211 protein-coding genes, 6 tRNA genes and 1 riboswitch (2 of these 218 running past the window's edge) are annotated in these 222988 nt (G+C 73.7%); of the genes, 91 read left to right on the top strand and 126 right to left on the bottom strand.

What is annotated here, in order from left to right:
* Positions 1-1381 carry the 3' portion of a S9 family peptidase gene (locus JOE43_RS13020; protein WP_209518251.1) on the top strand. 728 nt of this gene lie to the left of the window's left edge, so only the last 1381 of its 2109 coding nucleotides appear in the window; the start codon falls outside the window, past its left edge; it ends in the stop codon at positions 1379-1381.
* 34 nt (positions 1382-1415) lie between these two features.
* Positions 1416-2039 (top strand): DUF1697 domain-containing protein, encoded by a 624-nt coding sequence (locus JOE43_RS13025; RefSeq protein WP_209518253.1) that lies wholly within the window; start codon positions 1416-1418, stop codon positions 2037-2039.
* Positions 2040-2067: 28 nt separating this feature from the next.
* Here JOE43_RS13025 and JOE43_RS13030 read toward each other — a convergent pair whose 3' ends face one another.
* A complete protein-coding gene (locus tag JOE43_RS13030; RefSeq protein WP_209518255.1) occupies positions 2068-2736 on the bottom strand; it encodes a CYTH domain-containing protein in 669 nt (222 codons plus the stop codon).
* A gap of 123 nt (positions 2737-2859) precedes the next feature.
* Here JOE43_RS13030 and JOE43_RS13035 point away from each other — a divergent pair, with 123 nt between their 5' ends.
* The gene (locus JOE43_RS13035) at positions 2860-4218 is read left to right on the top strand and encodes a phosphotransferase (RefSeq protein ID WP_209518258.1); all 1359 of its coding nucleotides are present in this window, start codon (positions 2860-2862) and stop codon (positions 4216-4218) included.
* A gap of 125 nt (positions 4219-4343) precedes the next feature.
* Here the strand turns inward: JOE43_RS13035 and JOE43_RS13040 are convergent, their stop codons facing one another.
* The gene (locus JOE43_RS13040; RefSeq protein WP_209518260.1) at positions 4344-6101 is read right to left on the bottom strand and encodes a pyruvate dehydrogenase; all 1758 of its coding nucleotides are present in this window, start codon (positions 6099-6101) and stop codon (positions 4344-4346) included.
* A 120-nt stretch (positions 6102-6221) separates the two neighbouring features.
* Between JOE43_RS13040 and JOE43_RS13045 the strand changes: the two genes are divergently transcribed.
* A complete protein-coding gene (locus JOE43_RS13045) occupies positions 6222-6494 on the top strand; it encodes a mycoredoxin (protein ID WP_056056304.1) in 273 nt (90 codons plus the stop codon).
* Positions 6495-6593: 99 nt separating this feature from the next.
* Here the strand turns inward: JOE43_RS13045 and JOE43_RS13050 are convergent, their stop codons facing one another.
* The 3 genes from JOE43_RS13050 to JOE43_RS13060 all read right to left on the bottom strand — a co-directional run bounded on the left by JOE43_RS13050 (position 6594) and on the right by JOE43_RS13060 (position 10818).
* Complete coding sequence (locus tag JOE43_RS13050) at positions 6594-6989, bottom strand: VOC family protein (RefSeq protein WP_056056306.1); 396 nt, start codon at positions 6987-6989, stop codon at positions 6594-6596.
* A 121-nt stretch (positions 6990-7110) separates the two neighbouring features.
* A complete protein-coding gene (locus tag JOE43_RS13055) occupies positions 7111-9243 on the bottom strand; it encodes a DEAD/DEAH box helicase (RefSeq protein ID WP_209518262.1) in 2133 nt (710 codons plus the stop codon).
* Positions 9244-9609: 366 nt separating this feature from the next.
* Positions 9610-10818, bottom strand: a complete 1209-nt coding sequence (locus JOE43_RS13060) for a phosphotransferase enzyme family protein (RefSeq protein WP_209518264.1) — start codon at positions 10816-10818, stop codon at positions 9610-9612.
* Positions 10819-10922: 104 nt separating this feature from the next.
* Between JOE43_RS13060 and JOE43_RS13065 the strand changes: the two genes are divergently transcribed.
* Together JOE43_RS13065 and JOE43_RS13070 are read left to right on the top strand one after the other, a co-directional pair.
* Positions 10923-11984, top strand: a complete 1062-nt coding sequence (locus tag JOE43_RS13065; RefSeq protein WP_209518266.1) for an FUSC family protein — start codon at positions 10923-10925, stop codon at positions 11982-11984.
* Positions 11977-12936 carry an alpha/beta fold hydrolase gene (locus JOE43_RS13070; protein WP_209518269.1) on the top strand — a complete coding sequence of 320 codons (960 nt, stop codon included), beginning with the start codon at positions 11977-11979 and terminating at the stop codon, positions 12934-12936. Before JOE43_RS13065 ends, JOE43_RS13070 begins: the two co-directional genes overlap by 8 nt.
* Before the next feature lie 40 nt (positions 12937-12976).
* On the opposite strand, the gene JOE43_RS13075 is transcribed toward JOE43_RS13070, so the two are convergent.
* Positions 12977-13714 carry a triacylglycerol lipase gene (locus JOE43_RS13075; RefSeq protein ID WP_209518271.1) on the bottom strand — a complete coding sequence of 246 codons (738 nt, stop codon included), beginning with the start codon at positions 13712-13714 and terminating at the stop codon, positions 12977-12979.
* Between the two features lie 49 nt (positions 13715-13763).
* Positions 13764-14141 (bottom strand): hypothetical protein, encoded by a 378-nt coding sequence (locus JOE43_RS13080; RefSeq protein WP_209518273.1) that lies wholly within the window; start codon positions 14139-14141, stop codon positions 13764-13766.
* Positions 14142-14373: 232 nt separating this feature from the next.
* Between JOE43_RS13080 and JOE43_RS13085 the strand changes: the two genes are divergently transcribed.
* On the top strand, positions 14374-14913 hold the full coding sequence (locus JOE43_RS13085; protein ID WP_082514502.1) for a Dps family protein: 540 nt from the start codon (positions 14374-14376) through the stop codon (positions 14911-14913).
* Positions 14914-15020: 107 nt separating this feature from the next.
* Positions 15021-16250 (top strand): NAD(P)/FAD-dependent oxidoreductase, encoded by a 1230-nt coding sequence (locus JOE43_RS13090; RefSeq protein ID WP_245187154.1) that lies wholly within the window; start codon positions 15021-15023, stop codon positions 16248-16250.
* A 12-nt stretch (positions 16251-16262) separates the two neighbouring features.
* On the opposite strand, the gene JOE43_RS13095 is transcribed toward JOE43_RS13090, so the two are convergent.
* Positions 16263-17138: an SMP-30/gluconolactonase/LRE family protein gene (locus JOE43_RS13095; protein WP_209518275.1), complete on the bottom strand. Its 876-nt coding sequence runs from the start codon at positions 17136-17138 to the stop codon at positions 16263-16265.
* 122 nt (positions 17139-17260) lie between these two features.
* Between JOE43_RS13095 and JOE43_RS13100 the strand changes: the two genes are divergently transcribed.
* Positions 17261-19210 (top strand): glycoside hydrolase family 15 protein, encoded by a 1950-nt coding sequence (locus JOE43_RS13100; RefSeq protein ID WP_209518276.1) that lies wholly within the window; start codon positions 17261-17263, stop codon positions 19208-19210.
* Positions 19211-19271: 61 nt separating this feature from the next.
* Entirely contained in the window at positions 19272-21680 is a 2409-nt protein-coding gene (locus JOE43_RS13105) for a phosphoketolase (protein WP_209518278.1), read from the top strand.
* A gap of 46 nt (positions 21681-21726) precedes the next feature.
* Here the strand turns inward: JOE43_RS13105 and JOE43_RS13110 are convergent, their stop codons facing one another.
* Complete coding sequence (locus tag JOE43_RS13110) at positions 21727-22923, bottom strand: FAD-binding domain-containing protein (protein WP_209518280.1); 1197 nt, start codon at positions 22921-22923, stop codon at positions 21727-21729.
* 79 nt (positions 22924-23002) lie between these two features.
* Here JOE43_RS13110 and JOE43_RS13115 point away from each other — a divergent pair, with 79 nt between their 5' ends.
* Positions 23003-23278: a Rho termination factor N-terminal domain-containing protein gene (locus JOE43_RS13115; protein ID WP_209518282.1), complete on the top strand. Its 276-nt coding sequence runs from the start codon at positions 23003-23005 to the stop codon at positions 23276-23278.
* 24 nt (positions 23279-23302) lie between these two features.
* Here the strand turns inward: JOE43_RS13115 and JOE43_RS13120 are convergent, their stop codons facing one another.
* Positions 23303-24316, bottom strand: a complete 1014-nt coding sequence (locus JOE43_RS13120; protein ID WP_209518284.1) for a Ku protein — start codon at positions 24314-24316, stop codon at positions 23303-23305.
* A gap of 92 nt (positions 24317-24408) precedes the next feature.
* On the opposite strand from JOE43_RS13120, the gene JOE43_RS13125 reads away from it, so the two are divergent.
* From JOE43_RS13125 to JOE43_RS13140, 4 genes are all read left to right on the top strand, one after another.
* Positions 24409-25296, top strand: coding sequence for an SDR family oxidoreductase (locus JOE43_RS13125; RefSeq protein ID WP_209518286.1), 888 nt, complete (start codon positions 24409-24411; stop codon positions 25294-25296).
* Positions 25297-25419: 123 nt separating this feature from the next.
* Positions 25420-28014 carry an ATP-dependent DNA ligase gene (locus JOE43_RS13130; RefSeq protein ID WP_209518288.1) on the top strand — a complete coding sequence of 865 codons (2595 nt, stop codon included), beginning with the start codon at positions 25420-25422 and terminating at the stop codon, positions 28012-28014.
* A gap of 106 nt (positions 28015-28120) precedes the next feature.
* The gene (locus JOE43_RS13135; protein ID WP_209518291.1) at positions 28121-29491 is read left to right on the top strand and encodes an MFS transporter; all 1371 of its coding nucleotides are present in this window, start codon (positions 28121-28123) and stop codon (positions 29489-29491) included.
* Positions 29492-29521: 30 nt separating this feature from the next.
* Entirely contained in the window at positions 29522-30082 is a 561-nt protein-coding gene (locus JOE43_RS13140; RefSeq protein ID WP_209518292.1) for a GNAT family N-acetyltransferase, read from the top strand.
* Between the two features lie 101 nt (positions 30083-30183).
* Here the strand turns inward: JOE43_RS13140 and JOE43_RS13145 are convergent, their stop codons facing one another.
* Together JOE43_RS13145 and JOE43_RS13150 are read right to left on the bottom strand one after the other, a co-directional pair.
* Positions 30184-30681, bottom strand: coding sequence for an SRPBCC family protein (locus JOE43_RS13145; protein ID WP_209518294.1), 498 nt, complete (start codon positions 30679-30681; stop codon positions 30184-30186).
* A 110-nt stretch (positions 30682-30791) separates the two neighbouring features.
* The gene (locus JOE43_RS13150; RefSeq protein WP_209518296.1) at positions 30792-31160 is read right to left on the bottom strand and encodes a VOC family protein; all 369 of its coding nucleotides are present in this window, start codon (positions 31158-31160) and stop codon (positions 30792-30794) included.
* A gap of 72 nt (positions 31161-31232) precedes the next feature.
* Between JOE43_RS13150 and JOE43_RS13155 the strand changes: the two genes are divergently transcribed.
* Positions 31233-31685 (top strand): MarR family winged helix-turn-helix transcriptional regulator, encoded by a 453-nt coding sequence (locus JOE43_RS13155; RefSeq protein ID WP_209518298.1) that lies wholly within the window; start codon positions 31233-31235, stop codon positions 31683-31685.
* 12 nt (positions 31686-31697) lie between these two features.
* Here the strand turns inward: JOE43_RS13155 and JOE43_RS13160 are convergent, their stop codons facing one another.
* On the bottom strand, positions 31698-32945 hold the full coding sequence (locus JOE43_RS13160) for an alcohol dehydrogenase catalytic domain-containing protein (RefSeq protein WP_245187155.1): 1248 nt from the start codon (positions 32943-32945) through the stop codon (positions 31698-31700).
* Between the two features lie 117 nt (positions 32946-33062).
* Complete coding sequence (locus JOE43_RS13165; RefSeq protein WP_235491316.1) at positions 33063-33548, bottom strand: gluconokinase; 486 nt, start codon at positions 33546-33548, stop codon at positions 33063-33065.
* Between the two features lie 355 nt (positions 33549-33903).
* Here JOE43_RS13165 and JOE43_RS13170 point away from each other — a divergent pair, with 355 nt between their 5' ends.
* From JOE43_RS13170 to JOE43_RS13200, 7 genes are all read left to right on the top strand, one after another.
* Positions 33904-34638: a FadR/GntR family transcriptional regulator gene (locus tag JOE43_RS13170; RefSeq protein ID WP_056056344.1), complete on the top strand. Its 735-nt coding sequence runs from the start codon at positions 33904-33906 to the stop codon at positions 34636-34638.
* Positions 34639-34757: 119 nt separating this feature from the next.
* The gene (locus JOE43_RS13175) at positions 34758-35921 is read left to right on the top strand and encodes an inorganic phosphate transporter (protein ID WP_209518302.1); all 1164 of its coding nucleotides are present in this window, start codon (positions 34758-34760) and stop codon (positions 35919-35921) included.
* Entirely contained in the window at positions 35918-36208 is a 291-nt protein-coding gene (locus tag JOE43_RS13180) for a hypothetical protein (RefSeq protein WP_209518304.1), read from the top strand. The genes JOE43_RS13175 and JOE43_RS13180 overlap by 4 nt, the downstream gene beginning before the upstream one ends.
* A gap of 160 nt (positions 36209-36368) precedes the next feature.
* A complete protein-coding gene (locus JOE43_RS13185) occupies positions 36369-36680 on the top strand; it encodes a hypothetical protein (protein ID WP_209518306.1) in 312 nt (103 codons plus the stop codon).
* Positions 36681-36738: 58 nt separating this feature from the next.
* The gene (locus JOE43_RS13190; protein ID WP_209518307.1) at positions 36739-37383 is read left to right on the top strand and encodes a hypothetical protein; all 645 of its coding nucleotides are present in this window, start codon (positions 36739-36741) and stop codon (positions 37381-37383) included.
* Between the two features lie 164 nt (positions 37384-37547).
* Positions 37548-37916 carry a hypothetical protein gene (locus tag JOE43_RS13195; RefSeq protein ID WP_209518309.1) on the top strand — a complete coding sequence of 123 codons (369 nt, stop codon included), beginning with the start codon at positions 37548-37550 and terminating at the stop codon, positions 37914-37916.
* Positions 37917-37926: 10 nt separating this feature from the next.
* The gene (locus tag JOE43_RS13200; protein ID WP_209518311.1) at positions 37927-38511 is read left to right on the top strand and encodes a hypothetical protein; all 585 of its coding nucleotides are present in this window, start codon (positions 37927-37929) and stop codon (positions 38509-38511) included.
* Between the two features lie 18 nt (positions 38512-38529).
* Here the strand turns inward: JOE43_RS13200 and JOE43_RS13205 are convergent, their stop codons facing one another.
* From JOE43_RS13205 to JOE43_RS13215, 3 genes are all read right to left on the bottom strand, one after another.
* Positions 38530-39888 (bottom strand): low molecular weight phosphatase family protein, encoded by a 1359-nt coding sequence (locus JOE43_RS13205; RefSeq protein ID WP_209518312.1) that lies wholly within the window; start codon positions 39886-39888, stop codon positions 38530-38532.
* 170 nt (positions 39889-40058) lie between these two features.
* Positions 40059-40751 (bottom strand): hypothetical protein, encoded by a 693-nt coding sequence (locus tag JOE43_RS13210; RefSeq protein WP_209518314.1) that lies wholly within the window; start codon positions 40749-40751, stop codon positions 40059-40061.
* A 59-nt stretch (positions 40752-40810) separates the two neighbouring features.
* Entirely contained in the window at positions 40811-42715 is a 1905-nt protein-coding gene (locus JOE43_RS13215; protein WP_209518316.1) for an ABC transporter ATP-binding protein, read from the bottom strand.
* A 172-nt stretch (positions 42716-42887) separates the two neighbouring features.
* On the opposite strand from JOE43_RS13215, the gene JOE43_RS13220 reads away from it, so the two are divergent.
* The 4 genes from JOE43_RS13220 to JOE43_RS13235 all read left to right on the top strand — a co-directional run bounded on the left by JOE43_RS13220 (position 42888) and on the right by JOE43_RS13235 (position 45297).
* Complete coding sequence (locus JOE43_RS13220; protein ID WP_307803373.1) at positions 42888-43784, top strand: MerR family transcriptional regulator; 897 nt, start codon at positions 42888-42890, stop codon at positions 43782-43784.
* 169 nt (positions 43785-43953) lie between these two features.
* A complete protein-coding gene (locus tag JOE43_RS13225; RefSeq protein ID WP_209518318.1) occupies positions 43954-44298 on the top strand; it encodes a carboxymuconolactone decarboxylase family protein in 345 nt (114 codons plus the stop codon).
* On the top strand, positions 44295-44717 hold the full coding sequence (locus JOE43_RS13230) for a cupin domain-containing protein (protein WP_209518320.1): 423 nt from the start codon (positions 44295-44297) through the stop codon (positions 44715-44717). The genes JOE43_RS13225 and JOE43_RS13230 overlap by 4 nt, the downstream gene beginning before the upstream one ends.
* A gap of 109 nt (positions 44718-44826) precedes the next feature.
* Positions 44827-45297, top strand: a complete 471-nt coding sequence (locus JOE43_RS13235; protein ID WP_209518322.1) for a GNAT family N-acetyltransferase — start codon at positions 44827-44829, stop codon at positions 45295-45297.
* Positions 45298-45329: 32 nt separating this feature from the next.
* On the opposite strand, the gene JOE43_RS13240 is transcribed toward JOE43_RS13235, so the two are convergent.
* Together JOE43_RS13240 and JOE43_RS13245 are read right to left on the bottom strand one after the other, a co-directional pair.
* On the bottom strand, positions 45330-46763 hold the full coding sequence (locus tag JOE43_RS13240; RefSeq protein WP_209518324.1) for an NAD(P)/FAD-dependent oxidoreductase: 1434 nt from the start codon (positions 46761-46763) through the stop codon (positions 45330-45332).
* Positions 46760-47656 (bottom strand): UbiA family prenyltransferase, encoded by an 897-nt coding sequence (locus JOE43_RS13245; RefSeq protein WP_307803374.1) that lies wholly within the window; start codon positions 47654-47656, stop codon positions 46760-46762. The genes JOE43_RS13240 and JOE43_RS13245 overlap by 4 nt, the downstream gene beginning before the upstream one ends.
* A 63-nt stretch (positions 47657-47719) precedes the next feature.
* Between JOE43_RS13245 and JOE43_RS13250 the strand changes: the two genes are divergently transcribed.
* The 3 genes from JOE43_RS13250 (at position 47720) to JOE43_RS13260 (ending at position 49865) form a co-directional block, all read left to right on the top strand.
* Positions 47720-48916, top strand: coding sequence for a glycosyltransferase (locus tag JOE43_RS13250; protein ID WP_209518326.1), 1197 nt, complete (start codon positions 47720-47722; stop codon positions 48914-48916).
* A 94-nt stretch (positions 48917-49010) separates the two neighbouring features.
* Entirely contained in the window at positions 49011-49343 is a 333-nt protein-coding gene (locus tag JOE43_RS13255; protein ID WP_209518328.1) for a hypothetical protein, read from the top strand.
* 72 nt (positions 49344-49415) lie between these two features.
* On the top strand, positions 49416-49865 hold the full coding sequence (locus JOE43_RS13260) for a hypothetical protein (protein ID WP_209518331.1): 450 nt from the start codon (positions 49416-49418) through the stop codon (positions 49863-49865).
* A 52-nt stretch (positions 49866-49917) separates the two neighbouring features.
* Here the strand turns inward: JOE43_RS13260 and JOE43_RS13265 are convergent, their stop codons facing one another.
* Complete coding sequence (locus JOE43_RS13265) at positions 49918-50424, bottom strand: hypothetical protein (RefSeq protein ID WP_209518334.1); 507 nt, start codon at positions 50422-50424, stop codon at positions 49918-49920.
* A 125-nt stretch (positions 50425-50549) separates the two neighbouring features.
* On the opposite strand from JOE43_RS13265, the gene JOE43_RS13270 reads away from it, so the two are divergent.
* Positions 50550-51293, top strand: coding sequence for a hypothetical protein (locus JOE43_RS13270; protein ID WP_209518336.1), 744 nt, complete (start codon positions 50550-50552; stop codon positions 51291-51293).
* On the top strand, positions 51290-51634 hold the full coding sequence (locus JOE43_RS13275) for a hypothetical protein (protein WP_209518339.1): 345 nt from the start codon (positions 51290-51292) through the stop codon (positions 51632-51634). The genes JOE43_RS13270 and JOE43_RS13275 overlap by 4 nt, the downstream gene beginning before the upstream one ends.
* 594 nt (positions 51635-52228) lie before the next feature.
* On the opposite strand, the gene JOE43_RS13280 is transcribed toward JOE43_RS13275, so the two are convergent.
* Positions 52229-52513, bottom strand: coding sequence for a hypothetical protein (locus JOE43_RS13280; protein ID WP_209518341.1), 285 nt, complete (start codon positions 52511-52513; stop codon positions 52229-52231).
* Positions 52514-52683: 170 nt separating this feature from the next.
* On the opposite strand from JOE43_RS13280, the gene JOE43_RS15990 reads away from it, so the two are divergent.
* Positions 52684-53172 carry a VanZ family protein gene (locus tag JOE43_RS15990; RefSeq protein WP_209518343.1) on the top strand — a complete coding sequence of 163 codons (489 nt, stop codon included), beginning with the start codon at positions 52684-52686 and terminating at the stop codon, positions 53170-53172.
* Positions 53173-53181: 9 nt separating this feature from the next.
* Here JOE43_RS15990 and JOE43_RS13290 read toward each other — a convergent pair whose 3' ends face one another.
* On the bottom strand, positions 53182-53982 hold the full coding sequence (locus tag JOE43_RS13290) for a nucleotidyltransferase domain-containing protein (protein ID WP_209518345.1): 801 nt from the start codon (positions 53980-53982) through the stop codon (positions 53182-53184).
* Positions 53983-54147: 165 nt separating this feature from the next.
* Here JOE43_RS13290 and JOE43_RS13295 point away from each other — a divergent pair, with 165 nt between their 5' ends.
* Both JOE43_RS13295 and JOE43_RS13300 read left to right on the top strand, forming a co-directional pair.
* The gene (locus tag JOE43_RS13295; protein ID WP_209518347.1) at positions 54148-54834 is read left to right on the top strand and encodes a hypothetical protein; all 687 of its coding nucleotides are present in this window, start codon (positions 54148-54150) and stop codon (positions 54832-54834) included.
* A gap of 797 nt (positions 54835-55631) precedes the next feature.
* A complete protein-coding gene (locus JOE43_RS13300; protein WP_209518348.1) occupies positions 55632-56387 on the top strand; it encodes a tetratricopeptide repeat protein in 756 nt (251 codons plus the stop codon).
* 106 nt (positions 56388-56493) lie between these two features.
* On the opposite strand, the gene JOE43_RS13305 is transcribed toward JOE43_RS13300, so the two are convergent.
* Positions 56494-57159, bottom strand: a complete 666-nt coding sequence (locus JOE43_RS13305; RefSeq protein ID WP_209518351.1) for an SDR family oxidoreductase — start codon at positions 57157-57159, stop codon at positions 56494-56496.
* Between the two features lie 315 nt (positions 57160-57474).
* Complete coding sequence (locus JOE43_RS16235; protein ID WP_209518353.1) at positions 57475-58080, bottom strand: TetR/AcrR family transcriptional regulator; 606 nt, start codon at positions 58078-58080, stop codon at positions 57475-57477.
* A 55-nt stretch (positions 58081-58135) separates the two neighbouring features.
* Here JOE43_RS16235 and JOE43_RS13315 point away from each other — a divergent pair, with 55 nt between their 5' ends.
* Together JOE43_RS13315 and JOE43_RS13320 are read left to right on the top strand one after the other, a co-directional pair.
* Positions 58136-58933 carry an SDR family NAD(P)-dependent oxidoreductase gene (locus tag JOE43_RS13315; protein WP_209518354.1) on the top strand — a complete coding sequence of 266 codons (798 nt, stop codon included), beginning with the start codon at positions 58136-58138 and terminating at the stop codon, positions 58931-58933.
* A complete protein-coding gene (locus JOE43_RS13320; RefSeq protein ID WP_209518356.1) occupies positions 58930-59874 on the top strand; it encodes an SDR family NAD(P)-dependent oxidoreductase in 945 nt (314 codons plus the stop codon). The genes JOE43_RS13315 and JOE43_RS13320 overlap by 4 nt, the downstream gene beginning before the upstream one ends.
* A 57-nt stretch (positions 59875-59931) precedes the next feature.
* On the opposite strand, the gene JOE43_RS13325 is transcribed toward JOE43_RS13320, so the two are convergent.
* The 3 genes from JOE43_RS13325 to JOE43_RS13335 form a co-directional block, all read right to left on the bottom strand.
* Entirely contained in the window at positions 59932-60429 is a 498-nt protein-coding gene (locus JOE43_RS13325) for a helix-turn-helix transcriptional regulator (protein WP_056059200.1), read from the bottom strand.
* Between the two features lie 463 nt (positions 60430-60892).
* Positions 60893-61726, bottom strand: coding sequence for a CPBP family intramembrane glutamic endopeptidase (locus JOE43_RS13330; RefSeq protein WP_209518359.1), 834 nt, complete (start codon positions 61724-61726; stop codon positions 60893-60895).
* Between the two features lie 43 nt (positions 61727-61769).
* Positions 61770-62339, bottom strand: coding sequence for a recombinase family protein (locus tag JOE43_RS13335; RefSeq protein ID WP_209518361.1), 570 nt, complete (start codon positions 62337-62339; stop codon positions 61770-61772).
* 180 nt (positions 62340-62519) lie between these two features.
* Between JOE43_RS13335 and JOE43_RS13340 the strand changes: the two genes are divergently transcribed.
* From JOE43_RS13340 to JOE43_RS13350, 3 genes are all read left to right on the top strand, one after another.
* Positions 62520-63230 (top strand): 4'-phosphopantetheinyl transferase superfamily protein, encoded by a 711-nt coding sequence (locus tag JOE43_RS13340; protein ID WP_209518363.1) that lies wholly within the window; start codon positions 62520-62522, stop codon positions 63228-63230.
* A gap of 79 nt (positions 63231-63309) precedes the next feature.
* Complete coding sequence (locus JOE43_RS13345) at positions 63310-67383, top strand: Pls/PosA family non-ribosomal peptide synthetase (RefSeq protein WP_209518365.1); 4074 nt, start codon at positions 63310-63312, stop codon at positions 67381-67383.
* Positions 67380-68702 carry a M1 family metallopeptidase gene (locus JOE43_RS13350; protein ID WP_209518368.1) on the top strand — a complete coding sequence of 441 codons (1323 nt, stop codon included), beginning with the start codon at positions 67380-67382 and terminating at the stop codon, positions 68700-68702. Before JOE43_RS13345 ends, JOE43_RS13350 begins: the two co-directional genes overlap by 4 nt.
* A 95-nt stretch (positions 68703-68797) precedes the next feature.
* Here the strand turns inward: JOE43_RS13350 and JOE43_RS13355 are convergent, their stop codons facing one another.
* From JOE43_RS13355 to JOE43_RS13365, 3 genes are all read right to left on the bottom strand, one after another.
* Complete coding sequence (locus tag JOE43_RS13355) at positions 68798-69340, bottom strand: MarR family winged helix-turn-helix transcriptional regulator (RefSeq protein ID WP_209518370.1); 543 nt, start codon at positions 69338-69340, stop codon at positions 68798-68800.
* The gene (locus JOE43_RS13360; RefSeq protein ID WP_209518373.1) at positions 69337-69624 is read right to left on the bottom strand and encodes a hypothetical protein; all 288 of its coding nucleotides are present in this window, start codon (positions 69622-69624) and stop codon (positions 69337-69339) included. The genes JOE43_RS13355 and JOE43_RS13360 overlap by 4 nt, the downstream gene beginning before the upstream one ends.
* A gap of 64 nt (positions 69625-69688) precedes the next feature.
* Entirely contained in the window at positions 69689-70087 is a 399-nt protein-coding gene (locus tag JOE43_RS13365) for a DUF6578 domain-containing protein (protein WP_209518375.1), read from the bottom strand.
* A gap of 168 nt (positions 70088-70255) precedes the next feature.
* Between JOE43_RS13365 and JOE43_RS13370 the strand changes: the two genes are divergently transcribed.
* Positions 70256-71155 (top strand): SDR family oxidoreductase, encoded by a 900-nt coding sequence (locus tag JOE43_RS13370; RefSeq protein ID WP_209518378.1) that lies wholly within the window; start codon positions 70256-70258, stop codon positions 71153-71155.
* 97 nt (positions 71156-71252) lie between these two features.
* On the opposite strand, the gene JOE43_RS15750 is transcribed toward JOE43_RS13370, so the two are convergent.
* The 9 genes from JOE43_RS15750 to obgE form a co-directional block, all read right to left on the bottom strand.
* Positions 71253-71990 carry a general stress protein gene (locus JOE43_RS15750; RefSeq protein WP_245187156.1) on the bottom strand — a complete coding sequence of 246 codons (738 nt, stop codon included), beginning with the start codon at positions 71988-71990 and terminating at the stop codon, positions 71253-71255.
* Between the two features lie 971 nt (positions 71991-72961).
* Positions 72962-73034: transfer RNA gene (locus JOE43_RS13380), tRNA-Ala, on the bottom strand.
* Between the two features lie 162 nt (positions 73035-73196).
* Complete coding sequence (gene rsfS / locus JOE43_RS13385) at positions 73197-73601, bottom strand: ribosome silencing factor (RefSeq protein WP_209518379.1); 405 nt, start codon at positions 73599-73601, stop codon at positions 73197-73199.
* A gap of 117 nt (positions 73602-73718) precedes the next feature.
* Positions 73719-75056 carry a hypothetical protein gene (locus tag JOE43_RS13390; protein ID WP_209518381.1) on the bottom strand — a complete coding sequence of 446 codons (1338 nt, stop codon included), beginning with the start codon at positions 75054-75056 and terminating at the stop codon, positions 73719-73721.
* Positions 75053-75685 (bottom strand): nicotinate-nucleotide adenylyltransferase, encoded by a 633-nt coding sequence (nadD, locus tag JOE43_RS13395; protein ID WP_255354173.1) that lies wholly within the window; start codon positions 75683-75685, stop codon positions 75053-75055. The genes JOE43_RS13390 and nadD overlap by 4 nt, the downstream gene beginning before the upstream one ends.
* Positions 75686-75705: 20 nt before the next feature.
* On the bottom strand, positions 75706-75924 hold the full coding sequence (locus JOE43_RS13400) for a hypothetical protein (protein ID WP_209518383.1): 219 nt from the start codon (positions 75922-75924) through the stop codon (positions 75706-75708).
* Positions 75925-75958: 34 nt separating this feature from the next.
* Entirely contained in the window at positions 75959-77281 is a 1323-nt protein-coding gene (locus JOE43_RS13405; RefSeq protein ID WP_209518385.1) for a glutamate-5-semialdehyde dehydrogenase, read from the bottom strand.
* Positions 77282-77309: 28 nt separating this feature from the next.
* The gene (proB, locus tag JOE43_RS13410; protein ID WP_209518387.1) at positions 77310-78146 is read right to left on the bottom strand and encodes a glutamate 5-kinase; all 837 of its coding nucleotides are present in this window, start codon (positions 78144-78146) and stop codon (positions 77310-77312) included.
* Positions 78143-79678 (bottom strand): GTPase ObgE, encoded by a 1536-nt coding sequence (gene obgE / locus JOE43_RS13415; RefSeq protein ID WP_056056429.1) that lies wholly within the window; start codon positions 79676-79678, stop codon positions 78143-78145. Before obgE ends, proB begins: the two co-directional genes overlap by 4 nt.
* Positions 79679-79935: 257 nt before the next feature.
* Here obgE and JOE43_RS13420 point away from each other — a divergent pair, with 257 nt between their 5' ends.
* Positions 79936-80226 (top strand): DUF4031 domain-containing protein, encoded by a 291-nt coding sequence (locus tag JOE43_RS13420; protein WP_209518389.1) that lies wholly within the window; start codon positions 79936-79938, stop codon positions 80224-80226.
* 25 nt (positions 80227-80251) lie between these two features.
* On the opposite strand, the gene JOE43_RS13425 is transcribed toward JOE43_RS13420, so the two are convergent.
* From JOE43_RS13425 to JOE43_RS13445, 5 genes are read right to left on the bottom strand one after another with little or no spacing between them, the layout of a single operon-like run.
* Positions 80252-81673, bottom strand: a complete 1422-nt coding sequence (locus tag JOE43_RS13425; protein ID WP_209518391.1) for a hypothetical protein — start codon at positions 81671-81673, stop codon at positions 80252-80254.
* On the bottom strand, positions 81654-82424 hold the full coding sequence (locus JOE43_RS13430) for a TIGR03943 family protein (RefSeq protein ID WP_307803375.1): 771 nt from the start codon (positions 82422-82424) through the stop codon (positions 81654-81656). Before JOE43_RS13430 ends, JOE43_RS13425 begins: the two co-directional genes overlap by 20 nt.
* Before the next feature lie 25 nt (positions 82425-82449).
* Complete coding sequence (locus JOE43_RS13435; RefSeq protein WP_369814269.1) at positions 82450-83529, bottom strand: permease; 1080 nt, start codon at positions 83527-83529, stop codon at positions 82450-82452.
* Complete coding sequence (locus JOE43_RS13440; protein ID WP_209518396.1) at positions 83526-84419, bottom strand: hypothetical protein; 894 nt, start codon at positions 84417-84419, stop codon at positions 83526-83528. The genes JOE43_RS13435 and JOE43_RS13440 overlap by 4 nt, the downstream gene beginning before the upstream one ends.
* Before the next feature lie 18 nt (positions 84420-84437).
* Complete coding sequence (locus tag JOE43_RS13445) at positions 84438-87425, bottom strand: Rne/Rng family ribonuclease (RefSeq protein ID WP_307803376.1); 2988 nt, start codon at positions 87423-87425, stop codon at positions 84438-84440.
* Positions 87426-87837: 412 nt separating this feature from the next.
* Here JOE43_RS13445 and JOE43_RS13450 point away from each other — a divergent pair, with 412 nt between their 5' ends.
* Both JOE43_RS13450 and JOE43_RS13455 read left to right on the top strand, forming a co-directional pair.
* Positions 87838-88491 carry a vitamin K epoxide reductase family protein gene (locus JOE43_RS13450; protein ID WP_307803377.1) on the top strand — a complete coding sequence of 218 codons (654 nt, stop codon included), beginning with the start codon at positions 87838-87840 and terminating at the stop codon, positions 88489-88491.
* 125 nt (positions 88492-88616) lie between these two features.
* Positions 88617-89540 (top strand): thioredoxin domain-containing protein, encoded by a 924-nt coding sequence (locus JOE43_RS13455; protein WP_209518398.1) that lies wholly within the window; start codon positions 88617-88619, stop codon positions 89538-89540.
* An 89-nt stretch (positions 89541-89629) separates the two neighbouring features.
* Here JOE43_RS13455 and ndk read toward each other — a convergent pair whose 3' ends face one another.
* From ndk to ileS, 4 genes are all read right to left on the bottom strand, one after another.
* Entirely contained in the window at positions 89630-90046 is a 417-nt protein-coding gene (gene ndk, locus JOE43_RS13460) for a nucleoside-diphosphate kinase (RefSeq protein WP_209518400.1), read from the bottom strand.
* A 61-nt stretch (positions 90047-90107) separates the two neighbouring features.
* Positions 90108-90533 carry a DUF4233 domain-containing protein gene (locus tag JOE43_RS13465; RefSeq protein ID WP_209518402.1) on the bottom strand — a complete coding sequence of 142 codons (426 nt, stop codon included), beginning with the start codon at positions 90531-90533 and terminating at the stop codon, positions 90108-90110.
* The gene (locus tag JOE43_RS13470; protein ID WP_209518404.1) at positions 90530-91939 is read right to left on the bottom strand and encodes a folylpolyglutamate synthase/dihydrofolate synthase family protein; all 1410 of its coding nucleotides are present in this window, start codon (positions 91937-91939) and stop codon (positions 90530-90532) included. The genes JOE43_RS13465 and JOE43_RS13470 overlap by 4 nt, the downstream gene beginning before the upstream one ends.
* Complete coding sequence (gene ileS, locus JOE43_RS13475) at positions 91936-95217, bottom strand: isoleucine--tRNA ligase (protein ID WP_209518406.1); 3282 nt, start codon at positions 95215-95217, stop codon at positions 91936-91938. The genes JOE43_RS13470 and ileS overlap by 4 nt, the downstream gene beginning before the upstream one ends.
* A gap of 280 nt (positions 95218-95497) precedes the next feature.
* Here ileS and JOE43_RS13480 point away from each other — a divergent pair, with 280 nt between their 5' ends.
* The gene (locus JOE43_RS13480) at positions 95498-96481 is read left to right on the top strand and encodes a cation diffusion facilitator family transporter (RefSeq protein ID WP_209518408.1); all 984 of its coding nucleotides are present in this window, start codon (positions 95498-95500) and stop codon (positions 96479-96481) included.
* Here the strand turns inward: JOE43_RS13480 and JOE43_RS13485 are convergent.
* From JOE43_RS13485 to JOE43_RS13495, 3 genes are all read right to left on the bottom strand, one after another.
* Positions 96444-97967 carry a hypothetical protein gene (locus JOE43_RS13485; protein WP_209518410.1) on the bottom strand — a complete coding sequence of 508 codons (1524 nt, stop codon included), beginning with the start codon at positions 97965-97967 and terminating at the stop codon, positions 96444-96446. The two genes, JOE43_RS13480 and JOE43_RS13485, sit on opposite strands and share 38 nt — an antisense overlap.
* 313 nt (positions 97968-98280) lie before the next feature.
* A complete protein-coding gene (locus JOE43_RS13490) occupies positions 98281-99906 on the bottom strand; it encodes a hypothetical protein (RefSeq protein ID WP_209518412.1) in 1626 nt (541 codons plus the stop codon).
* Positions 99907-100236: 330 nt separating this feature from the next.
* Positions 100237-101829 carry a hypothetical protein gene (locus JOE43_RS13495; RefSeq protein ID WP_209518414.1) on the bottom strand — a complete coding sequence of 531 codons (1593 nt, stop codon included), beginning with the start codon at positions 101827-101829 and terminating at the stop codon, positions 100237-100239.
* A 248-nt stretch (positions 101830-102077) separates the two neighbouring features.
* Here JOE43_RS13495 and JOE43_RS13500 point away from each other — a divergent pair, with 248 nt between their 5' ends.
* Positions 102078-102593: a GtrA family protein gene (locus tag JOE43_RS13500; protein WP_208380754.1), complete on the top strand. Its 516-nt coding sequence runs from the start codon at positions 102078-102080 to the stop codon at positions 102591-102593.
* Between the two features lie 20 nt (positions 102594-102613).
* Here the strand turns inward: JOE43_RS13500 and JOE43_RS13505 are convergent, their stop codons facing one another.
* Positions 102614-103261, bottom strand: coding sequence for a TetR/AcrR family transcriptional regulator (locus JOE43_RS13505; protein ID WP_209518416.1), 648 nt, complete (start codon positions 103259-103261; stop codon positions 102614-102616).
* Between the two features lie 96 nt (positions 103262-103357).
* Between JOE43_RS13505 and JOE43_RS13510 the strand changes: the two genes are divergently transcribed.
* The 4 genes from JOE43_RS13510 (at position 103358) to JOE43_RS13525 (ending at position 108612) form a co-directional block, all read left to right on the top strand.
* A complete protein-coding gene (locus JOE43_RS13510) occupies positions 103358-104998 on the top strand; it encodes an ABC transporter substrate-binding protein (protein WP_209518418.1) in 1641 nt (546 codons plus the stop codon).
* A 109-nt stretch (positions 104999-105107) separates the two neighbouring features.
* On the top strand, positions 105108-106010 hold the full coding sequence (locus tag JOE43_RS13515) for an ABC transporter permease (protein WP_307803378.1): 903 nt from the start codon (positions 105108-105110) through the stop codon (positions 106008-106010).
* 119 nt (positions 106011-106129) lie between these two features.
* Positions 106130-106921, top strand: a complete 792-nt coding sequence (locus tag JOE43_RS13520; protein WP_307803379.1) for an ABC transporter permease — start codon at positions 106130-106132, stop codon at positions 106919-106921.
* Positions 106918-108612, top strand: coding sequence for an ABC transporter ATP-binding protein (locus JOE43_RS13525; protein WP_307803380.1), 1695 nt, complete (start codon positions 106918-106920; stop codon positions 108610-108612). The genes JOE43_RS13520 and JOE43_RS13525 overlap by 4 nt, the downstream gene beginning before the upstream one ends.
* Positions 108613-108686: 74 nt before the next feature.
* Here the strand turns inward: JOE43_RS13525 and proP are convergent, their stop codons facing one another.
* Positions 108687-110267 (bottom strand): glycine betaine/L-proline transporter ProP, encoded by a 1581-nt coding sequence (proP, locus tag JOE43_RS13530; protein WP_209518424.1) that lies wholly within the window; start codon positions 110265-110267, stop codon positions 108687-108689.
* Positions 110268-110489: 222 nt separating this feature from the next.
* Here proP and valS point away from each other — a divergent pair, with 222 nt between their 5' ends.
* Positions 110490-113096: a valine--tRNA ligase gene (valS, locus tag JOE43_RS13535; protein ID WP_245187157.1), complete on the top strand. Its 2607-nt coding sequence runs from the start codon at positions 110490-110492 to the stop codon at positions 113094-113096.
* Positions 113096-113356: a hypothetical protein gene (locus tag JOE43_RS13540; protein ID WP_209518426.1), complete on the top strand. Its 261-nt coding sequence runs from the start codon at positions 113096-113098 to the stop codon at positions 113354-113356. Before valS ends, JOE43_RS13540 begins: the two co-directional genes overlap by 1 nt.
* A gap of 30 nt (positions 113357-113386) precedes the next feature.
* Here the strand turns inward: JOE43_RS13540 and JOE43_RS13545 are convergent, their stop codons facing one another.
* Complete coding sequence (locus JOE43_RS13545; protein WP_209518428.1) at positions 113387-114205, bottom strand: methyltransferase domain-containing protein; 819 nt, start codon at positions 114203-114205, stop codon at positions 113387-113389.
* 95 nt (positions 114206-114300) lie between these two features.
* Here JOE43_RS13545 and JOE43_RS13550 point away from each other — a divergent pair, with 95 nt between their 5' ends.
* Complete coding sequence (locus tag JOE43_RS13550; RefSeq protein ID WP_209518430.1) at positions 114301-116346, top strand: M3 family metallopeptidase; 2046 nt, start codon at positions 114301-114303, stop codon at positions 116344-116346.
* 73 nt (positions 116347-116419) lie between these two features.
* Here the strand turns inward: JOE43_RS13550 and JOE43_RS13555 are convergent, their stop codons facing one another.
* The 6 genes from JOE43_RS13555 to JOE43_RS13580 form a co-directional block, all read right to left on the bottom strand.
* Positions 116420-117958 (bottom strand): right-handed parallel beta-helix repeat-containing protein, encoded by a 1539-nt coding sequence (locus JOE43_RS13555; protein WP_209518432.1) that lies wholly within the window; start codon positions 117956-117958, stop codon positions 116420-116422.
* Positions 117959-118143: 185 nt separating this feature from the next.
* Complete coding sequence (gene clpX / locus JOE43_RS13560) at positions 118144-119424, bottom strand: ATP-dependent Clp protease ATP-binding subunit ClpX (RefSeq protein ID WP_209518434.1); 1281 nt, start codon at positions 119422-119424, stop codon at positions 118144-118146.
* Between the two features lie 210 nt (positions 119425-119634).
* A complete protein-coding gene (locus JOE43_RS13565; RefSeq protein ID WP_056056452.1) occupies positions 119635-120297 on the bottom strand; it encodes an ATP-dependent Clp protease proteolytic subunit in 663 nt (220 codons plus the stop codon).
* A 37-nt stretch (positions 120298-120334) separates the two neighbouring features.
* Positions 120335-120922, bottom strand: coding sequence for an ATP-dependent Clp protease proteolytic subunit (locus JOE43_RS13570; RefSeq protein ID WP_056056453.1), 588 nt, complete (start codon positions 120920-120922; stop codon positions 120335-120337).
* Positions 120923-121082: 160 nt separating this feature from the next.
* The gene (tig, locus tag JOE43_RS13575) at positions 121083-122405 is read right to left on the bottom strand and encodes a trigger factor (RefSeq protein WP_056056454.1); all 1323 of its coding nucleotides are present in this window, start codon (positions 122403-122405) and stop codon (positions 121083-121085) included.
* A 64-nt stretch (positions 122406-122469) separates the two neighbouring features.
* A tRNA-Pro gene (locus JOE43_RS13580) sits at positions 122470-122542 on the bottom strand.
* 151 nt (positions 122543-122693) lie between these two features.
* On the opposite strand from JOE43_RS13580, the gene JOE43_RS13585 reads away from it, so the two are divergent.
* Positions 122694-122764 (top strand) — tRNA-Gly (locus JOE43_RS13585).
* Positions 122765-122926: 162 nt separating this feature from the next.
* Here the strand turns inward: JOE43_RS13585 and JOE43_RS13590 are convergent.
* Positions 122927-124726 carry an acyltransferase gene (locus JOE43_RS13590; RefSeq protein WP_209518436.1) on the bottom strand — a complete coding sequence of 600 codons (1800 nt, stop codon included), beginning with the start codon at positions 124724-124726 and terminating at the stop codon, positions 122927-122929.
* A 148-nt stretch (positions 124727-124874) separates the two neighbouring features.
* On the opposite strand from JOE43_RS13590, the gene JOE43_RS13595 reads away from it, so the two are divergent.
* Entirely contained in the window at positions 124875-125663 is a 789-nt protein-coding gene (locus JOE43_RS13595) for an SGNH/GDSL hydrolase family protein (RefSeq protein ID WP_209518438.1), read from the top strand.
* A gap of 37 nt (positions 125664-125700) precedes the next feature.
* Here the strand turns inward: JOE43_RS13595 and JOE43_RS13600 are convergent, their stop codons facing one another.
* Together JOE43_RS13600 and JOE43_RS13605 are read right to left on the bottom strand one after the other, a co-directional pair.
* On the bottom strand, positions 125701-126366 hold the full coding sequence (locus JOE43_RS13600) for a response regulator transcription factor (RefSeq protein WP_056056457.1): 666 nt from the start codon (positions 126364-126366) through the stop codon (positions 125701-125703).
* Positions 126367-126375: 9 nt separating this feature from the next.
* On the bottom strand, positions 126376-127968 hold the full coding sequence (locus JOE43_RS13605) for a sensor histidine kinase (RefSeq protein ID WP_209518440.1): 1593 nt from the start codon (positions 127966-127968) through the stop codon (positions 126376-126378).
* 229 nt (positions 127969-128197) lie between these two features.
* Here JOE43_RS13605 and JOE43_RS13610 point away from each other — a divergent pair, with 229 nt between their 5' ends.
* A complete protein-coding gene (locus tag JOE43_RS13610) occupies positions 128198-128686 on the top strand; it encodes a Dps family protein (protein WP_209518442.1) in 489 nt (162 codons plus the stop codon).
* A gap of 72 nt (positions 128687-128758) precedes the next feature.
* Here the strand turns inward: JOE43_RS13610 and JOE43_RS13615 are convergent, their stop codons facing one another.
* The 5 genes from JOE43_RS13615 to JOE43_RS13635 are packed head-to-tail and all read right to left on the bottom strand — an operon-like array spanning position 128759 to position 133006.
* Positions 128759-130258 carry an amidohydrolase gene (locus JOE43_RS13615; RefSeq protein WP_209518444.1) on the bottom strand — a complete coding sequence of 500 codons (1500 nt, stop codon included), beginning with the start codon at positions 130256-130258 and terminating at the stop codon, positions 128759-128761.
* Positions 130255-130872 (bottom strand): FMN-binding negative transcriptional regulator, encoded by a 618-nt coding sequence (locus JOE43_RS13620; RefSeq protein ID WP_209518446.1) that lies wholly within the window; start codon positions 130870-130872, stop codon positions 130255-130257. The genes JOE43_RS13615 and JOE43_RS13620 overlap by 4 nt, the downstream gene beginning before the upstream one ends.
* Positions 130873-130885: 13 nt before the next feature.
* Complete coding sequence (locus JOE43_RS13625) at positions 130886-131863, bottom strand: Fpg/Nei family DNA glycosylase (RefSeq protein WP_209518449.1); 978 nt, start codon at positions 131861-131863, stop codon at positions 130886-130888.
* Positions 131864-131872: 9 nt separating this feature from the next.
* On the bottom strand, positions 131873-132358 hold the full coding sequence (locus tag JOE43_RS13630; RefSeq protein ID WP_056056463.1) for a ribose-5-phosphate isomerase: 486 nt from the start codon (positions 132356-132358) through the stop codon (positions 131873-131875).
* A gap of 21 nt (positions 132359-132379) precedes the next feature.
* Complete coding sequence (locus JOE43_RS13635) at positions 132380-133006, bottom strand: DsbA family protein (protein WP_209518450.1); 627 nt, start codon at positions 133004-133006, stop codon at positions 132380-132382.
* Positions 133007-133141: 135 nt separating this feature from the next.
* Between JOE43_RS13635 and pepN the strand changes: the two genes are divergently transcribed.
* The 3 genes from pepN to JOE43_RS13650 all read left to right on the top strand — a co-directional run bounded on the left by pepN (position 133142) and on the right by JOE43_RS13650 (position 137337).
* A complete protein-coding gene (gene pepN / locus JOE43_RS13640) occupies positions 133142-135682 on the top strand; it encodes an aminopeptidase N (RefSeq protein ID WP_209518452.1) in 2541 nt (846 codons plus the stop codon).
* A gap of 117 nt (positions 135683-135799) precedes the next feature.
* Entirely contained in the window at positions 135800-136813 is a 1014-nt protein-coding gene (locus JOE43_RS13645) for a mechanosensitive ion channel family protein (protein WP_245187158.1), read from the top strand.
* Complete coding sequence (locus tag JOE43_RS13650; RefSeq protein ID WP_192126137.1) at positions 136810-137337, top strand: globin; 528 nt, start codon at positions 136810-136812, stop codon at positions 137335-137337. The genes JOE43_RS13645 and JOE43_RS13650 overlap by 4 nt, the downstream gene beginning before the upstream one ends.
* Before the next feature lie 82 nt (positions 137338-137419).
* Here the strand turns inward: JOE43_RS13650 and JOE43_RS13655 are convergent, their stop codons facing one another.
* Complete coding sequence (locus tag JOE43_RS13655; RefSeq protein WP_056056467.1) at positions 137420-138091, bottom strand: hypothetical protein; 672 nt, start codon at positions 138089-138091, stop codon at positions 137420-137422.
* Between the two features lie 21 nt (positions 138092-138112).
* On the opposite strand from JOE43_RS13655, the gene JOE43_RS13660 reads away from it, so the two are divergent.
* Positions 138113-139003 (top strand): acyl-CoA thioesterase II, encoded by an 891-nt coding sequence (locus JOE43_RS13660; RefSeq protein WP_209518454.1) that lies wholly within the window; start codon positions 138113-138115, stop codon positions 139001-139003.
* 10 nt (positions 139004-139013) lie between these two features.
* Here JOE43_RS13660 and JOE43_RS13665 read toward each other — a convergent pair whose 3' ends face one another.
* The 6 genes from JOE43_RS13665 to msrA form a co-directional block, all read right to left on the bottom strand.
* Positions 139014-139487: a thioesterase family protein gene (locus JOE43_RS13665; protein ID WP_209518456.1), complete on the bottom strand. Its 474-nt coding sequence runs from the start codon at positions 139485-139487 to the stop codon at positions 139014-139016.
* Between the two features lies 1 nt (position 139488).
* Positions 139489-141174: an energy-dependent translational throttle protein EttA gene (gene ettA, locus JOE43_RS13670; RefSeq protein ID WP_056056470.1), complete on the bottom strand. Its 1686-nt coding sequence runs from the start codon at positions 141172-141174 to the stop codon at positions 139489-139491.
* 99 nt (positions 141175-141273) lie between these two features.
* Positions 141274-141738: a hypothetical protein gene (locus JOE43_RS13675; RefSeq protein ID WP_307803381.1), complete on the bottom strand. Its 465-nt coding sequence runs from the start codon at positions 141736-141738 to the stop codon at positions 141274-141276.
* A gap of 110 nt (positions 141739-141848) precedes the next feature.
* Positions 141849-142439 carry a single-stranded DNA-binding protein gene (locus JOE43_RS13680; RefSeq protein ID WP_209518458.1) on the bottom strand — a complete coding sequence of 197 codons (591 nt, stop codon included), beginning with the start codon at positions 142437-142439 and terminating at the stop codon, positions 141849-141851.
* Between the two features lie 113 nt (positions 142440-142552).
* Positions 142553-142783, bottom strand: a complete 231-nt coding sequence (locus JOE43_RS13685; protein ID WP_245187159.1) for a methyltransferase — start codon at positions 142781-142783, stop codon at positions 142553-142555.
* A gap of 49 nt (positions 142784-142832) precedes the next feature.
* Positions 142833-143360 carry a peptide-methionine (S)-S-oxide reductase MsrA gene (gene msrA, locus JOE43_RS13690; protein ID WP_209518460.1) on the bottom strand — a complete coding sequence of 176 codons (528 nt, stop codon included), beginning with the start codon at positions 143358-143360 and terminating at the stop codon, positions 142833-142835.
* Positions 143361-143456: 96 nt separating this feature from the next.
* Here msrA and JOE43_RS13695 point away from each other — a divergent pair, with 96 nt between their 5' ends.
* From JOE43_RS13695 to JOE43_RS13705, 3 genes are all read left to right on the top strand, one after another.
* A complete protein-coding gene (locus JOE43_RS13695; RefSeq protein WP_209518462.1) occupies positions 143457-144476 on the top strand; it encodes an aldo/keto reductase in 1020 nt (339 codons plus the stop codon).
* Between the two features lie 198 nt (positions 144477-144674).
* Entirely contained in the window at positions 144675-144965 is a 291-nt protein-coding gene (locus JOE43_RS13700) for a hypothetical protein (protein ID WP_209518464.1), read from the top strand.
* A gap of 60 nt (positions 144966-145025) precedes the next feature.
* Positions 145026-145892 carry a hypothetical protein gene (locus tag JOE43_RS13705; RefSeq protein ID WP_209518467.1) on the top strand — a complete coding sequence of 289 codons (867 nt, stop codon included), beginning with the start codon at positions 145026-145028 and terminating at the stop codon, positions 145890-145892.
* Positions 145893-145950: 58 nt separating this feature from the next.
* Here the strand turns inward: JOE43_RS13705 and JOE43_RS13710 are convergent.
* From JOE43_RS13710 to JOE43_RS13720, 3 genes are all read right to left on the bottom strand, one after another.
* Positions 145951-146023: transfer RNA gene (locus tag JOE43_RS13710), tRNA-Arg, on the bottom strand.
* 25 nt (positions 146024-146048) lie between these two features.
* Positions 146049-146309, bottom strand: a complete 261-nt coding sequence (locus JOE43_RS13715; protein WP_209518469.1) for a thioredoxin family protein — start codon at positions 146307-146309, stop codon at positions 146049-146051.
* A 65-nt stretch (positions 146310-146374) separates the two neighbouring features.
* Positions 146375-146671 (bottom strand): oligoribonuclease, encoded by a 297-nt coding sequence (locus tag JOE43_RS13720; RefSeq protein ID WP_209518470.1) that lies wholly within the window; start codon positions 146669-146671, stop codon positions 146375-146377.
* A gap of 103 nt (positions 146672-146774) precedes the next feature.
* Here JOE43_RS13720 and orn point away from each other — a divergent pair, with 103 nt between their 5' ends.
* The 4 genes from orn to JOE43_RS13740 all read left to right on the top strand — a co-directional run bounded on the left by orn (position 146775) and on the right by JOE43_RS13740 (position 148393).
* Complete coding sequence (gene orn / locus JOE43_RS13725; protein WP_167259688.1) at positions 146775-147395, top strand: oligoribonuclease; 621 nt, start codon at positions 146775-146777, stop codon at positions 147393-147395.
* Positions 147396-147435: 40 nt separating this feature from the next.
* Positions 147436-147511 (top strand) — tRNA-His (locus JOE43_RS13730).
* Between the two features lie 194 nt (positions 147512-147705).
* Positions 147706-147981 carry a hypothetical protein gene (locus JOE43_RS13735; RefSeq protein ID WP_209518472.1) on the top strand — a complete coding sequence of 92 codons (276 nt, stop codon included), beginning with the start codon at positions 147706-147708 and terminating at the stop codon, positions 147979-147981.
* 94 nt (positions 147982-148075) lie between these two features.
* Positions 148076-148393, top strand: a complete 318-nt coding sequence (locus JOE43_RS13740; protein WP_209519252.1) for a metallopeptidase family protein — start codon at positions 148076-148078, stop codon at positions 148391-148393.
* A 57-nt stretch (positions 148394-148450) separates the two neighbouring features.
* Here JOE43_RS13740 and JOE43_RS13745 read toward each other — a convergent pair whose 3' ends face one another.
* From JOE43_RS13745 to JOE43_RS13760, 4 genes are all read right to left on the bottom strand, one after another.
* A complete protein-coding gene (locus tag JOE43_RS13745) occupies positions 148451-149056 on the bottom strand; it encodes a hypothetical protein (RefSeq protein WP_245187160.1) in 606 nt (201 codons plus the stop codon).
* Positions 149049-149843: an energy-coupling factor transporter transmembrane protein EcfT gene (locus tag JOE43_RS13750; protein ID WP_209518474.1), complete on the bottom strand. Its 795-nt coding sequence runs from the start codon at positions 149841-149843 to the stop codon at positions 149049-149051. The genes JOE43_RS13745 and JOE43_RS13750 overlap by 8 nt, the downstream gene beginning before the upstream one ends.
* Entirely contained in the window at positions 149840-151318 is a 1479-nt protein-coding gene (locus JOE43_RS13755; protein ID WP_209518477.1) for an ABC transporter ATP-binding protein, read from the bottom strand. Before JOE43_RS13755 ends, JOE43_RS13750 begins: the two co-directional genes overlap by 4 nt.
* Before the next feature lie 19 nt (positions 151319-151337).
* Entirely contained in the window at positions 151338-151994 is a 657-nt protein-coding gene (locus tag JOE43_RS13760) for an ECF transporter S component (protein WP_056056482.1), read from the bottom strand.
* Positions 151986-152096: riboswitch (TPP riboswitch) on the bottom strand. Its footprint overlaps the gene before it by 9 nt.
* A 68-nt stretch (positions 152097-152164) precedes the next feature.
* Between JOE43_RS13760 and JOE43_RS13765 the strand changes: the two genes are divergently transcribed.
* Together JOE43_RS13765 and JOE43_RS13770 are read left to right on the top strand one after the other, a co-directional pair.
* Positions 152165-152368 carry a ribbon-helix-helix protein, CopG family gene (locus tag JOE43_RS13765; protein ID WP_185233190.1) on the top strand — a complete coding sequence of 68 codons (204 nt, stop codon included), beginning with the start codon at positions 152165-152167 and terminating at the stop codon, positions 152366-152368.
* Entirely contained in the window at positions 152365-152757 is a 393-nt protein-coding gene (locus JOE43_RS13770) for a type II toxin-antitoxin system death-on-curing family toxin (protein WP_209518479.1), read from the top strand. The genes JOE43_RS13765 and JOE43_RS13770 overlap by 4 nt, the downstream gene beginning before the upstream one ends.
* On the opposite strand, the gene JOE43_RS13775 is transcribed toward JOE43_RS13770, so the two are convergent.
* Entirely contained in the window at positions 152744-153703 is a 960-nt protein-coding gene (locus tag JOE43_RS13775; protein ID WP_209518481.1) for an NAD(P)-dependent oxidoreductase, read from the bottom strand. The two genes, JOE43_RS13770 and JOE43_RS13775, sit on opposite strands and share 14 nt — an antisense overlap.
* A 271-nt stretch (positions 153704-153974) precedes the next feature.
* Here JOE43_RS13775 and JOE43_RS13780 point away from each other — a divergent pair, with 271 nt between their 5' ends.
* The 4 genes from JOE43_RS13780 to treZ all read left to right on the top strand — a co-directional run bounded on the left by JOE43_RS13780 (position 153975) and on the right by treZ (position 162120).
* Positions 153975-155495, top strand: a complete 1521-nt coding sequence (locus tag JOE43_RS13780) for a S8 family serine peptidase (protein WP_209518483.1) — start codon at positions 153975-153977, stop codon at positions 155493-155495.
* A gap of 191 nt (positions 155496-155686) precedes the next feature.
* Positions 155687-157885: a glycogen debranching protein GlgX gene (glgX, locus tag JOE43_RS13785; RefSeq protein ID WP_209518484.1), complete on the top strand. Its 2199-nt coding sequence runs from the start codon at positions 155687-155689 to the stop codon at positions 157883-157885.
* Positions 157882-160224 (top strand): malto-oligosyltrehalose synthase, encoded by a 2343-nt coding sequence (gene treY, locus JOE43_RS13790; RefSeq protein ID WP_209518486.1) that lies wholly within the window; start codon positions 157882-157884, stop codon positions 160222-160224. Before glgX ends, treY begins: the two co-directional genes overlap by 4 nt.
* Positions 160225-160362: 138 nt before the next feature.
* The gene (treZ, locus tag JOE43_RS13795; RefSeq protein ID WP_209518488.1) at positions 160363-162120 is read left to right on the top strand and encodes a malto-oligosyltrehalose trehalohydrolase; all 1758 of its coding nucleotides are present in this window, start codon (positions 160363-160365) and stop codon (positions 162118-162120) included.
* A gap of 84 nt (positions 162121-162204) precedes the next feature.
* Here treZ and JOE43_RS13800 read toward each other — a convergent pair whose 3' ends face one another.
* The 6 genes from JOE43_RS13800 to JOE43_RS13825 form a co-directional block, all read right to left on the bottom strand.
* Positions 162205-163014, bottom strand: coding sequence for a polyprenol monophosphomannose synthase (locus JOE43_RS13800; RefSeq protein WP_209518490.1), 810 nt, complete (start codon positions 163012-163014; stop codon positions 162205-162207).
* Between the two features lie 125 nt (positions 163015-163139).
* Entirely contained in the window at positions 163140-163862 is a 723-nt protein-coding gene (locus JOE43_RS13805; protein WP_082514520.1) for a class F sortase, read from the bottom strand.
* A complete protein-coding gene (locus tag JOE43_RS13810) occupies positions 163859-165028 on the bottom strand; it encodes a glycosyl hydrolase family 8 (protein WP_209518492.1) in 1170 nt (389 codons plus the stop codon). The genes JOE43_RS13805 and JOE43_RS13810 overlap by 4 nt, the downstream gene beginning before the upstream one ends.
* Positions 165029-165101: 73 nt before the next feature.
* Complete coding sequence (locus JOE43_RS13815; protein WP_209518494.1) at positions 165102-166025, bottom strand: DUF4397 domain-containing protein; 924 nt, start codon at positions 166023-166025, stop codon at positions 165102-165104.
* A gap of 92 nt (positions 166026-166117) precedes the next feature.
* The gene (locus tag JOE43_RS13820) at positions 166118-168115 is read right to left on the bottom strand and encodes a glycosyltransferase family 39 protein (protein ID WP_209518497.1); all 1998 of its coding nucleotides are present in this window, start codon (positions 168113-168115) and stop codon (positions 166118-166120) included.
* Positions 168112-169626 carry a glycosyltransferase gene (locus tag JOE43_RS13825; RefSeq protein ID WP_235491244.1) on the bottom strand — a complete coding sequence of 505 codons (1515 nt, stop codon included), beginning with the start codon at positions 169624-169626 and terminating at the stop codon, positions 168112-168114. The genes JOE43_RS13820 and JOE43_RS13825 overlap by 4 nt, the downstream gene beginning before the upstream one ends.
* A 271-nt stretch (positions 169627-169897) precedes the next feature.
* On the opposite strand from JOE43_RS13825, the gene JOE43_RS13830 reads away from it, so the two are divergent.
* The 4 genes from JOE43_RS13830 (at position 169898) to JOE43_RS13840 (ending at position 173360) form a co-directional block, all read left to right on the top strand.
* Complete coding sequence (locus tag JOE43_RS13830) at positions 169898-170902, top strand: aldo/keto reductase family protein (RefSeq protein ID WP_209518500.1); 1005 nt, start codon at positions 169898-169900, stop codon at positions 170900-170902.
* A gap of 202 nt (positions 170903-171104) precedes the next feature.
* On the top strand, positions 171105-171656 hold the full coding sequence (locus JOE43_RS13835) for a YceI family protein (RefSeq protein ID WP_209518502.1): 552 nt from the start codon (positions 171105-171107) through the stop codon (positions 171654-171656).
* A 172-nt stretch (positions 171657-171828) separates the two neighbouring features.
* Positions 171829-171951 (top strand): hypothetical protein, encoded by a 123-nt coding sequence (locus JOE43_RS16000; protein WP_280921590.1) that lies wholly within the window; start codon positions 171829-171831, stop codon positions 171949-171951.
* A complete protein-coding gene (locus JOE43_RS13840) occupies positions 171948-173360 on the top strand; it encodes a glycosyltransferase (RefSeq protein WP_209518503.1) in 1413 nt (470 codons plus the stop codon). Before JOE43_RS16000 ends, JOE43_RS13840 begins: the two co-directional genes overlap by 4 nt.
* An 18-nt stretch (positions 173361-173378) precedes the next feature.
* Here JOE43_RS13840 and yidC read toward each other — a convergent pair whose 3' ends face one another.
* Positions 173379-174167, bottom strand: a complete 789-nt coding sequence (gene yidC, locus JOE43_RS13845) for a membrane protein insertase YidC (protein ID WP_209518505.1) — start codon at positions 174165-174167, stop codon at positions 173379-173381.
* A 72-nt stretch (positions 174168-174239) separates the two neighbouring features.
* Positions 174240-174548, bottom strand: coding sequence for a DUF6412 domain-containing protein (locus JOE43_RS13850; RefSeq protein ID WP_245187161.1), 309 nt, complete (start codon positions 174546-174548; stop codon positions 174240-174242).
* A 166-nt stretch (positions 174549-174714) separates the two neighbouring features.
* Here JOE43_RS13850 and JOE43_RS13855 point away from each other — a divergent pair, with 166 nt between their 5' ends.
* Both JOE43_RS13855 and JOE43_RS13860 read left to right on the top strand, forming a co-directional pair.
* Complete coding sequence (locus tag JOE43_RS13855) at positions 174715-175272, top strand: TIGR03086 family metal-binding protein (protein ID WP_209518507.1); 558 nt, start codon at positions 174715-174717, stop codon at positions 175270-175272.
* Positions 175273-175345: 73 nt separating this feature from the next.
* On the top strand, positions 175346-177046 hold the full coding sequence (locus tag JOE43_RS13860) for a long-chain-fatty-acid--CoA ligase (RefSeq protein WP_209518509.1): 1701 nt from the start codon (positions 175346-175348) through the stop codon (positions 177044-177046).
* 12 nt (positions 177047-177058) lie between these two features.
* Here the strand turns inward: JOE43_RS13860 and lepB are convergent, their stop codons facing one another.
* From lepB to JOE43_RS13875, 3 genes are all read right to left on the bottom strand, one after another.
* Positions 177059-177694, bottom strand: coding sequence for a signal peptidase I (gene lepB / locus JOE43_RS13865; RefSeq protein WP_209518511.1), 636 nt, complete (start codon positions 177692-177694; stop codon positions 177059-177061).
* Positions 177695-177794: 100 nt separating this feature from the next.
* Positions 177795-178712 carry an oxygenase MpaB family protein gene (locus tag JOE43_RS13870; protein WP_167259707.1) on the bottom strand — a complete coding sequence of 306 codons (918 nt, stop codon included), beginning with the start codon at positions 178710-178712 and terminating at the stop codon, positions 177795-177797.
* A gap of 157 nt (positions 178713-178869) precedes the next feature.
* Positions 178870-179688 carry an SDR family oxidoreductase gene (locus JOE43_RS13875; protein ID WP_307803382.1) on the bottom strand — a complete coding sequence of 273 codons (819 nt, stop codon included), beginning with the start codon at positions 179686-179688 and terminating at the stop codon, positions 178870-178872.
* 72 nt (positions 179689-179760) lie between these two features.
* Between JOE43_RS13875 and JOE43_RS13880 the strand changes: the two genes are divergently transcribed.
* Positions 179761-181443, top strand: a complete 1683-nt coding sequence (locus JOE43_RS13880; protein WP_209518515.1) for a long-chain-fatty-acid--CoA ligase — start codon at positions 179761-179763, stop codon at positions 181441-181443.
* 34 nt (positions 181444-181477) lie between these two features.
* Here the strand turns inward: JOE43_RS13880 and JOE43_RS13885 are convergent, their stop codons facing one another.
* From JOE43_RS13885 to JOE43_RS13905, 5 genes are all read right to left on the bottom strand, one after another.
* Positions 181478-183154, bottom strand: coding sequence for an AarF/ABC1/UbiB kinase family protein (locus tag JOE43_RS13885; RefSeq protein WP_209519255.1), 1677 nt, complete (start codon positions 183152-183154; stop codon positions 181478-181480).
* Positions 183155-183225: 71 nt separating this feature from the next.
* Positions 183226-183759: a PadR family transcriptional regulator gene (locus JOE43_RS13890; RefSeq protein ID WP_245187162.1), complete on the bottom strand. Its 534-nt coding sequence runs from the start codon at positions 183757-183759 to the stop codon at positions 183226-183228.
* 180 nt (positions 183760-183939) lie between these two features.
* Complete coding sequence (locus tag JOE43_RS13895) at positions 183940-184194, bottom strand: hypothetical protein (protein ID WP_209518517.1); 255 nt, start codon at positions 184192-184194, stop codon at positions 183940-183942.
* A complete protein-coding gene (locus JOE43_RS13900; RefSeq protein ID WP_209518518.1) occupies positions 184191-184490 on the bottom strand; it encodes a hypothetical protein in 300 nt (99 codons plus the stop codon). The genes JOE43_RS13895 and JOE43_RS13900 overlap by 4 nt, the downstream gene beginning before the upstream one ends.
* Positions 184491-184537: 47 nt before the next feature.
* Positions 184538-184987, bottom strand: a complete 450-nt coding sequence (locus JOE43_RS13905; RefSeq protein ID WP_209518520.1) for an SRPBCC domain-containing protein — start codon at positions 184985-184987, stop codon at positions 184538-184540.
* A 549-nt stretch (positions 184988-185536) separates the two neighbouring features.
* Here JOE43_RS13905 and JOE43_RS13910 point away from each other — a divergent pair.
* Positions 185537-186976 (top strand): serine hydrolase, encoded by a 1440-nt coding sequence (locus JOE43_RS13910; protein ID WP_209518522.1) that lies wholly within the window; start codon positions 185537-185539, stop codon positions 186974-186976.
* Positions 186977-187014: 38 nt separating this feature from the next.
* Here JOE43_RS13910 and JOE43_RS13915 read toward each other — a convergent pair whose 3' ends face one another.
* The 5 genes from JOE43_RS13915 to JOE43_RS13935 form a co-directional block, all read right to left on the bottom strand.
* The gene (locus JOE43_RS13915; protein ID WP_056056505.1) at positions 187015-187470 is read right to left on the bottom strand and encodes an SRPBCC domain-containing protein; all 456 of its coding nucleotides are present in this window, start codon (positions 187468-187470) and stop codon (positions 187015-187017) included.
* On the bottom strand, positions 187467-188933 hold the full coding sequence (locus JOE43_RS13920; protein ID WP_209518524.1) for an NAD(P)/FAD-dependent oxidoreductase: 1467 nt from the start codon (positions 188931-188933) through the stop codon (positions 187467-187469). Before JOE43_RS13920 ends, JOE43_RS13915 begins: the two co-directional genes overlap by 4 nt.
* Positions 188930-189958, bottom strand: coding sequence for an SDR family oxidoreductase (locus JOE43_RS13925; protein WP_209518526.1), 1029 nt, complete (start codon positions 189956-189958; stop codon positions 188930-188932). Before JOE43_RS13925 ends, JOE43_RS13920 begins: the two co-directional genes overlap by 4 nt.
* A 148-nt stretch (positions 189959-190106) precedes the next feature.
* On the bottom strand, positions 190107-190829 hold the full coding sequence (locus JOE43_RS13930; RefSeq protein WP_209518528.1) for a hypothetical protein: 723 nt from the start codon (positions 190827-190829) through the stop codon (positions 190107-190109).
* A gap of 94 nt (positions 190830-190923) precedes the next feature.
* On the bottom strand, positions 190924-191664 hold the full coding sequence (locus tag JOE43_RS13935) for a DedA family protein (RefSeq protein WP_209518531.1): 741 nt from the start codon (positions 191662-191664) through the stop codon (positions 190924-190926).
* Between the two features lie 204 nt (positions 191665-191868).
* Here JOE43_RS13935 and JOE43_RS13940 point away from each other — a divergent pair, with 204 nt between their 5' ends.
* A complete protein-coding gene (locus JOE43_RS13940) occupies positions 191869-192192 on the top strand; it encodes an ATP-dependent DNA ligase (protein ID WP_209518533.1) in 324 nt (107 codons plus the stop codon).
* An 82-nt stretch (positions 192193-192274) separates the two neighbouring features.
* On the opposite strand, the gene JOE43_RS13945 is transcribed toward JOE43_RS13940, so the two are convergent.
* From JOE43_RS13945 to mnmA, 10 genes are all read right to left on the bottom strand, one after another.
* Positions 192275-192673: a DUF3054 domain-containing protein gene (locus JOE43_RS13945; protein WP_209518535.1), complete on the bottom strand. Its 399-nt coding sequence runs from the start codon at positions 192671-192673 to the stop codon at positions 192275-192277.
* A 35-nt stretch (positions 192674-192708) separates the two neighbouring features.
* Positions 192709-193350 carry a spermidine/putrescine ABC transporter substrate-binding protein gene (locus JOE43_RS13950; RefSeq protein WP_209518537.1) on the bottom strand — a complete coding sequence of 214 codons (642 nt, stop codon included), beginning with the start codon at positions 193348-193350 and terminating at the stop codon, positions 192709-192711.
* Between the two features lie 55 nt (positions 193351-193405).
* Positions 193406-194248 carry a DUF3097 domain-containing protein gene (locus tag JOE43_RS13955; protein ID WP_209518539.1) on the bottom strand — a complete coding sequence of 281 codons (843 nt, stop codon included), beginning with the start codon at positions 194246-194248 and terminating at the stop codon, positions 193406-193408.
* A complete protein-coding gene (locus JOE43_RS13960) occupies positions 194241-195083 on the bottom strand; it encodes a hypothetical protein (protein WP_209518541.1) in 843 nt (280 codons plus the stop codon). Before JOE43_RS13960 ends, JOE43_RS13955 begins: the two co-directional genes overlap by 8 nt.
* Positions 195084-195120: 37 nt before the next feature.
* Positions 195121-196620, bottom strand: a complete 1500-nt coding sequence (gene gatB / locus JOE43_RS13965) for an Asp-tRNA(Asn)/Glu-tRNA(Gln) amidotransferase subunit GatB (protein ID WP_209518543.1) — start codon at positions 196618-196620, stop codon at positions 195121-195123.
* Entirely contained in the window at positions 196620-198170 is a 1551-nt protein-coding gene (gatA, locus tag JOE43_RS13970; RefSeq protein ID WP_209518545.1) for an Asp-tRNA(Asn)/Glu-tRNA(Gln) amidotransferase subunit GatA, read from the bottom strand. Before gatA ends, gatB begins: the two co-directional genes overlap by 1 nt.
* 2 nt (positions 198171-198172) lie before the next feature.
* The gene (gatC, locus tag JOE43_RS13975; protein ID WP_056056516.1) at positions 198173-198472 is read right to left on the bottom strand and encodes an Asp-tRNA(Asn)/Glu-tRNA(Gln) amidotransferase subunit GatC; all 300 of its coding nucleotides are present in this window, start codon (positions 198470-198472) and stop codon (positions 198173-198175) included.
* A gap of 61 nt (positions 198473-198533) precedes the next feature.
* Entirely contained in the window at positions 198534-200024 is a 1491-nt protein-coding gene (locus JOE43_RS13980) for an alpha/beta hydrolase (protein WP_209518546.1), read from the bottom strand.
* 105 nt (positions 200025-200129) lie between these two features.
* Positions 200130-202457 carry an NAD-dependent DNA ligase LigA gene (gene ligA / locus JOE43_RS13985; RefSeq protein WP_374073120.1) on the bottom strand — a complete coding sequence of 776 codons (2328 nt, stop codon included), beginning with the start codon at positions 202455-202457 and terminating at the stop codon, positions 200130-200132.
* Positions 202458-202466: 9 nt separating this feature from the next.
* Positions 202467-203585 (bottom strand): tRNA 2-thiouridine(34) synthase MnmA, encoded by a 1119-nt coding sequence (gene mnmA / locus JOE43_RS13990; protein ID WP_209518549.1) that lies wholly within the window; start codon positions 203583-203585, stop codon positions 202467-202469.
* A gap of 86 nt (positions 203586-203671) precedes the next feature.
* Between mnmA and JOE43_RS13995 the strand changes: the two genes are divergently transcribed.
* From JOE43_RS13995 to JOE43_RS14005, 3 genes are all read left to right on the top strand, one after another.
* Positions 203672-204970 (top strand): MFS transporter, encoded by a 1299-nt coding sequence (locus tag JOE43_RS13995; protein ID WP_209518550.1) that lies wholly within the window; start codon positions 203672-203674, stop codon positions 204968-204970.
* A 68-nt stretch (positions 204971-205038) separates the two neighbouring features.
* Positions 205039-205123: transfer RNA gene (locus JOE43_RS14000), tRNA-Leu, on the top strand.
* A 142-nt stretch (positions 205124-205265) separates the two neighbouring features.
* Entirely contained in the window at positions 205266-205991 is a 726-nt protein-coding gene (locus JOE43_RS14005; RefSeq protein WP_209518552.1) for a DedA family protein, read from the top strand.
* Positions 205992-206134: 143 nt separating this feature from the next.
* Here the strand turns inward: JOE43_RS14005 and rdgB are convergent, their stop codons facing one another.
* The 3 genes from rdgB to murI form a co-directional block, all read right to left on the bottom strand.
* The gene (gene rdgB / locus JOE43_RS14010) at positions 206135-206731 is read right to left on the bottom strand and encodes an RdgB/HAM1 family non-canonical purine NTP pyrophosphatase (protein WP_209518553.1); all 597 of its coding nucleotides are present in this window, start codon (positions 206729-206731) and stop codon (positions 206135-206137) included.
* Positions 206728-207477, bottom strand: a complete 750-nt coding sequence (gene rph, locus JOE43_RS14015; protein WP_209518555.1) for a ribonuclease PH — start codon at positions 207475-207477, stop codon at positions 206728-206730. The genes rdgB and rph overlap by 4 nt, the downstream gene beginning before the upstream one ends.
* 119 nt (positions 207478-207596) lie before the next feature.
* Positions 207597-208451 (bottom strand): glutamate racemase, encoded by an 855-nt coding sequence (murI, locus tag JOE43_RS14020; RefSeq protein ID WP_209518557.1) that lies wholly within the window; start codon positions 208449-208451, stop codon positions 207597-207599.
* An 80-nt stretch (positions 208452-208531) separates the two neighbouring features.
* On the opposite strand from murI, the gene JOE43_RS14025 reads away from it, so the two are divergent.
* The gene (locus JOE43_RS14025; protein ID WP_245187711.1) at positions 208532-209782 is read left to right on the top strand and encodes a nicotinate phosphoribosyltransferase; all 1251 of its coding nucleotides are present in this window, start codon (positions 208532-208534) and stop codon (positions 209780-209782) included.
* Between the two features lie 11 nt (positions 209783-209793).
* On the opposite strand, the gene JOE43_RS14030 is transcribed toward JOE43_RS14025, so the two are convergent.
* From JOE43_RS14030 to JOE43_RS14040, 3 genes are read right to left on the bottom strand one after another with little or no spacing between them, the layout of a single operon-like run.
* Entirely contained in the window at positions 209794-210054 is a 261-nt protein-coding gene (locus tag JOE43_RS14030; protein WP_156370054.1) for a DUF3039 domain-containing protein, read from the bottom strand.
* A gap of 25 nt (positions 210055-210079) precedes the next feature.
* A complete protein-coding gene (locus tag JOE43_RS14035) occupies positions 210080-211645 on the bottom strand; it encodes an ABC transporter permease (RefSeq protein WP_209518559.1) in 1566 nt (521 codons plus the stop codon).
* Positions 211621-213099, bottom strand: coding sequence for an ABC transporter ATP-binding protein (locus JOE43_RS14040; RefSeq protein ID WP_245187163.1), 1479 nt, complete (start codon positions 213097-213099; stop codon positions 211621-211623). The genes JOE43_RS14035 and JOE43_RS14040 overlap by 25 nt, the downstream gene beginning before the upstream one ends.
* Before the next feature lie 368 nt (positions 213100-213467).
* On the opposite strand from JOE43_RS14040, the gene JOE43_RS14045 reads away from it, so the two are divergent.
* The 5 genes from JOE43_RS14045 to JOE43_RS14065 all read left to right on the top strand — a co-directional run bounded on the left by JOE43_RS14045 (position 213468) and on the right by JOE43_RS14065 (position 216968).
* The gene (locus JOE43_RS14045; RefSeq protein ID WP_056058840.1) at positions 213468-214142 is read left to right on the top strand and encodes an NTP transferase domain-containing protein; all 675 of its coding nucleotides are present in this window, start codon (positions 213468-213470) and stop codon (positions 214140-214142) included.
* A 90-nt stretch (positions 214143-214232) separates the two neighbouring features.
* Positions 214233-215030, top strand: a complete 798-nt coding sequence (locus tag JOE43_RS14050; protein ID WP_209518561.1) for an ABC transporter permease — start codon at positions 214233-214235, stop codon at positions 215028-215030.
* An 11-nt stretch (positions 215031-215041) separates the two neighbouring features.
* Positions 215042-215821: an ABC transporter ATP-binding protein gene (locus JOE43_RS14055; protein WP_209519260.1), complete on the top strand. Its 780-nt coding sequence runs from the start codon at positions 215042-215044 to the stop codon at positions 215819-215821.
* A 9-nt stretch (positions 215822-215830) separates the two neighbouring features.
* Entirely contained in the window at positions 215831-216598 is a 768-nt protein-coding gene (locus tag JOE43_RS14060; RefSeq protein ID WP_209518562.1) for a hypothetical protein, read from the top strand.
* A gap of 91 nt (positions 216599-216689) precedes the next feature.
* The gene (locus tag JOE43_RS14065) at positions 216690-216968 is read left to right on the top strand and encodes a hypothetical protein (protein WP_209519296.1); all 279 of its coding nucleotides are present in this window, start codon (positions 216690-216692) and stop codon (positions 216966-216968) included.
* A 12-nt stretch (positions 216969-216980) separates the two neighbouring features.
* Here JOE43_RS14065 and JOE43_RS14070 read toward each other — a convergent pair whose 3' ends face one another.
* The 6 genes from JOE43_RS14070 to JOE43_RS14095 form a co-directional block, all read right to left on the bottom strand.
* Positions 216981-217286 (bottom strand): helix-turn-helix domain-containing protein, encoded by a 306-nt coding sequence (locus JOE43_RS14070; RefSeq protein ID WP_209518564.1) that lies wholly within the window; start codon positions 217284-217286, stop codon positions 216981-216983.
* A 78-nt stretch (positions 217287-217364) separates the two neighbouring features.
* A complete protein-coding gene (locus JOE43_RS14075) occupies positions 217365-218654 on the bottom strand; it encodes a CDP-glycerol glycerophosphotransferase family protein (RefSeq protein ID WP_307803383.1) in 1290 nt (429 codons plus the stop codon).
* Positions 218655-218711: 57 nt separating this feature from the next.
* The gene (locus JOE43_RS14080; protein ID WP_209518566.1) at positions 218712-219590 is read right to left on the bottom strand and encodes a glycosyltransferase family 2 protein; all 879 of its coding nucleotides are present in this window, start codon (positions 219588-219590) and stop codon (positions 218712-218714) included.
* A gap of 2 nt (positions 219591-219592) precedes the next feature.
* Complete coding sequence (locus JOE43_RS14085; RefSeq protein WP_209518568.1) at positions 219593-220402, bottom strand: CDP-alcohol phosphatidyltransferase family protein; 810 nt, start codon at positions 220400-220402, stop codon at positions 219593-219595.
* A gap of 7 nt (positions 220403-220409) precedes the next feature.
* On the bottom strand, positions 220410-221453 hold the full coding sequence (locus JOE43_RS14090; RefSeq protein WP_209518570.1) for a glycosyltransferase family 2 protein: 1044 nt from the start codon (positions 221451-221453) through the stop codon (positions 220410-220412).
* Positions 221454-221608: 155 nt separating this feature from the next.
* Positions 221609-222988, bottom strand: partial view of a S1C family serine protease gene (locus JOE43_RS14095; RefSeq protein WP_209518572.1) — the 3' portion only. The gene runs 399 nt beyond the window's last position; the window shows 1380 of its 1779 coding nt (coding positions 400-1779); its start codon lies beyond the right edge, outside the window — the gene reads right to left on this strand; its stop codon occupies positions 221609-221611.

Here is a 222988-nt window from a genome sequence, read left to right on the forward strand (position 1 = left end):
GCGGAGCCGCCAGTACCTCGTCGTCGACGTGGGGTCGAAGATCACCAGCGAGACCTGGCTGCTCGACTCGGCCGACCCGACCGGGGAGTTCCGCGTGGTGTGGCCGCGGCGCGAGGGCGTCGAGTACGACGTCGAGCACGCCGTCGTCGCCGGCAGCGACCGCCTGCTCGTCGTGCACAACGACGGCGCCGAGAACTTCGAGCTCGTCGACGTGCCCGCCGACGACCCGACCTCGGCCACCGACCGCCGCGTCGTCGTCGCCCACCGCGACGACGTGCGTCTCGAGTCCGTCGACGCCTTCGCCGGCCACCTCGTCGTCGAGCACCGCCGCGAGGCGCTGCCCCGGCTCTCCGTGCTGCCGCTCGGCCCCGACGGCTACGGCGACCTCGTCGAGGTCGAGTTCGACGAGCCCCTCTTCGCGGCGGGCGCGGGCGGCAACCCCGAGTTCGCGCAGCCCACCGTGCGCTTCGGCTACGCCTCGTTCGTCACGCCGTCGACGGTCTATGACCTCGACGTGCGCACGGGCGAGCGCCGGCTGCTGAAGCGCCAGGTCGTGCTCGGCGGGTACGACCCCGCCGACTACGAGCAGGCCCGCGAGTGGGCGACGGCGGCCGACGGCACGCGCGTGCCGATCTCGCTCGTCTGGCGGCGCGACGCCGTGACGCCCGGCGAGCCCGCGCCGCTGCACCTCTACGGCTACGGCTCGTACGAGCACAGCATCGACCCCGGCTTCAGCGTCGCGCGCCTCTCGCTGCTCGACCGCGGCGTCGTGTTCGCGGTCGCCCACGTGCGGGGCGGCGGCGAGATGGGCCGCGCCTGGTACGAGCAGGGCAAGACCCTGACGAAGACGAACACGTTCACCGACTTCGTCGACGTCGCCCGCCACCTCGTCGCCGAGGGGCGCACCACGCCCGAGCAGCTCGTCGCCGAGGGCGGCAGCGCCGGCGGCCTGCTCATGGGCGCGGTCGCCAACATCGCGCCCGAGCTGTTCGCCGGCATCGTCGCGGCCGTGCCGTTCGTCGACGCCCTGACGAGCATCCTCGACCCCGACCTGCCGCTGACCGTCATCGAGTGGGACGAGTGGGGCGACCCCCTGCACGACGCCGAGGTCTACGAGTACATGCGCGGCTACTCGCCCTACGAGAACGTGCGGGAGGGCGTGCGCTACCCGCGCATCCTCGCGGTCACGTCGCTCAACGACACCCGCGTGCTCTACGTCGAGCCCGCCAAGTGGACGGCCCGGCTGCGCGACGTGGGCGCACCGGTGCTGCTCAAGACGGAGATGTCGGCCGGCCACGGCGGCGTCAGCGGCCGGTACGAGTCGTGGCGCGAGCGGGCCTTCGAGCTCGCCTGGCTGCTCGACGTGCTCGGGCGGGCCTGAGGCGCGGAGGAGACGGAGGCGCGGGGGCTCGGTCGTGGGCGAGGGCACGGGCGACGGCCGGCTGACGGCCGGGCAGCAGGCTGACGCGCCCGCCCCGGCGGCGGGCGCCGTCGACCACGTCGCCCTCTGGCGGGGCATCAACGTCGGCACGGCGAAGCGGGTCGGCATGGCCGACCTGCGGGCCGTCGCTGCGGGCCTCGGCCTCGTGGCCCCGGCCACCGTGCTCGCCAGCGGGAACCTCGTCGCCGGCGTGCCGACCGACCGGGCCGGCGACGTCGCCGCCGAGCTCCGGGCCGCCGTCGCGGCGGCCACCGGGGTCGACGCGGCCGTGCTCGTGCTCACGGGCGACGCCTTCCGCGCCCTCGCCGCCGCGAACCCGCTCCGGCGCGACGACCGCCCGCCCGCGCGGGTCTCGGTGGCGGTCGCGGAGGTGCCCGGCGCGCTCGCCGGCACCGCGCCTCCCGCCGTCGACCTCGGCGACGAGGAGATGGTCGTCGCTCCGGACGCCGTCTACCAGTGGCTGCCCGCCGGGGTGACGGGGTCGCCCGTGCCTGCCGCGTGGTGGCGGGGGCTGCCCACGACGGTCACGGCCCGGAACGACGCGACGGTGCAGAAGATCGTCGCCCTGCTCGACGCCCGGGCTGCGTCGAGGGGCTGAGCGGGCCTGCCGCAGGACCGTCGCCGGGTCAGTCGCCGAGCCCGAGGGCGAGCTTGGAGCGGTGCGCCGAGGGCCGGGCCCCGGCGGCGCGCAGCCGCGGCGCGAGCGCGTCGAGCAGGGCGTCGCCCTCGGGGCCGTCGACGCCTCGGCCGAGCTCGGCCTCCCACTCGCGCCAGGCGCGGACCCGCCCGTCGGCCGCGCGCGTCGCGCTCACCACGTCGTCGGCGACCTCGACCAGCTCGCGCCCGTCGTGGTCGAGCAGGTGGTGGGCCGCACGTCGGGTCTCGAGCAGGAGGACGGGCTGCAGCGGGGGCGCCCCGCCGCAGCCGCCCCCGGTCCCGAGCAGCGCCGCGACCCGGTCGAGCAGCTCGGCGGGCACCGGCTCGTCGTCCGCGCCCAGCGGGTGGTGCACCTCGCGTCGCCCGCGGCCGGCGACCTCCGGCGGAAGCTTGAGGTGCCAGCCCGCGTCGTGCCCCCCGGTGCGACGTCGGAGCGTCACCCGGGCCCCGAGGAGGCGGTGGTCGGGCGTGTCGTGGTAGGTCGCCGAGAGCGAGGCGGCCGGGTCGAGCACGACGCGCGCGACCTCGAGGGCGCGACCCGCGCCTCCCCCGGCCCCGACACCGACGAGGTCGGGCACCACGGCCCCGTCGTCGACGTCGTACTTGCGCTCGATCTCGATCTGCTCCGTGCCGGTCATCACCCCGTTGTAGTCGATCGGCCGGGCCCGCGCCGACGCGGAGCGGGCCCGCGCCGACGCGGAACGGGCCCGCGCCGACGCCGAGCGGGCCGCCGCCCCGCCGCTCGGCGTACTGTCGGGGTCATGAGCGATGTCGCCCCGAGTCTGGCTGGTTGGATGGCGCGACAGCGCTGGTACGCGACGAAGGGGCGCACGCCCGCGATCCGGGTGATCGGGTCGTTCGAGGCCGACCTCGACGGCGTGCTCGCGATCACGCTCCTCGTCATCGACGAGGCCCCCGACGTGCCCGTGCTCTACCAGGTGCCCGTCGTGGCCCGGCGCAGCCCCCTCCCCGGCGGCGACGCGGCCTTCATCGGCTCGGCCGACGACCTCTACCTCTACGACGCCCCCCACGACCCGGCGTACGCGCGGCACCTCTTCGAGCTGCTGTCGTCGACGAGCCACGTCGACGGCTCGGACGTCGCGGTCGACGGCACGCTCCACGTCGCCGCCGGCACCGTCACCCGCTCGCGCGTGCTCTCGGGCGAGCAGTCGAACACGTCGATCATCTACGACGTCGCCGGCGGCCCCGTCGAGCACGCCATCGCCAAGGTGTTCCGCGTGCTGCACCACGGCGACAACCCCGACGTGACGACGCAGGCGGCGCTCACCGAGGGCGGCAGCACCCGGGTGCCGACGACCTTCGGCTCGCTGCACGCCACCTGGCCCGACCCGGGCCGCGACGGCGGCGTCGCGAGCGGCCACCTCGCCTTCTCGCAGGAGTTCCTGGCCGGCTCGGAGGACGCCTGGCGCGTCGCCCTCGACGCGGCCTCCGCCGGGCGCGGCTTCACGACCGAGGCCCACGACCTCGGCGTCGCCGTGGCCGAGGTCCACGCCACGCTGGCCCGCCAGCTCGGCACCGTCGAGGCCGACCAGGACGCCGTCGACGGCGCCCTCGTCAGCATGCGGCGCCGCATCACGACGGCCGCCCGCGAGGTGCCCGAGATCGCGCCGCACGCCGACGCCATCCTGCGGGTCTACGACGCGGCCGGTGCGCTCACGTGGCCGCGACTCCAGCGCATCCACGGCGACCTGCACCTCGGCCAGGCGCTCCAGTCGCCGACGCGCGGCTGGACGCTGCTCGACTTCGAGGGCGAGCCCCTGCGGCCGATGCCCGAGCGCTCGCGCCCGGACCTCGCCCTGCGCGACGTCGCCGGCATGCTGCGGTCGTTCGACTACGTCGCGGGGTCGCTCGCGCAGCAGACGCCGCCCGTCGACGTCGGCACCTGGGCGCACGACGCCCGGGCCGCGTTCGTCGACGGCTACGTCGCCTCGTCGGGGGTCGACGTGCGGGCCCAGCGGGCGCTGCTCGACGCGTTCGAGATCGACAAGGCCGTCTACGAGGCGATCTACGAGAGCCGCAACCGGCCCGACTGGATCGGCATCCCGATCGCCGCGGTCGAGCGCCTCGTCGCGCGCTCCGCCCCCGCCGCCGGCCAGTAGGCCGCCGGAGGCCGCGCACGACCTCGCTCGGCCGCGCTCGGCCACCCGAGTGGTCACGATTCGCTGCTCCCGTCACCGGGAGGAGCAGATCGTGACCACTCGGCACGCACCGCGGGAGGCGCGGGTCAGGGGCGCGGGACGTTGCGGAGGTTCGAGCGCGCCATCTTGACGACCTCGCCCGCGCCTCCGTTCATGACGATCTTCGACATCGCCAGCGAGAAGCCCTTCACCTGCGAGCCCGTGATCGCCGGCGGCAGCGAGAGCGCCTGCGGGTCGGTGGCGATGTCGATCAGCGCCGGGCCGTCGTGCTCGAAGACCGCCTCGAAGCCGTCACGGAGGTCGCCCGGCTGGTCGACGTGCACGGCGTGGACGCCGATCGACCGGGCCACGGCCGCGTAGTCGACGTAGGGCACGTCCACGCCGAAGTCGGGGTAGCCGTCGACGAGCATCTCGAGCTTGACGAGGCCGAGCGTCGAGTTGTTGAACACGACGATCTTCACCGGCAGCTCGTACATCTTCGCCGTGATCAGCTCGCCCATGAGCATCGAGAGCCCGCCGTCGCCCGACATCGACACGACCTGGCGGCCCGGGTGGGCGAACTGCGCGCCGAGCGCGTGCGGCAGGGCGTTCGCCATCGAGCCGTGCAGGTACGAGCCGAAGATGCGGCGGCCGGCCGTCGGGGTGACGTAGCGCGCCGCCCAGACGTTCGACATGCCCGTGTCGGCGGTGAAGATCGCGTCGTCGGCCGCGACCTCGTCGAGGATCGACGCCGCGTACTCGGGGTGGATCGGCACGAGGGCCTCGGCCTTCTTCGTGTACGCCCCGACGACGCCGTTCATCAGCTTGTCGTGCTTCTTCAGCGTCTTGTCGAGGAACCTGCGGCTCTTCTTGTCGCGCACGAGCGGGGCGAGCGCCCGCAGGGTCGGGAGCACGGCCCCGTGCACCGGCACGTGGACCGTCGCGCGCCGCCCGATCACGGCGGCCTCGACGTCGACCTGCGCGATGCGCACCTGGTCGCCGTCGGGGAGGAACTGGGGGTACGGGAAGTCCGTGCCGAGCAGCACGAGCAGGTCGGCGTCGTGGATGCCCGCGTGCGCGGCGCCGTAGCCGAGCAGGCCGGTCATGCCGACGTCGTAGGGGTTGTCGTGCTGGATGACGTCCTTGCCCCGCAGGCTGTGCCCGATCGGCGCGCCGACGCGCCCGGCGAGCTCGATGATCTCGTCGTGCGCGCCGCGGCCGCCCTCCCCCACGAAGAACGCCACGGTGCCGGCCTCGTTGATCGCGTCGGCGAGGGCCTGGACGTCCTCCTGCGCGGGCACCAGCTCGGGCGCGCGGGTCGTGAGGTGCGGCGGCGTCGCGCCCTCGGCGTCGAGCTCGGCGACGTCGCCCGGCAGCGTGACGACGCTGACGCCGTGCCCGGCGAGCGTGTGGCGGATCGCCGCGGCGACCACCGACGGCGACTGCACCGACGTCGAGACCATCTCGCTGTAGCCCGAGCACTCGACGAACAGCCGGTCGGGGTGCGTCTCCTGGAAGTAGTCCGAGCCGATCATGGCGCTCGGGATGTGGCTGGCGATCGCGAGCACCTTCGCGCGGCTGCGGTGCGCGTCGTAGAGGCCGTTGATGAGGTGCAGGTTGCCGGGGCCGCACGAGCCCGCGCAGACGGCGAGCTCGCCGCTCATCTGGGCGTCGCCCGACGCCATGAACGCCGCCGCCTCCTCGTTGCGGACGTGGATCCAGTCGATGCCGCCCGCCTCCGACCCGCCCGTGCGGCGCACCGCGTCGACGATCGGGTTGAGGCTGTCGCCGACGATGCCGTAGATGCGGCGGACCCCCGCCTGGACGAGCTGCGCGATGATCTGGTCGGCGACCGTGTCTGCCATGGGTGTCTCCTTCGTCGAGGTCGTGGGGCGATCGACGGCGGGCCCGCGGGGGCGCTCGTCGCGACCTGCTCCCAGCCAACTCCCCCGCGCCTCCCCGGCTCCTGGGCTTAGCCTTGGACGATGACCGACACCGCCACCTCCTACGTGCCCGACGCGGGCACCATCACCATGTTCAGCACCTCGTGGTGCGGCTACTGCGCGCGCCTCAAGCAGCAGCTCGGCAAGCAGGGCATCGGCTTCACCGAGGTCAACATCGAGGAGGTGCCGGGCACCGCCGAGATCGTCGAGAGCGTCAACGGCGGCAACCAGACGGTGCCGACCGTCATCTTCCCCGACGGCTCCACCGCCACGAACCCCTCGCTCGCCGACGTGCAGGCCAAGCTCGGCCTCTAGCGGGCCGAGCGCGTCGCGCCCGCGCGGGCGGGCGCCGAGACGACACGACGCCCCGTGCCTCCCGAGGGAGGCGCGGGGCGTCGTCGCGTGCGGGTCGCGTCAGCCCTGCGGCGCGGCCGCGAAGAACTCGATCTGGTTGCCGTCCGGGTCCTTGACCATCAGCGTGGTGCCGAACTCCGGGTCCTCCAGGTGGGAGTCGATGCCGACCGAGCGGGCGTGCTCCTGCCAGGCGACGACGCCGTCGCGGTCGGCGACGGCGAGGCCGATGTGGTCGAGCCCCGGCACGGTCGGGTCGAACGGGACGGCCTTGCCCTCGGTGTAGGCGGTGACACCGAGGATCTGCCCGCCGCCGACGGAGAACAGCCGTCGGTCGAGGCCGTCGAGCTCGATGCGGCCGACCGGCGGGGCGCCGAGCAGCGACTCGTAGAACGCGAGGCTGCGGTCGAGGTCGGACACGGTGATGGCGACGTGGGCGTAGCCCTGGACTTCCGGCACGGGGTGCTCCTTCATTCGGGGTGGTCACCCCACCGAACGCGCCGCCGCTGGGAGCCGCACGGGCACCGGGCCCGCAGGAGGCCAGCGGCGCGCCGGGCGGACGGCCCGGCGCGCTGCGCGGCTAGCCGCCGAGCGCCTCGGTGAGCAGCGCGACGAGGGCGCTGTGCTGGATGTCGGCGGAGTCCACGACCTCGCTGTCGTCGCCGTCGAGTGCACGGGCGGCGAGACCGGCCTTGCTGTCGATGAGCTCGGCGATCTTCGTGTCGATCGTCTGGGCCGCGATGACGCGCCACGCGGTGACGGGCTCCTCCTGGCCGATGCGGTGCACGCGGTCGATCGCCTGCGTCTGCTCGGCGTCCGTCCACGAGAGCTCGGCGAGCACGACGTTGGAGGCGACCTGCAGGTTGAGGCCGACGCCCGCCGCGGTGAGCGAGCAGACGACGATCTCGACCTCGGGGTCGTCGACGAACGCGTCGATCTGGCGCTGGCGCACCGCCGGGGTCTGGTCGCCGCGGATCGAGGCGTACTTGATGCCCCGCTTCGCGAACGTCTGCTCGGCGGTGTCCATCACGTCGATGTGCTTCGCGAAGAAGACGACCTTGCCGACGTTGCGGGCCAGCTGCGCGGTGTAGTCGGCAGCGAGGCCGGCCTTCGCCTGGCCGATGCGGCGCACCATGCTGAAGACGTTCTCGCCGCTGCTCGAGCTGCTGGCGTCCTCCAGCTCCCACTTCGCCACCTGGCGCACGAGGTCGTGGTCGATGCCCTCGACCCGGACGCCGGAGGTGCGGGCCGCGAGGGCGGAGCGGTAGCGGCTGACGAGACGGCGGGCCAGCTCCCGCTCGGCCTCGCGGATCGACCGACCGGCCTCGTCGTCGAGCTCGACCGGCAGGTCGGCGACGCGACGGGCGGGGATGTCGGCGGCCACGTCGACCTTGCGGCGACGGACGATGCCGAGGTCGATGACGATCTCGCGGGCGGACGGGAAGAAGCCCGGGTCTGCGGGGGTGAGCCCCGCCTCCTCCAGCTGCTCCATGAGCTCGGCGGCCGGCTTCTTGTCGCCGATCCAGCCGAGGAACTGCCAGATCGCCCGGAAGTCCTCGATGTCGTTGATCAGCGGCGTGCCGGTCAGGGCCATCAGGAGGGGGTGCGCGGTGCGGGCGCGGATGCGCTCGGAGAGCTGCAGCACGTGCCGCGACCGCTGCGACTCCTTGTTCTTGATGAAGTGGGCCTCGTCGACGATCATGCCCTTGAAGCCGAGGTCGCCGAGCCAGCCGACGTGGCGGTCGAGCACCTCGTAGTTGACGATGACGACGTCGGCGAACGCGTCGAGGGTGTCGCCGTCGCCGTGGATGACCGTCGCGCTGCGCGTCGGGGTCCAGAGCTGGACCTCGCGGGCCCAGTTGGTCTTGACGACGTTCGGCACGACGACGAGCAGGGGGTAGGCCCCGGCGGCCTGCGCGGCGAGGAGCGACTGGGCCGTCTTGCCGAGGCCCGGCTCGTCGGCGAGCAGGTAGGTGCGGTGGCCCTGACGGGCGGACTCGACGAGCTGCGCCTGGTGGTGCATCAGCGTCGCGCCGGCCGGGGCGTCGACCGTGCTGGGCTCGGGCAGCGGCATGCACGCCGAACCGCCGCCGGCGCCGTACTCGAACGCCTTGAACAGGGGCCCGAAGAGCTCCCAGTTGGCGAGGCGCACGGGGTGCACCTCGCGCGAGACCTCGGCGAGCGAGAAGTCGGGGGGCAGGAACGGGTTCGCCAGCTGACGGGAGACGACCGACTGCGGCACGACCTGGCGCTCGGAGACGGGGGCGACGGGAGCGGCCTCGCGCACGACGACCTGCTCCTCCGGGGCGAGCTCCATGCCCGCGGAGAGCTGCATGTCGCGCTTGAGCGCCTTGGCGCTCTCGGAGACGACGGCGTCCTCGCCGAGGAGCGCGATCAGCGACGTGTCGCGAGCAGCCGTCTTCGCGAGGATCTGCGCGACGCCGTCGAGGCGCTTCATCTGCTCGGCGCGCTCGCCGTCGGTGATCGCCTTGTCGACCTTCACCCGGGCGCGCTCCTCGCGCATCAGCAGGGCGATGACCTGGAACTTCGTGCGGCTGGAGGGCTTGACCTGCCCCCGCTGGGCCGCGGCCTCGACCTCGCGCACGGCGCGGGCGAGCACGGGGATCAGCCCGTCGTTGTCGACCTCGCGGCGACGGTGCGGACGCTGGGCGGTGCGGGTGCCGCCGGATCGGTTCTGGCCTGGTCGAGCCAAGGCTCCTCCTCGTGGTCGACGGTCACGTCGACGGTGCTGTGTCGTCGATGCGACGACGGGTGCTGCACCGGCGGACCCGCGGTGTGCGGGGGCCGGGACCGCGCACCGCGGCGATCGGGGCTGATCGCGGTCGATCTGGTGCGGCACGGGCGTACGACTGGGACGTGCGGGAGCGGACGGCCCGGAGGCCAGGCCCTCGCCCGGGGCACCGTCGCGCGAGGCGGGCCTCGAGGGCCGACGCGACGCTCAGATCTGCGCCTGTCGATCGGTCGGGGCACCGTGTCGGAGCCGACACGGACGGTGCTGCGCGCCACTTTACGCGGTCGACGGGCCCGGGCGCCACCTGCCCCGGGGCGTGTCCGCCGGTCAGACGGCGGCGACGGGCCGCGGCCAGAGCGTGCCCGAGGCGGCGCCGAGCAGCTGCACGGCCTTGCGGCGGCCGCTGTCGGTGCCGAGCGTCGCCTGCCCGCCCGCGTGCGCGAGCAGCTGCGACGCGACGGCGGGGGCGAGGCGGTCGGCGATCGCGGGCGCCTCGGCGACCCAGGTGCGGCTCACCTCGTCGGCGAGGCGCTCGCACGCGCGCGCCTCGGCCTCGTCGCCGTTGCCGCGGTGCCACTGGCCGGTGACGACGAGGTGGGCGACGAGCGCGCCCGCGTCGCGCGCCGGGTGCCCCTGCCCGGCGGTGTCGATGTCGAGCAGGCCCGTGACGCGCCACGGCTCGGCCGGGTGCACGAAGAGCTGCTCGAGGTGCAGGTCACCGTGGATCACGCGGCGGGGATCGCCGGCCCAGGAGGCGCGGCGCCGGTCGATCTCGTCGTAGAGGCCGTCGATCTCGGCGGCGCGCTCGGGGAGGGCGCTGCGGAGCGTCGCGCGGTGCCACGCGCCGTGGTCGAGGGCGTCGGACTGCGCGCTCGACGTCACGTCGACCCGGGCGGTGCGGACGCCGAGCTCGACCACCTGCGCGACGAACCGCGGGTCGTCGGCCAGCTCGAGGACCTTCTGCCCGGCCGGCACGCCCGGCACGCGCTCGAGCACGAGGAGGCCGTCGGCCCGGGAGGCGAGCACCCGGGGCACCGGCAGCCCCTGTGCCCGGAAGGCGCCGTGCAGCGCGACGATCGGCGCGACCCGGTCGGGGCGGATCACCTTGAGGAAGAGAGTGGTCTCGGCGCTGTCGAGGCGGATGACGGCGCGCTTGCCGGGCCGGTACGCGGCGACGGCGAGCGTCGGCGCGGTGACCTCGATGCCGAGGGCGGCGAGCGACTCCTCGACGCGGTCGGGGTAGGTCACCCCGGCGAGCGCCGGCAGCAGCGGATCGGCCGGGTAGGCCCACACGGCGAGGGGCTGGCCCGTGCCGGGGTCGGTGGTCAGCACGCTCGACGCGTCGGCGCCCGTGACGTCGGTGTCGATGAAGGTCAGGACGGTCGCGGTGACGCCCGCCGCGTCGACGGTGTCGACCTCGTAGCCGTAGAGGAACCCGTGGCCCGACGGCTCGACCGAGTGGGGGCGGAAGGCCACGACGGTGACCCCGGAGCCCTCGAAGGCCGCGGGGAGCACCTCAGCGGAGTTCGGCCACACGCGTCCATCAAAGCGCGTCGGAGGCGCGGTGGGCGCCAGGCGGGCCCGTCACGTCGCCACGGTGACCTGATCGTGATGTGCCGGGGCCTGGCTACGCTGGCCGCATGGAGATCGTCTCGCGGGTGCGCCAGACGAAGCGCACTCCCCTGCTGCAGGTGGTGAAGACCAGCGTCGCCGTCGTCGTGGCCTGGTTCGCCTCGATCGCGCTGGTGCAGCAGCCCCTGCCGATCTTCGCGGCCATCGCGGCCCTGCTCGTCGTGCTGCCGAGCGTCAACCAGTCGTTCGTGCGCGGGCTGGAGCGCAGCGTCGGCGTGATCGCCGGTGTCGTGATCGCCTACGGCGCGGGCCAGCTGCTCGGTGACGGCAGCGGCGTGGTGCTCGGCATCGTCGTGGTCAGCCTGCTCGTCTCGTGGGCGCTCCGCCTGACCCCGAGCTCGGCGAACCAGGTGCCCATCTCGGCGATGCTCGTGCTCGCCATCGGGGCGCAGACCCCGGACTACGCGCTCGACCGCATCGTCGAGACGATCATCGGGGCCGTCGTCGCGCTCGCCGTCAACGCGCTGATCGTGCCGCCGGTGCTGCTCGCGCCGGCGCACCTGGCCGTGGGCCGCCTGGCGCGCGGCCTCGCCGGCGTGCTCGACGACCTCGCCGGCGTGCTCGAGGCGCCGACCGCGCCCGACGGCGTGTCGGCGGTGCTCGCCCGGGCGCGCGACCTGCGCGACCTCCAGGCGCGGGCCGTCGCGGCCGTCGCCGCGGGCGAGGAGAGCCTCATGCTCAACCCGCGGGCCAGCCGGCAGCGCACGGTGCTGCAGGCCGACGCCGCCCTGCTCGTGCGGCTCACCGTGCTCGTCAACCGCGTCGTGGGCATGACCCGGTCGGTGCGCGACAACTACGAGCCCGAGCTGGCCGACGACCCGGTGGTCGAGGAGATCTCGGTCGAGCTGCGACGCGCCGCGCACGACGTGCGGCTGCTCGCCCGCGACGTCGAGGGCGCTCGGGGGGCCCCGGTGGCGGGCACGGCTCCCGCCGCACCCGGGGGCCCCGACGACGCGCCCGCCCTCACCGCCCCGGTGCAGGTGCTGCGCCCCGACCCCGTGCACTGGGTGCTCGTGGGCTCCCTGCTCGAGGACATCCGCCGGGTGCGCGAGGAGATCATGGGTGCCTGACACCGGCAGTGGGCCCTCCTCGTACGCGCCCTTCGGTCTCGTCGACGACCCCGCGGCGCTCGGGCTCGCCCGGCTGGTCGTCCCCACCCCCGACGGCGAGGTGCTCGTGCACCACCGGCGAGCAGACCCCGCCGACCCGGCCGACCCGGCAGACCCGGCCGCCCCGGCCTCCCCGGCAGACCCGGTGACGATCCTGCTGCACGGCGCGGCGGGCTCGTGGACGACCTGGACCCCGTACCTCCGCGCCGCCGCCGAGGCCGGCCGCCCCGTCACGGCCCCCGTGCTCGTCGACCTGCCGGGCTGGGGCGGGTCGCCCGCGCCGACGCCCGCCCTCGACGTCGACGCCGCCGCCCGGGTCGTCCTCGCGGTGGCCGACGCCGTCGGAGCCGAGCGGTTCGAGCTCGTCGGGCACTCCCTCGGCGCGCTCGTCGCCCTGCACGTCGCGGCGACGAGCCCGGGCCGCGTCACGCGCCTCGGGCTCGTCTCGCCGACGACCTTCTCGGCGCTCGAGGCCGCCGCCCGCCCGTGGAGCGGGGTGCGGCGGCTGCCGGCCCTGGTGCTGCTGCGGGGCGTGTTCACGGTGCTGCCCCGCGCCTCCTCGGTGCTCCTCCGGGCCGCGGCCCGCATCGGGTTGCTCACGGCGCTGGCGTCGCCGGTGTTCCGGCACGCGCGACGGGTGCCGCGGTCGGTGCGGGAGGCGTTCGTCGCCGAGGTGCGGCCGGTCGCCTTCGTCGTCGCCACGCGGTCCGCCCCGGGGTACGACACGGGCGCCTGGTCGGCCTACCGCGGCCCGGCCTCGGCCGTGGCGGGCGCCGAGGACGCGTTCGCGGAGCTCGACGACCTCGTGCGCCTGCGGGCGGTGCTGCCGCAGTGCCGCACGACGCTGCTGCCCGAGTGCGGGCACTTCGCGCACGTCGAGTGGCCCGCCGCGACGGTCGACGCGCTCGCCTGACCGCGGGGCGGACCGGACGGCGCCCGCCCCGGTGCCCCGGTCAGCCCGCGTCGCGGGCCGCGGCGTCGGGCCCGTGCTCGACCTCGGCGACCACCATGTCGATGCACTCGGGGTCGCCGAGCGGTCGGAAGTGGCCGTCGACGGGGAAGGTCACGTTCGTCGCCCCGGGCAGGACGCTGCCCTCCGTCACGTGCGCGTCGAAGCCGGACGCCATCGAGGTGATGCGCGAGTTGGCCTCGAGCTGGTCGGCCAGCCGCAGCAGGTCGGCGTCGCGGGGCGAGAACGCCTTGAGCGTCCGGTTCGGCAGGTACAGCGACCAGCGCGTGCCCGAGAACGGGCTGTTGACCGTGACCATGCGCGCGAGGCGGCCGTCGCGGTCGGTCGACACCATCATCGTCTTGCCGATCAGGCCGCCCTTGCTGTGCGCGAGCACGAGCACGTCGCGCAGGTCGTGCGCGTCGACGATGCGCTGGGCGACGGTCGCCGTGGCGGCGATGGGCCGCCGGTTGTGGCCCATGCCCGGCACGACGACGATCGGGTGCCCGAGCTCGTGGAGGCGCTCGGCGATCGGGCGGAGGAACCGCCAGGTCTCGTAGACGCCCGGCAGGAGCAGCACGGGGGCGCGGTCGCCGCGGCGCCAGTCGGCCGGGACGCGTCGGGCGGACCGGGGCACGAGGTGCACGCGCACGACGTAGGGGTAGTCGAACAGCAGCGTGCGGGCGAAGCGCCAGAGGCCGACCCGACGGTGCCCCTCGCCGCGGGTGGGAGTGGAGCTCATGGGGTCGACGGTAGGCGCAGGGAGTCGCCCCCGCCCGGCGCGCCGCCCCCTAGGCCACGCGAGAGGTCAGGCCCTGGTCGCCCGCCGCCCCGGAGGCCCCGACCAGCGGCCAGCCCTCGGGCCAGGCCACGCACTCCACCGCCTCGATCGAGACGCGGAGCGCGTGCTCCCACTTGGTGCAGATGCCGGCCCACGGCGGCGGGAAGGCGAGGGCGTCGTGCAGGAGCGACAGGGCGGCCTCGCCCCAGCCGGCCCGAGCCGCCGCGTTGGCCGCGTCGGGCAGGGCGCCGACGACGTAGCGGACGACGAGCACGCGGTGCTCCCACGTCATCTCGTCGATGGCGTCGAACGCGCCCCACGCGCTGTCGATCTCGCGTCGCAGGCGTGTGATCTCGTCGGAGTCGAACCCCGGTGTGCCGCTGATCATGCTGAGCCCCCCTCAGAGCAGATCGTCCGCCCCTCCGGAGCGGCCGAGCGACGTCACGGTCGCTCCCCGGAACATACCACCCGGACGGTACCCACCGGTATCCTGACGCGCCCCCGCGCACGCCCGGTCTGTCCCCCGCTGCCTGGACCCGCCCCGAGGGCGACGGTCTACCGTGCACGACGCACCCACCGGTGCGACGACTCCGCACTGACCCACGACGAACGGGAGAACCATGTTCCAGGGATCCGACACTCTCCGCGAGAACCTCCAGAAGGTCCTCGTCGACCTCATCGAGCTGCACATCCAGGGCAAGCAGGCCCACTGGAACCTCCTCGGCTCGAACTTCCGCGACCTGCACCTGCAGCTCGACGAGATCGTCGACGCGGCCCGCGAGTTCTCCGACGAGGTCGCCGAGCGCATGCGCGCCGTCTACCTCATCCCGGACGGCCGGTCGAACGTGGTCTCCGGCGGCACGAGCCTCCCGCAGTTCCCGGAGGGGCCGGTCGAGACGACCGCCGTCGTGGACCTGATCGTCGACCGCATGTACGCCGCGACCGACACCATCCGCACCGTGCACGACGACATCGACGACGAGGACCCGACGACGGCCGACGTGCTGCACGGGATCCTCGAGCGCCTCGAGCAGCTGGCCTGGATGACCGGCGCCGAGAACCGCCACCCCCAGCGCGACGCCGCCGACGCCGGCACCCGTCAGCGCGACGAGGAGGCGGCCGAGGAGGGCCTCGACCGCGTCGGCGCCATCGCCAACTAGCACCGCCTCCGCCCGTGGCACCACGGGCGCACACCGACTGGGCACCGCCCCGGAGATCCCCTGCGCGACCTCCGGTGCGGTGCCCTCGCCACGACCAGGAGACGACCTTGACCGACACCACCACCCCCGACGGCGACGTCACCGCAGCCGCGCCCGTCACCGAGGCGTTCGACCACGTCGTCGTCGGCGGGGGCATGACCGCCGACGCCGCCGCGACGGCGATCCACGAGGCCGACCCCGAGGCGACCGTCCTCGTCGTCAGCGACGACGTCGACGAGCCCTACACCCGCCCCGCGCTGTCGAAGAAGCTCTGGATCGACCCCGACTACACCGAGGCCGACAACGACCTGGGCACCCGCGAGGCGTCGGGGGCCGAGATCCGCCTCCGCACCTCGGTGACCGCCGTCGACCGCGAGCGCCGCACCGTGACGACCAGCGACGGGCGGACGGTGTCGTGGGGGCGACTCCTCCTGGCCACGGGCGGCTCGCCGACGCGTCTGGACCTGCCCGACGACGACCGCGTGGTCCACTTCCGCACGGCCGCCGACTACCGCCGCCTGCGGGCGCTCTCCGGCGACGGTCGCCGGGTCGTCGTCGTCGGCGGCAGCTACATCGGCACCGAGCTCGCCTCGGCGCTCGTGCAGAACGACACGCGCGTGACCCTCGTCACGCCGGACGACGTGCTCGGCGGCTCGGTGTTCCCCGCCGCCGTCGCCGCGCGCTTCCAGGCCGCCTTCGAGGAGGCGGGCGTCACCCTGGTGACGGGGCGTCGCGTCGAGGGCGGCACGGTCTCCGAGGCCGGGCTCGCGGTCAGGCTCGACGACGGCTCGACGCTCGACGCGGACGCCGTCGCGGTGGGCCTCGGCATCACGCCGTCGACGGAGCTGGCCGAGGCCGCCGGCCTGGAGGTCGAGGACGGCGTCGTCGTCGACGGCTCGCTGCGCACCTCCGACCCGGACGTCTTCGCCGCCGGCGACGTCGCCTCCTACCCCGACCGCATCCTGGGCCGCCGCCGCGTCGAGCACGTCGACAACGCCAAGGAGCAGGGCGCGCTCGTCGGCCGCGTCATGGCGGGCTCAGCCGAGGAGTACGACCACACGCCGTACTACTACTCGAAGGTCCTCGACATCTCGTACGAGGCCGTCGGCACGCTCGACGCGTCGCTCGAGACCGTCGTCGACGACAAGGGCGACGGGTCGACCGTCGTGTACTACCTCACGGAGGGCGCAGTGGCCGGCGTGCTGCTCTGGAACGTCGAGGACGCCCGCGACGCCGCCCGGGCCGTGCTCGCCGAGGGCACGGCCGTCGACCGTGACGGGCTCGTGGGCCGGATCTGAGCCGGAGCGGCCTCAGCCGCGCGGGCCGAAGAGGAACGGCGCCCGCCCGGCCCGGTCGAGGTCGAGGGCGAACACCCCGCCGCTCAGGGGGTGCTCGGCGAGCTGCGCCTCGTCGAGCCCCTCGCGGGCGGAGAGCACGAAGAGGGTCCGCAGGTCGGCGCCGCCGAAGCCGATGCCCGTGAGCAGCGGCACGGGGAACTCGACGCGCTCGAGCACCTCCCCGTCGCGGTCGAGGTGGACGACGACGCTCTCGCCGTGCACGGCGCCCCAGAACTCGCCCCGCTCGTCACGGGCGAGCCCGTCGTGCGAGCCGCCCGTCGAGAACGGCTGCAGCTCGCCGAGGGCGCCGTCGGCGCCCCACGAGGCGCGGTAGATGGTCTCGCGGTCGGTGTCGGTGAGGAAGATCTCGGAGCCGTCGTCGTTCCACTCGAAGCCGTTCGTGGTCGTGAAGTCGTCGCGCAGCGTCGTGACGACGCCGTCGGGGCCGACGCGCCAGAGGCCCGCCACGGGCTCGCCGTCCGGGTCCATGGCGCCGACCACGAAGGCGCCGAAGGGGTCGCACTTGCCCTCGTTGAGCCGCATGCCGTCCTTGGCGAGGTCGATCGTCGCGAGCACCTGGAGGGAGCCGCCGTCGTCGTCGGTGAGGACGACCTGGTCCTCGAGGGCCGCGACGAGCCCGCCGCCGCGTCGCCGCTGGAAGCTCGGGAGGGGCGGGTCGACCGGCAGGGAGCGGTCTCGGAGGCCGTCGGCGGAGGTGCGGTGCAGCAGCCCGGGGGTGATGTCGGTCCAGACGAGCTCCTGCGCGTCGACGTCCCACACGGGGCTCTCGCCGAGCGTCGCCCGGGCGTCGAGGAAGAGTCGGGGGCGAGGCGTGGCGCTGTCGGTCATCCCTCCCGTGTACGCGCCCGACCTGGTCACCCGCTCCTCCCCAGGGGTACGCGCGGGCCCCCAGCACACAGCCTCCTGCGAGCGCCGAGCGCGCGGAGGCGCGGGAGAGCACCGTAGGAGGGGTGACCGACACCCTCGAGAGCGTCCACGAGACGACCGACTCCTTCCGCGACGAGCCCGACGCCTGGCAGGCGCCCGACCCCCGGGAGGACGGCTACGTCGCCCTGCGCTCCTACGGCGCGATCGGCGACGGCCGCACCGTCGCCCTCGTCGCCCGCGACGGGCAGATCGACTGGCTGCCGATGCCGTCCCTCTTCACCGACCCCGTCTTCAGCGGCATCGTCGACTCCCGCACCGGCGGCCGCGTCGAGCTGCGCCCGGTCGACGACGACTTCACCGTGCAGCGGGCCTACGTGCCCGGCACCAACGTGCTGCGCACGCGCTTCCGCACCTCCACCGGCATCGTCGAGGTGACCGACGCCCTGATCACGGGCGTGGCCGGCCGCCTGCCCTGGAGCGAGCTGGCCCGTCGCGTCGACGGCCTGCGGGGCCGTGTCGAGATGCGCTGGGCCGTCGTGCCGGGCAACTCGTTCGGCACGCACCCGATCCGCCGCGTCGACACCCCGCACGGGCCGGTGCTGCGCGCCGCCGACATCAACCTCGCCCTGGTCGGCTTCGAGCACGGCCGCACCGACCCGACCGAGCCCGGCCACGGCGACGAGGCCGACGGCCCGCTCGAGTTCCGCGGGTCGTTCACCACCTCGCCCGGCTCGCGCTCGCTGCTCTGCCTCTGCGGCGTCGACGACGAGCCCCTGCACCTGCCTGACCCGCGGGTGGTCGACCAGGGCATCGACCGCACGATCGAGAACTGGGAGGCCTGGTCGACCGAGTTCAGCTGGGACGGCCCGTGGGCGAAGGCCGTGCACCGCAGCGCCCTCGCGCTCAAGCTGCTGACCTTCAGCCCGACCGGCGCCATCGCCGCCGCGGCGACGACGGCCCTGCCCGAGAACTTCACCGGCGACAAGAACTGGGACTACCGCTTCGCGTGGGTGCGCGACCTCGCCTACACGGTCAACGCGCTGCTGCGGTTCGGCCTCCGCGAGGAGACCCACGGCGCCGTGTCGTGGATGCTCAAGGCGCTCAAGGCGAACGGTCGCGAGATGCACATCTTCCTGCGCCTCGACGGCTCGGTGCCCGACGGCACCCACGAGACCGGCTCCGAGGGCTGGCGCGGCATCGGCCCCGTCTACAAGGGCAACCCGGCCGGCGAGCAGCTGCAGCTCGGCGTCTTCGCCGACATCCTGGCCGTGATGAGCCAGTACGCGGAGGGCGGCAACATCCTCGACGAGTCGACCGCCGACCTGCTGGCCGGCTTCGCCGACGACGCGTGCCGTCGCTGGCAGGAGAAGGACAGCGGCATGTGGGAGCTGCCGGAGGAGCAGCACTACGTGAGCAGCAAGATGGGCTGCTGGCAGGCCATCACCGCGGCCCTCGAGCTCGCGGAGCAGGGGCAGATGCACCCCGACCCCGACGACCTCGAGCACTGGAAGGCGAACCGCGACCTCATCGTCGAGTGGATCGACGAGCACGGCTGGTCGGAGGAGCGCGGCGCGTACCTGATGTACCCGGGCAGCGACGCGATCGACGCCTCGGTGCTGCTGCACGCGCCCAGCGGCTTCGACCGCGGCGAGCGCATGTCGCGCACCATCGACGCCCTGCGCGACGAGCTCGGCGCCGGCCCGCTGCTCTTCCGCTACAGCGACGTCGCGGAGGAGGAGGGCACGTTCGTGGCCTGCGCCTTCTGGCTCGCGGGCGCCCTCGCCTGCGTCGGCCGCGTCGACGAGGCCGTCGAGCTCATGGACCAGCTCGTCGAGCAGTCGAACGACCTCGGGCTCTTCACCGAGATGATCAGCGCCGACGACGGGCAGTTCCTCGGCAACATGCCGCAGGGCCTCAGCCACCTCGCCCTGGTCAACGCCGCCATCACCATCGACGAGATGCGCCGTGCGCGCGGCGAGGACGTCGACGACGCCTCCGACGACCGGGCCGACGAGGCCAGCCGCGAGCAGTAGCGGCACCGACACCGGCAGCACCGCCACCAGCAGCACCGACCCACCGCCAGGAGGAGAACCGATGAGCGACCACAGCGCGTCCCCCGCCGCCCCCGCGAGCCCCGCCACGCCCGACGAGCTCGAGCTCGTCGACGCGTGGTGGCGGGCGGCCAACTACCTGACGGTGGGTCAGATCTACCTCCGGGAGAACGCGCTGCTGACGCGCCCGATCGCGCGCGACGACATCAAGCCGCGCCTGCTCGGGCACTGGGGCACCTCCCCCGCGCTGAGCCTCGTGTACGCGCACCTCAACCGGGTCATCCGCCGCGACGACCGCGACCTGCTCTACGTCTGCGGCCCCGGCCACGGCGGGCCCGCGATGGTCGCGAACACCTGGCTCGAGGGCACCTACAGCGAGCTCTTCCCGGACGTGAGCCTCGACGCGACCGGCATGCAGCGGCTCTTCCGGCAGTTCAGCTCCCCCGGCGGCATCCCCTCCCACGCCGCGCCCGAGACGCCCGGCTCGATCAACGAGGGCGGCGAGCTCGGCTACTCGCTGAGCCACGCCTACGGCGCCGTGCTCGACGACCCCGATCTCGTCGCGGTGTGCGTGATCGGCGACGGCGAGGCCGAGACGGGCCCGCTCGCGACCAGCTGGCACGCGAACAAGCTGCTCGACGCCGTCCACGACGGCGCCGTGCTGCCGATCCTCAACCTCAACGGCTACAAGATCGCCAACCCGACGATCCTCGCGCGCATCCCCGAGGGCGAGCTGCTCGAGCTGTTCCGCGGCTACGGCTACCAGCCGATCGTCGTCTCGGGCGGCTTCGACGGCGAGGACCCGATGGTGGTGCACCGCCAGATGGCGGCGGCGCTCGACGAGTCCTTCCGGCGCATCGACGAGATCCAGCGGGAGGCGCGCTCCGGCGACGGCGTCGAGCGCCCGCGCTGGCCCATGATCGTCCTGCGCAGCCCCAAGGGCTGGACGGGCCCGAGGGAGGTCGACGGGAAGAAGGTCGAGGGCACCTGGCGTGCCCACCAGGTGCCGCTGAGCGGGGTCCGCGAGGACGACGAGCACCGGGCGCAGCTCGACGCCTGGATGCGCTCGTACGGCGCGGAGGGGCTCTTCGACGAGTCGGGGGCGCCGGCCGCGTTCCTCGACGCGCTGCGACCCCGGGGCGAGAAGCGGATGAGCGCGATCCCGGTCTCGAACGGCGGCCTCGTGCGCCGTGACCTGTCGCTCACCGACTACCGCGCGCACGCCGTGGAGACGAGCGACGACCGCCGCACCACCGCCGAGGCGACCCGCGTGCTCGGCCGCTGGCTGGCCGACGTCGTCCGTGACAACCCCGAGACCTTCCGGCTCTTCGGGCCCGACGAGACGGTGTCGAACCGCCTCGACCCGGTGTTCGACGTCACCGACCGGGTCTGGGCCGCCGACATCGAGGCGGACGACGAGCACGTCGCGCGGAGCGGCCGCGTGATGGAGGTGCTCAGCGAGCACCTCCTGCACGGCCTGATGGAGGGCTACCTGCTCACGGGGCGCCACGGCCTGCTCAACACCTACGAGGCCTTCGTGCACATCGTCGACTCGATGTTCAACCAGCACGCCAAGTGGCTCGAGAGCGCCGCCGAGATCGAGTGGCGCGCCCCGATCTCGGGCTTCACCTACCTGCTGTCGTCGCACGTCTGGCGGCAGGACCACAACGGCTTCTCGCACCAGGACCCCGGCTTCCTCGACGTGGTCGTCAACAAGCAGGCGCACCTCGTGCGGATCTACCTCGCGCCCGACGCGAACACGCTGCTGGCCGTCGCCGACCACGCCCTCCGCACCACCGACGTCGTGAACGTCATCGTCGCGGGCAAGCAGGAGGCGCCCGCGTGGCTCTCCCTGGAGGAGGCGGAGGCACACGTCGCCGCCGGGGCCGGCATCTGGGAGTGGGCGGGCACCGAGGGCACGCCGGTCGAGGGGGTCGACCCCGACGTCGTGCTCGCGTGCGCCGGCGACGTCCCCACGCTGGAGACCGTCGCCGCCGCCGACATCCTCAAGAAGCGACTCCCCCAGCTCGTCACGCGGGTCGTGAACGTCGTCGACCTCATGCGCCTGCAGGACGTGCGGGAGCACTCTCACGGGCTCACGAGCGACGACTTCGACGCGCTGTTCACGACCTCGGCGCCGGTCGTCTTCGACTTCCACGGCTACCCGTCGCTCGTGCACCAGCTGACCTACCGGCGCACGAACCACGACTCGATGCACGTGCGGGGGTTCCAGGAGAAGGGCACGACGACGACGCCGTTCGACATGGCGATGCTCAACGACATCGACAGGTTCCGGCTCGTGCTCGACGTGCTGCACCGCGTGCCGGGCCTCGCCGACGAGCACCCCGAGCTCGTCGCCGAGTTCGAGGCCAAGCGCGAGGAGGCGCGGGCGTACGCCTACGAGCACGGCGAGGACCTGCCCGAGGTCGTCGAGTGGGAGTTCGGCCGCTAGCGGCCCGAGGCGCCCGGGCCGCGGGCGCCCCTGACCGAGGCCCCGCTCAGAGCTGACGCACCAGTGCCGGGATCCGCTCGCGGAACGGGAAGAAGCCGCGGGAGGCGTGGGGCCAGGCGGTGCCGTCCCACCGGCGGCGGACCGTCACGAGGGCGATGCCCTCGGCGGCGAGCACGGGGCGCAGCGCCTCCAGCCGCTCGGCGACGGGCCCCACCGGGGCGAACGGCACGACGACCGTGTCGAGGCCCTCGGCCGTCGCCCAGCTCAGCACCGTCGCGGGCGCCGCGTCGGCGAGGGTCCGGGCCGGGCGCCCGCCCGCGTCCGGCGTGCGCGCCGCGGCGTCGGCCACGGCCCCGGCCGTGAAGGCGGCGACGACGGGCGAGACCCCTGAGGGGGACCGCGCACCGGCGTCGGCGCACACGGCCGTGGCCAGCACCGTGCCGACGAGGCCGGGCCGCTCGGCGAGCAGGCGGCCGGCCTCGAGGTCCTCCTCGTGCAGCAGCAGTCCGACCCGGTCGCCGACCTGCCCCACGACGTCGTCGGGGTCGACGGGGGTCCGCGCGGGCAGGGGCTCCTCGTCGAGGGCGCGGGCCGAGGTGGCCAGGCCGGTCGGCGAGAAACGGCCGTCGGTGAACCGCGAGATGTTCGAAACCGTCGCGAGGTAGGTCTTGCCCCGTGTCTGCAGCCCGGCGACCCAGCGCCACGAGAGCGTGTTCGAGGCGGCGTCGCCGTCGAGCAGGTGCCGGTGGAAGAAGTCGGCGCCGAACTGCCACGGCAGGCCGAGCGTGAACACCCAGATGCTCGCGAACCACATGCGCGTGTGGTTGTGCAGGTAGCCGGTGTCGACCAGCTCACGGACCCAGGCGTCCATCGCGTCGATGCCCGACCGCCCCTCGACGGCGTCGTGGCAGCCCGGGGGGAGGTCGCCCGCCGTGAGCTCGGCGACGTCGTGACGGTACCGCCGCCAGACCTCGGGGTTCTGCTCCAGCCACCCCTTCCAGTACGTGCGCCAGAAGACCTCCTGGACGAACTTCTCGGCGGCCCCGAGGCTCGTGTGGGCGAGCACGGCCTCGACGACCTCCTGCTCGGTCACGAGGCGGTGGCGCAGGTACGGCGACAGCCCCGAGACGTTGCTGCGGGAGGGCCCGTCGTCGTGGTCGCGGTCTCGGGCGTAGGCGGCGCCGGCGCGGGGGACGAAGTCCTCCAGCGCGTCGAGGCCGGCGGCTCTGGTGGGGGTGGGCACGGGCCCATCATGCGCCCCACGGGGTGGGCGACGCCGGGGCGGCGGGACAGCGCGGCCGACGCGGCGTACGGTCACGGGCATGCCGAAGGACGAGACACCCCCGCAGCTGAAGAACCCGGACATGTACGAGGCCCTGCGCGAGGAGGGGAACTCGAAGGAGAAGTCGGCGCGCATCTCCAACGCCGCTGCTCAGAAGGGCAACAGCGAGGAGGAGGTCGCGGCGAAGGGCGGGCGGTCGGGGTCGTACGACGACTGGACCGTCGACGACCTCCGCGGCCGCGCGAAGGAGCTGGGCCTCAGCGGGTACAGCGACCGGAGGAAGGACGAGCTGATCGAGATGCTGCGCGACCACTGAGGTCGGGGCGACGGCCTCGGCGGGTCAGCTCGCCTTCTTCGTCGCCGCGGTCTTCTTCGCGGGCTCCTTCTTCGCCTGCTCCTTCTTCGCGGAAGCCTTCTTCGCCGGCTCCTTCTTCGCGGAAGCCTTCTTCGCGGGCGCCTTCTTCGCCGCCGCCTTCTCGGCCGGGGCCTTCCCGCTCGCTGACCCCGCGCCTCCGGTGCGCTTCTTCGCGGGGGCGCGTGACGACCCTGCCGACCGGCTGCGCTCGACCGACTGGCGCAGCGCCTCCATCAGGTCGATGACCTCGCCGTCCGACCCGCCGTCGCCCTCGTCGTCGTCGTCGTCGCTGCGGCCGAAGGTCGCGTCGGTGTCGAGCGACTCGCCCTCCTCGAGCTTGGCGTCGATGAGCTTGCGCAGCTCCTCCTGGTAGTCGTCCTCGAACTGCGACGGGTCGAAGTCGTCGCCGAGCGACTCGACGAGCGAGCCCGACATGTCGAGCTCCTTCGAGCTGATCCGCACCGTCTGGTCGAGCACCGGGAAGCGCGCCTCGCGCACCTCGTCGTCCCAGAGCAGCGTCTGCAGCATCAGCACGTCGCCGCGCACCCGCAGGGCGGCGAGGCGGGTCTTCTGGCGCAGCGAGAAGTGCACGATCGCGGTGCGCTCGGTCTCCTCCAGCGTGCGCCGCAGCAGCACGTAGGCCTTGGGCGACGACGAGTCCGGCTCGAGGAAGTAGCTGCGGTCGAACATGATCGGGTCGAGCTGGTCGCTCGGCACGAACTCGAGCACGTCGATCTCGCGCGAGCGCTCCTCGGGCAGCGACTTCAGGTCGTCCTCCGTCAGCACCACCGTGCGGTCGCCGTCGTCGAACGCCTTGTCGATGTGCTCGTAGTCGACGACCCTGCCGCAGATCTCGCAGCGTCTCTGGTAGCGGATCCGCCCGCCGTCGGCGTCGTGCACCTGGTGCAGCGAGACGTCGTGGTCCTCCGTGGCGCTGTAGAGCTTCACGGGCACGTTGACGAGCCCGAACGTGATCGCGCCCTTCCAGATCGATCGCATGGGGTCATCATGCCTCCGAACGCACCCCGAACGACCGGGTTCGGGGTACAACGGCCGAGCACGGGGAGGCGCGCGGGAGCACGGTGGACCGCATGAGCCAGTACGACAAGAAGAACCCCGTCGACCTCTACCCCGTCCCGCCCTTCCCCGAGCAGGAGCAGTCGCTGCCGGGCGAGGCGCGGCAGATGGACCCGAAGCCCGACCACGGCGAGACCAGCTACGTCGGCAAGGAGCGCCTCACCGGCTACCGCGGCGTCGTCACCGGCGCCGACTCGGGCATCGGCCGCGCGGCCGCGATCGCGCTCAGCCGCGAGGGCGCCGACCTCGTGCTCAGCTACCTGCCCGACGAGCAGGCCGACGCCGAGGAGGTGCGCGACCTGCTCGAGGGCGAGGGCCGGAGGGCCGTGCTCTTCCCCGGCGACATCAGCGACGAGCAGTACTGCCACGACCTCGTGTCGAAGGCCGTCGAGGAGCTCGGCGGCCTCGACACGCTCGTCATGGTGGCCGGCCACCAGGAGAGCCACGAGGACATCCTCGAGATGACCACCGAGGGCATCGACCAGACGATCAAGACCAACGTCTACTCGCTCTTCTGGCTGACGCAGGCGGCGCTGCCGCACCTCGAGCCCGGCTCGGCGATCGTCACGACCGGGTCGATCCAGGGCACGCAGCCCTCCCCCGACAAGCTCGACTACGCCCTGACGAAGGGCGCCATCGGCGTGTTCACGGCGGGCCTCGCCCAGCAGCTCGCCCCGAAGGGCATCCGCGTCAACCAGGTCTCGCCCGGCCCGATCTGGACCCCGCTGCAGCCCGCCTCGCAGGACGGCGAGACCGTCTCCGAGTTCGGCATGCAGGCCCCCTACGGCCGCCCCGGCCAGCCCGCCGAGCTCGGTGCGGCGTACGTGCACCTCGTCAGCCCCGAGTCGAGCTACACGAGCGGCGCCACCATCACGATCGCGGGCGGCACCCCGGCCGTCTGACCGGCACCGCGCCTCCTGTCGGCCCGCCGTCCGCCCGTCGGACGGCGGGCCGCTCCGTGCCCGGCGCCGCCGGGAGCGGGTAGAACGAGACCACCAGCCACGGACGACACGAGGAGGCGCGCCATGGGCCCGAAGGGACGCGGCGAGCGCGTGCAGGTCGGCGGCCACACGCTGCAGCTCACCAACCTCGACAAGGTGCTGTACCCCGCCACGGGCACGACCAAGGGCGACGTGCTCGGCTACTACGCCGCCGTCGCCGAGTGGATGCTGCCGCACGTCGAGGGCCGCCCGGCGACCCGGAAGCGCTGGGTCAACGGCGTCGACGGCCCGGTGTTCTTCGAGAAGAACCTGCCCGACTCGGCGCCGGAGTGGGTGGCGCGCCACGAGATCCAGCACAGCGACCACGCCAACACGTACCCGCTCGTCAACGACCTCGCGACGCTGACCTGGCTCGGCCAGGTCGCCGCGCTCGAGGTGCACGTGCCGCAGTGGCGGTTCGGCCCGCGCGGCGCACCGCGGAACCCCGACCGGCTCGTGCTCGACCTCGACCCCGGCGAGGGCGTCGGCCTGGCCGAGTGCGTCGAGGTGGCGCAGTTGCTGCGCCCCCTCCTCGAGGGCATGGGCCTCGAGCTCGTGCCGGTCACGAGCGGCAGCAAGGGCGTCCACCTCTACGCGCGGCTCGACGGCGGGCAGACGAGCGCCCAGGTCAGCGACGTCGCCCACGAGCTCGCCCTGGCCGTCGAGGCCGACCACCCCGACCTCGTGATCAGCACGATGGGCAAGGCCGACCGCCGCGGCAAGGTGCTGCTCGACTGGTCGCAGAACAACGGGAACAAGACCACCGTCGCGCCGTACTCGCTGCGCGGGCGCGAGCGGCCGACGGTCGCGACGCCGCGCACCTGGCGCGAGCTGGCGTCGAGGCAGCTGAGGCAGCTGGAGTACCCCGAGGTGCTGGCGCGCCTGCGGCGACGGGGCGACCCGCTGGCCGACGTGTCGAGCGGGACGCCGGTGCCGCCGGGTGAGCTCGGCGACGACATGCGCAACACGGAGTCGCCCGAGCACGATCCGGCGGGCGACGGCGAGACCCGCCAGCGCCACGACCGGCTCGCGACGTACCGCTCGATGCGCGACCCCGCCAAGACGCGCGAGCCCGTGCCCGCCGAGGCGCCGCCGACGAGCGACGGCCGCAGCTTCGTCATCCAGGAGCACCACGCGAGCCGCCTGCACTGGGACTTCCGCCTCGAGCACGACGGCGTGCTCGTCAGCTGGGCGCTGCCGAAGGGCGAGCCCGACGACCCGGGCCAGAACCACCTCGCCGTGCAGACCGAGGACCACCCGCTCGAGTACGGCACCTTCGAGGGCACGATCGCGAAGGGCGAGTACGGCGCGGGCGAGGTCACCATCTGGGACTCCGGCACGTACGAGCTCGAGAAGTGGCGGGAGGGCAAGGAGGTCATCGCGGTGCTGCACGGCGAGCAGCGGGGAAGCCGGCGGGTCGCCCTCATCCACACCGGACACGGCGGAGGGTCGGCCGAGAAGAACTGGCTGATCCACCGCATGGCCGACGACGCGGGAGGCGCGGGTGCCGACGGGCACGGCGGTCACGGCGCGCACGGCGGGCACGGTTCGACGGGGGCCCCCGCGGGCAGGAAGAAGAAGGGCCGGACGGTGATCGGCTCGGGGACCGGCGGCGGCGCTGCCCGCTCGACCCGCGACTCCCCGGGGTCGTCGCCGTCGTCGAGCGGCCGCGACGCGGGCGACCTCGAGCCCGTCTCCCCCATGCTCGCCGTCGCCGGCACCGCGGCCGACGTCGACGACGACTGGGCCTACGAGATGAAGTGGGACGGCATCCGCGCGGTCGCCGTCGTCCAGGGCGACCGCGTCACCCTGACCAGCCGCAACGGCCACGACCTCACCCCCTCCTACCCCGAGCTGCAGGCGCTCGCCGGCCTCGTCGACAGCGAGGGAGGCGCGGTGCTCGACGGCGAGGTCGTGGCCGTCGACGAGACCGGTCGCCCCGACTTCGGCCTGCTGCAGACGCGGATGGGCCTGACGAAGCCCCGCGAGGTGGAGGCCGCGGCGAAGGGAGCGCCCGTGCGGTACCTGCTCTTCGACGTGCTGCACGCCGAGGGCCGGTCGCTCGTGCGGCGGACGTACGACGAGCGTCGCGAGGTGCTGGAGCGCGTGGTCCGGCCGGAGGGCGCGATCGACGTGCCGGTCGTCTTCGACGGCGACCTGGAGGCGGCGATGCGCACGTCGCAGCGCCTCCGGCTGGAGGGGGTCGTGGCGAAGCGCCGCGACGCGGCCTACAGCCCCGGCCGGCGCTCGCGGGCCTGGATCAAGATGAAGCACCACGCGACCCAGGAGGTGGTGATCGCCGGGTGGCGGCCCGGCAACGGTCGCCGCGCCTCCGGGGTGGGCTCGCTGCTGATGGGCGTGCCGGGCGACGACGGGCTGACGTACGTCGGGCGCGTCGGCACCGGGTTCCGCGACCGCGACCTCGACGAGCTGCTCACGGAGTTCCGCCGCGTCGAGAGGAAGACCAGCCCGCTCGTCGGCGTGCCGGCCGCCGACGCCCGCGACGCGCACTGGATCACGCCGTCGCGCGTCGGCGAGGTGTCGTTCGCCGAGTGGACCGCGACCGGACGGCTCCGGCAGCCGTCGTGGCGCGGCTGGCGACCCGACAAGTCGCCGGGCGACGTGGTGCGCGAGAGCTGACGCGGTCGAACCCGGCATCGGACATCGCACCCCGGCGTGCCCGGGTTCGATGTCCGATCGCGGGTTCGACCCTGCGGCTCAGACCCCGACGGAGGAGACTCGGGGCATGACAGACGCCCGCGGCCAGCGCATCGTCCTCGTGGTCGCGGTGCTCGCGTCGTTCGTGGCCTTCCTCGACGGATCGATCGTGACGGTCGCCCTGCCGGCCATCGCCGGCGAGCTCGGCGGCGACCTCACGCTGCAGCAGTGGGTCGTCGACGCGTACCTGCTGACGCTCGGCTCGCTGATGCTCGTGGCCGGCTCGCTCAGCGACACCTTCGGGCGCGTCCGGGTGCTGCGCGCCGGGCTCGTCGCCTTCGCCGCCACGAGCGTGCTCGCGGCCCTCGCCCCCGACCCCGGCCTGCTCATCACCGCCAGGGCCCTGCAGGGCGTGGCCGCGGCCCTCCTCGTGCCGAGCAGCCTGGCCCTCATCACCTCGACCTACAGCGGCCCCGAGCAGGGCCGCGCCATTGGCCGCTGGACGGCGTGGACCGGCGTCGCCTTCCTCGTCGGCCCGCTGACCGGCGGCGCTCTCGTCGACACGATCGGCTGGCGCTGGGTCTTCGGGGTGGTGGTGCTGCCGGTGGCGGTGACGCTGGTGCTGATGACGCGCCTCCCCGGCGACGCCCACCGCGGCACCCCCGACGCCCCCGCCCGCGTCGACGTGGTGGGCGCCGTGCTCGCGGCGGTCGGCCTCGCCGGGCCGGTGTTCGCGCTGATCGAGGGGCAGCGCATCGGCTTCGGCACCTGGTTCGTGCTCGTGCCGCTCGTCGTCGGCCTCGTGGCCCTCGTGGCCTTCGTCGCCTGGGAGCGGCGCACGCCGCACCCGATGATGCCGCTCGACCTCTTCCGCACCCGCGAGTTCACCGTCGGCAACCTCGCCACGGTCGGGCTCTACGCGGCCCTCAACCTCGGCACGCTGACCATCCCGCTCGTCGTGCAGGAGCTCGCCGGCCTGTCGGCCACGGTCGCCGGGCTCGTCACGCTGCCGACGACGATCGTGTCGCTGCTCTTCTCCACCCTGTTCGGCACGCTCGCCGCGACGCACGGGCCCCGCCTCTTCATGACGGTCGGGCCGCTGATCACGGCGAGCGGGTTCCTCTGGATGCTGCTCGTCCGCGACCCGATCGACGTCTGGTGGCAGGTCGTGCCCGGCGTCGTGCTCTTCGGGTTCGGCCTCGCGGTGACGGTGGCGCCGCTGACCTCGGCGGTGCTGTCGCAGGTCTCGCCGGCCCGGTCGGGCATCGCCTCGGCGGTCAACAACGCGATCTCGCGCGTCGCCGGGCTCGTCGCCGTCGCCTTCCTCGGCGTGATCGCGGGAGGCGCGCTGACGGTCGACGGGTTCCACCGCGTCGTCGTCGTGGTCGCGGTGCTGCTCGGGGGGAGCGCCGCCGTGTCGTTCGTCGGTCTCCGGGGCTCGCGCCGCGCCTCCTCGTGACCACTCGCGGCGGCGCGCTAGCGTCGTCGGGTGCTCACCACCGACCGCCTCCTGCTGCGCCGCTGGTGCGACGCCGACCGCGCTGCGTTCGCGGCGATGAACGCCGACCCCGTCGTGATGGAGTTCTTCCCCTCGACGCGCACCCCCGCCGAGTCCGACGCGATGGTCGACCGCATCGAGGCCGGCTTCGAGCGCGACGGTTTCGGCCTCTGGGCGGCAGAGCAGCGGGCCGACGGCGAGTTCGTCGGCTTCGTCGGCCTGTCGCGGCCGTCGTTCGAGGTCGTCGCCGGCGGCCGGGCGCTCGTCGACCCGGTCGAGATCGGCTGGCGCCTCCGTCGCGACTCGTGGGGCCGGGGGCTCGCGACCGAGGCCGCGCGCGAGGTGCTGCGGCACGCGCTCGACCCGGCCGGCGCCGACCTGCCCGGCGTCGTGAGCTTCACGGCGGCGCTCAACCTGCGATCGCGGGCGCTGATGGAGCGGATCGGCCTGCGGCGCGACCCGGCCGACGACTTCGCGCACCCGGCCCTGCCGCCCGGCCACCGCCTCCGGCCCCACGTCCTCTACCGGGCGGCTCGCGTCTCGTCGGCGTAGCCCAGCGTCGCCCGGGTCGCGGTCGAGTGGTCACGAACTGCGCCTCGACCGGGGTCGGAGCGACAGTTCGCGACCACTCGAGCCGGAGGGGTAGGTGAGGGTCAGGCGGCGGGGCCGTGGCCGGCGGCGGCACGCTCGAGCACGAACGGGTCGGAGCAGCCGCGGGCGTACCCGTCGATGCGGCGGTCGATGTCGCGCTGCAGCACGAGTGCGCCGATGCGCTCGGCGACCGGGGCGAGCCACCGCGGCCGGCAGGTGAAGTTGTAGCGCCACACCGCGAGCGTGCTGCCCGGCTGGCCCTCCGCCGGCGTGAAGCGCCAGCCGCCGCCGAGCTTCTCGAAGAACCACGACCCCTTCGTCATCTTCATGCCGACGGTGGTCGGGGGCTGGTACGAGACGTACTCGCTCTCCATCCGGAAGCCGAGGCGGTGGATCGTCATGGTCCGCACGCCCTTGCCGGGGCGGGTCACGCCGTCGACGAAGTACTGCCGACGGATGAAGGGATCCCACCGGAGCCGCGCCTCCCCCGTGGTCTGCGAGACCGCGAAGGCGGTCTCGACGTCGACGGGGACGACACGGCGGGACTCGACGACGGGCACGGGCCCATGCTGCCACGGCGGGGGCCCGGGCGACAGACCTGTCCGGCCGGCCCGGCAGCCGCGCCCGTGCCCGGGCCCGGGCCCGCGCCCGCGCCCGCGCCCGCTGGTCGTCAGGCCCGGTCGTGCAGGGTCACGTGGTACCCGTCGGGGTCGGCGAGGGTGAACGTCCGGCCGAACGGCCCGTCGACGGGCGCCGAGACGATGCGGTGGCCGTCGGCGACCAGGGCGTCGTGGATCTGCTGCACGTCGGTGGCGTGCAGCCACAGCGCGGCGCCGAGCCCCGGCTGCTCGACGGCGTCGAGATCGGTGCCGGGCACGAGGTCGCGCAGCGCGAAGGCGATCGGCGTGGTCGTGAAGACCACGGCGTGGGGCGGGCCGGCCGGCGAGCGCACGAGGCCGAGGTACTGCTCGTAGAAGGCCTGGGAGACGTCGAGGTCGCGGGTCTGCAGTGAGATGAAGTCGGGGCCGGTGACGGGCACGGGGGGTCTCCTCGGAGGTGGTGGCTGAATGTCAGGATCCTGACATGAGACAGCCTATGTCAGAATGCTGACATGAGTCCAGACCGAGACGGGATCGACCTCGAGACCTCCCTCGGCTACCTCCTGAAGGAGGCGGCCAGCGCCCTCCGCACCGCCATGGACGACGCCCTCCGCCCCCTCGGCATGACGATCACGCACTACTCGTGCCTCGAGCTGCTGGCGCAGCGACCGGGCCTGTCGAACTCCGACCTGGCGCGCGGGGCGTTCGTCACCCGGCAGTCGATGAACGTGCTGCTGCAGTCGCTGGAGGCGGCCGGGTCGGTCGAGCGGCCGCCGGAGGCGCGGGTCGGCCGAGCGCTGCCGGCCCTGCTGACCGAGGAGGGCCGTCGCGACCTCGCCCGGGCCACGGCCGCCGTGCGGGCGGTGGAGCGTCGGATGCTCGACGACCTCACCGTCGCCGAGGAGGACGCCGCCCGTCGCGCGCTGCGCGCCATGGTCGGGTCGCTGCGCGGCGACGCCGCCTGACCCGGCACGCGGTCACCGCGCGCCGGCTCCCCCCGGCCGCACCCCGACCCGCACCGGCGCCCCCGGCGCGCTCGCGAGCCGCAGCGCGTCGTCGAGCTGCTCGAGCGGCACGACGTGCTCGACGAGCTCGGCGAACGGGTAGCGGTGCCGCTGCTCGGAGACGAACGCGACCGCGGCGACGAGGCTCGCGGGCGCGTAGTCGTGCACCCCGGTGAGGGTGAGCAGCCCCCGCTCCACCCTCTCCGGCAGCACCGGCACGGCCGCTCCCGGCGCGACCGGCCCGGCGAGCACGACCACCCCGCCCACGCCGACCGTGTCGACGAGCAGCGCCACGGCGGCGGAGCTGCCCGAGGTCTCGAGGGCGACGGTGCGGTGGCGGCCCGAGCGGTCCACCTGCCCGAGCGCCCGGGCGAGGCTCAGCGGGCCCCGCGACTCCCCCGGGTCCGCGACCGCGGCCGCTCCGAAGCGGCAGGCGAGCAGCCGTCGGCACTCGGAGGCCTCGACGACCACGACCCGGGCCCCCGCCTGCGTCGCCATCGCGGTCGCCGCGAGCCCGCGCGCCCCGGCCCCCGAGACGACGACCACCTGGCCGCGGAGCGCCTCCGCCGCCGGCCCGCCGGCCGCCAGGGCCAGCAGCGAGGAGGCGCGGTGCACGGCCTCGGCGGCGGTCGCGACCGCGCACGACGCGGGGGCGAGCACCTCGTCGGGGACCGCGTCGTCGTCGACGACGACGACCGCCGCCCCCCGACGCACGTGGACGTGGCTGGCGAACCCGCCGCCGAGCTCCCACGAGCGACGGACGGCCGCGTGCCCGTGCCGTTCGAGGCTCGCGCAGGCCTGCGGCAGCCCGCGGTGGCACTCCACGCACCGGCCGCACGCCACGACCACCGACCAGACGACGCGCATGCCCGGCAGCAGCCGGCGCCCGTCGACCGACCGGGCGTGCGGGTCGGCGTCGACGACGCGCCCCACCTGCTCGTGGCCGAGCACGCACGGGGTCGCTCCCGGCCGCCGCCCGGTGACGGTGTGCACGTCCGAGTCGCAGATCGTGGCGAGGTCGACCCGCACGAGCGCGTCGCCGCGCTGCAGCCGCACCCCGGGCACGGCGACGGCCTGCAGCGGACGGCCCGGGCCCTGCCAGGTCATCGCGACCGCCGCCTCCGGCAGCACCAGGTCGCGCCCCGGGGGCAGCGTCACGGGCCCCGTCGCGGTGCCGCTCGCGCCCCGCGCCCCCGCGCGGGTCGTCGCCCTGTTCGTCATGCCGTGTCGCCCCCGTCGCGCACCGCGGCTCCGGTGCCCGCGTCGTGCCCCCGACGCTACGGAGCGCCGGTGATCGGACGGCGTCCGGCAGGTGAACGAGAGGAGGCGCGGTGCCGGTCAGCGGGTGGGCGAGAGCCCCAACAGCCGGATGACGTCGTCGGCCTCCTGCTCGGGCGTCTGCGTCGCGTCGACGACGATGTGGCGCTCGTCGGCCTGCGGGGGCTCGAGGGTCGCGAGCTGCGAGTCGAGCAGCGAGGCCGGCATGAAGTGGCCGGGGCGCGCGGCCATCCGGCCGCCGATGAGGTCGTTGCTGCCCCGGAGGTAGACGAAGACGACGTCGAGCTCGCGCAGCACGTCGCGGTAGCTGCGCTTGAGCGCCGAGCAGGTGATGACGCCGGGCACGCCCTGCATCGCGTGCTCGATGATCCACGACGAGACCGTGTCGAGCCACGGCGCCCGGTCGTCGTCGTCGAGCGGCACGCCGGCCGCCATCTTCGCGACGTTCTCGTCGGGGTGCAGGTCGTCGCCCTCGGCGTGGTCCCAGCCCAGGCGCTCGGCGACCAGCGCCGCCACGGTCGACTTGCCGGAGCCCGAGACGCCCATCACGACGAGCACGGGGGCACCCGACCAACGACGGGCGGTCTCGGGGACCTGCGCCTCGCCTCCGGCCGGGACGTCACGGGAGGCGTCGTGGAGCGAGGAGCCGGAGGCGGGGGCCGGGGAAAGAGAGGTCATGGTGTCGCGTCCTTCCGAGGGCGCTTCTCCGCGACCTCGTCGTCTGGGGGCCGCGCGCACCGCCCGGGGGCGGCGTCGATCGGCCCGTCGTGGAGGCCGGGCCTGCCGGTCTGCCATCCTGGGAGGACGCGCGGATCTGAATAATCAGATTAATCAGATCCCAGGAGTGTGCCACACGGCGACTCCCCCGGCAAGACGCCCGCGAGGGCTCAGGAAGACCACGATGACGACCGGACTCCCCTCCGCCTCCCGCGACCGCGGGCTCCACGCCCGCGTCGTCGACGCACTCGGCCAGGACATCGTCGACGGGCGTCTCGCCCCCGGAACGATCCTCAACGTCGAGGCGATGAGCGAGCGGTTCTCGGTGTCGCGGTCGGTGCTGCGCGAGGTGCTCCGGGTGCTGCAGTCGCTCGGGATGGTGGAGCCCCGGCAGCGCACCGGGACCCAGGTGCTGCCCCGCGCCTCCTGGGACCTGATGAGCCCGCAGGTGATCCTCTGGCGCGGCCGCGGCCCCGAGTACTTCACGCAGATGCGCGAGCTGCTCGAGCTGCGGCTCGGGCTCGAGCCGATGGCCGCCCGCCTCGGCGCGCTCACGCCCGACCCGCTGCAGGCCGCCGTCGTGCTGGAGGCCGCCCGCACGATGGTCGAGGCCGACGCCGCGGGCGACGGGCCCCGCTACCTCGAGGCCGACGTCGCCTTCCACACCGCGCTGCTGCGCGGCTCGGGCAACCAGGTGATCGGGCACTTCGCCACCCAGGTCGAGGCCCTGCTGCGGACCCGCGTCGAGGAGGCCCGCGCGACGATCACCGACTGGACGCCCGCCGCCGCCGCCGCGCACCTCGCCCTCGCGGAGGCGCTCGTGGCCGGCGACGCCGACGTGGCCTTCCGCGCCGCGTGGGAGCTGATCTCGGGCACGGTCGACGAGTTCGTCCGTGAGTCGGACGAGGAACTGCACTGACCGCAAGCGTTCACGCGCCGTTCATCGCGGGCGGCCCGGCCCCGGCCTAGCGTCGGCCGGGCAGGGGGCGCGGCGCCGCCGTCGCGACGCACCGGCCGCCCCTCGGAGGGACGACGACGATGGACGTGCTCGTCACGGTCATGCTGGTGATCGTCGTGGCGCTCGTGTTCGACTTCACGAACGGGTTCCACGACACCGCGAACGCCATGGCGACCTCGGTCGCCACCGGGGCGCTGCGACCCAAGGTCGCGGTGCTCATCTCCGCCGTGCTGAACCTCGTCGGGGCGTTCCTCTCGACCGAGGTCGCGAGCACGGTCTCGAACGGGCTGATCCGTGAGGGCGAGGGCGGGGTGCAGGTCACGCCCGTCATGATCTTCGCCGGGCTGGTCGGCGCCGTGCTCTGGAACCTCGCCACCTGGTACCTCGGCCTGCCCTCGAGCTCGTCGCACGCGCTCTTCGGCGGCCTGATCGGCGCGGCGGTGATCGGCGCCGGCATCGGCTCGGTCGACTTCGCGGTCGTGCTGTCGAAGGTCGTGCTGCCCGCGATCATCTCGCCCGTCGTCGCCGGGGTGGTGGCGCTCGTCGCGACCTACGCCGCCTACCGGATCACGCGGCAGGCGACCCTCCGCGGGTCGACCGCGGCCTTCCGTCACGGCCAGACCGTGAGCGCCTCGCTGGTGTCGCTCGCGCACGGCACGAACGACGCCCAGAAGACGATGGGCGTCATCACGCTCACCCTCATCGCGGCGGGCTACCAGGGCGCGGGCACCGGCCCGCAGCTCTGGGTGATCGTCGCCTGCGGGCTCGCGATCGCGCTCGGCACCTACCTCGGCGGCTGGCGGATCATGCGGACGGTCGGCAAGCGCATCACCGACGTCAAGGCCCCGCAGGGCTTCGCCGCCGAGACCAGCTCGGCGGCCACCATCCTCATCTCGTCGCACCTCGGCTTCGCCCTGTCGACGACGCAGGTGACCTCGGGCTCGATCGTCGGGGCCGGCCTCGGGGCGAAGCTCGCGACGGTGCACTGGGGCGTCGTCGGCAAGATCGCCTCGGCCTGGGTCTTCACGCTGCCCGCCGCCGCCCTGGTCGGCGGAGTCTCGGCGTGGCTGGCCAGCACGAGCACGGCGGGCCTCGTCGTCGTCGCCCTGCTCGCCCTCGGCGGGGGCCTGGCCTTCGCCTTCCTCGCGCGGCGGCACCCCGTCACGCACGAGACCGTCAACGACGGCGACGAGGCTCCCGCGGCTGCCCAGCCGGCCGGCGCCTCCCGCCAGCAGGGAGAGTGACCGTGTTCCTCGGAGTGGACTGGGGCGCCTTCGTGGTCGTCTTCCTCGTCGCCCTCGCGGCGACGGCCGTGATCGTCACGTCGTTCGCGCTGGGCATCCGCGCGTTCGCGGCCGGGGCGGAGGAGCCCGCGGGTGCGGGTGCGGGTGCCGATGGGGCGACGGCGGCCGTCGCCTCGGGGCCGGTCAGCCGCCCGGCGGGGGCCACCGCCGCGGGGCTCGCGTGCTTCGCCGTGGGCGTGGCCGCGGTGCTCTACGGGCTGTGGATGATCGTGCCGCAGTTCCACTGACGACGTCGAGGTGCCCCGCCCTGGGCCCTGCCCACGCGGCGGGGGCCCAGTGCGGGGCATCTCCCTGCCCGGGCGGCGCCGAGGAGTCGCGGGTCGGGTCGACGACGAGTCGTCACGTCGCGTTCACGCGCGCGTCGCATCGGCGGCGCACCATCGACGCATGATCGCCATGAGCGCCCTCGTCCGGCCCACCGCCGGCATCCGCCCCGTCCGCCAGCTCGAGCAGAGCCTGCGACGGGACTACGAGAGCGTCCCGGTCACGCCCCACCGCTTCCTGGTGCGGTTCGCGGACGGGCCCGTGCTGATCACCGACGAGCTCGGCTCGCTGCGCGTCGACGTGGTCGTCTCGGACGAGCGGGCGGCGCGGCACTTCGAGGACTCCTTCCGCACCGAGATCGCGGTGCGGCTCGAGGAGGGCTCGCTCGACGTGAGCTGGTCGCGCCCCGCGAGCGTGCCCCAGCCGCTGCGCTGAGGGCCGGCGCCGAGGCGCGCGCCGATGCGTGCTCGACCCGTGCGATGATCTGGGCGACATGACAGCGACAGGCACGCCGGCACCGGGATCGGCAGCGGCACACCGCGACTCGACGACCGACGCGGCTCCGCGGGAGGTGACCCGCGCCTCCCTGGTGGCCGTGTGGGCGGGGCGGGTGCTGGTGCCGCTCACGGCGGCTCTGGTGGTCGCCACCCGGCTGACCCGGCCGTGGTGGGAGCGACAGGGCCTGGACGAGACCGGGTACCCCGCGCACTGGCTGCCGAACGTCACGTTCGCCCTCCTCCTCGCGGTGGGGATCCTGGCCCCGTGGCTCTGCGGCCTGGTGGCGTCGCCCTGGGCTGCTCGGCGGGACGGAGCGGAGATGGTCGTCACGTCGGTGACGGGTCGCCGCCGCTTCACCGTCGCGTCGTGCCGCGTCGTCGACTTCCGCATCCTCAGCACCCCCTCGACCTCGCACGGCGCCGTCGTCGTGGGGCCGCGCGGCGGGGTCGTCGTCCTGCTGGCCGGGCTCCCCCACGGGGGCCGGCGACGCATCACCGCACTGCTCGGCGATCAGCCGCGCGACGGCCTCGGCCGCGCCGTCCGCGAGCACCTGCTCGGCCTGGCCCTGCTCCTCCTCACCGTCGCGGTGGTGTTCGGGGTCCTCGGCCTCGGCTCCTGGGCCGTCGGCGGCGTCCTCTGAGGCGCGGTCACCGCCGCTGCCCCGCGACCGGCGTCGCGCATCGTGCGGAGCGGCGAGGTGGACCGCGACCGGCTGCTGCGGTTGCTCTTCGTCCCGAGGACGTTCTCGGCCGCCGAGGTCGACCCCGCCGACGTGCTCCCCCGGGTTCGTGGACCAGCTGCGCCGTGACGCGTCGACATACGCCCGGGCGTCGTCGACGAGCATCCGGGGGGTGGCTCGCCGACACGGCCGTCGGCGTCGGGGCCGTCGTCGTGTTCGGCGCCCTCGTCGGAGGCGCCGCCTCGGCCGCGCACGCCGTCGCGCTGGCCACGGGGTCGGCCGTGCTGGAGTGGGGCATCTGGCCCGACAGCTGGGCGGGGCTGTGGACCGCCACGGGCGTGCTCACCCTGGGCCTGGCGGCGATCGTCGCCCTGTGGTCCGCGGCGGCCCTGGCCACCCGGCTGCCCGAGGTGATCACGGACCGGCGCCGGCGAGCGCGCCGCTCGCCCCGCCGCAACGGCAGCCGCAGCGCCGGCGGCCGCGGCCGCGGCTAGGGTCGGCAGGGTGACCGAGCACACGCAGGACGGTGCGATCATCGTCCGCCTCTTCCCTGACCACGCCGGCACCGTGATCTGGTCCGGCGGTCCCGCGCCGTACGACGAGGCCGGTCTGTCATCGCTGCTGGAGGCCGACCTCCGAGCCTGGGAGGCGTTCCACCGCGCACGGCCCGACCCTGACCTGGCCCCGCACGCCCCGGACGACGAGGACCAGTTCGCCACCACCGGCGTGGCCCTGGCCACGGGGCTGGCGAACGAGCTCGGGAACCGGTTCGAGGTGCACCTCATCCACCGCGGCCGCGAGGTGCTCAGGTCGACCGAGCCGCCGACGAACCCGGGCGCAGCCCGAGCCCTGCGCACGCGCGCCCGACGCCAGGCGGCGGAGGCACGGGCGGTCGTCGAGAAGCTGGGCGGCGGCGCGTGGTTGGCGTACTCGCCGGCCTCGGGCAACCGCTTCTACCCCGGGCGCGGGGCGGTGGACGCGGCAGACGTCGGCCCTGACGACGTCGAGGTGCGCGACGCCGTCCTGCGCGACGCCGTCCTGCGCGATCCCGACCGCGGCCACCACGACGACGACGCCGCCGCCGGGTGACACCGTGACTCGCCCACGCTAGACGACCTCCCCCGCCCACTGCGTCGCGAGGTCCGGGTAGACGCGGAGCGCCGCGGCCGGCACGACCTCCCAGGTGCGACGGTCCTCCTCCGAGAACCGCATCTCGGCCATGGCGGGGTACTCGCCGGCCAGCCCCCGGGGCCACTGGTCGAACGGGTGGTCGTGGTCGCGCTGAGCCGTCCCCGACGCGCACAGGGCGTCGCGTTGCTCCGGCGACAGGGGCCGGAGGACGCCCGCGCTCTCGAGCCACTCGACGACGAGCGCGAGGCTCTCCCCGGCCCGGGCCTCGTCGGCGCCGGTGACCGCCCGCCAGCGGAGCTCGGCCCGGAGGGCCGTCTCCGCCGCGCCGACCGACGCCAACCACGGCATGGCGAGGGCTGGGGCGAACGGGCCCCGGCCGTTGACGGTCGCGGCCGTGAGCGGGGCGTCGGCGATCTCGACCAGCAGCCGGGCCTCGGCCGTCGCGAACCACTCCGCGACGTCGTCGGCGAGCGACGGGTACGCGATGGTCGCCCTCCCCGCGGCCACGCTCGCCCGCTGCCGGGGGATCGTGCGGTCGCGGAGCGCGAGCGACGGCCGGTCGAGCCCCAGGTCGGCGGCGAGCTGCTCGACGCGCCCCTTCAGGTCGTCCCGGATCGTCAGGACGGCGAGCAGGTCGGCCCCGATCGGGTCGGGCACGTCCCAGTCGAGCACCGGGGTGCCACGGGGCACGGGGAACGAGTCGGGGCAGCCGATCCGTACGACGAGGTCGGCCGCCCGCACCGGTGCCGCCATCACCTTCGCCGGCACCTGCTCCGTCTCGACGGGAGCCTTGTCCATCCCCATCGCGACGACCACGTCCCGCTGCACGAGCGGGCTCACGCGCCCCTCCTGCGGCGAGACGCCCCGGGCCTCGACGATGAACACGGCCCCGTCGAGCGCCCGCAGGTACGCGGCCGCCATGACGCTCCGCCCGATGCCCCGAGGGCTCACGACCATCACGCGGGGGATGCGGTCGCCGTCGAGGAGGGCCGCGAAGGAGGCGCGGTGCGCGGCGCTGAGACGAGGTCGCCCCGGTGCGGCGGCGCCCCGGGCGGCGGCGGCGGCGGCGCGCCGACGAACGGCCCGGATGAAGCGGATCTCACGGCCGTACAGCACCCCGAACGCCACGGAGAACCCGAGGCCCCCGAGGGCGCCGACGTACCCGAGGACGACGCGAGACCAGAGCGCCCCCGCGACCGGCCAGCCCGCCGCGAGCTGCGCCCGCTGCTCGACGTCGGGGAGGAGCCAGGCGTCGGTGCTGATCACGGCCACGACGACGGCCATGACGGGGAAGACGGGAAGGCACCACAGCATGGCGCGCTGCGCCTCGGTCACGACGACTGCCCTGGTGACGTCACGACGACCTGGCCTCCCCTGCGGCAGGACCCGCGCCTCCCCCCGGACGATCCTGGCGGAGGCGCCCGCCCCGGTCGATCCCGCGTCAGGGGGCCATCCACCGGCGTCACCGGGACGACGCCCTCCGACGAGACCGCCGGAGCGGAGGGTCAGCCCCAGATGCGGTCGACGATCGCGCCGAGCAGGTCGTCCGTCGGGTAGTTCGACTGGCGCACCGTGACGACGACGCCGTCGCGCACGAGGACGGTCTCGGCGAAGTCCGTGTCGTACTGCTGGTCCTTCGTCGTGTACTGGCACACGGTGCCGCCGAGGCGCTCCGAGCAGTCGTAGACGACGTCGGCGCCCCGCCGCTCGGTGTCGACCGTGGGGTCGGCGAGCCAGTCCAGGTAGGAGGCGGCGGCCGCGTCGTCCACCGTGGCCACGTCGACGAACAGGCCGGTGACGTCCGACCGCGGGTCGCGCCAGCCGCAGGTCAGCTGCGTGGCGGCCACGACCGTCTCGTAGGGGTCGGCGCCCGCGGGTGCCGGGCTCGGCTGGAGCTGGCCCGTCGGGCCCGTGAAGAAGTCGGGGTCGTTGAGCGGCGTCTCGCCCATCGTCGCGGCGTAGGTGGCCGGGTCGACGATGTCGGTGCAGTCCGTCGGGATCGACGCGACGGCGGGCTCCGCGGGCGTGGCCGACGGCGTGGGGGCGGGGGTCGCCGAGGCCGTGCTCGCCACGTCGGTCGCGGTCGGCGTCTCGTCCGGCGAGCCGTCCGCCCCCGTGCCGCACCCGGTCAGGGTGAGCGTGAGCGCCACGAGGGCGCCCGTCGTCGTGGCGGTCCAGGTCGCGCGTGCGTGCCTCATGGTGTCCCCCTCCGGACCGACCGCGCCGGGCGTGCCCCGTCGGCGGTCGTGCGTCGACCCTACCGACGCTCGGTCACTGCGGCCTCGTCGGCGGCGACGTCGTCCTGCACGGCGAACTGCGTCCGGTGCAGCTCCTCGTAGCGCCCGGCGGCGGCCAGCAGCTCCTCGTGCGTCCCGCGCTCGACGATGGAGCCGTCCTCGACCACGAGGATGAGGTCGGCGCTGCGGATCGTGGAGAGGCGGTGGGCGATGACCATCGCCGTCCGCCCCTCGAGTGCCTCGCTGAGCGCGGCCTGCACCGCCGCCTCCGACGTGGAGTCCAGCGCCGCCGTCGCCTCGTCGAGGATGACGACCTGCGGCCGGGCGAGCAGCAGCCTCGCGATGGTCATGCGCTGGCGCTCGCCGCCGGAGAGCCGGTAGCCCCGCTCCCCCACCATCGTGTCGAGCTGGTCGGGCAGCGAGCGGACGAGCGGCTCGAGCCGCGCCCGGCGGACGGCGTCCCACACCTCGTCCTCGGTCGCCTCCGGCCTCGCGAGCCGCAGGTTCGAGAGGATCGTCTCGTGGAACAGGTGGCCGTCCTGGGTCACCATCCCCAGGGTGTGCCTCAGGGAGGCGAAGGTCACGTCGCGGACGTCGGCCCCGGCCAGGCGCACGGCACCGCCGTCGACGTCGTAGAGGCGCGAGAGCAGCTGGGCGATCGTCGACTTGCCCGCCCCGGAGGTGCCGACGAGGGCGACGGTCTGGCCCGGCTCGATGCGGAACGACACCCCGTGCAGCACCTCGTCGCCGCCCCGGGTGTCGAGCGTGGAGACCTCCTCGAGGGAGGCGAGCGACACCTTGTCGGCGGACGGGTACGCGAAGCGGACGTCGTCGAACTCGACGCTCACCGGGCCCTCGGGCACGGTGGCGGCGTCGGCCTTCTCCCGGATGAGCGGTTCGAGGTCGAGCACCTCGAAGACGCGCTCGAAGCTGACCACCGCGCTCATGATCTCCACCCGAGCGTTCGCGAGGCCGGTCAGCGGCACGTAGAGGCGGGTGAGGAGGAGCGCCAGGGTGACGACCTCGCCGGTGTCGAGCTGGCCGGCGAGCGCGAGGGCGCCGCCGAGCCCGTAGACGAGCGCGAGGGCCAGGGCGGAGACGAGGGTCAGCGCGGTGACGAAGACGAACTGCAGCAGCGCCGTCCGGACCCCGATGTCACGGACGCGGGCGGCGCGGACGCGGAACTCCGCCGACTCCTCGTCGGGGCGGCCGAAGAGCTTGACGAGGGTGGCGCCCGGCGCGGAGAAGCGCTCGGTCATCTGCGTGCTCATCGCGGAGTTGTGGTCGGCGGCCTCGCGACGGAGCGCGGCGAGGCGGCTGCCCATGCGTCGCGCGGGGACCAGGAAGATCGGCAGCATGACCACCGCGAGGACGGTCACGAGCCACGACGTGCTGAGCATCACGATCAGGGTCAACGCGAGTGCCACGACGTTCGTGACGACACCGGACAGCGTGCCGCTGAAGGCCTGCTGGGCGCCGATCACGTCGTTGTTGAGGCGGCTGACGAGAGCGCCGGTCCGCGTGCGGGTGAAGAACGCGATCGGCATCTTCTGCACGTGGTCGAAGACGGCGGTGCGCAGGTCGAGGATGACGCCCTCGCCGATCCGGGCCGAGTACCACCGTGTGACGAGGGAGACGCCGGCGTCGGCCACGGCGACGACCCCGATGAGGACGGCGAGCCGCACGATCGTGGAGACGTCGCCCCGGGCGACGATGACGTCGACCACCCGGCCGGCCAGCACCGGCGTCGCGACCGCGAGGAAGGCCCCGACCACCGAGAGGCTGATGAAGAGCACGAGCTTCGCCCGATAGGGCACCGCGAACGTCATGATGCGCCGGACGGACGCCCGCGAGATGCCGTGCGCGCCGTCCCGCGCGGACGAGATCTTGTAGAGCGAGCTCCAGGCCGCGCCTTCCATGCTCATGGCTGTTCCTTCCGTCGGTACCAGGCTCAACCTAGACGGCGGGCGACGCTCGGCTCGCAGCCGACGGAGCCGGGTGGAGCCGCAGCCCGCCCGAGGCGGGGTTGCACCTGCCGCAGCGTCATGTGGTCTGCTCGGAGCACGTCCCGTTCCGCCCCCCTCCGAGAGGTCCACCGTGCACTCCCTCCCGACTCCGCCCCGTCAGGTCATGATCGGCGACGCCGCGGCGTTCGTCGGCACCACTCCCCGGGCCATCCGCCACTGGCACGAGGTCGGCCTGCTCCCGGAGCGCGAGCGGGGCAGCGACGGTCGGCGCCGGTACGGCTACGCGGAGATCATCCGGCTGCTCTGGATCCGACGGATGGCCGACGCCGGGATCGCCCTCGACGACGTCCGCGACGCGTTCACCGAGGCTGGACCGGCCGGTGTCGGGGGCGAGGGCGAGGTCGCGAGCGTCCTCGCCCGGCTGGAGGACAGCCTGGCGGCGCAGGAGGCCGAGCTGCGGCGGAAGCGGGCCGCGGTGCAGCGCATGCGCGCCCGCGGCGATCGCCTGGGGCTGCTCGACGACATCGTCTCCGACCGCCTCCAGGCCGCGCCCGAGGGCTCGCTGCGCCAGGACGACCTCGACACGCTGCTGGTCACCGAGCGCATCTTCGGTCCGCTCGGAGCGGTCGCGCAGGCCGGCCGCTTCCTCACGCTGGCTCTCCACCCCGAGCTGCGCGCCGAGTCCGACCGCGTCGACGCCGCGGAGGAGGCCCTCGACGACACGGTCGCCGTCGACGATCCGCGGGTGGCCCGGGTCGCGGCCGAGCGTCACGCCTTCGAGACCACGCTCATGCGGGTCATCGAGGAGTCCGGTCAGCTGGAGGAGGACGACGCGATCTTCGACGCCTGGGAGGAGCTGCACCCGCGGGGGGACGCGGACGTGGTGCTCGACCGGGTCGGGAGCTCGCGGGGCAGGAGCGCGGCGGAGATCATCCGGAGCCTGCCCTCCGACTTCTCGCCGGCCCGCCTGCGCTGCAGCGAGCTGGCGCTGCAGCTGGGGGCGTCCGCGGCGTCGTCGGCGCCCTGAGCGAGGCCGTCGTCGGCCGCGGCGTCGGGGCCGGCTGAGGCCAGACCGGCCGTGTCGACCCGTCTGGGGGACCACGCCAGGGCCTCCCTCCTGCGTCCCGCCCGGTGTTCCGTGGACGAAGAGGCCGCGACGAGCGGCCCTCCACGACACGACGGACAGGAGCACCACCATGGCCGACCAGCCGACGCAGATCGGGGGCGGGCGCCGCACGTTCGGGGACTTCGCCCCCAAGCTCGCCGCCCTCACCGACGACGTCCTCTTCGCGGACGTCTGGAATCGCCCCGAGCTCTCCGCCCGCGACCGGAGCCTCGTCACCGTCGCCGTCCTCGCCGCCGGCGGGCACACGGGGCAGCTCGACTTCCACCTGGGCCGCGCCGTCGAGAACGGCGTCACCCGGGAGGAGCTGATCGAGGCGATCACCCACGTGACCCTCTACGCCGGCTGGCCGAACGGCATGGCCGCGATGGGCGTCGCGAAGGAGCACTTCACCACCGACGACCAGGAGTCAGCATGAACATCGAACCCGCCGCCCCCACCACCAAGAACCCTCCCGAGCAGTTCGCCGGCGACGTCTGGCTCGACCCGATCGCGATGCCGCACGAGGACGGCCAGCACATGGTCGTCGCCACCGTGAGGTTCGCACCAGGCGCCCGCACCGCCTGGCACTCGCACGAGAAGGGCCAGTACCTCCGCGTCACCGCCGGCGTCGGCCGCTTCGGCACCCGCGACGGGCAGGTCGTCGACGTCCACCCCGGGCAGACGATCTACACCCCGCCCGGCCAGGAGCACTTCCACGCCGCCGCCCCCGGGGTGTTCATGGAGCACCTCGCGATGCTCGAGAACGGCGACGACCCCTCCGCCACCACCACGTGGCTCGAGCACGTCACCGACGACCAGTTCGCCGGTTCGCCGGGCGAGGGCGGCTCGGACTAGCCCCGGAGCCCCGCGTCGGGGAGCACCCGGGTGCGGTCGTGCGGCACCTCTCGATCGTCGAGTGGCGTAGCGCACCAGCTACGGTGGCGGTCATCACGAGAGGACGACCATGAGCTGGACCATCACGCGGACGCCCTTCGACCACCCGGACGCCGACGGCCTCCGTCGAGCCCAGCGGGTCGAGCTCGACGCCCGCTACGGCAGCGACGACCACGAGCCCGGCACGCCGCCGTCGGCGACCGACGTCCCGGTGTTCCTCGTCGGGCGGGCGGACGACGGTCGCCCGATCGCGTGCGGAGGGCTGCGACCCCTGGCCGACTCGGTGGTCGGCCCGGCCACCGTCGAGGTGAAGCGCATGTACGTCGTGCCCGACGCCCGGGGGTCGGGCGTGGCGTCCGGGCTCCTGCGGGCCCTCGAGGACGCCGCTCGCGAGCTGGGCACGCGACAGGTCGCACTCGAGACGGGCACGCTCCAGCCGGACGCGATCCGTTTCTACGAGCGAGAGGGCTACTCGCGCATCCCCCTGTTCGGCCCCTACGTCGGGTCACCCGAGTCGGTCTGCTTGGCGCGAGCCCTCTGAGCCGCCCACCGGGCCGGGCAGACCGAGCCAGGTCAGGCCGGTGTCGACTTCAGCAGCCGGGTCACCGCGATCATCGCTCCGCCCACCACGGCGGGGATGCCGCCGCCGGGGTGCACCGACGCGCCGACCCGCCACAGCCAGGGCCGCCACGGGTCGTTGTACGACGGGCGGTGGAACGGACCGCTCAGCCACGGCGGGCGCGCGGCTCCGTAGAGCGCGCCGTGCGGCTCGCCGCCCGTGCCGTAGTACTGCGGGTCGAGCACCAGCTGCTCGTCGAGGAGGTCGGTGAGGGGCCCGTCGAGCCCCATCGCCGCGGAGACCCGGTCGACCTCGCGTCGCACGAAGGGGTGCTCGGCCGTGTAGCGACCGCCGTCGGCGGGCGCGGTGAGCAGGACGCCGACGGTGCTGCGCTGGTTGGGGTAGACCTCACCGGCGCGGTACTGGTTGACGAAGACCATGGTGTCGGCGGGCTCGTCGCCCGCCTCGAGGCTGCGGTGGAGCGCGGCGGGCTTCGTGGGCAGCACCACGCCGTGCGTCGGGAAGTCCGCTGGCAGCTCCTCCCGCAGCACGCCGTAGACGGCGATGGCCGAGCAGGAGAGGGCACGGGGTCGCAGACGGGGAAGCGTGGGCAGGCGGGACGGGGCCGTGAGCGCCGCGAGCCGGTCGGCGTCGAGGGCGCTGACGACGACGTCGGCGGAGTGGTGCCCGAGGTCGGTGGTGACTGACCCGCGCTCGATGCGGGTGACGGCCTCGCCGGTGCGCACCTCGACCCCGGCCGCCTCCGCCAGCCGACCCAGCGCGAGCACGACCTCGTAGACGCCCCCGCGGGGCACCCACGCCCCGGTCTCGGCCATGATCGCCGGCATGCTCGCGTACAGGGCGGGGGTGCGGGAGGGCGAGACGCCGGCGTTGAGGGTGTGGATCGCGATGATCTCGCGCAGCCCGTCCGGCAGCCACGACAGACCGTCGAGGTAGGCGCGGGTGGTGAGGCGCGAGCCGTAGACGGCCAGCAGCCGGCGCAGGGCCGGGAGGGCGGCTCGGTCGAGCGGGTCGGAGAGCAGCAGCTCGGTCACGTCGTCGGCGAGCGGCGCGTGCAGGTCGGAGAAGCGTCGCCAGGCGGGGTACCAGGGGTGCCCGGGCGCGACCGGCAGCGAGGTCTCCTCCCCGTCGTAGTAGTAGCGCCCCACCTCGGGCATGCGCACGAGGTCGAGGTGGCCGACGTCGCGGGCGCGGTCGGGGGCACGCCCGCCGTCGCCGAGCCGCCGCAGCAGCTCGTCCCACACCGCGGGGAAGGTCACCAGCGACGGACCGGTGTCGATGCGGTCCTCCCCCAGCTGGATGCGACGGCTCTTGCCGCCGAGCTCGGCCGAGGCCTCGAGCAGGGTGACGCGGTGCCCCGCGTGGGCGAGCAGCGCGGCGGCGGTGAGCCCACCGATCCCGCCGCCGACCACGACCACGCGACTCACGGCCAGTCCGCCAGCACGATGGAGACCAGCAGCAGGACGCCGGCGAACGACCCCGCGATGTACGGGAAGGCGACCGAGAGCCGGTAGAGCCGGTGGCCGGTCTCCGGCGACGGGTCGCGCAGCAGGCGCCCGACGAGGATCCCGGCGATCGCGAGGTTCACGGCGGCCACGGGCACGCTCACCACGGCGAAGAGCACCGTGGAGACGACCCACCACGCTCCGCTCCACAGAGCCGTCCCGCGGGCGCCGAGCCGCACGGCGGTCGTGGTGATGCCGGCGTCGCGGTCCTCCACGATGTCCTGGACGGCGTCGAAGGCGTGCTTGGCGACGCTCCAGGCCATCAGGCCGAGGGCGGCGGGCCAGACCGGCGTCACCGAGAGGGCCGCGGGCACGATGACGAGCGGCAGCGCGTAGGCCGCGTTGCTCAGCGAGTCGAGGAAGGGCCGCGCCTTGAAGCGCAGCGGCGGTGCGGAGTAGAAGACGAACACGCCGACGTAGAGCAGGATCGCGGCGATCGCGAGCGGCGGCAGCGTGACGGCGAACCAGACGAGGAAGGGCACGTTCGTGACCGCGACGGCCCAGGCGATGAGCCGCACCTCGGACTGCTCGATCCTGGCGCCCTCGATCGAGCCCTTGCGGGGGTTGGCCGCGTCGGTGTCCTGGTCGTAGATGTCGTTGACGCCGTAGATGAGCAGGTTGAACGGCAGGGTGAGCCACAGGATGACGGGCAGTGCTCGCAGGTCGAACACCGTGCCGGTCAGCCACACGGCGACGAGACCCGACCCGATGGTGTTGATCCACAGCACCGGGCGTGAGATCAGCACGAGGCGGCGCACGGTCGCACCCCTCTCGGACGGCGCGACGCGCGACATCCGCTCAGCACCGTCCGTCACGAGATCGACCGTACGCTGCCCGCCGCGATGGTGGCCCACGGCTCGCGGGCCCAGACTGGGCGGATGCGCATCATGCTGCTCACCGCCGGCACCCGGGGCGACGTCGAGCCGTTCGTCGCGGTGGCGCGACACGCCGCGAGCCGGGGCCACGAGGTCCGGCTGGCCATGCCCGACGACGCAGTCGCGCCCGACGGGGTGGACACCGTTCCCCTCGGCCTGGACGCGCGGCGGGTGCTCTCCCCCGCCGGTCGCGCCCCGTGGTCCCTCGCGCGGCACGCCCTCACGGAGGTGCGGCCCGCGATGCGCCGCATGCTCGCCGCCGCGGTGCGCGAGACGGTCGCGTTCGACCCCGACGTCGTGGTGCACCACCCGTTGATCCTGACCGCCCCGATGGTCGCCGACTCGCTCGGCGTGCCGCGCGTGCTGGTGGAGTTCGCGCCGGTGGCCACCCCCAGCGCGCGCCTCCCCGCCGCCGGCGGCCCCACGGCCACCCGCGACCTCGGGGCCCACAACCGGTCCACCTACGCCGTGCCGCGCGCCGCCGCGCGCCTCTTCGACGGCGACGTGGCGCGCGCCGCCGCCGAGCTGCCCGGCGGGATTCGACCCGCCGGCCGGTCACCGTCGCGAGCGACGCTCATGGCGGTGAGCCCGGTGCTGCTGCCGAGGCCGGACGACTGGCCGGAGCAGGTGCACCAGACGGGGGCCTGGCACGAGGAGGCGCCCTCAGCGTCGTGCGCACCGGTCGTCACGGACTTCCTGGCCGCTGGCCCCGTCGTCGTCGCCTCGTTCGGCTCCATGGCGACGGGCGACGCCTCGGCCCGCGGCGCCGCGGTCGTGACGGCCGCCCGCTCGCACGGCCTGCGGGTGCTGCTCGTCACCGGCTGGGGCGGGCTCGCGCTGCCGGCCGAGCACCGCGGCCCCGACGTGCTGGCGGTGCGGTCGGTGCCCTTCGACGCCGTGCTGCCGCACGCGACGCTCGCCGTCCACCACGGCGGGGCCGGCACCTCCCACGCCGTGGCCCGGGCCGGCGTGCCCGCCGTGGTCGTGCCGGTCACGGCCGACCAGCCGTTCTGGGCGGCCCAGCTGCACCGTCAGGGGGTGGCTGCCGCGGCCGTCCCGCTTCGCCGGCTGACGGCCGGTGCCCTCGTGCCCGCGATGGGCGACGCCCTGTCCCGTCGGGGGCGAGCCGCCGAGGTGGGCCGCCTCATGCGTCGGGAGCACGGCGTGCAGCGGGCGCTCGACGTGCTCGAGTCCCTCTGACGCGAAGATCATCCGCCAGGAGGAATCGCCGTCCCCTCGTCGCTGGGAGAGTTCAGGCGGACTCCAGGGTCCGCTGCCGAGAGGAGGCGTCGTCGTGACGACACTGAGACGAACGCCGATCCCACGGTCGTGGGCACTGCCGCTCGGCGGGCTGAGCGTCTCCGGCCCGCTCGTGGTGGCCGCCGGCAACGCCCCGGCCTTGATCGGCGCACCGCTGCTGCCCTGGGTGAGCATCCTCCTGGACCTCTGGGCCGTCGCGTCGGTCGCTCTCGGCGTCGCCGCGATCGTCGTCGCGCGCGACGACCTGGCGTCGCCCCGCGACCTCCGGCCGCGCTCCGCCGCTGTCGGCCTCACGCTCGGCGTCCTCGGACTCGTCCTCAGCGGGTGCCTGTTCGTCCTCTGGCTGCTGACTCCCCTGCCCTTCTGACACCGCGCCTCCCTGGACAGCGTCGCGGGACGCTCTCGCTGCGACCTCTGCGACCTCTGCGACCATGACGGTGTGAAGATCGCTGCTCCGATGACCGTCCGCGTCGCGTCACTGGGGGTGGTCGTCGTCGGGCTGACGAGCCTCTCCGGGTGCTCGACGAACGACACCGACACGCAGCGGACGACTCAGGGCATGGTGGCGACCGCCGAGGTGCTGGACCGCTTCGACGGCTACCTCAGCGTCGGGCTCAGGGTCGAGAACACGAGCGACGAGCCGCTGCTGTTCGACGCGGACGACGACCTGGTGATCGGTGGTGCTGGCGGGCCCGACTGGTCGCTCCCCTTCGGCCCGCGACCCGAGAGCGGCATGGTGGACGGCTACGCGCTCGAGGCGGACTGGCCGCCGGAACTCTCTCCTGGTGCTGTCGCGACGACAGCGTTCCTCATGGACGAGAACAGCGACGATGCCGTCCTCACGGTCACCTCGATCAACGGCGGCTCGGTCACCTTCTCGACGAGGTGAGGCCCGTCACGTCGGTCAGCCGACCCGCCGCCGTGCGGTCGTGCGCGGAGGCTCAGAGACCTCGCCTGCACTCGCTCGGCCGAGCACGGCTGGCCGTGATGGCGGGCCCCGCGGCGGCGATCGCTGCCGCCATCGCGAGCAGACTCGTCAGGTACAGCGGGCGAGCCCACGGTGAGTGGTCGTAGCCGCTGATGCCGAAGCCGTCGGCGAGCTGCATGCCCGGCGCGAAGGAGACGAGCAGCAGCGACGGCGCTCCCCCGACCAGGACGAGCGCGTGCGCCAGGACGACCTGACTGAGGGTGAGGCGCGAGCGGCGGATCGTCGACACCGCCACGACGACCGCGGCGCCCACGCCGAGCACAGCCCAGGCGATCACCGGTGCGGGTGAGAACGACTGGCCCACGCGGTCGAGCTCGCTGTGGATCTCCGGCAGCGACAGGCGCGGGACCGCGGCGAGCGGGTTCCAGACGAGGACCTGGAGGGCACCCACCACGGCGTACGCCACGACGAGACCTGTTCCGACCGAGGCGGCGACGGCAGGAGGATCCGGACGGCTCATGCCGTCACCGTAGGAGAGGCCCGCCCGCGGGTCGTCCGCCCCGAGGAGGATCTCCAGCCGTCCAGGACCCCCCTGCCGGGCGAACGGTGGTGCAGGACGCCGGTGAGCCGTGCCACGCTGCTCCCGTGGACGTGATCGATGACGTGGAGCGTGGCGACTGGCTCGCCGGACGAGTGCACGGCCGGACGAGCGTGGGCTCCGTCGCGGGGCACGGTGCCGACGCCTACGTCCGGATCCTGCACCCGCGGGAGAGCGGGCACGTCGACGACCGTCGGGCGTGGGGCGTGCCGCCGTCCGACGACTGGACGGCTCGGCGCTGGTCCGACGTCGCAGCCGCCTCCGGGCGGACCATGCACTCCCTCGTCCAGTGGGGCCGCCTCCTCGACGACCAGGACCCGAACGCACCGGGGACGTCCCTCGGTTCCCTGGACCCCGTCGTCCTCGCGGCGCTCGTCCCCCTCCTCGCCCGTGCGACGAGCACGCCGGACGACGTCGTCGCCGGCTTCTGGACCGGGCACGGAGGGATCGAGCTCACCAGCCGGAGACAGCTGGTCATGCCGGGACGCGAGTACGTCCTGACCAGCACGACCCTCGACGAGCTCGCCGACCCCGACTGGGGGTTCTCCCTCGAAGTCGGGTGGTTCTCCCCCGTCAGGTCTCCGTCCCTCCAGCTGCTGTGGCCCGACGACCACGCCTGGGTCCTGGCGACCGAGATCGACTGCGACTCGACGATCGTCGCCGGCGCTCGGGCCCTCGTCGACAGCATCGTCCTCGACGGCCGCTTCGAGGCGTTCGACGTCGGCCCCGACGACGACCTCTCCTGGGACGGGGACACCATCAACGGCCCGGGCGGCGAGGCGACCGCGTGACGGCGTTCTGGCTGCTGCTCGGCGTGTGGCCCGTCGTGTCCGTCGTGGCGCTCTGTGTCGCTCCACGGGCGCGCACCTGGAGACGACTCGGGGGGCTGCTCGCGGCCTCCGTCGTCCTGCTCGCCGCAGGCGTCGCGACGCTCATCCACGGCGACACGGGCGTGGGCATCATCCTCTGCGGCAACGCCCTGGCCGGGGCCCTCGTCGCCGCGGTCACCGAGATCGTGGTCGAACTGGGCTCAGCCGCGGGTGACGGGCGGGACTCGAGACCCACCTCGCGACAGCCGACGGAGGACACTCGGCGCGCACGCCGCCGCGACGAGAGCCCCTCCGGCAGCTGAGACCGAGCCCGGTGTCGACGCGTGCACCACCACCGCGCCCACGCTTCCGAGCGCGACGGAGGCAGCTGTGCCCACGAGGGCACGCCACCACCACCCGCGTTCCGCTCTCGCGACGAGGACGTCGACGACCGCCGAGGACGCCCAGACGGCGATGCACCACCCGACCGCGATCACCACGAGGCCGGGCCTGCCCTGGATCGCTCCGGCCATCTCGGAGACGATCCGGACGGCGAGGAGATCTGCTCCTCGCGGGGGAACGACACCGCCGGGATCACCAGGGTCCTGGAACCAGGGCGCCGACCCTCCGGGCGGCAGGAGGGTCACCGCCAGCCCCGTCAGGCACACACCGACGAGCGCCGAGAGGGCCATAGCCGCGGTGACGGACAACGCGCCCAGCCCGACGACGCACTGCAGCCAGTAGCGACCCTCACGAGACGGGTGACGAGGGGGCAGACGGGAGGGCACGTCCGATCATCTCGCCGCTGGTCAGGAGGCACATCAGCCCTGAGCAGCACGTCGCGGGCACTAGAGGACCACGAGAGATCCTCCTGCCGTCCGCCCACCGTCGCCTCCGGACGCTCGCCCGACCGACGATCAGCGAGCGCGACCAGCTCGACGACTCACCAGGACCAGGACGAGAGCGCCGAGGCCCAGGACGACGGTGCCCGCTGCGGCGATCCTGCCGACCAGCTGGGTGACGAGCACCGACTCGTACTGCTCCTTCGTCGTGACGATCTCCGTGCCCTCCGGCACGGACCAGAAGAAGACCGGGGCGAGCGCACCGGCACTGACCGTGCTGACCACGCAGACGACGAGGGCCACGACGCCCAGGCCGCAGAGGACGAGCGTCCATCGGTCCATGAGCGATCGATCGGTCATGGGGTAACGGTAACGGTGCCGGCGGGCCTCGCCCGTCGTCAGCGCGTCTCGACCGAGCGATTCCTGAAGCTCGGCGCCCAGAGCCTGCGACGTGGCTACGAGACGAGGGACATCCAGGACCGGAGCAACGAGCCCCCATCGTGCAGCTCCTGGGTCACTACGGTGAGGCAGTGCTCTCAACTCTCCTGGTGCAGGTGTCGTGGCTCCCCGCCGCCGTCCTGCTCCTCGCAGTCCTGACCGGCCCGTTCATCGCGGCCGCGCTCGTGCCGCGGCCGCGACTGCTCCGGGCTCTCTTCATCGCCTCCCTCGTGATCCTCGCCGGCCTGACCCTCTACCCGGAGGGCGGGGCCGATCGAGACGTGACCTGCACCGTCGGGCTTCCCTACTTCGGGCTCCGAGCCGCCGAGACGGTGGCGAACGTGCTGCTGTTCATCCCCCCGGTCCTGCTCGCGGGCCTGCTCGTCCGGCGCCCCGTCCTGGCCGTCATGGGCGGCACTGCCACGTCAGCACTCATCGAGCTCGTCCAGGGGATCGTCCCGGCCATAGGACGCGCCTGCGACACCGGCGACTGGATCACGAACACCATCGGCGCTGTCGTCGGCGGACTCATCGCCCTCGCCGCGCTGAGCCTCGACCGTCGAGTCACAGCAGCACCGTAGGCCGATCGTCTAGCGGGCGGAGCTCGAGGCGATGGCCCGCAGGAAGTAGGCGTCGGTCGTGGCTCGGACCTCATCGGGGTGCTTCACGGCGGGATCCGTCTCGAAGTGGCCGGCACGCTGCAGCTCCACCTCGACGAACCGCGCGAGCTGCGGTGGCGGAGCCTGCGTGCCCATCTCCCGTGTCCGAGCCTTCGTGGCGATCAGCGTGTCAGCCGCGAGACGGACGTCGTTCGCCACCTCGGCCTCGGCGAGCAGCGTCGGCAGGTCCATCGGGGGAACGGTCTCGTTCGGGTGGACGTGCAGCCACCGCAAGGCAGTCGTCGTCCGGAGGACGTAGAAGAAGCGCTTGAGGGTGGGCTTGCCCGCCTGCTGCTTGTGAGCGACGTGGAGGTAGTGCCGCCCGACGGCTGCTCGCTCGACGACGTCGTCGGCGAGGGCGAGGAGCTCGTCCCGGAAGGACTCGTCGCCCGTGTAGACGATGGGCGAGCGCAGCCACTCGATCACGACGGCGTTGCCCTTGACGAGGAGGCGAACGGCCTTGGCGAGGTCCCACCCGTTCACGTCGAGGACGCTGTCGAGGGGAGTCTCGATGACGTCGCGCCCCGGCCACAGCGACAGGTAGGCCTCCGGCGCACGCACGTAGATGAAGCGGCAGTCGTAGTCGCTGTCCGGCGACGGGAAACCCCACGCTCGGCTGCCGCTCTCGATCGCCCAGGGCACACGCACGTCGTGGTCAGCCGCGACGCCCGCCAGACGACTGACGATCTGTGTCACGACCGACGGATCGAGGCCCTCCGGGACTGCGCGCATGTCCAGACCCTACCCAGCCACTCGATGCGCCGAGACGAGACACCGGGTGAGTCCCGTCGTCGATCCTTCAGCGGGACGACTGTGCCCCTCTTCCCTCGCAGCGACTCAGTGCAAACCTCCTCTTCCTCCTCGTCACGGCCTCCCCGGCATGACAGGGTCACGATCATGGAGATCACCGACGATGTGGAACGCGCGTCCTGGCTGGGGCGACGGATGTACCGGCAGGGCGGCTGGGCACGGGTCGGCTCGATCGCCGGGTACGACTTCGAGGCCTACGCGCGCATCCTCCACCCGCGCCCCACCGCTAGCGGCGCCTGGGAGCACCGCCGCTGGGCCGACGTCGCGGCCACCGCGGGGAAGGTCATGCACCCCCTCGTGCAGTGGGAGCGACTCCTCGACCACGAGGAGCCACGCGGAGGAACGAGCGACGTCGGGCACCTCGACCCGCAGGTGCTCGCTGCCCTCGCACCGCTGCTCGGCGACGCGACCACGACACCCGACGACGCCCTCGCGGCGTACTGGGTCGGCGGCAGCGGCCAGGACCTCGTCGGTCGCTCTGCGACGATCGATCGATACGACTACGTGCTCGCCCGGACCAGCACCACGGAGCTCGCCGAGCCAGGCTGGGGCCTCGACATCGACTTCCGGACCGACGAGTCACCCCAGCTGCTCTGGCCGGAGGACCACGCCTGGGTGCTCGCCAGCGAGATCGACTGGGACTCCACGATCGTCGCCGGCAGCCGGGCGCTCGTCGACGCGATCCTCACCGACGGCCGCTTCGAGGCCTTCGTCGTCGACGAGGACTCTGACCTCTCCTGGGACGGCGACACCGTCAACCGACGCAGCGCCTGACGACCTGACGGCAGGAAGGGCGACCGTCGGTCGAGACGCGATGCGCATCCGCGCTCACGGCGACGGCGCGCGCCCTCGGCTCGAGTGGGTCAGCGCTCGGAGAGCACCCGGCAGACATGCCGAGGCGACGGTGACGACACCTGAGGCTGTGATCGTGACGATCATCGAGGCGTGCACGGTCGCGACGACGGATCCGAGCAGAGCGAGAGCACCTGCCCCCGCGAGAGCGCGCCACCACCACCCCCGTTCACCTCTCGAGCTGAGGACATCGACGGCAGCGAACGATGCCCAGACGAGGAGACAACAACCCAGTGCGATCCACCGGATGACGGAGAGGTCCTGAAGGGTGTCGACCGTCGCGGAGATGATCCGGCCAGCCAGGACGTCCGCTTCCCCTCTCTCCCCGACGGTCCCAGGATCACCCGGGTCCTGGAGCCAGGGCACTCCCCCGTGGGGAGGCACGAGAGTCCAGGCCAGCACTGCAAGGCACACGCCACAGACCGCGAAGAGAGCCACCGTCGCCATGACCATCAAGACACCCGAACCGACGATGCCCTGGAGCCAGCAGCGCCCGGGCTCAGGGCGAGCAGGAGTCACACGTGGATGCACACCTGATCATCCCGCCGCTGCCCCACCGACACATCAGCCCGGAGTCCCATCGCGAGGGCGACAGGGTCACCGCAGAGGACCATCCGCCATCATGACCGAGATCCGAGACGTGCACGCATCGGCGGAGACGGAATGATGGGAGCACGGCGGCGACGTCGAGACTGCACGCAAGTAGAGGAGATGTCCACGTGATCACAGGCGCCTACGTGCTGGACTTCATCGATCTCGGCAACGACGCCATGGACGCGGGCGACCTCGCTACTGCCGAGAAGTATCTCCGAACCGCCGCAGCGGAGGGGAACGCCGACGCCCAGTTCAACCTCGGGAACCTCCTCACGCAACAGGGCCAGCTCGAGAGCGCCGCAGACCACCTCGGTCGAGCCTGGGCCATGGGGGTGGTCGACGCAGCGCTGAACCTCGGACTCGTCCTCCAGACGCTCCGCCGCAACGACGAAGCGGAGGTCGCCTTCAGGGACGGCTGGGAAGCCGGCGATGAAGGTGCCGGCCACGAACTCGCGTGGTCTCTGCACGAGAGGGGTGACACGCACGCCGCCCGGCAGGTGTTCCGGACGATGTCACGCGAGGAGAGCTACCTCGATCGGCGCGCAGCCGGCGTCCTCGGCACATGGGCTGAGATGACCGGGAAACGGAACACGAAGACCATCGAGCGGCTCGAACGTGGGTTGTGGGCCTACCAGGACGCCGCCCCGGCGCTCGCGGCCATCCTCGTGGAACGGGGCGACTTCGAGGAGGCGCGTGATCTGCTCGAAGAACACATCGCCTACTCCCCGCGGGCCTCGGTGCGCTTGGGCAACCTGTTGATGGATCACTTCGGCGATCGCCCAGGCGCAGAGGCAGCTTTCCTGATCGGCGTCGCCGCCGGCGATGCCCACGCCGAGGACCACCTGGAGCAGCTCCGAGCCTCGCCTGACGGCGGAGGCTAGCCGCTCCCCCGCAGCTCCGGGGGCCCCGGCTGTCTCCGTAGGTCAGTCCGAAGGTGATCTCGGTGAACGATCGGCTGAAGAGACGCCCCTAGGGTGTGGCCACCACTCAGAACTGCGCGGAGAAACCGCCGTCGGCACGCAGGAGCTGCCCGCTGATCCAGCGTCCTTCGTCCGACAGCAGGAACGCGGTGATGCCGGCGATGTCACGGGGTGTCCCTGACCGTCCCGATGGGTTGGACGTCGTCATCGCGTCCCGTGTTTCGTCATCCATCCATCCCGTGTCGATCGGTCCTGGGTTCACGACGTTCGCGGAGATGCCCTTCGGGCCGAGCTCGCGGGCGGCAGAGATGACGATGCGGTCGAGAGCGCCCTTGGAGGCGCCGTAGGCCAGGTTGCCGGTGGTGTGGTCGCTCGTGAACGCGACGACAGCTCCACCGTCGGTGTCGACGTGACGGGCGAACGCGGCGATCAGGAGGAGCGATGCGCGGGCGTTGACCGCGACGTGCTGGTCGAAGGCCTCCGCGGTGGTGTCCAGCACGCCGGACTCGACGCCGTGCGCATGGCTGAGAACGAGCCCGCGGATCGTTCCGCGCTCGCTCGTGACCTGCTCGATCAGAGCGGTCGGGGCGGTCGGGCTCGAGAGGTCGCAGGGGTAATCACCCGTGTCGAGGTCGCTGGTGACGACCTCCCACCCATCGGCTTCGAGCCGAGGGACGATGCCCGCGGCGATGCTGTTCGAACGCGCGGCTCCGGTGACGAGAGCAAGAGGCATGACCCGACCCTAGGGCAGCGGTCGATTCGTCGAGCCGAGGCCAATCTGGGTAGCACCCTCGACACTCGCGGGCGTGTCCGACAGATGATCGGTCCCCGGCCAACGGCGGAGGCCAGCCACTCTCCCGCAGCTACGGGGCGCCGGTGGTCTCGATCGGTCAGTCCGAAACCGGTCTCGGTGACCGATCCTCTGGCGGGACGCTCCAGCTCCGCTAGTCAGACAAGAGGTGCAACGTCGTGTGACAACACGCCAGGCGCAGCCCCGCGACGAGCAGGCCGCACGATGCGGCCCCCGCACGAACGGTCGAGCCGGAGTTCAGACGCGGGCGCGGTGCAACGGGTCGAGCGCCGAGTCCAGCGCCGCCTCGAGCGGCCACGCCGAACGCAGCGGCTGGCTCATCACGAGTCCGCCCTGCACCGCCGTGAGGATCACCATCGCGATGCGGTCCGGGTCGGCAGCAGGGTCGACGTCGCCCGACGCCTGCATCTTGCGCACGCCCGCGGCGAGCAGGTCGCGCCACGCACCCATGCTCTCAGCGATGACCCGTTCGAGCTCGGGATCAGTCATGGCCGACTGTGTCGCGAGCGAGCCGATCGGGCAGGCCCACCGGCCGAGGCCCAGGTAGTAATCGACGAGGGCCTCCCGCCAGGCGCTCCACGACTTCCACGAGCCGAGGTCGTCGATGTGCGGCTGCTGAGCCTCGAGCAGCTGGGCGCCCTCCCACACGGCGACCTCACGCACGAGCTCCGCCTTGCCGCCAGGAAAGTAGTGGAACAGCTGGCTCTTGCTGGTCAGCGTCGCCGCCCGGACGGTGTCGAGGGTCGTTCCTCCGATGCCCGACGCGAGGATCTGCTCGCCCGTCGCCTCGATGATCCGTTGCCGGGTCGCCCTGCCGCGCTCGGTGAGCTTCGTCTCGTCCACCCTGCGATCTTACTCGCCTGGACCGCACGGTCCATTCCTGTGCTAAGAATGGACCATGAAGTCCAATGAAGAAGAACTCCAGACCCTCGCCGTGGACACCCGCCTGGCGGGCAAGACCGTTCTCGTCACCGGCTCGACCAGCGGCATCGGCGAGGCCATCGTCCGCGTCCTCGCCGCCTCCGGCGCCGAGGTCGTCGTTAACGGGCGCGACGCCGGACGCGCCGAAGCCGTCGTGCGCAGCATCACCGCGGCCGGCGGTCACGCCCACGCCGTGGTCGGCGACCTCGGCGGGACCGCGTCAGAGGTGCGCCGCATCGCCGCGGCAGCTGAGGACGCGCTCGGCGGCCACGTCGATGTCGTCGTCAACAACGCCGGCATCTACCCCGTTGGCCCTACCGCCGACCTCGCCGACGCTGACCTCGACGCCGTCCTCGCGGTCAATGTCCGCGCGCCCCACGTGCTCGTTGGAGCACTCGCCCCCGCGATGGTCGAGCGCGGAGGCGGCTCGATCGTCAACATCGGCTCGTGGATGGCTCGTGTCGGAGTCCCCTTCGGCGCCGCCTACACCGCCTCGAAGGCCGCCCTCGAGCAGATGACCCGCACCTGGTCGGCCGAGTTCGGACCCTCCGGCGTGCGAGTCACGACCGTGTCGCCCGGCGCGACGAGCACGCCCGGCAACGCGGAGAGCGCCGACGTCCTGTCCGCGATGACGGCGGGCACCGTCGCGGGCCGACCGGTCCGACCGGTCGACATCGCCTTCGCGGTCCGCTGGCTCGTCTCGGACGAGGCGGCGTTCGTGCACGGCAGCACCGTCGACGTCGACGGCGGGATCGCTGCGGTCCGACTCGGATGAACGCCGACCGGACACTCGAGGACGCCCGACGGTTCGGTGCGTCCTCGACCGCCCTGGATGTGGTCGAGGGCGTAGACCTGCACGGCCAGACTGCCCTGGTCACGGGTGCCAGCTCAGGGATCGGCGTCGAGACGGCACGGGCTCTCGCCCGGGCCGGCGCGACGGTGGTCCTGGCGGTCCGCAACGTCGACGCCGGCGAGAGGACGGCCGAGGAGATCAGGGCCCGGGACCCGGCCGCGACCCTCCGGGTGACGGAGCTCGATCTCGCCGACCTCAACTCCGTACGTCGACTGACCGCCGAGTGGTCGGGACCCCTGCACCTGCTGCTCGCCAACGCCGGCGTCATGCACGTCCCGGAACGACGTACACCCGAGGGTCAGGAGTGGCACTTCGGCGTCAACCACCTCGGGCACTTCGCCCTGGCCAACGGCCTCCACCAGCCGCTGGCCAAGGCTCAGGGAGCACGCGTCATCTCCCTGTCATCGAGCGGCCACGGTGGGAGCGGAATTCGCTTCGATGACCTCGACTTCCGTCGGACGCCCTACGACGCCGGGATCGCGTACGGGCAATCGAAGACCGCGAACGTGCTGTTCGGCATCGAGGCCACGCACAGATGGCACGGCGAGGGCATCACGGCCGCTGCCGTGATGCCCGGGGGCATCTGGACCGGACTGCAACGCCACTGGGACCCCGCTGTGCTGGCCGAGATGAAGCGCCGCAACTCCCACCGCGTCAAGACGGTCGAGCAGGGCGCCGCGACATCGGTGTTCGTCGCCACACGGGCGGAGCTCGGCGTCGGCGCCCCGGCGTACTGGGAAGACTGCGGCCCGGCCGACGTCGTGGACCACATCATCGACGGGACCCACGGCGTCATGCGCCATGCCCTCGACCCCGACGTGGCTCAGCGCCTCTGGTCAGAGTCCGAAGCCCTGACCCGATGATCTATCCGCCCCAATGGATGGCAGCCCGGTAGCCGATCCCCTATCGGGACGCTGTGCCTACCTGCTCGTCGCCTCGTCCGTGGTGGCACGGGAGAGGGGATAGGCGCGGTCCAGGCGCGGGCTGAGGACGACGAGGAACAGGAACATCGACAGCAGCCACCCGGCGACCCAGTAGGCGGGAATCGAGAAGATCGCGACATTCGGCACGACGTCAGCGGCGACTGCGACGACCACGGCGATCGTGAAGAGCACGCCCACCCCGTAGTACAGGGCTCGGAAGCCCTCCTCGACACGGCCCCGCCGTTCCTGCTGGCGACTCGTCCGGTCATCGAGGGCGGTGACCGAGCGGCCGTAGTCGTCCGAAGCGACGGTGACGAAAAGCTCGCGGACCGGAACACCGAACGCCTTCGCCACCCGCGACAACGTGTCGAGGCTCCCGTCGTTGCCCGCCTCGAGCCTCTGGACGGTACGGACGGTCACGCCGCTCTCGTCTGCGAGGCGTTCCTGGGTCCAACCCATCTGGGTCCGGAGATCGACGATCCGTGTCTCGTTCATGAACCTCACACTAAGAACGACCGGCGCCGAGGTCCACGACACCGACCCGACAGGCACCCGACACCTTCGCGACAGAGCACCTCGGGGCACCCGGCCCCATCAAGGCCGCAGCCGCAGCCAGCGGTCTCAGATTGGGTCTATCAGCGATCGGCTATCGCCTATCGGGCGTCCGGATCGCGCTTGAGGATCCGGGCATCGAGGTAGATCGTGATGAGCGCGCCGCCCAGCGTGGAGTACATGCCGGTGTGGGAGCGATCAACCACCAGCAATGTCACTGCCGCGATAACCACGAGTGACGCGGCAACAAGAAGAACAACGCTACGGATCTCTTCGAGCTTCGACCGCCGTCGGTATCCATGCTTCTACGCTCTCTCGCCAGAGGGCGAGCGCCAAGAAACCGCCCGCGTTGTCGCGGCCTCCTGATGGCTATCGCCCCCGTTGTCGAGGCGGATTCCGCTCGGTGTCACACGGAATCAACTGCCCTCGGGCTAGCTGCCGGTAGGGACGCAGGGCCTGCTGCCTGGCCGCGGATGAAGAAGAAGGCAACGATGCCGACCACGATGATCGAGATGTTCCCCGCATCTGCCACAGCCGAGACGGGGCTGCTGGCTGGCCACGACGCTTGGAGGAACACCCCGAGGTCGAACGTTGTGTGCAGGAGGATCGGCCAGATCACGTTGCCGGTGACTTGGAGCGCCAGGTAGAAGCAGATCCCCGTCCCGAACGCCAACACGATCTGGAGCCCGGTCGCAAGGGGCGCTTGACCGACGACGAGATTGCCTGCGTGCAGCAGCGCGAAGATCCCCGCCGAGAGCGCCGCCACTGCACCCTCCGGGTAGCTCGCGCGCCTGAGGAGATCGACGATGAGGCCACGGCAGAGCACCTCCTCCGCGAAGCCGACGAGAACACAGGTGAGCACCCACACAGACAGGACGTCCGTCCCGATCGCCGCGTAGTCGACGCTCAAGAGGTGCAGAACGTTGAACCCCGCCACGACCACGACCACGCCCCACATCCATCTCCGTCCGCGGAGAGGCTGCCCTCGGAACAGGGCTCCAGCAAGGCCGGCCGACCTCGCGAAGATGACCAGAACGGCAGCACCGGCAGCCAGGGGCAGGACTGAACCGACGAGCATCGCGTTAGCGGCCGTCACCGACCATGTCGACGTCAACGACCGGGCGATCGCGACGCATGCAGCGAGGAACGCGAAGTAGACGCCTCCCGCCAGCACCGACGGCAAGAGACCCCCTCGAGCCCAGAACGCCTTCCAGCTCGAACGCAGATCAGCGAGCATCATCAGCGATCCACTGCCTTGAACACGAGGTGCGAGCCGACGGTGATCACGCCTGCTCCCTCCGTTGGATGGCGCGATAGACGGTCGAGCGGGCCACGCCGAAGAGCTCGGCGATCTCGCTGGTGGTGTGGGCGCCGGTGCGGTGCAGCTGCACCAGGTGCTTCTCCTGCGACGGGGTGAGCTTCGGCGTGCGACCGCGGAGCTTGCCGGCGGCCTTGGCGATCGCCATGCCCTCCCGGGTGCGGGCCCGGATCAGGTCGGCCTCGAACTCGGCCACCATTCCGAGAACGTTGAACAACAGCCGGCCAACGGGGTCGGTGGGGTCGTAGACCGCTCCCCCGAGGTTCAGAGCAACGCCCTTCTTCGTCAGCTCGTCCGCGATGTCGGTCGCATCGCGCAGCGAGCGGGCGAGGCGGTCGGGCTTGGTGACGACCAAGACGTCGCCGGAACGGCACGCGGCTAGGGCCTCGCGGAGGCCCGGCCGTGCTCGAGTCGTCCCCGAGAGGCCGTGGTCGACATGCACGTGTTGATCGTCAACACCCAGTGCTGCGAGACCATCACGTTGTGCTGCGAGATCTTGACCCGAGGTCGAGACGCGGGCGTATCCGATGAGCACCTGATGACTGTAGCGTTTAGACCCCCATCACCGGGCATTTTTGCGGGACAGGCATACGCGAATTCGCAGGCTAGGCGCCACTTGACCTCGGCCGGCCGAAGCAGGTCCGCCGAGGTGTCCCGATGAACGACCCCTCACCGCACACCCCGGCACGCCCCGCCAGCCTGCGATCATGACGACGTGCCCCCCTCCGTCCCCGCCGCCCACGACGGCGTCGACGTCTGGCTGCTGCGCCTCGACGACACGGCGGCGGGGCTCGCCCGGGCGCACGGGCTGACGCTGCCCGCCGGCTCGTCCGCGGCCGCGTGGCTCGACGCCGACGAGCGGGCCCGGGCGGCCCGGCTGCTCGACGCGACCGACCGGCACCGCTGGCTGCTCTCGCACGTCGCCACGCGCCTCCTCGTGGGCCTCGCGCTCGACCGACATCCGGCCGACGTCGCCTGGCGCCGCGAGCCCTGCCGGCGCTGCGGCGGGCCGCACGGGCGCCCCGTCGTCGTCGACGGCGACGACCTGCACGTCAGCCTCAGCCGCTCCGGCGACACCGCCCTGCTGGCGCTGCGCCGGGGCCTCCCCGTCGGCGTCGACGTCGAACAGGTGACGACCGGCCCCACGGCCACCCCGCACGACGACCTGCACCGCTGGGTCCGGGCGGAGGCGGTGCTCAAGTCCACCGGGGAGGGCCTGACCCGAGACCCCGCCGCGGTCGACGTGGGCGACCCGGCACGGGCGCGGTGGTCCGGCGAGGTCGAGGGGCTCGACCTCGACCTCGCCGCAGCCGCCGGCACGGCCCCCGGCACCGGGGCCGACCCGCGCCTCCTCGCGGCCCTCGCCGGCCCCGCCCTGCACGGCTCGTCGCTCGGCGTTCACCTGCCGGTCACCGCGTCGACCTAGGTTCCGACCGACCCTGCGAGACCCTCGACGCCGAGGCCTCCCCCGCGCGCCCGCCGCGCGCCCGACCCGCGGAGACCCCATGCCCGACGCCGGCACGCCCCTCGACCCCTTCCTCCGCTCCGGCCGCGCCGCCGCCCCGCGCACCCTCGTCGACGTGCTCGAGGCGACCACCGCCGCCCACCCCGAGGCCTCCGCCCTCGAGGACGAGCGCGGCGCCCTCAGCTACCGCGAGCTGTCGGCCCAGGTCGCCGTCGCCGCGAGCGCCCTCGCCGCCGCCGGCGTCGGCCGCGGCGACCGGGTCGGCGTGCGCATGCCCTCGGGCGACCGGCGGCTCTACGTCGCGATCCTCGCCGTGCTGACCGCGGGCGCGGCCTACGTGCCGGTCGACGCCGACGACCCGGAGGAGCGCGCCGACCTCGTCTTCGGCGAGGCGCAGGTCGCGGGCGTCGTCGGCGCCGGAGGGGTGTTCCGCACCGCGGGGCAGGACGAGACCCAGGGCGTGCCGCTCTTCGGCGCCCGGGCCCCGCACGCCAGCACCGCCGACCGCCGCGGGCCCGGTGCCCCGGCCCGGCCGCCGCGCCCCGAGCCCGCCGACGACGCCTGGGTCATCTTCACCTCGGGGTCGACCGGCACCCCCAAGGGAGTCGCGGCGAGCCACCGTGCAGCCGCCGCGTTCGCCGACGCCGAGGCCGAGCTCTTCCTCGCCGACGACCCGCTGGGCCCGCTCGGGCCCGGTGACCGCGTGCTCGCGGGCCTCTCGGTCGCCTTCGACGCCTCCTGCGAGGAGATGTGGCTGGCCTGGCGCAGCGGCGCCTGCCTCGTGCCCGCCCCGCGCAGCCTCGTGCGCACCGGCGCCGACCTCGGCCCCTGGCTCGTCACCCACGGCATCACCGTCGTCTCGACCGTGCCGACGCTCGCCGCGCTCTGGCCGGCCGAGGCGCTCGAGTCGGTGCGCCTGCTCATCTTCGGCGGCGAGGCCTTCCCGCCCGAGCTCGTCGACCGCGTCTGCGGCGACGGCCGCGAGGTCTGGAACACCTACGGCCCGACCGAGTCGACGGTCGTCGCGACCGGCGCCCTCGTCGTGCCCGGCGCGACCGTCCGCATCGGCCTGCCCCTGCTCGGCTGGGACGTCGCCGTCGTCGACCCCGCGGGCGACCCGGTCGCGGAGGGCGAGGTCGGCGAGCTCATCATCGGCGGCGTCGGCCTCGCCCGGTACCTCGACCCCGCCAAGGACGCCGAGAAGTACGCCCCGCACCCGCAGCTCGGCTGGTCGCGGGCGTACCGCAGCGGCGACCTCGTCGTGCTCGACCGGGAAGGCCTCGTCTTCCGCGGCCGGGCCGACGACCAGGTCAAGGTCGGCGGGCGCCGCATCGAGCTCGGCGAGATCGAGTCGGCGCTCCAGGCGCTGCCCGGCGTCGCGGGCGCCGCCGCCGCCGTCCGCGAGACGTCAGCCGGCAACCGGGTCATCGTCGGCTACCTCGCCCTGCACGGCGGCGGCGCGGGTGCGGGCCCCGGCGCAGGCACAGCCACCGCACCCGCCCCGACGCTCGACCGCGCCGCCGCCCTCGCCCGCCTCCGCGAGGCGCTGCCCGCCGCCCTCGTCCCCCTCCTCACCGTCGTCGACGGCGACCTGCCCACCAAGACCTCCGGCAAGATCGACCGCGACGCCCTGCCCTGGCCCCTCGCCGACCAGGCCCCCGACGACGGCCCGGCGGGCACGGGCAGCGGCACGGGGCCGGGCGCCCTCGGGCCCGACGAGGCCGTGCTGGCGGCCGACTGGCAGGCCGTCCTGGGCCTCCCCGTCGGCGACGCCTCCGCCGAGTTCTTCGACCTCGGCGGCGGCTCGCTCGCCGCGGCCCAGCTGGTGGCGCGCATCCGCGAGCGCGACCCCGAGTACACCGTCGCCGACGTCTACTCGCACCCGCGCCTCGGCGCGATGGCCGACGACCTCGCCCAGCGACGGGCCGGAGTCGCGGGAGACCCGGCAGGCCCCTCCCGCACCGAGCACCACCGGTCGCTGCCCGTCCCCGCCCGCACCCAGTGGGTGCAGACGCTGCTCGGCCTGCCGCTGCACCTCCTCGCCGGCCTCCGCTGGCTGACGATCGCGCTCACCGCGTCCACCGTGCTGCGCGCGGCGGGCGGCTTCGACGTGCTGCCGCGGGTCGACGTGTGGCTGCTGGTCGTCGGGATCGTCGTGTTCGTGACGCCGCCGGGGCGGATGGCGATCTCGGTGGCCGCGGCGCGACTCCTGCTGTCCGGGGTCGCCGCGGGCGACCACCCGCGCGGCGGCGGCGTCCACCTGCGGCTGTGGCTCGCCGAGCAGGTGCAGCTGCAGACCGCGGCGACCGGCCTCGCCGGGGCCCCGTGGATCAGCTACTACGCCCGCGCCCTCGGCGCGCGCATCGCCCCCGACGTCGACCTGCACACCCTGCCGCCCGTGACGGGCATGCTGCGCGTCGGCCGGGGCGCGTCGATCGAGCCCGAGGTCGACCTGTCGGGCTGGTGGGTCGACGGCGACGTGCTGCGCCTCGGCGCCGTGCGGATCGGGGCGGGCAGCACCGTCGGCATGCGCAGCACCCTGCTGCCGGGCACCCGCATCGGCAAGCACGCGACCGTCGCGCCGGGCTCCGCCGTCTTCGGGCGGGTGCCGGCGGGCCAGGCCTGGTCGGGCTCCCCCGCCGCCCGCGTCGGCAAGGCCCGCACCTGGTGGCCGGCCGAGCGGCCCGACCGCGCGCGGCCCTGGCTGTGGGCCTACGGCGTCTCGTCACTGCTGATCAGCCTGCTGCCGGTCGCCTCGCTCTCCGCCGGCGGCGCCGTCGTCGCCGCGAGCGTGCGGGGCTCGGCCACCCTCGGCGAGGCCTGGTGGCGGGCCGTCGCGGGGGCGGTGCCGGGCACCCTGCTGGCCGGCGTCGTCGCGGCGCTCGTCGTCGTCGGGGCCGTCCGCCTGCTCGCCCTCGGCGTCCGCGAGGGCACCTGGGCCGTGCGCAGCCGCGTCGGCTGGCAGATCTGGAGCACCGAGCGCCTGCTCGACCTCGCCCGCACGTACCTCTTCCCGCTGTACTCGAGCCTCGCGACCCCGGTCTGGCTGCGCCTCCTCGGGGCCCGCGTCGGCCGCGACGTCGAGGCCTCGACCGTGCTGCTGCTGCCGTGCATGACGACGATCCGCGACGGGGCCTTCCTCGCCGACGACACCCTCGTCGCCTCGTACGAGCTCGGCGGCGGCTGGCTGCGCGTCGCCCGGGCCGAGATCGGCCGCCGCGCCTTCCTCGGCAACTCGGGCATGGCCGGGCCCGGGCACACGGTGCCGAAGGACGGCCTCGTCGCCGTGCTCTCGGCGGCCCCGCGCTCGTCCAAGGCCGGTTCGTCGTGGCTCGGCTCGCCGCCCGTCCGGCTGCGCCGCACGGTCGCGGTCGCCGACGAGTCACGCACCTTCCGTCCGCCAGCCCGGCTGCGCGCCGCCCGCGTCGCCTGGGAGCTCAGCCGGGTCGTGCCCGTCGTCGTCACCGTGCTGATCGGCCTCGGCCTCGTCTTCGGCCTCTGGGCCGTGACCTCCGCGCTCGGCCTGCTCGCCGCCTCCCTGCTCAGCGCCGTCCTGCTGCTCGCCGCCGGGGCCGTCGCCGCGGCCGTCAGCACCGCCGCGAAGTGGCTGCTGATCGGCCGGGTGCGCGCCTCCGAGCAGCCGCTCTGGTCGTCGTTCGTCTGGCGCAGCGAGACCGCCGACGTGTTCGTCGAGATGTGCGCCGCACCGTGGTTCGCCCGCGCGGCCAGCGGCACGCCCGCCCTTGTCTGGTGGCTGCGCAGCCTGGGCGCCCGGATCGGCCGCGGCGTCTGGACCGAGAGCTACTGGCTGCCCGAGGCCGACCTCGTCACGCTGGGCGACGGCAGCACCGTCAACCGGGGCTGCGTCGTGCAGACGCACCTGTTCCATGATCGAATCATGTCCATGGACTCCGTCACGCTCCGCGCCGGGGCGACCCTCGGGCCGCACGGCGTCGTGCTGCCCGCCGCCGTGCTCGGCGAGCACGCGACCGTCGGCCCCGCCTCGCTCGTGATGCGCGGCGAGGGCGTGCCCGCCGGCAGCCGCTGGAGCGGCAACCCGATCGGCCCGTGGCGCGAGGTCACGTTCGCCGACTACCACGCCGTCACCTCGTGACCTCGTACGCCCCCGGCAGCGGTGACGAGACCTGGTCGGCCGAGTCGTACGACCTCGAGCTGGCCTACCGCGTGGCCACCAACCGGCTCGACGGGACGGCGACCGTGACCGCGGTGGCGGCCACGCGCCTCCGGAGCCTGCAGCTCGACCTCGTCGGCCTCCGCGTCGAGAAGGTCAGGGTCGACGGGGCCCGCGCGCGCTCGCGCCACACGGCCGGCAAGCTCACGGTCACCCTGCCCGAGCCGGTGGAGGCGGGGGCCCGGCTGGTCGTCCGGGTCGACTACTCGGGCACGCCGGCCCCCCGGCAGAGCCCCTGGGGCGAGCTCGGCTGGGAGGAGCTCGACGACGGCGTCATCGTGGCCGCGCAGCCGACGGGCGCGCCGACCTGGTTCCCGTGCAACGACCGCCCCGCCGACAAGGCGAGCTACCGCATCAGCGTCTCGGCCGAGCACGGCTACACGGTCGTCTGCAACGGCGAGCTGACCGACCGCCGCACCACCGCCGGCAAGGTCACCTGGACGTACGTGCAGCCCGAGCCGACCTCGACCTACCTCGCGACCGTGCAGATCGGCCGCTACGAGACCGTGCCCGTCGCCCTCGGCACCGAGGCCGCCCCCGTCGCCGGCCTGGTCGTCGCCCCGCCCGAGCTGCACGACCGCGCCGCGCACGACTTCGCGCCCCTCGACCGCATGGTGGCCTGCTTCGTCGGCGCCTTCGGCCCCTACCCCTTCCCCGGGTACACCGTCGTCGTCACGGCCGACGAGCTGGAGATCCCGTTGGAGGCGCAGGGGGCCGCGGTCTTCGGCGCCAACCACGTCGACGGGAGGTCGGGCACCGAGCGGCTCATCGCGCACGAGCTCGCGCACCAGTGGTTCGGCAACAGCGTCGGCCTCGCCGACTGGCGCGACATCTGGCTCAACGAGGGCTTCGCCTGCTACGCCGAGTGGCTCTGGTCGGAGCACGACGGCGGCACCACCGCCCACGCGCACGCCCAGCGCACGCGGCTGCGGCTCGCCCTGCCGCCGCACGACATCGTCGTCGGCGACCCGGGGCCCGACGCGATGTTCGACGACCGCGTCTACAAGCGCGGGGCGCTCACGCTGCACGCGCTGCGCCTCACGATCGGCGACGACGCCTTCTTCACCGTGCTTCGCGAGTGGACGGCCCGCCACCGCCACGGCGTCGTCAGCACCGACGACTTCGTCGAGCTCTGCGACGAGGTCACCGACACGACCGACGACTCGCTGGCGCTGCTGTTCGCGGCCTGGCTCGACCAGACGGCGCTGCCGTCGCTGCCGCGGCGGGGCGCGGGGGGCTGACCCTCCCGGGGCTCGGCCTCCCGGGGCTCGGCCTCCGGGCCTGGCCGCCGGGGCTCCGGCCGACAGGGCGACGCCCGCGGGAGGCGCGGGTCGGCTCAGCCCGCGGAGGCCGCGTCGTCGAGGGCCTCGCCCTCGGCCGCGGCGATCAGCCTCGTCATCGTGCGGTGCAGCACGACCAGCTCGTCGCGCGTCACGCCGAGGCGACGCATCATGCGGCCGGGGATCGCCTCGGCCTCGCCCCGGAGCGCCTGCCCCACCCCGGTCAGCTCGATGGCCAGGGTGCGCTCGTCGTCGACGTGACGGCGCCTCGTGAGCAGGCCCTGCGCCTCCAGCCGCTTCACGAGCGGAGAGAGGGTGCCGGGGTCGAGCCGGAGGAGGCGCGCGAGGTCGCGGATCGACAGCGGGCGGTCGTCGGGGCCGGGCTCGCCCGTGGGGCCCTCACCGCGCCTCCCCCGGTGCTCCCAGAGGGCGAGCATGACGAGGTACTGCGGGTGCGTGAGGCCGAAGGGCTCGAGCACGGGCCGGTAGGCGGCGACGATGCTCCGCGACGCGACCGAGAGCGCGAAGCAGATCTGGCTCTCGAGGGCGAGCGGGTCGACGGCGGCGCTGTCGACGGCCGTGGTGCCGGGGGCGCTCACGAGCCCGCGCCGGCCTGGGCGGCGCGGGGGGTGCCCGGGCAGTGCACCATCGTGCGGGGGCCGGTGCGGTCGACCACGTGCTCGTCCATGGGCGCGCCGCAGAGCGGGCAGGCTCCGCCGTGCGCCGGCGCCACCGGGGGCGCCTCGTTCTTGAGGCCGAGCTGCGCGCCGCCGATGTAGGGGCGCAGGCGGGCGTTCATCGCCTCGACGAGGTCGCCGAAGCGGCTGCCGTGGGCGTGGGGGTCGCGGTCGCGGGGTGCTCGGTCTCGGGGTGCTCGGGCCATGACGACGAGTGTACAGATCGTTGGGACACCAACGGAATCCCCTCAGCCGAGAGGCGGGCGTCGGTCACGGGTCGTCGAGCTCGACGTCGACCAGCGTCACGAGGTAGCCGCAGAACCACGCGGCGCGCCCCCGGTCGTCCCAGTCGAGGGTGCCGAGCACCGAGACGACGTTCCACGCCGCCGGCGCCGGCTGCCGTCGCCCCGGGCGCCGGAGCACGACGGCGACGGGCGCCGACGCCCGCTCGATCGCTGCGACGGTGCCGGTCACGGTGCTCACCCGGTGCGTCGACGCGTAGTGCTCGACGAGCAGGTCGGGGTCGGCGGGGGCGTGCAGCCCGGCCAGCCGGTCGGCGCCGGGCGCGGGCACCGTGACGGGCCAGCTCACGACGTCGGCGACCCGGAAGACGTCGTGCCCCTGCACCAGCTGCCACGCGTCGACCCACACCGTCACGCTCGTCGCCACCCGCGCCTCCTCGCCGTCGCCCCGGGCCTGCCTCGTCGTGCCCGCCCCGTCGCCTCCACCCTCACCGCCATCGACGCCCCGTGGTGCCCCCTTGACAGCCCCGTCGAGCACGTGGTGCGGAGGGGTACGGCACGGCGTCCCGGGAGGTGCGGGGCGTACGACGGAGGCATGACCAGCGACCAGTACACGTTCGACGACCCCCGCCACCGCTACCCCGTGATCAGCCCCGAGGTGCAGCAGCAGCCGGAACCCGGCCTGCAGTCGGCGATGACCCCGGTGCCCGACCTCGGCGAGGCGACCTACCGCGGCACCGGCCGCCTCACGGGCCGGAAGGCCCTGATCACCGGGGCCGACTCCGGCATCGGCGCCGCGGTCGCGATCGCCTTCGCCCGGGAGGGCGCCGACGTCACCCTCTCGTACCTGCCCGAGGAGGAGGAGGACGCCCGCCACGTGATGGAGCAGGTGGAGGCGGCGGGCCGGAAGGCCGTGGCCGTCCCCGGTGACCTGACCAGCGCCTCCTTCTGCCGGGAGCTCGTGGCGCGCGCCGTCGAGGGCATGGGCGGGCTCGACGCGATCGTCAACGTCGCCGGCAAGCAGGTCTGGCAGCCGACGATCGAGGAGATCAGCGACGAGCAGTTCGAGGAGACCTTCCGCACGAACGTCTTCGCGCCGTTCTTCATCGTCAAGGCCGCGCTGCCGCACCTCGCGCCCGGCTCGACCATCGTCAACACGGCGTCGCTCGAGGCGTACGTGCCCGCGCCCGACCGCCTCGACTACGCGACCACGAAGGGCGCGATCAACAACTTCTCGAAGGGGCTCGCGCAGCAGCTCATCACGCGCGGCATCCGCGTCAACGTCGTCGCGCCCGGCCCCACCTGGTCGGCTCTGCAGGTCACCCGCGGCGTCGACCCCGAGACGCTGCCCGAGTTCGGCTCGAGCGAGTCGCCGATGGGGCGGGCGGCGCAGCCGGCCGAGCAGGCTCCGGCGTACGTCTTCCTCACCAGCGCCGAGTCGAGCTTCGTCGCCGGCGAGACGCTGAACGTCAACGGTGGGATGGTCACGCCGTAGTGGCGTCCCGCGCAGACGACGGCGCCCGGCCCCTCGCGGGGTCGGGCGCCGTCGTGCGCAGTGCCGGGGCCGGTGCGTGGTGCCGGTGCCGGGCTCGCTACGCGACCTTGCGGCCGGTCGCGAGCACCTGGTGCGCGCGGGCGGCGAGCTCACCGCGGACGAGCACCTCGTACCGCCCCGCCTCCATCGTCTTGACGGAGGAGAAGTCGCGGCGGCCGCGCGTCGCCGCGTGGCCGATGGCGCCCCACAGGGCGCCCCAGAGGGCTCCGGCGCCGACGGCGACGAGCAGGACGCCGATCAGGGCCACGTTGCTGGCGAAGATGCCGAAGAGCAGGCCGAGCAGGAGGCCGAACCACGCGCCGCCGCCGGCTCCGCGGACGGCCGCCTTGCCGGTCGTGAGGCGACCCGCGACGTTCTCGACGGTGCGGATGTCGTGGCCGACGATCGAGACGCTCTCGACGGGGAAGCCCTCGTCGCTGAGCAGGTCGACGGCGGCCTGCGCGTCTTCGTACTTCGTGAAGGTGGCGAGGGTCTGCGGGTGCCCGCCGCCGGCGAACGCACCGATGCCGGGCAGGCCGGGGGTCGCCTGGGGCGTGCTGCCCCCGGGGGCCTGGTAGCCCGGCTGCGGGGGCACGACGCCCTGGTGGGCGGGGGCGGGAGCGGGGGCGCCCTGGGGGGCCTGGCCCTGGCCCGCGTCGGGGGCGGCGCCTCCCGCGGGGGTGGGGGCGTACTCGCCGTAGGCGGGGCGCGGTCGCGACTCGGGGGCGGGACCGCCGGAGGCGCGGGTCGCGTCGTCGTCGGGGGTCGGGCTCGGGACGGGCTGCTGGTCGGTCATGCCTGATGTCTACCCCGTCGCGTCGCCGCGTGGAGCCGATGCACAGCCCTCCCCCAGCGTCCCTGCGGCGCACGCACGGAGTCGCCCGCCCCGTGGCGAGAGGTCGGCGCGCGGCGCCGGGCGCGGCGCGCGCACGGCGTCGCCCGCCCCGTGGCGAGAGGTCGGCGCGCGGCGCCGGGCCGCCCTCGGCCGCGCCACCCGGAGGCGCCCCGTCCTGGGCCCACACCCCCGCGCCGCCCCGGGACGCGACAGCGCGACGAGCGCAGCACCCGCGCCGCGCGCGCCCCCACCACCCGCACCACGCCGAGACGACGCATCCTGGGCCCCCACCCCCGCACAGCCCCCACAACGCGACACCTCGACGAGCGCAGCACCCGCGCCGCGCGCGCCCCCACACCCCCACCACGCCGAGACGCCCCTTCCTGGGCGCCCACCCCCGCGCCGCCCCCACAACGCGTCACCTCGATGAGCGGCACGCCGCGCTCATCGCGCTGACCTACGAACCACGCACGCACCCCACGTCGCGAGCGGGGTCACCATGAGGTTCCGAGGTGGAGAAAGGGCGGCGCGCAGCGCCGGGCCGCTCATGGCCAGCACCTCGTCGAGACGACGCCTTCCGGGCCCCCACCCCCGCGCAGCACCCAGAACACGCCACATCGATGAGCGCGGCACCCGCGTCTCGCGCGCACCCACACCCGCACCACGTCCAGACGACGCGTCCTGGGCCCCCACCCCCGCGCAGCCCCCAGAACGCGCCACCTCGGTGAGCGCAGCACCCACGACTCGCGCGCAACCACGCCCACACCCACGCCCCCACCACGCCGAGACGACGCGTCCTGGGCCCCCACCCCCGCGCAGCGCCCAGAATGCGGCACCTCGATGAGCGCAGCGCACTGGCGACCCGCCGACGCGAGCGCACAGAGGCAGAAACGAGAAGAGGCTCTCCCAGCGGGAGAGCCTCTTCGTTCGGGTGGATCTGAGGGGACTCGAACCCCTGACCCCCTGCATGCCATGCAGGTGCGCTACCAGCTGCGCCACAGACCCATGTTCTGTTGATGTTCCGTTGCCCCTTCCGAAGCAACTCGTCAACCTTACTACAGATTTCGAGGGCTCGAGTACACCCTGCCCCGACGGCATCCCGGACGCACGAAGACCCGGCCGTAGCCGGGTCTCCGTCAGGTCGAACACCCCGGAGGGCGAGCCGGGCTAGGCCTCGGCAGGAGCCTCAGCCGACTCAGCGGCCGCAGCCTCGGTCACGACGTCGAGCGGGATGGTCGGGCAGTCGCTCCACAGTCGCTCGAGCGAGTAGTACTGGCGGTCTTCGTCGTGGAAGACGTGGACGACGAGGTCGCCGAAGTCGAGCAGGACCCAACGGCCCTCGGCCCGGCCCTCGCGGCGCAGCGTCTTGACGCCGTGCTCGAGCAGCTTGTCTTCGATCTCGCCGGCGATGGCGACGACGTTGCGCTCGCTGCGCCCGGAGGCGAGGAGGAACACGTCGGTGAGGGGCAGCGGCTCGGTGACGTCGAGCGCGACGAGGTCGTCGGCCTGCTTGTCGTCTGCGGCGCGGGCGGCGATCTGCAGGAGCTCGATGGCGCGAGGGGTGGCTGTCAAGGGATCCTCTGGGTAGGGACGGATGTGGTGGAGGCGGCCGTCAGGGACGGCCAGTGTGTTCAGGAGGCGGTGGTCGGGTCGAGCCCGCCACCACGCCGACCCGGTGGGGGTCGGAGGTCAGCCGCCCAGGACTCCGGTCGAGAAGCCGTAGACGATGACACCGATGATACCAAGGCCCACGCCACCGCCGACGATCCCGAGCACGAGCGGCAGCCGGTTGGCCGCCGGCTGGGCCGCGGCGAGTACGACCGAGCGGGTGGAGGTGTGCGTGCTGATGGCCCTGCTGGCCCGGACGGGCGCGGCGTCGGTGTCGGCGGACTCCGCGTCGCCGGCCTCCATGAGGCGGTCGATCTCGGAGTTGTCGATGCGGGCCTGCGACCCGGTCGCGCCGAGGCTGCGAGGGAGGTCGATGGAGCCGGTGATGATGATCTCGCCCGTGGCGTTGAGCGCCCCGGTGACGTCGGCGACCTGCTGGTCGGTGAGGATCAACGCGTTCGTCTGGCCCGTGTGGGTCCCGAGCGCGCGACCCGGGGCGCTCTCGTCGTCGGGCGCGTCGACCTGCGTCGTCCAGTGCCCGACAGGCGGCACGAAGCCGGTCGGCTCGGGCACCGACGCCGGGGCGGCCTCCGCCACCGGGGCGGGGGCGACGGGGTCGAGCCCGGCCGGCCGCAGGGACGCGACGGGCTCCGACGGCGCCGACGAGGGCCGCTCCCCCGCGAGGTCGAGCGGGAAGACGGTCGGGGTCGACGTGGGCGCGGGCGCGGAGGCCGGGCGCACCTCTCCGGTGCGACGCGGCCCGGGGGCGGCGCCGTCGTCGGCCGTCGAGTCGTCCGGGGTCGGCAGCACCGACGGGGCCGACGACACCGGCGGTCGCACCGACGCCGGCAGGCCCTCGCCGGCGGGCGGGGCCGAGGCGGGCGGAGCCGAGGCCGGCGCCGTCGAGGCCGATCGAGACGCCGTGGGCGCGCTGGCGACGACGAGGGAGCCCTCGCCGCCCTCGATCGGGGAGACGATCTGGTCGACCGTGTCGAGCGCCTCAGAGAGCGTGCGCCGCGGCTCGGGGCCGGGGGCCTGCAGCGGCACGGGGCCGCGGGCGGCCTCGGCGTCGCGCAGGGCGCGCAGCTGCCGACGGGTGAGCTGACCCGGCTCGGCGACGGAGGCGGGCGGGCCCGAGACCGACGACGGCGCAGACGCCGACGTCGGCGCCGGTGCGGAGGCGGGAGACGGAGCGGAGGAGGCGACGGCCGGGCTCGACACCGGAGCCACCAGCGACGACGGAACGGGCCGCACGACCTCCTCGGTCACGGGCGCGGCCGAGACGGGCGAGGGGGCGGAGCTGGCCGGGGCCTCGGCGGCGGGCTGCTCGCCGGTGAGGGCGGCGGACCCCTGTCGGGCTCGCTCGAGGTCGCGGACCTGACGCCTGGTGAGCGGCGGCTGGCCGTCGGTCGAACTCATGAGTGGCTCCTGTACAGGTGGTGCTTGGAGATGTACTGGACGACTCCGTCGGGGACCAGGTACCACACCGGGTGATCGCGACCGACCCGGGCGCGGCAATCGGTCGACGAGATCGCCAAGGCGGGGACTTCGAGCAAGCTTACGTCGCTCTCCGGCAATCCACCAACGCTCAGGTCGTGCCCGGGGCGCGTGACGGCGACGAAGTGGGCCAGGGCCCAGAGCTCCTCGACGTCCTTCCAGTCGATGATCTGGGCGACGGCGTCGGCGCCCGTGATGAAGAAGAGCTCGGCGTCGGGGTGCTGCGAGCGGATGTCGCGGAGGGTGTCGATCGTGTAGGTGGGGCCGCCGCGGTCGATGTCGACGCGGCTGACCGTGAACATCGGGTTCGACGCGGTCGCGATGACCGTCATCAGGTAGCGGTGCTCGCTGTCGCTGGGCGCCGCCTTCATGTAGGGCTGGCCGGTCGGCACGAACACGACCTCGTCGAGGGCGAACGACTGGGCGACCTCGCTGGCCGCGACCAGGTGACCGTGGTGGATCGGGTCGAACGTGCCGCCCATGATCCCGATGCGGGGTCGACGGTGCTGCTCGTCGACGCCCTCGAGGGTCGCCGCCGGGGCGACCGCCACCACGCTCTCAGCCCGCCCGGTCAGTGCTGCTCGGGGTGGCCGAACTCGTCGACGGGGCCCTCGTGGTGCGCCTGCGTGGACGCCTTGCGCGGCGAGCGGTTGGAGACGTCGCGGTAGCTCCACACGACGTAGCCGAGGAACAGGAAGAACACGCCGAACACCGCGGAGATGGCAGCCGGCGGCGCGATGAGCGGGGCCAGGTCTTCGTGGGCAGCGGCGAAGAGGGCGACGTCGAGCATGGGTTCTCCGTTCCGAGGGGTGATCCGGGCCAGTCTAGCCGCGCACCTGGCCGGTGCCGCGCACGAGCCACTTCGTGCTGGTCAGCTCGGGCAGCCCCATCGGCCCCCTCGCGTGCAGCTTCTGGGTCGAGATGCCCACCTCGGCCCCGAAGCCGAACTCGCCCCCGTCGGTGAACCGGGTCGACGCGTTGACCATGACGACGGCGCTGTCGACCTCGGCGAGGAACCTCTCCGCCGTCGCGTGGTCGGCCGTGACGATGGACTCGGTGTGCCGCGTCGACCAGCGCTCGATGTGCTGCATCGCCGCGTCGACGTCGGCCACGACGCGCACCGCGAGGTCGAGGCTCATGTACTCCGTCGCCCAGTCGTCGTCGGTGGCCGGCACGACGTCGGCGTCGACGGCGCGCACGCGCTCGTCGCCGTGGACGGTCACGCCGGAGGCGCGGAGGGCCCCCAGCACCGCCGGCAGCAGGCGGTCGGCGGCCCGCTCGTGCACCAGGAGCGTCTCGAGGGCGTTGCAGACGCTCGGCCGCTGCACCTTGCTGTTGACGACCACGTCGACGGCGGTCGCCTCGTCCGCGCTCTCGTCGAGGAAGACGTGGACGACGCCCGCGCCCGTCTCGATCACCGGCACGGTCGACTCGCGCACGACGGTCTCGATGAAGGCCGCGCTCCCCCGCGGCACGAGCACGTCGACGAGGCCGCGCGCGCGCATCAGCTCGGCGGCGCCCTCGCGGCCGTGCTGGTCGATGGTCACGACGGCGTCGGCGGGCAGGCCGGAGGCGACCAGCGCCTCCCTGATGACCTCCACCAGGGCCGTGTTCGACCGACGGGCCGCGCTGCCCCCGCGGAGCACGGCCGCGTTGCCGCTCTTGAGCGCGAGGGCCGCGATGTCGACGGTGACGTTGGGCCGCGCCTCGTAGATCGCGCCGACCACGCCGAAGGGCACGCGCACCTGGTCGAGGCGCAGCCCGTTCGGCAGGACCCGACCGCGCACGCTCTCGCCGACCGGGTCGACGAGGCCGGCGACGAGCCGGGTGGCGGCCGCGAGGCCCTCGAGGCGCGGAAGGTCGAGGCGCAGCCGGTCGCGGAGGCCCGGGGCCACCCCGTCGCGGTCGGCCTGCTCGAGGTCGAGCGCGTTGGCGGCGAGCACGCGGTCGGCCTGGGCCACGACCGCGTCGGCGATCGCGTGCAGCGCGGCGTCCTTCCGGTCGCTGGTGAGCTGTGCCAGCACGCGCGACGCCGCACGGGCCGCGACGAGCGAGTCGTGCACCGACGGCGTCGCAGGGTCCGTCGGCACGGGGGCGCCGGCCGACGAGGAGGCGGGGTCGACGGGCGTGGGCACGAGGGTCGTCATGCCGAGATCTTAAGCCCGCGGGCAGCCCTCAGGAGGCGCGGGGCGCGGCCTCGAAGAAGGTCCCGACCGCGGCCCCCGCCAGCGCGAGCGCCACGTTCGCCGTCGACGTGACGAGCACCGGCGTGCCCGCCGCGGCGGCGTGGCGGGCCGCGGCCACCTTGGTGCCGGCGCCGCCCGTGCCGACCCCGGCGGCGCCCGCGTCGCCGAACGTGACGCCGGCGAGGTCGTCGCCGACCGGGACGTCGACGAGCGCGACCGCCCCGGGCTCGTGCGGCGGCCGGGTGTAGAGCGCGTCGACGTCGCTGAGCAGCACGAGGGCGTCGGCGCCGATCAGCTCGGCGACCAGGGCGGCGAGCCTGTCGTTGTCGCCGAAGCGGATCTCGTGGGTCGCGACGGTGTCGTTCTCGTTGACGATCGGCAGGATCCGCAGCTCGAGCAGGCGGTCCATCGCGCGCTGAGCGTTGCTGCGCGGCGTCGGGTCGCGCATGTCGCCCGCCGTGAGCAGCACCTGGCCGGCGACGATGCCGTGCCGGCGGAGGCTCTGCTGGTAGCGGTAGATCAGGACGTTCTGGCCCACCGCGGCCGCCGCCTGCTGGGTCGCGAGGTCGGTCGGTCGCGAGTCGAGCCGCAGGTGCGGCAGGCCCGTCGCGATGGCGCCGGACGAGACGAGCACGACCTCGGCGCCGCGCGCGTAGGCGTCGGCGAGCGCGTCGACGAGGGGCTCGATCTGGCCGACGTTCTCGCCGCTGATCGACGACGAGCCGACCTTGACCACGATGCGGCGGGCCCGGGCGATGCCGGCCCGGTCGACCACCGGGCCGCCGTCGGGGCGCGCCGGGGTCACGAGGGGGCCCTCGGTGCTCATTCCCGCTCGTCGCCCTCCGTGACGAGGAAGCCCTCGTCGTCGGTCCAGAGACCGGCCGCGCGCTCGCGCTGGAGCTCGGCCCGCGCCTCCGCCTTCGCGTCCATGCGCTCGAAGTAGTCCTCGCGGCGCTGGTTGCGGGTGGGGCGGTCGTTCTTGATCAGGCGCGGGTCGGTGCCACGGGCCGAGGTCATCAGCTCGGCGGTCGAGGTGAGCGTGGGCTCCCAGTCGAAGACGATGCCGCCCTCGGGGCCGATCAGCACGGTGGAGCCGGCCTGGGCGCCCGCCTTGAACAGGGCGTCCTCGATGCCGATCGCGTTGAGGCGGTCGGCCAGGTAGCCCACGGCCTCCTCGTTGTTGAAGTCGGTCTGCACGACCCAGCGCTCGGGCTTCTGGCCGAGGATGCGGTAGACGTTGCCGTACGTGCCGCCCTCGACCCTGATGACGAACGGCTTCTCGTTGACGGCGCGGGGGCGCATGACGAGGCGGGGAGGCGCGGGTCGGCTGGCGATCTCGGCGCGGCTGGCCTCGACGACCTCGGCCAGGGCGAACGACAGGTTGCGCAGGCCCTCGTGGCTGACGGCCGAGATCTCGAAGACGCGGTAGCCGCGGGCCTCGAGCTCGGGGGTGACGAAGTCGGCGAGCTCGCGGCCGTCGGGCACGTCGACCTTGTTGAGGGCGATCATCTGCGGGCGCTCGAGCAGCGGCAGCTGCCCCTCGGGAACCGGGTAGGCCTCGAGCTCGCGGAGGATGACGTCGAGGTCGGTCAGCGGGTCGCGGCCGGGCTCGAGCGTGGCGCAGTCGAGCACGTGCAGCAGGGCCGAGCAGCGCTCGACGTGGCGGAGGAACTCGAGCCCGAGGCCCTTGCCCTCGCTGGCGCCCTCGATCAGGCCGGGCACGTCGGCGACCGTGTAGCGGGTGTCGCCCGACTCGACGACGCCGAGGTTCGGGTGCAGGGTGGTGAAGGGGTAGTCGGCGATCTTCGGCTTGGCCGCCGAGAGCGCGGCGACGAGGCTCGACTTGCCGGCCGACGGGTAGCCGACGAGCGCGACGTCGGCCACGACCTTCAGCTCGAGCAGGACGTCGCCCTGCCAGCCCGGGGTGCCGAGCAGCGCGAAGCCGGGCGCCTTGCGCTTGGTCGACGACAGGGCGGCGTTGCCCAGGCCGCCGATGCCGGCCTCGGCCACGACGTAGCGCGTGCCGTGCTCGGTCATGTCGATCAGCTCGGTGCCGTCGGTGGACTTCACGACGGTGCCGAGCGGCACGGCGAGCTCGAGCTCGGTGCCCTGCGTGCCGCTGCGGTGGTCTCCCATGCCGGGGCCGCCGTTCTCGCTCGAGCGATGGGGGGCGCGGTGGAACCCGAGCAGCGTGGTGACGCCGGCGTCGGCGACGAGCACGATGTCTCCGCCGTTGCCGCCGTTGCCGCCGTCGGGGCCGGCGAGGGGCTTGAACTTCTCGCGCTTGACGGAGACGCAGCCGTTGCCCCCGTTGCCTGCTCGGAGGTGGAGGGTCACGTGGTCGACGAAGGTGGCCATGGGTGTTCAGTCTCTTCTGGATCTGTGTGCCGGGGAAAGGTGCCCCGGGTCGAGCACGAGGGAGCGGGCTGTGCCCGCCGCTCGGTCGCGTCGCCGGACCGTCTGGACGGGCGACGCTGGTGCGGTGCGAGAGGACGTCGTTGGGGCGGACGAGATCACGCCCGGGGATGCCGACACGACCGTGGGCCTGCGCGCACCGACTCTCCACGATACAGGGGGCCCTCGGCGGGCGTCAACGCGCGGGTAGCATCGGCGGCGTGACCATCCTGATCGACGAGGCCATCTGGCCCGCCCACGACACCCTCTGGGCGCACCTGGTCAGCGACGAGTCGTACGACGAGCTGCACGCCTTCGCGGCGGCCCACGACGTGCCCCGCCGGGGCTTCGACCACGACCACTACGACGTGCCCGAGTCCCGTCTCGCCGACCTCGTCGCGGCCGGCGCCGTGCCCGTCTCCGGCCTCGAGCTCGCCCGCCGCCTCGAGCGCAGCGGCCTGCGCGTCTCGCAGCGGGTCAAGCGCGGACTGCCGGGCCGTCCGCGCCCCTAGGAGCCCGGGGGCCCGACGTCGCCCCTCACCAGGAGGCGGCGTGCCCGAGGAAGCTCGCCACGACCGCGCCCGAGGCCAGGTCGACGACCGTGGTCGTCACCTCGGCCGGCGTCGGGTCGATCGTGTAGGTGTAGTCGGTCGGGCTCGTCGCCGTGGCGGTCTCGACCGCGAGGAACTGCCCGTTCGGCGACACGGAGAAGCCCTCGATCTCGCTGGAGCCGCTCGGCGGACGGAAGACGACCCACGCCTCCTGCTCGTCGTCGAGCACGATCAGGCTGCTGAAGCTCGTGCCGCCGTCGGTCGGCAGGGCCACCTGCTGCACGTACTCCGTCGCGCCGACGGCGACGAGCTCGCCGCGGAAGGGCGTCTGCCCCTCCACCGCCGAGAACGGGATCGGGGTCTGCTCCCCCGTCGTCAGGTCGACCCGGAAGGCCTGCAGCGCCGTCGCGGCGACGATGCCCCGCCCGTCGAGCGAGACCCCCTGCAGCGCGACGAAGGTGCCGAGGGGCCGGGGAGGCGCGGCGCCGCTCAGGTCGAAGAGGGTCACCTGCTCGTCGGTCGCCTGGGCCACCACGCTGTCGAGCCCGGGGACGAACTGCCAGTCGAGCACCGTGAGGGGCTGCCCCGCGATCGACGTGACGGGCGCGACGGCCCGCTGGCCCTGCAGCGGCAGCGTGTAGAGGGTCGCCTGCTCGGAGCCCTCGGGCTGCCACGAGAACGCGAGGGTGGTGGTCGCGCGGTCGGCTCCGAGCTGCGTGACCAGCCCGGGCCCCTCGGGCAGGGGCAGGGTCTCGGCGGCGACCCCGTCGAGCGAGACGAGGCTGAGGGTCGACTGCTCGCCGTCGTCGGTGAGCACGGCCACCGCGCTGTCGAAGACCTCGTACGCCTGGATCCGGGGCGCGCTCCAGACCGTGCGGCGGTCGGCGCCGCCCTTCAGGTCGGCCTGCTCGAGGGAGTCCTCCGCGCCGTCACGACCGTGCACGATGCGCCAGGTGACGGCCTGCTCGGTGCTGAACCGCGCCTCCAGGTCGGAGGTCTGCCGCTGGTAGATGCTCGACACCCCCGACACGCTGACGCGGTAGTCGGTGTCGTAGCGCAGCCGGTCGGTGAACTGCACCGAGACCACGTCGCCCGACGTCTCGACCGTGAAGGGCGCCGCCGGGCTGACGACGACCTGGTCGGGGTCGACGTGCGCGAGGGCCTGGTTCGAGAACAGCCGCAGCTGCTGGCCCGACCGCTCGACGACGGCGCTCGCGTCGACCTGCACGTCGGTGAGCTTCGGCCCCTGCAGGTGGGTGAGCACGCCGAAGAGCCCGCAGACGACCGCGAGCACGGCGACGACCGCGACGAAGCGACGACGCTGACGGAGGCGCAGGTCGGCGTCGTCGAGAGGCTCGCCGCCGAGCCCGCCCTCCGCCGACCAGCGGTCAGTAGAGGTAGGGGTCACTCGGCTGGCCGACCTTCTCGAGGCTGTCGGGGACGAGCGCGACCGGGTCGGTCGACGCGCTGCTCTGGTTGGCCCGGAAGCCGCCCGAGACGTCGACCCACTCGTCGGGCTGGAGCTGGCTCTGCCAGTCGTCGAGCTGCACCGGCACGCCGACGGGCTGGGCGTCGACGGCGCAGCAGGTCACGACGAAGCGCGACACGTAGAACGTGTCGGGGTCGTCGCCGGCCGGCACGACGAAGCCGACGACGTCGGCGGTCTTGCCCTCGAAGAACGCGAGGTCGCTCGTCTGGCGCAGCAGCCCGGCCCAGTCGAGCACGCTGAACGACTTGTACGCGTCGGCGTCGCCCGCCTCCGCGTCGGCCACCGTGGTGCCGTTCAGCGAGGCCGTCGACGAGTTCACGTCGCGCTGCCCGGCCGTCGCGCTGGTCAGCGTCGCGGGCGGGAGCACGACGAGCGCGACGGCGATGCCGACCGTGACGAGGGCGCCGACGGTGACGGCGGCGCCGCGGAGGCCGGCCCGGCCCCGTCGGCGACGACGCGGCCTGCGGGGGCCGGCCGGCGCCTCCTCGGGGGCCTCGTGCTCGTGGTCGTCGCGGGCGGGCACGAGGGCGAGCACGCCGAGCGAGAGCACCATGCCGATCGCGATCATGATGACCGTGAACACGACGTAGCGCGGGTGGATGTAGAGGATCAGCTGTCCGGTCGCGGCGAGCCAGAGGGTCGAGACGCCCACGACGAGCGTGAGCAGCACCCCCTGCCACCGGTCTGCGAGCGTGCTAAGCAAAGAAGTTCACCACCAGTCCGATCGCGGCGCTGGTCAGCGCCACCACGAGGGTCAGCTGCGCGAGCACCTTCGGCCGGTACGTCGTGCGCAGCAGGGCGAGCATCTTGACGTCGATGATCGGCCCGAAGACGAGGAAGGCGGCGATGCCGCCGGGCATGAAGGTCGTCGCGAACGGCAGCACGAAGAACGCGTCGACGTTCGAGCAGAGCGAGATGACGAACGCGAGCACCATCATCGCGAGCACCGACCAGACCGGGTTGCTGCCGAGCGTCACGAGCACCGAGCGCGGCACGGCCGTCTGGATGCCGCCGGCGATCGCGGCGCCGATGAACAGCGCGGGCATCATGGTCGACATCTCGCGGCGGAACAGCTCGACACTCTCGCGGACGCGCCCGCCGCCGTGGGCGTGGTCGGTCGGCAGCGCGCACTCCGCGGCGAACGACTTCGTCAGCAGGCTCTCGGGGTCGGGGTGGCGGCTGTAGAGCCAGCCGATCAGGTTCGCGATCAGGAACCCGCCGAGGAGGCGCGCGACCAGGATCCCGTCGCTCCAGCCGAACGCCTGGTGCGTCGTGATGATCGTGATCGGGTTGAGGATCGGCGCGGCGAGGAGGAACGTCATCGACTCGGAGACCGTGAAGCCCTTGAGCACCAGGCCGCGGGCCAGCGGCACGTTGCCGCACTCGCAGACCGGCAGGAACATGCCGAGGAAGGAGATGACCGCGCGGCGCAGCAGCGGCTGGCGCGGCAGCCACGACGTGAAGAAGGCCTGCGGCAGCCACACCTGCACGATGATCGACAGCACGATGCCGAGGAGCACGAAGGGCATCGACTCGACGATGACGCTGATCGTCAGGGTGACGAAGTCCTGGGCCACGTCGGGCAGCAGGCCGGGGCCGAGGGCGGGCGACGCCAGGCGCACGACGAGCAGCAGGAGCGCCACCGCGCCGCCGACGACGAGCAGGGGCGTGCGGGAGGCGCGGCGCGGGCCTCGCCCGGGGCCCCGACCGGGCGCGACGACGCCGTGGTCGTGGTGGTCGTGCGACGGGTCGCGGTGCAGCAGGGGCGCGCTCACCGCTCGCCCTCGCCGCGGTCGGCGGGCGGCGCGAAGCGCGACCAGTCGTCGCGCGCGGGGTCGGCGGCGCGACGGGAGCGTCGGGCGGCGTCGGGTGCGTTCGTCGCCTCGGGCTCGACGGCGGACCGTGCGGGGGCGGCGTCGGCGTCGACGGGCGCGACGGCGGCCGGCCGGAAGGACGCGTGGTCGACGGGGCCGGAGCGGGGCGCGCGCGACGGTCCGGAGACCCGCGCCGGCGCAGCGGTCGCGTCGGCGTCGGCCTCGGCGTCGGACGACGTCGACGCGTCGGGCTCGACGACCGCCTGCGGGCGGGCGTCGGCCTCGGGCTGGGCCCCCGCCGGGTCGTCGCCCTCGCGACGCGCCCAGAGCCACGCCACGACGGCGCCCACCACGAGCAGGGCCGTGTCGACGACGCCCGCCGCCAGCGGGATCGTCGTGACGTAGAGGACGAGGTTGGCCCAGGTGCCGCCGCTCTGCGAGAGCAGCACGCCCGGCACGACGCCGACGACGGCGAGGGCCAGGGTGCCCGCGGCGCCGGCCACGAGGGCCCGGCGCAGCACGGTGGCGAGGGGGGCGGCCGTCTCGAGCGGCCGCACCACCAGCAGCACGACGAAGGCCACGACGTAGAACGGGAACGGGTAGAAGACGAAGCTGCCGAGGAACTGGCCGACCGGCGTCGCCGCGAACCCGCTCGGGAAGGCGGTGACGCTGAACCCGACGGCGGCCCCGACCATGGCGAGCAGGCCCAGCGCGAAGCGGGCCAGGAGCACGACGCCGACGGCCGTGGCGGCGGCGACCAGGCGGTCGCGCCCCGAGGTGCCGCGCAGCGAGACGACGGCAGCCCGGACGGTCGACCCTGGGGTCGGCTGTCCGGGCTGCGTCGAGGTCACGCAGTCACCCTAGACGAGTCACAGTTCGTCGGAGCTGACGCCCACGCCGAGGATGAACGGACCGGCGTCGCCCTCGGCGGGGCGGCCCTCGGCCGGCTCCGCGGCGGCCGGGGCGGCCGGCGCGGAGGTCGTTCCCGAGCTCGAGGCACGGCGCGAGCGGCTGCGGCCCTGGCCGGGCTGCTTGGGCTCGGGCAGCGCCCCCAGGACGGAGTCGAGCAGCTGCTCGGCGTCGTCGCGGCTGATCTTGCGGGGCTCGGGACGGGTCGCGGCGATCGGGATGTCGAGGATCGCCACGCTGGCCTCGGGGGTCGTCACGGTGACTCGCGACCGGCGGGACTCGGTGCTGCGCTCCGCCCGGGCGGGCGCACGCTCGGTCTCGACGGCGGGCGCCGTCCGGGCCTGGACGGGCTCGGCCACGGCCGCCTCCGACGCCGCGGGGGCGGTCGTCGGAACGGTCACGACCGCGGCCTCCGCCGCCGGCGCGTCTGCCCCGTCGCCCTCGGCGCGGCCCTGGCCGGTCTCGGACGAGGTGCCGTCGGTCGACGCGCCGTCGGCCGAGTCGGCGTCGCGGCCGCCGCGCGAGCGACGGCTCTTGCGGGCGCCACGGCCCCGGCGGGGCTCGTCGCCCTGCTGCTCGCCCGACGCGTCGGCCGAGCTGCCGACCGACGCCGCGGCGGCGTCGATGGCCGCCTCGACGGCGGCGGCGGCCTCGACCGCGGAGTCGGTGCTCCGGTCGCCGTCCTCGGCGTGCGCGATCGTCGACGCCGCGATGCGCGACAGGGCGTTCTTGACGTCCTCGGTGATGGCGTGCGTGCCCGTGGTGGGGTGCGCGGCCGACGCGGGCTGCTGGCCCCCGCGACCGGCACCGGCGGCGACGGACTGGCCCGCGCCTCCGGACTTGGCGGCGGCGCCGCCGCGGCGACGCTGCTCCTGGCCCTGGGCGCCCTGCCCACGACGCGGCTGCTGCTCCTGCACGCGGGCGGCGCTGCCGGCCTCGGCGAAGGACTCGGCGAGGCCGAGGCCCAGCTTCTTGCGGGTCATCTGCACGAGGCCGAGCGAGGTGACCTCGGCGACCTGGTGCTTCGTGCGGTCGCGGCTGAGGCACTCGACGAGGCGACGCAGCACGAGGTCGCGGTTCGACTCGAGCACCATGTCGATGAAGTCGACGACGATGATGCCGCCGATGTCGCGGAGGCGCAGCTGACGGACGATCTCCTCCGCGGCCTCGAGGTTGTTCTTCGTCACGGTCTCCTCGAGGTTGCCGCCGGAGCCGACGAACTTGCCCGTGTTGACGTCGACGACCGTCATGGCCTCGGTGCGGTCGATGACGAGCGAGCCGCCGGAGGGCAGCCAGACCTTGCGGTCGAGGGCCTTCTCGATCTGCTCGTTGAGGCGGTACTCGTCGAACGCGTCGCGCTCGCCCTCGTAGCGCACGATGCGGTCGATGAGGTCGGGGGCGACGGCCGAGAGGTACGACTGCAGGGTCTCGTAGGCGTCCTCGCCGTCGACGACCATCTCGTGGAAGTCCTCGTTGAAGACGTCGCGCACGATCTTGATCAGCAGGTCGGGCTCGGAGTGCAGCTGGGCCGGGGCGGCGCCCGTCTCGACCTTGGCGCTGATGTCGGCCCACTGGTTCGTCAGGCGCTTGATGTCGAGGGTCAGCTGCTCCTCCGTCGCGCCCTCGGCCGCGGTGCGGACGATGACTCCCGCGTTCTCGGGCAGCGCCTCCTTCAGGATCTTCTTCAGGCGGGCGCGCTCGGTGTCGGGCAGCTTGCGGCTGATGCCGTTCATCGAGCCGTTGGGCACGTAGACGAGGTAGCGGCCGGGCAGCGAGATCTGGCTCGTCAGGCGGGCGCCCTTGTGGCCCACGGGGTCTTTCGTGACCTGCACGAGGACGCGGTCGCCGGGCTTGAGGGCCAGCTCGATGCGACGGGGCTGGTTGCCGTTCGACAGGCTGTCCCAGTCGACCTCGCCGGAGTAGAGCACGGCGTTGCGGCCGCGCCCGATGTCGACGAAGGCGGCCTCCATGCTCGGCAGCACGTTCTGCACGCGGCCGAGGTAGACGTTGCCGATCAACGAGACGTTCTGCGCCTTGGCGACGTAGTGCTCGGCGAGCGTGCCGTCCTCCATGACGCCGATCTCGATGCGGTCGCCCGACGAGCGGACGACCATCTTGCGGTCGACGCTCTCGCGGCGCGCGAGGAACTCGGCCTCGGTGATGACGGTGCGGCGGCGGCCGGCGTCACGGCCGTCGCGGCGGCGCTGCTTCTTGGCCTCGAGACGGGTCGAGCCCTTGATGCGCTGCGGCTCGGTGATCAGCTCGACCGGGCGCTGCGGGCGCTCGCGCGGGCCGCGGTCGCCCTGGCGGGCCTCGGAGTCGCGCTCCTCGCGGTCCTGGGAGCGACCGCGCGAGCGGCGGCGCGAGGCGGGGCGCTGGGGCTCGTCGTCCCAGCCGCCGTCGTCGTAGCCCTCGTCGTCGCGCTCGTCGAGGTCGTCGCGCTGGTCGCGGTGGTCGTCGCGGTCGTCACGGCGACGGCCGGGGCGGGCCGGGAGCGGCGTGATGACCGGGGCGTGGAAGATCAGGCTCGTCGTCGTCAGGTGCGCCGGGATGGGCGACGCGGACGGGTCGGCGGCCTGCTCGGAGCCGGTGGCGGTGGCGGTCGCCTCGGCGGCGGGCTCGCCGTCGGCGAGGTCGGCCTGCACGGCCTCGACGTCGACCGCGGGGGCGCCGGCGGTCGCGGGGGCCTGACCGGCCTCGGGCGCGGCCTGGGCCGGGGTGGCGGTCTCGTCGGCGGGGGTGCTCGGGGCCTGGCCCGCGGAGTCGGTGTCGTGGGTCACGGTCTGTGCCTCCTGGGCGTCGTCGATGGGGTCGGTCGGAGAAGAGGGGCGCTGGGCCCCGGTGGTGCGCGCCGCGAGCGGTGCCGCCTGGCGGGCGAGCAGGGCCCCGAACAGGCCCCGCTTCTTCTTCGGTCGACCGTCGGTCGTGTCGTCGTTGTTGTCCAGCACTGCTGGTGTGCTCCTCGCCCTGCCGAGGACGTGCCGTCGGCAGGTGGTCTCGTGTCGTGGCCGGGCGGTGCCGTGCACCTGCCCCCGGACCACCGTGCCCTCTCACGGCACGCCATGTCGGTCACGCGGCGTTCGGTCACGCGGTGCGCCGGACCGTCTCTGCGGTCGTCGTCACCACCGTGTCGTTCGTCGACGTGCGGTTCTTCGTTGCTGTCGGAACTGGCCATCCGACCTGGAGCGCCTGCGCCCCGTGCCCGGCTTCACCTGCACCCGCGCGACGCCCCTCGGGGCCGGTGCCACGCGGGCCAGCACGGCCCGGAAAGTCATGATCTCGGGGCTCTCACCCCTCGACTGGGTCGATTATCGCACGCATCGCAGCCGACCACGATCCGACGGGTGCGATGATCGAGGGGTGACGCTCACCGACACCGCCCCGAGCACGACGCCCGCCGGCCCCTCCGCGGGCCTGCCCCGCGGCCGCACCCCGGTGGTCGCCGCCGTGCTGCTGATCGTGGTCGGGCTCGTGGGCCTGCTGGGGTCGTTCGCCCTCACCGTCGACAAGTTCCGCCTGCTCGAGAACCCGACGGAGTCGCTCGGCTGCGACGTCAACCCGTTCGTCGGCTGCTCCCCCGTCATCAACAGCTGGCAGGCGTCGCTCTTCGGGTTCCCGAACCCGATCATCGGCCTGGTCGGCTTCGCGGCCCCGGTCGCCGTGGGCCTCGGGCTCCTCGCCGGCGCCCGCTTCGCCCGGTGGTTCTGGATCGCGTTCGCCTCGGGCGTGTCGCTGGCCTGGGTCTTCATCACATGGCTCTTCACCCAGACGGTCTTCGTCATCGGCGCCCTCTGCCCCTGGTGCATGCTCGTGTGGTCGGTCACCATCCCGCTCTTCTGGGTCTTCCTGACCTGGGGCACGGCGCGCGGCGTCCTCGTGCGGCCCGGCCGCCTGCAGCGGGCCGCGGCGGCCTTCCTGCCGTACTCGTGGGTGCTGCCCGTCCTCAACTACATCGTCGTCGCCACCGTCATCGTGGTGCAGTTCCCGCTGCTGCTGCCGACGCTCCTCGGCTGACCGCGGCGCGCCTCCGCCACCTACACCGCGCCTCCCCCGCGGCGTCCCGGTCCCAGGTTCTTCTTGGCCGGCGACGCGACGCTGGCCGGGAGCGCCCGTCGGCGCCCCCGACCCAGCGAGGACCGATGACACCACCAGCCGTGCCCGGAGACACCAAGCGAGAGCGCCGAGAGGCCGCCCGCGAGAAGGCCCGCGTCGCCCGCGAGGCCGCCGCCAAGCGTCGTCGTCGCAAGAAGTGGGCGCTGCAGGGCGGCCTCGTGCTCGGAGTCCTGGCCGTCGCCGCGGTCGTCGTGCTCGTCGTCACCCGGTCGATGGCCCCGGGCGGCCCCGGCCCGCTGAACATGGCGAGCGACGGCGTCGTGCTCTCGGGCGACGGCACCACGGTCTCGGCGACGACGACCGACGCGGTGCCCGCCGACGGCGAGCCGACGGCCTCGGCGGCCGGCACGGCCGAGAAGCCGAGCATCGTCGTCTACCTCGACTACATGTGCCCGTACTGCGGCCAGTTCGACACGGCCAACGCGGAGCAGCTGCAGACGTGGGTCAGCCAGGGCTCCGTCGACCTCGAGATCCACCCCCTGGGTTTCCTCGACAGCGCCTCGCTCGGCACGAAGTACTCGACCCGCTCGGCGAACGCGCTGGCGTGCGTCGCGAACTACCAGCCCGACGCGGCGCTCGACGTCAACACGGCCCTGTTCGCCCAGCAGCCGGAGGAGAACACCAGCGGGCTGACGAACGACGAGCTGGTCAGCCTGGTGCAGGGCGCGGGCGCCGACGACGAGCAGATCCCCGGGTGCGTCACGGGGGGCGAGTTCGACGACTGGGTGGCCTCGGCCACGGAGCGGGCCCTGAACGACCCGCTGCCGAACAGCGACCTCGAGAAGGTCACGGGAACCCCGACGGTGCTGGTCAACGGCCAGCAGTACCAGGGCTCGCTGACGGACCCGACGGTCTTCGCCCAGTTCGTCGCGGAGGTCGCGGGCGGCGCCCCCACCTCCGACACGAGCACCGGCACAGCCCCCGAGTCGTCGGCCACCCCCGCCCCCTAGGGCCGACGCTGAGCGCACCCCGGGGCCAGGTCACGACCCCGGGGTGCCCCCGGCCAGTCAGCCGCAGAGGCGGCGGCTGGCCGAACGGTTCAGAACCAGAGAGCGAGCTCCCGCGCGGCGGACTCGGGGCTGTCGCTGCCGTGGACGAGGTTCTGCTGCACCTTCAGGCCCCAGTCGCGGCCGAGGTCGCCGCGGATGGTGCCGGGGGCGGCGGTCGTCGGGTCGGTGGTGCCGGCCAGCGAGCGGAAGCCCGCGACGACGCCGTTGCCGGCGACGCGGAGGGCGACGGTCGGGCCGCTCTCCATGAACTCGACGAGGGGCTCGTAGAACGGCTTGCCCACGTGCTCCTCGTAGTGCTTCGACAGGAGGTCGCGGTCGGCCTGCAGCATGCGCAGGTCGACGAGCTCGTAGCCCTTGGCCTCGATGCGGCGCAGGATCTCGCCGGTGAGGCCGCGGGCGACGCCGTCGGGCTTGACGAGGACGAGGGTCTCTTGGAGGTCGGTCACTGTGGTGCTCCTTCTGGTGGGGTGACGGGAGGGTCGGTGTGGTCGCGTCGGCCGGGCCGGCTCACGCCGCGTCGCCGGGCCCACCGTAGCGGGCGGCGTTGAGGCGGTCGAGCTGGGTGCCCTTGATGAGGCAGTAGGTCCAGATCGCGACGAACAGCGCCGCGACGACGTACATGACGGGGTCGAGCAGACCGCAGGCCACCAGGCCCGCCTGCACGACCCAGCCGAGGGCGATGCCCCAGGGCCAGCGCGTCGTGCGGGAGATGAGCATGACGACGACGATGGCGGCGAACCCTCCGCCGAAGGCCGCGGCGGGCGGCAGCAGGTCGCGACCGTTCACGACGAGCATCACGAAGAACAGCGAGAGCGCCTCGAGCACGAGCACGATCGAGAGCAGGCTCTCGGCCGCGCCCCGTCGGCGCCCGGGGCGTCGACCGCCCGGGCGGGTGCCCGCCGGGGGGCCCTCGGGAGGCGGCGCCGCGGTCACGAGAGACCTCCCGGAGCCTGCGCCAGCGCGAGCACGTCGCCGACCAGCGTGATCGACCCCGTGACGACGACGCCGCCGGGCTCGTCGCCCTCGGTCTCCTCCGCGAGGTCGCGGGCGGTGCGGAGCGCGGCGACGAGGTCCGTCTCGACCACGACCCGGTCGGCGCCGACGACGCCCACCGCGATCGCGGCGAGGTCGTCGGCGTCGACGGCGCGCTCGGAGTCGCTGCTCGTCACGACGAACTGCTGCACCGTGCCGGAGAGCGCCCGGACGATGCCCGCGGCGTCCTTGTCGGCGAGCACCCCGAGCACGGCCACCACGCGGCCGAACTGGAAGTAGTCGTCGAGCGCCTTCGCGAGCGCCCGTGCCCCGTGGGGGTTGTGGGCCGCGTCGACGAGGATGGTCGGCTCGTTCGCCACGATCTGGAGGCGCCCGGGCGACGTCACCGCGGCCAGCCCCTCGGCCAGCACGTCGTGGTCGAGCGCCTGGGAGCCGCTGCCGAGGAACGACTCGACGGCCGCGATCGCGACCGCCGCGTTCTGCGCCTGGTGGTCGCCGAAGAGCGGCAGCAGCAGGTCGTCGTAGCGGCCGGCGAGGCCGCGGACGGTGATCAGCTGGCCGCCGACCGCGACCGTGGTCGACTCGACGCCGAACGCGGTGCCCTCGACCGCGAGCGTGGACTCGGTGAGGTCGGCCGCCCTCTGCAGCTCGGCCAGCGCCTCCGGCTGCTGGGAGGCGCTGACGACCGAGGCCGACGGCTTGACGATGCCGGCCTTCGTGCGGGCGATCGCGTCGACCGTCGAGCCGAGGCGCTGGGTGTGGTCGAGGGCGATCGGCGTGAAGACGGCCACCTGGCCGTCGGCGACGTTCGTGCTGTCCCACTCGCCGCCCATGCCGACCTCGAGCACGACGACGTCGGCGGGGGCGTCGGCGAAGCAGGCGAAGGCCAGCACGGTGAGCGCCTCGAAGAACGTCAGGGGCTGCTCCCCCGCCGCCGTGAGCTCGCCGTCGGTCATCTGCAGGTAGGGCTGGATGTCGTCCCAGTTGGCCACGAGCAGCTCGTCGCTGATCGGCTCGCCGTCGACGACGATCCGCTCGTTGACTCGCGTCAGGTGGGGGCTCGTCATCAGGCCGGTGCGCAGGCCGTACGAGCGCAGCACGCTCTCGATCATGCGGCTCGTCGACGTCTTGCCGTTCGTGCCGGTGACGTGGATCACGGGGTAGGCGCGCTGCGGGTCGCCGAGCAGCTCGGCGGCGCGGCGCGTCGCCCCCAGCCGCGGCTGCGGGGCCTGCTCGCCGACGCGCGCGAGCAGCTCGTCGTAGACGCGGCGGGCGCCCTCGGCGAACTCGCCGCGGTCGGCCGCGCCCTCGCCCTCGGCGTCGCTCTTCTTCTTCTTCGGGCTCATGCTCGTCGGACCTCCACCGTCACGGCCGCGCCGGAACCGACGGCGACCCTCTCGTCGCGCGCGGCGACGTCGTCCTGCACGTCGACGACCAGCTCGGTCGTCAGGGTCTCGCCGGCGATCAGGTCGCGGTGCACCTCGATCGCGGCGGCCGAGCCGGGCTCGACGACGAGGGTCGTGACGACCCGGTCGCCGACGTCGAGGCCGGCCGCCTTGCGAGCCTGCTGCACGGCCCGCACGACGTCGCGCGCGAGGCCCTCGGCCTCGAGCTCGGGCGTGGTCGCGGTGTCGAGCAGCACGAAGCCGCCGTCGCCGACGAACGCGATCGCCGCCGTCGGGTCGGCGACGGCGAGCTCGAGGGTGAACTCGCCGGGCAGCAGCTCGAAGCCGCCCACCACGACCGTCTCGCCCCGCGCCTCCCAGTCGCCCTTCTTCGCGGCGGGGATGACCTGCTGCACCTGCTTGCCGATGCGGGGGCCGGCCGCGCGGGCGTTGACCGTCAGCTTGCGGGTGACGCCCCACTCGCCGAGGCTCTCCTCCGTGAGCGCGGTGAGGACGACGTCCTTGACGTTGAGCTCGTCGCGGAGGATGGCGCGGAACGGCTCGAGGCCCGCGGTGTCGGGCGCGACCACCGTGAGGCGGGCGAGCGGCAGGCGGACGCGCAGGCCGGTCGCCTTGCGCAGCGCGAGGCCGGACGACGCGATGGCGCGCACCGCGTCCATCGCGTCGACGAGCGCGTCGTCGGCCGGGAAGGCGGAGGCGTCGGGCCAGTCGGCGAGGTGCACGCTGCGGCCACCGGTGAGGCCCTTCCAGATCTCCTCCGTGACGAGCGGGGCGAGGGGCGCCGCGACGCGGGTGAGCGTCTCGAGCACCGTGTAGAGGGTGTCGAACGCGTCGTGGTCGGTGCCGGCCCAGAAGCGGTCGCGCGACCGGCGCACGTACCAGTTCGTCAGCACGTCGGCGAAGTCGCGGAGGGCCGCGGCGGCCAGGGGCGAGTCGAGCGCGTCGAGGTGGCCCTCGACCTCCGTGACGAGGCGGCGGGTCTTCGCGAGCAGGTAGCGGTCGAGCACGTCGGTCGAGTCGGTGCGCCACTGCGCGACGTAGCCGTCCGCGACGTGCCGGCCCGCGCCTCCCGACCCGTCGGCCTCGGCCGCGTTCGCGTAGAGGGTGAAGAAGTAGTACGTGCTCCAGAGCGGCAGCAGGAACTGCCGGACGCCCTCGCGGATGCCCTCCTCGGTCACGACGAGGTTGCCGCCGCGGATGACCGAGCTCGACATCAGGAACCAGCGCATGGCGTCGGCCCCGTCGCGGTCGAAGACCTCGCTCACGTCGGGGTAGTTGCGGAGGCTCTTCGACATCTTCTGGCCGTCGGAGCCGAGCACGATGCCGTGGCTGATGACGTTCGAGAACGCCGGGCGGTCGAACAGCGCCGTCGAGAGCGCGTGCATGACGTAGAACCAGCCGCGCGTCTGCCCGATGTACTCGACGATGAAGTCGGCGGGCGCGTGCGTCTCGAACCAGTCGCGGTTCTCGAACGGGAAGTGCACCTGGGCGAAGGGCATCGAGCCCGAGTCGAACCAGACGTCGAAGACGTCCTCGATGCGGCGCATCGTGCTCTGGCCGGTCGGGTCGTCGGGGTTCGGCCGCGTGAGGTCGTCGATGTAGGGGCGGTGCAGGTCGGGCTCGCCCTGCTCGTTGAGCGGCAGCCGCCCGAAGTCGGCCTCGAGCTCGGCGAGCGAGCCGTAGACGTCGGTGCGCGGGTACGCGGGGTCGTCGCTGCGCCACACGGGGATGGGCGAGCCCCAGTAGCGGTTGCGCGAGATCGACCAGTCGCGGGCCCCGGCGACCCACTTGCCGAACTGCCCCTCCTTGACGTTCTCGGGCACCCAGGTGATCTCCTGGTTCAGCTCGCCCATGCGGTCGCGGAACTCCGTGACGCGGACGAACCAGCTCGAGACGGCCTTGTAGATGAGCGGGTTGCGGCAGCGCCAGCAGTGCGGGTAGCTGTGCTCGTAGCTCGCCAGGCGCACCAGGCGCCCGTCGGCGCGGAGGCGCTGCACGAGCGTCTTGTTGGCCTCGAACACCTGGAGGCCTGCGACGCCCAGCTCGTCGAACATCGGCAGGAAGCGCCCGGCCTCGTCGACCGAGACGATGACGGGGATTCCCGCGGCGGCGCAGACCAGCTGGTCGTCCTCGCCGTAGGCGGGGGCCTGGTGCACGATGCCGGTGCCCTCGCCGGTGGCGACGTAGTCGGCGACGAGGAGGCGCCAGGCGTTCTCGGTGCCCCACGTCTCGGTGTCGGCGTAGACGTCCCAGATGCGGTCGTACTCGACGTCGGCGAGCTCGGCGCCGGCGAAGTGCGCCGTGACGGCGGCCTCCGCCGCCTCGGCGGACTCGTAGCCGAGGTCGCGGGCGTAGGCGGCGAGGGTGTCGGCGGCGAGGAGGAAGACGCTGCCGGTCAGCAGCTCCTGGTCGCCGGTGCGCTCGCCCGGCAGCAGGGCGTGGGGCACGGTGACGTAGTCGATGGCCGGCCCGACGGCGAGCGCCATGTTCGTCGGGAGGGTCCACGGCGTGGTCGTCCAGGCGAGGGCCTCGACGCCGGTGAGGCCGAGCGACTCGGCCTTGGCGCCGACGAGCGGGAAGGCGACCGTCACGGTCTGGTCCTGGCGCATCTTGTAGACGTCGTCGTCCATGCGCAGCTCGTGGTTCGACAGGGGGGTCTGGTCGTGCCAGCAGTAGGGCAGCACCCGGAAGCCCTCGTAGGCGAGCGACTTCTCGTGCAGCTGCTTGAAGGCCCAGAGCACGCTCTCCATGTAGCTGACGTCGAGGGTCTTGTAGTCGTCCTCGAAGTCGACCCAGCGCGCCTGACGGGTGACGTACTGCTGCCACTCGTCGGTGTAGCGCAGCACCGAGCCCCGGGCCGCGGCGTTGAACTCGCCGATGCCCATCTCGTCGATCTGGTGCTTCTCGGTGATGCCGAGCTGGCGCATCGCCTCGAGCTCGGCCGGCAGCCCGTGGGTGTCCCAGCCGAAGCGGCGGTGCACCTGCTTGCCGCGCATCGTCTGGTACCGCGGGAAGACGTCCTTCGCGTAGCCCGTCAGCAGGTGGCCGTAGTGCGGGAGGCCGTTGGCGAACGGCGGGCCGTCGTAGAAGACCCACTCGTCGCGGCCCTCCCGGGCACGGATCGACTCGCGGAAGGTGTCGTCGCCCGCCCAGAAGGCGAGGACGCCCTGCTCGACGTCGGGGAACCGGGGTGACGCGGGTACCGGCTGGTAGGCCATGGGAACTCCAGGTGGTGCGGATGTCCGTCCACGGGGACGACCGCCGAGGGGCCTCGGAGGTCGCGGTACCACCCCGCTTGCCGGCCCTCACGGGCCGACCACTCGCTCTGCGGCTGTGACGGGCCTGCCCCGCTCGGTTCTACCGGCGGCTGCCGGCCCCGAGGGGCAGGTCTCCGCGTTCTTCCGAGTGCTCCCCGGTGATGGCCGGATCGATGCACGTCACATGGTACGCGTCGAGGAGGCGCGGCGCGATCGGTGCAGGGCGTGCATCATCGAGACCATGACGACAGCATCCCCGACCACCGACCCGTCGCCGGGCGCCGGCGCCGCCCCGAAGCCGGAGAGCTCGCTCACGGTGGTCGTCGCGTTCCTCGCGAACCTGCTCGTGGCCGTCGCGAAGACGGTCGCGGCGTTCCTGACCGGGTCGGCCTCGATGGTGGCGGAGTCGGCGCACTCCTGGGCCGACACGGGCAACGAGGTCTTCCTCTTCGTCGCCGACAAGCGCGGCGTGAAGCAGCGGGACGCCGACCACCCCCTCGGCTACGGCAAGGAGACCTACGTCTGGTCGATGTTCGCCGCGTTCGGCCTCTTCACCGTCGGCGCGGTGGTCTCGATCCAGCACGGCATCTCGCAGCTCGGCGCGGCGGAGGAGGCCGAGGACTACCTCGTCAACTACGTCGTGCTGGCGGTCGCGTTCGTGCTCGAGGGCGTCTCGTTCACCCAGGCCCTCCGCCAGGCCAGGGGCAGCGCCCGCGAGCGGCAGCTGCCGACCCTGCGCTTCGTGCTGCGCAGCTCGAACTCGACCCTGCGCGCGGTCTTCGCGGAGGACGCCGCGGCCCTGGTCGGCCTCGTCATCGCCTTCCTCGGCATCCTGCTGCACCAGCTGACCGGCTCGGCCGTCTACGACGCCGTCGGCTCCGTCCTCGTCGGCGTGCTGCTCGGCGTCGTGGCCCTCGTGCTCGTCGACCGCAACCGGCGCTTCCTGGTGGGCGAGAGCCCGAGCGACGAGCTGGAGTCGACGGTGCTCGCCCGGCTGCTGGCCCGGCCCGAGATCGACCGCGTGACCTACCTGCACACGGAGTTCGTCGGGCCGGGTCGGCTCTACCTCGTCGCCGCCGTCGACATGCGCGGCGACGACACCGAGGAGCACGTCGCCGTCGCCCTCCGCCGCGTCGAGCGCGAGCTCGAGCAGCACGACGCGGTGGAGGAGGCGGTGCTGACGCTGGCTACGCCCGACGAGCCGAGCCTGCAGCCGCGTCGCTGACCCGCCGAGCGCGACGCCGGACGACCGTGAGCGCGGCCGCGCCGAGGCCGATCGCGAGGACGCCGCCGGCGAGCGCGGAGCCCACGCCGTCGTCGCCGGTGAAGGCGAGGGAGGCGGTGGTCGCGGTGGCCGTGCCCGCCGCCGGTGCGGCGAGGGTGAAGGTCACCACCTCGCTGGGCGCCGACATCGTCGGGAAGTACCGGTCGCCCGTCAGGGCGAACGCCGCGAAGGAGTACGTCCCCGGCCTGGCCAGGGTCTGCGTGAACGACCACGTCCCGTCCGCGGCGACGACGACGGGGTCGGTGCCGGCGACGAGCGGCTCGAAGTCGCCCTCGCCGTCGCCCTCCCCGCGCGCGGCGGCGGCGTAGCGGTCGATGGGCGCCCGCCCCTCCTCGAAGTACCCGTAGATCGCGATGGCGCTGCCGGGCGTGCCGGTGCCGGTGATCGTGAACTCGAGAGAGGACGCGCCCGCGCCCTGGCTGCGGTCGGGACGACCGACGACCGTGCTGCCCTGGCCGGGCGACGTGACGACGGGAGCAGCCGCGGCAGCGGCCCGGGGGCGGAGGACGTCGACGACGACCGACACCGCCCGCGACGAGAGCGCCGTGGCGAAGCCGTCGGCGTCCTGCGCGGACTGGCTGACGGAGATGCGCCAGGTGCCGTAGGGCATGAACACCCAGTCGGCCCAGGTGCCGTCGGCGCCGACCACGACCGGGTCGTAGCCGTAGCCCCACGCCACGACCGGGTCGACGGCGTCGAGGCCGACCTCGACGGAGGCCCCGGGCGTGCCCGTGCCCGCGAGGTCGAGGACGCCCGTCTCTAAGTCGCCCGACTCGAAGGGGACGCCCTCGACGGCGCTGCCGTCGACGGGGGTCGAGATGACGGGGGCGGCGCTGGTCGGCAGCCCGGCCACGACCACGGTGCGCTGGACGGTGCCCAGGTCGGCACCGTCGGCACCGACGACCCGGACGGTGATGACGTTCGACGCGGCCGTCGCCTGCGCGGGCAGCGAGACGGGCTCGTCGAAGGCCCCGTCGACGACCGGCACGACCACGCCCGTGTCGCCGGTGCTGGAGATCTCCACCTGGCTCCCGGCCGGGGCCGTGCCCACGACACGGACGCCGGCCGACGACAGCACCTGCCCCTCCACCGGGCTCGCGACCTCGAACGCGGCCTGGGCCTCGACCGCGTCAGCCGACGTCTCGTCGACAGCCGGTGCCGGTGCCGCGGCGTCCTCCGGTGCCGCCGGGGCCTCGGCCTCGTCGACCACGGCCTCCGGCTGGTCGGCGGCGGGCTCCGGCTCGGGGGCCGGGGTCGGGGTCGGGCTGGTGACCGGAGCGGTCTCCTCGACCGGCACCGCGCCTCCCTCGCTCTGCTCGACCGGAGCCGGCGCGGCCGACGCGGCCGGTGCGGCCATCAGGAGTCCCCCCAGGGCGATGGCGATGACGGTCGGCAACGCCACGGCGGCCGACAGGGTGTTCTTCATGGTCTTCTCTCTCGCGTGGGCCGACCTCGTCACGGAGCACTCGACCCACCCCCGGGCCCCGCGAGGCGGCCACGAGAGGGCCACCTGGGCCCCACCGTACGCAGCGGTCCGGTCGCCCGGGCCCCCCGTGACCGTTTCGTTGCGCGATGTCATCCGCTGGAGTGAGGCTCCCTCGTCACGGCGGCGGAGAGCAGCTCGTGGAGGCCTCGGCGAGCGCGGGCACCACGGCGAAGGAGGCGGCGGTCGCCCGGGCAGGACGGGCACGCGCCCGTCCGGCCCGGAGGCGACCACCGCCTCCCGGATGCTGCTCTCGCTACGACAGGGTCGTCACGTCGGACTCCTGGACGGCACGACGACGCAGACGAGCCACGACGAGGCCGAGGGCCCCGAGGACGACCGCCAAGCCACCGCCGACGAGAGCCCGTGAGGTCTCGTCCGAGCCCGTGTAGGCCAGCGAGCCGCCGGCGACCGGGCGCACGGGGGTGCCGGCGTCGGTGCCGGTGCCGGCGGGGGCCACGACCGTCGCCGCGCGGACCTCGAAGGTCAGGGTCGTCGGCTCGGACGTCGTGGGGTTCTGCAGGCTCGAGTCGTACTGGTACACCGTGGCCTCGTAGACGCCGACGGGCAGCTCCACCTCGGCGGCCGACCAGCGGCCGTCGGCACCGGCGAGGAGCCGGCCGCCGTCCGCGGCGCCGAAGGAGGCCCAGGCGCCGTCCTCGTCGCGCGACCTCGCGTAGCCGTAGACCTCGTAGCCCGGCTCCGCCGTGCCCTGCAGGGTGACGGGCGCCTCGTCGCGACCGGCCGGCACCACGACGGACGAACCGTCGGCCGGGGACGTCACGACCGGCGCGGTCGTCACCACGGAGCTGGACGGGACCACCGTGATCACCGGCGAGTAGTTCAGACCGGAGTTGTACCGGGGGAACGGACCAGGGGTCTCGGCGTCGATGTGCCGCGCAGCGATCCGGTACTGCCCGGGCGCGAGGGCGAACACGTGCGACCACTTGCCGTCGGCGTACTCCTCGGGGCGCACGACCTCGTAGGTGGTCGACCGGTCGGGGCTGACGACGCTGAGCTCGGCGAGGTACATCGTCCCGGTCCAGCCCTGGATGTACACCTCGGCGATCTCGGCACCGCCCTCGGCCACGGTGTCGGCGACCCACTTGCGGTCGCCCTCCATGTCGACGACGGCCCACTGCGGGAGGACCTGCGCGATGACGACGATGCGCCGCTCGGCGGAGGGCGCCGACTCCTCGCTCGTGGCGGCACCGTCGGCGTCGACCGTGTGCTGGGTGGCGGTGTAGGTCGAGGTGCCCGGCGAGACGCGGACGGAGGCCGACCAGCGGCCGTCGGCCCCGACGGGGACGGTGACGTCCGGGTCGACCACGCCGGTGATGCCGTCGGCGCGGGCGAAGTCGAGGCTCACGACGGCGCCGGCGAGCCCGGTGCCCGTGAAGGTGAGCGGCACGTCGGTCTCGGTGGCCCCCTGGTCGCGGGTCACCTCGTAGAGGCCGATCGCCCCTCCGTCGAGGGCAGGCGCCGCGGGGGCGGGCTCCAGCGCCGCCACGGCCGCGTCGGCGTCGGCGGAGGCGGCGGGCTCGTCCGCGACGGGCGCGGCGACCGGGGCTGCCTCGGCGGCGGGCGTCTCGGCGGCGGCGTCGGCCGTCGCGTCGGCGGACCCGGCCGGCGCCGTCTCCTCGAGGGGAGCCTCGGCATCGACGGGCGCGGCCTCGTCGACGACGGGTGCGGCCTCCGGCACGGCGGTCGGGGTCGGGGCGGGGCTGACGACGGGGCCGGTCTCCTCGACCGGCACCGCGCCTCCCTCGCTCTGCTCGACGGGCGCCGGTGCGGCGGACGCCGGTGCTGCCATCAGGAGTCCCCCCAGGGCGATGGCGACGACAGTCGGCAGCGCCACGGCGGCCGACACGTTCTTCTTCATGGTCTTCTCTCTCGTGTGGGCCGGCGTTGGCGCGGAGCTCTCGACCCACCCCCGGGCCCCGCGAGGCAGCCGCTCAGAGGACCGCCTGGGGCCCACCGTACGCACCGGTCCGGTCGCCCGGGCGGCGCTGTCCGCAGATCCGCGATCATGACGCGACCTGGAGATGATCTCTCCTCAGCCTCGAGGATGAGGCCGTGGCGGAGAGGGGCGATCCGCCGCCCGGCGGTCGCCCCCGGGCACGACGACGGAGGCGGTGGTCGCCCGGGCAGGAGGGGCACGTGCCCGTCCGGCCCGGAGGCGACCACCGCCTCCCGGATGCTGCTGCTGTCGCTACGACCGCGTCGTCACGTCGGACTCCGCGACGGCACGACGACGCACGCGAGCCACGACGAGGCCGAGGGCGCCCAGGACGACGGCCAGGCCGCCGCCGACGAGCGCCTGCGAGGCGTCGTCGGAGCCGGTGTAGGCGAGCGAGCCGCCGGCCGTCGGCCGCACGGTCGTGCCCGCGGGGGTGACGGCGGCCGCGGCACGGACCTCGACGGTCAGCGTGGTGAACTCGGACGCTCTGGGGTTCTGCAGGCTCGGGTCGTACTGGTACACGGTCACGTCGTAGACCCCGGCCGGCAGCTCCTGCTCCGCGGCCGACCAGCGGCCGTCGGCTCCGACGAGGAGCGGACCGTCGCCCGCTCCGTCGAAGTAGGCGTAGGTCCCGTCCTCGTCGCGGGGCTCGGCGTACGCGACGACCTCGTACCCTGGCTGCCCCGTCCCCGCCAGCGTGACGGGCGCGCCGTCACGGCCGGCGGGCACGACGAGGGCCGCACCGGCGCCCGGGCTCGTGACGACCGGAGCGGTCCTGACGACGGCGCTCGACGGCAGCACGGTGGTGACGGGCGAGTAGTTCAGGCCCGAGTTGTAGCGCGGGAACGTGCCGGGCTCGTCGCTGACCTGGCGCACGCCGATGCGGTACTGGCCGGGCCTGACGGCGAACGTGTGCGACCACTTCCCGTCGGCGTACTCGTCAGGGCGCACGACCTCGTAGGTCGTCGAGCGGTCGGCGCTGACGAGCCTGATCTCGGCACGGTAGAGGGTGCCCGTGGTGCCGGAGACGGTGACCTGGGCGTACTCGACGCCCCGGTCGGACACGAGGTCGGCGACCCACGTCTCGTCGGCCTCCTGGTCGACGACGCCCCACTGTGGGAGGACCTGGGCGATGACGACGATCGTCCTCTCGGCGGAGGGCGCGGACTCCTCGCTCGTCGCGACCCCGTCGGCGTCGATCGTGTGCTGGGTCGCGGTGTAGATCGACGTGCCCGGCGCCAGTCGGACGGACACCGACCAACGACCGTCCGCGCCCACGACCACCGACGTGTCCGGGTCGACGGCGCCCTGGACGTCCTCGGTCAGCTCGAAGTCGACGCTGACGAGGGCACCCGGCAGGCCCGTCCCGGTGAAGGTGAGGGGAACGTCGGTCTCCGTGGCCCCCTGGGCGGCGGTGACCTCGGCGAGGCCGATGACGCCGCCGTCGAGGGCCGGCGCGGCCGGGGCCGGCGCGAGGGCCGCGGCGACGACGTCGTCTGCGGCCGCCTCGGGCTCGACGGCGTCGGCGGTCGGGGCGTCGTCGCCGGCGTCGGGCGCGGGCGCCACCGCGGGCTCGTCGACCGGCGCGGCGGGCGCGGCCGGCTCAGGCACGACCGCGGGGTCGTCGGTCGGCACGGCGGGCTCGGCCGGCACGGCGGGTTCGACCGGCACGTCGCCGACGGGCGCGGTGGCCTCCCCGGGCGCGGTCAGGTCGACCGGCGCCTCCGTGGCGCTGCTGACCGGCAGGTCCGCCGCCGAGGCGGAGGCCGAGGCGACGACGACGCCCCCGAGGGCGAGGGAGACGACGGCGGAGGTCGCGAGGAGCGCCTCCCAGGGCTTGTTCATGGTGGTCCTGTCCTGTGAGCCGGGCGTGACGGCACCGCCCCCCGACTCACCCCCGGACGCTGCCTCCGCAGCTCCCCGAGCGGCGGTCCCCCGAACCTATCCGTTCGCTCGCCGCTCGGCTGAGCAGAACTCACCAGTTCATCCGTCCGTCCGCCCGGGCCCATCCTCCCGAGGTGCCCTCCTCGTCCTGGAGGATGACGCGCCCGGGTCCACGGTCAGCGGCAAGGTAGCGGAGGTAACGTCTCAGCGTGCGCTCGTTGATCCGGCTCGTGAAGGCCAACCCCTCCGTCCTCCGCTTCCTGGTGGTCGGCGGCGTCGGCTTCGTGATCACGATGGTGATCAACTACGGCCTCAAGCTCTTCGTGATCCCCCAGCACCCGGTCACCGCGCTCGCGGTGGGCACGATCGTCGCGACGATCGTCTCGTACGTGCTGAACAAGAAGTGGTCGTTCGACGACCGCGGCGACCGTCACACGGCGTACGAGCTGCTGCTGTTCGTGATCGTCAGCGTCATCGGCATCGGCCTCAACTCCGCCCCCCTGTACCTGTCGCGCTACGGCTTCGACCTCGAGGTGCCGAACGTCACGCGCGCCCACCAGGAGATCGCCGACTTCGTCAGCGGGCCCGTGATCGGCACGATGATCGCGATGGTCTTCCGCTACTGGGCCATGAACAAGTTCGTCTTCCCGAAGCGCGCCGAGCTCGACGACGTCCTGTCGCCGACATCGCCCTCCACGGCGTCCACCCCGACCCCCGCCCGCTAGGTCGCTCGACCGGCAGCCGGTCAGGCACCGCCGGTCGGCGGCAGACGGTCGTCCAGGCCGTCCGCGACGGGGCCGAGCGCCCGCTCCACGACCTCGCCGAGGGCCGGCCGCCCGACGCCGGAGCCCGCCCACGTCACGACCGAGGTGGCCGCCGCCGCGAGCAGCGCCGACGCGGCCACCTCGACGTCGAGGTCGCCCCGCGGCCGCCCCGCCGCCTCCGCCAGGTACGCCGCCACGACCGCCCGCAGCCGGACGCCCCGGACCGCCGCCGACGCCACCACCTCGTCGCCGAGTCCCATCGCGTCGGCCTGGGTCAGCGCCCACGGCACCCGGTCGGCCGGGTGCTCCCGCGCCACGGCCACCAGCGCGGCCGTCACGGCCCGCACCGGAGAGAGCCCCGAGGAGGCGCGGAGCAGGTCTCCGAGACCGGCCGTGCTCGCGTCGAGGTCGACCCAGAAGAGGTCGGACTTCGCGTCGAACCAGTTGAAGAACGTGCCCCGGCTGACCCCGGCCCGCCGCGCGATCTGGTCGACGGTCGTGCCCGACCAGCCGGCCTCGAGGAAGAGCTCGGCCGCGGCGTCGGCGAGCATCTCGGCCGACGAGCGACGAGGCCTCCCGAGGGGCCGCGCGGGGGCGCCGTCGGGGCGGCGGAGGGCGTCGTCGGACATGGCCCCATCATGCCGGTACACTCGATGACGGCGAGTTTGTACTGAGTACAACAATGACGCCCCTCCCCCGGCCACCTCGTGATCCACCGGAGCACCATGCGCACGCGCCCCCTCCCCCTGCTCGCCCTCGCGACCGTCGGCGCCCTCGCGCTGGCCGGGTGCACCGCCGGGGCCGACGACGCCGGCGACTCCGCGACGCCGGTCGAGGGCGGCACGCTCACCTACGCCACCGGCGACGCCGAGCCCACCTGCCTCGACCCGCACGTCGGGGGCAACTACCCGCAGGCCCTCATCTCGACCCAGTACGCCGAGTCGCTCGTGTCGAAGGACGCCGACGGCGAGATCGTGCCCTGGCTCGCCGAGTCGTGGACGGAGGCGAGCGACGGCCTGAGCTGGACCTTCACGCTGAAGCCCGACGTGACGTTCACCGACGGCACCCCCTTCGACGCCGCCGCGGTCGCCGCGAACGTCGCCCACGTGCAGGACCCGTCGACGCTGTCGTCGACGGGATACCTCGCCCTCGCGAAGGTGACCGGCGTCGAGGCCGTCGACGACCTCACGGCCCGCATCGACCTGAGCACGCCCGACAGCGCCCTGCTCGAGTCGCTCACGCAGCCGTGGCTCGCGATGGAGTCGCCCGAGGCGCTCCAGCGCCCCCAGGAGGTCAACTGCGAGTCGCCCGTCGGCACCGGCCCCTTCGTGGTCGACTCGTGGACGAAGCAGGAGCAGGTCGAGCTGTCGCGCAACGACGACTACTCGTCGCCGCCCGCCGACGCCGACCACACCGGCCCCGCCCACCTCGAGAGCGTCGTCTGGCGCTTCATCCCCGACTCCGCGGCGCGCTACGCGGCCCTCCAGGCCGGCCAGGTCGACGTGATCGACAACGCCCAGCCCGACACCCTCGTCGCGGCGGAGAAGGACGAGGCGATCAGCGAGATCGACGCCCCGCGGCCCGGCGCCTCCAACCGTCTCGAGCTGAACTCGGGCAAGGCCCCCTTCGACGACGAGCGGGTGCGCGAGGCGTTCATCACGGGCGTCGACGTCGACGACGCGATCGACTCGCTCTTCTTCGGCACCGCCGAGCGCTCGTACAGCCCGCTGTCGAGCGTCGAGCCGCTCGCCTTCTCCGACCCGTCGCTGTTCGAGGTCGACGCCGACGCCGCCGGCGACCTGCTCGACGACGCCGGCTGGTCGGCCCGTGACAGCGAGGGCTACCGCACCAAGGACGGCACGCGCCTGTCGCTGACCTTCCCCGTCAGCACCAACCAGTCGATCCCGGCCGAGCAGTCGCTCTTCGAGCAGATCCAGGCCGGGGCCAAGTCGCTCGGGTTCGAGGTCGTGCTGCAGCCCCTCGACCTCTCCAGCTGGTACGGCGCCCTCGCGACCGACGACTACGACCTCGTCAGCGCGCCCTACACGAAGGTCGGCCCCGACGTGCTGCGCATCCTGTTCGACACGTCGGGCATCACCCCGGCGCCGAGCGGCTACTTCGCCAACCACGCCCAGCTCTCCGACCCGGCCCTCGACGACCTGCTGACCCGCGCCTCCCAGACGTCCGACGCCGACGAGCGCGCCGACCTCTACCAGCAGGCCCAGCAGATCGTGCTCGAGAGCCGCACCGTGCTGCCCCTCTACGACCAGCAGAACCACTACCTCGTCGGCTCGTCGGTCACCGGCGTCCGCGCCCTGCCCCCGGTGCAGGCGGTCACCCTGTATGACGCCTCCGTCACCGACTGAGGCCGGCTCGCTGCTCGCCCCGGCGGCGCCCCGACGCGGCCGACCCGACCGCCGGGCAGGCAGGAGTCGCGGGTCGGCCGAGCGGGCCCTGCGGTGGGTCGTCGGCCGGGTGGCCGGCGCGGTGCTGGTGCTCTGGGCCGTGGCGACCCTCATCTTCTTCGCGGTGCGGCTCGTGCCGGGCGACCCGGCCGAGGCGATCCTCGGCGGGCCGGGCTCGCAGGCGTCGGCCGAGGCCCTCGCCCTGGTGCGGGAGCAGTACGGGCTCGACCAGCCCCTCGTCGTGCAGTACCTCCAGCAGCTGGGGCGCCTCGTCGCCGGCGACCTCGGCACGTCGTGGTCGCTCCGGGCCGACGTGGCCGGGCTGCTGCTCGACCAGCTGCCCGGCACGCTCGCCCTCGCGCTCGCGTCGCTCGTCGTCGCCTGGCTGATCGCCCTCGGCACGGCCTGGTGGGCGACCCTCGGCGGGCGGGCGGCCTCCGCCGTCTCGTCGGCGCTCGAGGTCGTCGCGGCCGCGGTGCCGCACTTCTGGCTGGCGAGCGTGCTCGTCCTCGTCTTCAGCACGCAGCTCGGCCTGCTGCCGCCGGTCAGCACGGGCACGCCCGTCGGCCTCGTGCTGCCGGTGGTGACCCTGGCGATCCCGGTGGCGGGGTTCCTCGGGCAGGTGACCCGCGACTCCCTGCTCGACGCGGCCTCCGCGCCCTTCGCGGTCACGGCGCGGGCCCGGGGCGAGTCGACCTCGGGGCTCTTCCGCCGGCACCTGCTGCGGCACGCCGCGCTGCCGGGGCTCGCCCTGTCGGGCTGGGCCTTCGGCTCGCTGCTCAGCGGGGCCGTCGTCGTCGAGTCGGTCTTCGCCCGGCCGGGCCTCGGGCGCACCCTGCTCGGGGCGGTGACGCTCCGCGACGTGCCGCTCGTGACCGGCGTCGCCCTCGCCTCCGCGCTCGCGTACGTCGTGGTCGTCGCGCTCGGCGACCTCGCCGAGCGCGTGGTCGACCCGCGGGAGCGGGCCTCGTGACGGCGCTGCCCGTGCTGCCGGGGGCGTCGGGGTCGTCGGGGCCGTCTGCTCCGCCTGCGCCGCCGCGGTCGGGCCCTGGCCGCCGGAGCCCCCGGAGGCGCGTGCGGCCGGTCGAGGCCGTGGCCGCCCTCGTCCTCGCGGTGCTCGTCGTCGCCGCGGTCGCGCCCGGGGTCCTCGCCCCCGGCGACCCCCTCGCGGTCTCCCCGGCGGACGCCTTCGGCGCGCCGTCGCTGGCGCACCCCCTCGGCACCGACGAGTCGGGCCGGGGCATCTGGACGCGCATCGTCCACGGCGCCGGGGCGTCGCTCACGATCGGCGCCGTGGCGACCCTGATCGGCACCGGCCTCGGCGTGCTGCTGGGCGTCGCCGCCGGCTTCGGCGACGGGCGCTGGCCCGGGCGCGCGGCCGACGCGGGCGTCAGCCGCCTGCTCGAGGTGCTCTTCGCCCTCCCGGGCCTCCTGCTCGCGCTGGTCGTGATCGCCTTCACCGGCCCCGGCGCCGTGCCGGCGACCCTCGCCGTCGGCCTCGCCACGGCGCCCGGCTACGCGCGCATCGTGCGCACCCAGGTGCGCCGCGTGCGGCGGTCGGCCATGGTCGAGGCCGCCGTGGTGCTCGGTCGCCGGCCGTCGACGGTGCTGCTGCGGCACGTGCTGCCGAACGCCCTGGCGCCCGTGGTCGTGCTGGCGACGCTCGGCCTCGGCCAGGCCGTGGTCTGGGCCTCGTCGCTGAGCTACCTCGGCCTGGGCTCGCCCCCGCCCGCGCCCGAGTGGGGCGCGATGCTCTCGGCCGGCCGCACCTACGTGCAGGTCGCCTGGTGGATGACGGTCTTCCCCGGCCTCGCGGTCGTCGTCACGGCGGCGGCGTCGACCATCGTCGGCCGCGGTCTCGCTCGACGCGGGGGCACCTCGTGAGCGGCCCGGCGCTGCTCGAGGTCGACGGGCTCTCCGTCGCCTTCGGCGGGCGGCCGGTCGTCGACGACGTCTCGTTCTCGGTGTCGACCGGCGAGTGCGTCGCGATCGTGGGCGAGTCGGGGTCAGGCAAGAGCGTCACCGCACGGTCGCTGCTCGGCCTGAGCGGCGGCCGGGTCTCGGCCCGCGGCCTCCGCCTCGGCGACACCGACCTCGCGGCCCTCGGCGAGCGCGGTTGGCGCGCCGTCCGGGGGCCCCGCATCGGGCTCGTGCTGCAGGACGCGCTCGTGTCGCTCGACCCGCTGAGACCGATCGGCCGCGAGATCGACGACGCCCTGCGCCTCCACACGGACCTCAGCCCCCGCCGACGCCGGGAGAGGGCCCTGGAGGCCCTGGTCGAGGTGGGCATGCCGGAGCCGGAGGCGCGGCTCGGCCAGCGATCGGGAGAACTGTCGGGCGGGCTGCGTCAGCGGGCCCTGATCGCCGCGGCCCTCGTGCTGCGCCCCGAGCTCGTCGTCGCCGACGAGCCGACCACCGCCCTGGACGCCGAGGTGCAGAAACTGGTCGTCGACCGCCTGGCGGCGCTCCGCGACGCGGGCACCGCGGTGCTCGCGATCAGCCACGACCTCGGCGTCGTGCGTCGGCTCGCCGACCGGGTCGTGGTGATGCGCGCCGGCGTCGTCGTCGAGACGGGGCCGACCGAGCAGGTTCTCGGCGACCCGCGGCACGACTACACCCGGCTGCTGATCGCGGCGCTGCCGCGCGGCGTGGCCCGCGGTGCCCGGCTGTCGCCCGCGCCCTCCGCGCCTGACCGCTCGGCGCCTCCCGCGCCTGTGCCCTCCGCCGAGAACCGCGTTCCGAACGATGAACCGCGTTCCAGCGCGGTTCATGGATCGGAACGCGGTTCATCGAGGCGCAGTGCCGGGCCGACGCCGGAGGTGGTGCTCGCCGCGAACGGGCTGCGCCGGGCGTTCCCGGTGCGGGGCAGCGCGCCCCGCGTCGCCGTGGACGACGTCTCGTTCGAGCTGCGCGCCGGCGAGACGCTCGGCCTGGTGGGCGCGTCCGGCAGCGGCAAGACCACGACCGCGCGCCTCCTGCTGGGCCTCGACGACCCCGATGACGGCGCGGTGACGCTGCTCGGCGAGCCGTGGGCACCGCTGCGCGAGCGGGAGCGCCGGGGGCGGCGGGCCCTGCTCGGCGCCGTCTACCAGGACCCGTCGAGCTCGTTCGACCCCCGGTGGACGGTCGGTCAGCTGCTCGCCGACGCCGTCACGAGCGGGCGCGTCACGCGGCCGGCGCGGGTGTCGACCGAGGTCGAGGGGCTGCTCGACCGCGTGGGCCTCGCCGTCGACGTCGCCGAGCGGCGCCCCGGCACGCTCTCCGGCGGCCAGCGCCAGCGGGTCGCCGTCGCCCGTGCCCTGGCCCCCCGGCCCCGCGTCGTCGTCTGCGACGAACCGGTGTCGGCCCTCGACGTCTCGGTGCAGGCGCAGGTGCTCGACCTGCTCGACGAGCTCCAGCGCGAGGAGGGGCTCGCGTACCTGTTCATCTCGCACGACCTCGACGTGGTCGCCCACATGAGCGACCACGTCGCGGTGATGCAGCACGGCCGGGTCGTCGAGCACGGCCCCACGGCCCCGCTGTTCGCCGCGCCGCAGCACCCGTACACGCGGGCGCTGCTGGCCGCGCGGCCCTGAGCCGCGCGGCCGCGATCGCGGCCCTGAGCCCCGCGGCCGCGATCGCGGCCGCGCGGTCGCCCGGAGCCCGTCGCCTACGAGCGCGTCGGCTCCGCGGCGGCGGGCCGCCCGCCGAGCTCGCCCTCGCCCGTGCCGTCGCCCTCGCCGCGCTGGCCCTCCGGGCGGATCACCGCGATGGGCCCGGAGTCCGCGAACGCGAGGCCCCAGTCCGACTGCGCCACGTCGCTGGTCTCGTCGCGGTACGCCTCGATCAGCTCGTGGGCCTCGGCCTCGGTCGCCACGGTCGGCCCCGAGCCGAGCAGCGGCTCGTTCGCGGTCTCCTTGGTGAACCACACGGCGACGAGGCCGATCACGGCGGCCGCCATCAGGTAGAAGGCGGGGATGTCGTGGGCCCAGCCGAAGCCGCGGCCCTCGGCCCAGACGACGAGCGCCTCGGTCGCGAGCGGCGTCGTGCCGCCGAACAGCGACACCGACACGTTGAAGGCGATCGCGAGGGCGCCGTAGCGGATGATCGTCGGGAAGAGCGCGGGCAGCGTCGACGGCATGGTCGACGTGAACGTGACGAGCACGAGGCCCAGCACGAGCAGGCCTGCGAACGACAGCACGCCGTTGTCGCTCTGCACCATGCGGAGCGCCGGGAACGACAGCACCAGGAAGCCGATGCAGCCCGCGAAGAGCACGGGGCGCCGGCCGAAGCGGTCGCTGAGCCGCCCGCCGAAGGTGATGACGAGCATCATCAGCACCATCACCACGATGATGAACAGCAGCCCGCTGGTCGCGTCGCGCCCGAGGGTGTTCGACAGGTAGGTCGGCATGTACGACAGCAGCATGTAGTCGGTGACGTTGAAGACGAGCACGAGGCCGACGCAGACGAGCAGGGCGCGCCAGTTCTCGCGGAACAGTGCCAGGAGCGGCGTCTTCTGGTGCTCGCGCTCGGACGCCTCGGCCTGCTGCTTCTGGAAGGCCGGGGTCTCCTCCAGCTTGAGCCGCAGGTACAGGCCGATCAGGCCGAGCGGGCCCGCGACGATGAACGGGATCCGCCAGCCCCAGCCGAGCAGCGCCTCCTCGCTCAGGCCGAGCTGCAGGGCGGTCACGAGGGAGGCGCCCAGCACGTAGCCGCCCAGGGTGCCGAACTCGAGCCACGAGCCCATGAAGCCGCGTCGCTTGTCGGGCGAGTACTCGGCGATGAAGGTCGCGGCGCCGCCGTACTCGCCTCCGGTCGAGAAGCCCTGCAGGAGTCGCGCCAGCAGCAGCAGGACCGGGGCCCACACGCCGATGGTCGCGTACGAGGGGATCAGGCCGATCGCGAGCGTGCCCGCGGCCATGAGGATCATCGTCATGGCGAGCACCTTCTGCCGACCGATGCGGTCGCCGAGCGGGCCGAAGAAGGCGCCGCCGATGGGCCGGACGACGAAGGCGGCCGTGAAGGTGCCGAAGGTGAACAGGATGTTGAGGGCGTCGTTCCCGGGCGGGAAGAAGACCTGGGCGATCGTGGTGGTGATGTACGCGTAGACGCCGAAGTCGAACCACTCCATGGCGTTGCCGAGCGCGGCCGCGCTGACGGCGCGCTTGAGCATCGACTCCTCGACGACGGTGACGTCGTCGGTGGTGAGTTCTCGACGACGGGGCGTCGGGGCGTTCTTCCTGGCTGACATGCTGCGAGTACCTCCGGATCGGGGGACGGAGCGCGACCGCGGTGTCGGGCAAAAACCCAGGAAACCTAGCAGCGCTGCGCCGGGTCCGCCAGTGCGCTGTCTGCAACCCTGCGCTGACCGCACGTTTCCCTGGCCGTCGTGTCGGCCCGCGTACACTGGCGGGGTCCACATCCAGGCGTCTCTCCACCGACACGGCGCCGCCCACAGAACCGGAGTCAGCCCATGACGTCACCGATGCCCGACAAGCCCGCCCTCGAGGGCCTCGAGTCCCGCTGGGGCCAGGTCTGGGAGACCGACGGCACGTACCGGTTCTCACGCACCGAGGCGACCCGCGACTCCGTGTTCTCGATCGACACGCCCCCGCCGACCGCGTCGGGCAGCCTGCACATCGGCCACGTCTTCAGCTACACCCACACCGACGTCAAGGCGCGCTTCGAGCGCATGCGCGGCAAGAGCGTCTTCTACCCCATGGGCTGGGACGACAACGGTCTGCCGACCGAGCGCCGCGTGCAGAACTTCTACGGCGTGCGCTGCGACCCGTCGCTGCCCTACGACGCCGACTTCACGCCGCCCTTCGAGGGCGGCGACGGCAAGTCGTCGAAGGCCGCCGACCAGGTGCCGATCTCGCGCCGCAACTTCGTCGAGCTCTGCGAGCGCCTCACGGTCGAGGACGAGAAGCAGTTCGAGGACGTCTGGCGCACGCTCGGCCTCTCGGTCGACTGGACCCAGAGCTACCGCACCATCGACGACCGCTCGCAGGCCATGGCGCAGAAGGCGTTCCTGCGCAACCTCGCCCGGGGCGAGGCCTACCAGGCCGACGCGCCCACCCTGTGGGACGTCACCTTCCGCACCGCCGTCGCCCAGGCCGAGCTGGAGGACAAGGAGATGCCGGGCGCGTACCACAAGCTCGCCTTCCACCGCACCGACGGCGAGGGCGACGTGCTCATCGACACGACGCGCCCCGAGCTGCTGCCCGCCTGCGTCGCCCTCGTGGCGCACCCCGACGACGAGCGCTACCAGGCCCTCTTCGGCACGACCGTGCGCTCCCCCCTCTTCGACGTCGAGGTGCCCGTGGTGGCGCACCACCTCGCGCAGCCCGACAAGGGCTCGGGCATCGCGATGGTCTGCACCTTCGGCGACACGAACGACGTCGTGTGGTGGCGTGAGCTGCAGCTGCCGAACCGCGCGGTGATCGGCTTCGACGGCCGCTTCGTCAGCGAGGCGCCGGCCGCGATCGAGTCGGAGGCGGGCCGGGCGGCCTACGCCGAGCTGGCCGGCAAGACGGTGTTCAGCGCCAAGCAGTCGGTGGTCGAGCAGCTGACGGCCTCGGGCGAGCTCGTCGGCGAGATCCGGAAGATCACGCACCCCGTCAAGTTCTTCGAGAAGGGCGACAAGCCCCTCGAGATCGTCTCGACCCGCCAGTGGTACATCGTCAACGGCGCCCGTGACGAGCAGCTGCAGCAGTCGCTGCTCGAGCGGGGCCGCGAGGTCTCGTTCCACCCCGACTTCATGCGCGTGCGGTACGACAACTGGGTCAACGGCCTCAACGGCGACTGGCTCATCTCGCGTCAGCGCTTCTTCGGCGTGCCCCTGCCCGTCTGGTACCCGCTCGACGCCGACGGCAACCCCGTCTTCGACGACGTGATCGTGCCCGACGAGTCGTCGCTGCCGGTCGACCCGTCGAGCGACGCCGCCCCCGGCTACGACGAGTCGCAGCGCGGCGTGCCCGGCGGGTTCCAGGGCGAGCTCGACGTGATGGACACCTGGGCCACCTCGTCGCTCACCCCGCAGCTCGCCGGCGGCTGGGAGACCGACCCGGAGCTCTTCGACCTCGTCTTCCCGTACTCGCTCCGCCCCCAGGGCCAGGACATCATCCGCACCTGGCTGTTCTCCACCGCCCTCCGCTCACAGCTCGAGCACGGCACGGTGCCGTGGACGAACGCCTCCATCTCGGGCTTCATCGTCGACCCCGACCGCAAGAAGATGTCGAAGTCGAAGGGCAACGTCGTCACCCCGGCGGCCATGCTCGACGACCACGGCTCCGACGCGGTCCGCTACTGGGCGGCCTCCAGCCGCCTCGGCACCGACGCCGCCTTCGACCCGCAGAACCCGAAGCAGATCAAGATCGGTCGTCGCCTGGCCATCAAGGTGCTCAACGCGGCGAAGTTCGTCTACTCGTTCGAGCTGCCCTCGGGTGAGCACCGCGTCACGGAGCCGCTCGACCGCGACCTGCTCGCCGAGTTCGCCACGGTGATCGGCGCCGCGACGGACGCGCTGGAGGGCTACGACCACGCCCGCGCGCTCGAGATCACGGAGAAGTTCTTCTGGACCTTCTGCGACGACTACCTCGAGCTCGTCAAGGAGCGCGCGTACGGCGCGACGACGCCGGCCGAGCAGGCCTCGGCCGTGCTCGCCCTGCAGACCACGATCGACGGCCTGCTGCGCCTGCTCGCCCCGTACCTCCCGTTCGCCACCGAGGAGGTCTGGTCGTGGACCCACGACGGCTCGGTGCACCGCGCCTCGTGGCCCACGGCGGCCGAGCTCGGCGAGGTCGGGCAGCCTTCGGGCCTGCTCGCGCTCGTCGGCGAGGCCCTGATCGGCGTGCGCCGTGCCAAGTCGGACGCGAAGGCCTCGCAGAAGACCCCCGTGGTCTCGGCGACGATCGCGGCCCCGGCCGCCCAGCTCGCCGTGCTCCGCGGGGCGGCCTCCGACCTCGCGGCGGTCGGCAAGATCCAGTCGCTCGAGTTCGTCGAGGGCGAGGCGCTGTCCGTCGCCGCGATCGAGCTCGGCGAGCTGCCCGAGGCCCCGGCCCCGGCGGCGGGCGCCTGATGCAGCTCGGCACGCGGTGGAGCGTGGGAGGCGCGGCGCCGGCCGCCCTCCCCGCCCCGGTCGTCGGGGCGGTCGCGCAGATCGAGCGTGAGCTCGCCGAGCAGGGCGTGGACGCCTCGACCTGGCGCTGGACCCTGACCTACCTCGAGCACCGCCCGGTGGTCGAGCTCGACGACGGCACGACCATCCGCGTCGACGCCGTCACGGGAGAGGCCCGCATCCACGAGGCCGACGCCGAGGGCGACGACCCCGAGGCCTGAGCCACGACCGGCCGAGGGCCGGGGCGCGCGTCAGGCGCGAGCGACCATCTCGCCGTGCGGCATCATGAGCACGCCGTCCGGGGCGTCCCGCCAGGCCCGCCAGGCGTCGGCGATCGCCTCGAGCTCGGCGGCGGTCGCGACGCCCCGCGCGACGGCGTCGGCCGCGAAGGCCGACTCCGTCGCCCGCGCCGCCCAGCTGTCGCCCCACCAGGTGCGCTCGTCGTCGGTCGAGAAGCACCACGAGGAGGCGGTGCACGCGACGTCCGTGAAGCCCGCCTCGAGCGCCCAGCCGCGCAGCGCCCGCCCCGCGTCGGGCTCGCCGCCGTTGCCGCGGTGCACCTGCTGGTAGACGTCCATCCAGCGGTCGAGGCCCTCCGACGCCGGCGCCCAGACCGTGCCGTGGTAGTCGACCTCGCGGGCCGCGACCACTCCCCCGGGCACGGTCACCCGGCGCATCTCGCGGAGGGCCGCGACGGGGTCGCCGACGTGCTGCAGCACCTGGTGCGCGTGCACGACGTCGAACGAGTCGTCGTCGAAGGGCAGCGCGAAGAGGTCGGCGACGACGAACTCGACGGTGGTGAGGCCCCGCTCCGCGGCGAGCGCCCTGGCCTGCTCGACGACGACCTCGGCCGCGTCGACGCCGACCACGCGGCCCGGCGCGACGCGCTCCGCGATGTCGACCGTGATCGTCCCGGGGCCCGACCCCACGTCGAGCACCCGGCGGCCCGGCACGAGCTCGGCCTCGAGGTAGGCGGCGCTGTTGGCCACGGTGCGCCACGCGTGGCTCCGCAGCACGCTCTCGTGGTGGCCGTGGGTGTACGTGGCGGGGGCACCGGGGCGTGAGCTCATGCGGGGACTGTAGCGCGCCTCCTCGGGGCTGCTCTCCCCCGTGACGCCCCGCGGCCCGCCCGCCCCGGCGGGCGGCGCGCTCGTAGGGTGGGCGCATGACGAACCCGTTCCTCGAGCCGAGCCCGTTGCCGTACTCGCTGCCGCCCTACGCCGTCATCACCGACGACGACTTCGCGCCCGCCTTCGAGGCGGGCCTCGCCGAGCACCGCGCCGAGGTCGAGGCGATCGCCGCCGACCCGGCCCCCGCGACCTTCGAGAACACGATCGAGGCGCTGGAGCGCGGCGGGGCCGTGCTGACCCGCGTGGGGCACGTCTTCTTCGACCGGGCCTCGAGCGACTCGAACGCCACCACCGACGCCCTCGAGCTCGAGCTCGCGCCGCAGCTGGCGGCCCACGACGACGCGATCCGTCTCGACCCGCGCCTGTACGCCCGCGTTCGGGCCGTGGCCGACGCGGTCGAGCGCGGCGACGGTGACGTGGCCGGCCTCGACGACGAGCAGCGGTACCTCGTGCGCCGCACGCTGCGGTCGTTCGAGCGGGCGGGAGCGGGCCTCGGCGACGACGAGAAAGCGCGCCTGCGCGACCTCAACGGCCGCCTGTCGACCCTCACCACGCAGTTCGAGAAGCACCTCCTCGCCGACACGAACGACCTCGCCGTGGTCGTCGACGACGTCCGCGAGCTCGACGGGCTCAGCGACGGCCAGGTCTCCGCCGCCGCCGGGGCCGCCCGCGACCGCGGCCTCGACGGGCGCTGGGTGATCACCCTCGTGCTGCCGACCGGGCACCCGTGGCTGGCCGACCTCACCGACCGCGACCTCCGCGACCGGGTGATGCGCGCCTCCCTGGCCCGGGGCCGACGCGGCGGCGAGCACGACACCCGCGCCCTCCTGCTCGAGATCGTGCAGCTCCGGGCCGAGAGGGCCGAGCTGCTGGGCCACCGCGACCACGCGTCGTGGGTCACCGCCGGCGAGACGGCCGGCAGCCCGTCGGCGGTCGCCGACCTGCTGGGCCGGCTCGCGCCGCCCGCGGCCGCGAACGCCCGGGCTGAGTTCGTCGAGCTGCGGGCCGCCGCGGGCGACCAGGAGGTCGCCGCGGCCGACTGGCCCTTCTGGTCCGACCGTCTGCGGGCCGAGCGCTACGACGTCGACACCACCGCGATGCGCGACTACTTCGAGGCCGAGCGCGTGCTGCACGACGGCGTCTTCTTCGCGGCGTCGCAGCTCTACGGCCTCGAGTTCGCGGAGCGCCCCGAGCTGGTCGGCCCGCACCCCGACGCGCGGGTCTTCGAGGTCACCGAGGGCGGCGGCCGGCCCGTGGGCCTGTACGTCCTCGACCTGTACACCCGCGACTCCAAGCGGGGCGGGGCGTGGATGAACCCGCTCGTCTCGCAGTCGGCGCTGCTCGGGCTGCCGCCGGTCGTCGTGAACAACCTCAACGTGCCGAAGCCGGCGGCGGGCTCGCCGACGCTGCTCACCCTCGACGAGGTCACCACGCTCTTCCACGAGTTCGGGCACGCCCTGCACGGCCTGCTCGCCCGCGTGACGTACCCGACGTTCTCGGGCACGAACGTCTTCCGCGACTTCGTCGAGTTCCCGAGCCAGGTCAACGAGATGTGGATGCTCTGGCCCGAGGTGCTCGAGAACTACGCCGTGCACCACGTCACGGGCGAGCGCATGCCGCAGGAGCTCGTCGACCGGCTCGTCGCGTCGCGGGCCTTCAACGAGGGCTTCGCGACGAGCGAGTACCTCGCGAGTGCCCTGCTCGACCAGGCCTGGCACAGGCTCACCGCCGAGGAGGCCGCCGCCGTCTCCGACGTCGAGGCCTTCGAGCGGGAGGCGCTGGCCGCGGCGGGCCTGGACCTCGCGCCGGTGCCCCCGCGCTACTCGAGCACGTACTTCGCCCACACCTTCTCGGGCGGCTACGACGCCGGCTACTACTCGTACATCTGGAGCGAGGTGCTCGACGCCGACACGGTGGAGTGGTTCGAGGAGAACGGCGGGCTGAGCCGGGCCTGCGGCGACCGGTTCCGGGCGCGGCTGCTCGGGGTCGGCGGCTCGCGCGACCCGCTCGAGGCCTACCGCGACTTCCGCGGCCGCGACGCGCGGGTCGAGCCCCTGCTGCAGCGCCGCGGCCTGGCCTGACGCCCGGCTGCCTGCTCGCCGGCCTGCCCGCCCGCCCGGGCAGGAGCCCACCCGGAGCACGCACCTCAGCGCATCAGGCCCCGTCGTGCAGTCGCGCCAGCGTGTTCTCGACGCTGCAGTAGACGGCACGCGCCGTCGCCGACCAGTCGTTGTCGACGAGGTCGAGCGTGCTCCCGCCGACCGCGGCGTACAGCCCCACGGCGTCGGCACGGCTGCCGGGCGTCGACACGTACCGGGTGCGGACGATGAGCGCGGAGTTGTCGTGGTGGCGGACGTCGATCACGCTCGGCCGCTGCGTGGTGCGGCTCGTCAGCCCCGTGACGAGGGTGTCGACGACGGTCAGGTCGTGGTTGGCCGTGTAGACGTTGACCGCGCGGGCGATCGAGCCGTTCAGCACCGAGCGGGCGACGACGAGCCCCGACGTGAAGTAGACGCAGATCGCCGCGTCGAGCGTGTCGCCGCCGTAGCCCGTGACCGTGTTGTCGAGGATCGCCCCCGTGCCCTCCTCGACGGCGGCGCCCGAGCCGAACCCGGCGCCCTTGAAGACGATGCCGTTGCGCGGCACGGCGAGGGCGCCCGCGTCGACGGTGTTCGACGCGACCACGCAGTCGAGCGGGGCGTAGGTGGTGGCGCCGTCGGGGCTCTTGCAGGGCACGATCGCGATCCCGACCGCGCAGCCGGTCAGGCGGTTGCCGACCACCGTGATCTCGCGCCCGCCGTGCGTGTCGATGCCCTCCCAGAGGGGCACGTCGGAGACGACGTTGTCGGCCACCGTGATCCGCTCGGAGCGCGGTGCGACGTCGATCGACTGGTTCCAGTACCGGTTCACGGCGATGCCGTACGAGTTCGGGAACGACCCCGACTGGTGCACCCCCGTGACCTCGTTGCCCCGCACCGTGCCGTCGAGGCAGGAGAACAGCATCACGCCCGCGTACGCGAGGTCGGTGAGCACGTTGCCGTCGACCGAGAAGTCGCGCACGTGCTCGAGGTACACGGCGCCGTACGAGAAGCGCGAGATCGAGCAGCCCGACACGCGCAGCCGTCGCACGGGAGCCCCGACCGTCGCGACGACCTCGACCCCCCGGGCCTTGCCGCTCGTCGCGGAGCCGGACCCGACGACGGTGGCCCCCCGCAGCGTGACGTCGTCGGCCCGCACGACGAGGGCGCTGACGTCCCGCGTGGTGCGCAGCTCCACGCCGGCCTCGAAGAGCAGGGTCATCGGGCGGTCCACGACGACGGGCACGGCCGTCGTCTCGGACCGGTCGACGACGAGGGTGCCGTGGGCCTCGGTGCCCGCGATCGCGGCCGCGAGCGTCGCCGACGCTGACGACCGACGCACCCCCGACGAGGCCCCGGGAGTCGCGGTGCCGGTCGCCCCGGCAGCCCCGGTCGCCGGAGCGGTCGGCTCCCCCGCCGCGTGGGCCGCGTCGCCGCGACCGAGCGCGCTGCCCGCCAGCACCCCGGCTCCGAGCGTGCCGAGCGCGGCGGCGAGCATCGCCCGCCGGCCGAGCCGGCCTGCGGGGTCGGCACCGTTCAGTTCTTCCCCCGGCTCGCCGCCCGGCTCGGCCGACGGCCCCGACATGTCGTCGGCTGCCGTGTCGGGGGTGACCACATGACCACGCCGCACATCGTCGACTCTTACATCACTCACGCTTTCATGCACGATCCACGCTAACACTCACCGTCGCCGCGGCGGAAGTGCCCCGAAGGGGGCAACACGACGCAGAGCCCGACCTGATCGGTCGGGCTCTGCGGGTGCCGCCGCCGCGCGGGGCGGTCGGCGTCGAGGGCTGGGCCCTAGGCGGACTTCTCCGTGCGCTGCTCGACGAGACGCGGAACGATGGTCGGCGCCGCGTTCTCCATGACGGAGGCGCGGGTGACGACGACCTTGCCGACCGTGTCGTCGGAGGGCACGTCGAACATGATCGGCCCGAGCACTTCCTCCAGGATGGCACGGAGCCCGCGGGCTCCGGTCTGGCGGAGGACGGCCAGATCGGCGATCGCCTCGAGGGCCGCGGTGTCGAACTCCAGCTCGACGCCGTCGATCTCGAACATGCGCTGGTACTGGCGCACGAGGGCGTTCTTCGGCTCGGTGAGGATCTGCATCAGGGCGGCCTGGTCGAGCTGCGTGACCGTCGTCACCACCGGGAGGCGGCCGATGAACTCGGGGATCAGGCCGAACTTGTGCAGGTCTTCAGGGAGGACCTCGCTGAACAGGGCCGCCTCGTCTTCCTTGCTGTGGAGGGGCGCCCCGAAGCCGATGCCGCGCTTGCCGGCCCGGTTGCTGATGATGTCCTCCAGGCCGGCGAACGCACCGGCGACGATGAAGAGGACGTTGGTCGTGTCGACCTGGATGAACTCCTGGTGCGGGTGCTTGCGGCCGCCCTGCGGCGGGACGGACGCGACGGTGCCCTCGAGGATCTTCAGCAGGGCCTGCTGGACGCCCTCGCCCGACACGTCGCGGGTGATCGACGGGTTCTCGGCCTTGCGGGCGATCTTGTCGATCTCGTCGATGTAGATGATGCCGGTCTCGGCACGCTTGACGTCGTAGTCCGCCGCCTGGATGAGCTTGAGGAGGATGTTCTCGACGTCCTCGCCGACGTAGCCCGCCTCGGTCAGGGCCGTCGCGTCGGCGACGGCGAACGGGACGTTGAGGCGCTTGGCGAGGGTCTGGGCGAGGTACGTCTTGCCGCAGCCGGTCGGGCCGATCAGCAGGATGTTCGACTTCGAGATCTCGACCTCGTCGGCCAGCGACTCGGCCGCCGTCAGCGTCGACGCGGCACGGATGCGCTTGTAGTGGTTGTAGACGGCCACCGAGAGGGCACGCTTCGCGGCGTCCTGCCCGATGACGTACTCCTCGAGGAACGAGTAGATCTCTCGGGGCTTGGGCAGGTCGAACTCGCTCGTGGGCTCTTCACCGGCCTCGGCCAGGCGCTCCTCGATGATCTCGTTGCACAGCTCGACGCACTCGTCGCAGATGTAGACCCCGGGGCCCGCGATGAGCTGCTGCACCTGCTTCTGGCTCTTGCCGCAGAAGGAGCACTTGAGCAGATCTGCGCTCTCACCGATCCGTGCCATGCCCGGCCTCCCTGTCAGCTGGTCGTCGACCCCTGTCGGCCGTCGTCCCCCGAGCCTAACCCGATCGTCCGACACTCCCGCACCCGCACCGCCCTCCGCGCCGGATCGACCCGCGCCGGGCGCCCCGGGGAGGACGACGAAGGACCCCGGGCGCGTGCCCGGGGTCCTCCGTCGTCGTGCCGACCCGGCCGAGGCCGGTCAGCGCAGGGGTCAGCGCGTGAGCGCCGGCTGGTTCTTGCGCGAGGTGAGCACCTGGTCGACGAGGCCGTAGGCCAGCGCCTCCTCGGCCCCCAGGATGTTGTCGCGCTCGATGTCGCGGTTGACCTCTTCCGGCGACTTGTTCGAGTGCTTCGAGAGGGTCTCCTCCAGCCAGGTGCGCATGCGGAGCACTTCCTTCGCCTGGATCTCGATGTCGGACGCCTGGCCGCCGCTGCTGCCGCCGGTCGCGGGCTGGTGGATCAGCACGCGGGCGTTGGGCAGGGCGAGGCGCTTGCCGGGCTGGCCGGCCGCGAGCAGCACGGCCGCGGCGGACGCCGCCTGGCCGAGGCACACCGTCTGGATCTCGGGGCGGATGTACTGCATCGTGTCGTAGATGGCCGTCATGGCCGTGAACGAGCCGCCGGGCGAGTTGATGTAGAGGGTGATGTCGCGGTCAGGGTCCATGCTCTCGAGCACGAGCAGCTGAGCCATGATGTCGTCGGCCGAGGCGTCGTCGACCTGCACGCCGAGGAAGACGATGCGGTCCTCGAAGAGCTTCGCGTACGGGTCCTGGCGCTTGTAGCCGTAGGCCGTGCGCTCCTCGAAGCTCGGCAGGATGTACCGGGAGCTGGGGGCCTGCAGTCGACCCGCGCCACCCATCATCGGGAGTTCCATGAGTTCTTCTCTTTCTGTGCTGATGATCGGGTGGGGGCTAGTCCTGGTCGGTGCCGGCGCCGCCGATGACGTCGGTGGCCGAACCGCGGATGTGGTCGACGAAGCCGTACTCGAGGGCCTCCTCGGCGGTGAACCAGCGGTCGCGGTCGCCGTCCTCGTTGATCTGCTCGACGGTCTTGCCCGTCTGCGCCGCCGTGATCTCGGCCAGGCGCTGCTTCATCGAGAGGATGAGCTGGGCCTGGGTCTGGATGTCGGAGCTGGTGCCGCCGAAGCCGCCGTGCGGCTGGTGCAGCAGGACGCGGGCGTTCGGCGTGATGTAGCGCTTGCCCTTGGTGCCCGCGGTGAGCAGCAGCTGGCCCATCGAGGCGGCCATGCCGATGCCGACCGTCACGATGTCGTTCGGCACGAACTCCATGGCGTCGTAGATGGCCATGCCCGCCGTGATCGACCCGCCGGGCGAGTTGATGTAGAGGTAGATGTCCTTCTCGCTGTCCTCCGCGGCGAGGAGGAGGAGTTTCGCGGCGATCTCGTTGGCGTTCTCGTCGCGCACCTCGGACCCGAGCCAGATGATGCGGTCTTTGAGCAGTCGGTCAAAAACACTGTTGGGCAGTGTCACGTCGGCCATGGTGGAGCTCCCATTCGTTGTCGCTTGCTGTTGAACCTATCGGGTGCAACGCGGCACTTCCGGGCTGTTCGCCCACGGCAATAACTGACTGCCGGCCGCGCCCCGGAGACGACGGAGGGCCGGGTGCACATGCACCCGGCCCTCCGGTCGTCACGCCCGATCAGGCGTGGTCGTGACCCTCGTGGTCGTCGTCGCCGCCGACGCCCGCCGTGGCGGTGAAGGCGGACAGGTCGACCTCGGCGCCCTCGCCGTCGACGACCTTCGCCTTCGACAGCACGACCGCCAGGGCCTTGCTGCGGGCGACCTCGCCGACCATGGCCGGGATCTGGCCGTTCTGGTCGAGCACCTTGATGAACTCGCCGGGCTCCATGCCGTACTGCGCGGCGCCCTGGATCAGGTACTGGGTGAGCTCGTCCTGCTCGACCTTGACCTCTTCCTTCTCGGCGATCGCGTCGAGGAGGATCTGGTTGCGGAAGGCCTTCTCGCTGCTCTCCTTCACCTCGGCACGGTGCTCCTCGTCCTCCAGGCGGTTCTCCTGCTCGAGGTGACGGTGCACCTCGTCCTCGACGAGCTTCTCCGGGACGGGGATCTCGACGGCCTCGAGAAGCTTCTCGACGACCTGGTCGCGCGCCTGGGCGCCCTGACCGAAGGTCTTCGACTTGGCCAGCTGCTCCTTGAGGTCGCCCTTGAGCTCGTCGATCGTGTCGAACTGGCTGGCGATCTGCGCGAAGTCGTCGTCGGCCTCGGGCAGCTCGCGCTCCTTGACGGCGGTGACGGTGACGGCGATCTGGGCCGTCTCGCCCTCACGGTCGCCACCGAGCAGCTTCGACTCGAAGGTCGTGCTCTCACCGGCGGTCAGCGACTCGAGGGCCTCGTCGATGCCCTCGATGAGCTCGCCGGAGCCGATCTCGTACGAGATGCCCTTGGCCGAGTCGACCTCGTCGTCGCCGATGGTCGCGGTGAGGTCGATCTGGGCGAAGTCGCCCGTCGTCGCGGGACGGTCGACCGTGACGAGCGTGCCGAAGCGCGTGCGCAGGTTCGACAGCTCTTCGTCGACCTCCTCGTCGGAGATCTCGACGCTGTCGACCGTGAGCTCGAGGCCCTCGTAGTCGGGCAGGTCGAAGTCGGGGCGCACGTCGACCTCGACGGCGATCGTCAGGTCGCCCGAGAAGTCCTTCACGTCGGGCCAGGCCACGACGTCGGCCTCGGGGCGGCCGAGGACGCGGATCTCGGTCTCGGCGACGGCCTCGCGGTAGAACTTGTCGAGGCTCTCGCTGACCGCGTGGTTCAGGACCTCTTCGCGACCGACGCGCTGGTCGATGATGGGCGGCGGCACCTTGCCCTTGCGGAAGCCGGGGATGTTGATCGACTCGGCGATGTGACCGTAGGCGTGCGTGACGCTGGGCTTCAGCTCGTCGGGGGTGACGACGATGTTGAGCTTGACGCGCGTGGGGCTGAGCTTCTCAACCGTGGTCTGGACCAATGTAGGGCTTCTCCTGTGTTGGTGGCGCTGAACTCACGACCGAGACAGCGGGGGTAGACGACTGTCGGGGCGACAGGACTCGAACCTGCGATCTTCCGCCCCCAAAACGGACGCGCTAGCCACTACGCTACGCCCCGTGCATCACCTGACTCGGCCCGCCCCCGGTCACCCCGTTGAGGTCGGGTGGGAACAGGCCTCGGTGAGTCTAGCCGACCCACGGCCGCCCGTGACTGAGCGGGCCGAGCCCATGGTTTATAGTTGGTGCCACCGCTGCGGCACGGCCGCTCCGGGGATGTAGCTCAATGGTAGAGCCTCAGTCTTCCAAACTGATGGCGCGGGTTCGATTCCCGTCATCCCCTCGTGCTTGTTCGACGCCTCCGGCGTCCGTCGCCTTCGGCGACGTGAATGAATCTTCCTCTGGGCGTCTTTCTGCCTCGTCCGTCGCCGTAGGCGAGGCGGATGTCGTGCTCGGTCGGCGCCTCCGGTGCAGGTCGCGTTCGCGCGACCCTGCGGGGCCGCGGTCAGTGGTCGAGGGGGGCGAAGTAGGCGTCGAGGGGGGAGGCGCGGAGGGCGTCGCCGAAGAGGGTCGCGCCGGCGCGGGTGAAGTGCACGCGGTCGGGTGACAGCAGGGCGCCCGCGTCGTCCGTGATCGGCACGCGCCCGTCTCGCCAGAGGGGGCTCCACGAGACGTAGTGCTCGGCGGGCACGAGGGCCGACGAGCTCGCCTCGCGCTCGGCCACCCACCCCGGCAGCCGGTTCGACAGGCCGGCGCGGTCGTCGCCGTGTCGCTGCACCACCCAGTTGAGGTTGTCGCCGAAGTTCTTCGGGCCGCCGTAGAAGACCGCCTTGCCCTCCGCCGTCATGCTCGCGAGCTCGCCCCGCAGGCAGGGCTCGTACTCGTCGCCGATCGACACCAGCACCACGTCGGCGCCCGCCCAGAGCGCCGACCCCTGGAGCTCGGGGTTCGCGGCGAGGAAGCAGACCCCCGCGTCGAAGGACGGGCCGTGCAGGTGCCGCAGCTCGAGGTCGGCCCGCGGGTACGTCTCGAGCACGCTGTTCGCCAGGTCGCGCGACCAGCTGTCGCCCACCACGAGCACGTTCGTCGCGTCGGGCCGGTCGAAGGGCTCGCGGCCCGTCTCGCTGATCCTCCGGTTGTAGTCGATCGAGGCCTCGGCCGGGTCCTCGCCGAGCCGTGCGGGCAGGCCGCCCGACCCGGCGAGCACGGCTCCGGCGACGACGACCACCGCGACTCCCCCGCCCACGACCGGAACGAACCGACGGAGCGACATCCGTGCGGGGCGGCGGAAGGGCTCCTCCACGAACCGCCACGACAGCCAGCCCACGCCGAGCGCGACGGCCATCAGCACGACGAAGAGCCAGGCCGGCGGGGCCTCGGGCGTCAGCACGCGGGCGAAGACGAAGAGGGGCTGGTGCCACAGGTAGACGCTGAAGGTGACCACCCCGACCGCGACGAGCGGCCGGGCCGAGAGGAGGCGCGTCACCGGTGACCCGGAGCGCGCGAAGGCGATGACGAGCCCCACCCCCGCCACGGCCGCCGCCACGACCGGCAGTCGGAACCCCTCCTCGGCCGGGGCCCCGAGCAGCGAGGCCACGACGAGACCGAGGCCGAGCAGCGCGAGCCCGCGCGCCCGGGCGTCGGGCACGGCGACGAGCCACCGCCAGCCGCGACGGGCCCCCACCGCGAGCAGGCAGCCGACGAGGATCTCCCACGCCCGCGCGGGCAGGAGGTAGTAGGCCGAGTCGACGTCGACGAGGCCCTGGTGGACGGCCAGGCCGAGGCTCGCGAGGGTCGCCGCGACCAGCGCGGCCGTGCGCACCCGGGCGGGCACCCGCGGCGCGACGACGAGCACGAGCGGGAAGAGGAGGTAGAACTGCTCCTCCACGCCGAGGCTCCAGGTGTGCAGGAAGGGCTTGAACTCCGAGGCGAGGTCCCAGTAGCCCGACGTCAGCCAGAGCAGGACGTTGTTGCCCGAGGCCAGCGTCGCCACGAGCGACTGCCCGTAGTTCTCCAGCTCGTCGGGCAGCATGACCAGCACGGCGACGGGCAGGGTCGCCAGCATGACGACGACCAGGGCCGGGAGGATGCGCCGCGCCCGGCGGACGAGGTAGCGCACGACGCCGAAGCGCCCGAGGTCGCGGTCGCGCAGGGCGATGCTGGTCGCGAGGTAGCCGCTGATGACGAAGAAGAAGTCGATGCCCGAGCCGCTCAGCCCCCGGAACCCCGCGTGCGACCACATCGTCGTGAGGATGGCGACGGCACGGAGCCCGTCGAGCTCGGCGCGGTAGCGGAAGGGGACCATGGCGGGCTCTCCGTTCGTCGAGGAGCCCGGCCCGGGCCCACAGACCGGACAGTCTAATATGTCTCATGACGGCCGTGATGACCACGACCCCCGGGGAGTCATCCCTGCGGTGTACGTGGAGCACGCCGCGATGCGGCACGATCGACCCATGGACCGCGCGACCCCCGCCCGCGTCGCGCTCGTGGGCGCGGCGCTGGCACTGCTGACGACCGGCTGCTCCGCGGGGGCCGTGACCACCGCCTCCCCCGCCCGGGTCTCCGCGGCCGCGCCGGGCGCGGCCAGCACGCTCGTGCCCGTCGCGGCGGGCGACGGCCACGGCGTCAGGGTCGCGATCGTGGGCGACTCGCTCACGGCCGGCGGCGGTCGCCTGCTCAGCGACGGGCTCGACGCCGACACGTGGATGACGTACGCGCAGGGCGACGGCGTCGAGTACGTCGGCGGCTGGGCGCGGGGCGGCAGCACGGTCGAGCAGCAGGCCGCGGCCGTGCAGCCCGTCGCCGACGTCGACGTCCTCGTGCTGATGTCCGGCACGAACGACGTGCGCACGGGCGTCCCGTTCTCCGCGGCCCGGGCGTCGTACGAGTCGATCGTCGACACCGTCAGCGCGCGCGAGGTCGTCGTCGCCGCCATCCCCCCGTACGCCCGCGACCCCTCCGCCGCCGCCCGCTACGAGCGCGACCTCGAGCGCTGGGTCGCGACGACCGACCACGTCTTCGTCGACCCGTGGCGCACGGTGCGCGCGGGCGAGGCCTGGGCGCCCGGTGCCAGCGTCGACGGCATCCACCCGACCACGGCCGGCTACGAGAGGCTCGGCCGGTCGCTCCGCGAGACGATCCTCGACGTCGGCGCCGACCCCGAGGTCCTCCGGGCCGACGAGGGGCCCCTCGAGGGCACGCCCGACGGCGCGGCGCCGGGGAGCGTCGACGGCGGCAGCTGACCCCGGGAGGCGCGGTGGGGTCGTGCCCCGCCCGTCCCTAGTGCTGCAGGTAGGCGAGCACCGCCAGCACGCGGCGGTGGTCCGTGCCGCTGTCCTCCAGCAGGAGCTTCTGGAAGATCGACGTGACGTTCTTCTCGACGGCGCCCGTGCCGATCACGAGCTGTGCGGCGATCGCCGCGTTCGTGCGGCCCTCGGCCATGAGGGTCAGCACCTCGCGCTCGCGGGGCGTGAGGGCCGAGAGCGGGTCGCTCCGGCGGCCGAGCAGCTGCGAGACGACCTGCGGGTCGAGCACGGTGCCGCCGGCGGCGACGCGCTCGAGGGCGTCGCGGAACTCGTCGATCGACGCGATGCGGTCCTTCAGCAGGTAGCCGACGCCGCCCGAGCCCGACTCGAGGAGGTCGCGGGCGTAGGCGACCTCGACGTACTGCGAGAGCAGCAGGATGCAGGTCTGCGGGCGCCGGCGACGGATCTCGATCGCCGCCCGCACCCCCTCGTCGGTGTGGGTCGGCGGCATGCGGACGTCGAGCACGGCGACGTCCGGAGCCACCGCGTCGAGGTCGGCGAGCAGCGAGTCGGCGTCGCCGAAGGCCCCCACGACCGCCACCCCCAGCTCGTCGAGCAGCCGCACCAGACCCTCGCGCAGCAGCACGGAGTCGTCGGCGACCGCGACGCGGAGGGCGGGGTCGAGGGGGCCGTCGGTCATCCCGGCAGTCTAGGGAGCCGTCGGCCCGCCCGTCGCGCCGCGGCCGCGCCCCCGGCCGGCGCCGCGGGGCAGCGGCTCGGTGACGGCCGTCGGCGACACGTCGGGCAGCGGCTCGGTCACGGCGGCGTACGGGGGCAGCGGCAGGGTGGGCGACGTGCCGGGCGTCGCCGCGGTCGGCGTCGGCTCTCCTGAGGTCGGGTCGTCCGCCGAGGGAGGCGCCACCGAGCTGCCGAGGTCGGTCACCAGCGGGATGCTCACGGTCACGATGGTCGGGCCGCCCTGCGGGCTGGAGATGTCGAGGAAGCCGCCGAGCCCCACGAGGCGCTCCTGGACCCCGGCGAGGCCGTGCCCGTCTCGGAGGCCCGCGCCGCCGCGGCCGTCGTCGGTGACGACGAGCTCGAGCAGGGTGCCGACGCCGTCGGGGGCGGTGCGGGTGCGGAGCGCGAGGTCGGCCGAGCTGGCCTCGGAGTGCTTGCCGATGTTCGTCACCAGCTCGGAGGCGATGAAGTAGGCGTTGCGCTCGATGTCGGCGGGCACCACCACGTGGGCGGGCACCCGGTTCACCAGCGTCGTCGAGATCACGGCGCGGTCGACGAGCGACTCGAGGGCGGCGACGAGCCCGCGGTCGAGCAGGAGCGGCGGGGCGAACCCGCGGGAGAGCGCGCGCAGCTCCTCGAGGGCCTCTCGGGACTGCACCCGCGCCTCCTCGATCAGGGCCTTGCTCTTCTCCGGGTCGGCGTCGACGGCACGGGCCGCGGCGGCGAGGTCCATCTGGAGCCGCACCAGCCGCTGCTGCGGGCCGTCGTGGATGTCGCGCTCGAGACGACGGAGCGCCGTCCCCTCGGCGGAGAGCGCGGCGGTGCGCGAGATCTCGCGGTCGGCCAGCTCGACCTCGAGCTGCTCGGAGCGGAAGCCCCCGAGCACGGCCGCCGCGATCGCCTGGTGCACGACGACGACGGCGTGCACCACGTACGGGTAGACGAGCACGACGCCGGCGAAGAGGGCGAGGGCCACGATCACCAGCGCGGCGGCCCCTCCGGTGCCGATCGCCGAGGGCCAGTCCGTGAGCTGGAACGGGGTGACGGCGCCGAAGAACACGACGATGCCGAGCACGAACAGGAGGGGGCCGCCGAGCAGCAGGGCGAGCACGAACGTCGTCACGCCCGCGACGGTCGGGAAGATGATCAGCGCGTAGAGCAGGTACAGCCAGTAGTGCGGGTTCGCGAAGACCGACACGGCACGGACGAAGCGCGAGCTCGACCGGCCCCACGCCGTGTTCGGGGTCCAGTCGACGGGGCGGATCGGGCGGTCGCTGGCCCAGCGCAGCCGGAGCACCTCGAAGGTGCCGAACCAGCGGGCCAGCCAGAGGGCGCCGAAGACGACCACGGCCAGGAAGACGAGGGTGACGAGCGAGTCGCTCGAGCCGCTCAGCACGTGGAAGAACAGCGCGGCGCCGAGCGACACGATCACGACCAGCACCGCCGAGAGGGCCACGTAGCCGAGCTCACGGGGCAGCTCGCGCCAGCGGCGACGGTAGCCGCCCGGGCGGGCGGGCGGCGACAGGTAGGGGTTCTGGACGGTGATGGGGCGCTCCTGGGTCATGGGTCGAGCCTCGCGGGTCTGGGCCGCGCTCCCCATGGTGCCAGCGCCCGGACGCCCGGTGGGGTTATCCCCCGGTGCGGGGCCGCCCGGGCGACCCCGACGGGGGCGTCACGGGCCCTCGGCCCACCCCGGTGAGGGCAGGCGACCCTCACGAAGTGCAGCCTCAGCTTGCTTGCGGAATCCCCTCAGCCGAATAGCGTTGCACCCATCGTCTAGGAAAGGACTCGTCATGACCGATCTCCGCATCACCGTTCCCCAGGGCTCCGTCGACCCGGACGTCGCCGCCGGCGTCGCCCAGTTCCTCAGCCCGATCGTCACCGACCTGACCGCCCTCTCCGTCAACGGCAAGCAGGCGCACTGGCACGTCCGGGGCATCGCCTTCGTCGCCGTGCACGAGCTCATCGACGTGGTCGTCGACCACGCCCGCGAGTGGGCCGACCTGGCCGCCGAGCGCGTCGTCGCCCTCGGCCTCCCCGTCGACGCTCGCGTCGAGACCGTCGCCGCGAAGACCTCGATCCCCCCGACGTCGCCCGGCTTCAGCCAGATCGACCGCACGATCGCTGAGCTGGTCGCCCAGATCGACGCCGCCCTGGTCGGCGTCCGCACCGCCATCGACGAGCTCGGCGAGCTCGACGCCTCCAGCCAGGACGTCGCGATCGAGATCTCGCGCGGCCTCGAGAAGGACCGCTGGTTCCTCGCGGCGCACGTCGCCGGCTGAGCCGACGCCGACCGACCCCGGCTCCTGCCTGACGAGAGGCCGCCGCCCCCACCGGGGCGGCGGCCTTCGTCGTCAGGGGGCGCGGTGCGTGAACCGGCCGCCGACGAGGGTCGCCGCGACCGGGAACCCGCGGAGGTCGTCGGCCGCGAGCGGGTCGGCCTCCGTGACGACGAGGTCGGCGACGCGGCCCGCACGGACGAGCCCCTGCCCGTCGACCGAGGCCAGCAGCGCCGCCCGCGCCCCGATCCGCTGCTCGGGGTGCCAGGCGGCACGGCCGTCGCGCGACCGCGAGACGGCGGCCGCCATCGTGACCCACGGGTCGAGGGGCGCCACCGGGGCGTCCGACCCGAGGCGCAGCTCGACCCCGGCCGCGACGAGCGACGCCAGCGCGAAGGCACGGTCGGTGCGGCCGGCCCAGAGGGCGTCGGCGACGTCGCGGTCGTCCATCGCGTGCTCGGGCTGCACGCTGGCGACGACGCCGAGGCGGGCGAACCGCGCGACGTCGGCGTCGTCGAGCAGCTGCGCGTGCTCGACGCTGCCGCGGCAGCCCACGGCCTCGAACGCGTCGAGGGCGCGCTCGGCCGCCCGGTCGCCGATCGCGTGGACCGCCGGCACGAGGCCCGCCGAGGAGGCGCGGCGCATCCACGCGACGAGGTCGCCCTGGTCGTAGCTCGCGACCCCGGTCGCGCCCGGACCGCTCAGCCCCGGGTACGGGTCGTGGCACCACGCGGTGCGCGTGTTGAGCGACCCGTCGGTGATGATCTTCGCCGGCCCCACCGAGACGAGCCCGCGGGTGCCCGGCACCACGTCGCCCGTGCGGAGCCCCCGCTCGACGGCCGCCTCGAGGTCGTGGGGGTAGACGCCGCAGCGCACCCGCAGCTGGTCGACGCCGCCTCGGACGCGACGGGCCCAGCGGTCGAGCGAGAACGACATCTCGAGGTCGACGACGCCGACCACGCCCCGCGCGGCGGCGGCGACGACGGCGTCGCCCACCCAGCCGTCGAGGACGGCGTCGCTGACCGCGCTGACGGCGGTCGACACGGCGAAGGCGTCCTGCTCGCGCAGCAGGCCCGTCACGTGGCCGCCGTGCCCGTGCACGGCCAGCGCGGCGCTGTCGAGCCAGGCCGAGTGCAGGTCGGCGCTGACCAGCACGACCGGCACGTCGCCGCTGACGGCGTCGAGGAGCGCCCGGTGCGGCTCGTCGGGCCAGAGCGCGTCGCGGAAGCCGTAGCCGACGAGGGGCTCCCCGGCCGCGGGCGGCGCCTCGCGGAGGCGGGCCCCGACGAGGGCAGCGGCCTCCGCCGCGCTGGCCGCCCCGCCGACGTCGAGGCGGCGGCGCACGAGCGCCCACTGGTCGAGGTGCGCGTGGGAGTCCCAGAGGCCGGGGCCGAGCCACCGGCCCTCGAGGTCGACGACCTCGGCGCCGGCGGGCGACGCGAGCTCGCCCCGGGGCGCGAGCCGGGCGACGACCCCGCCGTCGAGGAGGGCGTCGACGGGAGCGGAGCCGTCGGCGCCGACGAGGCGGGCGTCCGTCAGGAAGACGGCCCGCGCCTCCTCGGACTGGGCGCTCATCGGGGGTGCACCCGGCGCATCTCGGCCGCCAGGGCAGGCTGCGCGTAGTGCTCTCCGTGGTCGAGCTCGGCGACGATGCGGTCGACGACCTCCGGCGGCTTGTTCTGGCTGAGCTTGAGGCGAGCGTCGAACCGGGTCACGCGGAGGCGGACGCCCACCGTGCCGCGGGCGACGCGGCGTGCCCCCTCCTCGTCGAGCTGCAGCGAGCTCGGCTCGGGCATCACGCGCTCGAAGTGGTCGACGAGCTCGCCGAGCACCCGGAAGTTCTCCTCGTCGGAGAGGATCTCGGGGGTGGCCCACAGGTGGGCGGTGACGTGGTTCCAGGTCGGGATGATCTGCTCCGCCGGGTACCAGCCGGGCGAGACGTAGCCGTGCGGCCCCTGGACGATGACCATCACCTCGCCCTGGCCCAGCTCGAGGCTGCGCTCGTCGGGGCGGCCGACGTGGCTGACCAGCGACAGCGAGCCGTCGTCGGTCTCCTCCAGCACGACCGGGTAGTGCGACGCGACCAGGCCATCCGCGGTGTGGGCCACGATCGTGGCCCAGGGGTTCTCGCGCACGAGGCGCGCGACCTCGGCGACGTCGGACAGCACGAAGTGCGGGGTGTGCCTCATGCGACCGAGCCTGTCAGACCTGGTCGACCGGGCACCAGTAGAGCTTCCGCCCCGCCGCCATCTCCATCACGACGTTCGTGCCGCAGACCCGGCAGGGCAGCCCCTCGCGGTGGTAGACCCAGTGGCGGTCAGCCCGGCTGCGCAGCGCCTTCGCGTGCTGCGCCTTCGTCAGGCCGTCCATCGTCATCATCTGGCCCAGCTCGACGCCGCTCTTCAGGAGCTTCGTCCAGTCCTTGTAGAGCGCCCTCAGGACGTCCTCCGGCACCTGGTTGCCGGGGGTGTGCGGGTCGAGACGGGCGCGGAAGAGCAGCTCGGCCCGGTAGATGTTGCCGATGCCGCTCACGACGCTCTGGTCCATCAGCAGCAGGCCGATCGGCGTGCGCTTCTTCCGCACCGTCGTGACGAACCGGTCGCTGCCCTTCTTCGGGGAGTCGACCAGCGGGTCGGGGCCGAGCTTCGCGACGGCCGCGTCGACGCCCTCGTCGTCGAGCACCTCGCACTTGGTCGGGCCCCGCAGGTCGCCGACCGCGGTCTCGCTGAGCAGACGCACCCGCACCTGGCCGACGGGCTCGGGCGGGAACGACTCGATGTCGTCCTCCGCCTTCTCCTGCTCGGCCATGCGCACGCGGCTGCGGCGCGGCGCCCCGATGCTCGCCATCGAGTGCTCGCCGTCGTCGTCGTCGGGGGCGTTCTCGGCCTTGCGGGTGGCGGAACGCCGCGTGCGCGACTCCGCCATGGAGGCGCCGGTCGCGATGTCGCCCGCGAAGTCCCAGGCACCGTAGAGCCCGAGGTGCACGTGCAGCCAGAGCCCGTTGTCGAACTCGAGGAACATCTGCTTGCCGACCGCCTTCGCGTCGACCATGGTCGCGCCGTCGAGCTTCTCCGCGCCGGCGGCGAACCGGCCCTGGGGGGAGCTCACCGCGACGCGGTGGCCGACGAAGGTCTGGGCGAACTGGTTGGCGATGCGGTGGACGGAGTGGCCCTCGGGCACGCGTCGCCCCTAGTCGACCGGGTGGCCGGCGATGGCCCCGGTCGTCTCGTACTCCGCGAGCTGCGCGATGCGGCGGACGTGGCGCTCGTCGTGCGTGAACGGCTCGGCCACGAAGGCGTCGATGAAGGCCAGGGCCTCCTCCTCGGTGTGCTGGCGCGCACCGATGGCGATGACGTTCGCGTCGTTGTGCTGACGCGCCAGCTTCGCCGTGGAGTCGTTCCAGACCAGCGCGGCCCGGACGCCCTCGACCTTGTTCGCGGCGATCTGCTCGCCGTTGCCCGACCCGCCGAAGACGACGCCGAGGGCCTCGTGCCCCGCCCGCTGGTCGCGCACGACGGCGCGGGCCGCGGCGATGCAGAAGGAGGGGTAGTCGTCGAGGGGCTCGTAGCTCGTCGGCCCGTGGTCGGTGACGTCGTGGCCGGCCCGGCTCAGGTGCTCGATGACGGTGGTGCTGAACTCGAGACCGGCGTGATCGGTCGCGACGTGGATGCGCATGACCTCGATCCTAGGACGGCGTCAGTCGAAGATCGGACCGACGGTGCGGGTCCGCTTGATCTCGAAGAAGCCGGGGTACGAGGCCGCCGCGACGACGCCGTCCCACAGGGTCAGAGCGACCTCGCCCTTCGGGGCGGGCGAGATGACCGGGCCGAAGAACGCCGTGCCGTTCACCGCGATGACGGGCGTGCCGACGTCCTGCCCGACGCGGCCGATGCCGTCGAAGTGGCTGGCGCGCATCTGCTCGTCGAACTCGTCGGTGTCGGCGTGCCGGGCGAGGTCGGCGGGGAGGCCCACCTCGGCGAGCGCCGCGGGGATGACGACGTCGGCGTCGGTCTCGCCGCCCGGGTGGATGCGCGTGCCGAGCGCGTCGTAGAGGGGCTTGACCACCTGCTGGCCGTGGAGCTCGCCGGCCGCCGTCACGAGGCGCGTGTAGCGGAGCATCCGGGCGAACATCGAGCGGTACTCGTCGCTCACATCGTTGTCCTCGTTCAGCACCGCGAGGCTCATGACGTGGAAGGTGACGTCGAGGTCGCGGTGCGCGGCGACCTCGTCGACCCAGCGGCTCGTCATCCAGGCCCACGGGCAGGAGGGGTCGAACCAGAAGTCGACGGTGGTGTGGGGGGCGGGGGCGACGGTGTCGGTCATGCGCCCAGTCAACACCTGCACCCCGGGGGCGCACCTCCGAGGGCAGGTGGCGCCCGCCGGGCCGCGGGCCCCAGGTCTAGGCTCGTCGGCGGACCACGAGTCCGCCATGGACACCTGAAGACGGATGGAGCAAGCGTGCCCGGAGAGAACCTGACCCGAGTTGAGGCGCAGGAGCGCAGGAGCGTCGTCGACGTCCGGTCGTACGAGATCGAGCTCGACCTCACGCGGGGTGCCGAGGTCTTCGGCAGCTCGACAACGGTGCGATTCACCGCGACGCCCGGTGCCTCGACCTTCATCGACGCGCTGACGCGGACCGTCCACTCGGTCACGCTGAACGGCGAGGCGCTCGACGTCGCCGCGGTGAACGACGGCGTGCGGATCCAGCTCGCCGACCTCGCGGCCGAGAACGAGCTCGTCGTCGTCGCCGACGCCGAGTACACGAACACGGGCGAGGGCCTGCACCGCTTCGTCGACCCCGTCGACGGCGAGGTCTACCTGTACTCGCAGTTCGAGGTGCCCGACAGCCGCCGCGTCTTCGCGGTGTTCGAGCAGCCCGACCTCAAGGCGACGTTCCAGTTCACCGTCACCGCGCCGGCCCGCTGGGAGGTCGTGAGCAACCAGCCGACCCCCGAGCCCGCCGTCGACGGCGACGTCGCCACCTGGGCCTTCTCCCCGACCCCGGTGCTCTCGAGCTACATCACCGCCGTCATCGCGGGCCCCTACGACGTCGTGCGCAGCGAGCTCACCAGCTCCGACGGCCGGACCATCCCGCTCGGCATCTTCACGCGTCGCTCGCTGACCGAGCACCTCGACGCGGACTACATCTTCGAGAAGACGCGACAGGGCTTCGCCTACTACGAGGAGAAGTTCCGGTACGCCTACCCGTTCGAGAAGTACGACCAGCTCTTCGTGCCGGAGTTCAACGCAGGCGCCATGGAGAACGCGGGCGCCGTGACCTTCGTCGAGACCTACGTGTTCCGCAGCAAGGTGACCGACGCCATCAAGGAGCGCCGGGTCGTCACGATCCTGCACGAGCTCGCCCACATGTGGTTCGGCGACCTCGTCACGATGAAGTGGTGGAACGACCTCTGGCTGAACGAGTCGTTCGCCGAGTGGGCCTCCACGATCTCGACGGCCGAGGCCACCGAGTGGACCGAGGCCTGGACGACCTTCCAGGCGATGGAGAAGAGCTGGGCCTACCGCCAGGACCAGCTCCCGTCCACGCACCCCGTCGTCGCGACCATCAACGACCTCGAGGACGTCCAGGTCAACTTCGACGGCATCACCTACGCCAAGGGCGGCTCGGTGCTGAAGCAGCTCGTCGCCTGGGTCGGCATCGACGCGTTCTACGCCGGCGTCGCCGCGTACTTCCAGAAGCACCACCACTCGAACACCGAGCTGAGCGACCTGCTCGTCGAGCTCGAGGCCACCTCGGGCCGCGAGCTCACGAGCTGGAGCGAGAAGTGGCTCGAGACGGCGGGCGTCAACACCCTCCGCCCCGAGGTCGAGACCGACGCCGACGGCGTCGTCACGGCGTTCGCCGTCCTGCAGGAGGCGCCCGCCGACTACCCGACGATCCGCCCGCACCGTCTCGCGATCGGCCTCTACGACCTCGACGGCGACGCCCTCGTGCGTCGGCACCGGGTCGAGATCGACGTCGACGGCACCCGCACCGAGGTCCCCGAGCTCGTCGGCCAGCACCGCGGGGCGCTCGTGCTCGTGAACGACGACGACCTCGCCTACGCCAAGATCCGCCTCGACGAGGCCTCGCTGGCCACCGCCCTGGAGCACCTGGCGCAGATCAGCGACCCTCTGGCCCGTGCCCTCGTCTGGGGCTCGGTCTGGGACGCCACGCGCGACGCCGAGACCGCACCGCGGGACTACGTGCGCCTCGTGCTCGACAACATCGCGACCGAGACCGAGTCGACGACCATCCGCACGACGCTGGCCCAGCTGGCGCAGACGGCGCGGGCGTACGTCGACCCCTCGACCCGCGCCTCCACCGTCACGGAGGTCGGCGACGGCCTCTGGGCCCTGGCACAGCAGGCCGAGGCCGGGTCGGACGCGCAGTTCCAGTTCGTCAAGGCCTTCGCCGGCATCGCGTCGACCCCCGAGCACGCGGCGACGCTGCAGGGCCTGACGGACGGCTCCGTGGCGCTCGACGGCCTGACCGTCGACACGGACCTCCGCTGGGAGCTGCTCGAGGGCCTCGTGCTCGTCGGCGCCGCGGGCACGGCCGAGATCGACGCCGCGCTCGAGGCCGACAACACGGCCAACGGTGCGCAGGCAGCGGCCCGTGCCCGGGCGACCATCCCCACCACCGAGGGCAAGCTGGCCGCCTTCCGGTCGATCGTCGAGAGCTCGGAGCAGCCGAACGCCATCGTGCGCGCGACCGCCCAGGGCTTCGTGCACACGAACGACCCCGCGATCCTGCAGCCGCTCGTCGAGCCCTACTTCGCGGCGCTGACGACGATCTGGGAGTCGCGGAGCTACCACATCGCCGACACGCTGGTCTCGGGGCTCTACCCGTCGCCGCTGGCCGACCAGGCGCTGGTCGACAGCAGCCGTGCGTGGCTCGAGGCGAACCCGGGCGTGCCGGCCCTGCGCCGCATCGTGAGCGAGAGCGTCTCCGGCGTCGAGCGTGCCCTGCGCGCCCAGGCGGCCGACGCCTCCTAGCCGCATCGGTCGCTCGCGGCCACCCGTCGGACGGCGGACCCTGCTCACAGGGTCCGCCGTCCGTGCGTCCAGGCCGCACACGGCCGACGTCGGACGGGCGTGCTTAGATCGTCGGCGATGATGCAGACTCTCCTCCTCGCCGCGGCCACCACCCCCGACGCCCCCGTCGACTTCGACTGGGACGCCTTCTGGGCGATGTGGGGCGTGCCGATCCGCATCGCCGCCATCCTGCTCATCGCGGTGCTGCTGCGGATCGTGCTGCACTTCGCGATCCGACGCGTGGTCGACCAGGTCGTCTCGGGCATCAAGCGCAAGCAGAACGTCGACGACACACAGGCGCTCGTCGCCTCGCCCCTCGCGGCGGTGCGGGTGGTGCAGCGCACGCGCACCCTCGGCAGCGTCCTGAACAACGTCGTGACCGTCGTCATCTCGGCGGTCGCCCTGGTGCTCGTGCTCGGCGAGCTCGACTTCGACGTCGTGGCGATCGTCGGCGCGGCGAGCGTCGTCGGCGCCGGCCTCGCCTTCGGCGCCCAGAACATCGTGAAGGACCTCCTGAACGGCATCTTCATGGTCGCGGAGGACCAGCTCGGCGTCGGCGACGTCGTCGACGTCGGCCCGGCCGTGGGCGTGGTCGAGGCCGTGGGCATCCGCGTCACCCAGGTGCGCGACGTGAACGGCGTGCTCTGGTTCGTCCGCAACGGCGAGATCCTGCGCGTGGGCAACATGTCGCAGGGGTGGAGCCGCGTCGTCATCGACCTCGCCGTCCCCTACGACGCCGACGTCGACGCCGTGCAGGACGCCATGCTCGCGAGCGCGAACGAGCTCGCGGCGACCCCGAAGTGGAACCGCTCGGTGATCGACGTGCCCGAGGTGTGGGGCATCCAGTCGATCTCCGACGAGCACGTGGTCATCCGGGTCGTCGTGAAGACGCGCTCGGCCGACCGCGACACCGTCGACCGCGAGCTGCGGGCACGGCTCAAGAGGGCCACCGACGCCATGGGCATCACGCTGCCGTCGCTGACGAGCGTCGTCCTCACGGGCTTCGACAGCGCCTCCTCGGTGCAGGGCTCCAAGCCGCCGCACACCGTGCCGACCCCGCACCAGCCCGCTCCCCGGGGGCGTCGGCGATGAGCGGCGGCATCCCCCTCACCCCGCGCCCTGCCGGTGACGGTGACGGTGTGGTGCCGGGGGCCGGCAGCCCGGCTCAGCCCGCCGACTCGGCACAGCCGGTCACGCTGCGCCGGGGGCTCGGCGACGACGCCGCTCAGGGCGTCTTCTGGGAGCAGATCGGCGGCCGGGCCGCCTTCGAGCGGCTCGTGCGCCACTTCTACGAGGGCGTCCGCACCGACGAGCTGCTCTGGCCGATGTACCCGGAGCACGACCTCGAGGGCGCGATCCAGCGCCTCACCGGCTTCCTCGAGCAGTACTGGGGCGGCCCGACGACGTACAGCGACGAGCGCGGCCACCCCCGGCTGCGGATGCGGCACATGCCGTTCACGATCACGCCGGAGGCGCGTGACCGGTGGCTGCACCACATGCGGGCCGCGGTCGACGAGCTCCAGCTCTCGCCCCTCCACGACGCGACCCTGTGGGCGTACCTCGACCGCGCCGCCCACGCCATGGTGAACGCCATGCCGGCGCCGGGCGACCGCTGACGACCGACGCCGGACCGACCGGACCTGCGCCGGCCCCGGCGCCGATGCCGTGCTCTGCCCGCGGCTGCGGGTGAGGGTGCGGCTAGAGCAGGCCGCCGCGGCGCTTGACGAGCACGTGGCCCCGGCTCGTCGTGACGCGGGTCCACGGTCCGGTCTCGAGCACGGAGACGGGCTCGTCGTCGCCGAGGAAGCCCAGGCTGAGCGCGGCGAAGGCCGCGGCGGCGGGCAGGTGCTCCGCGCCGGGGACGGGGCGCGACCACACCTCGGAGCGCACGCGGGTGACGATCTGCTCGCCCGTCTCCGACCCGAGGGCCGTCGCGACCTCGTCGATGCCGGCCGTCGCGGTCTCGCGCAGCTGCGTCTCGTCGGCGGGCGCCAGCCGGCTCCAGCCGCCGCGCGGCGGTGAGATGGCAGCCCAGGTCACCGTGTTCACCTCGACGGGGAGCGTCGCCGTCACCGCGGCGGTGGGGTCGACGACGTCGTTCTGGAGTCGCACGAGGCGCTCGGTCAGCGACCGCACCGGCACCACGGCGTCGAAGCTCGGCCGGTCGACGAGCTGGAAGGTGCGCAGGCCCAGCACGGTCGGGCTCTGGTCGAGCAGCCCCGAGGGGTAGAAGACCGCGACGTACACGGCGAGCACGCCGTCGCCGGCGATGAGCCGGACCGAGCCGTCCTCGACGCGGGCGGCGCGCCCCAGGAAGGTCGCGAGGTCGCTCAGGGACAGGGAGTCTGGGAGGGTGAATGTACGGCTCATCGGCCCCCTAAACTACATCGGATGACCGCCTCTCCCCTGCAGAGCCTCCTCTCGACCCTCGACCTCGCGCCGGCCGGCTCGGTCGACGGGCAGGACGTCTTCACGGGCACGTCGCAGCCCGAGCCCCTGGGCCGCGTCTTCGGCGGTCAGGTCATGGCCCAGTCGCTCGTGGCGGCCCAGCGCACCATCGGGCCGGAGCGCCCCGTGCACTCGCTGCACGCGTACTTCCTGCGCCCGGGCGACCTCACGATCCCCATCACGTTCTCGGTCGACCGCATCCACGACGGTCGGTCGTTCGCGACCCGGCGCACCCAGGCGAGCCAGGACGGCGTGCCCATCCTGTCGATGATCGCGTCGTTCCAGACCCCCGACGACGGTCTCGACCACCAGGTCGACATGCCCGAGGGGCTGCCGGGCCCCGACGACGTGCCCAGCGACTCCGAGCTGCTCTCCGTCGTCGACCACCCGATCGCCCGGGCCTGGGCCAACGACCGTCCCTTCGACATGCGCCACGTGCCCTCGCCCGTGTACTTCCGGGTCGACGGTGCCCGGGTGGCGCACCAGGCCGTGTGGCTGCGCGCCACGGCGCCGATGCCCGACGACGCCGACCTGCACCGCGCGGCCCTGCTCTACGCGAGCGACTACTCCATCCTCGAGTCGATCTACCGGCGCCACGGCGTCGCCATGGTCACGCCGGGCCTCAAGGCCGCCAGCCTCGACCACGCGATGTGGTGGCACCGCGAGGCGCGCGTCGACGAGTGGCTGCTCTACGTGCAGGAGTCGCCCAACGCGATCGGCGGCCGGGGCCTGGCCCTGGGTCGCATCTACGACCGTGCCGGGCGGCTCGTCGCGAGCGTCGCCCAGGAGGGCATGGTCAGGGTGCCCCGACGTCAGGCGGCTCCGGAGGCCTGACCCGCCGGGGTCAGCGCCGCCGGAAGCTCAGGGGCTCTTCGAGGTACGGCGACCAGGCCTCCCGCTCGACGTCGGAGATGCGCCGCGGCCGGTTCGTCGCCGAGTCGACGAGCACGATGGTGGTCGCCGCGCGCGTGAAGAGCTGAGCCGGCTCGACGCCGACGGGCGACCAGACCTCGTAGCAGACCTCGAGGCTGGCGCCCCCGAGCCGGCCGACCCAGAGCTGGACGTCGAGCGGCGGCCGCAGGTACGGGATCGGCACGAGGTACTCGAGCTCCTGGCGGGCGATGAGCGTCATCGTCGCCGCGTCGGGCCGGCCGTCGAGCACGGCGGCGCTCGACAGCTCGTCGATGGTGCCGTCGGGAGACCAGAACGCGTCGATGCGCGCCTCCTCCAGGAGGCGCAGCATCGACGCGTTGTTCACGTGCCGGTACCCGTCGAGGTCGCTCCACCGGACCCGGGTCGGCACGTGCAGGCGGGTCATCTCAGTCGCGCGTCAGCTTGCGGTACGTGGCGGAGCTGGGCTTCGCCGCGTCGGCGCCGAGACGCTCGATCTTGTTCTCCTCGTACGACTCGAAGTTGCCCTCGAACCAGTACCAGTTGGGAGTGCCGTCGTCGTTCAGGCCCTCCCACGCGAGGATGTGCGTGGCGATCCGGTCGAGGAACCACCGGTCGTGGGTGATGACCACGGCGCAGCCGGGGAACTCGAGCAGGGCGTTCTCGAGGCTGCCGAGCGTCTCGACGTCGAGGTCGTTGGTGGGCTCGTCGAGCAGCAGCAGGTTGCCGCCCTGCTTCAGGGTGAGGGCCAGGTTCAGCCGGTTGCGCTCACCGCCGGAGAGGACGCCGGCCTTCTTCTGCTGGTCGGGGCCCTTGAAGCCGAACTGCGAGACGTAGGCCCGCGAGGGGATCTCCGTCTTGCCGACCTGGATGTAGTCGTGCCCCTCGGAGACGACCTCCCAGAGGTTCTTGTTCGGGTCGATGCCGCCGCGGCTCTGGTCGACGTACGAGATGTCGACCGTCTCGCCGACGCGCAGGTCGCCGCCGTCGAGCGGCTCGAGGCCGACGATCGTCTTGAACAGGGTCGTCTTGCCGACGCCGTTCGGGCCGATGACGCCGACGATGCCGTTGCGGGGCAGCGTGAAGGTGAGGTCGTCGATCAGCACGCGCTCGCCGAACTGCTTGTGCAGCTTCTTCGCGTCGATGACCTGCGAGCCGAGGCGCGGCCCGACGGGGATCACGATCTCCTCGAAGTCGAGGACCCTCGTGCGCTCGGCCTCGCTCGCCATCTCCTCGTAGCGGGCGAGACGGGCCTTGGACTTCGCCTGGCGGCCCTTGGCGTTGCTGCGCACCCACTCGAGCTCCGACGCGAGGCGCTTGGCCAGCTTGGCGTCCTTCTTGCCCTGGACCTGGAGGCGCTCGCCCTTCTTCTCGAGGTACGTCGAGTAGTTGCCCTCGTAGGGGTAGAGGCGACCGCGGTCGACCTCGGCGATCCACTCGGCGACGTGGTCGAGGAAGTACCGGTCGTGGGTCACGGCGAGCACGGCGCCGGGGTACTTGCTGAGGTGCTGCTCGAGCCAGAGCACGCTCTCGGCGTCGAGGTGGTTGGTGGGCTCGTCGAGGAGGAGGAGGTCGGGCTTCTGCAGCAGGAGCTTGCAGAGGGCGACGCGGCGCTTCTCACCGCCGGAGAGGTTCGCGACCTCGGCGTCGCCCGGGGGCGTGCGGAGGGCCGACATGGCCTGCTCGAGCTGGGAGTCGAGATCCCACGCGTCGGCGGCGTCGATGTCCTCCTGGAGGGAGCCCATCTCGGCGAGCAGGGCGTCGAAGTCGGCGTCGGGCTCCGCCATGGCGGCCGAGACCTCGTTGAACCGGTCGAGCTTCTGCTTGATCGGGCCGACGCCCTCCTGCACGTTCTCGAGCACGGTCTTCGTCTCGTCGAGCTCGGGCTCCTGCATGAGGATGCCGACGGTGTAGCCGGGCGAGAGCTTGGCCTCGCCGTTGCTGGGGGTGTCGAGCCCCGCCATGATCTTGAGGATCGTCGACTTGCCGGCTCCGTTGGGGCCGACGACGCCGATCTTGGCGCCCGGGATGAAGGACATCGTGACGTCGTCGAGGATCAGCTTGTCGCCGACCGCCTTGCGGGCACGGACCATCGAGTAAATGTATTCGGCCATGGTGTCCAGTCTATGGGTCGAGCGGTGAGGCGCCGGGGGCGGGATGGGAGGAGTTCGAGGGTCGGCCCCGTGGGGGCCAGGGGACGGAGGCGCGGGTCGTCACCAGTCGATGGCGCGGGTGGTGCCGACGAGGCAGCTGCCGTTGCCGAGCACCGGGGCGAGCTGGCTGCTGTAGCCCGCGCCGCTCGTCTGGCCGATGAGGCAGTCGCTGCCCCAGAGCACGGAGAACTGCACCGAGTCGGCGGCCCGGCCGATGGAGGTGGAGTCGGAGGTGACCTCCATCGCCGCCTTGTCGAAGCCTGCCGCCACGAGGGTGTCGACCATCGCGCGGCCGTCCTTCGGGCCACCGGCGTCGACGTGCCCGCGAGCGACGAGGTCGAAGTACGCGTAGGCCTCGTCGCTCGTCGAGTCGGGGGTGATCGTCGGGTCGGCGGAGGGCTCGGCGGACGCGGCGGCCGACGCCGTCGGCGCGGGGGCCGGCGCCTCCATGGTGCAGCCGGTGAGGGCCGCCGCCAGGAGGGTCACGGCAGCCAGTCGGAGGGCGACGGATCGCGATCGGCTCACGGGGCACCTTTCTGGCCGGTGACCCTGGCCGGGTCGGGCTCGACCGATCGTAGCGGTCGCCGGTGGCTCGGGCCGGAGGCGGCCCCGTGCGGGGTCGCCCTCGGCCGGCGCTAGAAGGGCGGCTCGTCGCCGCCCTCGGCGGGGCCCGACGTGCTCGCACCTGCTCCGATCCCGGCCGGGACGAGGGGCCCGACCTCGCCGTCGGCGCCCCCGCCGGCCGACGACTCGTCGGGGCGCGCGGCGGCGGCGGACGCCCAGCCCGGGGCCGCGGCGGCGTCGGTGACCGCCTCGGGGTCGGCGGGCGTGGGCGCGTCGCCCACCGCGCCTCCCGCGGGCGTCGCGGCGGCGACGACCCTGCTCCAGGCGGACCGTCCCCACCGCAGGTCGTGGCCGACCGCGTCGGCGTCGACCTCAACGGTGGTGCCCGACTTGTCGCTCGTCTCCCAGGCGCGGATGCGGAGGCGGCCCGTGACGACGAGCCGCTCGCCCTTGTGGACGGAGGCGCCCACGTTGGCGGCGAGCGCCCGGAAGGCCGTGACGGTGTACCAGTTCGTGTCGCCGTCGACCCAGGCGTCGCGGGCCCGGTCGAAACGGCGCTGCGTGCACGCGAGGCGGAAGCTCGTGATGTCGAGCCCGGCCTCGGTCGTGACGAGGCGGGGGTCGGTGGCGACGATGCCGGTGAGGGTGATGGTGTCTGTCATGCCGGGAGTCTCGCCAGCGCGCGCGTGCCCCGCGGCCGGGCCCGCGCCTCCCTGGGGACGACGCGGGCCCGGGCCGCCCCGGGGAGGGACGGCCGGACGGGGCTCCCCGCTGGCTAGTGCTCGCGGAAGTCCGGGTACTCCGCGCCCGGCCCGAGCGACGCGAACAGCGCGCTCTTGGCGACGGCGAGCGTCGGGTACTCCCCGCTGAACTCGTCGCGGCCCGCGAGGCGCACGGTGAAGCCGTGGCTCGTGCGGTGGACGGAGCCGACGGCTCCGGCGGGCCCGAGGGCCAGCCAGGACTGCCCGGTCAGCTCGACACGGTCGGTGGTCATGTGGTCGCTCATCGTCGAGCACCCTTCTCTCGGTGGCGCCCCGCACGGCGTGCGGGGCGGGTCAGGTCGCCAGGGCGTACCGGGCGTAGGCGCGACGGACGGCGATGACCTTCGGCCGCGCGACCGCCACGCAGTACCCCTGGCCGGGGTTCTTCTCCGCGAAGTCCTGGTGCTCCTCCTCGGCGGGCCAGAAGCGGCCGAGGGGCTCGATCGTCGTGACGACCCCGCCGCCCCAGGTCTCGTCGGCCCGCTCTCGGGCACGCTCGAACAGCTCGCGCTGGGCGTCGTCGGCCGCGAACGTCGCCGACCGGTACTGCGAGCCGACGTCGGCCCCCTGGCGGTCGAGCTGCCGGGGGTCGTGCACCGTGGAGAACACGTCGAGCACCACGTCGGCCGGCAGCACGGCGGGGTCGAAGCTGACGCGGACGGCCTCCGCGTGCCCCGTCGAGCCCGTCACGACCTCGTCGTACGTGGGGTCGGGCGACGAGCCGCCCGTGTAGCCGGAGACGACCTCCGTGACCCCGTCCAGCGCGCGGTACACCGCGTCGAGGCACCAGAAGCAGCCACCGGCCAGGACGAACGTCGTCATGGGGCGCACCGTACTCCGCCGACCCGCGATCGACCAGGGGGCGTCGTCCCCCGATCGCTCGGGCCCGGCGGCGGGGCCCGGCCCTAGGGTGAGGTCATGAGATCTCCCTTCACCCCCTACGTCGCCGACGACGAGCGGTACTCGAAGCTGGACTACGTCCGCACCGGTCGCAGCGGGCTCAAGCTGCCCCGCATCTCGCTCGGGCTCTGGAACAACTTCGGCACCGACCGTGCCCTCGAGACGCAGCGCGACATCGTCCTCCGCGCGTTCGACCGCGGCGTCACCCACTTCGACCTGGCCAACAACTACGGCCCGCCCTACGGGTCGGCCGAGGAGCAGTTCGGCCGCATCGTGGCGGCGAACCTCGTGCCCTACCGCGACGAGCTCGTCGTCTCGTCGAAGGCCGGCTACGACATGCGCCCCGGCCCCTACGGCGACGGCGGCTCGCGCAAGTACCTGCTGAACTCGCTCGAGGCCAGCCTGGAGCGCACGGGCCTCGACTACGTCGACGTCTTCTACTCGCACCGCCCCGACCCCGAGACGCCGATCGAGGAGACGATGGGGGCCCTCGCGACCGCCGTGCACCAGGGCAAGGCGCTCTACGCCGGCATCTCGAACTACGGCCCCGAGCAGACGCAGGCGGCGATCGACGCCCTCGCCGACGAGGGCGTGCCCCTGCTGATCCACCAGCCGCGCTACAACATGTTCGACCGGAAGCCCGAGCAGGGGCTCTTCGAGACGCTGCTCGACAACGGCGTGGGCTCGATCGTGTTCTCGCCGCTCGCCGGCGGCCTCCTCACCAACCGCTACCTCTCGGGCAAGGCCCCGGCGGGGTCGCGGGCGGCCGAGGGCCGCTGGTTCACCGAGGACGACCTGAGCGAGACCTACCTCGAGCGAGTCCGGGGCCTGAACGACATCGCGGAGGCGCGGGGCCAGTCGCTCGCCCAGCTCGCGCTGACCTGGGTGCTCCGTCAGCCCGCGGTCACGAGCGCCCTGATCGGTGCGTCGTCGGTCGCCCAGCTCGACGACAGCCTCGACGCCCTGCACGGGGCCGAGCTGACCGACGACGAGGTCGCGGCCATCGAGCCGTTCGCCGTCGACGGCACGGGTCGCTGACGGAGCGGACGGCGGCCTGACGGGCTCGTCGTCCGCGCTCGTCGTCGGAGGAGGGGCGGGCCCGATCGGGTCCGCCCCTCCTCCCGTCTCGGGCGCCGTCGTCGGGCTCCCACCTCCGGGTCGAGTCGATGTCGGTGGCAGCTCGTAGCGTCAGCCGTGTTCTCGACAGCATCGGCCGGATGACCTCAGGAGCACCTCATGACCAGCACCTCCGCGACCACCCTCCTCACGCCCCCGGCGACGCGTCCTGCGACGCAGCACCTCCCGCTCGCCGAGTCGCGGGGCGGCCTGCGCCTCGTCCAGGTGCGAGACGACCTCTCCCGGGTCACGACGGCCTCGGGCGAGGTGCTCGGCTACGTCGAGAGGCACGACGACCCGCAGGGCGACCGGTGGCGGGCGAAGAGGTTCCTGGCCCGGCAGCGGCGCTTCGTCGAGATCGGCGACTTCTGGAGCCGCAGCGACGCGACCGACTGCTTCCGGTTCGCCTGAGCCGCGGCTCGCCCGTGACGGGGCCCCGGCAACCTTCGACCTCGGCTGTAGAGTTCGCGCATGCAGTGGTGGAACAGTCTCGTCCGGTGGGTCCAGAGCGACGACGGGTGGCGCGTCGTCTCCGAGGCGGTGGTGCCGTTCGTGGCGATCCTCGTCGCCGGTGTCGTCGCCGCCCTGATCGGGAGGGCCGCCCTGCGGCGCGTCGTCCGCCTGCACGACGACGAGGCGAAGGCCTCGGCGATCGCCGGCATCGTCGCGGCGTCGCGCAAGGCGGCGACCTGGAGCTCGCTCGGGGCCGAGGAGCGCACCTTCACGGACCACCTCGCCCAGGAGGCGGAGGTCCGTCTGCGCCTCCTCCCCGTGACCGGCTCGGGCCTCGCCGCCTCGTGGGCCGAGCACCAGCTCGGCGAGATCAAGCGCGACTCGGCCAGCTACAGCCACCAGCCCGAGCAGTCGCTGGCGGAGTTCCGCGACCGCCTGCTCGACTGGCAGAGCCGCCCCTCACGGGCGAAGAAGCTCTTCCGGGCCGATCTGGAGCGGTGGCGCTACGAGGACGCCGAGCAGGCGACCGAGGCCGAACAGCGTCAGCGAGACTGGAAGGCGGAGCGCGACGCTCAGAAGGCGGCACCGGCCTCGAACGCGGGCTCCTCCGGCCCCGCACGTCGGGCCGGCGAGCCCGTCGAGGTCACGCCGTTCGTGCCGGAGCGACGGACGCCGACGGCGCCCACGCCGCTGACCGACGAGCACGCGGCCTTCCGCCCGACGTCGCCGGCCCGTCACGAGCCCGTGCGGCCGCGCGAGCCGGCCTCCACGGAGGCGATGCCCGCTCAACGTGACTCGTCCGACGACGGAGACGACGACACCGACCGCTACGGCGACCCGGTTAGCGCCACGCAGGTCCGCGACCGGACGACGCCCGACGCGTAGGGGGCGCCCTCGGCAGGGCAACTGTTCACGGTGCCCTCGGCAGGGCAACCGTTCACGGTGCCCTCGGCAGGGATCGAACCTGCGACCAAGAGATTAGAAGGCTCCTGCTCTATCCGCTGAGCTACGAGGGCGTGGGCCCCACGATACCGTGCCCGCTCAGACGGCCAGGGCGAGCGCGCCGAGCAGCTGGTCGAGCCGCGGCACCCCGGCGGCCCGGAACACCTCGCTGCCGGCCTGGTCGAGCACGATGATCGTCGGCGTGCTCCGGACGTCGCGGGCCTCCGCCTCGTCAGGACGGGCGACGACGTCGGCCTCGTCCACCTCGAGCAGCGGCACCAGGGCCGAGGCCTCGGCCACGACGGCGCGGGCCGCGTGGCAGGGGCCGCAGAACGCGGACGTGTACAGCTCGACCTTCATGCCCCCGTACAACGAGGAGGCGCGGGGAGATGTTCCCCGCGCCTCCTCGTCCACCTGCCGTGGCGTCAGAACGTGCCGAACTCGTCGGTGCGGTCGCCGCGGTTCTCGAGGGCGTCGACCGGGTCGCTGTCGGCCTCGTCGAGCGTGTAGTGCACCTGCAGCTGCTCGCCGTTCATCTTCGCCTCGCGCACCTTGTACACGAAGCCGGTCTCGATGCCCTCGACGAGCACGTAGTCGACGATCTCGTCCTCGTACGAACCGTTGAAGCTGGTGCGGGTGTCGGTCCGGCCGTCGCTCGGTCCGCCCTCGAAGAAGACGACGTACTCGGATCCCTCAGCCACGGTGGGCTTGCTGTCTGTCATGCCCCCGTTCTACCAGGAGGCGCGGACCGCGCGCCCAGGTAGGTCGCGTCTCCGAGGCGGCCGCGAGCCCGAGCGTGTCGGCCCCCGACGCTAGAGTGACGGCATGGCTTCCACGAACGACCGGCTGGTCTGGATCGACTGCGAGATGACCGGGCTCGACATCGCGGTCGACGAGCTGGTCGAGGTGGCCGTCGTCGTCACCGACTTCGACCTCACGCCCGTGCACCCCGGCTTCACGATCGTGATCAAGCCCGACCAGTCGGCGCTCGACAACATGAACGAGTTCGTCACCGACATGCACACCTCCTCCGGCCTGCTGGAGGAGATCCCCGGCGGCGTCAGCCTCGCCGAGGCCGAGTACGAGGTGCTCGAGTACATCCTCAAGTACGTCCCCACCGAGCAGCATGCCCCCCTCGCCGGCAACACCATCGGCACCGACCGCGCCTTCCTCGCCAAGTACATGCCGCGGGTCGACGGTCACCTGCACTACCGCAGCGTCGACGTCTCCTCCATCAAGGAGCTCGCCCGCCGCTGGTTCCCCCGCGTCTACTTCAACGCCCCGCAGAAGCACGGCGGCCACCGCGCCCTCGCCGACATCCTCGAGTCCATCCGCGAGCTCGAGTACTACCGCCGTGCCGGCTTCGTCGCCGACCCCGGGCCCACCACCGAAGACGTCCAGGCGATCTCCAAGGCCGTCGTGGACGAATGGGCCTCCCGGCTGTAGTAGAGTCTTCTCGTTGCGATCGCTCCGGCGGCCGCACATGGTGGGTATAGCTCAGCTGGTAGAGCGCCTGGTTGTGGTCTAGGAGGCCGCGGGTTCAAGCCCCGTTACTCACCCCAAAGGAAAGGCCCTGCCCTACTCGGCAGGGCCTTTTTTGGGTTCCGTGCTTGTTCGGTCTCAGATGCGCGAGCGCATCTGAGACGTCGTCGATGGCTGGGTGAGCGGGTCGGTCACGATGGGTCGCTGGGTCCGCGGGTCGGTGAACGTCGGTGTCGGATGGGCGCGGACGGGGCGGGGGCGGTACAACTACGGGGTGAAAGTCGCACAGGGCGTTGGGCGCGAGGCGCCGGCGTCATGGTGGGGGCTCGTCATCGCCGGGGTGGCGCTCATCGCGCTCGGGGTCGGGGCCTTCCTGGCGTACAGCCACTGGGGGTGGGACGGCCGGAGCACGAGCATGACCGTCATCTCCCCTCCCGCAGGTGTCGTCCTCATCGTGTGGGGCATCGGCAAGGGGGCCCGGCAGGTCGTCCACCGCATGCGGGTACAGCGCGCCGCGAGTCGCCCTGCCGACCCGATGGCGGTCGACTGAGGGCTCAGGCGGGGTGTGGGAGCCTGAGCGGGTGAGCGACGACCGAGCAGCCGGCATCGACCCGTCCGAGGTGAGCGCCGAGCAGTTCGACGACATGGTCGTCGCCGAGCTCGACCTCCTGCCCGACGACATGGTCGACGGCCTCGACAACGTCGTCTTCGTCACCGAGGACCGCCCGGAGGACGGCTCCCTCGACCTCCTCGGCCTCTACGACGGCGTCGCGCTCACCGAGCGCGGCAGCTACGGCTTCGGCGAGCTGCCCGACCGCATCGTTCTCTACCGCGAGCCCCACCTCGCCGCCGTCGACCACGTCGACGAGCTGCGCGACGAGATCCACGTCACGCTCGTGCACGAGATCGCCCACTTCTACGGCATCGACGACGACCAGCTGCACCAGCTCGGCTGGGCCTAGCGGCACCTCCGCGTGCCTCGATCTGGGCCCTGACGCGCTGCGAGGGCCCAGGACGGGTCACCTCGACGGAGACGGCGACGACGGCACCGACGCCACGGGCACCCGGACGACCAGGTCGGCGAGCGAGCGAGGCCCCTCGGCCGCGAGGTGCGCCTCCTCCTGCTCCGCCCAGACCTCCCACCACGGCTCGTACGCGGCACCGTCGCGGGCCAGCGCCCGGCGTCGCCGCTCCCCCGCGTCGAGCTCCAGCCACACCGACAGGGTCGCGAGCCCCGAGGAGGCGCGGGTCAGCGACCCGGCGCCCTCCACCACCACCGAGACGGCCGGGTCGAGCGTCCGCCGCTCCCCCGGCACGTCGGCGTCCCAGTCCCACCTGGTCCAGCCCGGCTCGCGCCCGACGAGCAGCGACTGCTCCACGACCCGGGAGGCCGCCGCGAGGCCGTGCCAGCCGGGGTAGACGTCGTCGAGGTGCACCAGCTGGACCGGCCCGAGGGCACCGGGCCACGCCGCGACCAGGCGACGCGCGAGCGTCGTCTTGCCCGAGCCCGAGCGGCCGTCGACGAGCAGCACCACGCGGTCGGCGCCCACCCGCGACTCCTCGGCCCTCCGCAGCAAGGCGCCCACCAGGGCGTCGTCGACGACCGCCGACCACTCCTCAGGCAAGGACGAACTCCCACGTGCCGGCCACGACGGCCGCGGCGACCGCCGCCGCCGCGATGAGCACGCCGATCGCGACGAGCACGAGGTCGCGCCCCGCGACGCGCGACGGGCGGGCCCAGGTGCGCTCGGCGTCGGAGCCGAAGCCCTTGGCCTCCATCGCCGTCGCCAGCTTGCTGCCGCGACGCACCGACAGCACCAGCAGCGAGAAGGCCTGCCCGCCGAAGCGACGCGCCGCCGCGACGGGGCCCCGGCCGTCCGCGACGCCGCGCGCCCGCCGCGCGAGGGCCAGCTGCCGCCAGTCGTCGGCGAACAGCCCGGCGAGCCGGAGGCCGGCGAGGCCGCCGAGCACGAACCGCGCGGGCAGGTGCAGCACCTGCGCGAGGCCGTCGGCGAGGTCGGTGGGGTCGGTGGTCGCGAGCAGGACGATGCCCGGCACCCCCACCGCGAGGATGCGCAGGCCGATGGCGAGGGCCAGCGAGAGCGACCCGTCGGTCACGCTGACCCACCAGACCTGCAGCAGCACGGCCCCCTCGTCGCGGCCGTAGAGGGCGGTGACGAGCACCGACGTCGGCGCGGCGATCCACAGCGGGGCGGTGCGACGCAGCAGCTGCCGCGCCGAGAGCCCCGCCCACGGCAGCAGCAGCAGCTCGAGCGCGAGGGCGACCCCGGCCGAGACCGCGTCGATCGAGAGCAGCAGCACGAGCGACACGACGAGAGCGGCGAGCAGCTTGGCCACCGGGTTCAGCCGGCCGACGAGCCGGTCGGTCTCGACGGCCGCGAGCAGGCTCACGCGACGGCCTCGCGCCCGACGGGCCGCTCGAGGGCGACGACGTCGTCGGCGAGGGCGGCGACGAACTCCGCGTCGTGCGTCACGGCCACCAGCGAGCGCCCCTCGTCGACGAGCTCGGCGAGCAGCGCGACGAGCTCACGCCAGGTGCGGGCGTCCTGCCCGAAGGTCGGCTCGTCGAGCACGAGGAGGCGCGGCCGCGACGCGAGGACGGTCGCGACCGAGAGCCGCCGCTTCTCGCCGCCCGAGAGCGTGAACGGGTTGGCGCCGGCGAGGTGGTCGAGGCGCAGGCGGGCCAGGAGCTCGTCGACCCGGGAGGCGACCTCCGCGGCCGACTCGCCCAGCGCCTCCGGCCCCACCGCCAGCTCACGGCGGACGGTCGCGGTGAGGAACTGGTGCTCAGGGTCCTGGAAGACCGTGCCGACCCGCGACAGCAGCTGCCGCGAGCGCCACCGGGCGGGCGACGGCCCGGCGCCGGCGGCGAGCAGCTCGGTCGCCCGGAGCGACCCGCCCGCCGGGGCCAGCAGCCCCGCGAGGGTCAGCGCGAGGGTCGACTTGCCCGCGCCGTTCGGCCCGGTCAGCACCAGGGCGCGCGCGTCGTCGACGACGAGGTCGACGCCGGTGCCCACGGCGGGCCCGCGGGCCCCCCGTCGCCCCACGGCGAGGCCCGAGGCCTCGAGCAGGGGCCCGGACGAGGAGGCGCGGTGCCGGTCGGGCAGGGCGGGCGCGCCCCCCGGCACCCACACCCCCGCCTCCGTCAGCCGGACGCGCTCGCGCCCGAGCACGTCGTCGGGCCGTCCGTCGGCCAGCACGCCGCCCCCCGCGGCGAGCACGACGACCCGGTCGACGACCGGCAGCCAGACCGAGACGCGGTGCTCGACGACGACGAGGGTCGCGCCCGTCGCCTCGACGACGCGGGCCACGGCGTCGCGCACCTCGACCACCCCCTCGGGGTCGAGGTTCGCCGTCGGCTCGTCGAGCAGCACGAGGCCGGGCTGCATCGCGAGGGCCCCGGCGAGCGCGAGGCGCTGCTTCTGGCCGCCGCTCAGCTGGGCGGTCGGCCACGACCGCGGCAGGTCGAGCCCGACCGCGTCGAGGGCCTCGTCGACGCGACGCCAGGTCTCGTCGCGGGGCACGCCGACGTTCTCGCAGCCGAAGGCGACGTCGTCGCCGACGCGGGCGAGCACGACCTGCGAGTCGGGGTCCTGCAGCACGAGGCCCACCCGCCCGCGCTGCTCGGCCGGCGGGCGGCCGTCGACCAGCAGCTCGCCGGTCGCGTCGCCCTCCTCGTCGCCGCCGAGCACGCCGGCGAGGCCCGCGAGCAGCGTCGACTTGCCGGCGCCGGAGGCCCCGAGCAGCAGCACGCGCTCCCCGGGCTCGACGACGAGGTCGAGCCCGGCGACGGCCGGGCGCAGCCGACCGGCGTGGCGCCACCCCCAGCCGCGGGCGTCGACCCGGGCCCCGGAGGCGGTCGTCACGTCGTCGGGAGCGGCCGGCTCAGACGCGGGCCTCGGCCGAGCGGCCCGAGGCGAAGCGGCTGAGGGCGCCGGTGCGAGCGAGGCCCCGCGCCGCGAGCCACGAGAGCAGGCCGGCGAGCAGCACGCCCGAGACGACGGCGCTGACGCCGTAGACGACCTTGTACTCGATCGCGGTGGCGGCGATCGACGAGAACGAGGTGTCGAGCAGCGCGACGACGACGCCCGCGCCGGCTCCGGCGAGCAGGGCCACGTGGAGGCGCCAGGTCGTGTACAGGAAGGCCGCGAGCACCAGCTCGGCCCCGAGGCCCTGCAGCACGCCCCAGATCAGCGTCGAGAAGCCCCACTGCGTGCCGATCAGCATCGAGACGACGGCGGCCATGACCTCGGTGTAGATCGCGGCGCCGGGCTTGCGGATGACGAGCCCGCCGAGCACGCCGGCGAACAACCAGCCGCCGGCGAGGAGGCCCGAGAGCCCGGGCAGGAACGACAGGGCACTGTCGAGCGGGGTCCAGGCGAGGCCCCAGGCCCAGAAGACGACGCCGCAGGCGACGCCGATGACGCTCGCGACGACGATGTCGACGACGCGCCAGCGGCGCGACGGCTTCCTCGGCGAGGTGGCGGCAGGACGTTCGTCGCGACTCGAGGACGACTCGTTCGCGGACACGGAAACAGACATGTTCTCTCCTCCCTGCGCTGGCATGATCCAGATCAGGTTCGACGGTCGAAGCGTGGATCGCTTCCTCTCAGCCCGGATCACCGGACTCCCGTGTGTGTGCCGCCGAGCATAGCCCAGGCGAGGGCGTCTGCTCGTTGCCATCTGGTATCACAGCAGATACCGTCGACTGCATGCCCATGACCCTCCGACTCGACGACCACGAGGCCGACGCGCTCCGCCGACGCGCGGCACTGGAGTCCCGGTCCATGCAGGACGTCGCACGCCAGGCCGTGAGGGAGTACGTCGACTCCCACAGCCGCGCCGACCTCCTGGACGACGTCCTCGACGACGAGCTCCCTCGCTACGCCGAGGCTCTCCGCCGACTCGGCGAGTGATCCACCTGACCTACGGCGAGCTGCTGCACGTCGCACGGCGCGCTGTCGCTCCCGACGTCGTCGTGCGCGACGCCGGCCTGCTCGAGTCGGCCCTCGCGAGGCCGCGGGCCTCCGTGCTCGGCGCGGACGCCTACCCGACCCTGGAGGAGAAGGCCGCGGCTCTCGTGCACTCGCTCGTCAACAACCACGGATTGGTGGACGGGAACAAGAGGCTGGGGCTCGCCGGCCTGATCGCCTTCCTCGGCCTCAACGGTCGTCGACTGACGATGACCGAGGACGGCGCCTACGACTTCATCGTGCAGATCGCCGAGGGCGTGCTCGACGACGTCGAGACGATCGCCGAGTGCCTCGTCCAGCACACTGCACCGCGCCGGGTCAGGCGAGGGTGAGCTGCCCGTCGGCCCGCAGCCACTCGAGCCCCTCGAGCACCGCCTCGACGGTCGTCCAGCGCGGCGCGTAGCCGAGCAGGCGCCGCGCCTTGTCGATGCTCATCGAGTGGCTGCGCGAGAGGTGCTCCCACGAGGCGTCGGCCGAGGCCGGGTCGCGCTGTGCGCGGAACTCGTCGAACGTCGCGAACTCGAGCCGCGCCTCCTGCCCGAAGGCCCTGGCGACCTGCTGGGCGAGGCCGCGCAGCGTGACCGCCCGCTCGCTGACGACGTGGAACGACTCGCCGACCGCCTGGGCCGGGCGCTCGACGGCCCGCTGGAACGCCTGGGCCACGTCGTCGGCGTGCACGTGGTGCACGGTCTCGAGGCCGAGGCCCGGCATGACGACCTCGCGGCCCGTCGCGAGCGCCTCCCACACGTCGAGGTCGAGGTTGCCCACCGGGTTGATCATCGGCCAGCCCGGCCCGGTGATGTGGCCGGGGTGCAGCACCGTGCTGGGCACGCCGCCGGGGCGTCGCGACTCGGCGAGCAGCAGGCGCTCGATCTCGGCCTTCTGCGTGCCGTACTCGCCGAACGGCGTGCGCCGCGCCTCCTCGGTGACGGGCACCTCCTCCGACGGTCCGTGCACCCAGATGGTGCCGCAGTGCACGAGCACCGCGCCCGTGCCCCGCAGGGCCTCGACGAGGGAGAGGGCCGAGGCGGGGGTGAAGCAGATCATGTCGACGACGACGTCGGCCCGGAGCTCGGCGACGCGACGGCCGAACGACCCGTCGGCGTCGCCCGCGTCGCGGTCGAGCTGCACGCGCTCGACCTGTCGCCAGGCCGGGTGCTCGCGGTAGGGGGCGGACTCCCCGCGGCTCACCGCGACGACGTCGTGGCCGGCGAGCACGAGGCGCGGCACGAGGAACCCGCCCACGTGGCCGGTCGCCCCGATCACCACGACCCTCACGAGCGAGCCGCCCCGGAGGGGGCACCGAGGAGGCGCGGTGCGGGCGTGCGGGAGGCGGTGGCTGCCGACGTCGGCAGCGGTGCGGGCGTCATGCCCCGACGCTACCCGCCGGGCGGCGCCGCCGGGCCTGGCCCCCGACCGGGGGTCAGCGGCGGTCCCCCCAAGTGCCCACTATCCGGTCACCCGCCGTTCTCCCTATGTTCAGCCTGAGCCGTCAGCGACGCCCGTCGTCCGCACCGACGTCGCCCGGCCCCACCCGACGAGGAGAACGATGTCCTTCAGCCCGATCACCGCCCGCACGCGCCGCCGCGTGCTCTCCACCTGTCTGGCCGTCTCACTGGCGACGGGCCTCGGCCTCGCCGGCGCCGGCGCCGCGGTCGCCGCCCCCGGCGACGGCTCGGTCGTCGCCGCCCAGCCGGCCCCGGCCCTGCCCGTCGTCACCGGTCAGGTCATGAACTACGCCGTCAACGTCACCAAGGCCAACAACGGCCAGACCCGGAAGGCCGAGCGGGCCGTCACCGCCGCCTCCGGCACCGTCGTGGCGTCGTGGCCCGAGATCGGCGTGGTCATCGCGCAGTCCGACAACGTCAACTTCGCGGCCTCCGTCCGGGCCGACAAGTCGGTCGCCTCGGTCGGGGCCACCCGCACGGCGCCCGTCGCCGCCTCCGACCCGACCTGGAAGGGCGCGCCCGACACGGCCGCCCTGCAGCGCACGGGCGGCTCCGCCTCGCAGCAGTCCGTCGTCGAGCAGGAGGGCCTGGAGGCGGCGACCGCCGTCACGGCCGACCCGCTCGAGGCCCGCCAGTGGGACATGACCGCCATCAAGGCGGACCAGGCGCACCAGGTCACCGACGGCTCGAAGAAGGTGCTCGTCGCCGTGCTCGACTCGGGCATCCAGGGCGACCACCCCGACCTCGCCGCGAACATCGACCAGGGCCGCTCGGCCGGCTGCCTCAGCGGCACGCCCGACACCTCGTACGCCGCCTGGCAGCCCACGACGAGCGACCACGGCACCCACGTCGCGGGCACCATCGCGGCCGGGCGCAACGGCGTCGGCATCGTCGGGGTCGCCCCCGCGTCGAAGCTGAGCGCCGTCAAGGTCGTCAACGACGACGGGTTCATCTACGCCGAGGCCGCCATCTGCGGCTTCATGTACGCCGAGGCCACCGGTGCCGACGTCACGAACAACAGCTACTTCATCGACCCGTGGGAGTTCTGGTGCGGCTCCGACGTCGACCAGGCCGCCGTCAAGACGGCCGTCGACCGGGCCGTCCAGTTCACGCAGCGCAAGGGCGTCGTCAACGTGGCGGCCGCCGGCAACAGCGCCGTCGACCTCGCGAACAAGACCGTCGACACCGGCAGCCCGAACGACACCGTGCCGGTGACCCGGCAGCTCGACGCGACCTGCACCGACATCCCCGCCGAGCTCGACGGCGTCGTGACGGTCTCCTCGACCACATCGACCGGCACCAAGTCGTCGTTCTCGAACTACGGCGACGGCGTCATCGACGTCGCGGCCCCCGGGTCGAGCATCCTGTCGACCGTGACCGGCAGCGGCTACGGCACCAAGTCGGGCACCTCGATGGCCAGCCCGCACGTGGCCGGCGTGCTCGCGCTGCTCAAGGCGACGCACCCGCGCGCCGAGGGCACGCAGCTGACCGACCTGCTCTACGCGCAGGCCGACGACGTCGCCTGCCCCGCCACCGCCGCGACCTGCGTCGGCACCCCGGCCGACAACGGCTGGTTCGGCGAGGGCCTCGTCGACGCGCTCGACGCCGTGACGGCGCCGTGACCCGTCGCTGAGCCGACACCCGCACCGCCAGAGGGCGCTCCGTCGACGACGGGGCGCCCTCTCCCGTGCCCGGGCCGCCCCGCCGCCCGGGCCACCGGCCCGGGCCGCCCCGGCGCGGCCTCGGAGGCGCCCCGGCGGCCCTCGGACGGCCGCGGCCCCTAGGCTGAGCCGAGTTCTAGACGGAGGATCGATTGCACACCTGGCCAGGCAACCCCTACCCCCTCGGCGCCACCTACGACGGCAGCGGCACGAACTTCGCGATCTTCAGCGAGGCCGCCACGAAGGTCGAGCTCTGCCTCTTCGACGCGCAGGGAGTCGAGACCCGCGTGCCCCTCACGGAGGTCGACGCGTACGTCTGGCACGCCTACCTGCCGACGGTGCAGCCCGGCCAGAAGTACGGCTACCGCGTGCACGGCGAGTACGACCCGGCGGCAGGCTGCCGGGCGAACCCCGCCAAGCTGCTGCTCGACCCCTACGCCAAGGCCACGAGCGGCGACATCGACTGGGACGAGGCGCTCTTCGCCTACGACTTCGGCGACCCCGACTCGCGCAACGACCGCGACAGCGCGCCGCACATGATGCTCGGCGTCGTCATCAACCCGTTCTTCGACTGGCAGGGCGACCGCCCGCCGAAGTACAGCTACGACGAGACCGTCGTCTACGAGGCCCACGTGAAGGGCCTGACCCAGACGCACCCCGAGATCCCCGACGAGCAGCGCGGCACCTACGCCGGCGTCGCGCACCCGGCGATCATCGAGCACCTGCAGAAGCTAGGCGTGACGACGCTCGAGCTGATGCCCGTGCACCAGTTCGTGCAGGACAACACCCTCCTCGAGAAGGGCCTCAGCAACTACTGGGGCTACAACACCATCGGCTTCTTCGCGCCGCACGCCGCCTACTCGGCGACGGGCGACACCGGCCAGCAGGTGCAGGAGTTCAAGACGATGGTGCGGGTGCTCCACGAGGCCGGCATCGAGGTCATCATCGACGTCGTCTACAACCACACGGCCGAGGGCAACCACCTCGGGCCGACCCTCTCGTTCAAGGGCATCGACAACGCGGCCTACTACCGCCTGATGGACGACGACAAGACCTACTACATGGACTACACGGGCACCGGCAACAGCCTGAACGTCCGTCACCCGCACTCGCTGCAGCTGATCATGGACAGCCTGCGGTACTGGGTGACCGAGATGCACGTCGACGGGTTCCGCTTCGACCTCGCCGCCTCCCTCGCCCGCGAGTTCTACGAGGTCGACCGCCTGTCGACCTTCTTCGAGCTCGTGCAGCAGGACCCGATCGTGTCGCAGGTCAAGCTCATCGCCGAGCCCTGGGACGTCGGCCCCGGCGGGTACCAGGTCGGCAACTTCCCGCCGCAGTGGACGGAGTGGAACGGCAAGTACCGCGACACCGTCCGCGACTTCTGGCGGGGCGAGCCCTCCACCCTCGGCGAGTTCGCCAGCCGCATCACCGGGTCGGCCGACCTCTACGAGCGCGACGGGCGACGCCCGGTCGCGAGCATCAACTTCGTCACCGCGCACGACGGCTTCACCATGCGCGACCTCGTCAGCTACGACGAGAAGCACAACGACGCCAACGGCGAGGGAGGCGCGGACGGCGAGAGCCACAACCGCTCCTGGAACTCGGGCGTCGAGGGCGAGACCGACGACCAGGCCGTGCTGGCCCTCCGCGAGCAGCGCCAGCGGAGCTTCCTGGCGACGCTGCTGCTCAGCCAGGGCGTGCCCATGCTGCTGCACGGCGACGAGCTGGGCCGCACGCAGCGGGGCAACAACAACACCTACGCCCAGGACAGCGAGATCAGCTGGATCGACTGGGCGAGCGCCGACCGCGAGCTGATCGAGTTCGTCGCCGAGGTCATCAAGCTCCGCCACGACCACCCCACGTTCCGTCGGCAGCGGTACTTCAACGGCCGCCCGGTCACGCGCGGCGAGGGCGAGCCCCTGCCCGACATCGTCTGGCTGACGCCCGAGGGCGACGCCATGCAGGAGGGCGAGTGGAACGAGTCGTACGCCAAGTCGGTGGGCATGTTCCTCAACGGCGACGGCATCCGAGGCCGTGACCACCGCGGCGGCCGCATCACCGACGTCAACTTCGTCCTGTACTTCAACGCCAGCGAGGAGACCGTCACGTTCGTGCTGCCTCCCGACGAGTACGCCGAGGGCTGGGAGGTCGTGGTCGACAGCACCGTCGCGCCTCCGGTCGCCCCCGCCACCGCGCCTCCCCGGTCGCTGCAGGCAGCCCGTGCCGCGACCACTCCCCAGCCCCCCTCCTCCCCTCAGGTCGTCCCGGCCCTGAGGGCCGGCGACCAGCTGCCCGTGGCCAGCCGGTCCCTGGTCGTCCTGCGCGCCACGGCTGAGGACCCTTCGTGACCCGACGCGACCACCCCCGCTCCACCTACCGCCTGCAGATCCGCGAGGCCTTCGACCTCGACGCCGCCGCCGCGGTCGTGCCCTACCTGCGCGACCTCGGGGCCGACTGGGTCTACCTGTCGCCCGTGCTCGAGGCCGAGCCCGGCAGCGACCACGGCTACGACGTCGTCGACCACAGCCGGGTCGACCCGGCCCGGGGCGGCGCCGCCGGGCTCGACGCCCTGTCGACGGCGGCACACGACGCCGACCTCGGCGTGCTCGTCGACATCGTGCCGAACCACGTCGGCGTCGCGACGCCGAAGGCCAGCGTCTGGTGGTGGGACGTCCTGACCCACGGCCGAGAGAGCCGGTGGGCCGAGGCGTTCGACGTCGACTGGGCGGCCGGCGGCGGCAAGCTGCTGCTGCCCGTGCTCGGCGAGCCGGCCGCGGCCGACGGGACGATCGAGGGCCTCGAGGTCGTCGGCGACGAGCTGCACTACTACGAGAACGTGTACCCGATCGCTCCCGGCACGGCCGCCGCGGGCGACGACGCGGCCGCCGTGCACGCCCGTCAGGCGTACGAGCTCGTGCACTGGAAGCGCGCCGACACCGACCTCAACTACCGCCGCTTCTTCGCGGTGAACACGCTCGCGGGCATCCGGGTCGAGATCCCCCGCGTGTTCGACGAGTCGCACGCCGAGATCGGCCGCTGGTTCCGCGAGGGGCTCGTCGACGGCCTCCGCGTCGACCACCCGGACGGCCTCGCCGACCCGGGCGGGTACCTCGACCGCCTCGCCGAGCTGACCGGCGGCGCCCACGTGCTCGTCGAGAAGATCCTCGAGGGCGACGAGCGCCTGGCCGAGGACTGGGCCACCGACGGCACCACCGGCTACGACGCCCTCGCCGACCTCGACCGCGTCTTCGTCGACCGCTCGGGAGCCGAGGCCCTCGGCGCGCTCGACAGCCGCCTCCGCGACGGCGACGGCCCCGACGACTGGCACGAGATGATCCTCGGCACCAAGCGCGGCATCGCCGACGGCATCCTCGGCAGCGAGATCCGACGCCTCGCCCGGCTGCTGTCCGACGACGGCCGCGCCGACGACCGCGTGGTCGACGCCCTGGCCGAGCTCGCCGCCGCCTTCCCCGTCTACCGGAGCTACCTGCCGCAGGGCGCCGAGCACCTCGACGAGGCCGCCGAGGTCGCGACCGCGCACCGCCCCGACCTCGCCGCCACGATCGCCGAGGTCGTCGCCGTGCTGCACGACGCCGAGCACCCGGCCGCCGTCCGGTTCCAGCAGACGAGCGGCATGGTCATGGCCAAGGGCGTCGAGGACACCGCGTTCTACCGCTACAGCCGTCTCGCGACGCTGACCGAGGTCGGGGCCGACCCCGCCGAGTTCTCGCTCACCCCCGCCGAGTTCCACGACCGGCAGCAGCTGCGCCTCGCCGAGCGGCCGTTCGGCATGACGACCCTCTCGACCCACGACACGAAGCGCAGCGCCGACGTGCGCGCGCGCGTCTCGGTGCTCGCCGAGGTCGCCGAGGAGTGGGCCGCCACCCTCGAGCGGCTGCGGAGCCTCGCGCCGGTCGGCGACGGCCCGTTCGAGAACATCCTCTGGCAGACGATCGTCGGCGCCTGGCCGGCGTCGCGCGAGCGCCTGCACGACTACGCCGAGAAGGCCTCCCGCGAGGCCAGCAGCTCCACCACCTGGACCGACCGCACCCCCGAGGCCGAGGCCTTCGAGGAGCGCATGCACGCGGCGGTCGACGCCGCGTTCGACGACGACCAGGTGCGCCACGAGGTCGAGCGCATCGTCGACGTGCTGCGCCCCGCGGGCTGGAGCAACTCGCTCGGCGTCGCGCTGCTGCAGCTCACCGGGCCGGGCAGCCCCGACGTCTACCAGGGCGGCGAGCTGTGGGACTTCTCGCTCGTCGACCCCGACAACCGACGCGAGGTGGACTTCGAGGCGCGTCGCCGCCTCCTCGCCGACGTGGTCGCGGGCACCGTGCCGCCCGTCGACGAGACGGGGGCGGCCAAGCTGCTCGTCACGCACCGCGCCCTGACGCTGCGCCGTGACCGGCCCGAGCTGTTCACCCGCTACGCCCCGCTGCCCGTCTTCGGTGAGCGCCGCGACCACGTGGTCGCCGCCGACCGCGGCGGCGCGCTCGTCGTCGCCACGCGCCTGCCCGTGTCGCTCGAGCAGGCCGGCGGCTGGGACGACACCGTCGTGCTGACCCGCGGCGCCGCCTGGGTCGACGTGCTCACGGGCCGTCGCCACGAGGGCGGCCACGTGCGCCTCGCCGAGCTGCTCGCGACGTACCCCGTCGCGCTGCTCGTCCCGGCGGACAGCCAGGTCTAGCCGGGCGCCGCACGACTACCGTCGACCCCTGCGGGTCGGCGGTCGTCGTCGTGCCCGCAGCCTGCACCGCCCTGCACCGCCCCGCACCGCCCCGCACCGCCCCGCACCCCTGACCACCCGACACCTCCGAGGAGACCGATGAGCGTCTACGACGTCTGGGCCCCGACCGCCACCACCGTGCGACTGCACCTCGACGGCGAGGTCCTGCCGCTCACGGCGGAGCCCGCCACCGGCTGGTGGCGCGCGCCCGCCGACCTCGACCGCGGGCCGGGCCACCGCTACGGCTTCCTGCTCGACGACGGCGACACGCCCCTGCCCGACCCGCGCTCGCGGCGCCAGCCCGACGGCGTGCACGGCCTCAGCGAGACCTTCGACCCGGCGGCCTTCGCCTGGACCGACGAGGCCTGGACGGGCCGCCAGCTCGGCGGCGCGGTCATCTACGAGCTGCACCTCGGCACCTTCACCCCCGAGGGCACGCTCGACTCGGCGATCGAGAAGCTGCCGCACCTCGTCGAGCTCGGCGTCGACCTCGTCGAGCTGCTGCCCGTGAACGGCGTCAACGGGCGCTGGAACTGGGGCTACGACGGCGTGGACTGGTTCACCGTCACCGACAACTACGGCGGGCCGGAGGCCTACCAGCGCTTCGTCGACGCCGCGCACGCCGCGGGCCTCGGCGTGGTGCAGGACGTCGTCTACAACCACCTCGGCCCCTCGGGCAACTACCTGCCGGTCTTCGGCCCCTACCTCTCGAGCAAGCACGCCAACACCTGGGGCGACAACGTCAACCTCGACGACGACGGGGCGCACGAGGTGCGCGAGTTCATCCTCGACAACACGGCGATGTGGTTCACCGACTACCACGTCGACGCGCTGCGTCTCGACGCCGTGCACGCCCTGCGCGACGACTCGCCCGTGCACCTGCTGCAGGAGATGGCCGAGCGCACCGCGGCGCTGAGCGCCCACCAGCGGCGCCCGCTGACGCTGATCGCCGAGAGCGACATGAACGACCCGCGCCTCATCACCCCCCGCGACGGCGGCGGCTCCGGCCCCGACCACCGCCAGGGCTACGGCCTCGACGGCCAGTGGAGCGACGACTTCCACCACGCGCTGCACGTCGCGCTGACCGGCGAGACCACCGGCTGGTACGCCGACTTCGCCTCGCTCGACTCGCTCGCCAAGGTGCTCACGAAGGGCTTCTTCCACGACGGCACCTGGTCGTCGTTCCGCGAGACCGACCACGGCTTCCCGATCGACGTCGAGCACATGCCCGGCTGGCGCCTCGTCGTGGCGAACCAGAACCACGACCAGATCGGCAACCGCGCGATCGGCGACCGCCTCGCGGCCTCGCTCGACGACGGCCAGCTCGTCATCGCCGCCGCCCTCACCCTCGCGTCGCCGTTCACGCCGATGCTCTTCCAGGGCGAGGAGTGGGCCGCGTCGACCCCGTGGCAGTTCTTCACCTCGCACCCCGAGGCCGACCTCGGCGAGGCCACCGCGAAGGGCCGCATCGCCGAGTTCGCCAAGCTCGGCTGGGACGAGTCGACCGTGCCCGACCCGCAGGACCCGGAGACCTACCGGCGCTCGAAGCTCGACTGGTCGGAGGTCGAGCAGGGGCGGCACGCCCTCGTGCTGAGCGCGTACCGCCGCCTGGCCGCCCTGCGACGCGCCGAGCCCGACCTGACCGACCCGCGCCTCCCCCGCGTCTCGGTCGAGCACGACGCCGACGCCCGCTGGCTCGTGCTGACGCGCGGCTCGCTGCGGGTCGCCGTGAACTTCGCGGAGCAGGAGGCGCGGCTCGCCGTGCCCTGCACCGAGGTCCTGTTCACGAGCGACGACGCCGTCACCGCCGGTGAGTCGCTGCTGCTGCCGCCGCACTCGGTGGCGATCGTCCGCTGAGGCAGCCGGCCCGCGGGCCGGAGGAGACGAGAGGAGGGGCGGGTCGTGTCGCGACCGGCCCCTCCTCTCGTCCTCCGGCGACGGCTACCGCGCCCGCAGGCCCGCCAGCTCGCCGGGCCGCACGCGGTGCGAGGTGGCCCGGACGCTCGGCAGGCGACGGTGCCGCAGCACGAGCTCGACGACCGCGCGGCTGCGCCGGGTCAGGCCCCACCTCGTCACCTTGACCAGCGACTCCCGCACGATCGACCCGCTCATCTTGGACGCGCCGTGCACGCGCTCGGTGAACGTGATCGGCATCTCGACGACGCGGAGACCGGCCTGCAGCGACCGCCAGAGCAGGTCGACCTGGAAGCAGTAGCCGCGCGACTCGACCTGGTCGAGGTCGATGCGGCGCAGGGCCTCGGCCCGGAAGGCCCGGAAGCCCCCGGTCGTGTCGGCGACCCGGATGCCGAGGGCGCCGCGGGTGTACCAGCTGCCGCCGCGGCTCAGCAGCCGTCGGCGCAGCGGCCAGTTCTCGACACGGCCGCCGGGCACCCAGCGCGAGCCGAGCACGAGGTCGTCGTCGGCGAGCAGGGCGATCAGGGCCGGGAGGTCCTCCGGGTGGTGCGACCCGTCGGCGTCCATCTCGACGAGGGCCGCGTAGCCGCGCTCGAGCCCCCAGGCGAAGCCCGCCAGGTACGCGGCGCCGAGGCCGGCCTTGCCGGTGCGGTGCAGCACGTGCACCCGGGGGTCGCGGGCGGCCCACGCGTCGGCGAGGTCGCCGGTGCCGTCGGGCGACCCGTCGTCGACGACCAGCACGTCGACGGAGGCGCCGCTGTCGAGGGTGCGGCCGACGATCCAGTCGAGGTTCTCTCGTTCGTCGTAGGTCGGGATGATGACGAGTGCGTCGTTCACGGGGTGGTCCTTCCAGGTCGGGTGGGAGGGAGCGGGTCGGGTCGGGTCGGGTCGGGTCGGGTCGGGTCGGGTCGGGTCGTGTCGGGTCTGGTCTGGTCGGGGGCGGTGCGGGTGGTCCGCGCCGGTCAGGTGGCCGACACGAGGTCGGCGAACACGATGAGGTTGTCGACGTAGTGGCCGGTCGAGCGGTCGAACGTGCCGTCGCAGGTGATGAGGCGGAGGCTCGCCGTCGGGGTCGCCCCGTAGACATCGCTGGTCGGGAAGGTCGCCTTGGGGGTCCGCTCGCTGCCCGTCACGCGGAAGGTCTCGACGCTGCCGGTCGAGAGCGTCACCTGCACCTCCGCGCCCACGGCGAGGTCGGCCAGGTCGACGAACACGGCGGGGCCGCTGCCGGAGTCGACGTGCCCGGCGATGACCGCCGGACCGACGCCGCCCGGCACGACGCCGTCGCGGTACCAGCCCGCCGACATCCACTCGCGGGGCGGCTCGAGTTCGCCCTGCGCGCCGAGGCCGAGCGACTCAAGACCGGAGTCCACGCCGATCGAGGGGATCTGGACGCGCACGGGGGTCGAGCCTGCGGGAGGCGCGGTGACGTACGGTGCGGCCGGGTCCTGGAACGAGCCCGCGGCCCCGCTGCCGGGGTCGAGCGCCGGGTCGGTGGCGGCCCCGCCCGGGGCGGCCTGCGAGGCGCCGGCGCCGGCCTCGGCGCCCGTGCCGGTCGAGCTGCCCCGGCCGGGCTGCGCCGCGACGGCGCCGACGGTCACACCGGCTGCGACGAGGAGGACGACCGCGACGCCGACGGCGACGGCGGCCCGCCGGTGGGCGGAGATGCGCTGCACGAGGCTCATCGGGCCACCTCCAGCGGCGAGCACGCGCCGAGCGCGGACGCCTCGACCTGGAGCGCCGCGAGGGCGGCCCACGCGGTGCCGTAGTAGGTCGGGGTCGACTGGGCGAGGGCGTCGGCGCGTCGCAGGTCGGCGGAGGCCTCGTCGTGCTGACCCGCGCTCGCCTCGGCCGCGGCGCGGGCCGCGTAGGCGAGCGGGCTCTGGTCGGCACCGATCGACTGCCCGCCGAGGTCGAGCTGCATCGGCAGGTCGTCGTAGCGCTGCAGCACCGGCGCGAGCCGGGCGGCGAGGGCGACGTCGGCGGGGGTGCACGACTCGGCGTAGCGGAGCGCGAGGCGGGCCGCGTCGTAGCTGTACTGCACGGTGCCCGACGTGCCGTCGGCGCCCGGCAGGGGCACGACGCTGCCGTCGCGGCGCACCTGGGCCCAGTCGCTCGGCAGGGCCGTCGCGTCGAGCACGGATGTCGTCACGGCGCGCGAGCCGGCCTCGAGCTCCGACCACCGCGGGTCGCCGCTGGCCTCGGCCAGCTGGGCGAAGCTCGCGGGCGACGCGTACGAGGGGTTGTACGACCACGGGCCGTCGCCGGCCGCCCACGGGCCGGGCAGCAGGATGCGCCCCACGTCGGTGACGGCGGTCATCTCGTCGAGCACGGCGCCGCCGAGGTCGACGCCCTGCTCGGTGAGCGACGGGTCGCCGAAGGCCTCGCCGGCGAGCACGAGGGCCCGCGCGGCGTCGACGTCGGCGTCGCTGGCCGGCATGTCGTCGACGACGGCGCCGTCGGCCCAGCGCCAGGCCAGCAGGCCGTCCTCGCGCACGAGGTTCTCGCGGGTCCAGCGCCAGATCGCGTCGAAGCGCTGCTCGTCGCCGACGCCGACGGCGACGAGCATGCCGTAGGCCTGCCCCTCGCTGACGGTGTCGTCGCCCTGGTCGCGGCGCACGACGCGGCCGTCGTCGTCGACCCAGTCGTCGAGGAACCCCTCGCCGATCTCGGTCGCCGTGCGGGCCTGCGGGGTCGGGGTGCCGGCGCCGGGCGTGCCGGTCGCGTCGGCGGCGGGCTCGTCGGACGACGGGCCCGAGGGGCCGCCGACGACGAGCCAGGCGACGCCGGCCGTGAGGGCGACGGCCACCACGACGACGACGGCCAGGAGGGCCTTCGTTCTGCGGGTCATGCTGCTCTGCTCTCTGCTGGTGGAGCGGTGCGGTGCGGGAGCGGTGCCGGGAGGCGCGGCGCGCCTCCCCAGGTCACGCCCCGAACCAGCCGAGGACGGTCGCCCAGAGGCCGCGGGGCTGGTCGCCGTCGGCGCCGGCCGTCGCGTCCGCCGAGCGGTGCTCGGCGAGCCAGCCGCCGCCCGTCTGGACGCCGCCGACCGGAGCCTGCGCCGTCGCGGCGCTGTCGACGACCGGGACGACCGCGAGGCCGCCGTCGGAGTCGTCGAGCACGAAGAGCGTGCTGACGCTGCCCGCGGCGAGGTCGACCGAGCCGGAGCCGGTCACGTCGTCACCGGTGAGCGAGAGCTGCCACGGGCCGGCCGCGACCTGCGCGTACTGGCTGGCGCTGCCGAAGGGCGCATCGGCGGCGATGGTCGTGCCCGTCGTCGTCGCGACCGAGACCTCGTCGCTGACCGTGGCGGCCTGCACGAGGCGCACCTTCGCCTGGCCGTCGGAGGGCGCGGTCAGGTCGTCCTTGAACACCTGGGTGCGCAGGTCGTCGTTCGGGCCGTACGCCACGGTCGTGATCGGCTGGCCGCTGTCGACCGTCACGTTCGTCGTGATGACCGGCTTCGTGCGGGCCGGTGAGTCGGCGGCCGTCATCGAGACCACGTAGGTGCCCGCCGGCAGCGCCTGGTAGGCGCTGACCTGGCCGTAGGTCACGTCGTCGAGGTCCATCACGACCTGCCCGCCCGAGAGCGAGGTGAGGGTGACGTCGACGGCCTTCGTGTCGGGCGACAGGTGGCCGACGCGCACCCAGCCGTCGCCGTCGGCGGCCTGGGCGGGCGAGGCGGCGACGAGCGACCCGGCGAGGGCGACGGCCGCCGCGGCGGCGAGGGCGAGCGGTGCCGCGAGGCGGCGCCGCGACGGGGTCGCCGCGGTGCCGACGGGGGTGCCGGGCGTGCCCGGGGCGGTGCGGGAGGCGGTGGTGCGGAGGGAGCGGATCGTGCGGATCACGGTGGTTCCTTTCCGGTCGGGGTGCCCCGCCCTGGCGGGCGGAGCCGGTCTGGAAGGTCGAGGCCCGCGGGGTGCGGGCCTCGACCGGGCGGTCACGGGGCGAGGAGCCCCTCGGGCGGCACGGCGGAGAAGGTCACGCGGAGGGCGTCGCCCTCCTGCTCGACCGACTGCGGCGCGTACACGTCGCCGAGGCCCTCGAGGGTGGCTCGGAGGTCGGCGAGGGACTCGCCGCCGCCGGGCGTCACGACGAACTGGCGGAAGAGCGACTCCTGCTCGCCGGGCAGCCCCTCGGGGTCCGCGACGGAGACCGGGGCGATGGCGGCCAGCTGCCCGAGCACGATCACGGCGCGCGGGTCGAGGCGGCCGTCGGTCAGGGCCTGGTCGAAGGTCGACGACACCTGGAGGCCGGGGTTCTGCGCGAGCTCGGAGCCCGCCCGCGACCGGGCCGCGGCGGCCTCGTCGGCCGTGCGCTGGGCCTCCGCGGCCCCGTCGCGGTCGATGCGGCGGACGGCGACCTGCTGGTCGCCCTCGCCGAACGAGGCCACGACGGTCGAGCTCTCGAGCGCCTGCCGGACGTCGGCCGAGGCCAGCCCCGAGGTGCGGACCGACTCCGTCTCGAACAGGTAGTCGCTGTCGCGCCAGCCGTTCGGCGACTGCGCCTGGACGGCGCCGTCGGTGTCGATCTTGTAGAACCAGATGACGTTCTCCCGGGCGAACCCGGCGTTCACCAGGTCGACCCAGACCGCGTCGTCGACGAGCAGCCGGCTGTCGGTCGGCACGTTCTGCTCGACCCAGGTCTCGGCGTTCCGCATCGGGGCGTCGAGGTCGGCGTCGACGAAGCCGCGCAGCTGCACGGCCCAGAGCGGCACGACGGCGACGACGGCGACCGCCGTGACGGCCAGCCACGCGACGGCGCCCGTGCGGGCGGCCACGGTGGACGCGCGCCCGGCGCGGCGGGCCCGGACGGCCCGGACGGCGGCGTCGGTGGCAGCCGCGACGAGCAGGGCCGCGAACGGCAGCAGCATGATGACGTAGGGCACGGGCAGGTACCCGCCGGGGCGGAACATGAACGCGACCAGGAAGACGAGCATCACGGCGATCGGGCGGACGCGACGGAGGAAGAGCCCCACGACCGCGGCCACGACACCCAGCACGATCAGCACCGGGTCGAGCTGCCACCACTGCGAGACGGTCGCGAAGAAGAGGCTGCCGGTGTCGAAGACGGAGCCGCTGGCCTCGCGGGTCGCGAGCTGGAACTGCACGCCCTCGAGCAGGCTCACCCGCCCGGCGCCGGGCAGCAGCTCGCCCTTGACGGCGGCGAGGGCGACGTACCCGAGGCCGACCAGCACGAGCAGGCTCGCGGCGATCGAGAGGGTGTAGCGGCGCGTCGACCGGTCGGCCCCGCGCCACATCGTCCACGCCAGGAAGGGCAGGGCGAGGAGGTACGTCTCCTTGCTCAGCACGGCGATGCCGAAGGTGAGCGAGGCGGCGGCGTACCCGGCCAGCTGGTAGCGCCGGCTCAGGGCGAAGACGAAGGCGGCGAGCAGCCACGGCGTCGCGACGTTGTCGAGGTAGACGGTGCGGTGGAACTGCAGCGCCAGGGGCGAGACCGCGAACACCAGGGCGGCGACGGCCGCCGCCGGCCGGCTCAGGCCGAGCTTGCGACCGAGCAGCCAGACGAGCACGACGGCCACGAGGGTGAACGCGAGCACCGCCTCCCGCGCGGCCAGCACCGCGATGTCGTAGCGCGAGAAGGCGCCGGTCAGCGAGGTGTAGGCCGCGATCTGCAGCCAGCCCACCGGCGGGTGGTCGTACCAGTAGGTGTAGTGGGTCAGCTCGCCGAGGTGCTGCACGGCCCAGGCCTGGGCCGTGTAGGTGCCCTCGTCGTCGATGCGCTGCGGCGACCCGGCCATGTTCCAGGCCTGCACGGTCGCGGCGATCGCCAGCACCGGCAGCAGCCAGGCGAGGCTCCGGCCGTGGCGACGGAACCACTCGCCGACGGGGGTCCGCCCGCGGCCCGGAGCGGGCTCGTGGACGCGCGGCACGGCGGGGCGGACGGGGGCGGCGGGCCGCTCGATCGTGGCGGTCATCGGTCGCTCCCCACGGTCGCGAGGGCGTCGACGGGCTGGCCGACGACGACGGGCGGCGAGCTCGGGGCACCGCTGACGGAGGCGCCGGGCGCGACCGCGGGACGGTGCGTGCCCGAGTGCTCCGTCTTCTCCCACGCGTTCATCCCGCGCAGCTGGCGCCAGACGGCCCGCACGGCGGCGAGGGCGAGGAAGATCTGGTAGGGCAGGAGGCCCCACACGAGGCGGGCGTAGTCGCGCACGCGGACCTTCTGGCCGTACGTCTTGCCGAACTCGTGCAGCCCCGTGAACTCGACGGCCAGCAGCACCAGCGTGGGCGCGAGGGGCACGAACGAGACGAGCGCGATGGCCGTCGGCACCTTGACGGTGAGGATGAGCACGACGCTGATCGGGATGAGCAGGCCGGTGGCCGCCTGGATGAACGGCATGGTGAGCAGGTAGCGGGCCATCAGGCGCTGACGCAGGGTCGGCAGCTGGCGCCACTCCCCCTTGCCGTAGACCTGCATGAAGCCCTGGTTCCAGCGGGTCCGCTGCTTGAGCAGCGAGACGAAGGTGCCGGGCGTCTCCTCACGGGTGACGACCTCGGGGCTGTAGGCCACGACGACCTTGGCCCCCGCGCTCGACAGGCGCACGCCGAGCTCGCAGTCCTCGGCGAGGCAGGAGGCGTCCCAGCCCTCCGACCAGTCGAGCCACTCCTTGCGGACGAAGACCGTGTTGCCGCCGAGCGGGATGAACTTCTCCTTGGCGTGGAAGTGCAGCCGCGAGCGGAACCAGAAGTAGTACTCGAGCACGTTGCGGAGGCTCCACCAGCTGGACTGGAAGTTCATCAGCTGCACGCCGCCCTGGACGACGTCGGCGTCGGTCTCGGTGAAGCGCGAGTCGACGAGGGTCAGCAGGCGCGGGTGCACGTCGTCCTCGGCGTCGAAGACCCCGACGATCTCGCCCCGCGAGGTCTGCAGCGCGAGGTTGAGCGCCTTCGGCTTGTTCTTCGGAACGCTCGAGTCGACGATGACGCGGATGAGCTCGGGGTGCCGGGCGGCGGCCTCCCGGGCGACGCGCTCGGTGCCGGGGTCGTCGTGGCCGACGATGGCGATGATCTCGAAGTCGGGGTGGTCCTGCTGGGCGAGGCGGTCGAGCGTCTGGCCCATCACCTCCTCCTCGTGGCGCCCCGGGACGAGGAGCGTGAACGAGTGCGCCGCGTCGAGCGGCGAGTCGCTGAAGCGGCTGCCCTCGAGGGTGTCCTTGGAGCGCCAGGCGTGGAGCATCCACCACAGCGTCGAGACGGCGACCGCGGTGAGGAGGACGGTCACCAGGACGAGGCCCGAGTAGCCGATCCACTCGAGCGGGCTCCAGTCGGGCAGCGAGAAGCCGGGTACGCCGTCGCCGAGCCCGGAGGTGCTGCCGCGGTTGGGCAGCACCTGCGAGGGGTCGGCGGGCGCCTGAGGCGTCAGCAGCGGTTCCGGCTCGCCGGCGGCGAGGACGGAGGTCGCGAGGTGGGTCAGGGGGGACGGCACGGGTCGGTCTCCTGTCGGGTGTCAGGGTCGGGGGGAGTCGCGTCCACGTCGTCGGGGACCGGGTCGGGCGCGCTCGGGTCGGGTCGAGCGGTCGGGTGGGTCAGGTCGGGTTCGGCGGCCCCCGGTCGGGGGGTTGGGTGCGGGGTACGGGATCCCGGCGAACTGCCAGGTGCCCGACACACGGCGTTCACACGACCCCCGGCCGGGGGCCGGGGGCCGGGCGTCGACACGCCGCCTTCACGGAGCGACGGGTGACGCGTACGGTGACGACATGGAATTCCGACACCTCGGCCGCAGCGGCCTCAAGATCTCCGAGATCACCTACGGCAACTGGCTCACCCACGCCTCGCAGGTCGAGAACGACGTCGCGACGCAGTGCGTCCGCGCCGCCCTCGACGCGGGCATCACGACGTTCGACACCGCCGACGCCTACGCGAACACCGCGGCGGAGCAGGTGCTCGGCGACGCCCTGGCCGGCGAGAGGCGCGAGAGCCTCGAGATCTTCACGAAGGTCTACTGGCCCACCGGCCCGCGCGGCCACAACGACGTCGGGCTGAGCCGCAAGCACGTGCTCGAGTCGATCGACGGGTCGCTCCGCCGCCTGGGCACCGACTACGTCGACCTCTACCAGGCGCACCGCTACGACAGCGCGACCCCCCTGGAGGAGACCATGCAGGCCTTCGCCGACGTGGTGCGGCAGGGCAAGGCGCTCTACATCGGCGTGAGCGAGTGGACGGCCGAGCAGATCCGCGCCGGCCACGAGCTCGCCCAGCAGCTCGGCGTGCAGCTGATCTCGAACCAGCCCCAGTACTCGATGCTGTGGCGCGTCATCGAGCAGGAGGTCGTGCCCGCCAGCGTGCAGCACGGCGTCAGCCAGATCGTCTGGTCGCCGGTCGCGCAGGGCGTCCTGAGCGGCAAGTACGCGCCGGGCGCCGAGCTGCCCGCGGGCAGCCGGGCGACCGACGCCAAGGGCGGCGCCGACACCATCAAGCGCTTCATGACCGACGAGGTGCTCACCGGCGTCGCTGCCCTGAAGCCCGTCGCCGACGACCTCGGCCTCACGATGGCCCAGCTCGCCGTCGCGTGGGTGCTGCAGAACGACAACGTCGCCTCGGCGATCATCGGGGCCTCCCGCCCCGAGCAGGTGGCCGACAACGCCGCCGCCGCGGGCGTCCGCCTGCCGGTCGAGGCCATGACCGCGATCGACGCGGCCGTGGGCCACCTCGCCGAGACCGACCCGGCGAAGACGGTCTCCCCCGCCGAGCGCCCCGCCTGACCCTCGGCCCGATCTCCCGGTCGGCCGCCGCCCCGGCGACGGCCGACCGGGTCTCAGCACCTGCATCGACGCTGTTCACCGATCAGCCACGCGGATCGGGAATGCTCGACCTGTCGATGCTCTTGCATATACTCGTACCACCTTCGGTGACACGTCACCGATCCACGACCACCTCACACGTCACCACCTCAAGGAGAACACCATGGCCATCACCGCAGAGAAGATCCCCGCCGGCACCTGGACCCTCGACCCCACCCACAGCGAGGTCTCGTTCAGCGTCCGCCACCTCGCGATCAGCAAGGTCAAGGGCTCGTTCGAGCGCTTCGACGCGAGCCTGGTCACCGACGACGACCACACCGCGAGCAAGGTCACGGCCTCGATCGACGTGGCCTCGATCAACACGAACCAGAAGGACCGCGACGGCCACCTGCAGACCGGCGACTTCTTCCTCGCCGAGGAGCACCCGCAGATGACGTTCACCTCGACGAGCATCGAGGAGAAGGGCGACGACGCCTTCCTCGTGCACGGCGACCTGACCCTCCGCGGCGTCACCAAGCCCGTCACCCTGAAGAGCGAGTTCGGCGGCCTCGTCGTCGACGGCTACGGCCAGACCAAGCTCGGCTTCTCCGCCACGACGAAGATCGACCGCACCGAGTTCGGCGTCAGCTGGAACGCGGCGCTCGAGGCCGGCGGCTTCACGCTCGGCAACGACGTCACCGTGACGCTCGAGATCCAGTTCGTGCTCTCGGCGTAGTCACCGCGCTCCACCCGGAGGGCCCGCACCTGCTCAGGCAGGGGCGGGCCCTCCGTCGTGCGGCGAGACGCGAGGCCGGCGCACGGGCGCAGCGGCGGCGGAGGCGGGGCCCGACCGGTCACCGGTACGTAGTATGTTGGCCGTCGCATCCGCTCTCCCGTGAGGACCCCCCATGACCCACCTGATCGACCTCCCCTCGTGGGCGCCCATCGCGGCCGCCCCCCTGATCGTGGTCGGGGCCGCCGTCCTGCTCCGCCTCCCCCGACGCCGTCGCCACCGACGGGTGCGTCGATGAGGCCGGGCGCGTCGACGGGGCCCGTCGACGCCGGGGAGTCGTCGGAGCCCCCGCTCCCCCACGTCGTCTCGTGGTCGAGGTACCCCCGCCGCACCGCCGTCGCCCTGACGGTCCTGATCACGGCCAGCCTGGGCGTCCAGGTCTGGACGGGCCTCGACACGGCCCCCGCCGTCGTCTTCCTCCTGCTCGTGGTCGTGGTCGGGGCGCAGATCGTCCTGGGCCTGCTCGACCGCCCGCGGGGCGCCGACCGAGCGTCGGCCGAGACGTCGGCCCCCGGCGAGCCCGACAGCGTCGCCCGTCGCCCGGGCGACCTCGACGTCGTCGCCCTCGTGCCCTGCTACAACGAGGACCCTGCGGCCCTCCGGGCCTGCCTCCGCGGCTTCCTCGCCCAGACCCGTCGCCCCGACGGCGTGGTCGTCGTCGACGACGGCTCGACGACCGGCGGCTACGACGAGGTCGAGGCGTGGTTCCGCGGCGCCGCGTCGGCGGCCGGGGTCCGAGCGACCTGGCTCCGGCAGCCGAACGGCGGCAAACGCCGTGCGCAGGTGACCGGGGTCGAGGCCGAGCCCCGTGCCGACGTGTACGTGACCGTCGACAGCGACAGCATCCTCGACGGGCGGGCCCTCGAGAACGGGCTCGTCGCCTTCGACGACCCGCAGGTGCAGTCGGTCGCCGCCGTCATACTCACGACGAACGTGGCGGCGAACCTCCTCACGCGCGTGGTCGACGTCTTCTGCGTCTCGCTGCACCTCTTCGAGCGCGCCGCCTTCTCGCGCCTCGACTCCGTCATGGTCAACTCCGGCGGCTGCGCCCTCTACCGCGCCGACGTGCTCCGCGAGAACGTCGCCACCTACCTCGGCGAGACCGTCCTCGGCCGCCCCGTCCACTTCTCCGACGACAGCATGCTCACGCTCTTCGCGCTCCGGCGGGGCGCCGCGGTGCAGCAGGCGAACTGCGTCGCGTTCACGTTGATGCCCGACCGGCTCAGCCACCACCTCCGGCAGCAGCTGCGCTGGATGCGCGGCTCGTTCATCCGCTCCGGCTGGCGCCTGCGCCACCTGCCGATGCACCGGGCGGCGTACTGGCTGCACCTGGCGAAGTGGCTGATGTACACGACGGTGACGGCGACCTTCTTCGTCGTGGTGCTCTCCGGCGGCCTGTCGACGCCGACGGCGGCCGTGTCGGCCGCCGTCGGCGCCGTCTCGCTCTACACGCTGACCACGCTCCGCTACGCGACCATCGCGCGCAGCGACCGCACGCGGGCGCAGACGCTGCGCACGCTCTGCACTGCGCCCCTGGCCGGCGTCTGGAGCCTCACCGTGTTCCGAGTGCTGCGCTGGTACGCGATGGCCACCTTCGCGAACGTCGGCTGGGGCACGCGCCGTGAGGTCGAGGTGCGCCAGTCGTGACGGCGGGCCGCCGCGGCCTCAGGCGGTGACGGCCCGCCCACCGGCACCCGGGGCCAGCAGCCGCCGGAGCACCGCCCGTTCGAGCAGGGTCCAGGAGGCGCTGGTCACGAGGTAGAGCGCGGCGGCCAGCGGGGCGAACGCCGCGAAGACGACGCTGACGAACGGCAGCACCCGCAGCATGCCCGTCATGCCCGGCACGGTGGCGGGGCCGGCGCTGCCCGGGGCACCGGGCACCGGTGCCCCGGCCGCAGCCGGTCCCGCCGCGCGCAGCGAGGCGCGCCGGGTCAGCTCGACGACGACCGCGAGCACGGCGAGCAGCACGAGGTACGGCCACACCGTCGCCAGGCCCGCGCCGAGGGCCACGGGCAGGTTCGCCCCCAGCACGGCCCCGCCCAGGGTGTGGCCCAGCAGCTCGTTCGCGTGGCCGGCGATCGTCGGGTGGGCGAAGAGCGAGTAGACGGCCATCAGCACCGGGGCCTGGGCGAGGGTCGGGAGGCAGCCCGCGAGCGGCGAGACCTTCTCCGACGAGTACAGCTCCATGAGGCGGCGGCTGCGCTCCTGGGGGTCGGTGACGCGGCGGGTCAGCTCGGCGACGCGGGGCGCGAGACGGCGGCGGCCGATCTCGGCGCGCACCTGCGAGACCCCGACGGGCACCAGCACGAGCCGGACGACGACGGTGAGCAGGACGACGGCGAGCGCCGACGAGAGGTCGCCCACGGCGGGCTCGACCAGGGCGGCGAGCAGGGCGACGAACGAGTGGAGGCCGTCGAGGACGACGGCGACGGGCGGGAAGGCGGACAGGTCCACGGAGGGGCTCCTCGGTCAGAGAGACGGGTGACGTCGTCTGGCCGCCGCGACGGGTCGCGGGTGAGCGTCGCGTCAGGCGGCCGGGAGCGCCCGGCCCGGAGCGCGGGCCCGCACGTGACCGTCCGCGTCGGGGTCGCGCTGGAACACGAGGAGGCGCACGTCGGCCCCCTCGCTCAGCACCCGTCGGGCGGGTGCGGGCGTGAGGCCGCACAGCGCCAGCAGGGCCCGGCCCAGCCCGGTCGCCACGAGCACCGTGGCGGCGCCGAGCAGCGAGACGACGACCGCGGCGGAGGCCGGGCCGCCGCCCTGGGCGGCGAGCGCCTGCGCCACGTGCTCGAGCGGCGCGAGCACGCGCGCCAGGAGCTCGAGCAGGGTCGTCATGCGAGCGACCCTAGCCGGTGAGGCGCTACCGTGGCGACTGTTCCGCTGAGGGCCGACCTCGGGAAGCCCGCCGCGCCTCCGGCGGTTGGGCCTCAGCAGACCGCGACACCGCTCCGCCGCCGGCGCCGTCGGTGGTCGTGACGCCCCTGCCTCGAGAGGACGCCCCATGACCGTCGACTGGATCACCCTGCAGCAGCGCGCACACGACGAGTTCGCCCGACGGGTGGAGGCGGTGGCCGACTGGGACGCCCCCACGCCCGACACCGAGTGGCGCGTCCGTGACCTCGTCCGGCACGTGACCCGCGAGCAGCAGTGGGTGCCGCTGCTGCTCGACGGCGGCGACCCGTCGGCCTCCGAGCGCTCGATCGAGCCGCTCGGCGACGACCTCGTCACCGCGTGGCACCGCTGGTCGTCCGCCGCGACTCTCGCCTGGGCCGAGGCCGACCCGGAGGCGCCCGTCCGGCTGAGCGCCGACGTCGTGCCGGCCCGGGAGTACCTCGCCGAGCAGGTCGCCGACGTCACCATCCACACCTGGGACCTCGCCCGGGCGATCGGCGCCGACGAGAGCCTCGACGACGAGCTGGTCGCGGCCGTGTGGACGGTCTTCGAGCCGCAGGCCGACGCCCTCGAGGCCTCCGGGCTGTTCGCGAGCCCCGTGCCCGTCGACGACGACGCCCCGCTGCACGTGCGGCTGCTGGCGCTGACGGGGCGCGACGCCCGCTGACCGAGGGGGCAGGCCCGGTCTGCCCTCGGCGACCACGCAGCTTCCCCCGCCCCCGGGCTGGTTCGATGGCCGCATGAGCTCCGACACCGTGCCCGACCGCCCCTGGCTGCACAGCTACGCCCCGGGCGTCCCCGCCGACATCGAGCCCGTCACCGGCACCCTCGTCGACCTCATCGACGACGCTGTCGCCGCGCACCGCGGCCGCACGGCCCTCGAGTTCTTCGGGCGGGAGACGAGCTACCGCGACCTCGGCGACGAGATCGCCCGGGCTGCCGAGGGCCTCCGCAAGCTCGGGGTCGGGGCCGGCGACCGGGTCGCGCTCCTGCTGCCCAACTGCCCCCAGCACGTCGTCGCGTTCTACGCCGTGCTGCGCCTCGGCGCCGTCGTCGTCGAGCACAACCCGCTCTACACCGACCGCGAGCTGCGGCACCTCTTCGAGGACCACGGCGCGACCGTGGCGATCGCGTGGGACAAGCTGGTCGACCGCCTCCGGGCGCTGCCGAGCGACATCGGCTTCCGCTCGGTCGTCTCGGTCGACGTCACGCGGGCGATGCCGCTGGCGACCCGGCTGGCCCTGACCCTGCCGGTGCCGGCGGCCCGCAAGTCGCGCGAGGCGCTCACCTCCCGCACCCGCGGCGACCTCAGCTGGCCCGAGCTCGTCTCGTCGCGCCCGCTGCGCCGAAGGCACCCGCGCCCCGCCCTCGACGACGTCGCCCTGCTGCAGTACACGAGCGGCACCACCGGCTCGCCGAAGGGCGCCGTGCTGACGCACCGCAACCTGCACAGCAACGCCGTGCAGGGCCGCGCCTGGGTGCAGGGCGTCCGCGAGGGCGAAGAGACCGTCTACGGCGTGCTGCCCTTCTTCCACGCCTACGGCCTCACGCTCTGCCTCACCTTCGCGATGAGCATCGGCGCCCGCCTCGTGCTGTTCCCGAAGTTCGACGTCGACCTCGTGCTCAAGGCCGCCGCGAAGCACCCGCCGACCTTCCTGCCGGCCGTGCCGCCCATCTACCAGCGCCTGGCCGAGGCGGCCGCGGAGCGCGGCGTCGACCTGACCAGCGCCCGCTTCGCGATCTCGGGGGCGATGAACCTGCCCCTGTCGACCGTCACCGCGTGGGAGGGCGTCACGGGGGGCATGCTCGTCGAGGGCTTCGGGCTGACCGAGACGTCGCCCGTCGCGCTCGGCAACCCGATGGGCCCGACGCGACGCCCGGGCACGGTCGGCGTGCCGTTCCCGTCGACGGAGGCGCGGGTCGTCGACCGTGACGCCCCCGACCCCGAGCGCCCGGTGACGCCGGGCGCGGCCGGTGAGCTGATCCTCCGGGGCCCCCAGGTGTTCCAGGGGTACTGGAACCGCCCCGACGAGACCGCCGAGGCCTTCCTGCCCGGCGGCTGGTTCCGCACGGGCGACATCGTCAGCATGAGCGCCGACGGGTACGTCACGATCGTCGACCGCATCAAGGAGCTCATCGTCACGGGAGGGTTCAACGTCGCCCCCTCGGAGGTCGAGGAGGCCGTGCGCGGCGCCGCGGGCGTGGCCGAGGTCGCGGTCGTGGGCATCCCCCGCGCGGGCGGCGGCGAGGACGTCGTCGCGGCCGTCGTGGCGAGCCCGGGCGCGACCGTCGACCCCGAGGCCGTCCGGGAGCACGCGCGGGAGCAGCTCGCCGCGTACAAGGTGCCCCGGCGCGTCGTCGTGGTCGACGAGCTCCCGCGCTCGTTGATCGGCAAGGTGCTCCGTCGCGAGGTCCGCGACTCCCTCATCGCCCGGCGCTGAGGCGGGCCTCGCCTAGAGGCCGCCCCAGCGGGAGACCGGCCAGACGATCACGAACGCCCGCCCGACGACGTGGTCGAGCGGCACGAACCCGTCGTAGGGCCCGCTCTGGTGCAGCCGGGAGTCGGCGGAGTGCGCGCGGTTGTCGCCCATCACCCAGATCGCGCCCTCCGGCACGGTCACGTCGAACGGGATGGTCGACGCGGGCCCGTCGGGGTCGGCCAGGTACGGCTCGTCGACCGGCTCGCCGTTCACGAGCATCCGCCCCTCCGCGTCGCAGCACGACACCGTGTCGCCCGGCAGCCCGACCACGCGCTTGATCAGCTCGTCGTCGCCCCCGACCGCCCCGCCGGGCAGCCAACCGCCCGGGTCGTGGAAGACGACGACGTCGCCGCGGTCGAGGCCCACGAGGTCGGGCACGAGCTCGTTGACGATCACCCGGTCGTCGATCATCAGCGTGTCCTCCATCGACGCCGACGGGATGTAGAACGACCGCACCAGGAAGGTGCGGACGCCCCACGACACGAGCAGCGCCACCAGCACCACGACGACGAGGTCGCGCAGCCAGCGCCACGACGAGGAGGGTCGACCGGGAGGCGCGGTGTCGGCCCCGGGGGCCTGTGCGGCCTGCGGGCCTGCCGTCTCGCTCATGGCGTCATCCTGCCAGGGCTGAGCCGCCCGTCAGCTGCGCACCGGTCGAGGCGGCCGCACGGCACCGCGCACCGCGCCGCACCGCGCCGCACGGCACCGCTCAGGCGGCGGTCCAGCCGAGGCGCTCGAGACGCGCCAGCGCGTGCTCCTCCGCCACGGGGCGTGCGCCGAGCACGCCGCCGATCGCCCCGAGCATCGCCTGCGCCGGGCCGGCGGTCGGCAACGCGACCGGGCCCAGGTGGGGAGGCTGCAGGTCGAGCAGCTCGCGGAACCTCGGCTGCAGGGTGCCCACGGCTCCGTTGAAGAGCACGGGGTAGCCGAGCCGCAGCACGGGGAAGAGCGGCGGTCGCCGGATGAACCGGACCACCTCGTCGGTCCGAGCCGTCCGCTCGAGCACGCCACGGCGGTCGAACTCCATCAGCTGGTGCTGCATCTCGGCCACGGTGCGGGGCGGGTCGACGACTCCCATGAGCTCACCGGCCGTGGCCCACTCGCGCACGTAGGCGTCCGGGCCGCCCGGCACCTCGCCGTGCCCCCACTGCTGGAACGCCGCGAGGAAGGAGTCGGCGAAGGCCATGTGCACCCAGCTGAGCAGCTCAGGGTCGTTGGCCGCGTAGTCGTGGCTCACGCCGTGGCGGTCGTCGTACTGCCCGACGACCTTCGTGTGCAGCCGCGTGACCCAGCCCGACGCTCGCGTCGCCGCCTCGCGGCTGCCGTACGACACGGTGTAGATCCAGCGGATCGTGCCGGCCAGGCGCCCGAGCGGGTCGTCGCGGAACCGCGAGTGGTCGTGCACCCCCGCGAGGGCACCCGGGTGGAGGGCCTGCACGAGCAGCGCGCGGACGCCCGCGGCGATGGTCGACATCGAGCCGTGGACCGCCCAGACGGCCGACCCCGGCAGGAAGAACCCCTCGTCGTCGCCCTTCTCGAGGTCGGTGACCCACTCGGGCGTGCCCGTGTACTGGCCGTTGAAGGTGTACTGCAGGCGGGCGCGGAGCGGCTCGGTGAGGGCGGGCATGCACCGATCATGCGCCGCCCGTCTGGGCGCGGGGGCCACGCGGGCGCCTTCTGTCTCGACGTCGAACCGCCTGGCCGGCACCGCGACTCCTCGACGGGGGCCCTCCGCGGTCGTGCGGGAGCCCGCGAGGAGGCGCGGTGCAGCAGGGGCGGCCGACTCAGTTCCCGTGCGCCTCCTCCGCGACGGGCTGCCACTCACGCCAGGTCGCGAGGCGCTGCTCGTAGTCGGCCTCCGCGATGCCGAGGGGAGCCTTGCCGAAGAAGACGCGGAGGGGCGGCTGCTCGGCGTCGACGACCTTGAGGATGGCGCCGCGCGTGGCGTGCGGGTCGCCCGGGTCGGCCGCCGAGGGGCGCCCCGACGCGGCCTCGCGCACCTCGGCGTAGGCCTCGAGCTCGTCGCTGCGGGAGGCCGACGGGCCCGACCAGTCGGTCGAGAAGCCGCCGGGCTCCACGAGCGTGACGTGCACGCCGAAGCCGGCGACCTCCTGCGAGAGCGCCTGGCTCATGCCCTCGAGCGCCCACTTCGACGCGTGGTAGATGCCGACGGTCGGGAAGGCGCTGACGCCTCCGATGCTGGAGACCTGCACGACGTGGCCGCTGCCCTGGGCTCGTAGGATCGGCAGCGCGGCCTGCGTGACCCACAGCGCGCCGAAGAAGTTCGTCTCGAGCTGGGCCCTGGCCTCCTCCTCGGTGAGCTCCTCGACCATGCCGAAGTGGCCGTAGCCGGCGTTGTTGACGACGACGTCGAGCCGGCCGAAGTGCTCGGCGGCGCGCTGCACGGCGGCGACGTCGGCCTCGCGGTCGGTGACGTCGAGCTCGATCGGCAGGAAGGCGTCGGGGTACTGCTGCACGAGCGCGTCGACGGTCTCGAGCCGGCGGGCGGTGCCCGCGACGCGGTCGCCGCGCTCCAGCGCGGCCTCCGCCCACTCGCGGCCGAAGCCCTTCGACGCCCCGGTGATGAACCAGACCTTGCTCACGGTGTTCCTCTCGTCGTGGTGACCGCCTCGGGTGGGGGCGGCCCCGATCATCCAACGCCGTAGAGTGGCCGGGTGACCATCGAGACCCCGCGTCCCTGGCTGACCTCCTACGCTCCCGGCGTCCCCCACGACATCGAGCCCGTCTCGGGCTCGCTCCTCGACCTGGTGGAGGGCTCGGCGAAGAGCTACCCGCGGTCGGTGGCCCTCGAGTTCTTCGGGGCGACGACGACGTACTCCGAGCTCGTCGAGCAGATCAGCCGCGCCGCCGAGGGCCTCCGCGGCCTGGGCGTCCGCCACGGCGACACCGTCGCCCTCGTGATGCCCAACAGCCCCCAGCACGTCGTGGCGTTCTACGCGGTGCTGCGGCTCGGGGCCATCGTCGTCGAGCACAACCCGCTCTACACGCCGCGCGAGCTGCGCCACCAGTTCGAGGACCACGGCGCCAAGGTCGTCGTCGCGTGGGACAAGGTGGTCGAGACCCTCCAGGACTTCCCCGCCGACGTCGCCCCCGAGGCGATCGTGTCGGTCGACGTGACCCGCGGCATGCCCCTCGCCACCCGGGCGGCCCTCCGCCTGCCGATCTCGAAGGCCCGGGAGTCGCGCGCCAAGCTCACCACGAGCGTCCGGGGCACGACGCCGTGGGAGAAGATCGTGGGCTCGTCGCGCATCAAGGCGAAGCACCCGGCGCCCGCGACGGACGACCTGGCGGTCATCCAGTACACGAGCGGAACCACGGGCACCCCGAAGGGCGCCCAGCTGACCCACCGCAACCTGCTCGCCAACGCCGCACAGTCGCGCGCCTGGGTGCCGACGATCGAGCGTGGCCGCTGCACCGTCTACGCGGTGCTGCCCATGTTCCACGCGTACGGCCTCACGCTCTGCCTCACCTTCGCGATGAGCATGGGCGCCCGCCTCGTGCTCTTCCCGGCCTTCGACCCTGCCCTCGTGCTCAAGGTCATGAAGAAGCGGCCGCCGACCTTCCTGCCGGCCGTCCCGCCCATCTACACGCGCCTCCGGAAGGCCGCCGACGACGCCGGCGTCTCGCTGCAGGGCGTCGAGGTCGCGATCTCGGGCGCGATGCCCCTCTCGGCCGAGGTCGTCGAGCCGTGGGAGGCCGAGAGCGGCGGTTGGCTCGTCGAGGGCTACGGCCTGTCGGAGTGCTCGCCCGTGCTCATGGCCAACCCGGTCGGGCCCACCCGCCGCGCCGGCACGGTCGGCCTGCCGCTGCCCGGCACCGAGGTGCGCGTCGTCGACCCGGAGAACCCGACCGTCGACGTGCCCGCCGGCGAGAGCGGCGAGCTGATCGTGCGCGGCCCCCAGGTCTTCAGCGGCTACTACCGCAAGCCGCAGGAGTCGAACGAGGTCTTCGTCGACGGCGACTGGTTCCGCACGGGCGACATCGTCACGATCGACCCTGACGGGTTCGTGCGCATCGTCGACCGCATCAAGGAGCTCATCATCACCGGCGGGTTCAACGTCAGCCCCTCCGAGGTCGAGGAGGTGCTGGTGCGCTTCGACGGCGTCACCGAGGCCGCCGTCGTCGGGCTGCCGAGCCCCGGCGGCGAGCAGGTCGCCGCGGCGATCGTCGTCGAGCCGGGCGCGACCGTCGACGTGCAGGCGCTCCGCACCTTCGCGCGGTCGCACCTGACGCCGTACAAGGTGCCCCGCCGCATCGTCGTGGTCGACGAGCTGCCCAAGTCGCTGATCGGCAAGACGCTGCGCCGCAAGGTCCGCGACCAGCTCGCCGACCGCTAGCCGGGCAGCCTGGCCCTGCCCGGGCAGCCCGGCGCTACCCGGGCAGCCGGCCCGCGAGCAGGGCGTAGAGCAGCGGCACCGCCGACGCGGCCATGAGCACCGTTCCGAGGCCGTCGTCGCCGGTGCGCAGCACGGCACCGGCGATGAGCAGGCCCGCGAAGAGCACGGCCGCGAGCACCCGGCGGGCCGTCCGCTCGATCCGGCCGAGCTGGCGTTCGATGCGCGGGCTGCCGACCTCGAGCGTGCCGTCCTCGAGCCGGGTCACGAGGTGGTCGAGCCGACCGGGCAGGCGCACGGTGACGTCGGCCGCGGCGAGCGCCCGACGTGCGACGTCCTGCACGGCGTTCCCGCGCTCGTCGCGCACGAGCTGTGCCGCGTAGGGCTCGACGGAGTCCCAGAGGTTGAAGACCGGGTCGAGGGCGCTGGAGACGCCGGAGGTGAGGGTGACCGCGCGGAGCACCAGCAGGAAGTCCTCGGGCAGCTGGAACGGCAGGGCCCGGATCAGGTCGCCGAACTGGCCGGCGAACTCGCGGTACTCGCGCGGGTCGACCTCGCGCAGCTCGGCGAAGCCCATGCCGCCGAAGCGGGCGAAGGTCGCTGACACGGCCCGCTCCAGCTCGCGGGTGTCGGCGGTGGGCAAGAGCACCCCGAGGTCGCGCATGGCGTTCACCATGCCGCTGCCGTCGCGGGAGGCGGCTGCGATCAGCAGGCTCCGCAGGCCGTTCCGGGTGCCCGTGGGCACCTCCCCCATCATCCCGAAGTCGATGAAGGTCAGGCGCCACGGGCGCTCGCCCGCGGCCGGGGCCACCGGGGTCACGAAGATGTTGCCGGGGTGCGGGTCGGCGTGGAAGAAGCCGTTCGTGAAGAGCTGGTCGAACATGACGGCGGCGAAGACCGGGGCGACCTCGACCGGGTCGATGCCGGCGGCGCGCAGCCCGTCGACGTCGGTGATCTTGATGGCCGAGACGTCCTCGAGCACGAGCACCTTGCGGGTGCTGCGCTCCCACACCACGTCGGGCACGCCGACGCGGTCGTCGTCGGCGAAGTCGGCGGCGAAGCGCGCCGAGGCCGCCGCCTCGTGGAGGTAGTCGATCTCCTCCAGGCTGGTGCGCGCGAACTCCTCGACGAGGGCCGGGGCGTCGACGCGGTCGGAGACCAGGCGGACGTGGCTCAGCCAGCCGCCGACCCTGCGCAGGGCGGCGAGGTCGACGTCGACGATCCGGTCGATGCCGGGCCGCTGCACCTTGAGCACCACGTCGACGAGGCCGGTGTCGGCGGAGTCGGCCGGCCCGAGCACGGCGCGGTGGGCCTGCCCGAGCGAGGCGGCGGCGATCGGCTCGGGAGAGACGCTCGCGAAGACGCGGTCGAGGGGCATGCCCAGCTCGGCCTCGGCGAGCGCACGGATCTCGGGGAAGGGCACGGGCGTCACCTCGTCTTGCAGGCCCTCGAGCTCCCTCGTGATCTCGGGCGGGAGGACGTCCAGTCGCGACGAGAGGTACTGCCCGACCTTGATCATCAGGCCGCCCAGGTCGAGCGCGAGCGCGTGGAAGCCCCTCGCGAAGCGCTGCATGCGTCGGGCGCGGGTGCGCTCGGCGACCCAGCGCAGGCCGAACCGCGGCAGCACGAGCTCGAACCACCAGCTCACCGCGAGGTGACGAGAGGCGAACCGGAGGATGCGGCGGTACCGGGCCCGCCCCGCGCGGTCGCGCAGGACGTCGCCCGGCTCACCGGCTCGGGCTGAGGCTGTGGGGGTCGGGACGGGGGCGGTCGGTGCCACCCGCGTCAGTCTCGAGCGAGGATCGAGTAGATGCGGCGACGGGCCTCGTCGAGGGCCGCCACCGCCTCGTCGATCTGCGCGGCGGTGCCGGTGCGGCCCACCTGCGCCGTGGCTCGGGCGAGCTCGATCCCGGCCTTGGGCAGGGCGGTGCGGCGGTCGCCGGACGAGCGCGGGGCCGACCACGGGTCGGAGGGGTCGACGCCCGCGGCGGCGCGGCCGGTGTCGGTCAGCGAGTGGACCTTGCGACCGTCGGTCTCCTCCGCGACGACGAGGCCCTCGTCGGCGAGCAGCTGGAGGGTCGGGTAGACGGAGCCCGCGCTGGGTTTCCAGTCGCCGCCGCTGCGCTCCTCGATCTCGTGGATGACCTGGTAGCCGTGCATCGGCCGCTCGGCGAGCAGCGCGAGGATGGCCGCGCGGAGCTCGCCCCGCGGGGCGCGGGCGCCGTCGCGGCGGTCGAAGGTCGACCGGAGCTGGTCCATGGCCTGCCACATGCCGTCGATGTCGACGGGGAACGAACCGGGTGTGCGCGAGGTGCTCATGATGATCTCCAGTCGAGGGTCGAGCGATGCCCGAACGATATACCTGGCCCCCGACACGGAGCCGGGCGGGCGCTCAGGCTGGCACCGCGCCTCCCGCGCTCGGCCCCGCCGTCGCCCGAGTGGTCACGAACGGCGCCTCGCGCCCCCTCCGGGCAGCAGTTCGCGACCACTCGGTCGCCCTCAGTCGCTCGGGACGAGCTCCCGGTCGGCGTCGGGGTCGAAGCCGTCGTCGTAGCGGTCGACGTCGAGCTCGACGACCTCGATGCGGAACTGGTCCAGGAAGCGTCGGAAGCCAGGGTCGAAGCGGAGGCGACGGGCGGCTCTGCGGGCCTCGCCCTCCGAGCGGAAGAAGCCGATCTGCTTGACGTCGACGAGCGGCCACTCGGTGTGCGACCCCCGCGGGCGGAGGTGCGTCAGCGACCAGACCCTCGTCACTCCTCGCGCCCCTCGGCGTCGTACGAGAAGAAGCCCCCGACCCAGGCAGGGTCGTCGACCGGCCACCGCTCGACGCGGAGGGGCTCCGCCTCGTCGACGTCGCCGAGCCGCCCGTCGAAGCCCCGCTGGGCCCGGGCGCGGTCAGCGGCCGCCCGGGCGCGCGCTCTCGTCGAGTACACGCCGAAGAGGCGGGGGAAGGCGACCTCCTCGTAGTCGTGCACCGTGGCGGTCCAGTAGTGCACGACGGCCCACACGAGGCGCGGTCTCGCCACAGCGGGCTCTGCGGATCGGCTCATGCGCCCAAGGTAGGGCGACGGCGAGGCAGGTGACGACCGAGCCTGGGCTACGACGCGGGCAGCCCGGCGGCGAGCTCGTCGAAGAAGCCGGTCCAGCCCGCGGCGGTCGCCTCGCGCTGCTCGGGCGAGAAGCCCGGCGTCTGCTGCGTGAAGCGCATGCGGGTGCCGCCGTCGACCGCGGCCAGCTCGACCACCATCGTCGCGCGAGCGGGCGAGGCCGGGTCGTCGGTGAGCGTCAGGACGAGGCGCTGGTCGGGCACGACCTCGATGAACTCGCCGGCCCAGCTGAGGGCGTTCCCGTCGGGCAGCAGCATCGTCGCCGACCAGGCCCGCCCCGCGACGGCCTCGTAGTCGAGGGCGTCGAGCGGCACGTCGACGGCCGGGCCGCCGAACCACCGTGCGAAGTCGGCGGCGGTCGTCCAGGCCGAGAACACGGCGGCGGGAGGCGCGGTGAAGGTCCGGACGATCTCGATGCCGTCGGCAGCCTGGTCGCTCATCGGGGGTGCTCCTCGGTTCGGTGGCGGGGGCCCGGGCGGGCGACCGGCCGGAGTCGGTGGTGGGCCCTCGCGGGCCTGGTGGCAGTGTCCCAGGCCCCGGCCGGCCGCGCCAGGGCCGCGCGACGTCGCACGCCCGCGCGCTGCTCAGCCCCAGGGCGGACACGGTCCCGCCCTGGGGAGGACGACTCCGGGCCGCCCGGCCCGCGACGATGGCCCGTGCCCTCGTCTGTGCGGGGGTGGTCGTGGCCGCCACCGCTGCAGCCCTCTCGACCCGGAGCGAGCGGCAACTCACCCTCGACGGACGAGCCCGGCCGGGGCGGGCCGCTGGCAGCGCTGGCAGCTGACCAGAGCTGCAGAACCCGACCACGCGCCTCCTGATGACCGGAAAGTCAGGTACCAGGACGCCCGGAGCAGGCGAACGGTCGGCAATTGCGACAGAGAGCGGCTGGGCACGGCGGGCGCGGCGGGGCGGGGCGGGGCGGGGGGGCGATCCGCCGGCCGGCGGGGCAACGGACGCCCAGGCCGGGAGGCGCGTCGTAGGCTCGGCCCGTGACCTCGACGACGACCACGCTGCCCACCTGCTCCCCCTCCGACCTGGGCGTCGACGCCCGGGGGCTGCTCGCCCTCGTCGACGGCCTGGAGGCGACGCCCGGCGTCGAGCCGCACGGCCTCGTCGTCGTGCACCGCGGCGCCGTCGTCGCCCGGGGCTGGTGGGCGCCCTACTCGGCCGAGCGCCCGCACCTCGTGTACTCGGTGAGCAAGAGCTTCACGGCCACGGCGGTGGGCATCGCCGCCGACGAGGGGCTGCTGACGATCGACGACACGGTCGTCAGCTGGTTCCCCGAGCTCGACGCCGAGGTGACCGACGAGCGCACGCGCCGGATGCGCCTCCGCCACCTGCTCGCCATGGCCAGCGGTCACCTGACGGAGACGCTCGACCGCGCCGAGGCGACGGATCCGACGAACGTCGTCCGCGGCTTCCTGCTCATCCCGCCCGAGGCGGAGCCCGGCTCGGTGTTCGCGTACAACCAGCCCTGCACGTACACGCTGGGCGAGGTGGTGCGCCGCGCCTCGGGAGCGTCGCTGGTCGACTACCTGCGCCCGCGCCTCCTCGACCCGCTCGGCATCGACGTCGCGGCGTGGCAGCGCGACGCGACCGGCGCTGAGCTGGGCTTCAGCGGCCTGCACACGACCACCGACGCGGTGGCCGCCCTCGGCCAGCTGCACCTGCAGCAGGGCCGGTGGGGCGACGAGCAGCTCGTCTCTCCGGCCTGGGTCGCCGAGGCCTCGCGGTCGCACGCTTCGACGGCGCACGAGGGCTCGGCCGACTGGCAGCAGGGCTACGGCTTCCAGTTCTGGGTCTCGACGCACGGCTACCGCGCCGACGGCGCCTACGGCCAGTTCAGCCTGGTCGTGCCCGAGCACGACCTCGTCGTCGCGATCACGAGCCAGACCACCGACACGAGGGCGCTGCTCGACCTCGTCTGGGCCACCGTGCTGCCGTCCCTCGGGGCCGGCGGCAGCGCCGACGACGACGCCCGCCTCGCCGAGCGGCTGGGCGCGCTGACGCTGCCCGGCGTCGCGGCCCCCACCGGCCACGGCGATCCGCTCGACGGCGCGTCCGAGGGCACCGTGACGGCCGGCACCTGGACCGCCGCCGACGCCGATCGCGACCAGCCGAGCCTCAGCGCGATCGAGGTCACGACCGACGGCACTCCGACGCTCACCCTGGTCGAGGGCGAGCACCGGCTCGAGGCCGCCCTGGGCCTCGGCGAGTGGCGCACCACCGGGTCCCTCGCCACCTGGGCCGAGCAGCACGGCGACCGCCTGCTCGTCGACGTGGTCTTCGTGGAGACTCCCCACCGCCTCCACCTCGTCGCCGACTCCGGCACCGGCACCGTCAGCGCCCGGTGGGAGACCGCGCCCCTGCACGGCCCCGACCTGCGGACCCTGCGGGCACCCGGCCCCGACGACGTCGCAACGCTCTAGAGCCGGGCCGGGCCGGGCCGGCCGTCGGGAGTCGCGGGTCAGGTCGGGTGCACCGTGTCGCGCAGGCGCCCCTCGGCCAGCCAGGCGAGGCGCCGCAGCGCCTCGTGGTTGCGCCAGGTGAGCGGGACGTCGAGCACGGCGTCCGGCACGAGCGCACCCGGGCCGCTCACGGCCTCCTCCGTCATCGTCACGAAGCAGCCCCCGGCACGGTCCGCGACGTCGATGCCGACGCGGGCCTCCCCCGCCGGCCAGCCGCGGGCGAGGAAGACGGCCCGCCGCGGGGCGTCCCACTCGAGCAGCGTCGTCGAGTCGTCGATGACGAGCGGCCACACGCCGAACGAGTGGTGGATCTTCGCGCCGGCCCGGGGCCACTCGCGTTCGACGTCGCGGATGCGCGACGCCCCGACGACCCAGCTCGGGAAGAGCCAGCCGTCGCTGAGGACGTCGAAGACGTCCCGCGGCGACGCCTCCAGGAACCTGTGCACGACGCTCACCGGCCGCTCCCTCCGTCGGGCCCCAGGCGGGGCAGGTGGTCGATGCCGAACTCGTGGCGCAGGGCGCTCTGCGCGGCGTACGCGCCCCCCATGCCGTGAACGCTCGGGCCCGGGGGCACCGACGACGACGCCAGGTAGGTGCCGGGCACGGCCGTCCGCCACGGGTCGGTCGAGAGCACGGGGCGGACGATCAGCTGCTTGAGGCTCGGGGCGCCGGAGGCGATGTCGCCGCCGACGTAGTTCGGGTCGTAGGCCTCGAGCTCGTCCGCCGACCGGGCGCTGCTGGCGAGCACCAGGTCGCGGAACCCGGGCGCGAACCGCTCGATCTGACGGGTGATCGCCTCGGTCATGTCGACGGTGCTGCCGTTCGGCACGTGCGCGTACGTCCACAGCGAGTGCTGGCCGGCCGGGGCCCGGCTGTCGTCGACGACGCCCGGCTGCACGGCCAGGACGAACGGCTCGGCCGGGTGCACCCCGCGCGCGACGTCGTGCTCGGCCCGCGCGATGTCGGCCCGCGTGCCGCCGAGGTGCACGGTGGGCGTCCGCCGCAGCTCCTCCGCGGCCCAGGGCACCGGCCCGCTGAGGGCGAAGTCCACCTTGGAGGCGCCTCCCCCGTACCGGAACCGCTCGAGACGACGTCGGTAGCCGGCGGGCATCTCGTCGCCCGCGATGGCGATCAGCTGGCGCGGGGTCACGTCGAGCAGCTTCACGCGCGCGTCGAGCTGTCGCAGGCTGGTCACGTCGACGCCCGTCTCGATCACACCACCGTGGGCCCGCAGGTCGTCGGCGAGCGCGTCGGCGATCACCTGGCTGCCGCCCCGGGGCACCGCCCAGCCGTAGCCGTGGCCGTGGACGGCGAGCGCGAGGCCCGCGGCGCCCGCCGACAGGCTCGGCATGGGGCGGATGGCGTGGGCCATCACGCCCGCGAGCAGCGCCCGGGCCTCCTCCGTGCGGAGCCCGGCGTCCCACCAGGGGCCGCCCTGGTGGAGGATGCGCAGCCCGAACTCGACCACCGTCTGCGGGTGGCGGGGCAGCTGGAGGATCGGCGAGAGCGTGAACTGCGAGAGCTCGGCCTCGATCTCGACGAGGCGGGAGAACATGCGGCGCCAGGTCGCGCCGTCACGGCCGAGGCCCTCGACGGTGCGCTCGAGGTCGCGGTGCGCGACCCCCGCGCGGCCGCCGTCGAGCGGGTGGCCGTACGACACCTCGGGCACGATCATCTCGACGCGCTGCTCGAGGCCCCAGCGCCGGAAGAACCCCGACGCCATCGCCATCGGGTGCACGGCCGAGCAGACGTCGTGCCGGAAGCCCGGCAGGGTCAGCTCCTTCGTGCGGGTGCCGCCGCCGATCGTGTCGTCGCGCTCGAGCAGCTGCACGCGCAGCCCGGCCCGGGCGAGCACGACCGCCGCCGCCAGGCCGTTCGGCCCGGCGCCGACGACGACGGCGTCGAACGCGTGGCTCATGCGCCCTTGCGCCCTCCGACCAGGGCACGCACGACGGCGACGCCCGCGCCGACCGCCCCGGCGCCCGCCAGGGCGTAGCTGAGGCCGCGGTTGCGCGTGTACCAGACCTGGGGGCTGGTGCTGCGGGCCTGGTCGTCGAAGATGCCGTGGGCGCCGTGGTCGCCGCTGGTGGGCTGGTAGAGGTTGTCGGGCAGCATGGCCTCCGACTTCTCGGGGGCCTGCTGGCCCGAGTAGCCCGACTTCGCGAGGTAGACGTCGAGGAAGTTCGCCACGAAGCGGTTGCCGAGCACGGTCATCACCGTGGGCTCGCCGAGCCACGTCCGACGGCGCGGCTTGTCGGCGACGTCAGCGATCGCGGTCGCGCCCACCTCGGGCTGGTAGATCGGCGGCACCGGCTTGGGGTGGTGCGGCAGGCGCGAGCGCACCCAGTTGAACTGGATGGTGTTCAGCGCGGGCATGTCGACGGTCGAGATCGCGACGGCGCTCCCGTTGTGGATCAGCTCAGTGGTCACCGACTCGGTGAAGCCCTGCACCGCGTGCTTGGCCCCGCAGTACGACGCCTGCAGCGGGATGCCGCGGTGGGCCAGCGCGGAGCCGACCTGGATGACGTGGCCGCGGTCGCGCGGCACCATGCGTGAGAGGGCGGCGCGCGTGCCGTTGACGAAGCCGAAGTAGTTGACGGCCGTGGCGCGCTCGAAGTCGGCCGGGTCGGTCTCGAGGAACTCCCCGAAGACGCCCACCATGGCGTCGTTGACCCAGAGGTCGATCTCGCCGAGCTCCAGCTCGACACGGGTCGCGGCGGCCTCGACCTGCTCGCGGTCGGCCACGTCGGTCGGCACGGCGAGGCCACGACGACCGGCGGCCTCCACGTCGGCGACGGCGCCGTCGAGGCCGTCCTGGCCGCGGGCGAGCACGGCGACGTCCCAGCCGCGCTCGGCGAGCTCACGCACGACGGCCCGGCCGAGCCCGGCCGAGCCTCCGGTGACGACGGCGACGCGGGGCTTCGTGGGGGTGCTCTTCGACATGGTTCTCCTGGCTCGTCGGCGGCCCGCTGGCTCAGGCCGTGCCGGGTCGACGGTAGTCCGACCCCGCTGGGCGGCGTCCGCCCCGGGGGACGTCACGGGGACGACCGGGCGGGCGCCGCCCTGGGGAGGGACCGCAGGAGGCGCGGTGTCAGATGTCGAAGCCGCCCAGGTCGCCGCCCCCGAAGTCGCCACCGCCGAAGTCGCCGCCGCCACCGCCGAAGTCACCACCGCCGAAGTCGCCGCCGCCGTCGCCCGCGTCGCCGCCGCCGTCGCCCGCGGCGCCGCCGTCGCCCGTGTCCTGCCCGCCGTCGCCGCCGTCACCGCCGTCGCCGTCACCGCCGTCGCCCGCTCCGCCCGCGACGTCGCTGCTCGCGTCGGGCAGGAACGCGCCGACGAGCGCCGAGCCCACGACGTAGCCCGCGACGGTGCCGAGCAGCGACCCGCCGATGATCGAGCCCATGCCCATGCCCGGGCGACCGCCTGCCTGCTGGCCCGGGCCGCCGGCCGCGCCGCCGCCTCCCAGGGTCCGCTCGAGGGTGCCCGGCTTCCGCAGCTCCGAGCGCGTGGCCGCCTGGGCGAGCGACCCGGCGTCGTCGCCCCGGGGCTGCTCCCCCTGGCCGGCCTCACGGCTGAGCTCGTCGAAGACCATCCGGCGCTGCTCGGGGCTCAGCTTCTCGAAGGCCTCGGCGTGGACCTGCTCGATCGTCTCGGGCGGCGCCGTCCGCAGCAGGTACCGGTAGCGCTCGACGGCGATCTCGTCGTCGCTCCGCGCCGGTGCCCGCCCGCCCGGCGCCTGTGCCTGTGCCTGTGCCGGTGCCTGCTGGCCCGCGGCCTCGTCGTCTCGTCCGAGCAGCCTGTCGAGGAATCCCATGGTGCCGTCCTGTCTGTCGGGTCGGGGCGTGGGCCCCGACGGGTCTCCGACAGTACGGACGACCGGCCGACCGCGCCTGGGCGCGCGGTGCGGATCAGCTCCGAGCGGAGTCGCGGGCGGCGGCGCGACGACGGCGCACGGCCCGCAGCACGAGCCAGAGCACCACCCCGGCGATCGCCGCGTAGACCGCGTAGTCGAGGTACTTCGCGTAGCGGTCGATGAGCTCGTACTGGGTGCCGAGGGCGGCCCCGAGCAGGATGAGGAGGGCGTTCCAGAGCCCGCTGCCGACGACGGTGAAGAGCGTGAACGTCGCGAGCGGCATCTTCTCGGCGCCGGCCGGCAGCGAGATCAGGCTGCGGACGCCGGGCACGAGGCGACCGAAGAAGACCGCCGACCGCCCGTGCCGGTGGAACCAGTCGGCCGCCTTCCGGAAGTCGTCGCGGTCGACGAGGGGGAGCTTCGACAGCAGCGTGATGCTGCGCTCGAGGCCGATCACGGCGCCCAGCCAGTACAGGACGAGCGCGCCGACGTAGGCGCCGAGCGTGCTGACGACGATCAGCAGGACGATGTTCATGGTGCCCTGCCCGGCGAGGAACCCCGCGAGCGGCAGCACGATCTCGCTCGGGATCGGCGGGAAGACCGTCTCGACGAAGGTCAACAGCCCCACGCCCCACTCGCCGAGGGCGTCGATGACGCGCGCCGCGACGCCGACGAGCCCGTCGAGCTCCTGGACGGACGAGGTGGCGCCCTGCGCGACGACCGTGGACGACAGGCCCCCCGACGGGCCCGCGAGGGCGGAGGAGGCGGACGGGGAGAGCACGGCGGAGGAGGTCATGGGTCCCTGGGTCGGTTCGGTGCCCGCGGTCGCCACGGGCCGGATCGGCTCCGTCGAGCATGCCAGCGCGGGCTGGACGACCGCCCACAGGCCCGTGTCGCGCTCCGGCCCCGGCCCGCCCGGCACGGTAGATTGGCGGACGACCGCACCCCCGCCTCCTCGTCCCTCGGTGTGGACTCCACGACACGGCTGAACAGGACTTCCATGGGATCGCTGATCTACGGCACCTCCGGCATCGAGGTCGAGTTCGATGACCGCGTGCTCGAGCACCTCCAGATCGTCATCGCCACGAAGCTCCGACGGCGCGAGTCGTTCTTCTTCTCGTGGCGCGACACCCAGAAGGTCGGCGACGGGCGCAGCAGCATCTGGCTCGACCCCGGCATCCCCCTCTACTTCAAGTACTCCGGCGGCCGCGTGCCCGCCATCAACCGTGACTGGCTGACCGAGCTGACGGCCTCGTCGAACAGCTCGTCGGGCCTGGTGCTCACCGACGAGCCCAGCAGCGACAACAGCGTCAAGCGCAAGTAGCGAGGGCAGGCCACCAGGCCGACCGGCCGCCGGGCCCCGCGGAGTCGCGGAGCGGTCCTCGAGCCCTGCTCAGCCGCCGTCGTCAGCGCCGGGTGCGCCCGCCCCGCCGGGCCAGGGCCGCCGCCCCGCGCCACCCCAGCAGGAAGACGCCGAGCACGACGATCGTCACGACGACGAAGCTCAGCTGGACGCCCTGGCCGCTCGCGACCCGGAGCAGGACCCCGAGCACGACCGTCGACACCCAGACGACCGCGCCGGAGGCGAGGCGCGGCAGGGGCCAGCGCACGCCGACCACGCTCAGCCATCCCACGACGAGGCCGACCGCGAACGGCCACAGGGTGACGGCGAGGCCGGGCAGGTCGAGGCCCTCGGCGTGGCTGCGCCGGCCGATGACCACGAAGGCGACGACGAGCAGGGCGTCGAGGGCGAGGGCCCACCACGGCAGACGACGGGCGGGGGCGGCGGAGCGGGGCGTGGTCATGGTGTCCTCGGGGGGTGCGGGCGGGTGGGGCGCGCTCAGCGCGGCGGCTCGAGCGTGCGCGAGAGCTCGGCCAGCAGCTCCTCGACCTGGGGCTCGACGAGCCGGTCGACGGCGTCGGCGATCCGCTCCCGCTGGCCGACGACCGCGAAGCAGACGGCGGTGCCGACCGACTGGGCGTGCTCGTCGGCCAGCGCGAGCTCGCGGCGGAGGGCCGCCTTCGCCTCGTCCGAGAACTCCGGTTCGTCGTCGAAGCCGGCGGCGTGCCGGGCGGCCTCCTCGGCGGCGAGGCCCTCGAGGGTGAAGAGGAACGGCTGGCCGGGCTCGGGCTCGGGGTCGACGTCGAGGCCGTCGAACTCCAGGGCGAGGCCCTCGTCGGGTCGGTAGCCGTCGACGCCGACCTCGGCGGCCCGACGGAGCTCGCGGGTGACCAGGGGCAGGTTGCGGGTCGTGTACGAGTCGACCTCGTCGTCGACGATGTGCCGCAGCCGGTTCAGCAGCGCGTGCTGCACCGCGTGCGGCACGTCGCCGTCGAACCCGGCGGCGACCGCGACGGGCGAGCCGAAGCAGACCCGGCAGACCCGGGTGCGCGCCCGTGCGGTGCCGATCCGCCACCGGGGCAGCCAGCGCAGCCAGGCGTCGACCGCCGTGCGCACCTGCCCCTCGAGGGAATCGACCATGACGACGAATCTAGGGCCCGAGCCCGGGAGACGCCCGACACGCCCGGGCGAGCCGTCAGCCCTGGTCGACGGTGACGAAGTCGATCAGCTGCTCGACCCGGCCGAGCAGCGCGGGCTCGAGGTCGCCGAAGGCGCGCACGCGGCCGAGGATCCGCTGCCAGGCCGCGGCGATGTCGGCCTGGTCGTCGTGCGGCCAGCCGAGGGCCTCGCAGACGCCGTGCTTCCACTCGACCGAGCGGGGCACCTCGGGCCAGCGCGTGAGCCCGAGCCGTGCGGGCACGACGGCCTGCCAGACGTCGACGAACGGGTGCCCGACGACGAGCACGTGGCGACCGTGCGGGCCCCTCGCGACCGCCTCGGCGATGCGGCTCTCCTTCGACCCGGGCACGAGGTGGTCGACGAGCACGCCGACGCGGCGCTCGGCGGTCGGCCGGAACTCCGCGAGCACCTCGGCGAGGTGGTCGACGCCCTCGAGGTACTCGACGACGACGCCCTCGACGCGCAGGTCGGCGCCCCAGACCTTCTCGACGAGCTCGGCGTCGTGTCGGCCCTCGACGAAGATGCGGCTATGGCGGGCCACCCGGGCCCGGGCGTCGCCGACCGCGAACGAGCCGGAGGCCGTGCGGGCCCGGCCCTGCGGCGCCGCCCTCGGCACCCGGAGCGCCACGGGCGCACCGTCGATGAGGAACGAGCCGGAGAGCGGGAAGGCGCGGACGCGCCCCTTCCAGTCCTCCAGCTCGACGGTGCCCGCCTCGACGCGCACGACCGCTCCCGTGAAGCCGCTCCGCGCCTCCTCGACGACGAGGTCGCGCACCGCGTCGGTGGGGGTCGGCGCAGGGCGCGACGAGCGCTTCCAGTCGCCGCTGAGCACGTCTCGGCCGTACCGGTCGTCATCCACGGGTCGAGCCACCTCCCTGGTGGGGTCGTGAGCCCGGCGCGCGGGGCGCCCGGGGTCGGGGCTGGTAGGGCCGGGGCGGGCCCGGGCGGTCGGCGCCCGCGGCCGGGGCCGCGCCGGGGCGCGGCGGGGCGGACGAGGCCGGGCCCCCGGCCCGTGGCTGCGCGGCGCGCGTGCCCGGAGCGTCGCCGGGGCGGGAGGAGCGCGGGGAGGCGGTGGTCGAGTCCGCCGCGGAGCCGCGGCCCGCCTGCCGCCCGGGCCCCGCCGCCCCGGCGGGCAGAGCCGCTGCCGCCCGGGCCTCCCGACCGGGGCGGACCGGAGCGGGGCGGGCGTCGGGAGCGAAGCCGACCGTGAAGGCGACGACGAGGCCCCCGAGCAGCAGGAGCACGGTCAGCCCGGAGACCGCGGCGGGCAGCCACCACGTCGCGAGGGCTCCCCCGCGCTGGGCGAGCATCGTCACGACGAGCTCGACGGCGACGGACCACCACGCGACGGCGAAGCCCCGGGCCAGCCACACCGCGAGCCGGCGGCGCAGCTCGGGTCGGCGGCCGGGGGCCTTCCAGTGCTCGGCGTGCGGCACCAGGAGGTGCCGGGCGGGCGTCCACGCCAGGAAGGCCGCGCAGACCAGGTAGGCGACGAGCGTGCCGACGAGCAGCACGCCGACGACGAGCACGAGGTCGACCCGGCTCGCGGCGAACGCGACCGCCCCGGTCTCGGGCTCGTGCACGAGGGCGACCCGGTCGGGCAGGGCCGACCACGAGACGAGCAGGGCTACGCCGGCGACGGCCAGCGCGAGGCCGGCCGGCGCCGCGGCGCGGATCGTCGGCGGCACGGTCACGACGACCGGCCGCCGACGAGGGGAGCGGGCGGGACGATCAGGCCTGGGCCCTCTCGAGCACGAGCTCACGGACGCGAGCGGCGTCCGCCTGGCCCTTCATGGCCTTCATGACCGCGCCGATGACGGCGCCGGCGGCCTGGACCTTGCCGTCGCGGATCTTCGCGAGCACGTCGGGCTGGCTGGCCAGGGCCTCGTCGATGGCGGCGATCAGGGCGCCGTCGTCGGAGACGACGCGGAGCCCGCGGGCCTCGACGACCTCGGAGGGCGAGCCCTCGCCGGCGACGACGCCCTCGAGCACCTGGCGCGCCAGGCGGTCGGTCAGCTCGCCGGTCTCGACGAGAGCGATCAGCTCGCTGACGTGGCGGGGCGAGACGAGGGTCGACGCGTCGACCCCGGCCGCGTTGGCGAGGCGGGCGATCTCGCCCGTCCACCACTTGCGGGCCGCCTGCGGCGAGGCCCCGGCGGCGACCGTCTCGACGAGCTCCTGGAGCAGGCCCGAGTTGACGACGTCCTGGAACTCGAGGTCGGCGAAGCCCCAGTCGGCCTTGAGGCGACGACGCATCGCGACGGGGGCCTCGGGCAGCGCGAGGCGCAGCTCCTCGACCAGCTCGCGCGACGGCACGACCGGCAGCAGGTCCGGCTCGGGGAAGTAGCGGTAGTCGTCGGCGTCGCTCTTCGGGCGGCCGGCGGAGGTGCGGCCGGTGTCCTCGTGCCAGTGCCGGGTCTCCTGCGTGATGGTGCCGCCCGCGGCGAGGATCGCGGCCTGGCGCTGGATCTCGTGGCGCACCGCGCGCTCGACCGAGCGGAACGAGTTGACGTTCTTGGTCTCGGTGCGGGTGCCGAGCTCCACCTGGCCGTGCGGCCGGAGCGACACGTTGGCGTCGCAGCGGAGGTTGCCGCGCTCCATGCGCGCCTCGCTGACGCCCAGGCCGCGCACGATGTCGCGGATGGTCGAGACGTAGGCGGCGCCCAGCTCGGGGCCGAGGGCCCCGGCCCCGATGATCGGCTTCGTGACGATCTCGACGAGCGGGATGCCCGCGCGGTTGTAGTCGACGAGCGAGTACTCGGCCCCCTGGATGCGACCCGTCGAGCCGCCGACGTGCGTCAGCTTGCCGGCGTCCTCCTCCATGTGGGCGCGCTCGATCGGCACGTGGAAGACGGTGCCGTCGGGCAGCTCGACCTCGACCTCGCCCTCGTACGCGATCGGCTCGTCGAACTGGCTGACCTGGTAGTTCTTGGGGTTGTCCGGGTAGAAGTAGTTCTTCCGGGCGAAGCGCGAGCTCTCGGCGATCGAGCAGCCGAGGGCGAGGCCGAGGCTGATCGAGTACGTCACGGCCTGCTCGTTGACGACGGGCAGCGAGCCCGGGAGGCCCAGGTCGACCGGGGTGACGTTCGTGTTCGGGGCGCCGCCGAAGAAGTTCGGCGCGTCGGAGAACATCTTGGTCTTCGTCGCGAGCTCGACGTGCACCTCGAAGCCGAGGACGACCTCGTACTTCTCGAGGGCCTCGTCGTAGTCCATCAGGTCTGCCTTGGCCATCAGATGACTCCCTCGGTGGCGGCGTTCTGTTCGGTGGCGCTGAGGTCGGGGGCACGGGAGATGAGCGTGTGGCCCCAGCCCTGCTCGAGCAGCTGCTCGAGCGCGGCGCCGTAGGTGTAGAGACGGGCGTCCTGGCGGGCGGGCGCCATGAACTGCAGGCCCGTGGGCAGGCCGTCCTCCTCGGCGAGGCCCATCGGCACCGTGATGCCGGGGATGCCCGCGAGGTTCGCCGGGATCGTCGTGATGTCGTTGAGGTACATCGACAGCGGGTCGTCGAGCTTCTCGCCGAGCGGGAACGCCGTCGTCGGGGCCGAGGGCGAGACGAGCACGTCGACCTTGTCGAAGGCCGCCGCGAAGTCGCGCTGCACCAGCGTGCGCACCTTCTGCGCGCTGCCGTAGTACGCGTCGTAGTAGCCCGCGCTGAGGGCGTAGGTGCCGAGGATGATGCGGCGCTTGACCTCGGGGCCGAAGCCGGCCTCGCGGGTGGCCGCCATGACGTCCTCCACCGTCCCCTTGCCCTCCGGCACGACGCGGAGGCCGAAGCGCACCGAGTCGAACTTCGCGAGGTTGGACGACGCCTCGGCGGGGAGGATCAGGTAGTACGCGCTGATGGCGTACTCGAAGCTCGGGGCCGAGACCTCGACGATCTCCGCGCCGGCGCCCGAGAGCAGCTCGAGCGCCTCGGCGAATCGCGCCTTGACGCCGGCCTGGAAGCCCTCGCCGTTCAGCTCGCGGACGACGCCGATGCGCACGCCCTGCAGCGCGCCTCCGGCCAGGCCCGCCCGGGCCGCCTCGGCGAACGAGGGCCACTCGTCGCGCAGCGAGGTGGAGTCGCGGGGGTCGTGGCCCTTGATGACGTCGTGCAGCAGGGCGGAGTCGAGCACCGTGCGGCTGACGGGCCCGACCTGGTCGAGCGAGCTCGCGAGGGCGATCGCCCCGTAGCGGCTGACCGACCCGTAGGTCGGCTTGACGCCGACGGTGCCCGTGACGGCGCCCGGCTGGCGGATCGAGCCGCCGGTGTCGCTGCCGAGCGCGAGCGGCGCCTCGAAGGCGGCGACGGCCGCGGCCGAGCCGCCGCCGGAGCCGCCCGGGATGCGGTCGAGCGACCACGGGTTGTGGGTCGGTCCGTAGGCCGAGAACTCGGTCGACGAGCCCATCGCGAACTCGTCCATGTTCGTCTTGCCGAGGGGCACCATGTCGGCGGCGCGCACCTTGCGGACGACGGTCGCGTCGTACGGCGGCACCCACCCCTCGAGGATCTTGCTGCCCGAGGTCGAGGGCATGTCGAGCGTGCAGAGGACGTCCTTGACGGCGATCGGCACGCCGGCCAGGGCCCCGAGCTGCTCGCCGGCGGAGCGGCGACGGTCGACGCCGGCGGCGGTGGCGAGGGCCGCGTCGCTGACGTGGAGGAAGGCGTGCACGTCGCCGTCGACGGCGGCGATGCGGTCGAGGTGCGCCTGGGCGACCTCGACGGCCGAGACGTCGCCGGCGGTCAGCGCCGCGGAGAGGTCGGCCGCGCTGAGGCGGACGATCGAGGAGGCGTCGGTCATGGCTACTGCTCTTCTCCGAGGATCGCGGTCACGCGGAAGCGCGAGCCGTCGTGGTCGGGGGCGCCCGAGAGGGCCTGCTCGACGGTGAGCGTCTCGCCCACGACGTCCGGGCGGAAGACGTTCTCGAGCGGGATGGGGTGGCTCGTGGCGGGGACGTCGTCGGTCGCGACCTCGGCGACCTTGGCGACGTTGTCGACGATGTGGCCGAGCTCCCGCGTCATGGTCTCGATCTCGTCGGGGGTCAGGGCGATGCGGGCGAGACCGGCGAGGTGCTGCACCTGCTCGCGCGTGATTTCAGACATGCTGCTCCGTCACATGGTGGCGTGGGGGCCCCGGTCGGGGCACCGGTCGATCTTACGGGGCTCAGTCGCGCAGGTAGACGTCCTGCGGGCGGACGAGCGCGAGCTCGGGCCCGTCGGGGCGCGGCTCGCCGGGGCTGCGCTCGTCGCCGTCGACCATGTCGCCGTGGCCGAGGGCGATGAGGGCCAGGCTCCTCATCGACTCCGTGCCGGGCAGGAGGTAGTCGTTGTGGCCGAGGGCGGCGCGGAGGACGCGGCCGGTCACGGAGTCGTCACCTCCGCCGGTGTGCAGCAGGACCGCGCCGAAGGCGCCCGTGCCCGGGTCGACCCCGAAGTACCCGCTGCCCGCCACCGGGTCGAAGCTGCCCGCGGCGGCGTAGACGTCGTCGTCGGCCACCGACAGCATCGCCGCCGTCGGCACCACGCTGCCCGGCGAGCCGAGCAGCGCGAGCGAGTCGACGCTCACCCGCCCCGACGACAGGGCCAACGTCGCGGTGGTCGAGCCGTACGAGTGCGCCACGACGGTCACCCGGGGGGCGTCGGAGGCGCGGGCCGCGTCGAGGCCGCTGAGTGCGTCCTCGAGGTGGCCGGCCCCCTGCCGGGCGAGGTCGAGCGTGTAGACGTTCGTGAGGTCGGGGGTGCGGTAGCCCATCCAGGCCACGACGGCGACGCTGTCGAGCGGCCGCGCGTCGGAGCGCGCCAGCAGGTACGTCCAGGCGCGCTGCTCGTCGTGCAGCTGCCCCGCGGTCTCGGCCCAGTCGACCATCTGCCCGTGCACCGTGAAGAACATGCCGGGCACGAGCACGCTGACGTCGTCGGCGGTGTCGAGGCTGCCGACCGAGACGGCGGCCCGGCCGGGCATGACTGTGTCGAGGGCGATGAGCTGGCGGTCCTCGTCGCCCGCGCTCCGGTCGGCGAGCGCGAGCTGGACCTGCCCGAGCATGGCGGAGCGGGCGTCGTCGCCGTCCTGCTCGGCGGCGGTCTCGTCGCGGTCGTGGAGGGCCAGCGTCGCGGCGCCGAGGAAGAGCCGGTTGGCCTGGTCGCGCACGTCGTACGGCACGCCCTCGAGCTGCCCGACCACGCCGGGCACGGCGGCGACCAGGCCGAGGCGGCGCGAGTCGTCGAGGCCGGCCCACCACGCCGCCGTGGTCGGCGCGTCGGCACCGGCCGTCAGCACCGCCGAGAGGCGCGACGCGTCGTCGCCCACCGGGTCGAACGAGCCGCCGAGGGCCGAGAGGGCCGGCGAGGAGGCGCCCGCCAGCTCGGCGAGGCAGGCCGGCACCGTGAGGTCGGGGGCCGCGGTCGACGGCCGCGCGCCGGTCGTCGACGACGGCTCGGCCGTGGCGAGTGCGCGGCAGACCGCGACCTGCTCGAGGCCGGGCGTCGTGTCGACGGTCGCCGGCTCGTCAGCGCGAGGCGGCGGGGCGGTCTCGGCGAGCGGAGGACCACCCGGCTCTCCGGGCGCGGTCACCGCGACCCCGGGCACGACGGGAGCATCGACCGCTCCGGCGAAGTGGATCGATGCAGAAAGGATGGCTGTGGCGAGGAACAGCACGTCGGGTGTTTCCCCCTCGATGGGTGCCAGTGCCTCTGCGCCCTACTGCAGAGGTCGACACGTGCTCACATCGTAGGAGGGGACCCGTTCGGGGGGCCAGTGATCTCAGGCCTCCGGGTCGTCGACGCCCCCCGAACTGGGGTCGCCGAGAGCCGCCGGGCCCTCCTTAATGAGGACTTGAAATTGTGCTGCGTCGATGATCCGTACCCCGAGCTGCTCGGCCTTCGTGAGCTTGGACCCGGCACCCGGGCCGGCGGCCACGAAGTCGGTCTTCTTGCTCACGCTGTTGCCGGCCTTGCCGCCCGCCGCCAGGATCGCCTCCTGCGCCCCCTCGCGGCTGAACCCCTCGAGGCTGCCCGTGGCGACGACCGTCAGGCCGGCGAGCACGCCCCCCGCCTCGACGGCGGCGCCGGGGCCGGGGTGGCCGGGGGTGTCGAACTGGACGCCCGCAGCGGCCCAGCGGTCGAGGATCTCGACGTGCCAGTCGACCTCGAACCACGCGAGCAGGGCGTCGGCGATGATGCCGCCGACGCCGTCGACCGCGGCGAGCTCGTCACGGCTGGCGGAGCGCATCGCGTCGAGCGAACCGAAGTGGTTCGCGAGCGCGCGTGCGGCCACGGGGCCGACGTGGCGGATGCTCAGCCCGACGAGGATCCGCCAGAGCGGGCTGGTCTTGGCCGCGTGGAGGTTGGCGAGCATCTCGATCGCCGTCTTCGACGGCACGCTGGTCTCGTCGCCGGCGAACTCGGCCGCCTCGGGGTCGAACGGGCCGTCGGCCTTGCCGCGGCGTCGACGGAAGGGCGTCACGAGCTTGGGCGCGCCGTCGTCGCCGAGCTTCTCCATGCCGGTCTCGGAGTCGCGGACGACGACCTTGACGGGGAAGACGTCGGCCATCGTCAGGTCGAAGAGCCCCGCCTCGGTGCGGAGCGGCGGCTCGGCGGGCTCGACGGGCTGGGTCAGCGCGGCCGCCGCGACCTCGCCGAGGCCCTCGACGTCGAGCGAGCCGCGGGAGGCGATGTGCTCGACGCGCCCGCGCACCTGCGCCGGGCAGCTCTCCGCGTTCGGGCAGCGCAGGTCGACGTCGCCCTCCTTCGCCGGGGCCAGCGGGGTGCCGCACTCGGGGCAGTCGACGGGCATGACGAACTCGCGCTCGCTGCCGTCGCGGAGCTCGACAACCGGGCCGAGCACCTCGGGGATCACGTCGCCGGCCTTGCGGAGCACGACGGTGTCGCCGATCAGCACGCCCTTGGCGCGGACGACGTGCTGGTTGTGGAGCGTCGCCTGGCGGACCTCGCTGCCGGCCACCTCGACCTTCCGCATCACGGCGAACGGCGTGGCGCGGCCGGTGCGGCCGACGCTCACGACGATGTCGAGCAGCTCGGTGTTGACCTCCTCCGGCGGGTACTTGAACGCCGTGGCCCACCGGGGCGCGCGGCTCGTCGCCCCGAGCTCGTCGTGGAGCGCGAGGTCGTCGACCTTGACGACGATGCCGTCGATCTGGTGCTCGACCGACGACCTCCTGACCCCGTAGTCGTGGATGAACCGGGCCACCTCGGGCACGGTGTCGTACACGCGGTAGTGCGTCGAGGTCGGCAGGCCCCACGACGCGAGCAGCTCGTAGACCTCGCTCTGCGCGCGGACCTCGGTGTCGCGCTCGAGCTCGCGGACGGGCCAGGCGCCGATGCCGTGCACGAGCATGCGCAGGCTGCGCAGCCGCGCGTCCATCAGCTCGCGCTTGGCCGGGCTCTTGCCCTCGATCTTCTGTCGGAGCGAGCCGGCCGCGGCGTTGCGCGGGTTCGCGAAGACGCGCTCGCCCGCCTCGCGCTGCCGCGCGTTCAGCTGGTCGAACTCGGCCACGGGGAAGAAGATCTCGCCCCGCACCTCGACGATCGCCGGGTGCCCGGTGCCGCTCAGCCGCTCGGGGATCGTGCCCATCGTGAGCACGTTCGCCGTGACGTCCTCCCCGACGACGCCGTCGCCGCGGGTGGCGGCCGTGACGAGCACGCCGTGCTCGTACCGCAGGTTGATCGCGAGCCCGTCGATCTTGAGCTCGCAGAGGAAGCGCACGCGCTCGGCGCCGGCGTCGCGCTCGACCTTGCCCGCCCACTCGGCGAGCTCGTCGTCGCTGAAGACGTTGTCGAGGCTGAGCATGCGCTCGGCGTGCTCGACCGGCGCGAACTGCGTCGTCTCGGCCCGGCCGCCCACGGTCTGGGTCGGGCTGTCGGGCTTCTGCAGCTCGGGGTGGGCGCGCTCGAGGGCGTCGAGGCGGCGCACGAGGGCGTCGTAGTCGGCGTCGCTCACCGTCGAGGCGTTGCCCTCGTAGTACTGGTCGCGCAGCTCGAGCACGCGCGAGGTCAGCGCCTCGACCTCGTCGCGGGCGGTCGCGAGGTCGTCGGGCACCTCGGCGTCGGCGGCGGCGTCGATGTCGGCCACCTCGTGCCCCTAGGCCGAGACCGGCACGGCGCTGACCGTGCGGTCGATCGTGCACTGGCCGAGCACCCGGGTGCCGACGTAGACGACGGCGGTCTGCCCGGGGGCGACGCCGCTGAGGGGCTCGTGGGGAGTGATCACGAGCTCCTTCTTACCCTCGACCTCCGTCACGCGCGCCGTCGCGGGCTCGGGGTCGGAGTGGGCCCTGATCTGGACGTCGCAGGCGAACGGCACGGTGGGGTCGGGCGGGGCGGCACCGGCCCACGTGTACGACCCGCCGGCGATCTCGGCGATCTCGAGCGCCTCCTTCGGGCCCACGACGACGGTGTTGTCGACCGGGCGCACCTCGAGCACGAAGCGCGGCTTGCCGTCGTCGGCGGGGAACCCGATGGCGAGCCCCTTGCGCTGACCGACCGTGAAGGCGTGCGCGCCCTCGTGCGTGCCGATGCGGGCCCCGCTCCGGTCGAGGATGTCGCCCGTCTCGGCGCCCACCCGCTCGGCCAGCCAGCCGCGGGTGTCGCCGTCGGGGATGAAGCAGATGTCGTGGCTGTCGGGCTTGGTCGCGACGCTGAAGCCGCGGGCGGCGGCCTCGGCCCGCACCTCGGCCTTCGACGGCGTCGCGCCGAGCGGGAACATCGAGTGGGCCAGCTGCTCGGCGGTGAGCACCCCGAGCACGTACGACTGGTCCTTCGCCCAGGCGGAGGCGCGGTGCAGCTCGCGCTGGCCCTGGTCGTCGGTGACGATGGTCGCGTAGTGGCCGGTGCAGACCGCGTCGAAGCCGAGCGCGAGGGCCTTCTCGAGCAGCGCCGCGAACTTGATCCGCTCGTTGCAGCGCATGCACGGGTTCGGCGTGCGGCCGGCGGAGTACTCGGCGACGAAGTCGTCGACCACGTCGAGCTTGAACCGCTCGGAGAAGTCCCACACGTAGTACGGGATGCCGATCAGGTCGGCCGCGCGCTGCGCGTCCATGCTGTCCTCGATGGTGCAGCAGCCCCGGCTGCCCGTGCGGAGCGTGCCCGGCATCCGGCTCAGCGCCAGGTGCACCCCCACGACGTCGTGCCCCGCCTCGACGGCCCGTGCCGCCGCCACCGCCGAGTCGACGCCGCCGCTCATCGCTGCCAGTACCTTCATCCCTCCAGTGTAGGCAGCGCCCCCGACGTCGCGCCTGCGGCGCCGACGAGCCCGGCCGCGGGGCCGGGCATAGTGTGGCGGGCGTCATGTCGTCCCCCTCCCCCGCCGCCTCCCTCCGGTCGGTCGCCCTCGCGGCGTTCCTGCCGGCCGCCCTCTTCGCGATCGGCGAGGGCGCCATCATCCCGATCATCCCGGTCGTCGCCAGCGACCTGGGGGCGAGCCTCCCGTTCGCCGCCTTCGTCGCGGCCCTCATCCTCGTCGGCGAGCTGATCGGCGACGTCCCGAGCGGCTGGCTGGTCTCCCGCATCGGCGAGCGCACCGCCATGATCTCGGCGGCGCTCGTGAGCACGGTCGGGCTGCTGACCTGCGTCGCGGCCCCGAACGAGTGGGTGCTGGCCCTCGGCGTCCTGCTCATCGGCCTCTCGACGGCGGTGTTCGCGCTGGCCCGGCACGCGTTCATGACGAGCTTCGTGCCGGTCGAGATCCGCGCGCGGGCCCTGTCGAGCCTCGGCGGCGTCTTCCGGTTCGGCTTCTTCGTCGGCCCCTTCCTGGCCGCCGGGGTCATCCACCTCACCGGCTCGACCCAGTCGGCGTTCTGGATCCACGTCGGGGGCTGCCTCGGCGCCGCGGCCGTCCTGCTCGTGCTGCGCGACCCCACGGCCGCCCTCGGCGAGCGCCGGGCCGCCGCGGCCGCCGCCGGGTCGCCGGTCGACCCCGCCGCCGGTGCGACGGCGGGCTCGACGCCCGGCGAGGTCGCGGTCGAGAAGGAGGCGCGGGGCCTGTTCGCGACGCTGGCCCGCCACCGTGGCGTCCTCCTCCGTCTCGGCAGCGGGGCAGCCCTGATCGGCGCCATGCGCGCGGGTCGCCAGGTGATCCTGCCGCTGTGGGCCGTCAGCATCGGCGTCGACGCCCCGCAGACCGCGCTCGTGATCGGCATCGCCGGCGCCGTCGACTTCGCGCTCTTCTACACGAGCGGCCAGATCATGGACCGCTGGGGACGACTCTGGAGCGCGGTGCCCTCGATGGTCGGGCTCAGCGTCTCGTACCTGGCGCTGTCGCTGACCCACGACCTCGACGCGCGGGTGGGCTGGTTCATCGCCGTGGCGATGTTCATGTCGCTGGCGAACGGCATCGGCAGCGGGATCCTCATGACGCTCGGCGCGGACCTCGCCGACCGGGCCGACCCCGCTCCCTTCCTCGGCGCCTGGCGCTTCACCGGCGACGCGGGCAGCGCGGCGGCGCCGCTGCTCATCTCGGGGCTGACCGCGCTCGTGTCGATCTCCGTGGCCAGCGGGGTCATGGGCCTGCTGGGCCTCGCGGGGGCCGCGATCCTGCTGCGCTACGTGCCGCGGTACTCGCCGCACGTGCCGCGCGACCGCCGCTGAGGGCAGGCCTCCTGCCCGGGCCGACCCGCGACTCCCCCACGGCCAGCCGGTAGACTCTGCCCGCTCCGGCGGGAGTGGTGAAACTGGCAGACACGCAGGATTTAGGTTCCTGTGCTTTCGAGCGTGAGGGTTCAAGTCCCTTCTCCCGCACCAGGCGCCCCGGGCAGCGCCGCTCTCGGCCACCTCCGAGCCGCGGGGCCCCGTGGGCCCACTACATTGTCCCCATCACCGGTCGGCGGCCCTCGCCGGCCGCACCCGGTCGGCCCGAGGGCCGACCGCACCCGAAGAGAGACCGATGCTGCCCCTGGCGACCATCTCGTGGCTCGACCCCGAGTACCTCCTGTCGGCCTTCGGCCCCTGGGCCGTGGTGGGCGTCTGCCTGCTGGTCTTCGCCGAGACCGGGCTGCTCGTCGGCTTCCTCTTCCCCGGCGACACCCTGCTGATCATCACGGGCATCCTCGCCGCGACCAACCCCGGCGCCCTCGGTCTGCCCATCTGGCTGATCGCGATCTTCATCGCGATCGCCGCGTTCGCAGGCGGCGAGCTCGGCTACCTGATCGGCCACAAGGTGGGGCCCCGCATCTTCGAGCGCAAGGAGAGCGGGCTCTTCAGCGTGGCGAACGTCAAGCGCACCAACGCCTTCTTCGAGCGGTTCGGGCCGATGGCCGTCATCATCGCCCGGTTCGTGCCGGTCGTGCGCACCTTCGCCCCGATCATGGCGGGCGTGGCCCACATGAGCTACCGGCGCTACTCGCTGTTCAACGCGATCGGTGCGGTGGTCTGGGGCCTCGGCGTGACCCTCGCCGGCTTCGGCATCGGCCACATCCCGCCGGTGGCCGACTTCGTCAGCCGGTACATCGACCTCATCCTGCTGGGCGCGGTGCTCGCGACGGTCATCCCCATCGCGATCCACTACCTCCACGGCGTCCACCAGGCGAAGAAGCACGAGGCCGACGGCACCTCGGGCGACGGCGCGGCCGGCGACGCCTCGGCCGTCGAGACGGCACCGACCCAGGTCTGAGCCCGAGCCGCGCCGCTCGGCACCACGTCTTCGCACACGAACCACGCCGCGGCGTGGTTCGTGTGCGAGAACGTGGTGCCGAGCCGGCCTGCCGTGGCGGTCGGCCGTGGCGGTCGGCCGTGGCGGCGGCTCGGGCAGCCAGGTCAGTCGGCGAGGGCCGCCACGTGCGGGGCGATCGCGCGGAACGCGCGCGAGCGGTGGCTGACGGCGTTCTTCTCGTCCGGGGTGAGCTCGGCCGAGCTGCGGGCCTCGCCCTCGGGGCGGAACACCGGGTCGTACCCGTGCCCGCCCGTGCCGACCCGCGCCTCCAGCACGGCCCCCGGCCACTCGCCGTACTCGACGTGCTCGAGCTCCGTCGTGCCGTCGGGGCCGGGCACCACCAGGGCCGCGGCGCACGAGAAGTGCGCCGAGCGGTCGGACGCCCCCACGAGGTTCGCCAGCAAGAGGTCGATGTTGTCGTCGTCGTCCCGCGTGCCGGCGTACCGCGCGGAGTGGATGCCCGGAGCGCCGCCGAGGGCGTCGACCGAGATGCCGCTGTCGTCGGCGAGCGACGGGAGGCCGGTGTGGGCCGCGGCCGCCCGCGCCTTGATGAGCGCGTTGGCGGCGAACGTGTCGCCGTCCTCGACGGGCTCGGGGCCGTCGTACGCCACGAGCTCGACGCCCGGCGCCGTCTCGGCGAGGATGCGCCGGAGCTCGGCGAGCTTGCCCTGGTTGTGCGTGGCGATGACGACCCGGGTCACGCGCTCAGCACCTGACGCTGGATCGCCGTGAGGTCGGCCCCGCCCGCGACGGCCAGGTCGAGCAGCAGGCCGAGCTCGCTGCGGTCGAAGGGCGCGCCCTCGGCGGTGCCCTGCACCTCGACGAAGAGCCCCGAGCCGGTGACGACGACGTTCATGTCGGTCTCGGCGCGGACGTCCTCGACGTAGGCGAGGTCGAGCATCGGGCGGCCGTCGACGATGCCGACGGAGACGGCGGCGACGCTGTCGGTGAGCGGCGTCGCCTTCTGGGCGATGAACTTCTTCTCGCGGCCCCACTCGATCGCCTGCGCGAGGGCGACGTAGGCCCCGGTGATCGCGGCGGTCCGGGTGCCGCCGTCGGCCTGCAGCACGTCGCAGTCGAGCACGATCGTGTTCTCGCCGAGGGCCTTCGTGTCGACGACGGCCCGGAGGCTGCGGCCGATCAGGCGCGAGATCTCGTGCGTGCGGCCGCCGATCTTGCCCTTCACGCTCTCGCGGTCGTTTCGCGAGTTCGTCGCCCGGGGCAGCATCGAGTACTCGGCCGTGACCCAGCCCTTGCCCTTGCCGGCCAGCCAGCGCGGCACGCCGTTCGTGAACGAGGCGGTGCAGAGCACCTTGGTGCCGCCGAACGACACGAGGGCGCTGCCCTCGGCCTGGGCGCTCCAGCCCTTCTCGATGGTGACGGGGCGGAGCTGGTCGAGGCGTCGACCGTCGACGCGGACGGTCTCGGTGGTGGTGGTGTCGCTCATGGGGGTCCCCTGTCGGGTCGGTGCTGCGGAGGTCGGTGCTGCGGAGGTCGATGCTGCGGAGGTCGATGCTGCGGTGGTCGGTGCGCCCGTGGTCGGTGCTGCCGTGGTCGGTGCGGAGGTCAGGAGGCGCGGCGGGCGCGGGCGGCGCCGGGCAGCTCGATGGCCCCGGTCTCGAGGTGGCCCACCCTCGAGATCTCGGGCCCGAGGAAGCGCTTGGCCAGCCGCAGGAACGACGACTTGTCGGGGCCGGTCGCGTCGAACTCGTACCGCGGCGGGGCGGAGCCGGTGGCCTCGAGGTCGTGGTCGACGAGCGTCCGGTACACGTCGGCGGCCGTCTCGTCCGCGCTCGAGACGAGCCGCACCTCCGGCCCCATCACGTACTGGATCGCCGCCGACATCAGCGGGTAGTGCGTGCAGCCGAGCACGAGGGTGTCGACCCGCTCGGCGCGGAGGGGCCCCAGGTACTCCTCGGCCACGGCCCGGAGCTCGGCGCTCGAGGTGTCGCCCGCCTCCACGAACTCGACGAAGCGCGGGCAGGCCCGCGTGAAGAGCTGCAGGTCGGCGGCGGCCGCGAAGGCGTCCTCGTAGGCCCGGCTGTTGACCGTGCCCTCGGTGCCGATGACGCCGATCCGCTTCGTGCGGGTCTGCTGCACGGCGGAGCGGACGGCCGGCTGGATGACCTCGACGACCGGGATCCCGCTGCCGATCGTGTAGCGCTCGCGGGCGTCGCGGAGCACGGCGGCGGAGGCGGTGTTGCAGGCGATCACGAGCAGCTTGACGCCCTGGGCCACGAGGTCGTCCATCACGGCGAGCGCGTATCGGCGCACGTCGGCGATCGGCTTGGGCCCGTAGGGCGAGTGCACCGTGTCGCCGACGTAGAGGACCGACTCGCGGGGCAGCTGGTCGATGATGGCCCGCGACACGGTCAGCCCGCCGACTCCGCTGTCGAAGACTCCGAGGGGTGCGTCCGTCACGCGTCGAGCCTACCGGGCCCTCCGCCCGTAGGCTGGGCCGTGTGACCAGTGCACTGCTGACCGACCGGTACGAGATCACCATGGTGGAGGCGGCCCTGCGGGCCGGCACCGCCCACCGCGAGAGCGTCTTCGAGCTCTTCGCGCGACGGCTGCCGGAGGGGCGGCGCTACGGCGTCGTGGCCGGCACGGGGCGCTTCCTCGCCGAGCTCGCGCGGTTCCGCTTCGGCGACGCCGAGCTCGAGTGGCTGCGCGAGGGCCGCATCGTCGACGGCCCGACGCTCGACTGGCTCGCCGACTACCGGTTCTCGGGCACGATCCGCGGCTACGCCGAGGGCGAGGTCTACCTCCCCGGCTCGCCCCTGCTCGTGGTCGAGTCGACCTTCGCCGAGGGCGTGCTGCTCGAGACCCTGGCCCTCAGCGTCTTCAACTACGACTCGGCCGTGGCCAGCGCGGCGGCCCGCATGGTCTCCGCCGCCGACGGCAGGCCCCTCGCCGAGATGGGCTCGCGCCGCACCGGCGAGCGGAGCGCCGTCGCCGCCGCGCGCGCGGCGTACATCGCGGGCTTCGGCGCGACGAGCAACCTGGAGGCCGGCCGGACCTGGGGCGTCCCGACGATGGGCACGGCCGCCCACGCCTTCACGCTGCTGCACGACTCCGAGGAGGACGCCTTCCGGGCGCAGGTCGCGACCCTCGGCCCGGGCACCACCCTGCTCGTCGACACCTACGACATCGAGGCCGCCGTCCGCACCGCGGTCGAGGTGGCCGGCACCGGCCTCGGGGCCGTCCGCATCGACAGCGGCGACCTGCCCTCGCTGGTGGCCCAGGTGCGCCGCCAGCTCGACGACCTCGGTGCCACCGGCACCCGCATCACGGTCACGAACGACCTCGACGAGTACACGATCGCCGCCCTCCGCGCCGCCCCGGTCGACAGCTACGGCGTCGGCACGTCGGTCGTCTCGGGCTCGGGCCACCCCGCGGCCGGGATGGTCTTCAAGCTCGTCGCCCGACAGGACGACGACGGCCGGTGGGTGTCGGTCGCCAAGAAGTCGGCCGACAAGGCCACGGTCGGCGGCCGCAAGTCGCCGGTGCGCACCCTGACGTCGGGAGTCGCGCAGCAGGAGGTCGTCCGTGTCGACGACGCCCGGCCCCGTGAGGGCGAGCGCGCGCTCCTGGTCGACCTCGTGGTCGACGGGGTGGTCGACGACCGGTGGCTGGGCGAGGCGGGCACCCGACGGGCGAGGGAGCACCGGGAGGCGGCGGTCGCGGAGCTGCCCGCGGGCGCCTTCCGGCTGGGTCGCGGCGAGCCCGTCCTGCCGACCGTCTACGAGTGATGCGGTGAGGGCTACTCGCCCTTCATCTTCTCGTAGATCTCCTTGCAGGTCGGGCAGACGGGGAACTTCTCGGGGTCGCGCCCCGGGGTCCACTTCTTGCCGCAGAGCGCCTTGACGGGCTTGCCGCTCAGCGCCGACTCCATGATCTTGTCCTTCTTCACGTAGTGCGAGAAGCGCTCGTGGTCGCCTGGGTCGATCGCCTCCTCGTTGAGGAGCTTCTCGAGCTCGCGATCGAGGACGTCGAGGCCACCGCCGGTTTCCGTGTTGCTCATGGCCACCATCGTACGTCGGGGCGCCTCAGCTGCGCAGCGTGAAGGCGAGCAGCTCCGGTGCGCGTCGGGCGAACACCCGGGCACCGACGAGGACGCCCACGAGCAGGGCGACGAGGCCCACGCCGAGGCCTGCCGCGAACGACCAGGCACCGGCCGGCTCGACACCGGCGAGCAGGTGGCGCCCGGCGAACCAGAAGGCGGGCCCGGTGAGCAGCAGGGCGCCGGCGATCATCGTGACCTGGGCGGTCACCGCGGCCCCGCCGTTCGCCTGCGGCTGCTGGAAGGGGTCGTCGTGCGGGCGCACCGCGGGGTACGGCATGGCGGCCGACACGACGCTCGAGAGGCCGAGGCCGCTCAGCAGCAGCCCGGCGCTCACGCCGAGCTCGGGCAGCAGGGCCGTCCAGTCGCCGAAGCCCCACACCGCGACGAGCGAGCCCACCACGACCAGGGGCACGCCGAGCATCAGCGGGGGCGCGAGCCTCCCCACCCGGTCGGCGAGGCCCCGGGTGTCGGCCGCGACGTGCAGCCACAGGGCGGTGCTGTCGTACGCGACGTCGTTGTGGGGCAGGAAGCCGAGGATGAGGCACATCAGCGGCACCGGCACCAGCGCGAGCCAGTGCCAGCTGACGCCCGCGATGCCGAGCGGCAGCACGAGCAGCGGCAGGATGGGCAGGATCACGAGCGACATGCGGTACCGGGCGTCACGCGCCCAGTAGGTGAGGCTGCGGGCCGCGACCGCCCCGGTGGGGCTCGCGACGACGAAGTCGAACCAGCCGAGCCCGGCCGCCTCGTCGGCCACGTCGGGCTCGGGCTGGTCGACGAAGGCGCGGGCCACGAGGAGGCGCCAGGCCAGCCACAGCAGCGCCAGCGTCAGCAGCGCGACGGCCAGGTCGGCGACGACCCGCCCCGTCTCGCCGGCGGCGGCGTGGCCCGGCAGCGCGAGCGCGGCGCCGAACGGCGTCCAGGCGAGCGAGTCGGCCACGACGCCCGTGCCCGACGACCCCGGGAGGGACGCGCGGACGAGGTCGACGACCAGCGGCACGAGCAGCAGCGCGAGGACCACGCCGCCAGCGGCGAGGAACTGCCGCGACCGCTTCGTGGTCAGCACCACGGTGTTCACCGTCGAGGCCACGAGCAGCAGGCCGCAGGCCGTGAGCCCGGCCAGGACGGCGGCGACCACGGCCAGGCCGGCGACGTCGGCCCCGGAGTCCCACGACCGCACGTAGCCGGTCGACAGCACGAGCAGCGCGAGGGTCGGCAGGCCGACCAGGGAGCCCAGGGCGAGCCCCGCGGCGGCCGGCCCCTCCGGGACGCCCAGGACGGCCAGGCGACGAGGGTCGCTCCAGGCCGGCCGGACGGTCGCGAACGGCACCACGGCGAACCCGAGCATCAGCAGGGACCCGCCGCCCACGACCAGCGCCCGCGTGTCGGAGAGGGGGGAGTCGCGGAGACTGCCGACGAGGCCGGCCAGCGCGAGCGAGACGAGGAGGACGAGGAGGACCGAGACCACGGAGACCGTCAGACGACGGGGGCCGAAGCGCACCGTGTTCGCGATCGTCTGCAGCCTCAGTCGGAGAAGCTCTGCAACCATTCCATGCCCTCCGTGACGGCGCGGCCGCCGGCGATCTCGACGAAGGCCTGCTCGAGCGACCGGCCCGCGCGGACCTCCTCGACGCTGCCGCTGGCCAGCACGTGGCCGTCGACGATGACCGCGACGCAGTCGCAGATGCGCTCGACGAGGTCCATGCTGTGGCTCGACAGCAGGACCGTCCCGCCGCCGGCGACGTAGCGCTGGAGCACGTCGGTGACGGTCGCCGCCGACACGGGGTCGACGGACTCGAAGGGCTCGTCGAGCACCAGCACCCGCGGCGAGTGGATGACGGCCGCCGCCAGCGCGATCTTCTTCGTCATGCCGACGGAGTAGTCGCTCACGAGACGGCCGAGGGCGTCCTGCAGGCCGAACGCCGTCGCGAGGTCGGCCGAGCGCTTGCGCGCCGTCGCGCCGTCGAGGCCGCGCAGGGTGGCGGAGTAGTAGAGCAGCTGCGCGCCGGTGAGCCGGTCGAACAGCCGGAGGCGGTCGGGCAGCACGCCGAGGGCGCGCTTCGCCGCGGCGGGGTCGCTCCACACGTCGGCGCCGAGGACGGTGACGCTGCCCTCGTCCGGGCGGAGGAGCCCCGTGACGATCGAGAGGGTCGTGGTCTTGCCGGCGCCGTTGGGGCCGACGATGCCGTAGAAGGAGCCGGCCCGCACCTCGAGGTCGACGCCCTCGACCGCGACGGTGCCGCCGTAGCGCTTGCCGACGCCCTTGATCGAGAGCACGACGGGACGCTCGTCGGGGTCCGCCGCGGGCGCGTCGTCGGCACGGGCGCCCGACTCGGCGTCGGCGTCGGCGTCGGCGTCGGGCACGGGAGAGGTGCCGTCGACGTCCGGCTCCGGATCGGTCGTGGGCTCCTGCTCGGGCTCGGGCTCGGGCTCGGGCTCGACGGCGGGCTCCGACTCCGGCTCGACCACGGGCTCGGGCTCCGCGGCGACCTCCGGCTCCGGCTCGACGGCGGGCTCGGGCTCGGCGGCGACCTCGGGCTCGGGCTCGACGGCGACCTCCGGCTCCGTCTCGACGACGGCCGCCTCCGCGGCTCGTGCCGCCACCGCGTCGTCCGCCCGGGCCGCGGCCTCGGCGTCGGCCTCCGCCTCCGCGGCCTCGGCAGCCGCGGAGGCGGCCGCTGCGGCGGCGCGGGCGCGGGCGTTCGCGGCCCGTGTCGCGGCGGCCTTCTTCGCGGCCGCCGACCGGTCGGCGGCCGTCCGCGTCGACGCCGGCTTGCGCTTCGCGGCGGGCCGGGCCGTCCGGGCAGCGGCGGCGGGGCGCTCGGCCGCGCCCGCCCCCGACGTCGCGGCCTCCCCCGAGGCCTCGACCCGCGCCTCCCCCGGCTCGTCGCCGGTCGTCACGTCGTCGCTCATGTCGTCCCCCCGGGGCAGCTCGGCGGCCCGTCCGCTCACGCTGGAGTCGGCATCGGCGACGTCGTCCTGATCGTCGCGCGCGAGGGCCATGTGCCCACCGTACCAACGCCCCGGTGCCCCGGCGGCCCGGCCGCGCGCATCACGGAACGGTCACGACTCGGGCCGCACCAGACGCCGGACGGGGTCTGCCGGTAGTCTGTGCCGAGCACGATGACGTGTCCAGATCGAAGCTCCGCGGTGAACACCGCTCGAACACGAGACGAGGATCGACGCCCGGGACGGGCCCGATCCCCACCGGCGGGGCACCGGGAGAACGGCGACCAGTCCGCTCTCGCCCCCCTCCGTCGCCAGACCACCGCCGACGGGGCAGACGCCAAGGAGACCCCGTGACCACGAACGCCTCGAGCAAGAACAGCAGCAGCGACCGCGCTGCCGAGCTCGCGACCCAGCAGGTCGTCATCCTCGCCGCGGGCCTCGGCAGCCGCCTCGGCCGCTCGCTGCCCAAGTCGCTCACCGAGCTGAGCGACGGCCGCACCATCATGCAGCAGCAGTTCGAGAACATCCACGCCGCCTTCGGCCCCCGCGCCCGCGTCACCGTGGTCGTCGGGTACAAGTTCGAGCACATCGTCGAGGCCTTCCCCCACGCCTCCTTCGTCTACAACGAGCAGTACGACCAGACCAACACGTCGAAGAGCCTGATGCGCGCGCTCCGCGCCAGCTCGGCCGGCGGCGTGCTGTGGATGAACGGCGACGTGGTCTTCGACCCCGAGGCGCTCCGTCGCGCCGCCCGCCTCGTCCGTGACGACCAGTCGTTCGTGACCGTCAACACCTCGAAGGTCTCCGACGAGGAGGTCAAGTACACGACCGACGCCGAGGGCTACATCGCCGAGCTCTCGAAGCAGGTCAAGCACGGCCTCGGCGAGGCCGTCGGCATCAACTACGTCTCCCGGGCCGACAAGCCCGCCCTGCTCCGCCAGCTCGGCAAGGTCGACGCCCAGGACTACTTTGAGCGCGGCATCGAACTGGCCATCGACCAGGACGGGCTACTCTTTGAGCCCGTGGACATCTCCGACCTCTACGCCGTCGAGGTCGACTTCGCGGAGGACCTCGAGCGCGCGAACCTGTTCGTCTGACGGTCAGCCCGTCTGACCAGCGGCCCGGGGCGACCGGGGCCGTCGAGGCTCGCCCCCGCCCCGAGGTGTCCCTGACCGCAGAGGACACCCGTGACCACAGCCCAGGCCGAGCGCCCTCGGCGATCGTCGTCGGCGCGCTACCGCCAGACCCTGTGGCTCCTGACGAGCCGTGACCTCAAGGTCCGGTACAGCACCTCGGCGCTGGGCTACGTGTGGTCGATCCTCGACCCGCTGGTCATGGCGGGGATCTACTTCTTCGTGTTCCAGGTGGTCTTCCGCCGCTCGGTGGGCGACGATCCGTACATCGTCTTCCTGCTCAGCGGCCTCCTGCCCTGGATGTGGTTCACCGGCGCCGTCTCCGACAGCACCCGGGCGTTCCTCCGCGAGGCCAAGCTCGTCCGGTCGACCAAGATCCCGCGGACGATCTGGGTGCTCCGCCTCGTCGCCTCCAAGGGCATCGAGTTCGCCCTCAGCCTGCCCGTCCTCGCTCTCTTCGCCGTCCTCGGAGGCGCCCAGCTGCACTGGCAGGTCGTGTTCTTCCCCGTCGCGATGGCCCTCCAGGCGGTCCTGGTCGCCGGCGTGGGCCTCCTCGTCGCCCCCCTCGTGGTGTTCTTCCGTGACCTGGAGCGCGCGACGAAGCTCGCCCTGCGCTTCCTCTTCTACGCGTCGCCGATCATCTACGGCACGCGCGACCTGCCCGAGAGCCTCCACCTCCTCGCGGCCTTCAACCCGCTGAGCGGGATATTCGGGCTGTACCGCTCGGCGTTCTTCCCCGAGCAGCTCGACCTGACGGAGGCCCTCGTCGGCGCCGGCATGTGCGTCCTGCTCCTCGCCGTCGGCCTCGCGGTCTTCCGCTCGAGCGAGCGCGCCGTCCTGAAGGAGATCTGATGAGCTCGGACATGCTGCCGGGGCGCTCCCCCGCCCCGGAGGGCGAGGCCCCCGTCATCCGGGTCGACGGCGTCGGCATCCGGTTCCGCCGCAACAAGCGCGGCCGTCGGTCGTTCAAGGACCTCTTCTCCGACAGCAGCCGTCGGTCGCGCCCCGGCGAGTTCTGGGCGCTCCGCGACGTCAGCTTCACGGTGCAGCCGGGCGAGGCCATCGGCGTCGTCGGTCGCAACGGGCAGGGCAAGTCCACGCTGCTCAAGCTCGTCGCCGAGGTGATCCTGCCCGACACGGGCACCGTCTCGGTCGTCGGCGGGGTGGCTCCGTTGATCGAGATCACGGGCGGCTTCGTCGCCGACCTGTCCGTCCGCGACAACGTCTACCTGACGGCCGGCCTGCACGGCATGAGCCGGGCCGAGATCGACGAGCGCTTCGACGAGATCATCGACTTCGCCGAGATCGCCGCCTTCGTCGACACCCCGTACAAGCACCTCTCGAGCGGCATGAAGGTCCGCATCGCCTTCTCGGTCATCTCCCGGCTCGACGAGCCGGTCATCCTGGTCGACGAGGTCCTGGCGGTGGGCGACAAGGCCTTCCGGGAGAAGTGCTACGCACGCATCGAGCAGATGCTCGCCGACGGCCGCACCCTCTTCCTCGTGTCGCACAACGAGCGCGACCTCCGGCGGTTCTGCTCACGGGGGCTGTACCTCGACGGCGGCCGCCTCGTCCTGGACGGCCCGCTCGACGAGGCGCTGGCGCGGTACTCCTCCGACCACCCTCCCCGCCCGGCGGCGTAGGCTCCAGCGATGCCCGACCAGACCGTGCCCGAGGCCCCGCAGCCGCTCCCGCCCGTCCCGTCCGACGTCGTCGCCGAGGCCGACGAGGGCGGTCCGTTCAGCGAGTCGCCGTGGCTCCGACGCCTCGACGCGGTCCTCGCGGTCCAGCGGCCGGTCGCCGTCGCGCACGTGCGGCGGCTGCGACGCCGTCACCCGAAGGCGACCCCCGAGAAGCTCGTGCGGATCCTCGAGCGCGAGTACCTCACCGCCGTCACGGCGGGCGGGGCCGCCGTCGGCGCCAGCGCCGTCGTCCCCGGCATCGGCTGGGGCATCTCCCTGGCTCTCTCCGGCGTCGAGACGGCGGGCTTCCTCGAGGCCAGCGCCCTGTTCTCCCAGTCCGTGACGGAGGTCCACGGCATCGCCCTCACCGACCCCGACCGCGCACGGGCCCTCGTCATGGCGATGCTGCTCGGTGCTCCGGGGGCGTCGCTCGTGCGCCAGTTCGCCGGGGAGGCCCTGGGCACCGCCCCGGCCCGCACGGCGTTCTGGGGCGAGCTCGTGACCCAGAAGCTGCCCAAGACCGCCATCGACGGCCTCATGGGCAAGGTCCGGAAGCAGTTCGTCCGACGCTTCGCCGCCTCCCAGGGCGCCAGCATCCTCGGCCGTGCCGCGCCGTTCGGCATCGGAGCCGTCGTGGGAGGCGCGGGCAACCACGCACTCGGACGCAAGGTCGTGCAGAGCGCCAGGACGGCCTTCGGCCCGGCACCCGCGGCCTTCCCCCTCGAGATCCACAGCTAGCCCGCCCGTCCGTCGCCGCCGTCCCTCCCCACGATCCCGGCGTCCACAGGGTCCTCGCACGAGTGTCGGCGGGACGACCTACGGTCACGCCATGGACACCACGACCGCCTACGCCGTCCCCCTCGCCGTCGACCGCTCCCGGGGCCCGCGGGTGCAGCGACTCCTCAACGTGGGCGACGAGCCCCTGCTCGACCTCCGCGTGACGCTGCTCGACACCGGCCTCCTCGTGCCCGTGGCGACGTCTCGGCTCGAGCCCGGCGGCTCGATGAGCGTCAGCGTCATCGGACCGGAGCTCGAGCGGCGGGGCATCGCCGTCGTCCGCTGGTTCCGCCCGGGCGGAGACGAGTACCTGTGGCGGTTCAGCTTCTAGCGGGCGTCGGGCTCAGCGGCCCGAGCGGGCGCGTCGCTCGGCGACGTACTCGGCCGCGGTGAAGGTCTCGATGACCGGCGGCAGGTGCTCCGCGGTCATGCCCGACACGAAGGTCGCGGGGTCGACGCCCAGCACGACGGCCAGGCGCACGATCGTGTGCAGCACGGGGTTGCCGACGCCTCGCTCGATCTTGCCGTAGTTCGACACGTTCATGCCGGCGAGGTGAGCCACCTCGTCCTGGCTGAGCCCGAGGCGCTGGCGCTCCTGGCGGACTCGATCACCGAAGAGGTGGGCGGCGGGCGACGAGGGCTCAGGCATGCACCATGAGTACGCGTCCTGCGCACTGAACTCCAGATGCCAGGCCGCCTGGGCGCACATCACCCGTGACTGGATGCCCTAGAGACCGTCGTCGCCGGTGTCCGTCGAGTCCGTCTCCCCGCCGCGACGCGAGGGGGCGGGGTCGTTCGCCGCGTACTCGTCGCGTCGGGCCACGAGCCGGGCGACCGCCTCCTCGAACCGCCGCGTCGCCGCCCCGGGGGCGGTGTCGCCGAAGTGGTGCCGCACCCAGTGCTGCAGGCGCCCCTGGGCCTCCGGGTCCGACTGGACCCTGTCCAGCACCTCGACCACCCGCGACGCGTCGTCCGCGGTCAGCCACTCCGCCGAGCCGAGGTAGCCCCGCTCGTCGACGTCGGCCAGGGGCGACGTCGGCCGGGTCACGACCAGGGGCCGGCCGGTGGCCAGGCGGTCGTAGACCATCGCGGAGATGTCGCTGACGGCGACGTCCGCCACCGCGAGCTGCCAGCCGAGCTCCCCCCCGGCGTCGTACACGTGCTGGGCGGTCGGGTCGGCGGCGTTGGCCGCGGCCACGGCCGCGACGATCTCCTCGTGGGCCCGCCGGTAGTCGCGGTCGACCACCCCGCTCCGAGGGTGGGGGCGGTAGATGAGGCGGTGGCGACCGCTGGCCAGCAACGCCGCCACGAGCCGGGTGCCGTGGCTGGCGATGGAGCCGTAGGCCGCCGCCGCGCGGTCGCCCTCCCAGGTCGGCGCGTACAGCACCACCGTGCGGTGGTCGGGCGTGAACGGCACGTCACCGGCCGTGTGGTCGGCCTGGGGCCGCCCGACCGGGACGGCCCTCGTGTCGAGGTCGTAGTCCCAGAGCGCCGCGGCGAGGCGCTCCCGGGCAGCGTCGCCGGCCACGAAGGCGTAGTCGTACGCCTTGAACTGGTTCGTGGTCATGTACATCTTGTCGCTCTCGCCGTGGTTGACGAAGACGTGCCACATGCGCCCGTAGCGCATCATCTGGAAGTTCTTGGCGTTCTGGTTCACGTAGAGCGTGACGGCCAGCGGGTGCGACTCCACGAAGGCCTCGAGGTCGGCCACCTGCCGGGCGTAGACCACCGGGACGGGCGACTCCTCCATGAGCGCGAGCATGGCCCCGGGCGACCGGGAGACGATGGCCACCGGGAAGGTCTCCGCGAGGTGCGCGAGCGGCGCGTACCACTGGCGGATCTGGTACATGTTCACCGACGTGTCGGCGAAGTAGACCGCGACCCTGACGGTGCCGGGCGCGGGAGCGCGACGGACGCGCTCGCGGTCGAGCCGCTCGAGACGACGCCGCTGCTGGCGGGACCGGAGGGCCCTGCGGGCGAGTCCGCGGGCGAGTGAGAGATCTCGTCTCAGGGGCACGAGTTCGTCCTCCGATCGGTGGCGGTCCGGTCGGGGTGCCGACCGGGCTGATCCAGGCTAGATCACCGGCGGCCGACCCGCCCTCGCCATGCGGGCCACGGCGGCCCACCCGATCGAGCGGCGCCCGCCCGGGCTCGTGCGCCAGCCCTCGGCCCAGCCGCCGAACCACTGGCCGAGACGGACGGGCGTCCGGGCCCAGCGCAGCACCTGCACGATCGTCCACGAGGTCACGTAGACGGGCACGAGCGGCCACGGGAGGTTGCGCTTGGCCAGCCACACCCGGTTGCGCGCGTTCAGGCGGTGGTACTCCGCGTGCCGAGCCGGGTCGATGGCCGGGTGGTGGGCGACGAGGTCGCCGTCGTAGCGCACGCGGAGGCCCTGTGCCCAGACGCGCCAGGCGAGCTCGATGCCCTCGTGGGCGTAGAAGTACGGCTCGCCCCAGCCGCCGCAGGCGTCGAAGACGTCACGGGGCAGGAGCGTCGCGCCCTCCCAGACCGAGAAGACGTCGCCGCTGTCGGTGGGCTCCCCCTTGCGGATGCGCGGGATCCACCGGCGAGGCGACGCCTGCCCGGCGGGGTCGACGACCCGGGGCTGCAGGAGCCCCACGTCGCCCTCGCGGCGCACGACCGCGATCGCGTCGGCGAGGAACGTCGACGACGGGAGCGAGGCGTCGTCGTCGAGGAAGAAGATCCACTCCCCCGAGACCCGTTCGGTGCCCCGGTTGCGACCGGCGGGGATGCCCACGTTGGCGGGCAGCTCGAGCACGGCGACCCCGTCGGGCACGGGCCCCGGCCCGCCGCCGTTGCCGACGCAGACGACGTCGAGCTCGACGCCCTCCTGCCGGAGGAGCGACGCGAGCCCCGCCGTCAGGTCGGCCGGCCGTCGGCCCTGCGTGAGGCTCACGACCCCGACCCGGGGCACGCCCGCCCCGCCCACGCTCAGGACCTGACCCGCTTCGAGGCCATGATCGCGACGAAGTGCCCCACGAGGGCGAGCACCGAGAGCGGCAGCAGCACGGCGAGGAGCACCCGGTCGGCGCCGAGCGGGTCACCCACGATCAGCCCGACGACGGCCGCCAGGACGGCGAGCATCGTCAGCTCGACCGAGTGGTAGAGCCGGTGGAACGGCACGAACCGGGCCGCCGACCGCAGCCTGGCGAGGAGGCGGCCGGAGGGCACCGTCACGCCGCCCCGCTTGTCGGCCAGGCGGTCGAGGCCCGCGGCCGCCCGGGCGACGTGGACCATGTCGTTCAGGGCCTTGTTGAGCACCACGACGAGGGCGAGCGCGCACCCGAGCGTGGTCCAGAGGTAGTCCGCGGGGGCGTCGAAGGGCCAGCCCGCGGCCCGCACGCCCAGCACGACCGGGATGAGGGCCTCCGTGGAGTAGTGGCCGACCTTGTCGAGGAACACGCCCGCCGGCGAGCTCGTGCCGCGCCAGCGCGCGACCTCGCCGTCGCAGCAGTCGACCAGCATCTGCAGCTGGCCGAGCACCAGGGCGAGCATCGCGCCCCCGATGCCGGGCACCAGGAGGGCCGCCGCCGTGGCCCAGCCGGTCAGGATCATGAGGCCGGTCACGCCGTTCGCCGTGACGCTCGTGCGGAGCAGCCACCACGTGAGGTACGGCGACACGTCACGCAGGTACAGCGAGGCCGTCCAGTGCTCGGCGTTCGCTCGGCTCCGCACCTCAGGGGGCTGGGCGACGCGTCGCAGCTCGTCGATGGAGGTCGGCCTCGTGGGCAGCGAGGTCATGGCGCGGCTACCTCCCGGTGTGAGCGGTGATGTTCTTCGTGAGCGACAGGAAGCCGAAGACGAAGCCGGATCCCCAGCCGAAGTGGATGGAGGGCAAGACTACGAGAAACCACAGCCGCGTGCGGAGGCTCTCGCCCCGTGCCGCGAGCACGGCCGCCGCGACCACGAAGAGCAGGTACGCCCCCGGCGCCACGAAGCCGAGCAGCGCCCAGGCCCACGGGCTGCCCACGACCGCGCCGACGACCCCGACGACCCCGACGAGGAGGCCGGCTCCCGCGCCGACGACCATCGCGGGCGGCACGAGGTAGCGCAGCGTGTTCGCCTTCGGGAACCGCCGGGCCAGCTCGCCGCGCCAGAGGCCGGTGGCGACGAACTGACGGACGAGCTTGCGGAGGCTGGGCCGCGGTCGGTAGGTGACCACGAGCTCCGGCGTGAACCAGACCGTGCCCCCGGTCGCCCGCAGCCGGCGGTTCAGCTCCCAGTCCTGGCCGCGCTTGACCCCCTCGTCGAAGAGGCCCACCTCGAGCAGGCGGGAGCGCACGAACACGCCGAGGTAGGCGGTCTCGGCGGGCCCCTCCGCGCCTCCGACGTGGTGCGGGGTGCCCCCGAGGCCCACCCGGCTGCCGTAGGCGCGCGCCACGGCCCGCTCGAAGGGGGTGCGCCCCTCGGCGAGCATGATGCCGCCCACGTTGTCGGCGCCGCTGCGCTGCAGGGCCGCGACGGCGAGCCGGGTGTACTCGGGGGGCAGGACGGAGTGCGCGTCGACACGGACGGTGACGGGGTGCACCGAGGCCCGGATGGCGACGTTGAGGCCGGCCGGCGTCGAGCCGACCGGGTTCGGGATGCTGCGGATGCGCGGGTCGGCCGCCGACATCTCGGCGACGACCTCGTCCGTCCTGTCCACGCTCGGGCCGAGGGCGAGCAGCACCTCGAACGGACCCTGGTAGTCCTGCGCGACGAGGCTCTCGACGGCGGCGCGGATCTCCGCCTCCTCGTTGAGCACGGGCATCACGTACGAGACACCGGGGAGGGGCGTGTCGGGCAGTGCCATGGTGTCGGGCCTCGGGCTCACGGCGCTGGGCGCACGGTCGGGGGTCGGGGAGATGCCGCCGGCATCCCCGCGAGCCTACCAACAGGCGAGGGCGGGCCCGGGAGTCCCGGGCCCGCCCTCGCGGTGGGTCGTCGCGGCGTGCGCCGCGCTCCGCCTCAGCTCGTGAGCGTGCCGAGCGTGACGGAGGCGGTGGCCGACTTCCCGTCACGGACGTACGTGAGGTCGGCCGTGCTGCCGCCGGCCAGGAAGCGCACCTGGGCGGTGATGTCGGTGCGGCTGGTCACCGGCACGCCGTTGAACTCGGTGACGACGTCGCCCTTCCGCAGGCCCGCGGCCTCGGCGGCTCCCCCGCTGCTGATCTCCACGATCACCGCGCCGACGCGGTCGGCGCCCTGCACGTTCGCGGCGTCGTCGACGCTCGCCCCGAGGAGGCCGTGCGAGGCGGAGCCGTTCGCGATGATCTCGTCGGAGACGCGCTTCACGAGGTTCGACGGCACGGAGAAGCCGACCCCGATGCTGCCGGACGACTCGCCCGAGCTCGCGATGGCGACGTTGAGGCCGATGAGCTCGCCCTGGGCGTCGAGCAGGGCCCCGCCCGAGTTGCCGGGGTTGATCGAGGCGTCGGTCTGGATGACGGGCAGCGAGATGACGCTGCTCGCCTGGTTCTGCGTGCTGCCGTCGCCGTTGTTGAACGAGAACGGGCCCTGGCCGTTGTTGTCGTTCTGCTGGCCCTCGTCGGAGCCGTCGGTCGGGGCGGCCGACGACTGCACCGTGATGCTGCGGTTCAGGGTCGACACGATGCCGTCGGTGACGGTGTTCGAGAGCCCGAGCGGGGCGCCGATGGCCACCGCGGTGTCGCCGACGTTGAGCTTCGACGAGTCGGCGAAGGTGATGGGCTTGAGGCCCGTCGCGTCGATCTTCAGGACGGCGAGGTCGACGGTGGGGTCGAGGCCGACGACCGTGGCCGGCAGGATGCTGCCGTCGCTCAGGGTGACCGAGATCGTGCCCGAGGCGCTGGCGCCGTCGAGCGTGACGACGTGCGTGTTCGTGACGAGGTAGCCGTCGTCGGAGACGATCACGCCGGAGCCGGTGCCGCCCGACTGCCCGGCGGTCACGTTGATGGTGACCACCGACTCCGTCGCCTTCGCGGCCACGGCGGTGATCGCCGTCGCGTCCGCGTAGTCGTTGACCGTGAGGTCGCGGGACTGGCCGACGACGGTCGAGCCGCCGCCCGCCACCGCGCCGCCGACGACGCCGCCCAGGGCCCCGCCGCCGATCAGGCCGACCGCGAGGGCCGCCGCCACGACGCCCCGGCCCCGACGGGGCTTCTTCTCCTTCGGCGCGGGCGCCGCCCATGTACCCTGCGGCTGCCCGTCGGCGGCGGGCCAGCCGGCCTGGGGGGCGGTCTGCTGGTCGTGCCAGCCACCGGCTCCCTGCGGGTGGTCGCCCGTCTGCGCGTAGCCGGACTGCGGGTACGACGCGGGCTGCTGGTAGCTGCCGGGCTGCTGGTACGAGGCCGGCTGCTGGTAGCTGCC

The organism is Frigoribacterium sp. PvP121 (assembly GCF_017833115.1).
Lineage (GTDB): Bacteria > Actinomycetota > Actinomycetes > Actinomycetales > Microbacteriaceae > Frigoribacterium > Frigoribacterium endophyticum.

What these genes read in the sequence shown, in the direction of transcription:
- JOE43_RS13030 (WP_209518255.1), bottom strand. Translation starts at nt 2,736, where the DNA reads ATGACCGGCACGGAGCAGATCGAGATCGAGCGCAAGTACGACGTCGAC.
- JOE43_RS13035 (WP_209518258.1), top strand. Translation starts at nt 2,860, where the DNA reads ATGAGCGATGTCGCCCCGAGTCTGGCTGGTTGGATGGCGCGACAGCGC.
- JOE43_RS13040 (WP_209518260.1), bottom strand. Translation starts at nt 6,101, where the DNA reads ATGGCAGACACGGTCGCCGACCAGATCATCGCGCAGCTCGTCCAGGCG.
- JOE43_RS13045 (WP_056056304.1), top strand. Translation starts at nt 6,222, where the DNA reads ATGACCGACACCGCCACCTCCTACGTGCCCGACGCGGGCACCATCACC.
- JOE43_RS13065 (WP_209518266.1), top strand. Translation starts at nt 10,923, where the DNA reads ATGGAGATCGTCTCGCGGGTGCGCCAGACGAAGCGCACTCCCCTGCTG.
- JOE43_RS13075 (WP_209518271.1), bottom strand. Translation starts at nt 13,714, where the DNA reads ATGAGCTCCACTCCCACCCGCGGCGAGGGGCACCGTCGGGTCGGCCTC.
- JOE43_RS13080 (WP_209518273.1), bottom strand. Translation starts at nt 14,141, where the DNA reads ATGATCAGCGGCACACCGGGGTTCGACTCCGACGAGATCACACGCCTG.
- JOE43_RS13085 (WP_082514502.1), top strand. Translation starts at nt 14,374, where the DNA reads ATGTTCCAGGGATCCGACACTCTCCGCGAGAACCTCCAGAAGGTCCTC.
- JOE43_RS13095 (WP_209518275.1), bottom strand. Translation starts at nt 17,138, where the DNA reads ATGACCGACAGCGCCACGCCTCGCCCCCGACTCTTCCTCGACGCCCGG.
- JOE43_RS13105 (WP_209518278.1), top strand. Translation starts at nt 19,272, where the DNA reads ATGAGCGACCACAGCGCGTCCCCCGCCGCCCCCGCGAGCCCCGCCACG.
- JOE43_RS13115 (WP_209518282.1), top strand. Translation starts at nt 23,003, where the DNA reads ATGCCGAAGGACGAGACACCCCCGCAGCTGAAGAACCCGGACATGTAC.
- JOE43_RS13120 (WP_209518284.1), bottom strand. Translation starts at nt 24,316, where the DNA reads ATGCGATCGATCTGGAAGGGCGCGATCACGTTCGGGCTCGTCAACGTG.
- JOE43_RS13125 (WP_209518286.1), top strand. Translation starts at nt 24,409, where the DNA reads ATGAGCCAGTACGACAAGAAGAACCCCGTCGACCTCTACCCCGTCCCG.
- JOE43_RS13130 (WP_209518288.1), top strand. Translation starts at nt 25,420, where the DNA reads ATGGGCCCGAAGGGACGCGGCGAGCGCGTGCAGGTCGGCGGCCACACG.
- JOE43_RS13135 (WP_209518291.1), top strand. Translation starts at nt 28,121, where the DNA reads ATGACAGACGCCCGCGGCCAGCGCATCGTCCTCGTGGTCGCGGTGCTC.
- JOE43_RS13155 (WP_209518298.1), top strand. Translation starts at nt 31,233, where the DNA reads ATGAGTCCAGACCGAGACGGGATCGACCTCGAGACCTCCCTCGGCTAC.
- JOE43_RS13160 (WP_245187155.1), bottom strand. Translation starts at nt 32,945, where the DNA reads ATGACGAACAGGGCGACGACCCGCGCGGGGGCGCGGGGCGCGAGCGGC.
- JOE43_RS13165 (WP_235491316.1), bottom strand. Translation starts at nt 33,548, where the DNA reads ATGGGCGTCTCGGGCTCCGGCAAGTCGACCGTGGCGGCGCTGGTCGCC.
- JOE43_RS13170 (WP_056056344.1), top strand. Translation starts at nt 33,904, where the DNA reads ATGACGACCGGACTCCCCTCCGCCTCCCGCGACCGCGGGCTCCACGCC.
- JOE43_RS13175 (WP_209518302.1), top strand. Translation starts at nt 34,758, where the DNA reads ATGGACGTGCTCGTCACGGTCATGCTGGTGATCGTCGTGGCGCTCGTG.
- JOE43_RS13185 (WP_209518306.1), top strand. Translation starts at nt 36,369, where the DNA reads ATGATCGCCATGAGCGCCCTCGTCCGGCCCACCGCCGGCATCCGCCCC.
- JOE43_RS13190 (WP_209518307.1), top strand. Translation starts at nt 36,739, where the DNA reads ATGACAGCGACAGGCACGCCGGCACCGGGATCGGCAGCGGCACACCGC.
- JOE43_RS13210 (WP_209518314.1), bottom strand. Translation starts at nt 40,751, where the DNA reads ATGAGGCACGCACGCGCGACCTGGACCGCCACGACGACGGGCGCCCTC.
- JOE43_RS13215 (WP_209518316.1), bottom strand. Translation starts at nt 42,715, where the DNA reads ATGAGCATGGAAGGCGCGGCCTGGAGCTCGCTCTACAAGATCTCGTCC.
- JOE43_RS13225 (WP_209518318.1), top strand. Translation starts at nt 43,954, where the DNA reads ATGGCCGACCAGCCGACGCAGATCGGGGGCGGGCGCCGCACGTTCGGG.
- JOE43_RS13230 (WP_209518320.1), top strand. Translation starts at nt 44,295, where the DNA reads ATGAACATCGAACCCGCCGCCCCCACCACCAAGAACCCTCCCGAGCAG.
- JOE43_RS13235 (WP_209518322.1), top strand. Translation starts at nt 44,827, where the DNA reads ATGAGCTGGACCATCACGCGGACGCCCTTCGACCACCCGGACGCCGAC.
- JOE43_RS13250 (WP_209518326.1), top strand. Translation starts at nt 47,720, where the DNA reads ATGCGCATCATGCTGCTCACCGCCGGCACCCGGGGCGACGTCGAGCCG.
- JOE43_RS13265 (WP_209518334.1), bottom strand. Translation starts at nt 50,424, where the DNA reads ATGAGCCGTCCGGATCCTCCTGCCGTCGCCGCCTCGGTCGGAACAGGT.
- JOE43_RS13280 (WP_209518341.1), bottom strand. Translation starts at nt 52,513, where the DNA reads ATGACCGATCGATCGCTCATGGACCGATGGACGCTCGTCCTCTGCGGC.
- JOE43_RS13290 (WP_209518345.1), bottom strand. Translation starts at nt 53,982, where the DNA reads ATGCGCGCAGTCCCGGAGGGCCTCGATCCGTCGGTCGTGACACAGATC.
- JOE43_RS13295 (WP_209518347.1), top strand. Translation starts at nt 54,148, where the DNA reads ATGGAGATCACCGACGATGTGGAACGCGCGTCCTGGCTGGGGCGACGG.
- JOE43_RS13305 (WP_209518351.1), bottom strand. Translation starts at nt 57,159, where the DNA reads ATGCCTCTTGCTCTCGTCACCGGAGCCGCGCGTTCGAACAGCATCGCC.
- JOE43_RS13315 (WP_209518354.1), top strand. Translation starts at nt 58,136, where the DNA reads ATGAAGTCCAATGAAGAAGAACTCCAGACCCTCGCCGTGGACACCCGC.
- JOE43_RS13320 (WP_209518356.1), top strand. Translation starts at nt 58,930, where the DNA reads ATGAACGCCGACCGGACACTCGAGGACGCCCGACGGTTCGGTGCGTCC.
- JOE43_RS13325 (WP_056059200.1), bottom strand. Translation starts at nt 60,429, where the DNA reads ATGAACGAGACACGGATCGTCGATCTCCGGACCCAGATGGGTTGGACC.
- JOE43_RS13330 (WP_209518359.1), bottom strand. Translation starts at nt 61,726, where the DNA reads ATGATGCTCGCTGATCTGCGTTCGAGCTGGAAGGCGTTCTGGGCTCGA.
- JOE43_RS13345 (WP_209518365.1), top strand. Translation starts at nt 63,310, where the DNA reads ATGCCCGACGCCGGCACGCCCCTCGACCCCTTCCTCCGCTCCGGCCGC.
- JOE43_RS13360 (WP_209518373.1), bottom strand. Translation starts at nt 69,624, where the DNA reads ATGGCCCGAGCACCCCGAGACCGAGCACCCCGCGACCGCGACCCCCAC.
- JOE43_RS13370 (WP_209518378.1), top strand. Translation starts at nt 70,256, where the DNA reads ATGACCAGCGACCAGTACACGTTCGACGACCCCCGCCACCGCTACCCC.
- JOE43_RS15750 (WP_245187156.1), bottom strand. Translation starts at nt 71,990, where the DNA reads ATGACCGACCAGCAGCCCGTCCCGAGCCCGACCCCCGACGACGACGCG.
- JOE43_RS13390 (WP_209518381.1), bottom strand. Translation starts at nt 75,056, where the DNA reads ATGAGTTCGACCGACGGCCAGCCGCCGCTCACCAGGCGTCAGGTCCGC.
- JOE43_RS13400 (WP_209518383.1), bottom strand. Translation starts at nt 75,924, where the DNA reads ATGCTCGACGTCGCCCTCTTCGCCGCTGCCCACGAAGACCTGGCCCCG.
- JOE43_RS13405 (WP_209518385.1), bottom strand. Translation starts at nt 77,281, where the DNA reads ATGACGACCCTCGTGCCCACGCCCGTCGACCCCGCCTCCTCGTCGGCC.
- proB (WP_209518387.1), bottom strand. Translation starts at nt 78,146, where the DNA reads ATGAGCACCGAGGGCCCCCTCGTGACCCCGGCGCGCCCCGACGGCGGC.
- obgE (WP_056056429.1), bottom strand. Translation starts at nt 79,678, where the DNA reads ATGGCCACCTTCGTCGACCACGTGACCCTCCACCTCCGAGCAGGCAAC.
- JOE43_RS13455 (WP_209518398.1), top strand. Translation starts at nt 88,617, where the DNA reads ATGACACCACCAGCCGTGCCCGGAGACACCAAGCGAGAGCGCCGAGAG.
- JOE43_RS13470 (WP_209518404.1), bottom strand. Translation starts at nt 91,939, where the DNA reads ATGAGCCCGAAGAAGAAGAAGAGCGACGCCGAGGGCGAGGGCGCGGCC.
- ileS (WP_209518406.1), bottom strand. Translation starts at nt 95,217, where the DNA reads ATGGCCTACCAGCCGGTACCCGCGTCACCCCGGTTCCCCGACGTCGAG.
- JOE43_RS13480 (WP_209518408.1), top strand. Translation starts at nt 95,498, where the DNA reads ATGACGACAGCATCCCCGACCACCGACCCGTCGCCGGGCGCCGGCGCC.
- JOE43_RS13485 (WP_209518410.1), bottom strand. Translation starts at nt 97,967, where the DNA reads ATGAAGAACACCCTGTCGGCCGCCGTGGCGTTGCCGACCGTCATCGCC.
- JOE43_RS13490 (WP_209518412.1), bottom strand. Translation starts at nt 99,906, where the DNA reads ATGAAGAAGAACGTGTCGGCCGCCGTGGCGCTGCCGACTGTCGTCGCC.
- JOE43_RS13495 (WP_209518414.1), bottom strand. Translation starts at nt 101,829, where the DNA reads ATGAACAAGCCCTGGGAGGCGCTCCTCGCGACCTCCGCCGTCGTCTCC.
- JOE43_RS13505 (WP_209518416.1), bottom strand. Translation starts at nt 103,261, where the DNA reads ATGTCCGACGACGCCCTCCGCCGCCCCGACGGCGCCCCCGCGCGGCCC.
- JOE43_RS13510 (WP_209518418.1), top strand. Translation starts at nt 103,358, where the DNA reads ATGCGCACGCGCCCCCTCCCCCTGCTCGCCCTCGCGACCGTCGGCGCC.
- proP (WP_209518424.1), bottom strand. Translation starts at nt 110,267, where the DNA reads ATGTCAGCCAGGAAGAACGCCCCGACGCCCCGTCGTCGAGAACTCACC.
- valS (WP_245187157.1), top strand. Translation starts at nt 110,490, where the DNA reads ATGACGTCACCGATGCCCGACAAGCCCGCCCTCGAGGGCCTCGAGTCC.
- JOE43_RS13540 (WP_209518426.1), top strand. Translation starts at nt 113,096, where the DNA reads ATGCAGCTCGGCACGCGGTGGAGCGTGGGAGGCGCGGCGCCGGCCGCC.
- JOE43_RS13545 (WP_209518428.1), bottom strand. Translation starts at nt 114,205, where the DNA reads ATGAGCTCACGCCCCGGTGCCCCCGCCACGTACACCCACGGCCACCAC.
- JOE43_RS13550 (WP_209518430.1), top strand. Translation starts at nt 114,301, where the DNA reads ATGACGAACCCGTTCCTCGAGCCGAGCCCGTTGCCGTACTCGCTGCCG.
- clpX (WP_209518434.1), bottom strand. Translation starts at nt 119,424, where the DNA reads ATGGCACGGATCGGTGAGAGCGCAGATCTGCTCAAGTGCTCCTTCTGC.
- JOE43_RS13565 (WP_056056452.1), bottom strand. Translation starts at nt 120,297, where the DNA reads ATGGAACTCCCGATGATGGGTGGCGCGGGTCGACTGCAGGCCCCCAGC.
- JOE43_RS13570 (WP_056056453.1), bottom strand. Translation starts at nt 120,922, where the DNA reads ATGGCCGACGTGACACTGCCCAACAGTGTTTTTGACCGACTGCTCAAA.
- JOE43_RS13590 (WP_209518436.1), bottom strand. Translation starts at nt 124,726, where the DNA reads ATGGTCCCCTTCCGCTACCGCGCCGAGCTCGACGGGCTCCGTGCCGTC.
- JOE43_RS13595 (WP_209518438.1), top strand. Translation starts at nt 124,875, where the DNA reads ATGGACCGCGCGACCCCCGCCCGCGTCGCGCTCGTGGGCGCGGCGCTG.
- JOE43_RS13600 (WP_056056457.1), bottom strand. Translation starts at nt 126,366, where the DNA reads ATGACCGACGGCCCCCTCGACCCCGCCCTCCGCGTCGCGGTCGCCGAC.
- JOE43_RS13605 (WP_209518440.1), bottom strand. Translation starts at nt 127,968, where the DNA reads ATGACCCAGGAGCGCCCCATCACCGTCCAGAACCCCTACCTGTCGCCG.
- JOE43_RS13610 (WP_209518442.1), top strand. Translation starts at nt 128,198, where the DNA reads ATGACCGATCTCCGCATCACCGTTCCCCAGGGCTCCGTCGACCCGGAC.
- JOE43_RS13615 (WP_209518444.1), bottom strand. Translation starts at nt 130,258, where the DNA reads ATGAGCGCCCAGTCCGAGGAGGCGCGGGCCGTCTTCCTGACGGACGCC.
- JOE43_RS13620 (WP_209518446.1), bottom strand. Translation starts at nt 130,872, where the DNA reads ATGAGGCACACCCCGCACTTCGTGCTGTCCGACGTCGCCGAGGTCGCG.
- JOE43_RS13630 (WP_056056463.1), bottom strand. Translation starts at nt 132,358, where the DNA reads ATGCGCATCCACGTCGCGACCGATCACGCCGGTCTCGAGTTCAGCACC.
- JOE43_RS13635 (WP_209518450.1), bottom strand. Translation starts at nt 133,006, where the DNA reads ATGACCGACACCGTCGCCCCCGCCCCCCACACCACCGTCGACTTCTGG.
- JOE43_RS13645 (WP_245187158.1), top strand. Translation starts at nt 135,800, where the DNA reads ATGATGCAGACTCTCCTCCTCGCCGCGGCCACCACCCCCGACGCCCCC.
- JOE43_RS13650 (WP_192126137.1), top strand. Translation starts at nt 136,810, where the DNA reads ATGAGCGGCGGCATCCCCCTCACCCCGCGCCCTGCCGGTGACGGTGAC.
- JOE43_RS13655 (WP_056056467.1), bottom strand. Translation starts at nt 138,091, where the DNA reads ATGAGCCGTACATTCACCCTCCCAGACTCCCTGTCCCTGAGCGACCTC.
- JOE43_RS13660 (WP_209518454.1), top strand. Translation starts at nt 138,113, where the DNA reads ATGACCGCCTCTCCCCTGCAGAGCCTCCTCTCGACCCTCGACCTCGCG.
- JOE43_RS13665 (WP_209518456.1), bottom strand. Translation starts at nt 139,487, where the DNA reads ATGACCCGCCTGCACGTGCCGACCCGGGTCCGGTGGAGCGACCTCGAC.
- ettA (WP_056056470.1), bottom strand. Translation starts at nt 141,174, where the DNA reads ATGGCCGAATACATTTACTCGATGGTCCGTGCCCGCAAGGCGGTCGGC.
- JOE43_RS13680 (WP_209518458.1), bottom strand. Translation starts at nt 142,439, where the DNA reads ATGACAGACACCATCACCCTCACCGGCATCGTCGCCACCGACCCCCGC.
- JOE43_RS13685 (WP_245187159.1), bottom strand. Translation starts at nt 142,783, where the DNA reads ATGAGCGACCACATGACCACCGACCGTGTCGAGCTGACCGGGCAGTCC.
- msrA (WP_209518460.1), bottom strand. Translation starts at nt 143,360, where the DNA reads ATGACGACGTTCGTCCTGGCCGGTGGCTGCTTCTGGTGCCTCGACGCG.
- JOE43_RS13695 (WP_209518462.1), top strand. Translation starts at nt 143,457, where the DNA reads ATGAGATCTCCCTTCACCCCCTACGTCGCCGACGACGAGCGGTACTCG.
- JOE43_RS13700 (WP_209518464.1), top strand. Translation starts at nt 144,675, where the DNA reads ATGACCAGCACCTCCGCGACCACCCTCCTCACGCCCCCGGCGACGCGT.
- JOE43_RS13705 (WP_209518467.1), top strand. Translation starts at nt 145,026, where the DNA reads ATGCAGTGGTGGAACAGTCTCGTCCGGTGGGTCCAGAGCGACGACGGG.
- JOE43_RS13715 (WP_209518469.1), bottom strand. Translation starts at nt 146,309, where the DNA reads ATGAAGGTCGAGCTGTACACGTCCGCGTTCTGCGGCCCCTGCCACGCG.
- JOE43_RS13720 (WP_209518470.1), bottom strand. Translation starts at nt 146,671, where the DNA reads ATGACAGACAGCAAGCCCACCGTGGCTGAGGGATCCGAGTACGTCGTC.
- orn (WP_167259688.1), top strand. Translation starts at nt 146,775, where the DNA reads ATGGCTTCCACGAACGACCGGCTGGTCTGGATCGACTGCGAGATGACC.
- JOE43_RS13740 (WP_209519252.1), top strand. Translation starts at nt 148,076, where the DNA reads ATGGTCGTCGCCGAGCTCGACCTCCTGCCCGACGACATGGTCGACGGC.
- JOE43_RS13760 (WP_056056482.1), bottom strand. Translation starts at nt 151,994, where the DNA reads ATGTCTGTTTCCGTGTCCGCGAACGAGTCGTCCTCGAGTCGCGACGAA.
- JOE43_RS13765 (WP_185233190.1), top strand. Translation starts at nt 152,165, where the DNA reads ATGCCCATGACCCTCCGACTCGACGACCACGAGGCCGACGCGCTCCGC.
- JOE43_RS13780 (WP_209518483.1), top strand. Translation starts at nt 153,975, where the DNA reads ATGTCCTTCAGCCCGATCACCGCCCGCACGCGCCGCCGCGTGCTCTCC.
- treZ (WP_209518488.1), top strand. Translation starts at nt 160,363, where the DNA reads ATGAGCGTCTACGACGTCTGGGCCCCGACCGCCACCACCGTGCGACTG.
- JOE43_RS13805 (WP_082514520.1), bottom strand. Translation starts at nt 163,862, where the DNA reads ATGAGCCTCGTGCAGCGCATCTCCGCCCACCGGCGGGCCGCCGTCGCC.
- JOE43_RS13810 (WP_209518492.1), bottom strand. Translation starts at nt 165,028, where the DNA reads ATGACCCGCAGAACGAAGGCCCTCCTGGCCGTCGTCGTCGTGGTGGCC.
- JOE43_RS13820 (WP_209518497.1), bottom strand. Translation starts at nt 168,115, where the DNA reads ATGACCGCCACGATCGAGCGGCCCGCCGCCCCCGTCCGCCCCGCCGTG.
- JOE43_RS13830 (WP_209518500.1), top strand. Translation starts at nt 169,898, where the DNA reads ATGGAATTCCGACACCTCGGCCGCAGCGGCCTCAAGATCTCCGAGATC.
- JOE43_RS13835 (WP_209518502.1), top strand. Translation starts at nt 171,105, where the DNA reads ATGGCCATCACCGCAGAGAAGATCCCCGCCGGCACCTGGACCCTCGAC.
- JOE43_RS16000 (WP_280921590.1), top strand. Translation starts at nt 171,829, where the DNA reads ATGACCCACCTGATCGACCTCCCCTCGTGGGCGCCCATCGCGGCCGCC.
- JOE43_RS13840 (WP_209518503.1), top strand. Translation starts at nt 171,948, where the DNA reads ATGAGGCCGGGCGCGTCGACGGGGCCCGTCGACGCCGGGGAGTCGTCG.
- JOE43_RS13850 (WP_245187161.1), bottom strand. Translation starts at nt 174,548, where the DNA reads ATGACGACCCTGCTCGAGCTCCTGGCGCGCGTGCTCGCGCCGCTCGAG.
- JOE43_RS13855 (WP_209518507.1), top strand. Translation starts at nt 174,715, where the DNA reads ATGACCGTCGACTGGATCACCCTGCAGCAGCGCGCACACGACGAGTTC.
- JOE43_RS13860 (WP_209518509.1), top strand. Translation starts at nt 175,346, where the DNA reads ATGAGCTCCGACACCGTGCCCGACCGCCCCTGGCTGCACAGCTACGCC.
- lepB (WP_209518511.1), bottom strand. Translation starts at nt 177,694, where the DNA reads ATGAGCGAGACGGCAGGCCCGCAGGCCGCACAGGCCCCCGGGGCCGAC.
- JOE43_RS13870 (WP_167259707.1), bottom strand. Translation starts at nt 178,712, where the DNA reads ATGCCCGCCCTCACCGAGCCGCTCCGCGCCCGCCTGCAGTACACCTTC.
- JOE43_RS13890 (WP_245187162.1), bottom strand. Translation starts at nt 183,759, where the DNA reads ATGAGCACCTCGCGCACACCCGGTTCGTTCCCCGTCGACATCGACGGC.
- JOE43_RS13900 (WP_209518518.1), bottom strand. Translation starts at nt 184,490, where the DNA reads ATGAGCCGATCCGCAGAGCCCGCTGTGGCGAGACCGCGCCTCGTGTGG.
- JOE43_RS13905 (WP_209518520.1), bottom strand. Translation starts at nt 184,987, where the DNA reads ATGAGCGACCAGGCTGCCGACGGCATCGAGATCGTCCGGACCTTCACC.
- JOE43_RS13920 (WP_209518524.1), bottom strand. Translation starts at nt 188,933, where the DNA reads ATGAGCCACGCGTTCGACGCCGTCGTCGTCGGCGCCGGGCCGAACGGC.
- JOE43_RS13925 (WP_209518526.1), bottom strand. Translation starts at nt 189,958, where the DNA reads ATGTCGAAGAGCACCCCCACGAAGCCCCGCGTCGCCGTCGTCACCGGA.
- JOE43_RS13930 (WP_209518528.1), bottom strand. Translation starts at nt 190,829, where the DNA reads ATGGGATTCCTCGACAGGCTGCTCGGACGAGACGACGAGGCCGCGGGC.
- JOE43_RS13935 (WP_209518531.1), bottom strand. Translation starts at nt 191,664, where the DNA reads ATGACCTCCTCCGCCGTGCTCTCCCCGTCCGCCTCCTCCGCCCTCGCG.
- JOE43_RS13940 (WP_209518533.1), top strand. Translation starts at nt 191,869, where the DNA reads ATGGGATCGCTGATCTACGGCACCTCCGGCATCGAGGTCGAGTTCGAT.
- JOE43_RS13945 (WP_209518535.1), bottom strand. Translation starts at nt 192,673, where the DNA reads ATGACCACGCCCCGCTCCGCCGCCCCCGCCCGTCGTCTGCCGTGGTGG.
- JOE43_RS13950 (WP_209518537.1), bottom strand. Translation starts at nt 193,350, where the DNA reads ATGGTCGATTCCCTCGAGGGGCAGGTGCGCACGGCGGTCGACGCCTGG.
- gatB (WP_209518543.1), bottom strand. Translation starts at nt 196,620, where the DNA reads ATGGCCAAGGCAGACCTGATGGACTACGACGAGGCCCTCGAGAAGTAC.
- gatA (WP_209518545.1), bottom strand. Translation starts at nt 198,170, where the DNA reads ATGACCGACGCCTCCTCGATCGTCCGCCTCAGCGCGGCCGACCTCTCC.
- gatC (WP_056056516.1), bottom strand. Translation starts at nt 198,472, where the DNA reads ATGTCTGAAATCACGCGCGAGCAGGTGCAGCACCTCGCCGGTCTCGCC.
- mnmA (WP_209518549.1), bottom strand. Translation starts at nt 203,585, where the DNA reads ATGAAGGTACTGGCAGCGATGAGCGGCGGCGTCGACTCGGCGGTGGCG.
- JOE43_RS13995 (WP_209518550.1), top strand. Translation starts at nt 203,672, where the DNA reads ATGTCGTCCCCCTCCCCCGCCGCCTCCCTCCGGTCGGTCGCCCTCGCG.
- JOE43_RS14005 (WP_209518552.1), top strand. Translation starts at nt 205,266, where the DNA reads ATGCTGCCCCTGGCGACCATCTCGTGGCTCGACCCCGAGTACCTCCTG.
- rph (WP_209518555.1), bottom strand. Translation starts at nt 207,477, where the DNA reads ATGAGCGACACCACCACCACCGAGACCGTCCGCGTCGACGGTCGACGC.
- JOE43_RS14025 (WP_245187711.1), top strand. Translation starts at nt 208,532, where the DNA reads ATGGTGGAGGCGGCCCTGCGGGCCGGCACCGCCCACCGCGAGAGCGTC.
- JOE43_RS14030 (WP_156370054.1), bottom strand. Translation starts at nt 210,054, where the DNA reads ATGAGCAACACGGAAACCGGCGGTGGCCTCGACGTCCTCGATCGCGAG.
- JOE43_RS14035 (WP_209518559.1), bottom strand. Translation starts at nt 211,645, where the DNA reads ATGGTTGCAGAGCTTCTCCGACTGAGGCTGCAGACGATCGCGAACACG.
- JOE43_RS14040 (WP_245187163.1), bottom strand. Translation starts at nt 213,099, where the DNA reads ATGGCCCTCGCGCGCGACGATCAGGACGACGTCGCCGATGCCGACTCC.
- JOE43_RS14055 (WP_209519260.1), top strand. Translation starts at nt 215,042, where the DNA reads ATGCTGCCGGGGCGCTCCCCCGCCCCGGAGGGCGAGGCCCCCGTCATC.
- JOE43_RS14060 (WP_209518562.1), top strand. Translation starts at nt 215,831, where the DNA reads ATGCCCGACCAGACCGTGCCCGAGGCCCCGCAGCCGCTCCCGCCCGTC.
- JOE43_RS14065 (WP_209519296.1), top strand. Translation starts at nt 216,690, where the DNA reads ATGGACACCACGACCGCCTACGCCGTCCCCCTCGCCGTCGACCGCTCC.
- JOE43_RS14070 (WP_209518564.1), bottom strand. Translation starts at nt 217,286, where the DNA reads ATGCCTGAGCCCTCGTCGCCCGCCGCCCACCTCTTCGGTGATCGAGTC.
- JOE43_RS14085 (WP_209518568.1), bottom strand. Translation starts at nt 220,402, where the DNA reads ATGACCTCGCTGCCCACGAGGCCGACCTCCATCGACGAGCTGCGACGC.
- JOE43_RS14090 (WP_209518570.1), bottom strand. Translation starts at nt 221,453, where the DNA reads ATGGCACTGCCCGACACGCCCCTCCCCGGTGTCTCGTACGTGATGCCC.